Raw genomic sequence first — 230,686 nt, 5'->3', positions numbered from 1 at the left:
CCTTGACTTGAACAGACCAAGTGCACTATGCAGGAGCGCTCTTCCGGTATGCGGACGGATTCTCCGCCAACGGGCGCTTGACACCGTCCGGTTGGTGAGAGGCGTGACTCCGTGCGCCCCCTGTGCACCGGTACCGTGGGTTAGGTCACGCTTACTACCGGTCCCGGTCGGGCATCCACCGTCGTAGGGTCGGAAGGTACCTGTGCAGGTTCCGACCGCCCGCCCATCCGACGTCCCGAGGACGGAAACCGCCATGCCGCGTCCGACCGCCGCACAGCTCGTCTACGGTTCGGCCACCGTCGTCTGTACGACCCTCGCCCTGCTGCTGCTCTCCGGTACCGAATCGGGGATCGGCGTGGCCATCGCGGCCACCACCGGACTCGCGCTCGGCCTGCTGGTGGCCGTACGGCTGCCGCAGCCCGCGCCGCAGCCGCGCCCGGCCCCGCACCACCCGCGGACCGCGTCCGCCGGCGCCCCCACCCGTACGCACCACCTGCCGGACGCCTTCGGGGCCCAGGAGCGCGTCCCGGCCGCCCGCCCCGCCCGGCAGGACGAGCACTCGCTGCGCCACTGAGCCGGCCGCGGTCCCGGCAGCCGGGCGGGGGTGACCACCCGCCCGGCCGCCGCCATGCCCGGATCCGGCGCGGTCCGAACGTCAGGCTCTAACGGGCCACGACCACCACGGTCTTGGCCGCCTTGTCCTGGAGCGCCTGCCGGTAGGGCTTGTCCGTGAACATCAGCACGATGTTGATCAGCCACCACAGACACGGGCAGCACAGCAGCGCCGGGGCCCACAGCACGACCGCCCGCATCAGCGCCGCGCTCGTGTCCGGCACCCGCCCGTCGTTGAGCATCGCCACCCGCAGCTTCAGCAGCCGCTTGCCGATCGTGCGGCCGTCCTTGTGCGTGAAGTACGTGTCGTACGCGACGTAGACCGCGAGCCCGATGAGCGACCAGAGCAACTGGTGCCCGCTGTACGCGGCGTTGAACCCGTTGTCCCCGTCCCCGTCGACGTCGATCGCCCCGCCCCAGGGCAGCGAGATCAGATAGAGCGGGATCGAGATGATGAGGAAGTCGATCAGCCGCGCCAGGATCCGCTTGCCCGGCTCGGCCAGCGGCGGCATCCCGGCCAGCGGATCAGGAGCCCCGAAACCCCCGCCGCTGCCGTACGGGTCGTTCGGCGGGGGCGGGGGCGGCGGAGGGGGCGGCGCACTTCCGTACGGCGGCTGACCGTACGGCGGCTGACCGTCTGACGGCGGCGGGGGCTCCTGCGGCTTCTTGAGGAACGGATCGTCGTCCTCGGGCGGCTGGCCGGGCGTCGGCTGGTCGTTGCTCATGGGGGGAGTGCACCCCGTGCCACCGGGGCTCGCAACGGCTCGGGGGCGTTCGGGGGAAGCGGGGCGGCATACGGGTCCGGCCCGGCGTGTCGCCGCCCGCCCGGGCAGCTCTTCGGATAAGCGGACGGGCGTCCGCGACTCCGCTCAGCCCGCCACGAACGTACGGGCCGCCTTGTCGTGCCAGCACTGGCGCCAGGGGCGGTCGACCAGGCACCAGAGCACATTGGCCACGCCGATGACCAGGAGCCCGAGCACCCCGTAGACGAGCCAGCGGCGCAGGGCCGCCCCCACCGTGGGCGTGTCGTGGGACTCGATGTCCCGTACGTCGAGCCCGAACAGCTTCTTCCCGAGCGTCCGGCCCCACTTGGCGGTGGGCAGCGCCTCCAGCAGGAAGCCGAGGACGAGGAAGGCCGCGAGCAGGGCCCCGAGCAACGCCCCCGTGGTGGAGTCCAGCAGCCAGACGGTGACGGTCTCACCGGTCTGCTTGGCCGCGGTGATCTTCCGGTCGATGTGGTCCAGCCCCTGGGTGGCCAGGGGCACGGCCACCGCGCCGACGGCCGCGCCGAGCACCAGGTTGTCGACCAGCCGGGCCGCGAACCGCTTGCCGAGCCCGGCGGGCCGGGCCGCCGTCTGGGCCCGGACCATCTGCTGGAAGGGATCGTCGGCCGCCGGGGGCTTCCAGGGCACGACGGGCTGGTCGACGCCCGCGGGGGCGGCCTGCGCGAAGGGGGAGGGCTGGTGGTTCTGGCTCTGCTGGTTCTGCTGCGGCAGCGGGTGGGGCTGGGGCCGGCTCTGCTGAGGGGCCTGCTGTTGCTGTTGGGGTGCCTGCTGCTGGGGCGGCTGCGGCTGGGGCGTCTGCTGCTGCGGTTCGGGCTGGGCCAGTTGGTGGACCTGCTGCGCCCAGGACGCCGAACCGCCGCCGGGGCCGGGGGTGAGCGGTGTGCGCAGGGCCGCCGGGCGTACGGGCTCGGGGGCCGGGGCGGCGGGAGCCGGGGCAGGTGCGGGAGCGGGTGCCGGGGACGGGGTGGGTACGGGGGCCGGGGCGGCGGCGGAGACCTGGACCGGGCCCTGGACCGGCCCCTGGACCAGGCCTTGGGGCGCCTCCTGGGGGGCCGGGGCGGGGGCGGGGAGGGCTGCCTCCTGCCGCGGGCCCGTCGCGCGGATGGTGACCGTCCCCTCGGCCGGCGGGCGCGCCCCCGCCTCCTCCTCGGGTGCCCGCATCCCCGGCAGCGCGCCGCCGGTCGGGTCCTGGGCGAGGGGCGCCCTCGGGTCGTGAGCGGGCTCCGGCGCCGGACCGCCCCACGCGACCGGGCGGTCCACCGGACCGCCGAAGCCGCTCTGGCGCGCGGAGTCCGCCTGCCAGACGGACCCGGCACCGGCACCGGCACCGGAGGAAGCCGCGCCTCCGGCCTCCTCCTCGTCGAAGAAGATCGGCCCGGTCTCCTCGGCCTGCGGTGCGGGGGCGGGGGCAGGGGCAGGCGCCGGAGAGGAGACAGGAGCAGGGGCAGGCGAAGAAGGGGCAGCGGGCTGCTGGGGCGCGGGCCGACTCGTACCGGGGACCCAGGCCGCTCCGTTCCAGTACCGGACGTAACCGGGGATGGAGGGGTCGGGGTAGTAGCCCTCGCGGGGGCTGTCGTCACCGGGTGCCGGAGTTGGCGCGCTCATCAGCGGGTCCCGTATCTCTTCGAGGCCTCAGGCCGTTCGGCGCCGGGAGGGCGGACGGCCTCCATACAAGGGTCCACATCTATCAGACCGCCACGTACCCCCGGGCCGGTCCGCCTCTTTGGGACCACTTCCGAAACCGATCGAAGTTTTTTTGAGAAGTCGCGTAATAGGTGGCGGGGAGGGCGCTCTCTCCTTGTGCGGGACGGTCAGCGGGACCGTCCCAGGAGCACCGGAAGGTCGTGCATTCTCATGATGAACATCGTGGAACGTGAGCTGGAGCTGAAGCTCGTCCTGTCCCCCGAGCGGTCCATCCCGGTCCCCGCCCGGCTGACGTACCGCACCGACGACCCGTACGCCGTGCACATCGCCTTCCACATCGGCTCCGAGTCGCCCGTGCACTGGACGTTCGCCCGGGAGCTGCTGGTGGAAGGGGTCTTCCGGCCGTGCGGGCACGGGGACGTGCGGATCTGGCCGACGAAGGTCGACAAGCGGAGCGTGATCTGCGTGGCCCTCACCTCCCCCGACGGCAACGCCCTGCTGGAGGTGCCCTCGGTCGCCGTGTCCGCCTGGGTGGAGCGGACCCTGCGCATCGTGCCGCCGGGCACCGAGGGCGAGCGGCTCGGGATCGACGAGGGGCTGGCGGAGCTGCTGGCCCCGCTGCCGGCGGACGACCTGTGGCTGAGCGACCCGTGGTCGGCGGACGAGCCGTCGTCCCAGGACGGCGAGGCGTGAGGCCCCCTCGGGACGTGAGGGCCCGCGCGAGGAGCGGGGTTCAGAAGAGCTTGCCGGGGTTGAGGAGGCCGAGCGGGTCGAAGGCGGCCTTGATGCCGCGCTGCAGCGCGATACCGGTCTCGCCCAGTTCGCGGGCGAGCCACTCCTTCTTGAGGACGCCCACGCCGTGTTCGCCGGTGATGGTCCCGCCCAGCTCCAGACCGAGCGCCATGATCGCGTCGAAGGACTCGCGGGCCCGGCGGGACTCGTCGGGGTCGGTGTGGTCGAAGCAGACGACGGGATGGGTGTTGCCGTCGCCCGCGTGGGAGCAGACGCCGATGGTGAGGCCGTACTCCTCCGCGATGGCGGCGGTGCCCGCCAGCATTTCGCCGAGCCGCGAACGCGGTACGCAGACGTCGTCGATCATCGTGGCGGACCTCACGGCCTCCAGCGCGGGGAGCGACATCCGGCGGGCCTGGAGGAGGAGTTCGGACTCGGCCGGGTTATCGGCGGGGACCACTTCGGTGGCCCCGGCGGCGGTGCAGAGCGCGCCGACGGCGGCGAGGTCGGCGGCCGGGTCGGGGGTGTCGAAGGCGCAGAGGAGGAGCGCCTCGGTGGTCTCGGGCAGCCCCATGGAGGCGAGCTTGTTGACGGCACGCACGGTCGTACGGTCCATCAGTTCGAGGAGTGACGGGGTGTGACCGCGCTCCATGATCCGGCACACAGCGTCACAGGCGGCGGCCGCGGAGGGGAACTCGGCGGCGAGGACGAGCTGCTGCGGCGGCTGCGGTTTGAGGGCGAGGACGGCCTTGACGATGATCCCGAGGCTGCCCTCGGAGCCGACGAGGAGCCGGGTGAGGTCGTAGCCGGCGACCCCCTTGGCCGTGCGGCGGCCGGTGGTGAGGAGCCGCCCGTCGGCCAGGACGACGTCGAGACCGAGGACGTACTCGGCGGTGACCCCGTACTTCACGCAGCACAGGCCGCCGGAGGCCGTGCCGATGTTGCCGCCGATGGTGCAGGTCTCCCAGCTGGAGGGGTCCGGCGGGTAGTACAGCCCGTGTTCGTTGACGGCGCGTGAGAGCACCGCGTTGATCACCCCCGGTTCGACGACGGCGATCCGGTCGACCGGGCTGATCTCCAGGATCCGGTCCATCTTCACCAGGGAGAGCACGATGCAGCCGTCCGAGGCGTTGGCCGCGCCGGACAGGCCGGTACGGGCGCCCTGCGGGACGACCGGGACGCGGAGCGCGGTGGCGGTGCGCATGACGTGCTGGACCTGCTCGACCGTGCGCGGGAGCACGACGACGGCCGGGGTGCCGGCCGCGCAGAAGCTCGCCATGTCGTGGGCGTAGGACGCGGTGACGTCCGGGTCGGTGATCAGGGCCTCGGGCGGAAGGCCGGTGCGCAGGCGTTCGAGAAGATCGCTCATGATCCAAGCGTGACACCCGGGGCCAATGGTGTGAACCCGTCGGCGGCGGCGATCCCAGAACGCGGTGTGCTCGTATGACTGACGCACAGTGAGGGTCATGGATGTCATGCCCCAGCAGGATCCCGAGTCCCGCCGGACGCCCGGACCGTCCCCGCACGACCGCCGCGCGCGGTCCGAAGCCGCACCCGACGCGACGCCCGGCCACGAGCCCGCCACACCCGGCCGCGAACCCGACGCGACGCCCGGCGAAGACCCCTCCGTGCTGCCCGCCGAAGGCGCCACCGCCGTACCGCCGCCCCCTCCCACCCTGCGGACGACCCTGCGCCGGGCCGCGTTCGGGGCGGTGGCGGCGGGGGTGCTGCTGGCCGGGGCGCTCGTGGCCGTGCCGGACCGGGGGCGGGACGCGGCGAAGGAGCCGGGGCCGGTGGAGCGGGCCGAGGCGGCGGCGACCGCGGGCTCCCCCGCCTCCCTCTCGGACCTGACCGCCCTGATCGGGGACCGGCAGCAGTGGGTGGAGTCCCACCCGCAGGACGCGCACTCGTGGGCGACGCTCGGTTCGGCGTACGTGGAGTGGGGGCGGCGCTCGGCGGACGCGGCGTACTACGGGCGCGCCGAGGAGGCGCTGAAGCGGTCGCTGGCGGCGCAGCCGGGTGAGCGGGGCAACGGTGAGGCGTGGGTGGGGATGGCGGCCCTGGCCAACGCCCGGCAGGACTTCCTGGCGGCGAAGCGGTGGGGCGAGACCGTACGGAAGCAGGAGCCGAAGACCTGGCGGGTCTATCCGGTCCTCATCGACGCGTACACCGGGCTCGGGGACCGGAAGGCGGCGACCGAGGCGACGGAGAAGTTCGGGGAGCTGCGCAAGGGCGTCCCCGCGCTGGCCCGGACCGCCGACCTCTACCGCAGCCAGGGCTGGCGCGAGGACGCCCTGGCCACCGCCCGGGAGGCCGCCGACCGGGCGACGACCCCCGCCGAGAAGGCCGAGGCGCTGCACCGGCTCGGCGAGCTGGCCTGGGAGCGGGGCGAGCCGGAGGAGGCGGTGGCCCAGTTCGACGCGGCCCTGCGGACGGACCCCGGCCACCACGCGTCCCTGGCGGGCAAGGCCCGGGCGCTGGCCGCGCTGAACCGCACGGACGAGGCGCTGGCCGCGTACCAGAGCGCGCTCACCAAGCTGCCGCGCCCGCTGTACGCCCTCGAACTGGGCGAGCTGTACGCGTCCCTCGGGCTCGACGGGGACGCCCGGAGCCAGTACGCCGAGCTGGAGAAGCTGCTGGCGCAGTCGAGGGCGGCCGGGGTGGACGAGTCGGTGCTCCGGGCCCGGTACGAGAGCGAGCACGGGGACCCGGCCGTGGCGGTGGAGCTGCTGCGCGCCCAGTGGAAGAAGCAGCACCGCAGTGCGGCGGTGGCGGACGCGCTGGGGTGGGCGCTGCACCGGACGGGGCAGTCGGAGGAGGGGCTGACGTACGCGCGCCAGGCGGTGGACACGGGGGTGCGGAACGCCTCGTACGCGTACCACCTGGGCGTGATCGAACGGCAGCTGGGCGAGCACGGCGCGGCCCGCCGCCATCTGGAGGAGGCGCTGCGCACCAACCCGGCGTTCTCGCCGCTGGACGCGCCGAAGGCCCGGGAGGCGCTGGAGGCCCTGGGCGATCCGCCGCCGGGCGGACCCGGGGCCACGGCCCGCTGAACACGGCTGTCCGTCGCTGTGCACGACCGCGGTCCGGGGTGCTGCCCCGGACCGCGGTCGTGTGAGGGATACGTACGGCTCAGAGGTTGCCGCGCTTCTCCTGCTCGCGCTCGATGGCCTCGAAGAGGGCCTTGAAGTTGCCCTTGCCGAAGCCCATGGAGCCGTGGCGCTCGATCATCTCGAAGAAGACGGTCGGGCGGTCCTGGACCGGCTTGGTGAAGATCTGCAGCAGGTAGCCGTCCTCGTCGCGGTCGACCAGGATCTTCAGCTCGCGCAGGATCTCGACCGGCACCCGGGTCTCACCGGCCCACTCGCCGAGGGTGTCGTAGTACGAGTCGGGGGTGTCCAGGAACTGCACACCGGCCGCGCGCATCGAGCGGACCGTGGCGACGATGTCGTTGGTGGCGAGCGCGATGTGCTGGACGCCGGCGCCGCCGTAGAACTCCAGGTACTCGTCGATCTGCGACTTCTTCTTCGCGATCGCCGGCTCGTTGATCGGGAACTTCACCTTCAGCGTGCCGTCCGCGACGACCTTCGACATGAGGGCGGAGTACTCGGTGGCGATGTCGTCGCCCACGAACTCCTTCATGTTGGTGAAGCCCATGACCTCGTTGTAGAAGCCGACCCACTCGTTCATCCGGCCCAGCTCGACGTTGCCGACGCAGTGGTCGATGGCCTGGAAGGTGCGCTTGGCCGGCGGCTCGACGATCGGGGCGGCGGCGGCGTAACCGGGGAGGTAGGGGCCGTCGTAGCCGGAGCGCTCGACCAGGGTGTGACGGGTCTTGCCGTACGTGGCGATGGCGGCGAGGACGACGGTGCCGTGCTCGTCCTTGACCTCGTGCGGCTCGGTGATGCCCCGGGCGCCGTGCTCGACGGCGTACGCGTAGGCGGCCCGGGCGTCCGGGACCTCGATGGCGAGGTCGATGACGCCGTCGCCGTGGGCGGCGACGTGGTCGGAGAGGAAGGTGCCCCACTCGGTGGATGCCTTGATCACGGAGGTGAAGACGAAGCGGGCGGCGCCGTTGGTGAGGACGTAGCTCGCGGTCTCGCGGGTGCCGTTCTCCGGTCCGGAGTAGGCGACCAGTTTCATGCCGAAGGCGGTCGAGTAGTAGTGGGCGGCCTGCTTGGCGTTGCCCACGGCGAAGACGACCGCGTCCATTCCCTTCACCGGGAAGCGGTCGGCCTGCGCGGCGGTGTCAGGGCTGGTGTGCAGAGTCTCAGTCATGTTCGAAGGCTCTCCCCGCATCGCAAGGTGCGCAATAGTTTGCGCATTCACTGGTCAATGTGTGCAGTGGATCGCCATGATGGCCGGACTATCTGTACAGGCTGACCACCGGAGGCGGGCCATGGCGATCGATCATCTGGACGGCCGGCTCATCGTGCTGCTGGCACGCGAGCCGCGCATCGGCGTCCTCGAAGCATCCCGGCGGCTCGGCGTGGCGCGCGGGACCGTGCAGGCGCGGCTGGACCGCCTTCAGTCGAATGGCGTCATCCGCGGTTTCGGCCCGGACGTCGATCCGGCGGCGCTCGGCTATCCGGTCACCGCGTTCGCCACGCTGGAGATCAAGCAGGGCCAAGGAGCCGACGTACGGGCCCACTTGGGCGGCGTACCGGAGGTGCTGGAGCTGCACACGACCACCGGTCACGGGGACATGCTCTGCCGGCTCGTCGCCCGCTCGAACGCCGATCTCCAGCGGGTGATCGACCGGGTTGTCGGATTTGATGGCATCGTCCGGGCCTCCACGGCGATCGTGATGGAGAACCCGGTTCCGCTGCGGATCATCCCGCTGGTGGAACAGGCGGCCCAGGACACCGTCTGAGCCGGGGAAATCCGGGCAGGGGACGGTCCGGGGAAGCGCCGACCGAGGCGAACCCGAGCGCCGACCGAGCCGAAGGAGTGCCGTGTGAGCTTCTGGGAGTATCTGATCACCCGCCACCAGCAGCTCCTCACGGACGCGTTCCAGCACGTCAGCGCGGTCTTCCAGTGCATGGTGATCGCCACCGTGCTGGGCGTGGTCATCGGGGTGGTGAGCTACCGCAGCGGCTGGGGCGGCTCGCTGGCCATCACCTCCACGGCGACGATCCTCACCATCCCGTCGCTGGCCGCGATCGGTCTGCTGATCCCGCTGGTGGGGCTCGGGGTGGCGCCGACGGTGATCACCCTGACGCTGTACGGGCTGCTGCCCATCGTCCGGAACTCCATCGTGGGGCTGCGCGGCGTGGACCCGGCGCTGGTGGACGCGGCGACGGGCATCGGGATGTCCCGGACGGCCCGGCTCTGCCGGGTGGAGCTGCCGCTCGCCTGGCCGCCGATCCTGACCGGTATCCGGGTCTCCACCCAGATGCTGATGGGGATCGCCGCCATCGCCGCGTACGCCTCCGGGCCCGGCCTCGGCAACGAGATCTTCCGGGGCATCGCCTCGCTGGGCAGCGCCAACGCCATCAACCAGGTCCTGGCGGGCACGCTCGGCATCGTCGTGCTCGCCCTGCTCTTCGACGCCGCGTACGTCCTGCTGGGACGGCTGACCATCCCGAGGGGGATCCGTGCCTGAGACCGAGACCGTTCCGCCGAGGGAGAGCACCGCCACCTCCGGGGCCACGATCCAGCTGGAGAACCTGACCAAGAAGTACCCGGGCAACCCGAACCCGGCCGTCGACAACGTCTCGATGGAGATCAAGGCCGGTGAGACCGTGATCTTCGTCGGCCCGTCCGGCTGCGGGAAGTCCACCACGCTGAAGATGATCAACCGGCTGATCGAGCCGACCTCGGGCCGGATCAGGATCGGCGACGAGGACGTCACGGACATCGACCCGGTGAAGCTGCGCCGCAAGATCGGGTACGCGATCCAGTCCTCCGGCCTCTTCCCGCACATGACGGTCGCGGACAACATCGCGCTGGTCCCGAAGATGGTCGGCTGGTCCAAGTCCCGGGTGAAGGACCGGGTGGAGGAGATGCTCGACCTGGTGGGGCTGGACCCGCGCGAGTTCCACGGCCGCTATCCGCGCCAGCTCTCCGGCGGGCAGCAGCAACGCGTGGGCGTGGCACGGGCGCTGGCGGCGGACCCGCCCGTCCTCCTCATGGACGAGCCGTTCGGGGCGGTCGACCCGATCACCCGCGACCACCTCCAGGACGAGCTGATCCGGCTCCAGCACGAGCTGCACAAGACGATCGTGTTCGTCACCCACGACTTCGACGAGGCGATCAAGCTGGGCGACCGGATCGCGGTGCTGCGGGAGCGGTCGCACATCGCGCAGTTCGACACCCCCGAGGCGATCCTCACCAACCCGACGGACGACTTCGTCTCCGGTTTCGTCGGCGCGGGCGCGGCCCTCAAGCGCCTCAACCTCACCCGTGTACGGGATGTGGGCATCGCGGACTTCCCGACGGTGACGGTCGAGGACCCGCTCCAGACGATCTTCAACAAGCTGCGGAACGGCCCGCACAACGAGCTGCTGATGCTGGACCGCCGCAACCGCCCGTACAAGTGGCTGCGGCGCGGCGACCTGATGCGGGCGCGCGGTTCGCTGGCGCGGGCCGGGCAGCTGGTGCACGACACGGTGACCCGGGACGCCACGCTGCACGACGCGCTGGAGGCGGTGCTGACGGACAGCGGGGGCCGGGTGGCGGTGACCGGGCGGCGCGGGGAGTTCATCGGGGTCGTCGACATGAAGACGCTGATGGACAACGTGCAGGAGCTGCTGGAGGCCGACCGGCTGACCGCCATCGAGCACCAGCACGAGCTGGAGGAGCAGCGGGTCCACCAGACCCAGCAGGAGCTGGAGGGAGGTGGCGGCGGAGCATGAGCCCCAGCCACCAGTCGGGCTCGGGCAAGGGCCCGGCCACTCCGACCCGGCCGCCGGGCGAGCACGACGTCAAGGGCCACGCGTTCCACGACGAGGAGAGCGACCCCTCCCCCGCCCCGCCCGCTCCGGCCCGCAGGATCACCTGGCGGAAACTGATCGTCCTCCCCCTGGTCCTGGTGGCCATCCTGGTGGTCACGTACGTCTGGATCACCAACATCCACCTGGACTCGATCGCGGAGAACTCCCTCTCCGGCGGCAACGTGCAGCTGCGCTGGTGGCAGCACGTCCGGCTGACGGCGATCTCCACCTTCTGGGTGCTGATCATCGCGATCCCGCTCGGCATCGCGCTGACCCGGCGGCGGCTGCGGAAGGCGGCCCCCGTCTTCACGGCGCTGGCCAATATCGGCCAGGCGACCCCGGCGATCGGTCTGCTGGCGCTGCTGGTGATCTGGCTGGGCATCGGCCCGCGTACGGCGATCATCGGCATCGTGATCTACGCGGTGCTGCCGGTGCTCTCCAACACGGTGGCGGGGCTGCGGGCGATCGAGCCGAACATGATCGAGGCGGCGCGCGGGATGGGGATGTCCGGCCGGGGCGTCCTGTTCAAGGTGGAGCTGCCGCTCGCGGTGCCGCTGATCCTGGCGGGCGTCCGGACGGCCCTCGTCCTGAACGTGGGCACGGCGACGCTGGCCACGTTCGGCGGGGGCGGCGGGCTGGGCGACCTGATCACCTCGGGGATCCAGACGCAGCGGATGCCGGTCCTGATCATCGGCTCGGTGCTGACGGTGGTGCTGGCGCTGCTGGTGGACTGGCTGGCCTCGCTGGCCGAACTGGCGCTGACGCCGCGCGGGTTGGAGGAGCGGTGAGGGGTACGTACGGAAGGCCCTTCCGGGTACGGAGGATGGCGGCCCTCTCCCTGACGCTGGCCCTGCTGGTGGCCGGCTGCGGGCTGAAGAGCGGCTCCCCGATGGTGGACGACGTCTCCCCCGGCTCGGTCGGGCGGGGCGAGCCGCTGAAGGGCGCGACGCTCACGGTGACCTCGAAGAACTTCAGCGAGAACATCATCCTCGGCCAGATGACCGGCCTGGTCTTCAAGGCGGCCGGGGCGGAGGTCATCGACCGCACGAACCTGCCGGGCTCGATCAGCGCCCGCGAGGCCATCATCAACGGCGACGCCGACGCCCAGTGGGACTACACCGGCACCGGCTGGATCACCTTCCTCGGCCACGCCGACCCGATCGTGGACCCGAAGGAGCAGTACGAGGCGGTACGGGACGAGGACCGCGGCAACGGCGTGGTCTGGCTGCCGCCGGCCCCGCTCGACAACACGTACGCGCTGGCCATCAGCAAGAAGAACAACGCCAAGTACAAGCTCAAGACCCTCTCCGACGTGGCGGCCCTGGCGAAGTCGAACCCGTCCGCGGTGACGATCTGCGTGGAGAACGAGTTCGCCTCCCGGGACGACGGGCTGCCCGGCATGGAGAAGCGGTACGGGATGAAGATCCCGGCCGCCAACATCCAGAAGATGGACGCCGGAATCATCTACACCCAGGTCTCGGAGTCCGACTCCTGCCTGCTGGGCGAGGTGTTCACCACGGACGGCCGGATCAAGGCGATGGACCTGGACGTCCTGGAGGACGACAAGCACTTCTTCCCCAACTACAACGCCTCCCCGGTCATCCACCTGGCGACCTTCGAGAAGTACCCGGTCATCGCGGAACTGCTGGCCCCCCTGGCGAAGAAGCTGACGACGGAGGTCGCCCAGACCCTGAACGCGAAGGTGGACGTGGACGGGGAGGACCCGCACGAGGTCGCGAAGGAGTGGCTGGTGGCGGAGGGGTTCATCGAGGAGGGGTGAGGAGGTCTCCGTACCGCCGTCAGCAGCTCGGGACCTTGCCGCCGCTCTCCAGGGCCTTGAGCGCGTCCACCGCGCCGCCCAGGGTCGTCACGGGGATCAGCCGCATGCCGTCGGGGCGCTCGGACTCCGCCTGGCGGCACTCGGCCTCGGGGACGAGGAAGACCGTGGCGCCGTCGCGGTGGGCGGCCTGGACCTTCATGGAGACCCCGCCGACCGCGCCGACCCTGCCGTCCGCGGTGATCGTCCCCGTACCGGCGATGGTGCGGCCGCCGGTGAGGTCGCCGCCCTTTCCGTTGCCGTCGAGCTTGTCGATGATGCCGAGGGAGAGGAAGAGACCGGCGCTGGGCCCGCCGATGTCCCCGAGGTCCACGTTCACCCGCATCGAGCCGGGCTCGCGCTTCAGCTGGTTCAGGGCCGCGTCGACGGCGACGTTCTGGGACTCCTTCATGTCGTTGAGGTTGTGCTGCTCGATCTCCTTCTCGGAGCCGCCGGTCGGGTAGACGGAGTCGCGGGGCATGACCGCCCGGTCCGTACGGAACCAGCCGTCCACCACGCTGCCGATCCGGACGTCCGCCTTGGGCCCGGTGGCGACGATCGTGGTCATCCGCAGCTGCCCCTCGGTGGCCCGGGTCTCGGCGCCGGTGATGGTGATCACCGGCTTGCCCCGGTCCTCGCCCAGCACATCGGCCGTCACTCCGGGCTGCGCCAGGGTGAACGGGAGCGGCGCGAGGGCCGCCGTACCGAACAGGGCGAGGACGGGCAGCGCGCAGAGGGCGAGGGCACGGGGGCGCGAGAGACGAGTGAGCACGCGTCCAATCTAGCCGCCGGGCGGGAACGGGAACGCGCCAGGCGTACGCGGTCGGGTGCGCGGGTCCTGTACCCGTACGGGGAGGGGCGCGCCGGGCCGAATGCGTACGGGACCGGCGCGCGTACGCGGATACGTACGGCGCCGGGCGTACGTGCAGGAACATGTGCGACGCCGGGCGTACGGGAACACGCCCCCGCGCACGCCCGACCGCGCTCTCTACCTGTTCACGCTCCCCGGTCCCGCCCCGCGTACGTACGGAACAGGCGCCGCCTACCGCAGCGCGTCCGCCACTTCCCTCGCCGCGTCGAGCACCCGGGGGCCGACCCGCTCCGGTACGGCGTCGGCGAGCATGACCACGCCGACGCTGCCCTCCACCCCCGAGACCCCGACCAGCGGCGCGGCCGCCCCGCTGGCGCCTGCTTCGAGTTCGCCGTGGGTGAGGGTGTAGCCGGGGTGGCCGGCCGTCGTGTGCTGGCGGGCGGACAGGATGGCGCGGCCCGCGGCACCCCGGTCCAGCGGGTGGCGGAACCCGGCCCGGTAGGCCACGTGGTAGTCGGTCCAGGTGGGCTCGACGACGGCGACCGCGAGGGCGTCGCTGCCGTCGACGAGCGTGAGGTGGGCGGTGGCCCCGATGTCCTCGGCCAGGGAGCGCAGCGCGGGGAGCGCGGCCTCCCGGACGAGCGGGTGCACCTGTCGGCCCAGTCGCAGCACCCCGAGTCCGACCCGGGCGCGGCCGCCCAGATCACGGCGGACGAGGGCGTGCTGCTCCAGGGTGGCGAGCAGCCGGTAGACGACGGTCCGGTTGACCCCGAGTTTGTTGGACAACTCGGTGACGGTCAGGCCGTGGTCGGTATCGGCGAGCAGTTTGAGGACCCGCAGTCCTCGGTCGAGCGTCTGGGAAGTCTCCGCTGTCACGACGCCCTCTCCTCTTCGGGTGAGCGACGGCGGCCCTGTTCCGGGGGTTGCGACACCGGTCCCAGCGGCGACGCACGGAGAGGCCGCCGGTCTGGCCATAGGCACCGGCTGCGCTCCGCGGCGGCTCTGCCACGGGGCGTTCATATGGCCGGGACAGTAGCGAGCCAGTCCGCTCAGCGGAAGCCCTCGTCCAGAATCCGGGCGCTCCCGTGGACCGGGCCTTGACCGTACGGCATAACCGCCGGTCAGCGCGGTGGCGTCCGGAACGCGAACGTCTACGCGCGTCCAGGTCGAGAGACGCGGCGGCGGCCCGTAGCACACCCCGCGTGAACCGGCGTTAACCCACCGTGGAGGGAAGCGTCCACAAATTTTTGTGCGGCCCGCTCCGGAGGAACCGGAACGAGCCGCACGAGGGTGGGAGGGGCGCCTGCCCGTCGAAACATCCGCCCGTCGGAGGCGTCCGCCCGTCACTTCATCCGGGTCGCCCACTCCTGGACCTTGGCGATCCGGGTCTGGATCTGATGGGCCGTGGCCTCGGCGCTCGGGGGGCCGCCGCAGACGCGGCGCAGCTCGTTGTGGATCACGCCGTGGGGCTTGCCGCTCTGGTGGGTGTAGGCCGAGACCATGGTGTTGAGCTGCTTGCGCAGGCTCAGCAGCTGCTTGTGGGTGACCACCGGGCGGGCCTCGGCGGGCTTCTCCAGGAGGTCGGCCTCCTCGGCCGGCTTCTGGCGGCTGTGGGCGATCTGGCGGCTCTGCCGCTTCTGGAGGAGGAGCTGCACCTGGTCGGGCTCCAGGAGGCCGGGGATGCCGAGGTAGTCCTGCTCCTCCTCACTGCCCGGGTGGGCCTGCATGCCGAACTCGGCGCCGTCGTACAGCACCCGGTCGAAGACCGCGTCCGACTCCAGGGCCTCCCAGGGGAGTTGGTCCTCCGTCTCCTCGTCCTCCAGCTTCTCGGCGTCGGCGAGGAGCTGGTCCTCCTCCGCGAACGGGTTCTCCTCGTCGCTGCCCTTCTTCGGCTTGTCGAGTACGTGGTCGCGCTCGACCTCCATCTCGTTGGCGAAGTCGAGGAGCATCGGGATCGTCGGCAGGAAGACGGAGGCGGTCTCGCCGCGCCTGCGGGAGCGCACGAAGCGGCCGACGGCCTGGGCGAAGAAGAGGGGGGTGGAGATGGTGGTCGCGTACACGCCGACGGCGAGCCGGGGCACGTCGACGCCTTCGGACACCATGCGGACGGCGACCATCCAGCGCGACTCGTCCGCGCTGAACTTGTCGATCTTCTTCGAGGCGGCCTTCTCGTCGGAGAGGACCACGGTCGGGGTCTCGCCGGTGACCTTCTTCAGGATCTTGGCGTACGCGCGGGCCGCGTCCTGGTCCGTCGCGATGACGAGCCCGCCCGCGTCGGGGATGCCCTTGCGGACCTCGGTGAGCCGCTTGTCGGCGGCGGCCAGCACATTGGGGATCCAGTCGCCGGTGGGCGAGAGGGCGGTGCGCCAGGCCTGGCCGATGGCGTCCTTGGTCATCGGCTCACCGAGCCGGGCCGCGATCTCGTCACCGGCCTTGGTGCGCCAGCGCATGTTGCCGCTGTAGCTGAGGAAGATCACGGGGCGGACGACGCCGTCGGCCAGGGCGTTGCCGTAGCCGTAGGTGTAGTCGGCGGAGGAGCGGCGGATGCCGTCGTTGCCCTCCTCGTACTGGACGAAGGGGATCGGGTTGGTGTCCGAGCGGAACGGCGTACCGGTCAGCGCGAGCCGCCGGGTCGCCGGGTCGAACGCCTCCTGGCAGGCCTCGCCCCAGGACTTGGAGTCACCGGCGTGGTGGATCTCGTCCAGGATCACGAGCGTCTTGCGCTGCTCGCACCGGTTGCGGTGCAGCATGGGGCGGACGCCGACACCCGCGTAGGTGACGGCGACGCCGTGGTACTCCTTGCTGAGCGGACCGGCGCTGTACTCCGGGTCGAGCTTGATCCCTATCCGGGCGGCCGCCTCCGCCCACTGCTTCTTGAGGTGCTCGGTCGGGGCGACCACGGTGATCTGCTGGACGACATGGTGGTGCAGCAGCCACGACGCGAGGGTCAGCGCGAAGGTGGTCTTCCCGGCGCCGGGCGTGGCGACGGCGAGGAAGTCGCGCGGCTGCTCCTGGACGTACCTCTCCATGGCGCCCTGCTGCCAGGCTCGCAGCTTCCCGGCGGTGCCCCAGGGGGCGCGGCCGGGAAAGGCGGGTGAGAGGTGGTGGGAGGAGGCGGTGGTAGTAGTCACGGTCTCCGGTTCGAGGCTCTCGGGTACGTGGGGCGCTGCCCGTACCGCACCCGGCCCGAGGGACCCGGCCCGCGATACGACAACCGGGCCACCCTACCGGGGGCCCGGTTGAAACCCGGTACGAACAAGCCGCGCCGGAGCCGGACGAGACGGTGCTCACATCGCGTCGACGACCAGGTCCCGCAACCCCTGGGAGATCACCTTGATCTCGTCCGTCTCTCCTGTGGCGACATCGATGACCAGCCGCTCCGCCGCGTCGATGTCCGGTCGCAGGTCGACGCCGTTCATGGCGAGGAACGTGACGCAGGAGAGCCAGGCAGTGCGCTTGTTGCCGTCGAACAGAGGGCGGTTGACCGCCAGGGACTGGAGAAGTGCCGCCGCCTTGTCGATCAGGTCGGGGTAAGCCTCCTCACCGAACATGGCCGCCGAGGGACGGTGGGCCGCCGACTCCAGCAGACCGGCGTCCCGGACGACGATCTGCATGTCGTCGCACGCGTGCTCGGCGATCACGAGGATGTCCTCGGAGCTCAGATAGACACAGCTCATTTCAGCCGATCCATCAGCTCGCTCCACTTGGCCGCCTGCTCCTTCGCCGTCTTGCGGACCATGGCCTGCTGTGCGGTCCTGGCAAGGTAGTCGTCCACGGCCTGCAGCAGTATGGCGTGCATGCTCGTCCCCTCCTGCTCGGCACGCTGCTTGAGGGCTTCGGTCTGATCGTCACGGAGACGCAGGTTCATCGCCATACCAGAACGGTACCACCGGATGGGGCCAGAGTGGTACCGCTACTTCTCCCGCACGACGACCCGCGTGGCCACCCACGCCCCCACCACCGCGACCACGGCCATCGGCAGGAAGACCGCCGCGAAGGCCATCGGGTGGGAGCCCGTGGCGCCGGTCGCCGCCGTGCCGTGGGCCGCCGCGCCCAGGGCCTTGCCGCCGAGGGAGGCGAAGGCGGCGCCGCCGAGGGCCAGGAGGAGGACGTTGGAGAGGCCGTCGGAGATCTGGAGGGCGGCGGAGTTCGAGCCCGCCTCCTCGGGGGCCGAGAGCTTCAGGAGCAGGACGCTGGTGGAGGCGATGACCATGCCCATGCCGAAGCAGCCGAAGGCCCAGGCCACGGCGACGATCCAGACCGGGACGGCCGGGATCAGCACGGTCGGGGCGACGGCGATGGAGGCGGCCACCAGCACCATCCCGCTCACCATCAGCCGCTCCCGGTACGGCTCCAGGCGCGGCCGGGACTGGACGAACGAGCCGAGCGCCCAGGTCGCCCCGCCCACCGCCAGGGAGAGGCCCGCCATGGTCGGGGTCAGGCCGCGCTGGGTGACCAGCATCAGCGGGACGAAGGACTCGGCGGCGATGAACGAACCGGCCGCCACCCCGCGCAGCAGGATCACCGACGGCAGCCCGCGCGCCGCCCGTACGGTCCCGGTGGGCAGCAGGCCCCGTACGGCGGGGACCAGCAGGGCGACGCCCGCGGCGGCGGGGAGCAGGGCGAGCCAGTTCAGCTCCTGGCCCGCGTACTGGAGCAGTGCGGCCCCCGCCGAGATCCCCAGCGCGAGCCGGATGCGCCGGCGGTCGTACGGCTGCGCCGGCGCGTCCGGGTCCGCCGGACCCGAGGCCATCCGGCGGATCTGCGGGAGGGCCAGGGCCAGCGGGATCACGATCAGGACGGGGATCCCGACGAAGACCCACCGCCAGCCGAGCTGCTCGGTCACCGTCCCGGCGGCCAGCGGCCCGACCACGGACGGGATCACCCAGCTCGCGGCGAAGGCGGCCATGATGGCGGGCCGGATGCGTTCGGGGTAGGCCCGCCCGATGACCACGTACAGGGCGACGATCACCAGCCCGCCGCCGAGCCCCTGGACCGCCCGGCCCACGATGAAGACCCACATGGAGCCCGCCGCCCCGGAGAGCAGCAGCCCCACGCCGAAGGCGGTGATCCCGGTGGCGAGCGGCTGGAGCGGCCCGCGCCGGTCGGCCCACTGGCCGGAGAGCACCATGGCGAAGAGGCTGGTGGTGAAGTACGCGGAGAAGGCGAACGCGTAGAGCGGGATGCCGTGCAGCTCCCGGGCGGCGACCGGCATCGCCGTACCGACCGCCGTCGCCTCGAACGCGATGAGGAACACCACGGAGACGATGCCGATGCTCAGCGCCCGGTAGGTCCGCCCGAGCACCCCCTCGGCGGCCGCCTCCGCGACCGCCCCACCCAAATCGCCGGGCAGGGCGTCGGGCATCCCGGGCCGTACGTCGCCGGGTATCCCGGTCTTCAGGTCGGCGGGAAGGTCCGCGGGCAGCCCGGTGCCCGGGTCGTCGGAACCGCCCCGGGAGGCACCGGCCTGGGACGCACCCGCCTGACGGCGGCCGTGCGACCGGTCGCCTCGGCGGTGCTCGTACGGTGACGGTGGCGGTGGGTCGGTCGGCGCGGGGCGCGCGGCATCGGTGCCGTCGCGCTGTTCGGGGGCGGTCATTTCCCCAGAGTAAGGGGCGTGGAACGGTTTGAGCCCTGTCGCTGTGCCCGGTCGGGATCGTCCCTTGGTCGTAGGCCGGAGGGCCGGGCATGAACGGCGTATGGCAGTCGTATTGCGTACCGGCCCGTTCCCTTGCCGCCCGCTCCCCGCGCCCCCTAACGTCGATCACGAAGCAGCAAACGCTTGGCCGTGTGCCCGAGAGGCTCAGGGGCTCGACTGCAACTCGAGTTACACCGGTTCGATTCCGGTCACGGCCTCCAGAGGAAGCGCGAACGCGGTGAGGGCCGCCCCCGTCGGACGGGGGCGGCCCTCACCATTGCCGCGTGAGCGGCCGTCGCCGCGTTCAGCCCGTCTTCAGCTGCTTCATCACATCGCGCATGTCGGTGATCAGGTCGGCGTGGTACGGCTCCGCCGCCGGGGCCTCCGGCTCCACCGGGGGTGGTTCCCTGCCCTGGTCGGAGCCCGCGTAGTCCATGGTGGTGGAGAGGGTGAGCGTGATGACGGCGCCGCCCTCCACCACCCTCAGCTCGGAGGAACTCTCGTCCACGACCAGCAGATAGGCGCGGTCGCCCAGGCCGGGTACCGGTTCGGTGCGATCCGCCCCGTCCCCCCAGAGCGTCTCCTCCTTGCGGGCCTCGAACTCGGGGAGGGGGTCGGTCTCCTTGTGGAGTTCGGCCCTCAGCCCCACGTGGAGGCCGTACCGCCACCCGTAACCGTCCTCGGAGGACTTGGGGGCGGTGAGGGTCAGGGCGCACGCGATGCTGTCGAGCGCCGGGTGTTCGATGCTGCCGGGGACGAGACCCGGGGCGTCGGCGCGCTCCCCCACGGACGCGGTGAGCGCCTTCATCCGCATCACGGAGCAGGAGCGGGCGTCCAAGTGGTAGCCGTGCGTGTCCGGCTTGGGGTCGGGGCCGATGCCGTACGCGAAGACGGCCGTCGCCCAGACCGCGGAGGCCGTCAGTGCTCCGGTCGCGGCCCAGAGCAGGCCGTGGCCGCGTCTGCGCCCCGTCGGCGGCGTCCGGTCGAAGCCGCCGACCGCCTCCGCGGTGTGGTCCGGTCCGAACTCCCCTATCAGCTCCGGCTCGGAGATCATGCCGGTTTCCCCCTATGTCGTACGGTGCTGGGCCCCCGCCCCCTTCAGCCCTTTCTCAGCCCTTCGGGGCCGTCACCACCGCCGCCTGCGGCCTGATCGGCAGGCGGTTCACCGGGCGGCCCGTCGCCGAGCGGACCGCCGAGGCCACTGCCGCCGGGGCCGTGACGACCGGGACGGCGGAGGCCGGTTTGGCGCCGAAGGGGGCCACCACGTCGCGTTCCTCGACCAGTTTGACGATGCGGATGTCGGGGGCGTCCAGCGAGGTGGGGAGGGCGTAGCCGGTCAGGTCGGGGTGGCGGATCAGGCCGCGGGCGGTGCGGAGGTTCTCGGTGAGGGCCGCGCCGATGCCCTGGGTGATGCCCGCCTCGATACGGGTGGCGAGCTGGGCCGGGTTCAGGACGCGGCCCACGTCCTGGGCCACCGCCATCTCGACCACCCGGATCGAGCCCAGTTCGATGTCGACGTCGACGACCGCCCGTACCGCGCAGAACGCCAGGCCCACGAACGCGTCGCCCTGGCCGGACTCGTCCAGCGGTTCGGTGGGGTGGGGGCGGCACTGGGCGGTGGCCCACAGCTCCTTGCCGTCCATCGCCTCCATGACGGTGGTGGAGAGGACCCCGTCGTACGAGGTGATCTTGCCGTCCGCGATCTGGAGCAGCTCCGTGGACATGCCGAACTTGTGGGCCAGCGGCTGGAGGAGCTGCGTGCGGACCATCTTCGCCGCCCGCTCCACCGCCCCGCCCGACACCCAGGTGTGGCGGCCGTGCGTGGCCGGGCCCGCGGGGGGCTGGTCGGTGTCGACCGGAGCCACATGGACCTCGTCCACGCCCAGGATCTCCTGGACGATCTGGCGGGCGAGGGTGGAGAAGCCCTGGCCCGTCTCCACGGCCGCGCAGATCACCGTCGCCACGCCGTCGTGGACCCGGACCGTGGCCGTGGAGACCTCGTCCGTGCCCTCGGCGCCGAGCATGTGGACCATGCCCACGCCGTACCCCACGCCCCGGCGCACCGCCCCGGGTTCACCCGCGCCCTCGGGGCCGCCGGGCAGCAGCCAGTCGTCCTCCGGGGAGTCCTTGGGGAGGGCGGGGAGGGGGTGGTCGCGGACCGCCTGGAGGAGTTCGGCCACGGGGGCCGGGCAGGTCACCGTCTGGCCGGTGGGCAGGATGTCGCCCGTCGAGAGCGCGTTACGGAGGCGGAGTTCGGCCGGGTCGATGCCGAGCTTCGCGGCCAGCTTGTCCATCTGGCCCTCGTACGCCGCGCAGACCTGCATCGCGCCTTCTCCGCGTACGTGGCCGGAGGGCGGGTTGTTCGTGCGGACCGCCCAGCCCTCGATGAAGGCGTGCGGGACGACGTACGGGCCGCAGGCGAACGCCACGGCCGCCGCGAGTGATTCGGAGGAGGCGTCGGCGTACGCGCCCGCGTCCAGCAGGATCTGGGCCTCCACCTTGACCAGCCGGCCGTCCGCGTCCGCGTGGTGGCGGTAGCGCAGCAGGGTCGGGTGGCGGTGGGCGTGGCCGAGGAAGGACTCCTCGCGCGTCGCGGCCAGCTTGACCGGGCAGCCGGTGCGCAGGGCGAGCAGGCCCAGCGGGATCTGGAAGCCCGGGTCCTCGCGGTCGCCGGTCGCGCCGGGGACGCCGGTGACGACGACCTTGACCCGGTCCGGCTCCAGGCCGAAGCAGGCGGCGGCCAGGTCGCGGTCGGTGTGCGGGTCGGTGGAGGCGGTGTAGATCTCGACGCCGCCGTCGGGCCGGGGCACGGCGAGACCGGCCTCCGCGCCGATGGGGGCCGGGTCCTGGCGGCCGATGCGGTACAGGCCCTCGACGACGACCTCGCCGGTCGCCTCGGGGTCCCCGTAGCGGAGGGGGATGTGCCGGATCAGATTGCCGTCGGGGTGCAGGGGCTCCGCCGCGAACGCCTTCTCCGGGTCCGTGACCGGCTCCAGCACCTCGTACTCGACCGCGATGGCGGCGGCGGCCAGCCGTGCGGTGTCCGGGTGGTCGGCGGCGACGGCGGCGATCGGCTCGCCGTGGTGGCGGACCAGCTCGGAGGCGAAGACCGGGCGGTCGACGACCCGGCGGCCGTAGTTGCTGTCCCCGGGGACGTCCTCGTGCGTGACGACCGCGCGCACGCCGGGCATCGCGGCGGCGGCCGAGGTGTCGATGGAGAGGATCCGGGCGTGCGGGTGGGGCGAGCGGAGCACGGAGGCCCAGAGCAGTCCCTCGGCCCAGAGGTCGGCTGCGTACGGGAAGGTGCCCTCGGACTTCGCCCGGGTGTCGGCGGCGGGCAGCGAGGCGCCCAGGCCGGTCAGCGGAGGCTCCCCGTCCGGGCCCGGACCACCGCCGGCCGGACCGCCCGCGGCGGCGTCGATCCTGGGCAGGGTGGTGCTGGTCGCGTTGGCCGCGTCGCCGCTCACGCCGCCGCCTCCTTGTCGCTCTCAGGGGCCATGGGGTGGTGCGCCGGGGCCATGGGTACGCCCGCGTCCATCACTGCGCGCCCCCCTCGTGCGGGTGGGGCTGCTGCTGGACGCCGCCCGCGCCCGGTTCGGCCTGGTGCGGGACGCGGGGCTCGTCCTGGGCGGTGGCCGTCTGCGCGGTGGCGGCGGCCTCCGCGGTCGCCTCGCGGGATGCCACGACGTCCGCGACCGCGTCGAGCACGCCCCGGTAGCCGGAGCAGCGGCAGAGGTTGCCGCAGAGGGCCTGGCGGGTCTCCAGCTCGCTGGGGGCGTGGTTGCCCTCCAGCAGGTCGTGGACGGTCATCGCCATGCCGGGGATGCAGAAGCCGCACTGGACGGCCCCGCAGGCGGCGAGCGCGCGCTGGACGTCGGAGGGTTCGCCGTCGACGGCCAGCCCCTCGACCGTACGGACCTCGCTGCCCGCGGCGGTCGCGGCGGGCACCAGGCAGGAGGCGACCAACCGGCCGTCCACCTGGACGTTGCACGCCCCGCACTCGCCCTGCGAGCAGCCGTCCTTGGCCCCGGCGAGGCCGAGGCGCTCGCGGAGCACGTAGAGCAGGGACTCCCCGATCCAGGCGTCGGAGACCGGGCGGTCCACCCCGTTCACGTGCAGCACGTAGGAGGCGGCGGGGTGCTCGCTCGGTACGTCGAGGGGGGCGGCCACCGGGTCGTGCGCGATGTCGTGGGACGGGTCCGGTTCGGGTTCCGCTTCGGGGGCCGGGTCCTGGGCGGAAGATGCGGCTGCGGGGTCCTCGGGGGCGGGGGCCGCGTCCTCTGTCTGCCCGTCCGCGGCTGCGGGCTCGGGGCGGACTCGGGGGTGGTGCCGGGCTCGGGGGTGACTGAGGAGGCGTCCGGAGGGGTCGGTTCCGTGGCGGGCTCGTCGGCGGCCGGGGCCTCCGCTTCCGGTTCCGCTTCGGGTTCCGCCGCCGCCTCGGGTGCCGGTCCGGGCGCCGGTTCCGCGTCCGCCTCCACGTCCGCTTCGGGGGCGGTGCCGGGGAGCGGGTGGGGCGCCGCCTGCTCCTCGGGGTGGGACTCGGGCTGCGGCTGGGTCGCCCAGGGCGCGGGGGCTCCGCCGGGGAGCGTGGCCGGGCGCGCGTCGTCCGCGTACCACTGCTGCGAAGCCGCCGCCGAGGCCAGGAACTCGCCCGACTCGTCCGGAAGATCCCCGTCCGCGACCGGGATCGTCCACTGGCCGGTGTGCCCCGTGGGAGAGGAGGGGGCCGTGGGCTCGGTGGGTGCGGTGTGCCCGGCGTGCCCCTGGTGGGCGGAGTAGTCGGTGTGGCTGATCTGGCTGATCTGGCCGGTGTGGTCCGGGTGACCGGTGTGACCAACGTCGTCCAGGCGACCGGCGTGACCCGCGTGGTCCGCCTGCCCCGTGTGACCCGCGTAGTTCGCCTGATCCGCGTGACCCGCGTCGTCGGTCTGCCCCGGGTGTCCCGTGTGGCCGGCGGGCCCGGAGTGGTCGGTGTAGCCGTCGGGGCCCACGTGACCACCGGCGCCCGCGTGACCACCGGGGCTCACGTGACCACCCGCGCCCGGGTAGTCGCCAGGGCCCGCGTGCTCCGCATGCCCCTGACCCGCCCGGTCCGCGGCGCCCGCCGCCGCCGGCTGCTCCCCCAGCGCCTCGGTGAAGTTCCACTGGGCCGTGGAGTGCGGGCCGTCCTGGTACGGCTGCGCGTAGCCGCCGCCCTGGCCGTTGGGGTCCGGCCAGTGCACCGCGCCCGGGGCCGCCTCCTGGGCGTGCCCCTCGGCCCCGGTCTCCTGCCGGTCCTGCGTCTGCACGACCCAGCCGCCCGTCGCGGCCGGGTCCGGACCGGCGGCCGGGGTCAGCGGCAGGATCATCGGCGGTACGTAGCCGTGGCCGGGGGCGGCCAGCGGGACGCCGTCCAGGTCCTCCGGGGGCAGCTGGACGAACGCCGTGGCGTCGGCGTCGTACTCACCGCTCTGCGGCGTCGGCTCCCAGCCCCCGTACCGGGGGTCGGGGTGTTCCTCATTGCTCACGACAGTGCCCTCCCCAGCGCGCGTCGGGCGAGCGCGGCGACGGTGCGCCGCAGGTGGAGTACGGCCGGGGACAGCGGCGGGGCCTCTGATCCGTCGGCCGGGGGTGCGTGGTCCGGGATGCAGGCGGCGGCGACGTACTCACCGAAGGCGGCCAGTGCGTCGGGGGCCAGGCCCCGTTCGCCGTCCCAGTCGATCAGCGAGGCGATCCAGCGCTCGGCCTCCAGCGGGCGCAGCGGCATCGGGGCGATGGCGCCGACCGCGCAGCGCACCCCGCGCCGGGCCGGGTCGAGCACGATGGCGACCGAGGCGGTGGCGCGGCCGGGGCCGGTGCGGCCGGTGGCCTTGAGGAAGACCTGGGGGGCGTGCAGCAGGGGGACCCGGACGAAGCCGATCAGCTCGGCCGGGCCGAGCATCTCGCGGCCGGCCAGCAGGTGCGAGACGGGGACCTCGCGGCGGGTGCCGCCGGGTCCGGCGACGACGAGTTCGGCCTCCAGGGCGGCCAGCACCGGCAGCGCGTCGCCGGTGGGCGCGGAGGTGGCGATGTTGCCGCCGAGGGTTCCGGCGTTACGGATCTGGGGCGGGCCCGCCGCGCGGGCGGAGGCGGCGAGGGCGGGGATCAGGGCGGCGAAGTCGGGGCGTCCCATGCGGGCGTGGGTGAGGCCGGCGCCGAGCAGGGCGTGGCCGTCCTGGTAGTGCCAGCCGCGCAGCTCGCTGATCCGGCCGAGGCCGACCAGCCCCGAGGGGCGCAGGAGCCCCTTGTTCACGGCCGCCATCAGGTCCGTCCCCCCCGCCACGGGGACGGCGGCGGGCATGGCTTCCAGCGCCGCCACGGCCTCGTCGAGCGAGGCCGGCAGCGTCACCGACTGCAGCGCCTGCGGTGCGTGCGTGGTCAACCCAGCTGCCCCTTCCCGGTCTCCCGGCTGGTCCGCCTGTTCCGCCGTACGGTACGTGTTCACAGGCCGGACGTGGCAACTCTGGCACATCTTCCGAGCGGACCGCCGCTAGGGTCCACGAAGGGTGGTTCCGCCCCTGACCTGGGGGATGGTCCGGTTTCGCACCTCTTCGGAGTGGAGGGTGAATTGCCACTCTTCAGCGATGCTTGTACGACTTATTCCGTTCGTTCCGGGGGCCGTTCGGTCCGGAGGCCGTCATTCGGGGGCCTTTCGTTCGGGAGGCCGTTCGGTCCGCGCCGCGGCCGGTGCGGCGCGGACCGTTCCCGGGCTCACACCACCGGCGGCGCTCCCTCGATCGGGCGGCCGAGGACGCCGGGCCGCCGCTGCCAGGGCAGCGGGCCGCCCGGCCTGCGGTAGTCGACGCCGAGGGCGTCGAGCCGGGCGTAGTGGTCGGTCATGCGGGCCGCGAAGCCGGTGAAGTCCCGGTCGGCCGGGGCCGGGAGGGCGGACCAGGCGACCTCCGCGAAGGCGGCGAGGCGCGGGAAGACCTGGTAGTCGACGCGGGCCCGGTTCTGCATGACCTCGGTCCAGACGTTGGCCTGGGTGCCCAGGATGTGACGGACCGCCTCCTCGCTCAGCCCCGGGGGAACGGGTTCGAAGCGGTAAACGTCCTCCAGGGTGCGGACGTACCCGATGGGCATCGGCTCGTCCGCGCCGCCGTCCTGACGGTGGTCCAGATACACCTGCTGCTCCGGGCACATCACCACGTCGTGCCCGGCCTCGGCGGCGGCGATGCCTCCGGCGTAACCGCGCCAGGAGGAGACCGCCGCGCCCTCGGCGAGCCCGCCTTCGAGGATCTCGTCCCAGCCGATGAGGCGGCGGCCGCGTGCGGAGAGCCAGGTGTCGAAGTGGCGGATGAACCAGGACTGCAGCTCCTCCTCGTCCTTGAGGCCGAGTTCGGCGATCCGGGCCTGGGCGAGCGGGGACTGCTTCCACTGGTCCTTGGGGCACTCGTCGCCGCCGATGTGGACGAACGGCGAGGTATCGGCCGGGAAGAGCTCCAGGATCTCCTCCAGCACGCCCTCGTAGAAGCGGAGGGTGTGCTCGGTGGGGGCGAGCACGTTCGGGCTGACGCCCCAGGAGTCCCAGACGGTGAGCGCGGCGGTGTCGACGACGTCGGTGTTGCCCAGCTCGGGGTAGGCGGCGATGGCGGCCTGGGCGTGGCCCGGGATGTCGATCTCGGGGACGACCCGGATGTGGCGCTCGGCGGCGTAGGCGACGATCTCGCGGATGTCGTCCTGGGTGTAGTAACCGCCGTACGGGGTCTCGTCCCACAGGTCCGAGTCCCGGTGGCCGTAGCGCGTACGGGAGCGCCAGGCGCCGACCTCGGTCAGGCGCGGGTGGCGCTTGATCTCGACGCGCCAGCCCTGGTCGTCGTTGAGGTGGAAGTGGAAGACGTTCAGCTTGTGGGCGGAGAGGAGGTCGAGGTAGCGGAGGACGTCGTCCTTGGGCAGGAAGTGCCGGCAGACGTCGAGCAGCATGCCGCGCCAGCCGAAGCGGGGCTCGTCCGCGATCTCCACCGCCGGGACCTCCCAGACGCGCCCCGGCGCGAGGGGCGCGCGCCGGAAGGCGTCCGGGCCCAGCAGCTGACGAAAGGTCTGCGCCCCGTGGAGGAGCCCGGCCGGGGTGCCGCCCGTGATGCGTACGGCGTCGGCGTCGACGACGAGTCCGTACGCCTCCGGGGCCAGGGCCGCGTCGAGCGCCAGCACCACGCGGGACGCGCCGGGGCCGCCGGTGGAGCCCGCGCCGTCGGCCAGCGGCGCTCCGGTGGCGGCGCCGACGGTGGCGCGCAGCAGCCGGGCCACGCCCTCGGTGCCCGGGGCCGCGTCGAGCACGGTCGCCGCGTCCAGCCGGAACGGCTCCGCTCCCGGCGCTCCCCGGGTCAGGGTGTGCGGAGCGGGGATCAGGCCGGGGGCCGCCGGTCCGCCCGGAGCCGCCGTCGTATCGCCCGGGCCCGCTGTCGTACCGCCCGGGGCCGTCGTGTCGTCGGATGTCATGGCGTCAGTCCTTAACCGCTCCGCCCAGTCCGGAGACCAGGCGTCGCTGTACGAGTACGAAGAAGACGAGCACGGGGATGGTCATCACGGTCGAGGCTGCCATGATCCCGCCCCAGTCGTTCTCGTCCGGTTTGAAGAAGACCAGGAGGGCCATCGGCAGCGTCGACTGGGAGGTGTCGCTGATGATGAAGGACTTCGCGAAGAGGAAGTCGTTCCAGGTGGTGATGAAGGAGAAGACGCTGGTGGCCACGAGGCCGGGGAAGACCAGCGGGAAGAGGATCTGCCACAGGAAGCGGGTGCGGCTCGCCCCGTCGATGTAGGCGGCCTCCTCCAGGGCCTCGGGGACGGCCTTGACGAAGCCGCGCAGCATCCAGATGGCGAACGGCAGCGAGAAGGCCAGGTGCGGCAGGATCAGCGAGCCGAGGGTGTTCAGCTGGCCGAAGTCCCGCATCAGGAAGAAGAGCGGGATGGTCAACGCCTCCACCGGCACCATCTGCGCCACCAGGAACATGATGAGCAGCGTGGTGCGGAACTTGAAGCGGAAGCGGGTCACGGCGGTGGCGGCCAGGAAGGCGATCAGCGCCGAGAGGATGACGACCGTGCCCGCGACCAGCAGGCTGTTGAGGAAGTAGCGGCCGAAGTCCTGCTGTTCGAAGACCCGGCGGAACGAGTCGAGCGAGGGGGCGAGCGTCCAGGGGCGCGCCTCGGTGGACTGGATCTCCCCGGCCGGTTTGAAGGCGGAGAGCACCATCCAGTAGAGCGGGAAGGCGACCGCCACGGCGATCAGCAGGGCCGCGGCCTCGGCGGCGAGCCTGCCGGGCCGCTTGACCCGCAGCAGCTTGGTCACACTCACAGTTCCTCCCCCTGGCGCCGCACCAGGCGCAGATAGACGAGCGTGACGGCCAGCAGGATCACCAGCATCACGACGCCGATCGCCGAGCCGAGGCTGTACTGCGAGGACGCGAACGCCTTCTGGTACGCGTACACGTTGAGCACCAGGTTCTGGCCGGCGATGCCGCCGCCGTTGGTCATGACGTAGATCTGGGTGAAGACCTTGAAGTCCCAGATGATCGACTGGATGGTGACGACGATCAGGATGGGCTTGAGCATCGGCGCCATGATGGTGCGCCAGATCCGCCACTGGGACGCGCCGTCCAGCGAGGCGGCCTCCAGCACCTCGGTGGGGATGGCCCGGATGCCCGCGTACACGGTGACCATGACGAACGGGAACGAGCACCACAGGACTTCGAGGAGTACGAGCGCGAAGGCGCTGTAGCGCCCGTACGTCCAGGAGAAGTCACCGAGCCCGAGCACCTTGTTCACGGGTCCGAAGTCGGGGTCGAAGAGGAAGACCCAGACCGTCGAACCGGTGATCGCGGGGGTGGCCCAGGCGCCGAGCGCGGCCATCATCAGCGCGAGCCGGGGCAGCGCGCGGATGCGGGTGAGCAGGACGGCCATGGCGCAGCCGACGACGAGCGTGGAGACCACGCAGGCGGCGGCGAAGAGGACGGTGGCGAGGAGGACCTGCCAGAACTGGCTGTCGTTGAAGAGGGTGGCGTAGTTGTCGAAGCCCTTGAAGGTGGTGGGTTCGCCGCCGCTGACCTGGGCCTGGGTGTACTCCAGGAACGAGATCAGGCCGAGCTGGTAGATCGGGTAGACCAGCAGTCCGGCGAGCAGGACGAGGGCGGGCAGCAGATAGAGCCAGGGGGTCCAGCCGGAGTGCCCCTTGGGGGACACGGAGCGGCCGCGCCGGGGCGGGCGGCCGGCGGGGGTGCCGGTGCCCGCCCCGGCCGCACCGGGGGCCGGGGCCTGGAGAGCGGTGGTGGGGGTGGTCATGGTCAGCCCGCGTCGGTGAAGGCCGTGTCCATCTTCTTCGCCGCGTCGTCCGAGGCCTGGGCCACGTCCTTACGGCCGGAGACGATCTCCTGGAACATCGTCGGCAGGACCAGGGAGGCGTCGATCTGGCCCCAGGCGGGCGAGGCGGGGACGAACTTGGCCCCGGCGCCGAGGGTCTGGACGAACGGGGCGACGAACGGCTGCTTCTTGGCCGCGTTGTCCAGGACGTCGGTGTAGGTGGGCAGGAAGCCCATCGCGTCGAACATCTCGGCCTGGGTCTTCTTGCTCGTCAGCGACTTCATCAGCTCGACGGCGAGGGTGCGGTGCGAACTGCTCTTGAGGACGCCGATGTTGTTGCCGCCCGCGAAGGCGGGGGCGATGGAGTCGGGGGCGACGCCGGGCAGCGGGACGACGGCGTACTTGCCCTTGACCGAGCCCGCCTCGACGGCCGCGTGGCTGAAGTCGCCGCCGATCGCCATGGCGGCCTTGCCGGAGGCGAAGGCGGTCACGGTGGCGTTGCCGCCCATGGAGGCGCACTTGGCGGCCGGGCAGTTGTCGTCGCCGAAGAGGGAGGTGTAGGCCTCGATGCCCTTGCGGGCCTTCTCGCTGTTGATGCCGGACTTGTACGTACCGCCGGTCTCGCCCGCGATCTCGCCGCCGTGGGACCAGATGAAGGGCATCGCGCCGTAGGTGTAGGCGCCGCCGACCGCGAGGCCGTAGAGGTCGGGCTTGGCCTTGCGGACCTTCTTGGCGGTGGAGATCAGCTCGGCCTGGGACTTGGGGGGCTCGATGCCGAGCTCCTTGAAGACGTCGGTGCGGTAGTAGAGGGCCCGGACGCCGACGAAGAACGGGGCGCCGTAGACCTTGTCCCCGACGGTGACGGACTGCTTGGCGATCGGGTCGGTGTCCTTGGCCTCCTCCCAGGCGGCGAACTCGGCGGTCACGTCCGCGAGTCCGCCGTCCTTGACGTAGCCGGCGGTGTCGCTGTTGCCGTACTCGATGAGGTCGGGGGCGCTCTTGGGATCGTTGAAGGCGGCCTTGATGCGCTGGGCGCGGGTGTCGACGGGTATGTACTCGATCTCGACGTCGGTGCCCTGGTGGCTCTTCTCGAAGGCGGCGACCGCGTCGTCGACGACCTTTTCCTTGGGCTTGTTGCCGACCTCCTGGAAGAGCCAGACACGGAGGGTCCCGCTCTTCTCGTCACCCTTCGCACTGGTGTCGGAGGTCTGGGGCGCGCAGGCGGTGGCGGTGAGGCCCGCCAGCACAAGCGCCGCCACCGGGGCGGCAATTCGGGCAGAAAGCTTCATCCGGGAACCCCTACCGGTCATGCGTTGCATCATGTGCAACGTGCGTTTCGTTCTGCACAACTGGCAGGAGAGTAAGTCCGGTTCCGGCGCCCGACAAGTGGTCTCCACCACTCTGTGACCCGGCGGTGCAGCCCGTGCAACGCGAGCATTCGGTCACCCTCCGTGAGGGTCACACGGGGGACACCGCCCGGAAACGCGGAAGACCCCCGGCCCGCGCGTCACCGCGCGGGCCGGGGGTCCCGGGCCCGAGGCCCGTTACAGCCGGGAGAGGCTACTTCTTGTCCTTGCCGCCCTTGCCCTTGTCCTTGTCGCCACCGGCACCCATGGACTCGTAGATCTCCTTGCACATGGGACAGACCGGGTACTTCTTGGGGTCGCGCCCCGGCACCCAGACCTTGCCGCACAGCGCGACCACGGGAGTGCCTTCCAGGGCGCTCGCCATGATCTTGTCCTTCTGGACGTAATGGGCGTAGCGCTCGTGGTCGCCGTCGCCCCTCGACACCTGTGGCGTCGGCTCTACGAGGGTCCCCGTACCTGCCCCGCGATCGGGCTCAAGAGTGCTCATAACCGCCAAGGGTACTGAAGAGAACGGCCTTCAGTTGAGCGAAGGGTCGTCCGGATACGTGGCGATCATCGCCAGCTCGCTGCGCTGCCGCCGGAGCACCGCGCGCCAGAGGTTCTCCGGGCGCGGGGAGGAGACGTCACCGGGCTCCGACTCGACCACGTACCAAGCGCCCTCGGTCAGCTCGCCCTCCAGCTGACCGGGCCCCCACCCCGCGTACCCGGCGAAGATCCGCAGCGAGCCGAGCGCCGGTCCCAGCAGCTCCGGCGGGGTCTCCAGGTCGACCAGGCCGATCGCCCCGTGCACCCGGCGCCAGCCGAGCGGCCCCTCGTCGCCGGGGATCACCGCCACGCCGAGCGCGGAGTCGAGCGAGACCGGGCCGCCCTGGAAGACGACGTCCGGCTCACCGGTCAGTCCGGCCCAGGAGCCGAGGATGTCCCCGACGCCGACCGGGGTCGGGCGGTTGAGGACCACGCCGAGGGAGCCCTCCTCGTCGTGGTCGAGGAGGAGCACCACCGCGCGGTCGAAATTCGGGTCCGCGAGGGCCGGTGCGGCCACGAGCAGTCGCCCTGTGAGCGAGGACACCTCCGTCATGGCAGAAATGATCCCGCATCTTCGCCCTCCGCGGACACCGGGCGGCCGAGGTGACCACCTCAGGAGAGCGAGCGCAGCTCAGGGCGCACGGGGGCACGGGGAGCGCACCGCGCGGGCAGGATCCGGGGGCCATCCGGACGGTGACCCTCCGCAAGATCGGGTGAGCGGAGGGTGTTGTGGCGGATTCATGACGTTCGTACACCCCCCTTCGCCTTACGGAAGGGGGGTAGGAGGCCATTACCCTTTTCGTTGGCCCCCTGCCCGACCACTCCGGAACGCGAGATACATGACCGGCACAGACGATGTCCTGCTTGTCCACGGCGGCACCCCGCTGGAGGGCGAGATCCGCGTCCGAGGCGCCAAGAACCTGGTGCCGAAGGCCATGGTCGCCGCGCTGCTCGGCAGCGGGCCCAGCCGCCTCCGCAACGTTCCCGACATCCGTGACGTACGGGTGGTCCGGGGCCTCCTCCAGCTGCACGGCGTCACGGTCCGTCCCGGCGACGAGCCGGGCGAACTGATCCTCGACCCCTCGCACGTCGAGTCGGCCAACGTCGCCGACATCGATGCCCACGCGGGTTCGTCGCGCATCCCGATCCTCTTCTGCGGCCCCCTGCTGCACCGCCTCGGCCACGCCTTCATCCCGGGCCTGGGCGGCTGCGACATCGGCGGCCGGCCGATCGACTTCCACTTCGAGGTGCTCCGCCAGTTCGGCGCGACCATCGAGAAGCGGGCCGACGGCCAGTACCTGGAGGCCCCGCAGCGGCTGCGCGGCACCAAGATCCGGCTGCCGTACCCCTCGGTGGGCTCCACCGAGCAGGTGCTGCTCACCGCCGTCCTCGCCGAGGGCGTCACCGAGCTGTCCAACGCGGCGGTCGAGCCGGAGATCGAGGACCTCATCTGCGTGCTGCAGAAGATGGGCGCGATCATCTCCATGGACACCGACCGGACCATCCGGATCACCGGTGTCGACCGGCTCGACGGCTACACCCACCGGGCGATCCCGGACCGGCTGGAGGCGGCCTCCTGGGCGTCGGCCGCGCTGGCGACCGAGGGCAACATCTATGTGCGCGGGGCCCAGCAGCGCTCGATGATGACCTTCCTCAACACCTACCGCAAGGTCGGCGGTGCCTTCGAGATCGACGACGAGGGCATCCGCTTCTGGCACCCGGGCGGCGCGCTCAACGCCATCGCGCTGGAGACGGACGTCCACCCCGGCTTCCAGACCGACTGGCAGCAGCCCCTGGTGGTGGCGCTGACGCAGGCCGCGGGGCTCTCCATCGTCCACGAGACGGTGTACGAGTCGCGGCTCGGCTTCACCTCCGCGCTCAACCAGATGGGTGCGCACATCCAGCTCTACCGCGAGTGCCTGGGCGGTTCGGACTGCCGCTTCGGCCAGCGCAACTTCCTGCACTCGGCGGTCGTCTCCGGACCGACGAAGCTCCAGGGCGCCGATCTGGTCATCCCCGACCTGCGCGGCGGCTTCTCGTACCTGATCGCGGCGCTGGCGGCCCAGGGGACCTCCCGGGTGCACGGCATCGATCTGATCAACCGCGGTTACGAGAACTTCATGGAGAAGCTGGAGAAGCTCGGCGCGAAGGTGGAGCTGCCGGGCGGTTCCCTGGTCTGACCCCGCACAGCGCTGCCGCACACAGCACTGCGCACCCGGTGCCCCGGTCCCCTCGCTGAGGGGGCCGGGGCACCGGCCTTTCCCAGGCCCGGCCGCCCGGGCCCCGCAGCCACCCGCAGTCGGCCGAGGCGGCCCTCAGCGGCCCCCGGACGCCCCTCCCGTACGGCGGTGGCACCGGGCGGCACCCCCGGCGGCCCGCACGGCCCACGGGGGCACCTGCGGCCCGCATGTGCCCCTGGCATGCGCGAGGGCGGCCACTCCCGGTGGGGAGTGGCCGCCCTCTCTTGCGCCTTGGGGGGTTACTTACCCTTGGCGGCTTCCTTGAGCTTGGAGCCCGCGGAGACCTTCACGCTGTAGCCGGCGGGGATGTTGATCGGGTCGCCGGTCTGCGGGTTGCGCGCGGTGCGAGCGGCACGGTGGGTGCGCTCGAAGGTCAGGAAGCCGGGGATGGTGACCTTCTCGTCGCCCTTGGCGACGATCTCACCGACGGTCTCGGCGAGCGCGGCCAGCACGGCGTCGGCGTCCTTGCGGGTCACCTCGGCACGGTCGGCCAGGGCGGCCACCAGCTCACTGCGGTTCATGTTGTTACTCCCGTGTTCTTCTTGCCTGTGAGGCGTGAGATCGAAGCCGATGCTGCCAGGGCCCTCTGACAGTCCCCGGACCCGGGTCTGATGTCAGACCCTCGCGCCCGATTACGCATCCTGCCCCCACCTGCGGCGGGAAAGCCAATCCGGAACCCTTCAGGGTCAACGAAAAGCGCCACTGTCTGCTCGTGGTGACGTTCCGTCGGCTTCCCTTAGCGGTCCGCAGCGGATGCCGGGCCCTGCGGGGCCCACTGCCCGCCCACCCTAAAGGGGCGTTTGGGGCGCCGCGACCCGCGACGCGCCGTACGGCACGGGCGGGTGCGGCCCGGGGTGTCCCGCGCGTACCCCTGAACGGCCCAGCGAAACCGCGTGGTCTAGACGGCGGAGGCGGGGGCCTCACCGGTGCCCGCGGCGGCCTTGGCGGCCGCGCGGACGGCTCCGGCGACCGCTCCGGCCACCTTGTCGTTGAAGACCGAGGGGATGATGTAGTTCGCGTTGACCTCGTCCTCGCCGACCACGTCGGCGAGGGCTCCGGCGGCGGCGAGCATCATCTCCGTGTTGACGGTGCGGGACTGAGCGTCCAGCAGACCGCGGAAGACACCCGGGAAGACCAGCACGTTGTTGATCTGGTTGGGGAAGTCGGAGCGGCCGGTGGCGACGACGGCGGCGGTCTCGCGGGCGACCGCGGGGTCGACCTCGGGGTCCGGGTTCGCGAGCGCGAACACGATCGCGCCCTCCGCCATCGCCGCGACGTCGTCACCGTTGAGGACGTTGGGGGCGGAGACGCCGATGAAGACGTCGGCGCCGACCACGGCCTGCTTGAGGGTGCCGGTGACGCCCTCGGGGTTGGTGTTGTCCGCGATCCAGCGCAGCGGCGAGTCGGAGTCGGCGGCGACCAGGTCCTCGCGCCCGGCGTGCACGACGCCGTGGATGTCGGCCACCACGGCGTGCTTGACACCGGCGGCGATCAGCAGCTTCAGGATGGCCGTACCGGCGGCGCCGGCACCGGACATGACGACCCGTACGTCACCGATGTTCTTGCCCACCACGCGCAGGGCGTTGGTCAGCGCGGCGAGCACGACGATGGCGGTGCCGTGCTGGTCGTCGTGGAAGACGGGGATGTCCAGGGCCTCGCGGAGCCGGGCCTCGATCTCGAAGCAGCGGGGGGCGGAGATGTCCTCCAGGTTGATGCCCGCGAAGCCGGGGGCGATCGCCTTAACGATCTCGACGATCGCGTCGGTGTCCTGGGTGTCCAGGCAGATCGGCCAGGCGTCGATGCCCGCGAAGCGCTTGAAGAGGGCCGCCTTGCCCTCCATGACGGGCAGCGAGGCCATCGGGCCGATGTTGCCGAGGCCGAGCACCGCGGAGCCGTCCGTCACGACTGCGACGGAGTTGCGCTTGATGGTGAGGCGGCGGGCGTCCTCGGGGTTCTCGGCGATGGCCATGCAGACCCGGGCGACGCCGGGGGTGTAGATCATCGAGAGGTCGTCACGGTTGCGGATGGGGTGCTTGGACGCCATCTCGATCTTGCCGCCGAGGTGCATGAGGAACGTACGGTCGGAGACCTTGCCCAGCACGACGCCCTCGATGTCGCGCAGACCCTCGACGATCTCGTCCGCGTGCGAGGTGGAGGTGGCCGCGATCGTGACGTCGATCCGCAGCTTCTCGTGGCCGGAGGCCGTCACGTCGAGGCCGGTGACCGATCCCCCGACGACTCCACGGCCGTGGTGAGCTGGGAGACCGCGGTGCCGCTCGCGGGCACCTCCAGCCTGACCGTCATCGAGTACGAGACGCTGGGCGCCGTTGCCATGGCCGAGTCCTTCGCTTTCCTCAAGCTTCATTGCTTCGCATCCGGAACCCTCGTTCCGGTCACGCTTCCCGATCGTCGCACCTACCGACTGGTAGCCGTTAATGACTGCCACCTTTCGGAAAGTGTTTTCCACCATACGAGAAGTCACCCGTTCGGCGGAACCCCCAACCGGCTCCGACCGCCCCCGACCGGGTTCTGAAACGACAACAGACCCGCGCCACCGAAAGGTGACGCGGGTCTGTCCTTCACGTTGAGTGGCACCGACCCGCCATGCTCGCCTCGCGGCAAGTGGTCGCTCGAAGCGACGAAGGTTGGGCCCGGGGGCTTGGATCGAGCCGGTGCCAGTACCACGGTAACAAAGACCCCGGAGAAGTGATTCCCCGTGCGCCGTGTTGACGAAAGGCGCTCGACCCTCGGGCCGGGACGCCCGCTCCCCCGGCCCGGCAGGATCCGCCCCCCGGCCCGCCCGGTCAGTCCCGCAGCAGGTCCGGCACCCCGTCCGCGTCCGGCATGTCCCGCTCCCCCGACACCACGGTGAGCTGCTGCGTGGCCCGTGTCAGCGCCACGTACAGCACCCGCAGCCCCGCCGGGGACTCGTCCGCGATCTCCGCGGGCGAGACGACCACCGTGGCGTCGTACTCCAGGCCCTTCGCCTCCAGGCTGCCCAGCGCCACCACCCGCTCGCCCAGCTCCGCCAGCCACCCACGGGCCTCGGCGCGCCGGTCCATCGCCACGACCACACCCACCGTGCCGTCCACCTCCGCCAGCAGCCGGCGCGCCTCCGCGCGGACCGTGGCGGCCAGGTCCCCGTCCCGTACGGGCTCGAAGCGCGGCACCACCCCGGTCGAGCGGACCGCCGACGGGGACTCCATGCCGGGCATGGCGAGCGCCAGCACCTTCGCGGCCAGCTCCGCGATCTCGGCCGGGTTGCGGTAGTTGACGGTGAGGGTGAAGCGGCGGCGCGGCCGGGAGCCGAGCGCCTCGTCCCGGGCGGCGGCCGCCTCGTCCGGGTCGGACCAGGAGGACTGGGCCGGGTCGCCGACGATCGTCCAGGTCGCGTGGCGGCCCCGGCGGCCCACCATCCGCCACTGCATGGGCGTCAGGTCCTGCGCCTCGTCGACGATGACGTGCGCGTACTCCGTGCGCTCCGCCGCCAGCCGCTCGGCCCGCTCCCACTGGGTCTCCTCGCGCTGCGGCATCAGCTCCTCCAGCCCGGAGAGCTGGTCCAGCGGGTCCATCTCGCGCTTGCGCTTCGGCCGGGCCGGGGTGCCCAGCAGCGCCTGGAGCTCGTCCAGCAGCGCCACGTCGTGGACGGAGAGGGGGCCGCTGCCGTCCGCCGTGTCCAGCCGCTTCAGGGAGCGGGCCAGCCGCCGCGCCTCGCCCTGGTTGAGGATGCGCCGGGACCAGCGGGCGAGCCGCTTCTCGTCGGCCATCGCGGCCAGCACCCGGCGCGGGGTCAGCTCGGGCCACCAGGCGTCCAGGAACTCCAGGAACGGGGTCTCGGTGGAGACGTCCTCGTCGAAGGAGGACCGCAACTCCGCCACCAACTGCGGGTCGGTGTAGCGGCCGCGCCCCGAGGACTTGCTCCACAGGGCGTCGAGGAGCAGCTTGCGGGCGCGCGGGCGCAGCAGGTTGACGGGGGCGGTGCCGCCGAGGACGTTGTGCCGGATGCGGCGGAGTTCGTCGGCCTCCAGCTCGATACGGGCTCCGAAGGCGACGACCCGCAGCCGGGTGGGGGTGGCCGGGGCGGCGGCCCGCTCGGGCTCCTCCCCGAAGGCGAGCTGGCCGCCCGCGTCCGCCGGGCGCGGCACCTCCAGCGCGCCCCGGGCCGCCTTGCGCAGCACCGGGAGCATCCGGGAGGAGCCCTTGATGCGGGCGATGGCCGGTTCGTCGTAGGCGGTGGCGCCCTCCGGCCCGGTCGCCTCCTCGGTGAGCGAGCCGATCGCGCGGATCGCGACCTGCCCCTCCTCCCCGAGCGAGGGCAGCACCCCTTCGGTGTACGCGACCAGGAGCGGGGTGGGCGAGACGATCAGGATGCCGCCCGCGTACCGCCGCCGGTCCTGGTAGAGCAGGTACGCGGCCCGGTGCAGGGCGACGGCCGTCTTGCCGGTGCCGGGGCCGCCGGTGACCTCGGTGACCGAGGCGGCGGGGGCCCGGATGACCAGGTCCTGTTCGGCCTGGATGGAGGCGACGATGTCCCGCATGGTGTGGCTGCGGGCCTGGCCGAGGGCGGCCATCAGGGCCCCGTCACCGATCACCGGCAGCTTCTCGCCGCCCAGATACGCCGTCAGCTCCGGGCGCATCAGGTCGTCCTCGACCCCGAGGACCTTGCGCCCCTTGGAGCGGATGACCCGGCGGCGCACGACGCGGCCCGGGTCCTTGGGCGTGGAGCGGTAGAACGGAGCGGCGGCCGGGGCCCGCCAGTCGATCACCAGCGGCGCGTAGTCGGCGTCCAGGACCCCGATCCGGCCGATGTGGAGCGTCTCCGCGATGTCGGCGGTGGCGTCCTCGCGTACGGCGTCGTCGGCCGGCTCGACGGAGGTGTACGCGCCGTCCGGGCCGCGCTCACCGTCCTTGCCGAGGAGCAGGTCGATCCGGCCGAAGAGGAAGTCCTCGAACTCGCTGTTGAGCCGGTTGAGGTGGACGCCCGCCCGGAAGACCTGGGCGTCCCGCTCCGCGAGGGCGCCGGGCGTGCCGACCTGCCCGCGTTTGACCGCGTCGTGCATGAGAAATTCCGCCTCGTCGATCTTCTCTTCGAGGCGGTGGTAAACCCGGTCCAGATGTTCCTGCTCGACACCGATCTCCCGGTCCCGCAGCGAATCGACAGCGGCATCCTGCGCGGCCACCGAGGCCCCCTTCTGACGTGCATTGGGCAGCCGTCAACCCTATGCGAAGGGGGACCCGCGCGCACCTGCCGTCCACGCCGCGAGTGTTGCGATTGCGCGTCGGAAGGAAGACCCGGAGGTCACCTCGGAGGACGCCCCGGCCCGGAACGGCCCCGGCCGGTCCGGAACGGCCCGCTCAGGCGCCGATCTCCACCAGCCGCTCCCCGTCGAAGGTCCGCACCTCGAACCGGGCGATGTCCTCGCGGGACATCGCGGCGCCCCCGTGCACGTACAGCGGGGCCTTCGCCGACTCGTGCGACGAACCCTCGATGCCGTACCCCCACTTCGGGACCGACCAGGAGGTGACGACCTCCTCCTCACCGGTCTTGGAGACGGCGACGAGCGTGCACTTCTGCGGTCCCTTGACGTTCTTCAGCTCCAGGACCGTGTGCGTGCCCCACGCCTTCTTCTCCATGCCGACCGTCGCGCCGACCCGGGTGGTGGGGTCGGTCCCGGAGACCTTCTCCGGCATGTGCTCGAAGAAGGAGTCCTCGGCGGGGCTGGTGGGGTGCGGCTCCCCGGCGGCGACGGATCGGCCGCCGCCCTCGTCGCCCCCGGTGACGGCGACGGCGGCGACCGGGCCGCCGATGATCAGCGCGGCGGCAGCGGCGACGAGATACCGGCTGCGCTTCGTACGGCGGTGGCGCCGGTGCGCGACCTCGTCCATCAGCCCGCCGAGCACCTTGGGCGCGGGCGGCTCGGGAACCTGCGGTACGGGACGGGCCCCGGGCACGGCCGACGGCGCCTCGGCCAGCATCGCGAGCATGGGCTCCATCCCGGCGAACTCGTCGAGATGCGCCGAGCACCGGGCGCACCCGGCGAGATGGGCCTCGAAGGCGCTCGCCTGGGCGTCGTCCAGGATGCCCAGGACATAGGCGGCGGCCGCATCGTGCTCGGACCCCTCGGGCTCCCCGCCGAACGACGGCCCGGGGCCGGAGGGATGGCCGGGCCCGACGGGTCCGGTGATGCCGGAGGGATGCCCGGGGCCAGTGGGACCGGCGGAGTGACCGGGGCCGGAGGGATGCCCGGGACCGGCGGAGTGACCGGGGGTGGAGAGATACGCGGGCCCTGAGGGGTGTGCAGGACCCGCGGGATAAGGGGGATTCGAGGAACCCGAGGGGTGGGAGAAACCCGAGGGACCTGAGTGGCCCGGGGAATCCGGGAAGCCCGAGGGCCCCGTGGAACCCGGGGAACCCGAGCGGTGAGAAGGCCCGGATGAGTGAGAGGGACGGCCGGAGCCCGTGGAGTACGGGGAGTTCGAGGGACCGGTGGGCCTGCGGGGTCCGGGAGGCCGGGGCCCGAACGGCTGCCACTGCTGGTCGCTCATGCCGTGATCCCCCTCTCTTCGAGTGCGAGCTTCATCGAACGGAGTGCGTAGAAGACCCTGGACCGCACGGTGCCGCTGGGAATGCCGAGCACCTCGGCCGCCTCGTTCACCGTACGTCCCCTGAAGTAGGTCTCGACCAATGCTTCCCGGTGCGCGGGCGTCAAATCGTCGAGCGCGTCCGACAGCGTCATCAGCCACAGCGCCTTGTCGATCTCGTCCTCCGCGGGAATGACCTCCAGCGGCGACGGATCGACCTCGCGCGGCCGGGCCTGCCGGCTGCGGTGGCCGTCGATGACGATGCGCCGGGCGACCGTCACCAGCCAGGGGCGGACGGAGCCGGTGGCCCGGTTGAGCCGGCCGGCGTTCTTCCAGGCACGGATGAGCGTCTCCTGCACGACGTCCTCGGCCCGCTGGCGGTCGCCCGCCACCAGCCGGAGGACGTACGCGAGCAGCGGCCCGGCGTGTTCGCGGTAGAGCGCCCGCATCAGCTCCTCGTCGGGTATCCCGGCCGGGGGCGTGGGCGGCTCACCACGATGTCGAGCCCTGTGCGGACGGTCATCGGCCACGGCCGCATCCTTGCGCACCCGAAACCTCCTGGTCGAGACCCTGGATGGAGTCCTTCGGACAGGGATACGGAGGGGGACGCGGGATCATTCAACGCCGGGTCATATTTCTTCCGCGGAGGGGTCAGACGGGGCGACGCCGGCCGTCGGCACGGCCTCCCCGGCGGCCGTACGGCGGCGGTGCCGGGCGACCCGTTCCCGGTTGCCGCAGACCTCCCCGGAGCACCAGCGGCGCCGGCCCCCGCGCGAGGTGTCCAGGTAGAGCCGGTGGCAGGCGTCGCCCGCGCAGCGGCGCAGGGCGGACCGCGCCACCGGGTCGGTGAGCAGGTCCACCGCGTCCCGGGCCACGACCGCGAGGAGCCCCGCGCAGTCGGGTGCGGCGCTCAGGGTCCGTACCAGCGCACCGCCCTCGCCCCGCACCGCGCGAGGCCCCGGCGGGGCGTGTGCGGCAAGGGAGTTGACCCGCTCCAGGGCATACCCGTGGTCAGGGCTGCCGGGTTGGACCGTGTCCGGGTCGACGGCCGCCTCCCGCAACGCCAGTTGGGCCGCCATCAGCCGCTCCACGTCCGCCCGCAGCTCCCGGAAGCGGGTCAGCCAGGTGGCGTCCAGGGCGGTCAGTGCGGTGCCCGGCGGGACGAGCCGGGCGGCGGTCAGCCAGTCGGCCAGCCGGGCCGGTCCTTCGAGCTGTTCCCGGGCGCGGGGCGTCCCGCCCACGGGCCCGGTGGCCACCAGGTCGAGGCAGATCCGGCCGGAGTCGAACCGCCACACGTACGCGCCCCTGCCCGCCGCCATGAGTCTGTCACCGCCTCGGGGTCACCGGTCGGATGCCACCCTCCAGAGTGCCCCCGCCGGGCCCGCGCGTCACCCCCGCTACCGTGGCGGCCATGAGCGAACACGGGGGAACAGTGACCGGGGCGGACCTCGCCCTCACGGCCGACGGGCTGCTGCTGCGGCCCTGGCGCGAGGAGGACGTACCGGCGCTGCTGGAGGCGTACGACGATCCGGTGATGCGGCAGTGGGTGCGGCTGCCCGTCTCCACGCCCGAAGAGGCCGCCCGCTGGCTGGAGTTGCAGCGTGAGGGGTGGGCGTCCGGGACCCGGTTCAGCTTCGCCGTGACAGATGTCTCGCGGGGCGGGGAGCTGGTCGGCAACCTGGCGCTGAAGCGGCCGGGGCCGGGCCCGGAGCGGGCCGAGGTGGGGTACTGGACGGCGGCGTGGGCGCGCGGGCGGGGCGTGGCGCCCCGGGCGCTGGAGGCGCTGACCGCCTGGGCGTTCACGGCCTTCGCCGAAGAGGGGCTGGTCCGGTTGGAGTTGCTGCACCAGGTGGACAACGTGGCGTCCTGCCGGGTGGCGGAGAAGTCCGGTTACGCGTTCGCGGAGCTGCTGGACGCGCTGCCGCCGGAGTTCCCGCTCGACGGCCATCTGCATGTGCGTGAGGCGCCGTCGACGGCGTACGGGAGTGGTGCCGCTCAGGGCGCGCCCGGGGTGTCCGCCGCAGGGTCCAGCGACAGCCGGTAGCCGCGTTTGACGACGGTCTGGATCAGCTTCGGTGCCCCCAAGGCCGAGCGCAGCCGGGCCATCGCCGTCTCCACCGCGTGTTCGTCGGTGCCGCTGCCGGGCAGGGCCCGCAGCAGTTCGGCGCGGGCCACCACCCAGCCGGGGCGGCGGGCCAGGGTGTGCAGGAGGGCCATGCCCGCGGGCGGCACCGCGCGCAGCTCGTCGTCGACCAGGACGGCGTGGCCCCGGATCTCGACGCGGCGGCCGGCGACGGGCAGGACCCGGGCCCGGGTGGGGAGTTGGGCGCAGACGAGCTGGACGAGGGGGCCCAGGCGGAAGCGTTCGGGCTGGACGGTGGGGATGGCGCGGGCCTGGAGCGGGAGGGCGGTGACCGGTCCGACGCAGGCGGCCAGCACCTCGTCGCGCAGCGCCCCCAGGACCTCCGGGAGCAGCCCGCGCTCCTCCGCCCGGCCCAGGAACGAGGCGGCGGCGGGGGCGCTGGTGAAGGTGACGGCGTCCAGGGCGCGGGCGGCGGTGGCGTCGAGCAGCCGGTCGAGCGGGGCGATGTCCTGCGGGGGCATCCAGCGGTAGACGGGGACGCCGACGATCTCGGCGCCCGCCGCCTGGAGGGACTCGATGAAGCCGGGGAGCGGTTCGCCGTGGAGCTGGACGGCGATGCGGCGGCCCGCGACGCCCTCGGCCAGGAGCCGTTCGAGGACCTCGGCCAGGGATTCGGACCCGGGTGACCAGGCCTCGGTGAGCCCGGCGGCCCGGACGGAGCCCTTGACCTTGGGGCCCCGGGCGAGGAGTTCGACGCCGCGCAGCCGCTCCAGGAGCGCGTCCCCGATGCCCCAGCCGTCGGCGGCCTCGACCCAGCCCCGGAAGCCGATCGCGGTGGTGGCGACCACCACGTCCGGGGCGTGATCGATCAACTCCTGCGTCGCGTCGAGGAGTTCGCTGTCGTCGGCGAGCGGGACGATCCGCAGGGCGGGGGCGTGCTGGACGGCGGCGCCGCGCCGCTTGAGGAGGGTGGCCAGCTCCTCGGCGCGGCGGGCGGCGGTCACTCCGACCGTGAAGCCCGCGAGAGGGCCGTGCGTGGTGTCGTCGTCCTGCATGGCGTGTCCCGGCTCTCGTGGTCCTGCTGGCTGGTGCGGCGATCGTGGTCCTGGTGGGGTCGGTGCCCGATCGTGGGTCCTGCTGACTCGTGTGCGGTGCGCGGATGCGCGGGGTGCGTGGTGTGCGGTGCGCGGGTGCGTGGTGGGCGATGTGCGGAGGCCCGAGACTGCCAACCATGCGTGACAGGCTCGGTTCTCCCGTATTTCCCGGCCGTTACGTCACAGGTCGCCGGGGTCGTGCCCCTCCTACACCTCCGCGTAACCGACCTGCGGTTTCGCGGCTACGGGCGCGGGGCGGCGAAGGTATACCACCCAGGTCAGCGCGGAGCAGACGGCGTAGAAGGCGAGGAAGGACCAGAAGGCCGCGGTGCCGGTGCCGGTGGTCTGGAAGGACTGGCGGAAGGCGAGGTTGATGGCCAGTCCGCCGAGCGCGCCGACGGCCCCGATGAACCCCATGGCCGCCCCGGAGAGCCGCCGCCCCTGTGCTGCGGCCGCCTCGCCGTCGAGCCCCTGGGCCAGCGCCTGGGCGTGGAAGATGCCCGGGATCATCTTGTACGTCGACCCGTTGGCCAGCCCGCTCAGCACGAACAGGGCGGTGAAGCCCACGAGGAAGACGGGCAGGGAGGCGGTGGCGGAGGCGTAGATGACGATCACGGTGGCGCCGCCCATCGCGGCGAAGGCGGCGAGGGTGATCCGGGCCCCGCCGTGCCGGTCGGCCAGGCGCCCGCCGAAGGGGCGGATCAGGGAGCCGAGCAGCGGGCCCAGGAAGGTGAGCGAGGCGGCCTGGAGCGGGGTGCGGCCGAACTGGGTCTGGAGGACCAGGCCGAAGGCGAAGCTGTAGCCGATGAACGAGCCGAAGGTGCCGACGTACAGCGTGGAGACGATCCAGGTGTGCGGGGAGCGGGCGGCCTCCCGGGCGGCCCCGGTGTCGTTGCGCACGGGCCGGAGGTTGTCCATGTACAGGGCGGCGCAGACGGCGGCCACGACGATGAGCGGGATGTAGACGCCGAGCACGACCCGGGGGTGGGCGGCGCCGAGCGTGCCGATGACGAGGAGGCCGATGAGCTGGACGACGGGGACGCCGATGTTGCCGCCTCCCGCGTTGAGGCCGAGCGCCCAGCCCTTCTCGCGGAGCGGGAAGAAGGCGTTGATGTTGGTCATGGAGGAGGCGAAGTTGCCGCCGCCGATCCCGGTGAGTGCGGCGACCAGCACGAACGTGCCGTACGAGGTCCCCGGCTCCATCACCCAGAACGCGGCCAGCGTCGGGGCGAGCAGGCCGAGGGCGGTGATCACCGTCCAGTTGCGGCCGCCGAACCGGGCGACGGCGAAGGTGTACGGGATGCGGACCAGCGCCCCGACGAGGGTGGCGGTGGAGATCAGGAAGAACTTCCCGGCCGCGTCGATGCCGTACTCCGGCCCCATGAAGAGGACCATCACCGACCACAGGGTCCAGACGGAGAATCCGATGTGCTCGGAGAGCACGGAGAACCACAGGTTCCGGCGGGCGACGCGCTCCCCCTTCTCCCGCCAGAACGTCTCGTCCTCCGGCTCCCAGGTCTCGATCCAACGGCCTGCCATCACGCGCCTCCACAGGGGGTCGGGGTGGTGTCCCCGTCGCCGCGGGGTGTGGTCCCGACGCTAGGGAGCGCGCGTTTCGGTGGAGTGCCGTGAGGTGACCGGTGGGCAACCTTGCTCTCACCGGGCCGGGGGCGGCCCGGTGAGATGAGGACCTGAGGGCGCCCGTCCGGCCACCACCGGGGCCGCCGCCGCCCGGCGGCCTGCGTCACCCGGACGAGGAAGGTGGCGTACGGAATCGTCCCCGGAGCGCCCCCGCGCAGGGCTCACGGGGAGAGGCCGCGCATCAGGGACAGGTCCCCCTCGGGCAGCCAGGAGCCGGAAGGCCGCTCCAGCCACCCTTCCCCCTTGCCCAACCGGTCGGCAGCGGTGCGGAGAGCATCCAGGCCGGGGTGCCGCAGCCCTTTGCGCCAGACCATCGTCAAGGGCGACAGCGGAACGGGATCGACGAGCGGGCGCAGCACGGTCCCCGGCAGCGGCGGGAACTCCGTCACCGCCAGAACGGGGTGTCCGCCCTTCGCCATGACCCGCTGGAATTCGGCCACCCCCACGGCGAGCGGAACGGGCGGGGCCATCTCGATCCCCCAGGCGGCGAAGAGCAGCGCCGCCAGCTCCGTCCACTCCCGGGTCCGCTCGTTGCCCGCCCCGCGTAGACGGTCGTCCCGGACAGCTCGGACAGGGGGATGGCCGCGTGTCCGGCGAGGGGGTGTGCGGCGGGCAGCATCAGGGCCATCGGCTCGTACCGCACCGGCTGTACGGAGAGTCCGGCCCGCACCCCGGGGGCGAGCCCCGCGGCCCGGCCGAAGGAGACGTCGAGGCGGCCGGCCAGGATCTCGGAGGCGGCCCAGGTGAGCCCGGACTCGAACCGGGCCATCAGCTCGCACTCCGGGGCGATCTCCCGGGCCCGGGCCAGCACCCGGGCGGCGGTCATCCCGTCCGTGTTCAGGTCGACCAGCAGCGGCCGGGCGGACCCGCCGCCGAAGGCCCCGGCGAGTTCGGCGTGCGCGTCGAGGACCCGGCGCGCGTACGGCAGCAGCCGCTCGCCGTCCGGGGTGAGGGAGACCTGCCGGGTGGTGCGGACGAACAGCTCCGCGCCGAGTTCGCGCTCCAGCCGCCGGATGTCCCGGCTCAGCGCCTGCTGGGCGACGAAGAGGCGAGCGGCGGCACGGGTGAAGTGCAGCTCCTCGGCGACGGCGAGGAAGGCGCGGAGGAGCCGGGGGTCGGTGTCGGGGGCGGGCACACGGCGAATCTACAACGCGGCGGGCGATTCACAACAGCGGTGCGTGAATGGGCCTCCAGAAGGTGTTGGACCGGGACGGCCGGGCGCGGCGAGCCTGGTCCCATGCCGAAGTCCCCCGCCCCCGCTCCCCCTGCCCGTACGCCCTCCGCCCCGCTGCTCACCGTCGCCGGGGGCCAACTGGTGGCGGCCCCGCGCCCCTCGCCGGAGAAGGCCGTACGGGTACGGGAGCGCCCGACGCCCCGGAACCCCTACCTCCGGCTGCTCGCCACCCCCGGCGCCCGCGCCTTCACGGCGGGCAACCTGATCGCCCGGCTCCCGATGGGGATGCTCAGCGTCAGCGCGGTGATCATGATCGCCGGGTCCCGGGGCTCGTACGCGCTCGCCGGGGCCGTCACCGCGACCGGCCTCGCCGCCACGGCGGTCGTCGCGCCCTTCACGGCCCGGCTGGTGGACCGCCACGGCCAGGCCAGGATCGCCGTGCCCGCGACCGCGCTCGCCGTACTGGGCTCGCTCGCGCTGGTGCTCTGCGTACGGTACGGGGCCCCGGCCTGGACGCTCTTCGTGGCGTACGCCGCCACCGCGACCACGCCCAACACCGGCGGGATGTCCCGGGCCCGCTGGGCCCACCTCCACCGGGGCGACCCGGCGGCCCTGCACACCGCGAACTCCTTCGAACAGGCGGCGGACGAGCTGTGCTTCATGCTGGGCCCGGTCCTCGCCGCGACGCTCTGCGGGGCACTGTTCCCGGAGGCGGGGACGCTGGTGGGGGCGTTCCTGCTGATGACCGGGGTGCTGATCTTCGCGGCCCAGCGCGCGACGGAACCGCCGCCCAACCCCCGTACACGTAAGACCACTTCACCTCTCCGCACCCCGGGGATGCCCGCACTGCTGGCGGTCTTCCTGGCGACGGGGGCGGTCTTCGGGGCGCTGGAGGTCGTCTCCATCGCCCATGCCGGGGGCGCGATCCTGGCGCTCCAGGCCGCGGGCTCCTGCGCGGCGGGGCTCCTCTACGGCTCCCTGCGCCCGGCCCGGAACGTGCACCGCAGGCTGCTGCTCTGCCTGACCGCCATGACCGCCCTGATGTCCCTGCCCCTGCTGGCCGCCGCCTCCACGGCCTCGCTGCCCGTCCTGGCGCTCTGCCTGCTGCTGGCGGGCGCGGCGACGGCGCCCACCATGGTCACGGGCATGACGCTCGTCCAACGCTCCACGCCCCCCGGCCAGTTGAACGAGGGCATGACGCTCTCGGTCACCGCCCTGCTGGGCGGGGTGGCGGCGGGCGCGGCGACGGGCGGCTGGCTGGTGGAGCACGCCGGTACGGTCTCCGGCTACGCGGCCCCGACGGGCGCGGCGGCCCTCGCCCTGGTCATCGCGGCGGCGGGGGCGTACGGGTGGCGGCGACGGGGCACGGACCGGGGTTGACTCAGAGGGGGGGCGCCTCAGACGCGTTCGCGGATCCAGGCGGCCAGCTCGCGGACGACCTCGGCGGAGGCGCCGCCGAGGTGGACCAGGGCCCCGTCGGTGAGGGTGGGGAAGTCGCCGTAGAGGGAGGGCAGGGAGAAGCCGGCCTGTGCGAGCGCCTCGGCGAGGTCCTTGGCGGCGAGGTTGCCCTCGACGAGCGCGGCATCCTGGGCGGGTCGCTGGTAGTACATGGGGGATCAGCCTTTCGTCGCGGCTAAGCGCAGTGCGGCGCAAGGGAACTGACGGATCATGAGTCGCGCGGGGGCGCCGAGAGCACGAACCCCAGCTCTCCGGCGGCGTCCACGACGAGCGACATGAGCTGTGCGGTGGTCAGGGCCTCGCGCCGCTCCCCGTGCGGGCCGAAGAGCAGGACGTACGCCGCCGGCTCGCCCCGTACCAGCGGCACCCGGAGCCCCGGGGTGGTGCCCGGCGTCGGCTCGGACCTGTCTGTCACGCGGCTCCTCCAGAGCGCGGGGGCCGCCGGCCGACGGAACACCGTCCGGTGGCGGCGGCACGGAGAGGACGAAGTACGTGGCCTTGCCGCGGGGCAGGACGCGTACGCCCCAGTCGTCGGCAAGGCTCTCCACCAGGAGCAGTCCCCGCCCCGAGGTGGCCCCCGGCCCCGCGTCCCGTACCGCCGGGAGACCACTTCCGTGGTCAATGACGGCGACGGTGAAGGCACTTGCGGTCCGCATACACGTCACGCGGCAGGAGGGGCTGCCCGCGGCGTGCAGCACGGCGTTGGTGACGAGTTCGCTGACGAGAAGCTCGGCGGTCTCCGACAGCTCGCCGCCGATCCCCCAGCCCTCCATCACCCCTCGCACGGATTTTCTGGCCGCCCGGACGGACCCCTCGGCGGCGGGAAAGGTAAAGGTCGGCTCTTCGCTGTCCACCAGAGTTCACCTCTCGGCATGTGGCGCGGACCGGCGAAATCACCGACCACACCACGGGCGTTGCCACGCTTCGCCATCATGGAATGACGTTGCGTGACCGACGGGAACACCGTAGCGCTGCATACTCCCACTCTGCAACTACCCTTTCGCATGTATGCATATCTACTTGCTGGCGCTCCCGCCGGAGCAGCGGGCAGACTGTCCACGACACATTCGAGGAGCGTGATGGGCCAGACGATCAGGAGCCGCCGACTCGGTTCGGACCTGCGGCAACTGCGCCGCAAGGCCAACCTGACGGCTGAGGCGGTCGGGACCGAACTCGGCTTCTCCCAGTCGAAGATGAGCCGGATAGAGAGCGGCGACGTCCGCGTCTCCCGCACCGACTTGAAGGCCCTGCTCGCGCTCTACAACGTCACCGACGAGAAGCAGATCACCGCGTTCGTGGAGGCGGCGAAGGACGCCAAGTCCCGTGGCTGGTGGATCGCTTACGAGGACGCGCTGCCGCGCGAGTACCGGGACTTCATCGCGCTGGAGGGCTCGGCGGCCGGGATCCGGACGTTCGAGGGCATGATCGTGCCGGGCCTGATGCAGACGCCGGACTACACGCGCCACGTCATCACGGCGGGCCCGGCGGTGCTGCCGCCCGGCCATGTGGACTCACTGATCACCGTGCGGATGGAACGCCAATCGATCCTGGAGCGCGACAAGCCACCGAAGATCTGGGCCATCGTGACGGAGGGCGCACTGCGTCAGGTGGTCGGCGGCTATGCGGTGATGCTGGACCAGCTCAACCACCTCGTCCGCCTCACGGAGCGGAGCAACATCACGTTGCAGGTCTTGCCGTTCGAGGCGGGCGCGCACGCGGGAGCTCAAAGCTCGTTCGTGCTCTTCGACTTCCCCACGGACCCCAGCATCGTGTGCGTGGAGAACCTGACCGGAACGCTGTTCATGGACCAGACCGGACAGCTCAACGCGTTCTCCGACGCGTTCAATCACCTCCGGGCCAGTGCGCTGAGCCCGGCAGATTCACTGACGCGCATCACCGACATCATGGATGAGATGCGCCGAGAACGAGACAAGAGGAACCCATCATGACCAGCGCCGCCCCCACCATCGTCGGCCCGTTCGTCAAGGCCATCGCCAGCGGTCAGCAGGGCAACTGCGTGGAGGTGGCCCCCTCTCCGACGGCGGCCGGGCAGTCCGCGACAGCAAGGACCAGCACGGCCCCCGCCTCCACTTCGGCCCCGCCCAGTGGACCGCCTTCACCGACGGGGTGAAGGGCGAGGCGTACGGGAGCTGAACTGACCCCGCCCCCTGACCGGGCCGGGCCGCACGGAGCGTAGATCCGTGCGGCCCGGCCCTTGTCGTGGGCGGCCCTTAGGGTGAGCCGATGGCCGCAGCGAAGAGAAGCCCGAGGAACCCGCTCGACGTCGGCCCCGGCGCGATATTCGCGTTCCGCACGTCGCCGCTCCAGCTCACCTGGGAGCAGCTTCTGGCGGAGACCCCGTTCGAGCGGTGGACGCCGTCGCCGCCGTTTCCCCCGGCCGCGTTCCGGCGGGCGGCCGTACGGCGGGTGCACCAGGCCTGCCGGGAGCTGCGGGACCTGGGGCCGAAGCCCCGGAAGCCCGCCGCGCGGAAGGTGCCGGAGAGCATGAAAAAAGCCGCTGCCCCGTGAGCGAACTCACGGGGCAGCGGCCTACATGGGAATTGTGGAGATGGCGGGAATCGAACCCGCGTCCAACGGTGCGGAACCAGGGCTTCTCCGAGTGCAGTTCGCTGCGCTTTTCTCGGCCCCGGAGGTCACGCGAACAAGCCTCCGACAGGCCCAGCCACTGTTTGATTTCCTCCTCGGTCCCGTGGCCGGGCCGAGAAGTTTAGATCCCTAGCTGATGCCAGGATCCGGGTCGGGATCACCCCCGGGCTGACACTCCGCAGAGTCTTCGCTAGCTGCTAATTAGGCAGCGAGGGCGAAGGCGGAGGAATCGCGCTTGGAATTGGCGATTATTGTTTGCGACATATGGTTTACGAGATCATTGCCGCTTCCTCGACTCGCTTCCCCTGCTTCGACATCCGCTGTCGAAACCGATCATCCCCATGTTGATTTTTCAAAACGTGCGCCTTCGGTGAGGTGCACGGCCCATCGTACGTGACCAACGCGGGACGATGCCAGCGTATTCCTCCCGGGCGGGCCCGGGGCGGGTCTGGGCGGACCCGGTGCACGCCTGGGCGGGCCCGGACGGGGCTGCTCAGGCGCTGCGCTGCCGGCGGCGGGCGGCCGCGATGGCGCGGTTGGTCTCGCGGGTGTCCTGCTTCTCGCGGAGGGTCTGGCGCTTGTCGTACTCCTTCTTGCCCTTGGCGAGCGCGATCTCGACCTTGACTCGGCCGTCCTTGAAGTACAGGGCGAGCGGCACGATGGTGTGGCCGGTCTCCGAGGACTTGGACTCCAGCTTGTCGATCTCGGCCCGGTGGAGGAGCAGCTTGCGCTTGCGCTTGGCCGCGTGGTTGGTCCAGGTGCCCTGGACGTACTCGGGGACGTGGATGTTGTGGAGCCACGCCTCGTGGTCGTCGATCTGGACGAACCCGTCGACCAGGGAGGCCCGCCCCATGCGCAGGGACTTCACCTCGGTGCCCATGAGCACGAGGCCGCACTCGTAGGTGTCGAGGATGGTGTAGTCGTGCCGCGCCTTCTTGTTCTGCGCGATCATCTTGCGCCCGGTGTCTTTTTCCTTCGCCATAGTGCGGTCATTTTCGCACTACGACCCACCCCCGAGGCCACTCAATACCGTCTCGGCCCGCTGCTGGGCCCGATCGTGGGCCACCAGATCGGGGGTGATGCCCGTGCCCTCGACGCTGCGGCCGGCCGGCGTGCGGTAGTGGCCCACGGTCAGCTCGGCCACCGCGCCGTCCGCCAGCTCGCTGGGCATCTGCACCGAGCCCTTGCCGAAGGTGCGGGAGCCGACGGTGACCGCCCGGCCCCGGTCCTGGAGAGCGCCGGTGAGCAGCTCGGCGGCGCTCATGGTGCCGCCGTCGACGAGGACCACCACCGGGCGCTCGGTGTCGCCGCCGGGGTCGGCGTAGAGGGCCTGTTCCTCACCGCGTACGTCGTAGGTGGCGACCAGGCCGCCGTCCAGGAAGGCGGAGGCGGCGGTGACGGCCTCGGTGACCAGGCCCCCGGAGTTGGCACGGAGGTCCAGGAGTATCCCGGCGTCCTCGGGGGCCTCGCGGACCGCGTCCCGGACGTCCTGGCCGCTGCCCTTGGTGAACGCGGAGACCTTGAGGAGGTAGGCCGCCGAGGAGCCGGTGCCCAGACGGCTCACGGTGACCGCCTCGGGGGTCAGCCGGGCCCGTTTCAGGATCTGTGTGGAGGGTTTTCCGTCCCGTACGAGACCGAGGACGACGCGGGTCCCTTCCCCGGCACCCGTACCGTCTCCGCGCAGTAACGCGACCACCTCGGGGACGGGCCTGCGGTCCATGCGGCGGCCGTCGATCGTGCGGAGCAGGTCGCCCTCGCGGATCCCGGCCCGGTCGGCGGGCCCGCCGGGCTGGACGCGGGAGACGGCGACGCCCCCGCCCTCGGTGCGCCGGGCGGAGAGGCCGACGCCCAGGTACGAGCCGTCGAGGGCCTGCTCGAACTCCTCGTACTCCCGCTCGTCGTAGACCGCGCCCCACCGGTCCCCGCTCCGGCTGACGACCTCCCCGGCCGCCTCCTTCACGGACTTCCCGTCCGCCTCGGCCCGCGCCGCCGCGTCCTCGATCTCCGCCCGGTCGACCGGGGCATGGCTGGAGGCGACCGTACGGGCCGGGAGTTCGGGCAGGGGGTCGGGGTCCTGGGGCAGCGAACCGGTCGCCGCGCCCGTGGCGAGGACACACCCGAAGACCAATGTCAGGGCCGCCCCGCGGCAGAGGCCGCGGGGCCGGAAGCGGTGCGAACAACCCGACATGGCGCCGAGTCTAGGACAAGCCTCCTGGGGCGCACGGGTGATCGCCCGTGCGCCCCAGGAGGCGTATGTCATACCTTCAGATACTTGCGCAGCGCGAAGAGAGCGGCGACGGCCGGCATCAGCAGACCGATCGCGAGCACCAGCGGAAGCTTGGTGAGGACCGCGTCCCAGCCGATGAAGTTGATCAGGTTCAGCTTCTCCTGGAGGGCGAGACCGCCGTCGATCAGGAAGTACCGGCCGCCCAGCAGCATCGCGCAGGCCAGCAGACCGCCGATGAGACCGGCGACGGCGGCCTCCATGATGAAGGGGGCCTGGATGTAGAAGCCGGAGGCGCCCACCAGGCGCATGATCCCCGTCTCACGTCTCCGGCTGAACGCGGAGACGCGCACGGTGTTGACGATGAGGATCACCGCGATGACGAGCATGAGGATCATCACGTAGATCGCGACGACGTTCATGCCGTTCATCAGCTCGAAGAGGTTGTCCAGGATGGACCGCTGGTCCTGGACGGACTGCACCCCGTCCCGCCCCGCGAAGGCCGTCGCGACGACCTTGTACTTCTGCGGGTCCTTCAGCTTGACGCGGAACGACTCCTGCATCTGGTCGGGCGTGATGTTGCCCGCCATCGGAGAGTCGCCGAACTGCTCCTGGTAGTGCTTGTACGCCTCGTCGACGGTCTCGAAGTGGACCGGCTTCTGCACCGCATCCATCTTCTCGAGGTCGGCCTTGATCTGGGCCTTCTGCTCCGCCGTGACCGCGCCCTTCGCACACTTGGGCATGTCCTTGGCGTCGTTCTTGTTGCAGAGGAAGATCGAGACGTTGACCTTGTCGTACCAGTAGTCCTTCATCGTGCTGACCTGTTCGCGCATCAGCAGCGCGCCCCCGAACAGGGCGAGCGAGAGGGCGACGGAGACCACGACGGCGAAGGTCATCGTGAGGTTGCGACGGAGACCGACGCCGATCTCCGACAGGACGAACTGGGCGCGCATGGCGTCCTTTCAGTACTCGATGCTCGAAGTGCGCGAGGGGCCCGCGGGCCCCTCGGTCAGTGCTGGTAGCCGTAGACGCCGCGCGCCTGGTCGCGTACGAGACGGCCCTGTTCGAGCTCGATGACGCGCTTGCGCATCTGGTCGACGATGTTCTGGTCGTGGGTCGCCATGATCACGGTGGTGCCGGTCCGGTTGATCCGGTCCAGCAGCTTCATGATCCCGACGGAGGTCTGCGGGTCGAGGTTGCCGGTCGGCTCGTCCGCGATCAGCAGCATCGGGCGGTTGACGAAGGCCCGGGCGATCGCCACACGCTGCTGCTCACCACCGGACAGCTCACCGGGCATCCGCTCCTCCTTGCCGCCGAGGCCGACGAGGTCGAGCACCTGCGGCACGGCCTTGCGGATCTCCCCGCGCGGCTTGCCGATGACCTCCTGGGCGAAGGCCACGTTCTGCGCGACGGTCTTGTTGGGGAGGAGGCGGAAGTCCTGGAAGACCGTCCCGAGCTGGCGGCGCATCTGCGGCACCTTCCAGTTGGACAGCCGCGCGAGGTCCTTGCCGAGCACATGGACCATGCCCGTGCTGGCGCGCTCCTCGCGCAGGATGAGCCGCATGAAGGTCGACTTGCCGGAGCCGGAGGAGCCCACCAGGAAGACGAACTCACCCTTCTCGATGTCCAGCGAGACATCGCGCAGAGCCGGTCGGTTCTGCTTCGGGTAGGTCTTGGAGACGTTGTCGAATCGGATCACGGATGCACCACGGTCGGCCGGGAGTAGGTGAGCGTGACCATACGCGAACCGGGCTCACGCGTGCAGGCGGCGTCCGGCAATGGGCGATTTATGGCGGATCGCCGTACGGAACGCATCGGGTCGGACCCTCCCTTGTCCGGCGGGCCGCGCCGAAAACGGCGGGAGCTGGCACAGTGGTGGGGGGAACGGTTGCGTTTCCCGGAGCGTTGTGCGGAGAGAGAGCGGTCGACAAGCTCCGCCGCGCGGGAGGAGGAATGCGCATGACCTATGACCGACTGGTGTGCGCGAACTGCGCGGCCCCCGTCAGCGAGGGGCGCTGCCGCGTCTGCCGTGCCGTGCGGCAGCAGATGCTGGAGGAGCAGGGACAGAGCCCGCTGGCCGGGCTGAATCCGGCCATGCTGATCGGGCTGATGGTCGTGCTGCTCGCGGCCCTCGCGCTGCTGGCCCACCAGACCGCCTGACCTCGGCCCGCCCCCGGGGGCGCACAACGCCCTGAGGGACGCTTCGGATCATCCGCGTACGGCCGCCGGAGCGGTCGGCGCGCGCCGGAACGCGCAGAAGGGCCCGGGAGGCTTTTTACGGCCTCCCGGGCCCTTCGCTGTGCCGTGCGCCCCCAACCGGGTACGGGGCTCAGGTGCGGCGCGTACCCGGTCCTCGGCGGGTCCTAGGCGACCGTACGGCCGCCGCCGACCAGACGCGGCAGGATGCGGAAGCCGATGCCGCCGGCGATCATCGTCGCGGCGCCGATGACCAGGAAGGTGGTCTCGGCCGCACCGGTCTCGGCGAGCTCTTCCTTGCCCTTGCTCTGCTCGACCGGCTGGTTGCCGACGCTGTCGGTGTCCGTGTTGTCGGCGCACTCGACGACACCGGAGTCGACGGTGCAGGCGTCGCCGCCACCGGTGGTCGTGCCACCGTTGGTGCCGGAGCTGCCGGTGGTGCCGCCGTTGTTGCCGGTGGTACCGGTGTTGCCACCGTTGGTGCCGTTGCCGCCCTCGGTCGCGCCGCCCTGGTCGCCACCGCCCTGGTTGCCACCGTTGGCGTCGCCACCGCCCTGGTTACCACCGTTAGCGTCGCCACCGCCCTGGTTACCACCGTTAGCGTCACCGCCACCCTGGTTACCACCGTTAGCGTCACCGCCACCCTGATTACCACCGTTAGCGTCACCGCCACCCTGGTTACCGCCATTGGCATCGCCACCACCGTTGGCGTCACCGCCACCATTGGCGTCACCGCCACCCTGGTTACCACCGTTAGCGTCACCGCCACCGTTGGCGTCGCCACCACCGTTAGCGTCGCCACCACCGTTAGCGTCACCGCCACCGTTAGCGTCGCCACCACCGTTAGCGTCACCGCCACCGTTAGCGTCGCCACCGCCGTTGGCGTCGCCACCGCCGTTGGCGTCGCCGCCACCCTGGTTGCCCTCGGAAGCGCCGCCCTGCTGCTCGCCACCCTCGGACGTACCACCCTGGTCGACGCCGCCGGCCGGGTTGTCCTCCTCGTTCTGGATCGACACCTCGGCACTGAGGCCCGAGTCGCCAAGGCCGGTGTCGACGCCGATCTCCAGTGCCTGCGCCGCACCTGCGGCGGTCAGCGAGGCACCTGCGGCAATAACCGCACCAGCGGCTATCCGCGCGACGCGAACGCGCGTCTTCTTCGTCATCTGTTGCTACCCCCAGTAGCTGATCTCGTCAGTGGAGCAGCCATATGCGGGCCACGGCGGCCCTCGGGGAATCGCTCATCGCTTTCGGCTGAGGCCACGTCATGTCGTGGTCACCCCCGCCGGCCCCCGGTTCACATCCGTCCCAGACATACGCATGCTGCTCTAGCACCCTGGCCAGAGTTAAGGATTCCGTCAAGGCCGTTCCGTGCAGTACGCACCCATATAGGGGTTCTTGACGGCTATTCGGCAGCCCGACTGTGACGCATCGGGCACAGGTTCCCCCCAACTCGCCTTCCCCTCAACTCGCCCCGGCGCTCCCCGAACGCGGAAAGGCCCGGACAGTTCCCTGTCCGGGCCCAACCTTCGTACGGCGGAGGCTACTTCTCGCGCTGCTTGCGCCAGCGGATACCAGCCTCGACGAAGCCGTCGATCTCGCCGTTGAAGACCGCCTCGGGGTTGCCCATCTCGAACTCCGTACGCAGGTCCTTGACCATCTGGTACGGGTGGAGGACGTAGGAACGCATCTGGTTGCCCCAGGAGTTGCCGCCGTCGCCCTTGAGCGCGTTCATCTTGGCCTGCTCCTCCTGGCGGCGGCGCTCGAGGAGCTTGGCCTGGAGGACGTTCATCGCGGACGCCTTGTTCTGGATCTGCGAACGCTCGTTCTGGCAGGAGACGACGATGCCGGTGGGCAGGTGGGTCAGACGGACCGCGGAGTCCGTGGTGTTGACGCCCTGTCCGCCGGGGCCCGAGGAGCGGTACACGTCGACGCGCAGCTCGGACTCGTCGATCTCGATGTGGTCGGTCTGCTCGACGACGGGGAGCACCTCGACGCCCGCGAAGGACGTCTGGCGGCGGCCCTGGTTGTCGAAGGGCGAGATCCGGACCAGGCGGTGGGTGCCCTGCTCGACGGAGAGCGTGCCGTAGGCGTACGGGACCTGGACGGCGAAGGTGGTCGACTTGATGCCGGCCTCTTCGGCGTAGGCCGTCTCGTAGACCTCGGTCTTGTAGTTGTGCTGCTCGGCCCAGCGGAGGTACATGCGCTGGAGCTTCTCCGCGAAGTCGGCGGCGTCGACCCCACCGGCCTCGGCGCGGATGGTGACGAGCGCCTCGCGGGCGTCGTACTCGCCGGACAGGAGGGTGCGCACCTCCATCTCGTCCAGCGCCTTCTTCACCGACTCCAGCTCGGCCTCGGCCTCCGCCAGGGTGTCGGCGTCGCCCTCGTCCTCGGCCAGCTCGAAGAGGACCGCGAGGTCGTCGATGCGACCGCGCAGGGCCTCGGCCTTGCGGACCTCGGCCTGGAGGTGGGAAAGCTTGCTGGTGATCTTCTGGGCCGCCTCCGGGTCGTCCCACAGAGACGGCGCCGCTGCCTGCTCCTCGAGCGCGGCGATGTCCGCCCTCAGCGCATCCAGGTCCAGGACGGCCTCGATCGACCCCATGGTCGAGGAGAGGGACTTCAGCTCTTCGGAAATATCGACGACTGCCACGGGTCCAGCGTAACGGCATGGCGGAAGAAGCTTGCCCTCCCCCGGGAACCCTCGTGCTCCACATGCGGTCCTCACCGGCCCCGCAACGGGCTCCTACGGGGTCGCCGGGGCCGAGTTCTCGCTGTCCTGGGGGCCCGCCGGGTCCCCGTCGCCGCCGCCCGCGGCCAGCCAGCCGCCGACCGCCACCGCTCCGCAGAGCAGGACGGCCGCGGCGCCCAGGGTGATCCGGCGCTTGCGGACGGCCGCCGCCTTGTTGCGGGCGGAGCCGGGGCGCGGCTTTCCGGGGGCGCGCGGGGCGCGGGCAGTGCCGAGGGGGCCGCCGGCCAGTTCGTCGGGGGCGGGGACGCGCATGCTCGTGTGGGTGTCCCGGTTGGAGTCCGGGGCGGAGCCGGGCACCAGGGGGACCGCGCCGCGGCGGCGGGGCTCCTCGGCGGAGGGGGTGTACTGCTGCTCGTCGTACGCGGCCTGCTGCTGCTCCGCCCCGTCGCCGCCGGGCTCGTCCACGTCCAGCGGCGGGATGCCGGCCAGGAGCGGGAGCAGGTCGCGGAGGCGGGTGGCCAGCTCGGAGGCGCGCAGCCGGGAGGCGGGGGCCTTGGCCAGGCACTGGACGAGGAGCTGCCACAGCTCCTCGGGGATGCCGGGGAGCGGGACGACGGTCTCGGTGACATGGCGGCGCAGGACCGCGCCGGGGTGGCCGCCGCCGAAGGGGGTGAACCCGGCGAGCAGCTCGTACAGCACGGTCGCGAGGGCGTAGATGTCCACGGCGGCGCGCGGCGGGAGTCCCTCGACGATCTCGGGGGCCAGATAGTCCGGCGTACCGATGATCTTGGTGGCCTTGGTGCGGCGCGGGGTGTCGATGAGCTTGGCGACGCCGAAGTCGGTGAGCAGGGCGGGGTGGGCGCCGCCGGGGCCGAGGGGGCCCTCCATGTCGAGCAGGATGTTCTCCGGCTTGACGTCCCGGTGGACGATCTGGGCCTTGTGGGCGGCGGCCAGGCCGTCGGCCACGTCCGCGATGATCGCGACGGCGGCCTCGGGGGCGAGACGGCGTTCGCGGTCCAGGCGGGTGCGCAGATCGGTGCCGCGGACGAGGGTCATGACCAGGGCGAGGTCGTTGCCGTCCACCACGAGGTCCCGGACGGCGACCACGTTGGGGTGGTCGAGCCCGAGCAGGGCGGTGCGCTCCTGCACGAAGCGCCCCACCAGCTCCTGGTCGGACGCGAGGTCCTCACGGAGCAGCTTGATGGCGACCGGCCCCTCGGGCCCCTCACCGAGCCACACCGTGCCGGCGCTGCCGCGCCCCAGGATCTGGTGGGCCGTGTACCGGCTGCCGATATTCCGTGCCAAGACTGCTCCCTCAGCGGCTGGCGGTGGACCCCCGGTCGACAAAGTTACGCGGCGCTCGGGGTGATGCGTGCCCGGGATGGCGCCGAACCGCACTTCTCCGGGCGTAATCCACCCGGAGAAGTCGACAAAGGGACAGGGAGGGGCAGGGTCTGCCCCCCGTCAGGCTCCGCCCGTACCGCCGGATTCGCCGGTGGCCTCACCGATCTGGGAGATCCAGTCGGTGACCTTGCCGATGGCGTCACCGATGGCTTCCCAGTACCCCTTGCCCTGGGCGACCCAGTCCTGGAGCGGGGTCAGCTCCCAGATGAGCCAGCCGGCGATGACGAGGAGCACCACGGTGAACAGGCAGCCCTTGAGGCAGCCGAGTCCGGGGATGCGCATCGGGTTGGCGCTGCGCTGCCTCGGCGGACGCGGTTCGCGCGGCGGGCGCGCGGCGGGCTGCTGAGGCTGCTGGGGTTGCTGCGGCTGGGGCGCGTACTGCTGGCGCTGGGGCTGTGGGGGCGCCTGGTAGCGCTGGGGCTGGTGCTGCTGTTGCTGCGGCGCCGGGTACTGCTGCTGGAGCGGCTGCTGCCGGTGCTGCTGGGGCTGCTGGCGCTGGGGAGGCTGCTGGGGCGCCTGACGCTGGGGGCGGCGGCGCAGCGGGTCCTGGCTGGGGTCCAGGTACTGCACCTGCGTCTGCTCGTTGCGGTCGCGGGCGGCCTGGAGCTGGGACTGCCAGGGGTGCGGGCTGTCCGGCTGCCCGTCGGGCTGCTGCGGAGGTACGGGCGGCAGGACGGCGGTCGGGTCCGCGTGGCCCTGGTTGCCACCGGGCCCCCGGTGGCCGCCCGGTCCCCCGGTCTGCGGGAGCACGCTGGTGGCGGCGGCCGGGTCGTACGAGCCCGCGTTGCTCGGCAGCACCTGGGTGGGGTCGGCGGCGCCGGGGGTCTCCGGGACGGCCGTGGGCGCCGGGTCCGGGGCGAGCAGGGCGCCCACCCCTTCGGCGGCGGCGATCTGGGCCGAGTTGGCGTGGACGCCGATGCCCGCGGCGACCGTACGCAGCGCACGGGCCAGGTTCTCCGCGCTGGGCCGCCGGTCCGGGTCCTTGCTCAGGCAGCGCTCTATGACCGTCCAGAGCGGCTCGGGGACGGTGGAGGGGCGGCGGGGCTCCTCGCTGAGGTGCCGGTGCAGGACCTCGAGGGCGGTGCCCCCGGCGAACGGCGGGCGGCCGGTGACCAGCTCGTACAGCAGGATGCCCGCGCCGTAGATGTCCACGGCGGAGGTCTGCGGGCGGCCCTCGGCGGACTCCGGGGCCACATAGGCGGGGGTGCCGACGAACTCGTGCGTCCGGGTCAGCCCCGGGGAGTCCGCGAGCCGCGCGATGCCGAAGTCGGTGAGCATCGGGGTCATGCCGCCGTCGCGCTCGTCGAGCAGGACGTTGGCCGGCTTGAGGTCGCGGTGGACGACGCCGTCGGAGTGGCTGGCGGCGAGCGCGTCCGCGATCTGCGCGGTGAGCAGGGAGGCGGCGACCGCGGTGAGCGGGCCGTTCTCGCGGAGGTAGCGGTGCAGGTCGGGACCGTCGATCAGGTCCATCACCAGGGCGAGGAGATCGCCCTCGACGACCAGGTCGCGGGTGCGCACGATGTTGGGGTGCGTGAGCCTCAGGAGGACCGAGCGCTCCCGCAGGAACCGCATCACGACGTCCGCGTCGTTGGCCAGCTCCTCCTTGAGGACCTTGATCGCCACGGTCTCGCCGGGCTGCCCGGCGACGGCCGCCTCGGCGCCCGCGGTCTCCCGCTGGCGGGCTCGCCAGACGGTGCCCGTGGCGCCGCGTCCGAGCGGCTCCTCCAGGAGGTACTTGCTGCCTACAGGCCGCACGTCTTGCACTCCCTGCTGATCGTGGTGCTCGCGGTCCCCCGGGCCTGCCCGGATGTTCCCGGCCCGATGTTCCGGCCCACTCTAATGCCGCTGGACAAGGGGGCGGGATGGCTCTCGGGGAGGGGTTCCGAGGGTCGCGTTTCGGGGGAAGACGCGCAGACCGGACAGTTGGTTGCCGCGGCGGGCGGAGCCGGTTGTCGGGGGCGGGCGCAGCCGGTTGTCGGGGGCGGTGGGAGCGCGACCGGCGCGGGGTGGAGCGCGGGGGTGCGCTCGCGCTCCGGAGTGGCGGGAAGAGCCGGGGAGAGCCGGGAGGAGGGGCGGGAACCGGACGCAAGCAGGCACTTTTGCGCCCACAGCCGACCATTCAAGATCATTTGAAGGTGACCGGCGGGCGTGTTGTCAGTGGCAGGTGCGAGGATGCCTCCAAGCACGGATCTGACGGGTCGGGAGGCCGGGGTCCGTGACGACCTGTACGGACGACCTGTCCGTGCCGGGTGGGGGGAATCACAGGGCGTTTCCCCTGCCGGGCACCCCGCGCAGAAGGGACCGCCGACGGCGATGCAGATCCGGCTGACCGTCCTCGCGCCGCGCAGCGGCCAGACCCCGGCGCGCGCCTGCGATGTGCTCGTCACCGCCCCCGCCGGGACGGCGCTGGCCGCGGTCGCCTCCGGCCTGGCCCAGGCGGTCTCCGGGCCCGAGGGGTCCCAGGGCGGCGGGGCGGTGGTCCTCTTCGCCGGGCGGGAGCGGCTGGACGCCCAGCGGATCGCCCTCGGTGAGCCGCCGCTGGTGGACGGGGCGGTGCTCTCGCTCCAGGTCCCCGGCGAGGACGGGGCGACGGACGCCGCCGTTCCGGCCCAGCTCCACGTGGTCGCCGGGCCGGACGCGGGCGGGGTCCACCTGCTGCACGGCGGGCAGATCCGGATCGGCCGCTCCGCCGAGGCCGACGTCCCGCTGGACGACCCGGACGTGTCCCGGCTGCACTGCGCGGTGACGGTGGCGGAGGACGGCCGGGTCTCGGTCGCGGACCTCGGCTCGACCAACGGCACCTCCCTGGACGGTACGGAGGTCCGCGACCGGCCCGTCCGCTTCCCGCCCGGCGCCCTGCTGCGGCTCGGTGAGTCCACCCTCCGGCTCACGGCGGGCCCGCGCGCCGGGGCGCTGCCGACGGCCCCGGACGGTGAGGGCCACCTGCGGGTGAGCCGCGCGGACCAGGCCGCGCACGGACCGGTCCACGGGGGGCCGGGGACGTCCACGGCCTTCGGCGACGGGTCCGGCTCCGGGTCCGGGTCCGGAGAGTTCGACGGGTCCGGTGGGCCTGCGGGGCTCGGTGAGGGGGCGGGGCAGGCGTACGGGGGTCAGGCGGGGGCCCGTGCCTCCGGTGCCTTCTCCGGGGCCTCCCGCGCGGAGCCGGTGGCGTACGGGTCCGAGGGCCAGGAGCCCGGTCCCGGCCACGGTCAGGGCGTATCCGGCACGGCCTCGGCCCGGCGCGCGCCCGAAGGCGGGGAGGCGCCCCGGCGTGGGGGCATAGGCGCCTGGGCCCGACGGCTCAAGGGCGGCGGCAGGGACGGCGAGCAGGCACAGGGGGCGGAGCGGCCGGGACGGGACGGATGGCCGGAGACGGGGGCCGCGCCGGACGGCCACGCGTACGGACAGCCGTCCGGACTCGCGTACGGCGATGCCCACGGTCACGGTCACGGCCATCCGGCGGGGGCCCCGGGGCCGGGTGCGTACGCCGCTCCCCCGGCCGGTGCCGCCGGTGCTTCCGGCTCCTTCGACTCCTCCGGTTCTCCGGGCTCCTTCGGTGCCGGTGGCGACTCCGGTCATCTGGCCACGCCCGTCTCGCCGCTCTCCCCCTTCTCCGCCGTGCCGTCCGCGCCCGAGGGCACCTGGCCGGACCCGGCGGCGGTGCTGCTGACCGCGCTGGGCCCGGGGCCCCGCCTGTGGGAGCGCCACGACGGGCACCCGGAGGCGCTGGTGGTGCGGCTCGGGACGACCGACCGGGCCGATGTGCCGTCGGTGCCGGTGACGGTGGGGCTGCGGGAGGCCGGTTCGCTCGGGCTCGCCGGGCCGCGCGCCCGGCTGGCGGGGCTGGCCCGTGCCACGGTGGCCCAGCTCGCCGCCCTGCACTCCCCCTTCGACCTGGAGATCGTGCTCATCTCCACGGACCGCTCCCGCTCCCTGGAGGAGCGGCGGCGCGAGTGGTCCTGGCTGGGGTGGCTGCCGCATCTGCGCCCGATGCACGGGCAGGACTGCCGGCTCCTCCTCGCGTACGACCGTGAGCAGGCGGACGCCCGGACGGCCGAGCTGGTCCGCCGCCTCGACGAGGGTCCGCTCGGCCCCGGCTGGCCGAACCTGGACCGCACCGAGGTGGCCGACGCCGCCCACGCGCACAAGGGCCCGCACACGGTGGTCGTGCTGGACGGCGACCCCGGTACGGCGGCGCTGCGCGAGACGACGGCCCGGCTGGCCGGTGCGGGGGCTGCGGCCGGCATCCATCTGATCTGTCTGGCCGAGACCCCGGCGGCCTCGCCCACCTCCCCGGTGGCCGCGACGTACGACGCCGCCTGCCGGGCCTCGATCGCCTTCCGCGAGTGCGGGGCGGTCGCGATGCTGAGCGGCGATGTGGCGACGGCGTTGCGGCTGCTGCGTACGGCGGGCGGCCAGGCGGCGGGCCACGGCACGGTGGCGGCGGTGGACGCGGTGTCGGCGGCCTGGGCCGAGCGGTTCGGGCGGGCGCTGGCGCCCCTGCGCGACGAGGGTTCGGCCGCACTGGCGGGCCGCCCGACGACGGCCGCGCTGCCGCCCTCGGCCCGGCTGCTGGACGAGCTGGGCCTGGCCCGCGCGACCCCGGCCTCGCTCATGGCCCGCTGGGCCTCCACGGCGGACGACCAGCCGGGCGCCTCGCTCCCCCGCCCCGCCACCGCCCCCTCCCGGGCGGACCTGGAGACCCCCGGCTCCGGCCGCACCCTGAGCGCGGGCCCCCGCGTGGGCCCCCAGCGCACAGCAGCCGAGCACCGCCGCTCCCAGGACACCCCGGCGTCGGGGCGCATCCCGTACCCGGGCGACTCCGGTACGGGCCGGACGCCGTACCCGGGCACGGAAGACCGGGGCTCGGGGCGCACTGCGTACCCGGGCGACCCGGCTTCGGGGCGGACGCCGTATCCGGGGGCGGGGGCGGGCGACCGGGACACCGGCCGTACCCCGTACCCGGGGGCAGACGCCAGGGACTCCGGCCGTACGCCGTACCCCTCGGCCACGCATCAGGACTCCGGCCGTACGCCGTACCCGGGCGCGGAGAGCCGGAGTTCGGGGCGCACGCCGTACCCCGGGACGGACAGCCGCAGCTCGGGCCGTACGCCGTACCCAGGGGCCGGCAGCCGGGACTCCAGCCGCACGCTGTACCCGGACACGGACGACGTGGACTACGGGCACACCCCGTACCCGGGCCCCGAGGCCCGGGGCTCCGGCCGCATGCCTCGCCCCGGCGCCGGCGGCCGCGACTCGGCCCGCACGCCCTACCCGGGCGCGGAGGGCAGGGACTCCAGCCGCACGCCGTACCCCGGCGCCGACGCGAGGGACTCCAGGGGCACGCCCTACCCCGGCGCCCACACCCGGGACTCGGAGCGCACGCCGTACCCGGGCGCGGAGACCCGTGACTCCAGCCGCACCCCCCGGGTCGGCCCGCAGGGTGGGGAGGCTCCGGGGCACGCACCACAGGCGGGTGACTCCGGGCGGCCCGTGCTCGTGCTCGGTGCCGGGCCCCGGGGGCCCCTCAGCGTCGATCTCGCCGACGAGGGGCCGCACCTGCTCATCGAGGGCCCCGCGGGCAGCGGGCGCACCGAGTTGCTGCGGGCCGTCGCGGCCTCGCTCGCCGCCTCCGCCCGGCCCGACCGGCTCGGCATCCTGCTGGTCGACGGTGCGGGCGGGAAACCCGAGGAGCGCGGCGAGGGGCTGCTCCCCTGTACGGAGCTGCCGCACGTCTTCACCCACCTCGTCGCCTCCGACCCGGTCCGGATGCGGGAGTTCGCGCAGGCCCTGGGCGGCGAGCTGAAGCGCCGCGCCGAGTTGCTGGGCCCGCTGGACTTCGCCACCTGGCACGCCCGGCACGCGGAGGCGGTCGAGCAGGCGGAGCCCCGGCGGGTCGTGGGCCAGCGTCCGCCGAGCGGCGCCGAGCGCCGGGGCGACCTGGACTCCGCGGCCAGCGGGACCCTGCGGCTGCGCCGGGTCGCCGCCCGGGCGTCGGACCCGGGGCCCTCTCCGCTGCCGCGCCTGGTGGTGCTGGCCGACGACTTCGACGCACTGGTCGCCCCGGGGCTCGGCAGCCCCGGCCGCCCCGCCGCCGGTTCCGTGGTGCGGGCGCTGGAGGCCGTGGCCCGGGACGGCGGCCGGCTCGGGGTGCACCTGGTGGCCACCTCGGCGCGCCCGGACCGCACGGAGGACACCGAGCTGGCCCGGGGGGCGAGGCTGCGCATCGTGCTGGACGCGCCGGTCCTGCCGCCTTCCCCGGACGAACCGGCCCCGGGCCGGGGCAGGTTGGGCCACCCGGACGGCCGGGTGACGCCGTTCCAGGGGGGCCGCGTCACGGGGCGCATCCCGCGTACGGCAACGCTGCGGCCCACCGTCGTACCGCTGGAGTGGGAACGGATGGGTGATCCGCCGACCCGCCGCCCGGTCCGCGAGCTGGGCAACGGCCCGACCGACCTGGCCCTGCTCGCCAGCGCCCTGGAGCGCGCGGCCCGTTCGGTGAACGCCGAGCGGCTGCCCCCGCTGATCCCGTTCCCGACGTGAGCCCGTCAGCCCCGAAACACACCCGACGCGAGCCGGGCAGCACACGTCCCCAGCCGCACCGCACCCCGACGTGAACCCACGCCCCCGGAGCCCGTAAACACGCGAAACGCACCCGCCCCGAGCCCCGCCACGCACACTCCCGGCCCGGCTCCCGACCTACCACTCCTGCCCCTGCCCGCCCCTTCCTCACCTCATTCCGCCACATCCCCCGGCATTTGCTGACGTGACGTCACGAGGCCATCACGATCACCGTGTTGGGGCCGGTGGCGGTATTGCGGGGCCCGTGCGCCGGGCGTAGGACTGTGCGCACGGACGACGCGGGCCGGGCGACGACAACGTAGTCGGGCGCGTACGGAAGAGACGGGGCAGAGATGCGGACAACCCTTTCCCTACGCAGGGCAGCCCTCGTCCTCACGGCGGTCGGCGCGCTGGCGCTGACGGGCTGCGGGGACGGCGGCGATGCGAAGAAGTCGGGCGGCGGGACGGACAAGGGCACGGACAGCGCCCCCACCGTCACCCTGCCGAAGCTGGACGGCGAGAACATCTCCGTCGCCGCGGTCTGGACAGGGCCCGAGCAGGCCAACTTCACCAAGGTGCTGGGAGAGTTCGAGAAGCGCACGGGGGCGAAGGTCAGCTTCGTCCCGGCCCAGGACCCGATCGTCAACTTCCTCGGTACGAAGATCGCGGGCGGCGAGCCCCCCGACGTCGCGATGATCCCGCAGGTGGGCGCCATCCAGCAGGCGGTGGCCAAGAAGTGGGCCAAGCCGGTCGGTGAGGAGGCCAAGGCCCAGCTGACCAAGAACTACGCCAAGGTCTGGCAGGATCTCGGGGCGGTCGACGGCACCCAGTACGGGGTGTACTTCAAGGCCGCCAACAAGTCCCTGATCTGGTACAACGCGGCGGCCTTCGACAACGCGGGCGCCAGTGAGCCGAAGACCTGGAAGGACTTCATCACCACCGCGGAGACCATATCCGCCTCCGGGGTCACCCCGGTCTCCGTAGCGGGCGCCGACGGCTGGACGCTCACCGACTGGTTCGAGAACGTCTACCTCTCCCAGGCGGGCCCGGAGAAGTACGACCAGCTGGCCAAGCACGAGATCCCGTGGACCGACCCGTCGGTCAAGGACGCGCTGACGACGCTGGCCGAGCTGTTCGGCAAGCCGGAGCTGATCGCGGGCGGTGCGGACGGGGCGCTCCAGACAGAGTTCCCGGCCTCGGTGACCCAGACGTTCACCGGGGGCGACCAGCCCAAGGGCGCCATGGTCTTCGAGGGCGACTTCGTCTCCATCAACATCGCGCAGACCGAGGCGAAGATCGGTACGGACGCGAAGGTCTTCCCGTTCCCCGCGGTCGGCGCGGACTCCCCCGTGGTGACCGGCGGCGACGCGGCCGTGGCGCTGAAGGACAGCAAGGGCGCCCAGGCGCTGCTGACCTGGCTGGCCTCGGCGGACGCGGCGAAGATCTGGGCGGAGGCGGGCGGGTTCATCTCCCCGAACAAGAACCTGGACTCGGCCGCGTACCCCAACGACGTGCAGCGCACGATGGCCGAGGCGCTCGTCGCGGCCGGGGACGACGTCCGCTTCGACATGTCCGACCAGGCCCCGCAGTCGTTCGGCGGGACGCCCGGGAAGGGCCAGTGGAAGATCCTCCAGGACTTCCTGAAGAACCCGAAGGACATCGCGGGGGCCCAGCAGAAGCTGGAGTCCGAGGCCGCCAAGGCGTACAAGAGCTGACGCGGTGGCGACGACGAACGCGGAGGGTGCCGGCGCGGCGCCCTCCGCCTCCACGGACCGGCGCCCGTCCCCCAAGCCCGGAGCCCGGAGTGTGACCGGGACCCGTAAGGTCATCGCGGCCGCGTTCCTGCTCCCCGCGCTGGTGCTGCTCGGCGCGCTGGTGGTCTACCCGATCGGCTATTCGGTCTACCGGTCGTTCTTCGACCAGGCCGGTACGGGCTTCGCCGGGATCGACAACTACAAGGCGCTCTTCACCGACGAGACGATCCTCACCGCGGTGAAGAACAACGCGATCTGGGTGGTCTTCGCCCCGACCGTCGCCACCGCGCTGGGCCTGATCTTCGCGGTGCTGACCGAACGCATCCGCTGGGGCACGGCGTTCAAGCTGATCGTCTTCATGCCGATGGCGATCTCGATGCTGGCGGCGGGCATCATCTTCCGGCTCGTCTACGACCAGGCGCCCGAGCGCGGGGTGGCCAACGCCGTCGCGGTGAGCGTGCACGACATGTTCAGCGAGTCGGCGGGCTTCCCCAAGGCGCGGCCGCTGCCCGTCCATCCGCTGGAGAAGGGTGAGGGCGGGTCGTACGTCTCCAAGGAGCCGGTACGGGCCGGGGTGCCGGTCCAGGTGCCGCTGGTGGGCGTGGCCCCGGCCAAGATGCCCGCCGACGCCCGCCCGGCGAAGGCGGACCCGGTGGCGGACGGGGACGCGATCACCGGGACGGCCTGGCTGGACTTCACCCGGGGCGGCGGCGGGAAGCCGAATGTCGTCGACCCGGAGGAGCTGGGGCTGAAGGGGCTGAAGGTGGAGGCGGTCCGGGACGGCAAGGTCGTCGCCACCGCGACCGCCGGGGCCGACGGGGTGTTCACCCTGCCCGCGTCGGCGGACGGGGCCCGACTGCGACTGCCCGCCGAGAACTTCCGCGAGCCGTACAACGGGGTCGACTGGCTCGGCCCGACGCTCGTCACCCCCGGGATCATCGGGAGTTACGTGTGGATGTGGGCCGGGTTCGCGATGGTGCTGATCGCAGCCGGTCTCGCCGGGCTGCCGCGCGAACTCCTGGAGGCGGCCCGGGTGGACGGCGCCAACGAGTGGCAGGTGTTCCGCCGGATCACCGTGCCGATGCTGGCGCCCGTGCTGGCGGTGGTGCTGGTGACGCTGATGATCAACGTGCTGAAGGTCTTCGACCTGGTCTTCATCATCGCGCCGGGCTCCACCCAGGACGACGCCAACGTCCTGGCCCTCCAGCTGTACCGGTCCTCCTTCGGCACGGACGCCGACCTGGGCATCGGCAGCGCCATCGCGGTGCTTCTGCTGCTCCTGGTGCTGCCGGTGATGCTCTTCAACATCCGGCGGATACGGAAGGAGAGGCAGCGATGAGTACGCCGACGGAACCCAAGGCCACGCGGTCCCTCGCCGCCCGGATCGCCGCCCGCGCCGGTGGCGGGGTGATGCGGGTCTTCCTGGTCCTGGTCGCCCTCTTCTGGATCATGCCGACGATCGGACTGTTCTTCTCGTCGCTCCGCGCGCCCGAGGACATCGCCGCCACCGGCTGGTGGCGGGTGTTCACCGCCCCGTCCGAGCTGACCTTCTCCAACTACCAGCGTCTGCTGGACAATTCGACGATCACGGGATCGCTTCTCAACACCGTCATGATCACCGTGCCGTCCACCGTCCTGGTGGTGGTGATCGGCTCGCTCGCCGGATACGCCTTCGCCTGGCTGGACTTCCCCGGCCGCGACTGGTGGTTCCTGCTGGTCGTGGGCCTGTTGGTGGTCCCCGTACAGGTCGCGCTGATCCCGGTCTCCGAACTCTTCGGCACCATAGGGATCTTCGAGACGACGCTCGGGGTGGTCCTGTTCCACACGGCCTTCGGGCTGCCGTTCGCGATCTTCCTGCTGCGGAACTTCTTCGCGGAGATCCCGCGCGAACTGCTGGAGGCGGCGCGGCTCGACGGGGCGGGCGAGATCCGTCTCTTCACCCGGGTCGTGATGCCGCTGGGCGGTCCGGCGATCGCCTCGCTCGGGATCTTCCAGTTCCTGTGGGTGTGGAACGACATGCTGGTGGCGCTGATCTTCGCGGGCTCCGACTCGCCACCGATCACCGTGGCGCTCCAGCAGCAGGTGCGGCAGTTCGGCAACAACATCGACGTGCTGGCGCCGGGCGCGTTCGTGTCGATGGTGATCCCGCTGGCGGTGTTCTTCGCCTTCCAGCGGCAGTTCGTGTCGGGCGTCATGGCGGGGGCGGTCAAGTGACCTCGTAAGGCCCCCGTTGCCCGGAACCGCGCACGGCGGCACGTACAGCCGCAGTCGGCACGTACAGCCGTACGTCGGTCCGAGGCGGTCCGGTCGTCCGAAGCGGCCCGGTTTCCCGGAACCGGGCCGCTTCGCCGCGTATGTCGCCCGATCCGGCGCCCCCGGTCCGTACGACGACGGGAACGCGGCCGAGCGGGTGGTGCGGCGGATCATCCTCCTGGGCGCTGCTCCTGGGCCCCTCCTCGGCGAGACGAACAGCCTGCCGCTGCCGCTGTCCCCCTCCGGGCGCGGAGCCGACGCGGCGGCACCCAGGCCGCCGCGGGAGCCCTCCTACCGGCACTCCCTGCACCCGCCCCCGGTCTCCCGCCACCTCGGAGCGGCGGTCGGCCCAACGCCCCCTACCGATCTCCCCGGCCGCTCCACCCGGCCGCTCCGCCACCCCTTGCTCCCCGGAAGAACCGCCGGGCCCCCGCTCAGGCCTCTCCCGTGCTTCGCCCGGAAGAGTGGCGGCCGGGAGGGACGGCCCCGGACACGGAACCCATGTCCTGTGTCCCTCCCCTCTTCCGCCACCCCCGCCCCGTCCGACGCCCCTCCCTCGTCGCCCCCGCGCGCGGCCGCCGACGGCGTCGACCAGTACGTCGCGGCGCCCCGGTGGCTGCCCTCGCCCTACGTCCTGCTGGCCGGTCTGCTGTGGGCCGTGCTCTCGGCGGCGGCCTGGCAGGTACCCATGTGCTGCGAGGCCGGGCTGAACGCGGCCGTCGTCGAACGGCTGCGGGCCGACCTGCTGCACCCGACGTTCCCGATGACGGACCTGCCGGCCGTGGCCAGCGCGCACTACTCCCCGTACGCCGTGCTCCAGGGGCTGGGCGCCCGGGCGAGCGGGCTCTCCGGGCAGACCGTGCTGGCGCTGTCGGCGGCGGTGAACCTGGCGCTGCTGCTGACCGGGATCGGCCGGCTGGCCCGGGTACTGACCCCGAACCGCTGGGTGCCGGTCCTCGCCCTGATCCCGCTGGCCCTGATCCACTGGGCGGACCCGGGGAGGTGGAGCGCGCCGAGCACGTTCGCGGTGGCGGTCACCCTGCATCTGTGGGCGTGGACCGGGCGCGCGGTCACCCGGGTCCCCCGCCCGGTCGCCGGACGGCTGCCGGGGCGGTGCCCCCGGTGGGCGGAGGCGGCGGGGATCGGGGCGCTGCTCGGGCTCGTCCTGCTGGTGCATCCGCCGACGGCGTTCGGGGCGGCGCTGGGCGTGGTCGCGCTGATCGCGGTGGTGCAGCGGACCCGGATCAGGCCGACGGTACGGCGGTGGGCGCTGGCCGCGCTCTGTGCGGCGGCCGTGGCGGCGGTGTGGCCGTACTACAGCGGGCTCACCGCCGAGCAGGCCCCGTCGTCGGCCGGTGCCACGAGCCGCCCGGCGACCGGCGGTGCCCCGGTGACCGGGGAGCCGTACACCTGGGCCACCGCGCACATCCCGCCCGGTGAGGTGGTGCTGACGGACAGCCGCCCGGCGATGTACGCCCTGGCCGGGCACGGGGCGTACGTCCTCGCGGAGGGGCTGCCGGACGCGGGCCTCCCGGCGGCGGAGCGGCGCGCCCGGGGCAGGGCGGTGGCGGAGTACCTGAAGGCGGCGACCCCGCAGGAGGAACGGGACCGGATCACCGGGCGGTACGGGGTGCGGTGGGTGCTGCTGACCCGGTTCCAGAAGCTGCCGGGGGACGCGTCGGTGCTGGCGTACAGCCCGCGCACGGGAGAGGTGCTGGCGCGCGTACCGGAGCGGTGAGACCCAGGACGTACGGGAGCGGTGACATCCGGTACGTCCAGGAGCGGTGAGATCTGTTATGTACGGGAGCGGCGACCGCGCGGGCGGGGCTCAGCCCCGGCGGGTGCTCCCCCGGGAGAGGGAGAGGGGGTCGGCTCACCCTCCGCCCACGTCACCGCTCCGCAGCGCGGCCACCGCCGAGGCGGCCAGATCGTCCAGGTACCCCTTCGGCAGCTCGCCCCGGACCACGACGAGCCGCCAGTAGAGCGGCCCGACGATCAGGTCGAGGGCCCGGTCCGGATCGCTCCCCTCCGGCAGCTCGCCCCGGGCCACCGCCTCCCGCACCACCACGGCGGCGACGCCCTGCTGCTGGTCGAGGAGGGCGGCCTTGATCGCCTCGGAGATCTCCGGATTGCGGGCGGCCTCCACCAGCAGGTCCGGGATGACCTGCGAGGCGACCGGGTGGCGCAGGGCGTAGGCGGCGAGTTCGAGGACGGCGCGGACGTCCCCGTACAGCGAACCGGTGGCCGGGGCGGGCATGCCCTGCGCGGCGACGGCCGCGACCAGGTCGAGGACAAGGGCGAGCTTGGACTTCCAGCGGCGGTAGACGGCGGTCTTGCCGACGCCCGCGCGCCGCGCGATGCCCTCGATGGACATCCGGGCGAACCCCACCGCGGCCAGTTCCTCGAAGACGGCCGCACGGATGGCGTCGGTGACGTCCTCGCGCAGGACGGCGGCGCCCGCGGGGGCGCGGCGGCGGGTTCCGCGTTCGGTGGTCATGGCCCGAATGATAGTGCGCCACGACGGGACGGTTGCGTTGCGACGTACAAGCGTCCTACTCTCGGCGTTACGACGATACGGTCCCGTCCCAACGAGGGCGTCCCCACGGGACCGTACCGTCCTACCCTCCCCTTCCTCCTGCCCCTTCACCGAAAGTGACCGTTCGTGGTGAGCCAGACAGCAGCCCCGCCGCCCCCGGTGACCACCCCCGCGCCGGGCGTCCCCACGTACGCCCCCGGTGAGCTGGCGGCCCTCGCCGCCCGGCACGGGCTGAAGGTGAGCGGCGCCCGGCCCTCACTGCCCGCGTACATCGGGCAGCTCTGGGGGCGGCGGCACTTCATCGCGGCGTTCGCGACGGCCAAGCTGACGGCCCAGTACAGCCAGGCGAAGCTGGGCCAGATCTGGCAGATCATGACGCCGCTGCTGAACGCGGCGGTCTACTACTTCATCTTCGGCGTCCTGCTGAACACCAGGCACGGGGTGGAGGACTTCGTTCCGTTCCTGGTGACCGGGGTCTTCATCTGGACCTTCACCAGCAGCTCGATCACCGCGGGCACCCGGGCGATCAGCGGCAACATCGGGCTGGTGCGGGCCCTGCACTTCCCCCGGGCCTCGCTGCCGGTGGCGCTGGCGCTCCAGCAGTTGCAGCAGCTGCTGTTCTCGCTGGGGGCGCTGACGCTGATCCTGCTGGCCTTCGGGCAGTACCCGCGGCCGTCCTGGCTGCTGGCGGTCCCGGCCCTCGCGCTCCAGGCGGTGTTCAACACCGGGGTCTCGATGGCGGTGGCCCGGCTGACGGCGAAGACCCCGGACATCGCGCAGCTGATGCCGTTCGTGCTGCGGACCTGGATGTACGCGTCCGGGGTGATGTGGAGCCTGGAGCAGCTGCTGGCGGGCGACCGGGTGCCGCACGCGGTGATGGTGGCGCTGGAGTACAACCCGGCGGCGCTCTACATCAACCTCATGCGGTTCGCGCTCATCGACAGCTACGGCGCGGGGCAGCTGCCGCCGCACGCGTGGGCGGCCGCGGCGGGGTGGGCTCTGCTGTGCGGGGTGGCGGGATTCGTGTACTTCTGGAAGGCCGAGGAGACGTACGGACGTGGCTGACGCAACGCCTTCCCCCGACGACCTCAGGATCCCGACCGTCGTGGTGGACGACGTCCACATCACGTACACGGTCAACGGCGCCCGTACGGGCCGGGGCAGCGCGACCTCGGCGCTCAGCCGGATCGCCTCGCGCCGCCGTACCCCCGGCGCACGCCAGGTGCACGCCGTGAAGGGGGTCAGCTTCGCCGCGTACAAGGGCGAGGCGATCGGCCTGATCGGCTCCAACGGCTCGGGCAAGTCGACCCTGCTCAAGGCCATCGCCGGGCTGCTGCCGCCGAGCCGGGGCAAGGTCCACACCCAGGGCCAGCCGTCGCTGCTCGGGGTGAACGCGGCCCTGATGGGCGACCTGACCGGCGAGCGGAACGTGGTGCTGGGCGGGCTGGCGATGGGGATGACGCGCGAGCAGATCCGCGAACGCTACGACGACATCGTCGACTTCTCCGGCATCAATGAGAAGGGCGACTTCATCACGCTGCCGATGCGGACGTACTCCTCCGGCATGGGCGCACGCCTCCGCTTCTCCATCGCGGCGGCCAAGAGCCACGACGTGCTCCTGATCGACGAGGCGCTCTCCACGGGCGACGCGAAGTTCCAGCGCCGCAGCAAGGACCGTATCCAGGAGCTGCGCGCCGAGGCGGGCACGGTCTTCCTGGTCAGCCACAGCAACAAGTCCATCACCGAGACCTGCGACCGGGCCCTGTGGCTGGAGGCGGGCACGCTGCGGATGGACGGCCCGGCGAAGGACGTGGTGGCGGAGTACGAGAAGTTCACCAAGGCCAAGTAATCCAGCCCGTCCGGCGTTTGAGGACATCTTTCAGCCCGTCCGGCGTTCGAGGACGGAACCTCACGCCGAGGGGGCCGGCGCCACCAACGGCACCGGCCCCCTCACCCCCGTACGGCAACGCCTACGCGTGCGTACGCAGCAACGTCCGCATCGTCCGCATGGCCACCGACAGGTTCGCCAGGTCGAACGCGTCCGACCCCTGGATCTCCTCCAGCGTCGAGCGCGACCGCGCCAGGATCGCCGCGTTCTTCTCCTCCCACGCCCGGAACCGCTCCTCCGGGGTGGAGGTGCCGTTCCCCACGCTCAGCACGTCACCCGTGAGCGCCGCGTGCGCCGCGTACAGGTCCTCGCGGATCGAGGCGCGGGCCATGGACTGCCAGCGGTCGGCCCGCGGCAGCTCGATGATCCGGTCCATGAGCTGGGTGATCCGCAGCCGGTCCGCCAGGTCGTAGTAGACCTCCGCGACCTCCAGCGGGTCCTTGCCCGTGCGGTCCGCGATGGCGACGATGTCCAGCGCCGGGAAGGCGGAGGAGAACCCGGCCACCCGGACCGCCAGCTCGCTGGGCACCCCGGCGGCGGTCAGCTCGTCCAGGATCGAGTGGTACCAGTCCAGGTCGGCGCCGCGCAGCAGCTTCGGCAGCTCGTTCCAGACCTGCTCGACCCCGTCCCGGAACCCTTCGATGGTCTCCGCGATGGCGACGGGCTGCGGCCGGTTGCCCAGCAGCCAGCGCGAACCGCGCTCGACCAGGCGGCGCGAGTGCAGCCGGATCCGGGTCTGGACGTCGGCGGCGACCTGGTTGTCCAGGGCCTCGACCGCGTCCCACACCTGGGCGAGACCGAAGATCTCCCGGGCTGTGAACTGGGCCCGTACGATCTCCTCGATCGACGCCCCGGTCTCCTCCCGCAGCCGGTGCAGGAAGGTCGAACCGGCGGTGTTCACCGTGTCGTTGACCAGCACCGTCGTGATGATCTCGCGGCGCAGCGCGTGTCCGTCGACCGCCTCGGGGAACCGCTCGCGCAGCTCGCTCGGGAAGTAGGCGTGCACGAGCTTCTGCAGGTGCGGGTCGTCGGGGAGGACGGTGGAGATCAGCTCGTCCGCCGTCGTGATCTTGGTGTAGGCGAGCAGCACGGCCAGCTCGGGCTGGGTGAGCCCGGTGTCGTTGTTCAGCAGCTCCCGGATGTGCCGGTCGGCGGGCAGGAACTCCAGCTCCCGGTCGAGCGCCCCGTCCCGCTCCAGGCGGCGCATGAAGCGCTGCTGGGCGTGGAGGAGGGAGGGGGCCTGGGCCGAGGCGTTGGCGAGGGCGACGTTCTGCGCGTAGTTGTTGCGGAGGACGAGCGCGCCGACCTCGTCGGTCATGTCGGCCAGCAGCTTGTTGCGCTGCTTGACGGTCATGTCGCCGTCCCGGACCAGCCCGTTGAGCAGGATCTTGATGTTCACCTCGTGGTCGGAGGTGTCCACCCCGGCGCTGTTGTCGATCGCGTCGGTGTTGATCCGGCCGCCGCTGCGGGCGAACTCGATCCGGCCGAGCTGGGTGGCGCCCAGGTTGCCGCCCTCGCCGACGACCTTGGCCCGCAGCTCCTCGCCGTTGACGCGGATCGCGTCGTTGGCCTTGTCACCGACGTCGGCGTTCGACTCGGAGACGGCCTTGATGTACGTGCCGATGCCGCCGTTCCACAGCAGGTCGACGGGGGACTTGAGGATGGCCTGCATCAGCTCGGCGGGCGTCATCTTGCTGACCGACGGGTCGATGCCGAGCGCCTCGCGGACGTGGTTGTTCAGCGGGATCGACTTGGCGCTGCGCGGGTGGATACCGCCGCCTGCGGAGAGCAGCTCGGTGTTGTAGTCGGCCCAGGAGCTGCGGGGCAGCTCGAAGAGGCGGCGGCGCTCGGCGTACGAGGTGGCCGCGTCCGGGGTCGGGTCGATGAAGATGTGCCGGTGGTCGAAGGCGGCGACCAGGCGGATGTGCTCGGAGAGCAGCATCCCGTTGCCGAACACGTCGCCGGACATGTCCCCGACGCCGACGACGGTGAAGTCCTGGGTCTGGGTGTCGTGGCCCAGCTCCCGGAAGTGCCGCTTGACGGACTCCCAGGCGCCCCTGGCGGTGATGCCCATGCCCTTGTGGTCGTAGCCGGCCGAACCACCGGAGGCGAACGCGTCCCCGAGCCAGAAGCCGTACGCGACGGCGACCTCGTTGGCGATGTCGGAGAAGCTCGCGGTGCCCTTGTCGGCGGCGACGACGAGGTAGGTGTCGTCCTCGTCGTGGCGAACGACGTCGGCGGGCGGCACGACCTCGCCGGCCACCATGTTGTCGGTGATGTCGAGAAGCGCCGAGATGAAGGTGCGGTAGGCGGCGATGCCCTCCGCGAACCAGGCGTCCCGGTCCGCGGACGGGTCCGGGAGCTGCTTGGCGACGAAGCCGCCCTTGGCGCCGACGGGCACGATGACGGTGTTCTTCACCATCTGGGCCTTGACCAGGCCGAGCACCTCCGTACGGAAGTCCTCCCGCCGGTCCGACCAGCGCAGACCGCCGCGGGCGACCTTGCCGAAGCGCAGGTGGACGCCCTCCACGCGGGGCGAGTAGACCCAGATCTCGTACGCCGGGCGGGGCGCGGGCAGGTCCGGGATGGCCTGCGGGTCGAACTTCATCGAGACGTACGCGTGCGGCGTGCCGTCGTCCGCGTGCTGGAAGAAGTTGGTGCGCAGGGTCGCCTTGATGACGGTGAGGAAGGAGCGCAGGATCCGGTCCTCGTCGAGCGAGGCGACCTGGTCCAGAGCTCCGTCCAGTTCCTCCAGGAGCCCGTCGGTCAGCTCGGTGCCCGCGCGCTGGCGGCCGGGCGACATCCGGGCCTCGAAGAGCGAGACGAGCAGCCGGGTGGTGTGGACGTTGTTGCGGAGCGTGGACTCCATGTAGTCCTGGCTGAAGGTCGAACCGGCCTGCCGCAGGTACTTCGCGTAGGCGCGCAGCACCATGGCCTGGCGCCAGTTCAGCCCGGCGCCCAGCACCAGCGCGTTGAAGCCGTCGTTCTCCGCCTCGCCCTTCCAGACGGCGGCGAACGCCTCCTGGAAGCGGTCGCGGGCGTCGTCGGCGAGGTGGCCGCCGTTGCCGCCGGTCTGCGGCATGCGCAGCCCGAAGTCGTAGATCCAGGCGTGCGTGCGGTCGGCGCAGCGCAGCTCGTACGGGCGCTCGTCGACGACCTCGACGCCGAGCTGCTGGAGGGCCGGGAGGACCGCGGAGAGGGAGACCTGCTCGCCGGTCCGGTAGATCTTGAAGCGGCGCTCGCCGGGGCCCGCGCCGACCGGCTCGTACAGGCTGAGGGCGAAGTCCTTGTGGCCCTCCTTGAGGGTCTCCAGGTGGACCAGGTCGGCCACGGCGGCGCGCGGCGAGTGGTCGGCCTTGTAACCCTCGGGGAAGGAGTGGCCGTACAGGCGCTGGAGTTCGGCGGCGCGTTCCTCGCCCAGCTCGGCGTTGAGGGCCTCTCCGAAGCCGTCGGCCCAGGAGCGGGCGGCCTCGACGAGGCGGGCCTCGATGCGGTCGGCGTCGGCGTCCGTGAGGTGCGGCAGCTCGGTGCCCGGGGGGACCCGGATGACGAAGTGCAGCCGGGAGAGGATCGATTCGGTGTTCCAGGCGGTGAAGTCGACGCTGGTGCCGCCCAGCTCCTCCTTCAGGATGTCGATCAGCCGCAGGCGTACACCGGTGGTGTACCGGTCGCGCGGGAGGTAGACGATCGCGGAGTAGTAGCGCCCGTACTCGTCCTGGCGCAGGTAGAGCCGGAGCCGTCGGCGCTCCTGGAGGTAGAGCACGGAGGTGACGACGGCACGGAGCTGGTCGACGGGGGTCTGGAACAGCTCGTCGCGCGGGTAGGTCTCCAGGATCTGGAGCAGGTCGCGGCCGTCGTGGCTGTTGTACGAGAAGCCGGCGCCCTCCACCACTTCGGCGACCTTGCGGCGGATGACGGGCACCCGGCGCACGGACTCGGTGTAGGCGGCGGAGGAGAAGAGGCCGAGGAAGCGGCGCTCACCGATGACGTTGCCCTTGGCGTCGAACTTCTTCACGCCGACGTAGTCGAGGTAGCTGGGGCGGTGCACGGTGGCCCGGCTGTTGGCCTTCGTCAGGACCAGGAGCTTGTGCTCGCGGGCCTTGGCGCGGGCGTCGGCGGGGAGCCGGTCGAAGGACGGGCTGACCGGGTGGTCCTCGTCCACGCTGTGCTGCGGGTCGGAGCGGAGGATGCCGAGGCCGGTGCCGGGGACGGCGGCCAGCGCGTCGCTGTCCTTCAGCTCGTACTCGCGGTAGCCGAGGAAGGTGAAGTGGTCGGCGGCGAGCCAGCGCAGCAGCTCGCGGGCCTCCTCGACCTCCTCGTCGGCGAGGTCGTCGAGGGGTTCGCCGGGCAGGTCGTCGGCGATCCGGAGGGCGGCGTCGCGCATCTTCCCCCAGTCCTCGACGGCCTCCCGTACGTCGGACAGGACGCGGCGCAGGTCGGTGGTGATCTGCTGGAGGTCGGTGCGGTCGGTCTCGCGGTCGATCTCGACGTGGATCCAGGACTCGACGAGCGCGTCGTGCGGCAGCTCGGCCTTGGTGCTCCGGCCGGCCTTGAAGGCCTTCGGGGTGCCGGGGCCGCCGGAGAGGACCTCGATGAGCTTGCCGGTGACATCGCGGCGGACGGTGACCTGCGGGTGGATCACGACGTGGATGCCGCGGCCCTGGCGGGACAGCTCGTTGGTGACGGAGTCGACCAGGAACGGCATGTCGTCGGTGACGACCTCGACGATCGAGTGGCTGCAGGTCCAGCCGTTCTCCTCGACGGTCGGCGTGTGCACGCGGACGTTGGCGGTGCCCTGCGGACGGTTCTCGGCCAGCCGGTAGTGCGAGGCGGCCGCGCCGTAGACGTCGTCCGGGTCCCGGCCGCTGAGGTCCTCGGGAGCCGTATGCAGGTAGTAGCGCTGAAGGTAGGCGAGCGCCGCGTCCTGACCCGGACGGGCGTCCTCGTCGGCCCCGGCGGCGGCGACCCGCACCCGGGGGGTACCGCCCGGGCCACCGACACCACCGCCCGAGGCGTTGTCAGCTACCTGGGCAGCCCGTGCGAGCAGCTCGGCCTTGGCTTCGTCCAGCTTGGTCTGCATGTCCTCTGGCTCCTGTCGCGCGCCGTTGCGTGACGTAGGTGAGAAAAGCGACGTACCGCCGCGACACGGGGTGTCCGGTCGGGGTCGACGCTATGCCGCTTCGAGAGTCACCCGGGACCGTAGGGGCCGTTCGTGGCGGCCGGTCCGGGGTCGGAAGATCGCGGATCGCCCGGGTGCGGTGGCACTCCGGGCGGCGGCCGGGGGCTTCGCTGCCCCCGAGGCGTATCGCGCTGATCACGGCACCAGGCTATCGCCCCTTCACCCCACCCCGTCATGAGCCGCATGTGTACAAAAGAAGACATCGAACTTTGACACTTCGGACAGTGCGGTGCATCGCCTTGGCGAATGTACGGAACGGGGGCAACCTGATAGCGGGGGACGCGAGCAGGTCCCGAGAACCCCGAGGAGCGCGCCATGCCCGAGAAGATCCTCATCGTCACCGGCGACGCCGCCGAGTCCCTCGAAGTGCTCTATCCCTACCAGCGGCTGCTGGAGGAGGGGTACGAGGTCGACATCGCGGCCCCCGAACGCAAGACGCTCCGCTTCGTGGTCCACGACTTCGAGCCCGGCTACGACACGTACACGGAGAAGCCCGGCTACACCCTCCCCGCCGACCTGGCCTTCTCCGAGGTGGACCCCGGGGCCTACATCGCCCTGGTGATCCCCGGCGGCCGGGCCCCGGAGTACCTCCGCAACAACGCCGAGCTGCGCAAGATCATCGGAGCCTTCTTCTCGGCGGACCGCCCGGTCGCCCAGATCTGCCACGGCCCCCTGATCACCGCCGCCACCGGCAACCTCAGCGGCCGCCGCGTCACGGCGTACCCCGCGCTGGAACCGGACATGCAGAGCGCGGGCGCGGAGTTCCAGGACACGGAGGCGGTGGTGGACGGCCCCCTGATCTCCTCCAGGGCCTGGCCGGACCACCCGGCGTGGATGCGAGAGTTCCTGAAGGTGCTGCGCACAACCAGCCGATCCAGCTGACCCGACCACATCCAGCCACACCCGCTCACGGCAGCTACCCCAGCCCGTCCGGCCCACATCCAGCCCGTCCGCCCACGTCCGACCCGTCCGGCCGAATCCAGCCCGTCCGGCGCTTGAGGACCGGGCCCGGGGGCAGCGCCCCGCACCCGCACCACGCACCGCGCCCCCGCACGCCCCACCGCCCCCGCTACGCGGAAAACGTCTCCGCCAACGCCACCGCCTCCCCCAGGCTGTCCACCACCGGCACCCCCGCCGCCAGCAGGCTGCTCCGGCTGTGCGACCCCCCGGTGTACAGCACCGCCCGCGCCCCCACGTGCGCCGCCGCCACCGCGTCGTCCACCGCGTCCCCGATGACCACCGCGTTCTCCGGGGATATCTCGCCCGCCCGCGCCAGGGCCTCGAAGTGCCGCTCCATGTGGAGCGCCTTGCTCCCGCCCGACGGGCCCGTCCGCCCGTCGACCCGGACGAAGTGGGACTCGATCCCGTACCCCCGCACGACCGGCACGAGGTGCTCGTGCCCGTACATGCTCAGGATCGACTGGCTGTGCCCGGCCAGCTTCCACTGCGCGAGCAGCTCCTCCGCCCCGGCGGTGAGCCCGCAGCCGACCCGGCGCTCCGCGTAGTACCGGTGGAAGATGTCGTCCATCCGCTCCCACTCGGCCGCGGTGGGCTGCCGGCCCAGGAGCCGCTCGTAGAAGCGGGGTATGGGCACGCAGTACGTCTCCCGGTACTGCTCCAGGGTGAGCGGCGCCAGCTCCACCTCGGCGAAGGCGGCGTTCGTCGCGTGGATGACGGCATGGATGTCGTCGAGCAGCGTGCCGTTCCAGTCCCAGACCAGATGGGTGCGTGTCTTCCCGGGTGTCATACAGAAAACGTACCCGCACGGTCTGACAACGCCGAGCCCTCGGCAGCCGGGCTTCAGCCGATGAGCTGCGGAATCTCCTGGACGCCGAACCAGAGCAGCTCGTGGTCCTCCGCCCCGTCCACCGTGAACTGCGCGTCGTCGTCCCCGAGGTCCGCCGCCCCCAGGGCCGCCGCTGCCGCGGCCACGTCCTTCTCGGCCTCGTCGGCGTCCACGTGCACCGCCGCCGCCTTGGCCAGCGGCAGCGCGGCGGCGAGGCGCACCTCACCGAGCGAGGCGGCGCTCAGCGCCTGGTCGGGGTCGGCGGTGGCGGCCGCGTCGGGGACGTCGACGGCGACGACGATCCGGCGCCGGGCCGCGTCCGGGTCCCCGGCGATCAGCCGGAGCGAGGCGGCGGCGGCCCGGCTGAGCGCCGCGTACTCCAGCTCCTCGATGTCGTCGGAGACGTACCACTCGCGCAGCCCGGGCGTGACCGCGTAGGCCGTCAGCGGCCCCGGGCCGACCTCGCCGGCCGCGTGTGCCGCTGCGAGACCGGAGAGCGTCAGGGGGACGTACACGCGCATGGCAGGCCGCTTTCGTAGTCGGAGACGCGTTCAGGATACGTGGGGAGCCCCCTTTCGGGTTTCGGCAACCGGGGGCACCCGTCCACGCCCGGCGCCCCGTCACCCCCGCTCCGGCCCTTGCGGCACATGGGCCATGCCCCGGATAGGTGAATCCCGCCGAGCCCCTGACCGGGCGCGGGAGCCCCTTGCGGTGTTGCCGACCGCCCCCGTAGAAGATCACCAGCACAAGTTACCGCCCGGTATCAACCGGGCCCGGTTCACGTCACGGGGGCGATGAACATGAGCACGAACAACACCAGGCCCGCAGGCAGGCACGACCGGCGCAGGCCCCAGGCCGTACCACCCCAGCGGTCCCGGCGGCTCCAGCCGCACCGCCCGCCCCGGCCCCACCAGTGGTTCGCGGAACGGCTGCTCGCGGTCCTCAGCGGCCAGCGCCCGGTGCACTGGATGCTCGGCCACACCATCGGGGACGCCTACGACCAGCTCGCCGAACTGGCCCCCGGCCTCCCGCTCGGGGCCACCCGGGGCAGCCGCCCGGTCCTGCGCCACTGCCACGGCGCCCAGCCCGCCACCGGGGTGGTCGAGGCGTTCGCCAGCATCGCGGCGGGAGACCGGGTCCAGGCCATGGCCTTCCGCCTGGAACAGGGCGCCGACCACCGCTGGCGCTGCGCCGCCGTGGAACTGGGCGGCGAACCCCTGGTCCCCGCCGGCCCGGGGCCGCGGTGAGCCTCGCACGACGGCAGGGGCCGGACACCCCGAGGTGTCCGGCCCCTGCCGCTGTCGTACCGCTGCTGTTACTTCTTACGACGGCGACCGCCGCCGCCACCGCTGCTCTTCTGCGCCTTACGGCGCTCCGCCCGCGTCATGCCGTCCGTGGACCGCGTGGCACCGGCGCTGTCGGTGGCGAAGTCGCCCTCGACGACACCGCCCTCGCCGTCCACCGTGGGGGCGGAGAAGTGCAGCCGGTCGGGGCGCTGCGGCGCCTCCAGGCCCTTGGCCCGGATCTGGGGGGCGGCGGGCTCCTTCTCCAGCGACGGGCGCTCGGCCGCGTCCTGCACCGGAACCTCCTCGACCTGCTGCTCGACCTGGACCTCCAGGTTGAACAGGTAGCCGACGGACTCCTCCTTGATGCCCTCCATCATGGCGTTGAACATGTCGAAGCCCTCGCGCTGGTACTCCACCAGCGGGTCCTTCTGCGCCATGGCCCGCAGGCCGATGCCCTCCTGGAGGTAGTCCATCTCGTAGAGGTGCTCGCGCCACTTGCGGTCCAGCACGGAGAGGACGACGCGCCGCTCCAGCTCGCGCATGATGTCGGAGCCGAGGGTCTTCTCGCGCTCCGCGTACTGCTCGTGGATGTCGTTCTTGACGGCCTCGGCGATGAACTCGGCGGTGACGCCCGCCAGGTCCCCGGCCTCCTCCTCCAGCTCCTCGACGGTGACCTTCACCGGGTAGAGCTGCTTGAAGGCGCCCCACAGCCGGTCCAGGTCCCACTCCTCGGCAAAGCCCTCGGCGGTCTCCTGCCGGATGTAGTCGTCGATCGTGTCGTCCATGAAGTGCCGGATCTGGTCCTGGAGGTCCTCGCCCTCCAGGACGCGGCGGCGCTCGCCGTAGATGACCTCACGCTGCCGGTTGAGCACCTCGTCGTACTTCAGGACGTTCTTGCGCGTCTCGAAGTTCTGCTGCTCGACCTGCGACTGGGCGGAGGCGATGGCGCGGGTGACCATCTTGTTCTCGATCGGGACGTCGTCGGGGACGTTCGCCATCGACATGACGCGCTCGACCATCTGGGCCTTGAACAGGCGCATCAGGTCGTCGCCCAGCGACAGGTAGAAGCGGGACTCGCCCGGGTCGCCCTGACGGCCGGAACGACCACGCAGCTGGTTGTCGATCCGGCGCGACTCGTGGCGCTCCGTGCCGAGGACGTACAGCCCGCCCAGCTTCTTGACCTCTTCGAACTCCGCCTTCACGGCCTGCTCGGCCGCCTCCAGCGCGGCGGGCAGCGCGGCCGCCCACTCCTCGACGTTCTCCACCGGGTCGAGGCCGCGCTGGCGCAGCTCCGCCTCGGCGAGGTCGTCCGGGTTGCCGCCGAGCTTGATGTCGGTGCCTCGGCCGGCCATGTTCGTGGCGACCGTGACCGCGCCCTTGCGGCCGGCCTGGGCGACGATCGTCGCCTCCCGGTCGTGCTGCTTGGCGTTGAGGACCTCGTGCTGGACACCGCGCTTGGAGAGCTGCTGCGAGAGGTACTCGGACTTCTCGACCGAGGTGGTGCCGACCAGGATCGGCTGGCCCTTCTCGTGCTTCTCCGCGATGTCGTCGACGACGGCGGCGAACTTGGCGACCTCGGTGCGGTAGATCAGGTCCGACTGGTCGGCCCGGACCATCGGCCGGTTGGTCGGGATCGGCACCACGCCGAGCTTGTAGATCTGCTGGAACTCGGCGGCCTCGGTCATCGCCGTACCGGTCATGCCGGAGAGCTTGTCGTAGAGGCGGAAGAAGTTCTGCAGGGTGATCGTGGCGAGGGTCTGGTTCTCGTCCTTGATGTCCACCCCTTCCTTCGCCTCGATCGCCTGGTGCATGCCCTCGTTGTAGCGGCGGCCGGCGAGGATACGGCCGGTGTGCTCGTCGACGATCATGACTTCGCCGTCGATGACGACGTAGTCCTTGTCCTTCTTGAACAGTTCCTTCGCCTTGATGGCGTTGTTCAGATAGCCGACGAGCGGGGTGTTGACCGACTCGTAGAGGTTGTCGATACCGAGCCAGTCCTCGACCTTGGCGACGCCGGACTCATGGATGCCCACGGTCCGCTTCTTCTCGTCGACCTCGTAGTCGCCGGTCTCCTCGATGCCCTTGAGCTGGTTGCCCGCCTCACCCTTGGTGAGGCGCGTGACCAGCTTGGCGAAGTCGCCGTACCACTTGGTGGCCTGGTCGGCCGGGCCGGAGATGATCAGCGGCGTACGGGCCTCGTCGACGAGGATCGAGTCGACCTCGTCGACCACGGCGAAGTTGTGGCCTCGCTGGACGAGCTCGTCCTTGGACCACGCCATGTTGTCGCGGAGGTAGTCGAAACCGAACTCGTTGTTCGTGCCGTACGTGATGTCGCAGGCGTACTGCTCACGGCGCTGGGCCGGGGTCATGTTGGCGACGATGCAGCCGACGGAGAGGCCCAGGAACTTGTGGACCCGGCCCATCAGCTCGGAGTCGCGCTGGGCCAGGTAGTCGTTGACCGTGATCAGGTGCACGCCCTTGCCGGAGAGCGCGTTGAGATACGCGGGCAGGGTGCCGACGAGGGTCTTGCCCTCACCGGTCTTCATCTCGGCCACATAGCCGAGGTGCAGGGCGGCTCCGCCCATGATCTGTACGTCGTAGTGGCGCTGTCCGAGAACGCGCTTGGCGGCCTCGCGAATCGTGGCGAACGCCTCGGGGAGCAGGTCGTCCAGGCTCTCGCCGTCCGCGTACCGTTCCTTGTACTCGTCGGTGAGCGCCCGCAGCTCGGCGTCGGAGAGGTTGACGAAGTCCTCTTCGATGGAGCTGACCTGGTCCGCGATGCGGTGCAGTTTGCGCAGGATCTTGCCTTCGCCTGCACGCATGAGCTTGTTGAAGACGGACACTGAGGCTGGTCTCCTTGCCGGTCGGGCCTGGCACTGGGTCGTGTGATGGACTCTGGCGCGGGCACGGCAGGTGGGCCCCACCGCAACGGCCATCGTAAGCGAGGACACCACCGCGTCGGGAGGGCTGCCGTCGCGTGGACCTCGCCGCACCCTCCCGGACAACGGACGAGAGGCGCGGAAGGTGCCGGGAAGCCCCAAAAGTGCTCGCATCGCGGCCCCCGGCTCATGAGAATCACTGTATGGAGCCGACCACTCTCACCACGCGACGCCTTCTGCTGCGGCCGTTCGGCCCGCAGGACACCTACAAGGTGCACGCGGCCTGTCAGGACCCGGACATCCAGCGCTGGACGGTGATCCCCTCGCCGTACCGGCTCACCGACGCGGAACTGTTCATCGCCCAGCTCGCCCCGGCGGGGTGGCGGGACGACTCCGCCTACAGCTTCGCCCTGGTGCTGCCGGAGAGCGGCACGCTCGTCGGGGCGCTCTCCGTCGACCGCCGCAGCCGCCCGGGGACGTACGAGGTCGGCTACTGGTCCTCCCGGGAGCACCGCAATCGCGGGTACGTCACCGAGGCCGTGCTCGGCTCCGCCCGTTGGGCGTTCACCGCGCTCGGGGCGGACCGGCTGGAGTGGCGCGCCGAGATCGGCAACGTGGCCTCCCGGGCGGTCGCCCTGCGGGCCGGGTTCCGGCTGGAGGGCGAGCAGCGGTCCGGGCTGCTCAACAAGGGGGTGCGGCGGGACGCCTGGACGGCGGCGCTGCTCCCGTCCGACCTGGGGCTGCCGGGCACCCACCCGTACCTCCCCGAGCGGCACGGTGCCGCCCCGGACTCCGCGCGGTGAGGCGGCCGCCGGTGCTCCCTCCCTGACTGTCAGTGGCGCGGTCTAGGGTTCGACGTATGACGCCTGTGCCGCCTCCCGCAGTCGAACTCTCCGCCGACCAGGCCCGCCGCATCGCGCTGCGCGCCCAGGGCTTCCTGGGCGCTCCGGACCGCCGGGCGGGGGTGCCCGGGGTGCTGCGTCACCTCGGGGCCGTCCAGTTGGACACCATCTCGGTGCTGGCCCGCTCGCACGAGCTGATTCCCTACGCCCGGCTCGGCGCGGTGGGCAGGCGCGCGGTGGAGGAGGCGTACTGGTCGGGCGGCCGCTCCTTCGAGTACTGGTCGCACGCCGCGTGCATCCTGCCCGTCGAGGAGTGGCCGCACTTCGCTTTCCGCCGCCGCGCCTACCGGGCCCGTCCGCACTGGCACCACGATCTGCCCGTCGGCGTCTACGACACGGTGATCAAGCAGTTGCGTACGGAGGGCCCGCTGACGGCGACCGAGCTGGGCGGCGCGAAGAACGGCGGGGAGTGGTGGGACTGGTCGGCCTCCAAGGTCGCCGTCGAGCGGGCGCTGATGTACGGCGAGGTGGTCTGCACCGAGCGGCGCGGCTGGAAGCGGGTCTACGACCTGGCCGAGCGGGCGATCCCGGACGCGGTGCTCCACGACGACCTGAGCGACACCGAGTGCCGGCGGCGGCTGGTCGCGCTGGCGGGCCGGTCGCTGGGGGTGGGCACCCGCAGCGACATCGCGGACTACCACCGGCTGAAGGGCGAGGAGTTCGACGCGGTGGTGGCGGACTCGGGGCTGGTGCCGGTGACGGTGGAGGGCTGGTCCAAGCCCGCCTGGGCGGACCCGGAGGCGCTGGCCACCGAGCCGCGCGGACGCCACCGTACGACGCTGCTGTCGCCGTTCGACTCGCTGGTCTGGGAGCGGGCGCGGACCGAGCGGATCTTCGGCTTCACACACCGGCTGGAGGCGTACGTCCCCAAGCAGAAGCGGGTCCACGGCTATTTCGCGATGCCGCTGCTGGCGGGCGGGAAGCTCCAGGGCCGCGTCGACCCGGCGCGCGAGGGCACCACGCTGGTTGCCCGGCAGGCCTCGCTGGCCGGTGCGAAGGCGGTGGCCCCGATGGCCCAGGCGCTGGTGGAGGCGGCGGCCTGGGTGGGCTGTACGGACATCCGGCTGGAGCGGATCGACGCCCCGGAGCTGCGCGATCCGCTCAGGGACGAGATCGGCCGGGCACTGCAGCGGGCCTACCGGTGAGCCCACGTCCCGCGCGGATCACCTGATTTCGAGGATCTTCTCCCGCATGGCATAGACCACGGCTTCCATGCGGGAGTGCAGCTGGAGCTTCTCCAGAATATTGCGGACGTGGTTCTTCACCGTGTTCTCGGAAATGAACAACTCCTTGGCGATATCCCGGTTGTTCATGCCGGTCGCCACGAGTTTCAGCACTTCCAGCTCCCGGTCGGTGAGCCGGGGGGCGGGGACGAGCCGCCGCTCGTCGGTGCGCTGGATCATCGATTTGAACTCGGTGAGCAGCTTGGAGGCCATGGAAGGGCTGATCTGGGACTGTCCGTCGGCCACGGCGCGAATGGCCGTCGCCACCTCGTCGGTGGAGATCTCCTTGAGGAGATATCCGGTGGCGCCCGCCTTGATCGCATCGTAGAGGTCGGCCTCCTCGTCGCTGATCGTCAGCATGATGATCTTCGCGCTGGGGGCCACCTCCTTGATGGCGGTGCAGGCCTCGATGCCGCCGCGCTTGGGCATCCGCACATCCATCAGGATGATGTCGGGCAGCAGGTCGGCGGCCTTGTCGACCGCCTCCGCGCCGTCACCGGCCTCACCGACGACCTGGATGTCCTCCTCCTGCGCGAGGACGATCTCCAGCCCCCTGCGGAAGAGCGCGTGGTCGTCGACCACGAGGACCCTGATCGGCTCCTTGCGCGGGGGGCCGTCCACGTCGTCGACGGCATGGGCACCGTCGTCGTCGGAGCCACTCGCACCGCGCACGGGCCCGAAGGTGTCCACCATCGTTCCTCCCCCTGAAGGCCACGGCCTGATAGTCATCGGTCGTCCGCCAACGGCGTTCCAGCGAACACCGGTTGGCTCGGGACGCCATGATTCCATGCCGCGACGCCCCAGCGGTGATCCTGCACCCGCGCGCAGGTGCCCCTGGTGGCGTGAAAACGCTCCAGGGGCACCGTGGTGGCGGGGCGTCAGCCGCCGAGCGCACCACCCGCGCCGCCTGCTTCGTCAGCGGCGAGCGGGTCGGTCCTCAGGTGGATGACGCCGTAGTCGTAGGCGTGTCGCCGGTAGACGACACTGGGCTCCTTCGTCTCGGAGTCGACGAACAAGTAGAAGTCGTGCCCGACCAGTTCCATCTCGTAGAGCGCCTGGTCGAGCGCCATGGGCGCGGCGGTGTGGGTCTTCTCGCGCATCACGAGCGGCCCTTCGCCCTGCACCTCGATCGATCCGACCTTCGTGGTCGGTACGGGTTCCGACGGCTGCTCGCCGACCAGCTCGCCGTCCTCGTCGAACGACGCGACACCCGGCACCACGTCCCCGACCTCGGCGGCCGAGAGACGGCCGTTGCCCCGGCGGCTGTAGCGCTTGTCGTGCTGCTTGCGCAGCCGGGCCTCCAGCTTTCCGGTGGCCAGGTCGAGCGCTGCGTAGGGGTCACCCGCTGCCGCCTCCGCCCGGATGACCGGGCCGCGCGAGCGGAGCGTGATCTCCACCCGGTCGGAACGGTCGGCCTGACGGGGATTCGGCTCCTTGGACACCTCGACGTCGAGGCTGATCACCTTGCCGTCGAACTTCTGGATCTTGTCCAGCTTCAGCTTCTCGGCCACGTGCTTGCGGAACCGCTCGGGCACCTCGGTCTTGCGGCCCTTGACGACGATGTCCACGCAGAACTCCGTTCCCGGATCGCCCCGCTCATGCGGCGGAGCATCTCCCTTTTGCACCAGCCCCCGGTGATCCCCAGGGGCCTCGGACTCGGTGACTTTCGCCTCCTCCTCCCCCGTCGGAGAGGTCACTACCCCACCGGCTCGACTGCTTCCGGTCCATCGGTGAGTTACCTGCCCGAAACCTCAAGGTGCATTCATCGAGGTTCGGCCTTCACCGTTCCTCACCACCGAACATAGCCTGCGCACCCGGGTATCGGCACCCGCTACCGGCACTTACCTCCGTTCAGGGGGGTTTGCCCTCTCATTACCTGCAACGACGCAAGTTCTCGGTCAGTTCCGGTTTATTTCGAAGGCAGACGGAGAAGCGGAGACGACCGCCGCCGAGCACACCGCGCCGCCCGAGAAGCCCACCGCGCGGCCGGAGGCTCCGCGGGGGCTCCCGAGCGCCTCCGCGACGGCCCGCGCCGCCTCGGCCAGCGTCGCTCCCGTCGTCAACAGGTCGTCCACCAGGACCACCCTTCCGTGGGCGAGCAGCCGCTCTCCCCCGCCGGCCACCTCCAGCGCCCCGGCGAGGTTCGCCCGCCGCCCACGGGCCCCCAGCCCCGACTGGTCGACGACCCTGCGGCGCTGCCGCAGCACCGGGAGCACCCGGGCCGGACACCCCGCGCGCCGCAGCTCGTGCGCCGCCGAGCGGGCGATCCGGCGCACCGGATCATGGCCGCGCGCCGCGGTCGCGGAGTGCGCGGAGGGTACGGGCACCAGCAGCAGGGGCCCCACGGCCCCCATCTGCCCCGTCCCGGCCCGTACGGAGGCCGCCAGGGCCCGGCCGAGGGGTCGCGCGAGCCCGAGTGCCCCGCGCTCCTTGTGGGCCAGCAGCACCGCGCGTACGGCGTTCTCGTACGGCGCCGCCGCATGCACCTCGGGAAGCCCCGCGGGCCGGGGCGAGGGGCGCACTCTCCGGGGGGCCGCCCCGCTCAGCGCGGACCCGCACACCGGGCACAGCTCCGTACGCGGTCTGCCGCAGCCCGCGCAGGCCACCGGCAGGACCAGACCGGAGAACTCCCGCCACCACTCCCGCATGGCTCCACAGTGCCGGGCCTCCGGAGGACGGACCACCCCTGTGGAAAACCGCCGGTACGAACCCGTCCCGTGCCCGGTCCCCCCGTCCGGTTCCGTGCCCGGGGCCGACGTCACCCCGGGTAGACCAGCGAGGTGCCTTCCTCCAGGACCGTCTGCCAATTGTCGCCCGGTGAGAGCTTCACTATGCCGTCGCCCTCGGTCTCCGCCATCAACGGCAGCAGCTCGTCGTCCGCCGCGGCGACCGCCCGGACCTGGTTGACGCCCGGGAGCACCCCGGAGGCACCGGAGGACGGCGTGGAGCCGTCCGCCTGCACGTACCGCACCTGCTGGATGCCGCCCGCCTCCTTGCCGACCACCACGAGCCGGCTGCGGCCCGACCAGGAGATGGCCGAGACGTCCGTGAGCTGGGGCGCGGCCTGGCGCAGATCCTCGACGGAGATCTCGGGCGCCTCGTCGGTCCCGCGCCGCTCGACCCGGCCGATCTTCAGCGTCGTGTGCCCGTCCTCCGTCACGAGCAGGGCGATGCGCACGCCGTCCGCCGAGAGCCGCAGCTCCTCGATCCGCCCACCGTCCAGGCCCGGGACCCGGACCTCCTGCGGCTCGCCCTCGCCCTCGGCCAGCCGCAGCAGCCGCGGGCGCGCCTTGTCGCGGTCGGCGACCCAGAGATCGCCCCGCCCGTCCCAGCTCGGGGACGACAGCCGGTCGGCGGCCTTCTTGCCCGCGCTGGTCACGGCGGGCGGGGCCAGCTCGCCCGACGCGACCAGGGAGGCGACGTAGAGGTGCTGTCCGTCGGCCGAGACCGCGGCGGCCCGCTGCTCGTCCCGGGCCACGCCGACGGCGCCCATCGCGGCCGCACCGGTGCCGAGGGGGCCGTGCACCGCCTCGGGGGTGCCGTTGCCCCCGGTGGCGCCGGGGATCTTCTGGACCATCCCCTTGGCGTCGATGAAGTACTGGCTGTCGGGCCCGTCGGAGCCGCTGTCGGCGGAGAACTTCGCCGCCTCGTCCGCGTCCAGCGCGCAGAGCCAACCCTTGCCGCCCTCCAGCTCCACCTGCTCGACCCGGGCGGAGGTCAGATCCCGCAGGGTGAAGAGCACCTGGGCGGCCATCATCCGGCAGGCCGCCCGGCCCGCCTTGTCGGCCTTGTCGTTGAGCGGCACCTTCAGCACGTTCTGGTCGTCGGGGGCCAGCGCGACGACGCCCTTGCGCAGCGCGGTCCCGGTGGGGAACCGGGAGTCGACCACGGGCCGCAGCCAGTTCGTCGGCCCCTCCAGCAGCGTCCTGACCGTCTGCGTCGCCGTACTCATGCGGGTGAGCGGATCGGTGCCCGTACGTACGTAGACGGGGTCGGCGACGAGCGCCGGGCGGCCGTCCGTCCGCCCGGTGGCGAAGTAGTACTTGTTCACGGAGCGGTAGAGCCGCTTGAAGTCGGACTGCCCGAGGACCAGCCCGTCGGGCACGATGTCGATGCGCCACTCGGTCTTGCCGTCCGCCACCTCCTCCCGCACCAGGTGCAGGATCTGGGAGTAGTCGGTGGGGGCGAGCGGCTGGTACGAACTCTGGGCGTCGACCGCCGCCACCTTCTCGCCGGTCAGCGTGTAGGAGGTCTCGGAGTCGCGGCGCTCCTCGTCGTGGAGGAGGGGGCCGCTGCGGTTGGGGGCCTGGGCGAGCACGGTGGTGCCCTCGCTCGGCTGCCAGGTCTTGGCGGCCGCCCGGCTCAGGTATTTGCGGGTGGTCCGGAAACCGGGGTCGTCGCTGGTCATCGACTCCAGGAAGCCGTCGACGATCTCGCTGGGCGCCGCGCCCTCGCGGGGCTCCACCGCGTACACCTGCACCTGGGAGTCGCCCGGCTGCGAGGCGTCGACCGCCTTGACGTCACCGGTCACCGGCATCGACCCGCAGCCGGCGAGCACGATGACGGAGCAGCCGAGCAGCGCGGTGAGCCGCACGCCGCGTCCGGGGCCGCCACGACGGCGGTCAGTACCCACGAGTGGTGTCCTCCTGGTCGGAAGGGTGCGCCGGGGAGTCGGCGCCGCCGGGGCGCTCCGGTGCCGGGCGGGCCACGACCCGGGCCCCGTTGCCGGGCAGGGCCGCCGGGTGCACCGAGGCGGGGGCGGGGTGCGGCACGGCGGAACCACGGGCCGGGACGGGCAGCGGTGAGCGCTTCGCCGCCCCGGTCTGGCTCGGCACGGAGAGCAGCCGGTTCTCGCCCGTCGGTGCCTCGTCGCGCTCCCGGCTCTCGCGGTTGCGCCGGGAGTCCTCGGGCTCCAGCGGTATCGGTGAACCGCGCAGCGGCTCGTCCGCCGTACGCGGCAGGGTCAGCCGGAACTGGGAGCCGCCGCCGGGCTCGCCCCAGGCCTGGAGCCAGCCGCCGTGCAGCCGGGCGTCCTCGACCGCGATGGAGAGGCCGAGGCCGGTGCCGCCGGTGGTCCGGGCCCGCGCCGGGTCGGCGCGCCAGAATCGGTTGAAGACCCGGGTCGCCTCGCCGGGCTTGAGCCCGACCCCGTAGTCCCGTACGGCCACGGCGACCGCGCCCTGGGCCACGCCCATCCGCACCACGACGTCCCGGCCCTCACCGTGCTCGACGGCGTTGACCACGAGGTTGCGCAGCACCCGCTCGACGCGCCGGGCATCGGCCTCGGCGATCACGGGCTGGTCGTCACCGACGACCAGGATGCGGCTGCCCTTGCGCTCGGCGAGCGGCTCGGCGCCGCCGATCACCCGGTGCACCACGGTCCGCAGGTCTATCGGCTCGGCCTCCAGCGCCGCCGCGCCCGCGTCGAACCGGCTGATCTCCAGCAGGTCGGAGAGAAGCGACTCGAAGCGGTCCAGCTGGTCACCGAGGAGTTCGGCGGAACGCGCGGTGACGGGGTCGAAGTCGACACGCGCCTCATGGATGACGTCGGCCGCCATCCGTACGGTCGTGAGCGGGGTCCGCAGCTCGTGCGAGACGTCGGAGACGAAGCGCCGCTGCATCCGGGAGAGCTCCTCCAACTGCTGGATCTTGAGCTGGAGGTTCTGCGCCATCTTGTTGAAGGCCTCACCGAGCCGGGCGATGTCGTCCTCGCCGGTGACCTTCATCCGCTCCTGGAGCTTCCCGGCGGAGAGCCGCTCCGCGATGCCGGCCGCCATCCGCACCGGGGTGACGACCTGGCGCACCACGAACCAGGCGATGGCCCCGAGCAGCACGACGACGAAGAGCCCGGCGGTCGCCAGGGTCGTCTTGACCAGCGTCAGGGACTTCTCCTCCTGCGTGAGCGGGAAGAGGTAGTACAGCTCGTAGGGGTGCTGGTCGATGTCGTAGAGCCGCTTGCCGACGACGAGGCCGGGCTGCGACTCGGTGCCGTTGGAGTAGCGGATCAGGGAGTACGTCTGGAAGGCGCCCTGTCCCTTGCCCACGTCCTGGCGCAGCCGCTCGGGCACGCTGGCCGCCTCGACGCTGCCCGAACCGCGGGGGGCGCGGCTGCCCGCACCCTCGTTGGCGGAGTCCGCGCTGAGGGCGACCACGTTGAAGGCGTTCTTGCCGCCGCTCGCGAGCTGATCGACGAGTTCGGTGCGCCAGGAGGTGTTGGCGGTCATGCCGTCGGGGCCCTCGGTGCCCTGACCGCCCGGGGCCAGGGAGGCGTTCGCCCGCTCCTGGGCGGCGGCGAAGCCACCGGCGGCCTGGGTCTGGGCGGCCTTGCCCTTCGCGTCGAGCAGACCGTTGCGGACCTGTCCGATCACGACGAAGCCGAGCAGCAGCACCACGCCCATCGACATCAGCAGCGTGCCCGCGACGACGCGGAGCTGCAGATTGCGCCGCCACAACCGCACGGCGGGCAGCAGCGGACGACGCACCCACCGCATGAGCAGACGGGGCACGGGCCCACCGGGCGTCCGGTCCTGGAACAACCGGCCGCCCTGCAGGAATCGGCTCATACGAGAAGCCTTCCGTCCCGGACCGGCAGCCCGCTCCGTACGGACTCCCGGCCCCCCGGGGTTCGGAGCAGCGCTGCCCTCAGCCATGTCAGCTCGGTCCGGCCTTGTAACCGACCCCCCGGACGGTCACGACGATCTCCGGCCGCTCCGGGTCCTTCTCGACCTTGGAGCGCAGCCGCTGGACATGCACGTTCACCAGCCGGGTGTCGGCCGCGTGCCGGTAGCCCCAGACCTGCTCCAGCAGGACCTCACGGGTGAAGACCTGCCAGGGCTTACGGGCGAGAGCGACCAGCAGGTCGAACTCCAGCGGGGTGAGGGCGATGGACTGCCCCTCCCGCTTCACTGAGTGACCGGCCACATCGATGACCAGGTCACCGATGGTCAACTGCTCCGGCGCGGGCTCTTCGGACCGCCGCAGGCGGGCCCTGATCCGGGCGACCAGCTCCTTCGGTTTGAACGGCTTGACGATGTAGTCGTCGGCACCTGATTCCAGGCCGACCACGACATCGACGGTGTCGCTCTTGGCAGTGAGCATGACGATCGGCACACCGGACTCGGCCCTGATCAGCCTGCACACCTCGATGCCGTCCCTTCCGGGCAGCATGAGGTCGAGCAGCACCAGGTCCGGCTTGGCCTCACGAAATGCGGCCAGTGCCTTGTCGCCGTCCGCTACGAACGACGGCTCGAAACCTTCTCCACGCAGCACAATCCCGAGCATCTCGGCCAGTGCGGTGTCGTCGTCGACGACAAGGACGCGTCCCTTCATAATCGACATCATCCCATTAGCTAATCGTTACCTGCGATGACCTGGCACACAGCTCGGCCAGTCCAACCCCCGTGACCGGGGAAATGACACCCTCCTCGGTGACGATCGCCGTGATCAGCTCCGGCGGCGTGACGTCGAAAGCCGGGTTGTACACCGGGGCCCCGAGGGGTGCGACGACCATCCCACCCCCACCACCCGTCGACCCGCTCCGCGGCGATGTGACCTCCGTCACTTCTTGCCCGGAACGCTGCTCGACGACGATCGATGTGCCCTCCGCCGTCTCCATGTCCACGGTCGTCGTCGGGGCCACCACGATGAACGGCACATGGTGGTACTTCGCCAGCACCGCCAGCGGATAGCTCCCCACCTTGTTGGCCACCGAGCCGTCCGCGGTGATGCGGTCCGCCCCGATGAGCACGGCGTCCACCTCCCCCGCGGCGAACAGGGACCCCGCCGCACTGTCCGTGAGCAGGCTGTACGCCATCCCGCCACGGGCCGCCTCGTACGCAGTCAGCCTCGCCCCCTGGAGCAGCGGCCGGGTCTCGTCCACCCACAGCCGGCGCAGCCGCCCCTGCCGGTGCACCCGCAACGCCACCGCGAACGCCGTCCCCTCGCCCCCGGAGACCAGCGCCCCGGTGTTGCAGTGGGTCAGCAGTTGGTAGCCCCGCCCGGGCAGCAGCTCCTCCAGCAGCGCCGTCCCGTGCTCCGCCATCCGCGCGCTGGCCCGGGCGTCCTCCCGGTGCAGCGCCTGCGCCTCGGCCAGGGCCACGGCGGCGGCCTCCGCCGCCTCCGCCCCCTTCCTGGCCGCCGCCCAGTAGGCCGTGGCCACCCGTCGCACCCCGTAACCGAGGTTCACCGCGGTGGGCCGCGCCCCCTCCAGCAGCCCGGCCGCCTCCGCCACGTCGTAGCCCCGCGCCGCCGCGAGCGCCACCCCGTACCCCCCGGCGATCCCGAGCAGCGGAGCCCCTCGCACCGCCAGCGTCCGGATCGCCCGCACCAGCGCGGGCACATCCGTACAGACCAGCTCGACCTCCTCCGCGGGCAGCCGCGTCTGGTCGAGGAGCACCAGTACGGGACCTTCCGGAAGCTCGTCCCAACGGAGCACGGAAAGCGCGGGAGGCTCTTCACCCACCGGTGTTTGCACGTCCTGATCAGCCATCCGCCCAGTCTGCCCGGTGAGCCGCCCACAAATGAAGGCACGAAGGAGAGAAGGCTCCCGGTCCGCCCCGCACCGGCCCGTGGCACGATGGCTGCCAACCTGCCGCGCCGATGAGCGGTCAGGACGGTGAAGGAGCGAGAATGAACGACTCTCCGGGCTGGGCGACGCCCGGATCTGCCCCCTCCGACGGCCAGGAGGCGGCCATTCCCCGCCCCTCCGAGCCCAAGGACGGAAGCGCGCCGACGGGACAGTGGTCCCCCGAGCAGCCGCCTCCCGGGCAGTGGTCCCCGCCGAGCAACCCCGCCGGCGGCCCCGGCGCGCGCCCGCCCGCCCCCGGCTGGGGCGGCGGACCGCAGCACCGGCCCTGGGGCGCACAGCCCCCGGCCGCGAAGCCCGGCGTCATCCCGCTGCGCCCGCTGGGCCTCGGTGAGATCCTCGACGGCTCCGTCTCGGCCCTGCGCGCCCACTGGCGCACCGCACTCGGCTTCAGCCTCGCGGTCTCCGTGGTCGTTCAGATCGCCGTCGTCCTCATGCAGCGCTACCTCCTGCCCAAGCCGACCAACATCGACCCGAACGCCTCCGGCACCGAAGCCCTCCGCCAGGCTTCCGAATCCCTCCGGACGACGCTGTTCTCGCTCGCCCCGACCTCGCTCTTCACGATGATCGCCACGCTCTTCACCGCGTCGATCGTCACCGTGGTCATCAGCCGCTCTGTGCTGGGCCGCCCCGTCACGCTCTCCGACGCCTGGGCCGAAGCCCGCCCGCGGCTCCTCCCCCTGATCGGGCTGACCCTGCTGGTCACCCTGGCCACCGCTCTGATCATGGCCATCGGCATCGGCCCCGGACTGCTGATGGGATCCGGGGGCGGCGCGGCCCTGGCGGCCCTCGGCTTCCTGGCCGCCTGCGCCGTGATCCTCTGGCTGCAGGTCAGCCTCGCCCTCGCGGCCCCGGCCCTGATGCTGGAGCGGCAGGGCATCATCGCCGCGCTGCGCAGGTCCGCGAAGCTGGTCCGCGGTGCCTGGTGGCGCACCTTCGGAATCCTCGCCCTGACCTACCTGATCGTCTTCCTGCTGAGCTTCCTCGTCTCCATCCCCTTCAGCGCCATCGCCGTCATCGCAGACGGCGTCAGCCTCAGCGAGTTCTTCGAGAGCGGCGGCCCCTCCTTCGGCTGGCCCTTCCTGATCGTCACGGGCATCGGCGAAGTGATCGTCTCCACGCTGCTCTACCCCTTCGTCGCAGGAGTGATGGCCCTGCTCTACGTCGACCAGCGCATCCGCCGCGAGGCGCTCGACCTCGACCTGGCCCGGGCCGCAGGGCTCCCGGGCCACGACACCGACACCCCCCGGAGCTGATGGAGTGCCGGGGGCGGGGGGCGCCACAACAGCACGGCAGGTCATCGGCGCGGGCGACATACCCGTGGACACTCCACGGGTTCCGGCCCGGGAGGCGGCCGAGACCGAGCTGTCCAAGCCGATGTACCACGAGAACGATCCGAACTTCTTCGAGCGCGCCCTGAACGACTTCTGGGACTGGGTCGCCGGGGTGTTCGACGCTGCTGCGAGCGCCGCCCCCGGCGGCCCGGCGGGGCTCGTCGTCCTGGCCCTCCTGGTCATCGGCCTCGCCGTCGCGCTCTGGTGGCGGCTCGGCACCCCGCAACGCTCCTCCCGCCCCGCCGCGGACGCCCTCTTCGAGAGCGACGGCCCCCGCAGCGCCGCCCAGCACCGGGCCGCGGCCGAAGCACACGCCGCCGCCCTCCGCTGGACCGAGGCCGTCCAGGAACGCATGCGGGCCATCGTCCGGTCCCTGGAGGAACGCGCCCTGCTCGACCCCCGCCCCGGCCGCACGGCGGACGAAGCCGCAGCGGAAGCTGGCCGCGTCCTGCCCGACCACGCCGCCCGACTCCGCTCCGCCGCCCGGGAGTTCGACGACGTCACATACGGCGGCCGCACCGCGGGCCAACCCGCGTACCTGGCCCTGCGCACCCTGGACACCGAGCTGGACGAGGCCAAGCCCCTCCTTTCCGGAGCCCTCCGAGGAGCCGCCGGATGACCACGGCCACCGCCCCCTCCCCCACCTCGACCGCACCCACCCCGCACCAGGTCTGGAAGCGCGCACGAGGACTGCTGATTGCCCTGCTCATCCTCGTGATCGCGGGCATCACGTTCGCCGCGGTCCGTTCCGGAACCAACTACGGGCACCTCGACCCCCGTTCCCCCGACCCGAAGGGCAGCCGCGCCGCGGCGGAACTCCTCAAGGACCGCGGGGTGTCCGTCACCGTCGCGACGACCCTCGACGAAGCCACCGCCGCGGTGGGACCCGACACCACGCTCCTGGTCACCGGCCCCAACCTCCTCACCCCCTCGCAACAGCACCAGCTCCACGAGGCGACCACCGCTTCCACCGGCCGCACCCTCCTGATCGCCCCCGGCCCCACGGCCGTCTCCAGACTGGCCCCCGGCGTACGCGCCGAACCCCACCACCCGGTGAGCGCGATCCCCCCGTCCTGCGCACTCCCCGCCGCCCGCGGCGCCGGAACGGCGGACATGGGCGGCATCCGCTACACAGCCCCCGGCTCCACCGCCACCGCCTGCTACCCGAGCGACGGGACCCCCAGCCTCCTGGTCCGCAAGGAGCGCGGAGACGGCGACACCGTCCTGCTCGGCTCCCCCGACTTCCTCCACAACGAGCGTCTCGACCAACAGGGCAACGCCTCTCTCGCCCTGCAACTCCTCGGTTCGCGTGCGCATCTCGTCTGGTACCTCCCTTCTCTGACCGATCCATCCGCCACCAGCGATGACGGCTCCCCCGACGGCACCGACGACGGCCGCACCGGCGAGGAGACCTCCGGCGACGAGAGCGACTTCCTCGACCTGATCCCCTCCGGCTGGCTCTGGGGGACGCTCCAACTCGCCCTCGCCGCAGTCCTCGCCGCGATCTGGCGGTCCCGCCGGCTCGGCCCCCTGGTCACGGAACGGCTGCCGGTCTCCATCCGCGCATCGGAATCCGCCGAAGGCCGCGCCGGTCTCTACCGCAAGGCCAACGCCCGTGACCGGGCAGCCGCGTCGCTGCGAGCCGCCGCCCGCACCCGCATCGCCCGCCTCACCGGCGTCACCGCCCGCGAGGCCCACACCTCTCACGTCCTCCTCCCTGCCGTGGCCGCCCGCACCACCACCACGGACGGCGAACTGAGCATCCTGCTCTTCGGCCCGGCCCCCGCCGACGACGCGGCCCTTGTCCTGCTGGCCGACCACCTCGACGCCCTCGAAAGAGAGGTACGCACTTCATGAGCGCCCCGACCCCCGAGCCGACCGACCCCACAGCGGTCCCCGCGACCCCTGCGGCTCCGGAGCCCGCCGACGGCGCCCGCGCCTCCCTGGAGGCACTCCGCTCCGAGATCGCCAAGGCCGTGGTCGGCCAGGACCCGGCCGTCACCGGACTCGTCGTCGCCCTGCTCTGCCGAGGACACGTCCTCCTCGAAGGAGTCCCCGGTGTCGCCAAGACCCTGCTGGTCCGGGCCCTCGCCGCCTCCCTCCGTCTCGACACCAAGCGCGTCCAGTTCACCCCCGACCTGATGCCGAGCGATGTGACGGGCTCACTCGTCTACGACGCCCGCACCGCCGAGTTCTCCTTCCAGCCCGGCCCGGTCTTCACCAACCTGCTGCTGGCCGACGAGATCAACCGCACCCCTCCCAAGACACAGGCATCCCTCCTGGAAGCGATGGAGGAGCGTCAGGTCACCGTCGACGGCACACCCCGACCGCTGCCGGACCCCTTCCTCGTGGCCGCCACCCAGAACCCCGTCGAGTACGAGGGCACCTATCCGCTGCCGGAAGCCCAACTGGACCGCTTCCTGCTCAAGCTGACGGTGCCTCTCCCTTCCCGGCAGGACGAGATCGATGTCCTCACCCGTCACGCCGACGGCTTCAATCCCCGGGACCTCAAGGCAGCGGGCATACGGCCCGTCGCCGGTCCCGCCGATCTGGAGGCGGCCCGCTCAGCCGTCGCCAAGACCGCGGTCTCCCCCGAAATCGCCGGCTACGTCGTGGATATCTGTCGTGCCACGCGCGAATCCCCCTCGCTCGCTCTGGGCGTCTCCCCCCGAGGCGCCACCGCACTGCTCTCGACCGCACGCGCCTGGGCCTGGCTCACCGGCCGGGACTACGTCACCCCGGACGATGTGAAGGCCTTGGCGCTCCCCACGCTCCGTCATCGCATCCACCTGCGGCCCGAGGCAGAGATGGAGGGGGTCACCCCCGACTCCGTCATCACCTCGGTGCTCGCCCACGTCCCCGTACCCCGATGAGGCGGTGACCATGGCCCTCACCGGACGTACCGCACTGCTGGCCGCGCTGGGATCACTCCCCGTAGGCATCCTTGCTCCGAGCTGGACCGGGATGCTCGCGGTCAACGCACCGCTCTCACTAGCGATTCTGTGCGACTATGCCCTGGCAGCGCCAGTGCGACCGCTTCGATTCACCCGATCCGGTGATACATCTGTTCGACTGGGTGACGCGGCGGAAGTGCAACTCACCGTAACCAACACCTCTCGTCGGCGCCTGCGGGCCCAGCTCCGCGACGCCTGGCCGCCGAGCAGCTGGCCCACGGGGAGCGAACAGGCCTCCTCCCGCCACACGTTGACGGTTCCTCCCGGCGAACAACGGCGTCTCACCGCCGTGCTGCGCCCCACCCGCCGCGGCGACCGCCAGGCCGAGCGCATCACCGTCCGCTCCTACGGCCCCCTCGGCCTCGCCGCGCGCCAGGGCCACCACCGCGTCCCGTGGACCGTGCGCGTGCTGCCCCCGTTCACCAGCCGGAAGCATCTGCCTTCCAGGCTCGCCCGGCTCAGGGAACTCGACGGCCGCACCAGCGTTCTGACGCGGGGTGAGGGCACGGAGTTCGACAGTCTGCGGGCCTACGTGCCGGGGGACGACACCCGTTCCATCGACTGGCGGGCGACAGCGCGCCAGTCGGCTGTCGCGGTCCGGACCTGGCGTCCCGAGCGCGACCGGCACATCCTGATCGTCCTGGACACCGGACGCACCTCCGCGGGGCGGGTGGGTGACGTCCCACGCCTCGACGCGGCCATGGACGCCACGCTCCTCCTCACCGCACTCGCGACACGCGCCGGCGACCGCGTGGGCCTCCTCGCCTACGACCGCCGCGTACGGGCCCGGGTACAGGGCCGGACCACGGGAGGCGACGTCCTGGCCAAGGTCGTCAACACCCTCGGTTCGCTGGAGCCCGAACTCGTCGAGACGGACGCCCGGGGCCTCAGCACCACAGCCCTCTCCGATGCTCCCCGAGGTTCGCTGATCGTCCTTCTGACGAGCCTGGAGGCCGCCCCCGTCGAGGAGGGGCTTCTCCCGGTCCTCCCTCAGCTCACCCAGCGGCACAGGGTTCTGCTGGCAGCTGTGTCCGATCCCCGGATCGAGGAGATGGCAAAGAGCCGGGGCACAGTGGACGCGGTGTACGACGCTGCCGCCGGAGCCCAGGCTCAGGCCGAACGACGCAGCACGGCGGAGAAGCTCCAGCGCCACGGCGTCGTCGTCGTGGACGCCACCCCGGACAACCTCGCTCCCGCGCTCTCCGACGCCTATCTGGCTCTGAAGGCCGCCGGCCGCCTCTGAGCAGGGCACCGGCCCCCTGCCACCCCGGCTATCCACGGGCTGGTCAGGGTGGCGGTCTGCCACAGAACGCAGGAAAGCCCCGCACCATACGGTGCGGGGCTTTCCCACAAAAATTGTTCGGCGGCGTCCTACTCTCCCACAGGGTCCCCCCTGCAGTACCATCGGCGCTGAAAGGCTTAGCTTCCGGGTTCGGAATGTAACCGGGCGTTTCCCTAACGCAATGACCACCGAAACACTATGAAACTTGAACACCGGGTGTAATCACGGCTATTCGTTATTTCAGAACTAACACAGTGGACGCGAGCAACTGAGGACAAGCCCTCGGCCTATTAGTACCAGTCAGCTCCACCCCTCACAGGGCTTCCACATCTGGCCTATCAACCCAGTCGTCTACTGGGAGCCTTAACCCCTCAAAGGAGGTGGGAATACTCATCTCGAAGCAGGCTTCCCGCTTAGATGCTTTCAGCGGTTATCCTTTCCGAACGTAGCCAACCAGCCATGCCCTTGGCAGAACAACTGGCACACCAGAGGTTCGTCCGTCCCGGTCCTCTCGTACTAGGGACAGCCCTTCTCAATATTCCTACGCGCACAGCGGATAGGGACCGAACTGTCTCACGACGTTCTAAACCCAGCTCGCGTACCGCTTTAATGGGCGAACAGCCCAACCCTTGGGACCGACTCCAGCCCCAGGATGCGACGAGCCGACATCGAGGTGCCAAACCATCCCGTCGATATGGACTCTTGGGGAAGATCAGCCTGTTATCCCCGGGGTACCTTTTATCCGTTGAGCGACAGCGCTTCCACAAGCCACTGCCGGATCACTAGTCCCGACTTTCGTCCCTGCTCGACCCGTCGGTCTCACAGTCAAGCTCCCTTGTGCACTTACACTCAACACCTGATTACCAACCAGGCTGAGGGAACCTTTGGGCGCCTCCGTTACTCTTTAGGAGGCAACCGCCCCAGTTAAACTACCCATCAGACACTGTCCCTGATCCGGATCACGGACCCAGGTTAGACATCCAGCACGACCAGAGTGGTATTTCAACGACGACTCCACAACCACTGGCGTGGCCGCTTCACAGTCTCCCACCTATCCTACACAAGCCGAACCGAACACCAATATCAAACTATAGTAAAGGTCCCGGGGTCTTTCCGTCCTGCTGCGCGAAACGAGCATCTTTACTCGTAGTGCAATTTCACCGGGCCTATGGTTGAGACAGTCGAGAAGTCGTTACGCCATTCGTGCAGGTCGGAACTTACCCGACAAGGAATTTCGCTACCTTAGGATGGTTATAGTTACCACCGCCGTTTACTGGCGCTTAAGTTCTCAGCTTCGCCACCCCGAAGAGCAGCTAACCGGTCCCCTTAACGTTCCAGCACCGGGCAGGCGTCAGTCCGTATACATCGCCTTACGGCTTCGCACGGACCTGTGTTTTTAGTAAACAGTCGCTTCTCGCTGGTCTCTGCGGCCACCCCCAGCTCACGGAGCAAGTCCGATCACCAGGCGTGGCCCCCCTTCTCCCGAAGTTACGGGGGCATTTTGCCGAGTTCCTTAACCATAGTTCACCCGAACGCCTCGGTATTCTCTACCTGACCACCTGAGTCGGTTTAGGGTACGGGCCGCCATGAAACTCGCTAGAGGCTTTTCTCGACAGCATAGGATCATCCACTTCACCACAATCGGCTCGGCATCAGGTCTCAGACTTATATGCACGACGGATTTACCTACCGTGCGTCCTACACCCTTACCCCGGGACAACCACCGCCCGGGCTGGACTACCTTCCTGCGTCACCCCATCGCTTACCTACTACAAGTCTGGTTCATCGGCTCCACCACTACCCTCAACTCCGAAGAGATCGGGCCGGCTTCACGGACTTAGCATCGCCTGATTCAGTACTGGGCGTTTCAAAGCGGGTACCGGAATATCAACCGGTTGTCCATCGACTACGCCTGTCGGCCTCGCCTTAGGTCCCGACTTACCCTGGGCAGATCAGCTTGACCCAGGAACCCTTAGTCAATCGGCGCACACGTTTCTCACGTGTGTATCGCTACTCATGCCTGCATTCTCACTCGTGAACCGTCCACAACTCGCTTCCGCGGCTGCTTCACCCGGCACACGACGCTCCCCTACCCATCCATACTCCCGTTGAGGATATGTGTATGAATGACACGACTTCGGCGGTACGCTTGAGCCCCGCTACATTGTCGGCGCGGAATCACTTGACCAGTGAGCTATTACGCACTCTTTCAAGGGTGGCTGCTTCTAAGCCAACCTCCTGGTTGTCTCTGCGACTCCACATCCTTTCCCACTTAGCGTACGCTTAGGGGCCTTAGTCGATGCTCTGGGCTGTTTCCCTCTCGACCATGGAGCTTATCCCCCACAGTCTCACTGCCGCGCTCTCACTTACCGGCATTCGGAGTTTGGCTAAGGTCAGTAACCCGGTAGGGCCCATCGCCTATCCAGTGCTCTACCTCCGGCAAGAAACACACGACGCTGCACCTAAATGCATTTCGGGGAGAACCAGCTATCACGGAGTTTGATTGGCCTTTCACCCCTAACCACAGGTCATCCCCCAGGTTTTCAACCCTGGTGGGTTCGGTCCTCCACGAAGTCTTACCTCCGCTTCAACCTGCCCATGGCTAGATCACTCCGCTTCGGGTCTAGAGCGTGCAACTCAAACGCCCTGTTCGGACTCGCTTTCGCTACGGCTTCCCCACACGGGTTAACCTCGCTACACACCGCTAACTCGCAGGCTCATTCTTCAAAAGGCACGCAGTCACGACTGACAGCACAAGTGCTGCCAGCGACGCTCCCACGGCTTGTAGGCACACGGTTTCAGGTACTATTTCACTCCGCTCCCGCGGTACTTTTCACCATTCCCTCACGGTACTATCCGCTATCGGTCACCAGGGAATATTTAGGCTTAGCGGGTGGTCCCGCCAGATTCACACGGGATTTCTCGGGCCCCGTGCTACTTGGGTGATTCTCAAACGAGCCGTCAATGTTTCAGCTACGGGGGTCTTACCCTCTACGCCGGACCTTTCGCATGTCCTTCGCCTACATCAACGGTTTCTGACTCGTCTCACGGCCGGCAGACCGCAAAAGAGAACTCCCACAACCCCGCATACGCAACCCCTGCCGGGTATCACACGCATACGGTTTGGCCTCATCCAGTTTCGCTCGCCACTACTCCCGGAATCACGGTTGTTTTCTCTTCCTGAGGGTACTGAGATGTTTCACTTCCCCTCGTTCCCTCCACACTGCCTATGTGTTCAGCAGCGGGTGACAGCCCATGACGACTGCCGGGTTTCCCCATTCGGAAACCCCCGGATCAAAGCTTGGTTGACAGCTCCCCGGGGACTATCGTGGCCTCCCACGTCCTTCATCGGTTCCTGGTGCCAAGGCATCCACCGTGCGCCCTTAAAAACTTGGCCACAGATGCTCGCGTCCACTGTGCAGTTCTCAAACAACGACCAGCCACCCACCACCCCGTCCCTGAGGACGAGTTCACTGGGGCCGGATCAGAAGGAACAACCTTACGGCCGCACCCTCAGACACCCAACAACGTGCCCGACACAATCCCTCGTCCTCTGTGTTCCACGCCGAAGCAGTACTGACAGAAACCGATTGATCGTGCCGAATAGTCAACGTTCCACCCATGAGCTGACCACCGTCGAACATTTGCCGACGTAGTGGCTCTCGATTCCTTACGGAATCTAGATGCTCCTTAGAAAGGAGGTGATCCAGCCGCACCTTCCGGTACGGCTACCTTGTTACGACTTCGTCCCAATCGCCAGTCCCACCTTCGACAGCTCCCTCCCACAAGGGGTTGGGCCACCGGCTTCGGGTGTTACCGACTTTCGTGACGTGACGGGCGGTGTGTACAAGGCCCGGGAACGTATTCACCGCAGCAATGCTGATCTGCGATTACTAGCAACTCCGACTTCATGGGGTCGAGTTGCAGACCCCAATCCGAACTGAGACCGGCTTTTTGAGATTCGCTCCGCCTCACGGCATCGCAGCTCATTGTACCGGCCATTGTAGCACGTGTGCAGCCCAAGACATAAGGGGCATGATGACTTGACGTCGTCCCCACCTTCCTCCGAGTTGACCCCGGCAGTCTCCTGTGAGTCCCCATCACCCCGAAAGGCATGCTGGCAACACAGAACAAGGGTTGCGCTCGTTGCGGGACTTAACCCAACATCTCACGACACGAGCTGACGACAGCCATGCACCACCTGTATACCGACCACAAGGGGGGCACCATCTCTGATGCTTTCCGGTATATGTCAAGCCTTGGTAAGGTTCTTCGCGTTGCGTCGAATTAAGCCACATGCTCCGCTGCTTGTGCGGGCCCCCGTCAATTCCTTTGAGTTTTAGCCTTGCGGCCGTACTCCCCAGGCGGGGAACTTAATGCGTTAGCTGCGGCACCGACGACGTGGAATGTCGCCAACACCTAGTTCCCAACGTTTACGGCGTGGACTACCAGGGTATCTAATCCTGTTCGCTCCCCACGCTTTCGCTCCTCAGCGTCAGTAATGGCCCAGAGATCCGCCTTCGCCACCGGTGTTCCTCCTGATATCTGCGCATTTCACCGCTACACCAGGAATTCCGATCTCCCCTACCACACTCTAGCTAGCCCGTATCGAATGCAGACCCGGGGTTAAGCCCCGGGCTTTCACATCCGACGTGACAAGCCGCCTACGAGCTCTTTACGCCCAATAATTCCGGACAACGCTTGCGCCCTACGTATTACCGCGGCTGCTGGCACGTAGTTAGCCGGCGCTTCTTCTGCAGGTACCGTCACTTGCGCTTCTTCCCTGCTGAAAGAGGTTTACAACCCGAAGGCCGTCATCCCTCACGCGGCGTCGCTGCATCAGGCTTTCGCCCATTGTGCAATATTCCCCACTGCTGCCTCCCGTAGGAGTCTGGGCCGTGTCTCAGTCCCAGTGTGGCCGGTCGCCCTCTCAGGCCGGCTACCCGTCGTCGCCTTGGTAGGCCATTACCCCACCAACAAGCTGATAGGCCGCGGGCTCATCCTTCACCGCCGGAGCTTTCAACCCCGTTCCATGCGGAACAGAGTATTATCCGGTATTAGACCCCGTTTCCAGGGCTTGTCCCAGAGTGAAGGGCAGATTGCCCACGTGTTACTCACCCGTTCGCCACTAATCCACCACCGAAGCGGCTTCATCGTTCGACTTGCATGTGTTAAGCACGCCGCCAGCGTTCGTCCTGAGCCAGGATCAAACTCTCCGTGAATGTTTACCCGTAATCGGGTGCACACATCACGAGAGCGGAACAACAAGGTCGGAATAAGACCCGTCGTTCACAGCGTCCTCGCTGTGTATTGCCTACCGCCGCACATGGCGGCCGTAGGACTTTTCAAAGGAACCACCAACCTGCCGAAGCAGGCCGGGGTATCAACATATCTGGCGTTGACTTTTGGCACGCTGTTGAGTTCTCAAGGAACGGACGCTTCCTTCGGTCCCGTATCACCGGGCCCCTCCGGGCGCTTCCCTTCGTTTACTTCTTTTGTGTCTTGCTGTCTTGCGTTTCCGACTCTATCAGACGCTTTCCAGTGTCCGATCCCGGTCGAAGCGGGGTGCTTTCGAGGTTCTTCGCTTTCGCGTTTCCCTTTTCGGCGGTTCCAACTTTACCAGACTCTTTTTCGTTCCGTTTCCGGTCCGAATTTGATTTCCGGTGGCCAGTGGAGTGACCTTGCCTTTCGGCGGATCCAACTTTATCAGAAGTCTGTCGGCCGAATGAACGACCTGCAATTCGAGATAAAGAGAATCAGTGGCTCTACCGGATATATGAGCTTTCCGGTGTGAGCGAGCTAGATGCTATGCGCTTCACTCGGGCTTGTCCAGCCTGAGGCAACCGTTTAAATCTACCTCCCCACATCGACCGTGTCAACGGTTTTGTGGGCGAAGAGGAGACTAGCAGCTCGGCGAGGGCGAATGCACACCGGTGGTCACGCGGCGGAGGGAAGCTCGGCGCTGCGTTCGACCGCGGTGAGGTCGCCGGTGTCGCCGACCCGTACCGCGCGGCGGCCCAGGATGTAGACGTACGCGAGAAAGGCCAGCTCAGCGGCGATGCCGATGGCGATCCGGGCCCAGGTCGGAAGGCCCGAGGGGGTCACGAAGCCCTCGATGACGCCGGAGACGAACAGCACCAGGGCCAGGCCGATGGCCATGCCCAGGGCGGCGCGGCCCTGCTGGGCGAGGGCGGTGCGGCGAGAGAGGGGGCCGGGGTCGATCACCGTCCAGCCGAGGCGGAGCCCCGTACCGGCGGCCACGAACACGGCAGTCAGTTCGAGCAGGCCGTGCGGCAGGACCAGGCCGAGGAAGACGTCCAGGCGGCCCGCGGAGGACATCAGACCGATGCCGACGCCGAGATTGAGCATGTTGATGAAGAGGATCCAGATCACCGGCAGACAGAGGAACGCGCCCAGGACCAGGCACATCGCGGCGGCCTGCGCGTTGTTCGTCCACACCTGCGCGGCGAACGAGGCCGCCGGGTGGCTGGAGTAGTAGGTCTCGTACTCCCCGCCGGGGCGGGTCATGGCCCGGAGGTCGTCCGGGGCCGCTATCGCGGCCTGGACCTCGGGGTGCGTACCGATCCACCAGCCCAGGAGGGCGGCCACCAGGGTGGACAGGACGGCGGTGGGGACCCACCAGTGGCGCGAGCGGTAGACCGCTGCCGGGAATCCCGTCGTGAGGAAGCGGGCCGCGTCGCGCCAGGACGCCTTGCGGGTGCCGGTGACCGTGGCGCGGGCGCGGGCCACGAGCTGGGTGAGGCGCGCGGTGAGCAGGGGGTCGGGGGCGGTCGACTGGATCAGGGAGAGGTGGGTGGCCGTGCGCTGGTAAAGGACGACGAGTTCGTCCGCTTCCGCGCCCGTCAGGCGGCGTCCCCGGCGCAGCAGGTGGTCGAGGCGGTCCCACTCCGTGCGGTGGGCGGTGACGAAGACGTCGAGGTCCATGGGCGGCTGTTGCTCCAGGCTCCGGGCGAGGGTGCGTGCGTACGGGTCGTCCTACTGCGGCGCGTTGCGGGTCAGCTTGGCAGACTGGGGCCGGCCGGAGCAGCGAAGGCCGGGGAAGAGTGGGGGCGCGATGAGCGAGTTGGTGACCGGGGACGCGGTGGTCCTGGGGCTGAGGCCGGCACGGCTGCCGAGCCGGGCGCTGGCGGCGGCCATCGATCTGGCGGTGGTCTTCTTCGTCTTCATCCTGATCTCGGTCGTGGTGGGGATCGCCTCCGTCACCTTGGACGAGGCGGCCGTCGCGGCTATCACGGTGGCCCTGTTCCTGCTGGTGCTGATCGGTGGGCCGATCGCCGTGGAGACCCTGAGCCACGGCCGTTCCCTCGGGAAGCTGGCCTGCGGGCTGCGTGTGGTGCGGGACGACGGCGGGCCGATCCGGTTCCGGCACGCGCTCGTGCGCGGGGCGATGGGGGCCGTGGAGATCCTGATGACGTTCGGGGCCGTGGCCTGTATCGCGTCGCTGGTGTCGGCACGCGGGCGTCGGCTCGGTGATGTCTTCGCGGGCACGCTGGTCGTCCGGGAGCGCGTGGCGGCCAGGGGGTCGGCCGCCTTGCCGCCGCCTCCGCCGTGGCTGGTCGGGCGGTTCTCCCAGCTGGACCTCTCCGCCGTACCGGACGAGCTGTGGCTCGCTGTTCGGCAGTACCTGACGCGGATGCATCAGCTGGATCCCGGCGTGGGCGGGTCGATCGCCGGGCGGCTGGCCGACGAGCTGGTGGCCCGTACGGGGATCGTGCCGCCGCAGGGGATTCCGGCGGCCGCGTTCCTGGCCGCCGTGGTGCATGAGCGGCAGGCGCGGGATGCCCGGCGGGCGTTCGCGAGGGTATCGCCGGTTGTCGGGCCTGTGGCTGCTGGAGGCTCTGGGGCCCCTGCGGTATCCGGGGCGCCCCTTGCGACCGCGCCTTCCGGGTCCCCTGGGGCCTCTGCGGCTTCCGGGTCCCCTGCCTTTCCCGTGCCTGGTGATGGTGTTCGGCGCGAGGCCGAGGGGCCCGGGGGCGTCGGCGGCTCCTCGGGCGGGTTCGCTCCGCCCGGTTAGAACTCCTAACGAAATGATCTTCAGGGTGGTTGGATCACTTCGGGGTCGTTGATCTGGGGGTGCGGGGTGGCTCGGCGGAAGCCGTGGGATGTCGAGGACGAGCTGTGGGCGGTGATCGAGCCGCTGCTGCCGAAGGTTGAGCGTCGAGTCCGGCATCCAGGGCGGAAGCGGCATCCGGACCGGCAGGTGTTTCAGGGCATCCTGTTCGTGCTGCATACCGGGATCGCCTGGGAACACCTGCCGCAGGAGCTCGGCTTCGGGTCAGGCATGACGTGCTGGCGGCGCCTGGCCGAATGGACCGAGGCCGGCGTGTGGCCCCGGCTCCACGAAGCACTCCTGTCCAAGCTCCGCAGCGCGGACGCCCTGGACTTCTCCCGGGCGGCGGTCGACGGCTCCCACATCCGGGCGTTAAAGGGGGAACCAAGACGGGACGAAGCCCTGTCGACCGGGGCAGGACGGGCAGCAAGCACCACCTGATCACCGATGCCACCGGCATCCCGCTCGCCGTCACCCTGACCGGCGGCAACCGCAACGACGTCACCCAGCTCATCCCACTGCTCCAGGCCGTGCCGCCCGTGCGGGGCAAGCGCGGCCGCCCCCGGCGCCGTCCCGACGTCGTACTCGGTGACCGCGGCTACGACCACGACAAGTACCGCCGCCTCGTCCGCGCGCTCGGCGTGAAGCCGCTGATCGCGCGACGCGGCACCGAACACGACTCCGGACTCGGAACCCAACGCCGGTTTGTCGAGCGCGCCTTCGCCCACCTGCACTGGTTCCGCCGCCTGCGGATCCGCTGGGAGATCCGCGACGACATCCACGAAGCCTTCCTCACCCTGGGATGCGCGCTTATCTGCTGGCGACGCCTGTCACAGCCGGTCCGAGCCCCCGCCCTCACGCAGTAGCCATTCCCGGACCGAAGGAGCATGGTCAAAGAGCTGGTTGACCTGCATGCCTTCCTCGTGTGAGGTCACCCTCGGCAACGGGGCGAAGTCGTCCGGAAGCACGTCCAACAGACCCCTTACGCGGTCTCCCGCACGCAGAGAGACCAGCAGCTCGCACCGCAGCTGACGTGGAACGTCCGGGCGGTGGGACAGGCTGTGCCACAAGGCCGGCCACAAGTAGTGGGTTCCGTCGGGCTCCGCATTCGCTTGCACCCATGCCGGGTCCAACCGCTGGCTCAGGCCGAGGGCACAGGCCCGCTCCTCCAGCCTGAACAGCGAGGCCGAATCGACGGCTTTCAGCTCGCGAGGCAGCGGCTGATCGAAGTCCATCGCCTCATCCTGCCCGACGACACCCCGCGACGAGGAGTCGGCCCCAAAGCGTCATTCCGTTAGGAGTTCTTAGTCGGTGGGCCGGGGGGACGGTGGGGTCTCCAGGTGCTCCAGCTCGATGCCCGGTGCCGCGAGGACCACGTCCCCGGCGATGTGAACGGTGTGCCGCTCCCCCGTGTCCAGGGCGCTGACCTGGTATTCGTCCACGATCAGAGGGCCGTTGTCAGTGGCGTGCGCTTCACTGTTCACCAGAGCCCAGGACTGGTCGTCGGTACGGGGCGCGAGGACCGGGTCCGTGAAGGTGACCACGCGGACGCGGGTCTCGGGGGAATCGGGGGTGAGGCGCAGGAGTCGGGTCAGAGCGATGAGGAACGCGGGGGAAGTTCCGGAGAAGGCGTGGGCGCGGACGTTGCCCTCGGTGGCGTGAGCGCCGGTGGGGTCCGTGCGGACCCAGGTGACGCCTTCCAGGGCCGCTCCCCGCACCTGCCAGCTCGCGGAGTGGAGTTCGAGACGGATCGGCCGGCCCAGCTCGTCCAGGGCCAGGTCGACGGAGCCGAGGTGGTCGCCCGAGGGGGACGTGGTCTGGGAGACATAGCGCCAGCCGGAGGGGCCGGGGGCGCAGTGGAAGTGTTCTTCGCCGAAAGGGGTGTGGTCGTGGAGATCGTGGAGCGAATACCTGCCGCGGGGCATGGGGTCCTTCGGGTTCCTCGAGCTGTGCGGGGGTGGTAACAGCGGGCGGTGACGAGACAAGCCCCCGACACGGGGGTGCGGGGGCCTGTCTTGTCAGCCGTCAGCCGTCCACCACTGGGCTGCTGCGATCAGTCAGTGGTGCAGTGGTGCAGCTGCTGAGGCTCAACCACCCGGCCGGTGAACCGCCGGATCGGAGAGCGGGGTGGATCAGTAGCGGTAGTGGTCGGGCTTGTACGGGCCCTCGACCTCGACACCGATGTACGCCGCCTGCTCGGGGCGGAGCGTGGTGAGCTTGACGCCGAGCGCGTCGAGGTGGAGGCGGGCGACCTTCTCGTCCAGGTGCTTGGGGAGCACGTAGACGTCGGTCGGGTACTCCTCCGGCTTCGTGAACAGCTCGATCTGCGCGAGGGTCTGGTCGGCGAAGCTGTTGGACATCACGAACGACGGGTGGCCGGTGGCGTTGCCCAGGTTCAGCAGGCGGCCCTCGGAGAGCACGATGAGGACCTTGCCGTCGGGGAACGTCCAGGTGTGGACCTGCGGCTTGACCTCGTCCTTGACGATTCCGTCGATGGCGGCCAGGCCTGCCATGTCGATCTCGTTGTCGAAGTGGCCGATGTTCCCGACGATCGCCTGGTGCTTCATCCGCGCCATGTCCGAGGCCAGGATGATGTCCTTGTTGCCCGTCGTGGTGATGAAGATATCGGCCGTCTCCACCACGTCCTCGAGGGTGGCGACCTGGTAGCCGTCCATCGCGGCCTGCAGCGCGCAGATCGGGTCGATCTCCGTGATGATCACGCGGGCGCCCTGGCCTCGGAGGGACTCCGCGGAGCCCTTGCCCACGTCGCCGTAGCCGCAGACGACGGCGGTCTTGCCGCCGATCAGGACGTCGGTGGCGCGGTTGATGCCGTCGATGAGGGAGTGGCGGCAGCCGTACTTGTTGTCGAACTTCGACTTGGTGACCGCGTCGTTCACATTGATCGCGGGGAACAGGAGGGTGCCGTCGCGGTGCATCTCGTAGAGACGGTGGACGCCGGTGGTGGTCTCCTCCGTCACGCCGCGGATCTCGGACGCCAGCTGGGTCCACTTCTGCGGGGACTCGCCGAGGGTGCGGTTCAGCAGGGTGAGGATGTGGGCGTACTCCTCGCTGTCCGCCGTCGACGGGTCCGGGGCCGCTCCGGCCTTCTCGAACTCGACGCCCTTGTGGACGAGGAGGGTGGCGTCACCGCCGTCGTCCAGGATCATGTTCGGGCCGCCGGTGGGGGTGTTCGGCCAGGTCAGCGCCTGCTCGGTGCACCACCAGTACTCCTCCAGCGTCTCGCCCTTCCAGGCGAAGACCGGGACGCCTGCGGGGGCCTCCGGGGTGCCGTTCGGGCCGACCGCGATGGCCGCGGCGGCGTGGTCCTGGGTGGAGAAGATGTTGCAGGAGGCCCAGCGGACCTCGGCACCGAGGGCCACGAGGGTCTCGATGAGCACGGCCGTCTGCACGGTCATGTGCAGCGAGCCGGTGATCCGGGCGCCGGCCAGCGGCTGGGCAGCGGCGTACTCCTTGCGGATGGACATCAGGCCGGGCATCTCGTGCTCGGCGAGCGTGATCTCCTTGCGGCCGAAGGCGGCGAGGGAGAGGTCGGCGACCTTGAAGTCCTGGCTGTTGGCGGCCGTCGTCATAACGGGCTGCTCCTCGTGATGGGTCGAGGTGGGCTGTCGGGGCTGGCTCTGCGGCGGCGGGCAGGCGGCGGATACACGAATGCCCGGGCGGTTCGCAGTGCAGTCCGTCGGAGGCCTTCTGTCCCTCGCCCGGCTCGCGTCGGCTGACCGGTCGACCGCCATCAGCAGCGACGTCTGTTCCCTTCCGAATCTACACCGAACGACCCAGTGACCCTCCGGCCCGTTCCTGGAACCGGGCGTGGGGAGGGTCACTGGGCCGTTCGATGCGGCGCCGATGGGGCGTGGTCGATGTGTGGGGTCAGGGGGTGGACGGCTTGCCCAGGTCGGTGCCGGCCACCGCCGCTGCCTCCGCGTTGAAGATGTCCGGCTCCAGATAGATGACCCGGGCGATCGGGACCGCCTCGCGGATCCGGCTCTCGGCCGCGTCGATCGCGCGGGCGACCTCGACCGCGGTGTCGTCGTGCTGGACCGCGATCTTCGCGGCGACCAGCAGTTCCTCGGGGCCCAGGTGGAGGGTACGCATGTGGATGATGCCCGTGACGGTGTCGCCGTCCACCACGGCCCCCTTGATCTTCTCGACCTCTTCGAGACCGGCCGACTCACCGAGCAGGAGGGACTTCGTCTCGGCGGCCAGGATGATCGCGATGACGATCAGCAGGATGCCGATGCAGAGCGTGCCGATGCCGTCCCAGACGCCGTTGCCGGTGGCGAGCGCGAGACCGACGCCGCCGAGCGCGAGGACCAGGCCGACGAGGGCGCCGAGGTCCTCCAGGAGGACGACCGGGAGTTCGGGGGCCTTGGAGCGGCGGACGAACTCCGTCCAGGAGCGGTCGCCGCGCGTCTGGTTGGACTCCTTGATCGCCGTACGGAAGGAGAAGATCTCGGCGATGATCGCGAAGACCAGGACCCCGACCGGCCAGTACCAGGCCGTGATCTCGTGCGGGTGCTTGATCTTCTCGTAGCCCTCGTAGACGGCGAACATGCCACCGACCGAGAAGAGGACGATGGAGACGAGGAAGGCGTAGATGTAGCGCTCGCGCCCGTAGCCGAACGGGTGCTGCGGGGTGGCCTCGCGCTTGGCCTTCTTGCCGCCGAGCAGCAGCAGGCCCTGGTTGCCCGAGTCCGCGAGCGAGTGGACGCTCTCCGCGAGCATCGACGAGGACCCACTGAAGAGGAACGCTACGAATTTGGCCACGGCGATCGAGAGGTTGGCGGCGAGCGCCGCCACGATCGCCTTGGTTCCGCCGGACGCGCTCATGAGTGCGTGGTGTCCCTTCCTCGGTGGACGTCAGCTGGTGCTGGTGCCGCGTTGCGGCGGCACATTGTCGCAGCCACGGGAAGGGACGCTGTGTCAGGCCGCCACCGTGGCACGGAAGAGTGTGCCCGATCCCGTGGCTTCCACCGCCTCGGCGGCCGGTACGTAGACGGACTGTCCAGGGGTCAGGTCGAGTGCGCCGACCCGGACGGTACCCGCCGTGCAGAGCAGGATCTGCGGGGTGGGGACGGTCAGTTCGGCGGGGGCGGCCCCGGGCGCGAGGGTGTAGCGGGACAGGGCGAACTCGTCGGCGGGCGTCTCGTACCGCTCCTCGCCGGACGGGGAGGCCTCGGGGCGCAGGACGCCGGGGTCGGTGGCCTCGAAGCGGACGATCCGGAGGAGTTCGGGGACGTCGATGTGCTTGGGGGTGAGGCCGCAGCGCAGCACGTTGTCCGAGTTGGCCATGATCTCGACGCCGAGGCCGTCGAGGTAGGCGTGCGGGACGCCGGCGCCGAGGAAGAGGGCCTCGCCGGGCTGGAGTTGTACGTAGTTCAGCAGCATCGCCGCGAGGACGCCGGGGTCGCCGGGGTAGTGGTGGGCGATGCGGGCGTACGGGGCGTGGGCGCCGCCGAGGCGTTCCGCGGCGGCCGCCGCCTCGGCCACGGTGTCGGCCATCTCCGCCGGGTCGGCGCCGAGGATCGCCGTGAGCACCTCGCGGAGGGCGGCCTCCTCGGGGTGGGCGCGCAGGAGGTCCACGTACGGCTTCAGGGAGTCGACGCCCAGGGCCTCCATCGCGTCCGCCGCCTCGGTGGGCCTGCGGAAGCCGCAGAGGCCGTCGAAGGGGGTGAGGGCGCAGATCAGCTCGGGCTTGTGGTTCGCGTCCTTGTACGTGCGGTGGGGGGCGTCCACGGGGACGCCCCGGGCCTCCTCGTCCGCGTACCCCTCGCGGGCCTGGTCCAGGTCGGGGTGGACCTGGAGGGAGAGGGGGGCGCCGGCGGCGAGCAGTTTGAGGAGGAACGGGAGGCGGGGGCCGTACCGGGCGACGGTGGCCGCGCCGAGTTCGCCTTCGGGGTCGGCGGCGATGACGTCGGTGAGGGGGAGTTCGGTGGGCGCGGTGCCGGTGGTGGGCGTGGTGCCCTCGGTGGAGCGGGTTATGCGGGAGGGGGCTCCTGGGTGGGCGCCCATCCACATCTCGGCCTGCGGTTCGCCGGTGGGGGCGGTGCCGAGCAGGGCGGGGATGGCCGTGGTGGAGCCCCAGGCGTAGGGGCGCACGGTGTTGGACAGGCGGTCCATGGAGTCGTCCTCGCTGGTGGGGTGGTGCGGCGGGTGGTGCTTCTCGCTTACGTGGGCCTTGATGCCAGAGCCACGTAAACAGCAGCGAAATCCGTGATGGCCAGCAGTTCCGCCAGCGTCTCCAGTTCGCCGCCCTGTTCCGGTTCCAGTTCGCTGACCGGCGTGTCGTGGCCGAGCGCCAGTTCCCGGGCGGCCGGGTAGGCGCTGAGGCCTCCCGTCGGGCGGTCCCGCAGCAGGACGACCCTGGCCCGGAGCGTCTCGCCCTCCTCCACCCGGTCGCGGAAGAAGTCGTCCGGGTCCGCGCCGGCCGCGAAGTCCCCCGCGAGCAGGGTGCCGTGCGAGGGCAGCGCCTCCGGGAGTTCCGCCGCGAGGGCGGGGCGGCCCGCCAGCTCGGACAGTACGGCGGCGAACCGGCGGCCGACCGGGCCCGCCGCGTCGCCCTCCGTCCACAGCAGCGGCAGGCTGTCCGCCAGTTCGGCGGCGAGCGTCTTGGCCGGGTTGCTGTACGTGGCGATGGCCGGGCCGCAGCGTTCCGCCGTACGGTCCAGGCGGTCGGCCACCTTCTCCAGCTCCTCGGGGGGCGCGGTCACCAGGCCGACCCGGTCGAGCAGGGCCAGCAGCGGGGTGAGCAGCGCCCAGAGGGTGCCGGGGCCCGCGGCCGAGGTCTCCGCGTCGTACTCGCCGTGCGGGGCGGCCGCCATCGGTACGACCAGGCCGTGCACCCCGTCGACCGCCTCGCGCAGCGGGGAGCGGGTGGGGGCGACGGCGACGACCGTGCAGCCGCGGCGGTACGCCTGCTCGGCGAGGAGGGCGAGACCCGGTTCCGAGCCGTCGGCGGTCGCGATCAGGAGCAGGTCCACGGAGCCCGCCCAGCCGGGCAGGGCCCAGCGCAGGGCGCCGGGGGCGGGGGCCACGCCGGTGGGGTGGATCCGTACGACGGGGGCGGCCGCGCCCGCCAGTGCGCCGATCAGGTCCGCGACGCCGGATGCGGCGGTGCCGGGGCCGGCGACCAGGACGGCTCGGGGGCGGCCCTCCGGGGCCAGGTTGCCGATGCCGGCCTCGGCGGCGTGCCGGGCGGCGGTGCGGACCCGGGCACCTGCCTCGGCGGCACCGCGGAGCAGGTCGCGGCGGTCGGCCCTGGCCAGGGCTTCCGGGGCGTCGAGCAAGGACTCGTCGAGCATGGCGGTGGGCCTCCGAATCACCGGGTGGGGTGCGGGGTGCGGGTGCGGGGGCCTGGGGGGGGTGGACGGGGCCGGGGGCGCGTTCTCGGGGTGCGCCCCGTCCCGGCCGGTTCCGTCTGCCCTGCGGGGCTCGCCCGTACGCGCTTCGCTCGCGGTCAGGCGGGGCGGCGGGCCTCGTCGACGAGGAGAACCGGGATGCCGTCCCGGACCGGGTAGGCCAGGCCGCAGTCCGTGCCGGTGCAGACCAGCTCCGGGCTGTCGGCCGCGGTGCGGTCGTCGAGCGGGGAGTGGCAGGCGGGGCAGGCCAGGATCTCCAGGAGGCCGGCTTCGAGCGGCATGGGGTGGGTCCCTTCGAGCGGTGCGGTTTCCGATTCACGTTCTGATTCACGTGGATCAGGCGTCGTCAGCCTACCGCTGGGGGGACGGGGGCGCGGCCCGGCCGGGGGTGGGGTGGCTGGGGATGGGGCGGTGGGGGTCTGCCAGGGGGGTGGGGCGCCTGCGGCGGGCCTCTCCCCTACCCTCCCCTTCCCGAAACCGGGGCTGCGCCCCGGGCCCCGCTCTGTCCTCAAGCCCCGGACGGGCTGGGTTGGCCAGCCTCGGAAGGGCTGGACAGGACCAGGCTCAGTGCCTGATCAAGGCCAGTACCTCGTCCCGTACCGTCTCCATCGTCCGCTCGTCCCTCGCCTCGACGTTCAGGCGCAGCAAGGGTTCCGTGTTCGAGGCGCGGAGGTTGAACCACCAGTCGGGGGTCGTGACCGTGAGGCCGTCCAGTTCGTCGAAGGCGGCGTCGTCGCGGGTGGCGTAGGCCGCCTTGACCTCGGCCACGCTGGCGGACTGGTCGGTGACCGTGGAGTTGATCTCGCCGGAGCCGGCGTAGCGGTCGTACTGGGCCACCAGTTCCGAGAGGGGGGCGGTCTGGCCGCCCAGGGCGGCCAGGACGTGGAGGGCCGCCAGCATGCCGGTGTCGGCGTTCCAGAAGTCGCGGAAGTAGTAGTGGGCCGAGTGCTCGCCGCCGAAGATCGCGCCGTGCTTCGCCATCTCCGTCTTGATGAAGGAGTGGCCGACCCTCGTGCGGACCGCCGTGCCGCCGTTCTCGCGGACCACCTCGGGGACCGACCAGGAGGTGATCAGGTTGTGGATGACGATGCCCTCGCCGCCGTTGCGGGCGAGTTCGCGGGCGGCCACCAGGGCCGTGATCGCGGACGGGGAGACGCCCTCGCCGCGTTCGTCGACCACGAAGCAGCGGTCCGCGTCGCCGTCGAAGGCGAGGCCGAGGTCGGCGCCCTCCGCGACCACGCGGGCCTGGAGGTCGACGATGTTCTTCGGGTCGAGGGGGTTGGCCTCGTGGTTGGGGAACGTGCCGTCGAGGTCGAAGTAGAGCGGGACGAGGTCGAGCGGCAGGCCCTCAAAAACCGTGGGGACCGTGTGGCCGCCCATGCCGTTGCCCGCGTCGACCACGACCTTCAGAGGGCGGATCGCCTTGAGGTCGACCAGGCCCAGGAGGTGGGCCGCGTAGTCGGTGAGGGTGTCGCGTTCCGTGATCGTGCCGGGGGTGGCGGGGGCCGGAGGCTGCGGGGCGCCTTCCGACCACTGTTCGACCAGCGTGCGAATCTCGCGGAGGCCGGTGTCCTGGCCCACCGGCGCCGCGCCCGCCCGGCACATCTTGATGCCGTTGTACTGCGCCGGGTTGTGCGAGGCCGTGAACATCGCGCCCGGCAGGTCCAGCGCCCCCGACGCGTAGTACAGCTGGTCCGTCGAGCAGAGGCCGATCAGCGTGACGTCCGCGCCCCGCGCCGCCGCGCCCCGGGCGAACGCGCCCGACAGCGCCGGGGAGGTGGGCCGCATGTCGTGGCCGACCACGATCGCGTCGGCCTCCGTGACCTGGACGAACGCCGCTCCGAACAGTTCGGCCAGCGACTCGTCCCACTGGTCGGGCACCACGCCACGTACGTCGTACGCCTTCACGAGCTGCGACAGATCAGCGACCACGGCCGGTCCTCCTGGGGTCTTTACGGACCGCCCAAACTACCCGGCCGTAGAAACCCTCAGAACTCGGTCTCGGAAGTCGGTCCGGGAAGTCGGTCCCGGGAATCGGTCTCAGGAGTCGGTTCCAGCAGTCGGTCTCAGGAGTCGGGGGAACGCAGCACCCTCAGGTGGCCCCTGCGGGCCACCTCCACCGGGTCCGCGGAGCGCGGGCCCCTGCCGCCGCCGTCCGGTCCTCGGTCGTGCGGCCGGGCCGCCTCCCGTACCGCGTTCGCCAGCGCTTCCAGGTCGTCACCGCTCGGGTGCGCGGGGGCGGAGCCGTCGGAGAGGCGCACCACCTCCCAGCCGCGTGGCGCGGTCAGCCGCTCACTGTGCTCGGCACAGAGGTCGTAGCAGTGGGGCTCGGCGTAGGTGGCGAGCGGGCCGAGGACCGCAGTCGAGTCGGCATAGACGTACGTCAGTGTCGCGACGGCAGGGCGGCCGCACGCGGTGCGCGAACAGCGACGTACAGGGCTCACGATGTTGGACGGTACCGCACTCTTGAGCGGGCTGCGACGACTCTCCCCCGGCTCACCCCACCGTGTCGCCCTGTGGTCCTCGACACACCCCCACCCCCGGCGACCCGTCTGACCTGCGTCGCGCCGATTGCGCCGTTCGGCGGCGGTGGCCGCGAGGGGCGTGCGCCGGGGCGGAAGCCGACGTCCCGCACACCGTCGATGATCGGATGAGGGGCCTGAAAACGGCTCAACCTTGGCCTGAATGTTCAACTCCGGACAGGAGGCCCACATCAGGGCCGTCGCGGATTCCGCCGGGCGCGGGGGCCGCCGGAGGGGGCCGGAGGAAACCGTCGCGGGCCGTCCGTCGGCGCCCTCGGCGCGGGCCGCCGAGCGTTACGCTGCGTCGGTGATGGACAGCTCCGTACCCTCCCCCCACCCGTTCGAGCCGAGGCCCCGCCACCGCGACCGGCACGGCCGCGGAATGCGGGGGCCGGTCGCGCCGCCCCAGGTGCCGCTGTCGGCCAGCCGGGGCGAGGTCTTCCGCGATCTGGTCCAGGACTCGGTGGAGCGGCTGGAGCGGCGCTGGCCCCAGCTCACGGAGGTCGACTTCGTCGTCCTGGATGTACCGGGCGATCTGGAGGACACCGTTCCGCTGGGCCGCGCCCTGCCCGCCGGCAAGGGGCGGCCCGCGCAGATCGTCGTCTACCGGCGGCCCGTCGAGATCCGCACCAAGAGCCGCGACGAGCGGGCCCTCCTGGTCCACGAGGTCGTCGTCGAGCAGGTCGCCGAGCTGCTGGGGCTGGCCCCGGAGTCCGTCGATCCGCGGTACGGGCAGGAGTAGCCCCCGTAGGGACGGGACGCGGGCGGTCGTGCCACCGTAGGGGCGGCTTGCCCCGTTCCCGTGCGGCGCGGAGCCCCCGTACGGGCAGAAGTGGCCCCTCGTAGGGGGGCTCCACGCCGTAGCCGCCGCAGGGGCGGGCACGGGCGCTGTACCCGCGCACGTACGCGCAGGGCGTGCGCAGGCGTCGTACCCGCGTACGTACGCACGTGCCCGGACGTACGCGGGCGCACTCCCCCTCAGTCGTCCAGCACCGACAGGTCCTGCTGCGCCGACGGCACCAGCACCGTGCCGCCGTCGTCCGGCAGCGTCTGGACCGTGAACATCTGAACGCCGTCCTCCGGCAGGACCAGCGACCGGGACGCGTGGACCGGGCCGCCCGAGACCCTCTCGACGGTCAGCGCGTACGTGCCCTTCAGGCCGGCCGGGGGCTTCGGGGTGACGGCCATCGTCGTCCCTGCCTTGACCTTGTACGTCTCCACGGCCGCCTCACCGCCCTCGCTCCCCGCCGACGTGGTCACCTTCACCTCGGCGTCGGCGCCGGGGGCGGCCAGGGAGAGCGTGGACCCCTTGGCCCGGTTGTCGGTGACGGTCGACCTCGCGCCCACCGGGCCGGTGGCCGGGATGTAGGCGTACTCCTGCTTCTCGCCGGTCCCCCGCACCACGCGCAGCGCGGCGACGATCGGGGTGGCCCGGCTCTTCTCGACCGGGGTGAGGCGCAGGGAGCCCGGTTCGCCGCGGGTGATGTCCTTCAGGTCGACCGTGGCGGTCATCCCCGACTTGATGTGGAGGGTGTCGTTCCCCGCCGGGGCGAACGTCGTGTTCTTCCCCATCAGCTGGACCTTGACGTCCGCGTCGCTCTCGCCGGGCGCGTACGCCACCAGCTGTACGGAGGTGGCGTCGGCCGGGATGCCGGGCATGACCAGGGTCCCCGCGGGGTCCGCGGCCGCCGTGAGCCAGTCGGTGCCCGAGCCGTCGTCGGCGGTCAGGACGACCGCGCCGATCCGGCCGGAGCGGGTGGTGATGTGGGCCGTCAGGTCGTTGACGGCCTCGTCGGTGAGGGTGGAGAGCAGGAGCGCGACGCTGGAGCGGCCGGGCACGGTGATGCCGTCGCCGACCTCGGACGTCACCGGACCCTTGGGGCCGAACAGCTCGATGTCGGCCACGGCCGCGCTGTCGTCGGGGTTGGTGAGGTGCACGTAGTCCTGGCGGGAGCGGGCGGTGCTCACGCCCGGGAACCAGAAGTCGGTGTCCGGTGCGGTGCAGCTGACCCCGAGGAGGCCCCGGGCGCCGCCCGCGGTGACCGTGGTGGTCTGCTGGGCGGCCCAGCCGGGGGCGAGCGTGCCGGTGGCCGTGCCCACGAGGGCGGGGGCGGCGGAACCGTCCTCCTCGGCGGTGACCGGCTTTCCGGGCTCCTTCACGGCGAGGACCGGCTTGTCGGCCTTCTCCTTCGCCTTCTTCGCGGCCTCCTCCGCCTTCTTGGGGTCGGGGTCGTCCTCGTCCAGGACGGGCAGGGCGGGCTTCAGCTCGGCCGTGCCCTTCTCGCCCTCGGCCCCCTTGCCGGCGTCCTTCCCGGGCGGGGTGAACGAGGTGTACCGGGTCTCCGCGAGATCGGACGTGCTGGGCGCCGGGCAGACCAGGCTGGAGCGCTCGACGGGCAGCGAGGCGGCGGCCTTGGCCTCCGTCGTGGCCGGGCCCTGGGGGGCGGTGAGCGAGGCGAAGCCGGTGATGGCGGCCAGGGTTGCGGCGCCCGCGATGAGGGACAGGTGGGTGGACTTCACTCGGACTCGCCTCTCGATGCGTTACGGGTCTGCCAGGGGGCCTGGCCCGGGGGGTCGGGGTGCTCGCCGCGCTCGCCGGGGGCGGCGGGGGCGGCGGGGGGCTGGGCGGGGTCGGTGTACGGGGGCTGCTCGCCGGTGTATTGGCCGTACGGGTCGTACGCACCGGAGCCCGCGCCGGAGCCGCCGTACTGGCCGCCGCCGTCGCCGTACTGCTGCTGTCCGTACGGGTCCTGGGCGCCGTAGCCGCCCTGGTCCGGGTAGCCGGAGGAGTAGCCGGTGTTCTGCTGCGCGTACGGGTCCTGCTGGTACGTGGCGTAGTCGCCCTGCTGGTACGGGGCCGGGGCCTGCGGGTCGGCGCCCTGGTACTGCTGCCCGTCCCACTCCCCGTACCCCTGCTGCGGGAGCGCCGCGTAGCCGCCGGTGGACTCCTGCGGGTCGTAGCCGCCGTCCTTGGCGTACGGGTCGGCGCTCTGCTGGTCGGGGATGCCGGGGGTGTACGCCCCCGTGTCGGAGTCCGTTTCCGGCGAGGCCGGAGGTGCGGAGGGCGGCGGGGGCGGGGCCTCGCCCGGAGCGTCCGCTTCCGTGTGGCCCTCGCCGCCCGGATGCCCGGCCGCAGCCGCCGCCAGGGCCTCCGCCTCTGCGGCGGCCCTGAGCCTGCGGGCGCGGCGGCCGTCGCCGTCGGCGTCCGCCGCGATGGCGAGCGCCTCCTCGGGCAGGTCGTCGTCGATGTCCCGGCGGCGGCCCGGCAGGGCCATGACCACCAGGACCACGGCGAGCGCGCACTGGGTCCAGATCCAGGCGGTGTGCGTGAAGGGGGCGTCGTACGTGAGGGCCAGACGGCCCCCGCTCGCGGGGAGTTCGAAGCCCTGGGCCCAGCCGTCGACGGTCACGGGGGTCAGCGGCTTGCCGTCGACCGTGGCCTGCCAGCCGGGGGCGGCCTCGTCCGCGATGCGCAGGATGCGGCCCTCGTCGCCCGCCGGGATCTCGGCATCGGCGTCGACGGGCCCGGAGCCGACGGGGACGCGCTCGCCCTCGCCGCCCGCCGGGACGACCATCACCCGGGCGACCTGGCGGTCCACCCGCCACAGGGCGCTGCCGTCGAGCTGGCTGAGGCGGCTGAGGCCGGGGGTGGTGTCGAGGACGCGGCTCATCTGGCGCGGGGCTCCGTCGCGTACGAGGACGTAACGGATGGCGAAGTTGCCGAGCTGGCCGCCCTGGTCGGCGCCGGAGCCCGCGACCAGGTTGGCGACGACCTTGTCGAGGTGGGTGTTGGACCCCGCCGCCTCGGTCAGTTCGCCGTCGCCGAGCCGGGCGCCGGAGCCCCGGACCAGGCTGTACGAGACGGAGCCGGGCGAGGTGCCGCCGAGGACCAGGGTGCGCGCCTGGTCGCGGGTCGAGCTCTCCTCGGCCACGAACGCGGGCACCTGGACGGGGTCGCGGCGCTCCAGCGGGCCGTCCGCGCCTCCGAACATCCAGCCGAAGGCCGCGAGGGCCGGGGCGAGGGCGGCGGCCAGGGCGATCAGGGCCGCGACGGGCTGGCGCCAGCCGAAGCTCTGTTCCGCGACCCGGACCCGGGCCCCGTCCGCGCCGACGAGGGCGGCCGCGATCAGGGCGGCGCCGTAGACGAGGGTGGCGGGTCCGGACCAGGTCGAGCCGTTGGCGAGCGCGGCGAAGAGCAGGCCGGTGAGCGCGGTGGCCCAGGCGGCGCGGACGGCGAACTGCCGGTCCTCGCGCAGCAGGGCCGCGAGCGCCGCGAGGACGATGCCGAGGAGCAGGATGCTGCCCGCCGCCTTGGGACCGCCGGGGCTGATCCCGAGCAGGTCGAACGCCGAGGCCGACCCCGTACCGAGGTCCAGGCCCGCTTCCCGCAGGAACGCGGACGGGTCGGTGAGCAGCGTCAGCGACCAGGGCGCCAGCGCCAGGATCGGGGTGCCGACGGCGGCGAGGAAGCGGAGCCCGTACGCCGTGATGTCCCGGCGGCGCAGCGCCAGCACACCGAGGCCGAGCACCACGGCGAGCGGCCAGACGACCGGGGTGAACGCGGTGGTGACGGTGAGGAGCAGGGCGTACGCCCAGGTCGCCCGCCAGCTGCCGCGCGGCGCGTCCGGGTCGGTGCCGTCACGGAACCCGTGGGCGGCGACGGCGGCGCGGGCGATCAGCGGGAGCAGGACGAGCAGGACGGCGGTGCCGATACGGCCGGTGGCCAGGGCGCCGGTCGCGGCGGGCAGGAAGGCGTACGCGACGCTCGCCCAGGCGCGCAGCAGCCGCGAGGGGAGCAGCGGCCGGGAGGCGAAGTAGGCGGTGAGTCCGGCCAGCGGGACCGAGCAGACCAGCAGCACGGTGACGGTGAAGCCGGTCGAGCCGAGGAAGAGGACGGAGAGGACCGCGAGCAGCGCCAGATAGGGCGGGGCGGACTGGGTGCCTCCGGTGGCGACCGTGCGCCAGGCGTCGGCGTACCGGCCCCACAGCTGACCGGCCGTCTCGGGGACGGGCAGCAGGGCGCCGCCCGCGAGGGAGCCGCCGGTGAGCAGGTTGCGGCAGGCGATGAGGGAGACCAGGAGGAGCAGGGCGAAGAGGACCGGGCCGGGCTTGCGGCCGATCCGCTTGAGCCGGGCGAACTGGTCGACCTCCAGATAGTCCGCGTCGTCGCCGCCGGGCCCGGACTCGACGGCCCCGTGCCGGGAGCCGCTGGACTCGGCCTCGCCCTTGCTGCCGAAGTTGCCCGCGACCTGTTCGACGGTGGCCCGGACGGTGGCGCCCGGCGGCGGGAAGAGCGCGCGCAGCTCGGCCGCGTCGACCGCGCCCTTTCCGCGTTCGCGGCGGGCGGCGAGGATGCGGCCGGGCCGGAGCAGGGTGCTGAGGAGGCCGGTGACCTCGTCGAGCGCCTGGCCGGGGACCTTGCCGACGAGGTAGGCGAGGGTACGGAGGAGGGTGCCGACGACGAGCCGGAGCAGCACCCAGGGCAGGGCGGCCGCGCGGGCGTTGACGAGCATCGTGTAGACCGCGCCCGCCTTGTCGACGCGGTGCGGGCCGACGACCGAGCGGCCGGCGCAGTCGATGGGGCGGCGCTCGCGGGCGGAGGCCTCGGCGTGGCGCAGGACGGCGTCGGGGGCGATGAGGACCCGGTGGCCGGCGAGGTGGGCACGCCAGCAGAGGTCGACGTCGTCGCGCATCAGGGGGAGGCTGCGGTCGAAGCCGCCCAGCTCCTCGTAGACGTCGCGGCGGATGAGCATGCCGGCGGAGGAGACGGAGAGGACGGTACGGACCTGGTCGTGCTGGCCCTGGTCCTGCTCGCGGCGGTCCAGGCCGGTCCAGCGGCGGCCGCTGTTGGCGATGGAGACGCCGACTTCGAGGAGCTGCTTGCGGTCGTACCAGCCGCGCAGCTTGGGGCCGACGATGGTGGCGTACTTGTCGTTGTCCACGACGCGCAGCAGCTCGGCGAGCGCGTCCGGCTCGGGTGCGCAGTCGTCGTGGAGCAGCCAGAGCCACTGGACCGGTTCGCCGTGCGGCAGCTCCGGCAGGTCGTAGTTCTCGTCGACCCAGGTCCGGGTGGCCGGGTCCCAGCCGCCGGGGCGCTTGAGGTAGGGCAGGTCGTCGGGGGTGGGCGCCCCTGCGGTGCGGACCGCCTCGTCGACGGCGGTGCCGAAGCTCGTACGGCGGGCGAGGTGCAGGACCCGGTCGTCGCCGAGCGCCTCGGTGACCAGCCGGGCGGAGTCGTCGGCGCTGCCGGTGTCGGCGGCGACGACGTTCTGTACGGGGCGTTCCTGCCCGAGCAGCCCGGCCAGCACGTCGGGCAGCCAGCGGGCGCCGTCGTGGGAGACGAGCACGGCGGTGACGACGTGCCGGGGGAACTCTGGGGCGGCGGCGGCCGCGTTCGGCGCCGCCGAGTGGCTGTGCACGGACATCGAGGTACGGGCCCTCCGGCCGGGTCCGGGGGCGTATCCCCGGGGGCTGCATCGGTGTACACGCGCGCCCCGGCGGGGCGTTGGCGCATCTCGGACGGGGCCCCACACTAACGGTACGGATACCCGGGGGTGGCCCGAGCGGGTGGAGCGGCCGGATGCGCGCGGGTGCGGTACGCGCCGACGGCCCGTGCTCCGCTCCCCGGGGACGGGGGCGAGGGGCGACGGGCCGTGGGGGGTGTGGTCCTGCGGAAGTCCGGCGGGAGCCGTGTGGGAATCCCGCGGGAGTCCTGCGGGAGTTCCGCGGGGTTCTGCCGGGGCCCCCTGCCGGAATCCCCTGGGGAGCCCTGCTCGGGAAAGGGCTGCCGGGGCCGGGTGGAGCGGTGTGAGCCGTGGGCTCCGTGTGAGCCGTGGGCTGCGGGCGGTGGGGGGATGTGGGCCCTGAGGTGTGCGGGCCTCGCGCCTGGGGTGCGCGGGCCGTGTGGGGCTAGGGCCTGTCGTCAAACTGCCGTCGTCGCCCGGAGGGCGGCCGTGCGGCGTCCGGTGCGTGCGATCGCAAGGCGCCGGGATGGTCTTGTAGCGGAGCTACCAGGGCATCTCGGCAACGCCGCGAGCGTGCGTGCCGGGCGTCGCACGGCAGGCGGCAGTTTGACGACAGGCCCTAGATCGCCGCCTTCTTCAGGCGCCGCCGCTCCCGCTCCGACAGTCCGCCCCAGATACCGAAGCGTTCGTCGTTGGCGAGGGCGTACTCAAGGCATTCGGAGCGGACCTCACAGGCGAGACAGACCTTCTTGGCCTCGCGGGTGGATCCGCCCTTTTCGGGAAAGAAGGACTCGGGATCGGTCTGGGCGCACAGTGCGCGCTCCTGCCAGCCGAGTTCCTCGTCCGCGTCCTCGACCAGCAGTTGCTGGAACAGCTCGGTCATGTGCGCCCCTCGTCTGTCTCTTGCGTCCCGTGATGCGGCCGTTACTGACTGGTCACGGCCGAACGACACGAGTGAAATTACAAGTGTGTATCTCCGGGGCAGTCAAGCGAGGATCTGCTATTGGCCCAGGGATTCACTCTGCGGAACCAAGCGTATGCGGAAAGTGTTCAAATCACCAAAAACCTGACATATGCCACCGGCGCCACTCCATCACACCTTCCCTCGGTCAAGACGATCAGGGGTGCGGTTGCGTTGCGATTCGATCACTGTAGCGATCAAGATCACAGTCAGGTCACGGACCCTCAGCCGTGTTTGGAAGCACGGGTGATGCGCCACGTCTCCGCTGTCGGCGGTGAACAAACCTTTCTCCTGGCGCGACAACCGGAAGGAGTGAAACATTCACCGCAAACCGGCCATCGGGTTGACATGGAGCGATTCAACCGGTCTCCTTGATCTCATGTCAGCGATCGCAGCGATGCACGTCACCCATGTCCGTGGGTTCCGCAGCGCTGTCCAGGCCCGCTGTTGCTGTTCCAGCTGTCACAGCTGTTGATGCCGTAGCGCTCCAGCTCTGATCCAGCCCCTCCCCCCGCATCACGCAGTCCGCATGTCCGGCTCCTGTGGGATTCCGTCTCACCACGGCTGCCGACGCTCCACGCGACTCCCCGCACGTGCACCCCCCATGCCGAGGAACCACCGCACCCCATGAACAGCGACAGCGACCTTCAGATCGCCGGCGACATCCTCGAGGTCCAGCACCTCCTGCAGCCCGCCCGCGAGCACCCCTCCACCGTCTCCGAGTTCGTCGGCCTCGCCCGCTCCATCGCGGCCGACCGCTCGCGCTGGGCCGGACTCGTCCGGTACGAAACCACCACCCGCTGGTACCACCGTCTCCAGACGGGCCCCGGCTACGAGGTGTGGCTGCTCAGCTGGGTGCCCGGACAGGGCAGCGGACGTCACGACCACGGTCGCTCCGCCGGTGTACTCACGGTCCTCGAAGGCGAGTTGACCGAGCACACCGAGCGCGGGAGCCGGTCGCTCGGCGCCGGTGCGCAGCGCGCCTTCGCCTCCGGCTATGTCCACGAAGTGGTCAACGACTCGCTCGAACCGGCCGTCAGTCTGCACATCTACCACCCGGGTCTGACCGAGATGCCGATGCACGCCGCGCAATGCGCCCCGACGGCCGTGGATGTCGTACCCGCCTGACAAACTGCGTGCATGCGCATTGTTGTTCTGGCCGGCGGTATCGGTGGTGCCCGTTTCCTTCGCGGCCTCAAGCAGGCCGCGCCCGACGCGGACATCACGGTCATCGGCAACACGGGTGACGACATCCATCTGTTCGGGCTGAAGGTCTGCCCCGACCTCGACACCGTGATGTACACCCTCGGCGGTGGCATCGATGAGGAGCAGGGCTGGGGGCGGAGCGACGAGACCTTCCAGGTGAAGGAGGAGCTCGCGGCGTACGGGGTGGGGCCCGGCTGGTTCGGTCTCGGTGACCGCGACTTCGCCACGCACATCGTCCGTACGCAGATGCTCGGCGCGGGCTATCCGCTCAGCGCGGTCACCGAGGCGCTCTGCGCCCGCTGGCAGCCCGGCGTGCGGCTGCTGCCGATGTCCGACGACCGGGTCGAGACGCATGTCGCCGTCGAACTGGACGGCGAGAGCAAGGCCATCCACTTCCAGGAGTACTGGGTGAAGCTGCGCGCCTCCGTCGAGGCGCAGGCGATCGTGCCGGTCGGGGCCGAGCAGGCGAAGCCCGCGCCGGGCGTCCTGGAGGCCATCGCCGCCGCCGACGTCATCCTCTTCCCGCCGTCGAACCCGGTGGTCTCCATCGGCACCATCCTCGCCGTGCCCGGTATCCGGGAGGCGATCGCGGAGGCCGGGGTGCCGGTCGTCGGCCTCTCCCCCATCGTCGGGGACGCGCCGGTGCGCGGGATGGCGGACAAGGTGCTCGCGGCCGTGGGCGTCGAGTCCACGGCGGCCGCCGTGGCCGGGCACTACGGATCGGGGCTGCTGGACGGGTGGCTGGTCGACACGGTGGACGCGGGCGCGGTGGACGAGGTCGAGGCGGCGGGGATCCGGTGCCGGGCCGTGCCGCTGATGATGACGGACGTGGACGCGACGGCGGAGATGGCCCGGCAGGCGCTGGCGCTGGCCGAGGAGGTCCGGGCGTGAGCGGGGCGGTGGGGGGCGGTGGGGTGTCGTCCGGTGGTGTGCCCTCAGGTGGGGCGTCCTCCGGTGGGGCGTCCGTTGAAGGCGCGCCCTCTTTTCGGGTGTGGGCTCTGCCCGGCATTCCCGAAGTGCGTGCCGGGGACGATCTCGCCAAGCTGATCGCCGGGGCCGAGCCGGGGCTCGTCGACGGGGACGTCCTCCTCGTCACCTCGAAGATCGTCTCCAAGGCCGAGGGCCGGATCGTGCGGGCCGCCGACCGGGAGGCCGCCATCGACGCCGAGACCGTACGGGTCGTGGCCCGGCGCGGCCCGCTCCGCATCGTGGAGAACCGGCAGGGGCTCGTCATGGCCGCCGCCGGGGTCGACGCCTCCAACACCCCCGCCGGGACCGTCCTCCTGCTGCCCGAGAACCCCGACGCCTCCGCGCGGGCCATCCGGGACGGGGTGCGGGACGCCCTCGGCGTCGAGATCGGCGTCGTCGTCACCGACACCTTCGGGCGGCCCTGGCGCAACGGGCTCACCGATGTCGCCATCGGGGCGGCGGGGGTGCGGGTGCTGGACGATCTGCGCGGCGGTTCGGACGCGTACGGCAATCCCCTCAGCGCCACGGTCGTGGCGACGGCGGACGAGCTGGCCGCCGCCGGGGACCTGGTCAAGGGCAAGGCCGCGGGGCTGCCGGTCGCCGTGGTGCGGGGGCTGCCGCATGTCGTGGCCCCCGCCTCCGCCGACGACTCCGGTGCGCGGGCGCTCGTGCGCGGGGCCGCCGACGACATGTTCCGGCTGGGGACGTCCGAGGCCGTACGGGAAGCGGTGACCCTGCGGCGTACGGTGCGCGAGTTCAGCGACGAGCCGGTGGATCCGGGGGCGGTACGGCGGGCGGTCGCGGCGGCCGTGACCGCTCCGGCGCCCCATCACACGACGCCCTGGCGGTTCGTGCTGCTGGAGTCCGCCGAGTCGCGGACCCGGCTGCTGGACGCGATGCGGGACGCCTGGATCGCGGATCTGCGGCGCGACGGCAAGAGCGAGGAGTCCATCGCGAAGCGGGTGCGGCGCGGGGATGTGCTGCGCAACGCGCCGTATCTGGCGGTGCCGTGCCTGGTGATGGACGGCTCCCACACGTACGGGGACGAGCGGCGGGACACGGCGGAGCGCGAGATGTTCGTGGTGGCCGCCGGGGCCGGGGTGCAGAACTTCCTGGTGGCGCTGGCCGGGGAGCGGCTGGGGTCGGCGTGGGTGTCCTCGACGATGTTCTGCCGGGACGTGGTGCGGGAGGTGCTGGCGCTGCCCTCGTCGTGGGATCCGTTGGGGGCGGTGGCGGTGGGGCATGCGGTGGGGGTGCCTCGGGAGCGGGGGGTTCGGGACGCGGAGGCGTTTCTCACCGTGCGGTGAGGTGGGGGGTGGGGGGCGCCTGGCGGGTGCGGTGGGGGCCGCTGCGCGGGGCTTGTCCCCTACCCGCCCCTTCCCGAAACCGGGGCTGCGCCCCGGGCACCCCTTTTTTTGTCCTCAAGCGCCGGACGGGCTGAGGTTTCGGGGCTCTGCCCCGGGCCCAGCTCCTCAAACGCCGGAGGGGCTGGATGAAGCTACAGCGCCGCGATGTTTCCCGGGGTCATCCTCGGGCCCCTGCGCTCCGGGGTGCGGCCCGACAGCAGGATCAGGCGTGTTGCCCTGTGGCGTTGGCCCTCGTAGGGGGCCAGGAGGGTCAGCATCTCCTCGTCGGTCGCGTGGCGGTTGTCCGCCAGGGCGTGGCCCACGATGGCGGGGAGGTGGTAGTCGCCGACCGTGACGGCGTCGGGGGCGCCGTTGGAGCGCTGGAGGGTTTCGGCGGAGGTCCAGGGGCCGATGCCGGGGATCAGTTCGAGGCGGGCCTTGGCCTCGGGGAAGGGCATCGACGACGCCTCCTCCAGCCTCGGGGCCACCCGTACCGCCCGCAGGATCGTGGACGAGCGCTTGGTGTCCACGCCCGCCTTGTGCCACTCCCAGGACGGGATCATCGCCCAGGTGCGGGCGTCCGGCATGACGTGGAGGCCGAGCGTGGTCGTGGGGCCGGGGGCCGGGGTGCCGTAGCGGCGGACCAGGAGGCGCCAGGCGCGGTACGCCTCGTCCGTGGTGACCTTCTGCTCCAGGACCGAGGGGATCAGCGACTCCATCACCAGGCCCGTCCGCAGCAGCCGCAGGCCGGGGCGGCGGCGCTCGGTCACGGCGAGCAGGTGGTGGTGCGGGGTGAAGGCGTCCGGGTCGTCGTCCGCGCCCAGGAGGGCGGGGAGGCCGGCGAGCAGCCACTCCGCGCCCGGGCCCCACGCCTCGGCCCCGACCCGGTCGCCGCGCGCCGCCACCCGCAGGGTCCCCGGGCCCTCCGGCGTCCGCGTGGCCCGCCAGAACGCGCCGTCCGGGGTCATCCGGAACGTCGGGTCAGCCGGGCCCCGGCGCAGCGGGCCGAGCACCAGGCGCAGGTCCAGCGGGCCCGACGGGGTCCACTCCCGGGTCAGCGGCGGTTCGGTGCGCCCCTCAGCCCCGGCCCGCTGCGGGGAGGTGCGCCCCTCGGCCCCGGCCCCGGGCGGCGGTGCTCCGGCACGCCGACGCGCGGCCGGAGCTGCCTGGCGGGGCAGGGCCGGGCCTGTGGTGCGAGGGGCGAATCGTCCTGCCACGGGTGGGGCCTCGGGGGTTTCTGGTGCTGGAGGTGTCCTCTTGAGCGTACGGGCGTACCAGGTGGAGTTGTCCTACTGGTCCGAGGAGAAGCGGATCGCGGCGTCCGGGAGGGTCGCCCCGCACCAGACCCGTACGCCCTCGCGCAGTTCGTTGTCCGCGCCCACGTGGGCGCCGTCCCCGATGACCGCGCCGCTCAGCACCGTACGGGGGCCGATCCGGGCGCCGGCCCCGATGAGCGAGTCCGTGACGACCGCACCCTCCTCGACCACCGCGTCCGCCAGGACCGTCGAGCCGTCGATCCGCGCGCCCGCGCCGATCACCGCACCGGCCCCGATCACCGTGCCGCCGGTGAGCTTGGCGTCGGCGGCCACCGTGGCCGTCTCCAGGACCAGGCGGTCGCCGCAGCGGCCCGGGACGGCCGGGGAGGGGGCACGGCCCAGGACCAGGTCGGCGGAGCCGCGTACGAAGGCCTGCGGGGTGCCGAGGTCGAGCCAGTAGGTGGAGTCGACCATGCCCTGGAGGTGGGCTCCGGAGGCGAGCAGTCCGGGGAAGGTCTCGCGCTCGACGGAGACCGGGCGGCCCTCGGGGATGGTGTCGATGACCGAGCGCCGGAAGATGTACGCCCCGGCGTTGATCTGGTCGGTGACGATCTCCTCGGGCGTCTGCGGCTTCTCCAGGAAGGCCGTGACCCGGCCCGTCGCGTCGGTGGGGACGAGGCCGAAGGCGCGCGGGTCCTCCACCCGGGTCAGATGGAGCGAGACGTCCGCCCCGGAGTCGTTGTGCGAGGCGACCAGGGCCCGGATGTCGAGCCCGGTGAGGATGTCGCCGTTGAAGATCAGGACCGGTTCGTCGGGGCCGGAGGAGAGCTTGGCCGCGACGTTGCGTATGGCGCCGCCGGTGCCGAGCGGCTCCTGCTCGGTGACGTACTCGATGTGCAGACCGAGCGAGGAGCCGTCGCCGAAGTACGGCTCGAAGACCTCCGCCAGGTAGGACGTGGCGAGCACGATGTGCTCCACCCCGGCCGCCCTGGCCCGCGCCAGCTGGTGGGTCAGGAACGGGACCCCTGCCGCCGGGACCATCGGCTTCGGGGTGTGCACCGTGAGCGGGCGCAGTCGGGTGCCCTTGCCACCGACCAGGAGGATCGCTTCTTTTGCCTCTGTCACAGCACCGTCTCTGCTTCCTGCTGGGGCCTGGCCCGGATATATGGCTGGCCAGTCTAAGCAGACCGGTCCGACATGAACCGGTCAGCGGCCCTGCAATTTGGCGGAGCTGGTCCGAGCAGTGCCGAGCTTCTTGTAAAGACGCGCTCCGGGGCATTCGGTTGCGAATCCGTCCCGATGACCCGAGATCACGTTCATGCTGACCTTCACGCCCGCCTTGTACTTGTTGCTGCCGCCCGAGACGAGCGTCACCTTCCCCTTGGGGTTGGCGCCGAACAGCCCGAGCTTCCAGGCCGTGAGCTTGGAGACGGCCGTGACGGCGGCGGCGGGCGGATTGGTGGACCCGTAGGAGCCGAGGACCGCGATGCCCATGGTGTTGGTGTTGAAGCCCAGGGTGTGCGCTCCGAGGACCGCCTTCGAGACACCGCCGGCCCGGCCCTCGTAGATGTTTCCGCATTTGTCGACGGCGAAGTTGTAGCCGAAGTCCCGCCAGCCGCTGCTCTTCACGTGGTAGCGGTAGATGCTGCGCAGCACCGAAGGGGCCTGCTTGCAGGTGTAGTTGTTGCCGGTCGCGCTGTGGTGCACGAAGGCCGCCTTGACCGTCTTCGTGTACGCGAAATTGCGTTCCCGGAGCTTCTCGTCGGCGCCCCAGCCCTTGCGGGTGATGATCTTCGGGCGCGGACCGATGTACGGCTTCGCCCCGGGCGCCGCGTTCACCGACTCCAGCGTCTCCTTCTGCGTGAGGGCGGGGATGGCGGTCGCGCCCAGCTCCGCGAGTTCCGCGTTGACGGCCGAGGCCGCGGCGACCTCCGCGGTGAGGGCCTCCGGCAGGACGGCCGCGGTCGGCGGGGTGTCCGCGAAGACGGCGGGGGTGACCGCCGCCCGGCCGGTGGGGGCGGACCGGGCGGCCTCCGGCGCGGGGTCCTCGCCGGGGTCGACGAGCTCCAGGCGCAGCCCTTCCGGGAGCGGTACGGGGGCGGCCGCCCGGTCCTGCGGCTGCGCGGACCCGTGGTGGTCCGACGGCTCGGCGTGCTCGTGGTGGTCCGACGCCTCCGGGGACCGGGGACGTACGCGTACCTCCACACCGTCCGAGTCGCCGACCCAGAGCGGGGCCGTCGCGCCGCGCACCGTACGCCCCTCGCGCTCGGCGCTGCCGAGGTCGGCGGCGTGCTCGGCGTCGTGCGTCTCGATGTCCTGCCACTCCGACCAGCGGGTGGTGCCGGTGGTGCGGGTGCGGACCTGGACCGTGCCGTGCAGTTCGGCCTCCGGGTCGTCCCAGACCACGCCCACCAGGGAGAACGGGCGGGCGTCGCGCTGCGGCAGGCCCTGGGCCGCCGGTGCACCCGCGACCCGGTCCGAGGAGGCGGCGAGGGGCGCCAGGGGCAGCGACTGCGTCGAGCCCGCCGGTTCGGCCGCCCCGGCTCGTACGGCGGGCGGTCCGGCACCGGGAGACGCGGGGGATGTGGAGGGAGGGCGGGAGGAGGCGGAGTGGAGGTCGGGGCGGGGGCGGCCGTCGCGGAGGTGGCGAGCGGCAGGGTGAGAGCCATGGCGCAGGTGACGCCGGCTGAGGTGACAAGTAGTGCACGCATACGCATGATCCTGGGCATAACCACTCAAGTGCGGCTACCCGGACGGAGAGCCACAGCTGATGCCGTGTCCGATGCCGCGTCCGCCGAACCGGTGTACGTGACACCCGTTCAGCCCGCCCCGCACAGCGGCCCCGCGTACCCTTGCGCGGATGAACCCAAGCGACCGCACCGCCGCCGACCTGCTGCGATCCGCCCTCGCCGCGGACCCGGCCCGTCCCCTGGTCACCTTCTACGACGACGCCACCGGAGAACGCGTCGAACTGTCGGTGGCCACCTTCGCCAATTGGGTGGCCAAGACCGCCAATCTGCTCCAGGGCGACCTGGCCGCCGAGCCCGGTGACCGGCTCGCCCTCCTCCTCCCCGCGCACTGGCAGTCGGCGGTCTGGCTGCTGGCCTGTGCCTCGGTCGGCGTCGTGGCCGATGTCCAGGGCGATCCGGCCGCCGCCGACCTCGTGGTGAGCGGGCCCGACACCCTGGAGCGGGCCCGGGCCTGCCGCGGTGAGCGGGTGGCGCTGGCGCTGCGCCCGCTGGGCGGCCGGTTCCCGCAGGCGCCCGAGGGGTTCGCGGACTACGCGGTGGAGGTGCCGAGCCAGGGCGACCGCTTCGCGCCGTTCGCGCCGGTGGACCCGGACGCGCCCGCGCTGGCCGTGGGCGGGGACGAGCTGACCGGTGCCGGGCTCGTCGCCCGGGCCCGTGCGGACGCCGAGGCCCTCGGGCTCGTACCGGGGTCCCGGCTGCTGACCGGGCACACGTACGACACCTGGGAGGGGCTGAGCACGGGGCTCTTCGCACCCCTGGCCGCGGGCGGCTCCGTGGTCCTCTGCCGTCACCTCGGACAGCTCGACGCGGAAGGGCTGGCCAAGCGGGTCGAGAGCGAGCGGGTCACCGACACGGCGGTCTGACGGACGGACCGGGACCCCAGGTCCACCCGTCCGGCCCACAGCGGGGCCGAGCCCCCGGTGACGAGCGGCACCGGGGGTAGATGATCTGCGGTACAGACCACTCTCCGGCAGTGCACAACCAAGCGTGAGGTTCAGCCGTCTACTCCTGCGACCGGCGGTCCCTCACGCCGCCGAACGTGAAGGATGGACGCAGACGTGACCGACAGTGCTGGCCCGCCGGCCGACCCGGACCACCCGGCCGGGGAGACGCCGCAGGGCAGGTCGCAGGAGGACCCGGGGGCCACCCCGGACGCCGAGCCGGACGCCACCGGCCCGACGGAGGAAGAGCCCGGGGCCGGGACGAAGGAAGAGCCCGAGCCCAAGGCCGGGTCCGACGCCGAGCCCGAGTCTGAGACCGAGGCCGGGTCCGACGCCGAGCCCCAGCCCGGGGCCGGCCCCAGGCCCGGACCTGAGGCCGAGCCCAAGGCCGACCCCGAACCCGAGCCCGGCCCCGGCCCAGGCCCCGAGGCCAAAGCCGAGCCCAGCACCCCCGCCGCCCCCGCCAGCGGCGGAAGCGTCGGCGTACAGACCTGGGCCGATCAGCCCAAGGACGGTTCCGCGTCACGGCGGAAGCGGCCCTGGCTGCGGTGGGCCGCCCTCGGGGCGTCGTTCCTCGTGCTGGTCTCCGCGGGGGCCGGCTGGTGGCTCTACAACAAGCTCGACGGCAACATCACCACCGACACCAGCGCCGCCGCCGAGCTGAAGGTGTACGAGAAGGAGCGGCCCACCCAGGTCGTCATGGACGCCCAGAACATCCTGCTCATCGGGTCGGACAGCCGGGCGGGCGACAACAGCAAGTACGGCCGGGACGACGGCGGCAGTCAGCGGTCGGACACCACGATCCTGCTGCACCTCGCGGCGGACCGGAAGAGCGCCACCGCCGTCTCGCTGCCGCGCGACCTGATGGTCGAGATCCCCGCCTGCCGCACCGGGGACGACAAGGAGACCAGGGAACGGTTCGGGCAGTTCAACTCGGCATTCGAGCTCGGCGGGACCGCCTGCACGATCCGTACGGTGGAGCGGCTGACCGGCATCCGGATCGACCACCACATGGTCGTCGACTTCAACGGGTTCAAGGACATGGTCGACGCCGTGGACGGGGTCGAGATCTGCCTCAAGGAGCCGATCGACGACAAGGACGCTCACCTGGAGCTGCCCGCCGGTCGGCAGACGCTGAACGGCGAGGAGGCGCTCGGTTACGTACGCGCGCGCAAGACCCTCGGGGACGGCAGCGACACCGAGCGGATGGACCGCCAGCAGAGGTTCCTCGGCGCCCTGGTGAACAAGATGCAGAGCAACGGCGTCCTGCTCAACCCGACGCGGCTCTACCCGGTCCTGGACGCGGCGACCAAGTCGCTGACCACCGACCCGGGCCTCGACTCGCTGCGGGACCTGTACGACCTGGTCCGGAGCATGCGGGACGTGCCGACCGACCAGGTGCAGTTCCTGACCGTGCCCCGGCAGCCGTACCGGAACAACCCCAATCGGGACGAACTCGTCGAACCGGACGCGAGCGAACTCTTCAAGCAACTCCGCGAGGACAAGCCCGTGGCCGTGGTCCCGGCGGACGAACTCAAGGACGCCGAGAAGGAGACGGGGACGGAGACGGGGACCGGCGGCGACGGAAAGCCGGACGGGGTCGCCTCCGAGAGTCCGACCCCGACACCCACCTATTCGGGCTCCAGCGCAGCGGACGATTTGTGTGAGCAGTAAAGCAATTCCCAAGACAGACAAGACAATCGACGTGTAATGGGAAGAATGCCCGGTTGTAAGGGGCGTGGTGTGGGTCACGCCCGTCGCTCCTTCACAGACCGGGCGGATAGTGTGACGCGATCCGGTGCTTCCGGCCACCTGGTCGCGCACTGCCGGAGCGAAGGAACGAGCGCCTTGCCGGGGGAAGGCGCCTCGCGTGGCACCGACGGAGGACTCGAGCAACCGTGGATGCGCAAAGCCGTGGACGGGCGGACGATATCGACCCCGCCGACCAGTGGGTCCTCAACCCGCAGACCGGCAATTACGAACTGCGACTGGACCATTCCGCAGGGGAGTCACCGGTCGCGGCGCGTACGGCCACCGGCGCGGATTCCGGCCACCGCGGCGACGCCAGGATCGGTTCCCAGCGCGACGGCTCCGCCTCCGAGGACGCCGGACTCCGTGAGGGCGCCGGGCTCCACAAGGAATCCGGGCGGCGCGAGGACTCCGGGCGCCGTGAGGTGCCCGGCCAGCGCAGCCGCCGGGCCGGCCAGGGCGGCGGGCGCGGCGCGGACGCCTCGGCGGCCGGGGGCGCGGGCCGCCGCAAGCGCAAGGCCCCCAAGGCGCGCCGCAAGAAGGCGCTCATGTGGACGGGCGGGGTGACGGCGTTCGTCGTGGTCGCCGCCGGGGTGGGCGCGTACATCCTGTACGAGCGGTTCAACGGCAACATCAGCACCATCGACATCGGCGACGCGGGCAACAAGGACGTCCTCAGCGAGGGCCCGATGAACATCCTGATCATCGGGACCGACAAGCGGACCGGCAAGGGCAACGAGGGGTACGGCGACAAGGGCAGCGAGGGCCACGCCGACACCAACATCCTCTTCCACGTCTCCGAGGACCGCACCAACGCGACCGCGCTGAGCATCCCGCGCGACCTGATGACCGACATCCCCGACTGCGAGACCAAGCAGCCGGACGGCTCGACGAAGACGATCCCGGGCACCCCGGGCGTCCGCTTCAACGTCAGCCTCGGCCAGGAGGGCCGTAACCCCGGCTGCACCATGCAGACGGTCGAGGCCATCACCGGGATAAAGCCCGACCACTTCATGATGGTCGACTTCAACGCGGTCAAGGAGCTGACGACCGCGGTCGGCGGCGTCAAGGTCTGCATGGCCAAGCCGGTCGACGACCCCAAGTCCCATCTGAAGCTTCCCGCGGGCGAGTCCGTCGTGGCGGGCGAGGACGCGCTGGCCCTGCTCCGCACCCGGCACAGCTTCGGCAACGAGAGCGACCTCGACCGGATCAAGGTCCAGCAGCAGTTCCTGGGCTCGATGATCCGCGAGATGAAGTCGAGCGACACGCTCACCAACCCGACCAAGCTCTTCAAGCTGGCCGACGCGGCGACCAACGCCCTCACCGTCGACCAGGGCATCGGCAGCGCCAAGAAGCTGATGACCCTGGCGCAGGAGATCGGCAAGGTCGACACCAAGAACATCACCTTCGTGACCCTGCCGGTGATCGACAACCCGGCCGAGACGGTCAAGGCGACCGTCGTCCCGCATCCCACGCAGGCGGAGCAGCTCTTCGCGATGATGCGCTCCGACACCTCGCTGACCGAGGTGAAGCAGAAGGAGAAGGCCTCCAAGAGCGCGCAGGCCGCCCTGCTCAAGGGCCCGAAGGCCGCGCCCGCCGACGTACGCGTCGATGTCCTCAACGGCGGCGAGATCTCCGGCGCCGCGGGCGCGACCGTCACCTGGCTGCAGAACCAGCAGGGCGTGCTGAAGTCCACGAACAAGGCCAACGCCCCGGAGAAGATCGGCAAGACGACGCTGGAGTACGCGCCCAACCAGGCCGACCAGGCCCGTGCGCTGGCCGAGATGATGGGGCTGCCCGCCGCGGCCATGAAGCCGGGCACCGCCGACGCCGGGGAGCTGGAGGCGATGGTGCTGACGCTGGGGGCGGACTTCAAGGGCGCGGGCATCCCCATCACCGGACCGGCAAAGGCGCCGGAGGGCATCGAGAAGGCAAGCGCCGACAAGGCGGTATGCGCCAAGTGACTCCGGGTCACCGCACCGCAGCGGAAATCTGAACAGCATGGGGGGTCCGGTGGGACGGAGCAGTATGCCCGGGGAGGGGACACGGTCGCGCGTACGCCACGCGGACCGGCCCGGTGGGGACGAGAGCCGCTACGAGGACGGCGACGGGAGCGCGAGCGGCGCATCCGCCGCGAAGGCGTCCGCCGACGGCCCGGGGCGGCGCTCCGGCGCGCGGGGCAGGAGCGACCGGGGCCGGAACGGGCGGAGCACCCGCCGCGCCCCCAAGAGCGGCAAACGGCGCGTGCTGCGCTGGGGTTCCGCCGTGCTCGCCCTGCTCATACTCGGCGCCGGTGGGGCCGGCTACCTCTACTACGAGCACCTCAACGGCAACATCAGGAAAGAGGATCTGACCCTCGGCGACAAGCGCATGGCCGACCACAAGGCCAACGCCGCCGGGCAGACCCCGCTCAACATCCTGCTCATCGGCTCCGACGCCCGGGACTCAGAGGCCAACCAGAAGCTGGGGGGCGCCAAGGAGACCTTCGGCGCTCCCCCGCTGGCCGATGTGCAGATGCTGCTCCACCTCTCCGCGGACCGCTCCAACCTCTCCGTGGTCAGCATGCCGCGCGACACCATGCTCAAGATGCCCAAGTGCACGGCGCCGGACGGCGAGGTCTTCCCGGCCAGCACGGGGGACGTGCAGACCAACCAGAGCCTGGGCCGCGGCGGTCCGGGGTGCACGGTGGCCACCTGGTACGAGCTGACCGGCATCCGCATCGACCACTTCATGATGATCGACTTCGCGGGTGTGGTCTCGATGGCCGACGCGATCGGCGGCGTCCCGGTCTGTGTCTCCGACAACATCTACTCCCGCGGGGCCAACGGCCGCGGCGGCTCCGGGCTGAAGCTGGAGAAGGGGACCACGTACGTCAAGGGCGAGCAGGCCCTCCAGTGGCTGCGCACCCGGTACGGCTTCGAGGACGGCAGCGACCTCGCGCGGGCCAAGGCCCAGCACCAGTACATGAACGCGATGGTCCGGGAGCTGCGCAAGGGCACCAAGCTCACCGACCCGGGCAAGCTGATGAACCTGGCCGAGGCGGCGACCAACGCGCTGACGGTCGACAAGGGGCTCGACACGGTCAAGAAGCTCTACGACCTGGCCGAGGAGCTGAAGAAGGTCCCGACGAAGCGCATCACGATGTCGACGATGCCGAACGTGTACGGCACCGGGGTCAACGCGGGCCGGGTGTACCCGAAGGCGGGCGACGCGGAGCAGCTGTTCCGGATGGTCCGTGAGGACATGCCGCTGGACGGCAAGGCCTCGAAGCGGAAGCCGGAGGAGCCGAAGGACCCGTCCGCCCCGGTGGGCGAGATCGCCGTGGCCGTACGGAACGGGACCGCCACCGACAGCCTCGGTCCGGTCTCCGGGCGGGCGGGTGACGTGGCCGGCCAGCTGAAGGAGGCGGGGTTCGCGCGGACCACCGTCGACCCGGACAACGTGACGAAGTCGGCGCGGACCGGGATCCTGTACCCGAGCGCGGACCTGGAGGGCGACGCCCAGGCGGTCGCCAAGGCGCTCGGTATCCCGATCTCGCAGGTGAAGAGGTCGACCGAGGTCTCGGGCATCTCGCTCGCCGTGGGCGCCGACTGGCGCGAGGACGGCGCCTACCCGGTCTCCAAGGGCAAGGAGAAGACCCCGGAGTCGGCGGGCGCGCTCAACGGCGAGGAGAAGGGCTGCATGCAGGTCGACCCGAAGTACACCTGGTGACCGGCTGGCGGACCGTACGGACGGAGACCCGCCGGCGGACCGTACGAACGGAGACCCGCCGGCGGACCGTACGAACGGAGACCCGCCGGCGGACGTCCGGGTGACCCGCCAACGGACCGTACGTACGGGGAGCGGGCCCAGCGGGTAAGGGGCGCAGGCCCGGCGCGTACGGGGAGCGGCCGCGGCTGGTACGGGTAGTCGGCCGGGCGCGTACGGGGGCGGGCAGGCCAGGAGGCGGCGGTTTCCGGCCATCGCGTTACCGCGAACGGGGGACACCGGAGCGCGCCGCCGGGTCGCGGGCCGGGGCGGAGATCGTATGGGCCTAACGTGCGATGGTCCCCTCGCGCCACGGAGGTGTCTCCCCGCCGTGACCACCCGGAGGTGTCTCCGCCCGTGACCGCCCCCCGTCCCCCGCAGCGCCCGCCCCGCCCCCGCACCACTCCCCCGCGCCGCCGCCCCCCGCAGGGTGCGCGGCCGGGCCGCTCCCGCAAGCAGGACGAGCGGCCGCGCTGGGGCATGCGGGTGGCGACCGGACTCTCCGTGCTGGTGCTGGGCGCGGGCGGGATCGGTCACGCCGTGGTGAGCAACCTGGAGGGCGGGATCGGGCGGGTCGACCCGTTCAAGGACATGAAGAACCGCCCGCAGTCCGGGCGCGGCACCAATCTGCTGCTGGTGGGCACCGACGGCCGGGACACCATCACCAAGGAGGAGAAGCAGAAGTACAAGCTCGGCGGTGCGCCCTGCCACTGCACCGACACGATCATGCTGGTGCACCTCTCGGCCGACAAGCAGCGGGCGAGCGTCGTGAGCCTCCCCCGGGACAGCTACGCCGAGATCCCGCCCCACACCGACCGTACGACCGGTGAGAAGCACTCCAGCCACCCGGTGAAGCTGAACGCGGCGTATGCGGAGGGCGGGCCGACGCTGACCGTGCGGACGGTCGAGCACATGACGGGCGTCAAGATCGACCACTATCTGGAGGTCGACTTCACCAGCTTCATGAAGACGGTCGACGCGGTGGGCGGGGTGCAGATCTGTACGGCCCGCCCGATGAAGGACTCGTACACCGGGCTGGACCTGCCCGCGGGCACGCACCGGCTCGACGGGGGCCAGGCGCTGCAGTACGTCCGCTCCCGCCATGTCGACGTCGCCTCCGACCTGGGCCGGATGCAGCGCCAGCAGAAGTTCATGGCGGCCCTGATCAAGCAGGCCACGGGCAACGGGGTGCTGCTGAACCCGGTGAAGTTCCAGCAGGTCTCGGCATCCGTGCTGGGGTCGGTCCGGGCCGACGAGGGGTTCGGTACGGAGGAGATGCTGGCGCTCGGCAAGGCGATGAAGGACTTCAGCCCGGCGTCGTCGGAGTTCACCTCCGTACCGGTCGGGAATCCGAGCTTCCCGGTGAAGGGCATCGGCTCGACGGTCCGGTGGGACGAGGCGAAATCGAAGAAGCTGTTCCAGGCGCTGCGCGAGGACCGGCCGCTGGCCCCGGTGAAGCCGAAGCCGGCGGCGGGCGCCCCGAAGCCGCCCGCCGCGACGCTGGTGGAGGTGGCGCCGGAGGAGATCCGGGTGCAGGTCTACAACGGCACCCCGAAGGACGGTCTCGGCAAGGACGTGGACGCGGGCCTGCGCGCCACCGGCTTCAACACGACGAGCACCCCGCTCAACGGCGAGCTGCGGAACCTGGAGCGGACGCTCGTGACGTACGACCCGCGCTGGGACCGCTCGGCGAAGTCGCTGGCCACGGCGTTGCCGGGGAGCGAGCTGAAGGCGGTGAAGGGGCAGGGCGCGGTGATGGAGGTGACGGCCGGCTCGGACTTCACGAAGGTGCGGCCGGTCCGGGCGGAGACCAAGCAGTCGGGCCAGTTCTCCACGGTGACGGGGGACGAGGCGGTCTGCCCGTAGGGCGTGCGGGGCGGCGCGGGCGTGCGGTGGTCACGGGGCCGGGCCGCAGGCGCCGGGCCGTAAGGGCACCGGGCCGTAAGGCAAGGCGGCAAGGCTCAGGGCCGAGTGGCGCCGGGCCGTGAGGCCTCAAGCCCTCCGCGGCCTGGGCCCCGTCACCCGCCCGTCCCCGGGGGATCAGTCGTCGATGCCGTCGGCCGCGCGCTTCTCGCGCAGCTCCTTGATCGCCCGGCGGCGGGCAAGGCGGTGGGTGCGCCGGATCTGCGCCTCCTGGTAGCGCCGCTTGTCGCGCTCGGTCTCGGGGACCACCGGTGGTACGCGGCGCGGCTTGCCGTCCGCGTCGACGGCGGCGAAGACCAGGTAGGCGCTGCCGACCTGCTGGGCGGGGGTGGACTCGTTCCAGCGCTCGGCCATCACGCGGACGCCGACCTCCATGGAGGAGCGGCCGGTCCAGTTCACCTGGGCGCGTACGTGAACGAGGTCACCGACCCGGACCGGCTCCAGGAAGACCATCTCGTCCATCGACGCGGTCACCGCGGGCCCGCCGGAGTGGCGTCCGGCCACGGCGCCCGCCGCGTCGTCGACCAGTTTCATGATCACGCCACCGTGCACCGTACCGAGGAGGTTGGTGTCGTTGCCGGTCATGATGTGGCTGAGGGTCGTCCGGGACGCCGCGGTGGGCTTGCCCGGAATCTCTTCCTCCGAGCGGGTGGCCTGATCTGTCATACAGTCCACCTTATGCGCGGCCCGTCGACTGCGTGCGGCAGGCGGCCCCCGGCCCGCACGGGGCCGGTCCCCTGACCGCGCGAAATGCATCAGCTTCGCAACAGCCCCGGTGCGATTTCCCTTACACCCTGTAATACCTGTGGGCCGGGACGGCACACTGTTCGGATGAACGATTGGCCCGATCGACGGACCGGCGACCCCAATGAGCGCTACGGCCGGGGCAGCGCGAGCCCCCAGCCCGAGAGCGCCCGGGCGATGCCCCACATCCAGCGCCGCCCGGCCCCGCCGCAGAGGCCGTCCGTACCGCCGCAGAGGCCTCACGTCCCCCCGCAGGGCCAGGGGTACGACGACCGCTACCCGGGCTCCGGCGGCCACAGCCCGGACTCCGGCTACGACAGCGGTTACAACACCGGCCAGGTCTACGGGGCCGGAGGCCGGGGCTCCGGTGGCGGCGGTCGCGGGGGCGGCGGTGACGGGGGTTACCGGCCGAGCCGCCCGGCGCCGAACTGGGGCCGCCGGATCAAGCTCGGCGCGCTGACCCTGGTGGTCGTGTTCCTCGTGGTCTCCGTCTCCACGTACTTCTGGGCCGACTCCAAGCTGAAGCGCGAGGTCGACCTCTCCAAGGTCATCGAGCGCCCGAGCGAGGGCGAGGGCACGAACTATCTGATCGTCGGCTCCGACAGCCGGGAGGGCATGTCGGCCGAGGAGAAGAAGCGGCTGCGCACCGGCTCCGCCGAGGGCAAGCGCACCGACTCGATGATGATCCTGCACCGGGGCTCAGGCGGCCCGACGCTGATCTCCCTGCCGCGCGACTCCCAGGTGGAGATCCCCTCCTTCAAGGGGTCCGAGTCCGGCAAGATGTTCCAGGGCACCGGCCGCCAGGTGAAGCTGAACGCCGCGTACGCCGAGGACGGCCCCGAACTCCTGGTCCGTACGGTCGAGTTCAACACCGGGCTGCGCATCGACCACTACGTCGAGATCGGCTTCGGCGGCTTCGCGCAGATCGTGGACGCGATCGGCGGGGTCGAGATGGACATCCCGAAGGCGTTCAAGGACAAGAAGTCCGGCGCCGACTTCCAGGCCGGGAAGCAGACGCTGAACGGCGAGCAGTCCCTGGCCTTCGTCCGCACCCGGTACGCCTTCGCGGGCAGTGACCTGGACCGTACGAAGAACCAGCAGAAGTTCCTCGCGGCGCTGGCGAGCCAGACGGCGACCCCGTCCACGATCCTCAACCCGTTCAAGCTCTACCCGACGATGGGCGCGGGCCTGGACACGCTGATCGTGGACAAGGACATGTCGCTCTGGTCGCTGAGCCAGATGTTCTTCGCGATGAAGGGCGTCACGGGCGGCGACGGTACGTCGATGAACATGCCGATCTCGGGCAGCAACGGCGGCAATCTGGTCTGGGACAAGGCGAAGGTGAAGCAGCTCGTGGAGCAGCTGAAGAACGACGAGAAGGTGACGGTCAAGGGCAACTGACTCTCCGTCACCTTCCCCTGGGACACGGGACCTTCCCCTACGACGACGCCTCCGCGCTCGACCCGTAGGTGATGGTCCCGTGCTCGTCCATGCGGGGGTGGATCTGGGAGGGGCCGTAGTCGTCCGTGTCGGACGGGCGCGGTGTCTCCGGTCCGTCCGGCCCGATGCGCATGACGCGCTCGACCCGGACGACGTCGAACCGCTTTCCCCGCACGACGAGTTCGTTGGGCCGGCGGCGGGCGGTGAACTTCCTCGCGGCCCGCTCGTTGACGGCGGCCTCCTTCTCGTCCACCTTCATCCACTCGGGCAGCTCGGGCATGCCCGGCAGGTCCGGCAGCTCCGGCATGGGCCGGGTGAGGTGGTCGACGAGGGCGCGCCGGGCGCCCTGCGGGGTCGCGTGCTGCCCGGTCACCATCGACCAGGACTGCTCGTTCCGCTCCACCACCCGGAAGGTCGGCGGGAGGAGCACGACGCCCGGGTGGGTGGTCAACGCCCGCTGGGAATCGGCCCGTACGTCGTCGGGGAAGCGGCTCGCGGTGTACGAGAGGTGGAGCAGCCCGACCCGGTCCATCCCCTCGGTCAGCCCGACGGCCGCCGCGTGGTCGATCACGAAGCCCTTGGTGCGGGAGGCCTCGGGGGCGTCCAGGTCCCAGCCGTCCTCGTCCGGGTCGGTGGCCCGGGGCGGCTCCAGGCGCCCGCCCCCGATCCGGGCGAACTCGTCGGCCCGCACGACGCGGTAGCGCACCCCGGCCGCGGTCACCTCGTTGACCGGCTTGGTCTCCAGCAGGGTCACGGCCTCCAGCAGCGAGCGCCGCTCGGCCCGGTCCTCGGCCTCGTCCTTGGCCTTGTTCCAGAGGTACGAGTTCAGCTCGTCCCGGGCCATCTGCGGGAAGCCGGTGTCGAGTTCACCCAGCAGCCGCCAGCGCGGCCGCTCCCCGCGCCGCTGCTCGGCGAGCCCGAACAGCGGCCCCCGGACCACGATGTTCGGATACTTGCGGACCGAGGCGAACGCGTCCGCCTCGGTGACCTCGGAGACCGGATCGTCGCGTCGCGTGACGCGGATGGTGAGGTGGTCGGGCGACTTCGCCGGGTGATCGTCCATGCACCCAGTGTGCCGAAGGGGGTCGGGCGGTGTCAGGGCTTCCGCCACAAAGACTTCGGGCCGGGAAGCCGCCGTACGCACGGAAGCGCGCCCCGGCCGGGGACCGGATCGCGGCCCACCGCGACCCGGCGGTCCACAGCATCAAGTACGTAAAGAACCAAGGGCAATAACCCAACCCCACCCCACCCGACCCCGGTGGTCAGCCGCGGGAGGGGCAGGTCACCCACATGGGTGAGATTCACCAACTGGGCTGGATTTCGCACGGGTTGGCAGGCATATGCTCACGCTGACCAACACCCAGACATGAGACGGCCCCCGCCGGGACGGCAATCCCGAACGAGGGCCTGACCACCAAGGAAGAGAAGAGCTTCCCGATGACTACCCAGCAGGGTACTGCCCTCACCCACGCCCTGGCAGAAGTTCCCGGGCCCCTCCCGACCTCCGGCGTCATCCACGTCGCCACCCCGCACCCCAGCCGCTTCACGATCGTCGGCAACCACCTGGCCCAGCACGCCGAGTTGTCGCTCACCGCGATCGGCCTGGGCACGCACATCCAGTCGCTGCCCGCCGGTTCCAGAATCGGCATCAAGGCCCTCGCGGCCCGCTTCCCCGAGGGCGAGACGAGGATCGCCGCCGCCCTGCGCGAGCTGGAGGCCCACGGCTATCTGCACCGGACCCGCGTACGGCTGGCGAACGGCCGGATCACCACCCGTACGGTCTTCTGCAACCAGCCGGGGACGATGGGGGCGCCCCGACCCGAGCCCCCGACACCGGCTTCTGCTCCGGCACCGACTTCCGCTCCTGCTCCTGCTCCGACACCCGGCCCTGCTCTCGCCCCTCCGGCCACCAGGGGCTCCATGCCCGTACCGGCCCCTGAGCCCGCCCCCGTACCGCAGACGCCCACACCGGCCTCCGCGCCCACCGGCTCCGCGCGGAAGACACCGGCGCGGCTGCTCCCCCAGCCCCGCGAACTCACCGCGGAACTCCGGCAGACGGCCTCCACGCTCCTGGCCGACCTGCGGCGGCACGCTCCCGAACTCGTGCTCTCCGAGGCCGACATCGAACGCCTCACCCCCGCCACAGCCACCTGGCTCGAACGGGACGCGCGCCCCGAGACCATCCGCCAGGCGCTCACCACCGACCTCCCCCAGCCGGTGAAGTACCCGGCCAAGTTCGTCAGGCACCGCCTCACCGTGCTCCTGCCGCCGCCCCTCCCCGGCACCGAGGAACTGCTCCCGGACCGCCCCACGCTGGTCATCCCCATGCAGAACTGCGAAGGGTGCGAACGCGGATACCGGTCGAGGGTGCCGGGCCACTGCCGCGGCTGCCGGGCCCAGTTGTCGGCGGCGTAGCCGACGGGCCGTCCCGTCCCCCACGGCGGCGGCTGTCACGCCAGGGTGGGGCCCTTCGGTTCGAGGGCGGCGAAGTCCTCGTGGAGGGCGTCGAGATGGCGGCCCGTCGGCTCCCCTGCCGGATCCAGCTCGGCCAGCCGCCAGCCGGGCAACCGCTCCTCCACCTCGGCGGGCAGCGATCCGTCCGCCGGATCGGCCAGGGCGTGCAGCACCCCGAACGCGGTCTCCCGGGCCACCTCACGGGCCAGCTCGCCGAGGTCCTCGGGGGTGAGCCCGGCCGCGAGAGCCCGGTCGACGGCCCCGGCGGCCACGCCGTCCGTACGGTAGGAGGCCACCCAGCGCGGCGCCTCCGTGCCCCAGGCGTCGACGTCCTGCCACACCGTGCGCAGGAACCGGTAGCGGGCGAGCTGCGGGAGCCCCTCCTCGGCCTCGGACTCCGCCCAGTCCGGGGCGTCGCCGTCCGCCCCCAGGGCCCGGAAGAGGGCGGTGAGCCTGTCGAGTTCGGTCATCCCGGTCATGGGGAGGGAGGCTACCGGCCGTGGGCCGGACGGATGGGGCTGCCGGGACCGATGAGTTTCGGCGGAGCGCACGGTCAGTACGTCCGTAAGAGTTGATGCCCGCACGAAGCACGCGTACGAGATATCCAGGAGCCACCGATGCGCACTCTGATCAGCACCGCGTTCGTTTCCCTCGACGGCGTCGTGGAGGCCCCCGGCGGCGAGCCCGGCTACCGGAACTCGGGGTGGACCTTCAAGGACGTGGAGTTCCTGCCGGAGGCGTACGAGATCAAGGGCCGGGAGCAGGAGGAGGCCGCGGCCCTGATGCTGGGCCGGACCAGCTACGAGGCGTTCAGCGCGGTGTGGCCGGGGATGGAGGAGTTCGCGGAGTACAAGGTGATGCCGAAGTACGTCGTCTCCACCACGCTCCAGGAGAACGGCCTGGTCTCCGACTGGGGCGACACCACGATCCTGCGCTCGGCCGACGAGGTGGCCGCGCTGAAGGAGACCGACGGCGGCCCGATCATCATCCACGGCAGCGCCACCCTCAACCGCAGCCTGTCCGACGCGGGCCTGATCGACCGCTACCACCTGCTGGTCTTCCCGCTGCTGCTGGGCGCGGGCAAGCGGCTGTTCAGCACGAGCGACAAGGACACGCAGAAGCTGAAGCTGGTCGAGTACGAGGCGTACGCGAACGGCATCCAGAAGAACGTGTTCGATGTGGTGCGCTGAGCTGACGGCGCCGGTGACACGGCTGGGGCCCCCAGCATCGCGCCGGGGGCCGCAGCCATAGCAGGAAGCGTTACGGCAGGTTGCGCGCCATGACGATGCGCTGGACCTGGTTGGTGCCCTCGTAGATCTGGGTGATCTTGGCGTCGCGCATCATGCGCTCCACCGGGTAGTCCCGCGTGTAGCCGTAGCCGCCGAGGAGCTGGACCGCGTCCGTGGTGACCTCCATGGCCACGTCGGAGGCGAAGCACTTGGCGGCGGCGCCGAAGAAGGTGAGGTCGCCGTCGACGCGCTCGGACTTGGCGGCGGCCGAGTAGGTGAGCTGGCGGGCCGCCTCCAGCTTCATCGCCATGTCGGCGAGCATGAACTGGATGCCCTGGAAGTCCGCGATCGGCTTGCCGAACTGCTTGCGCTCCTGGACGTACCCCTTGGCGTAGTCCAGCGCGCCCTGGGCGATGCCGAGGGCCTGGGCCGCGATGGTGATGCGGGTGTGGTCCAGGGTCTTCATCGCCGTGGCGAAGCCCGTACCCTCCTCACCGATCATGCGGTCGGCGGGGATGCGGACGTTGTCGAGGTAGACCTCGCGGGTCGGGGAGCCCTTGATGCCGAGCTTCTTCTCCGGGGCGCCGAAGGAGACGCCCTCGTCGGACTTCTCCACGACGAACGCCGAGATGCCCTTGGAGCGCTTGGTCGGGTCGGTGACGGCCATGACCGTGTAGTACTCGGAGACGCCCGCGTTGGTGATCCAGCGCTTCACGCCGTTGAGGACCCAGAAGTCGCCGTCGCGCTCGGCCTTCGTCTTCATGCCCGCCGCGTCGGAGCCGGCGTCCGGCTCGGAGAGGGCGTACGAGAACATCGCGTCGCCCTTGGCCAGCGGGCCCAGGTACTTGTGCTTCAGCTCCTCGGAGCCGGAGAGGATCACCGGGAGCGAGCCGAGCTTGTTGACGGCCGGGATCAGGGAGGAGGAGGCGCAGGCGCGGGCCACCTCCTCGATCACGATGACCGTGGCGAGCGCGTCGGCGCCGGCGCCGCCGTACTCCTCCGGGACGTGGACGGCGTGCAGGTCCGAGGCGACCAGGGCGTCCAGCGCCTCCTGCGGGAAACGGGCCTCCTCGTCGACCGCGGCGGCGAAGGGGGCGATCTTCGTCTCGGCCAGGGAACGGATGGTCTCCCGGAGCATGTCGTGCTCCTCGGCCGGACGGTACAGGTCGAAATCGGTCGAACCCGCCAAGACGCTCACTCCCCAGATGCTAACTACCGTTAAGTAACTCAATTTTAGTGCCGAAGCCCCGGGGCGGCATATGTGAGTGCCACGTGAGCTTGATGACAGGGGTCGGGCAGAACAGACATAGGCCCCCTTGTCGGGCGGCGAAATTCCGGGTTCCCCGCCGCGACTATGCTCGGTTCGCACGTCTTTCCGTACCTCCCAGGAGCACCCATGGCCCTCAGGATCACCGTGATCGGCACCGGCTATCTCGGCGCCACCCATGCCGCGGCCATGGCCGAGCTGGGGTTCGAGGTCCTCGGGCTCGACGTCGTACCGGAGAAGATCGAGCTGCTCTCCGCCGGGCGGGTGCCGATGTACGAACCGGGGCTGGAGGAGATGCTCCAGCGCCATGTCGCCGGGATCGACGGCTCCACCGGGCGGCTGCGCTTCACCACCTCCTGGGAAGAGGTCGCGGACTTCGGGGACGTGCACTTCGTCTGTGTGAACACCCCGCAGAAGCACGGCGAGTACGCCTGTGACATGAGCTACGTCGACAGCGCCTTCACCTCCCTCGCCCCGCACCTCACCCGGCCCACCCTGGTCGTCGGCAAGTCGACCGTCCCCGTCGGCTCCGCCGCCCGCCTCGCCGCCCGCCTCGCGGAGCTGGCTCCCGTCGGCGCCGATGCCGAGCTGGCCTGGAACCCGGAGTTCCTCCGCGAGGGCTTCGCCGTCGACGACACCCTGCACCCGGACCGGATCGTCGTCGGCGTGGAGAGCGAGCGGGCCGAGAAGCTGCTGCGCGAGGTGTACGCCGTGCCGGTCGCCGAGGGCTCGCCCTTCGTCGTCACCGACTTCCCCACCGCCGAGCTGGTGAAGACCTCCGCCAACTCCTTCCTCGCCACCAAGATCTCCTTCATCAACGCCATGGCCGAGGTCTGCGAGGCCGCCGACGGGGACGTCGTGAAGCTGGCTGAGGCCATCGGCCACGACGACCGCATCGGGAAGAAGTTCCTGCGGGCCGGGATCGGCTTCGGCGGCGGCTGTCTGCCCAAGGACATCCGGGCCTTCATGGCGCGCGCCGGTGAGCTGGGGGCCGACCAGGCCCTCACCTTCCTCCGCGAGGTCGACTCCATCAACATGCGCCGCCGCGGCCACATGGTCGAGCTGGCCCGGGAGGCCGTGGGCGGCGGCTCGTTCCTCGGCAAGCGGGTGGGCGTCCTCGGCGCCGCCTTCAAGCCGGACTCCGACGACGTACGCGACTCCCCCGCGCTCAACGTCGCCGGGCAGATCCACCTCCAGGGCGGCCAGGTGACCGTCTTCGACCCGAAGGGCATGGACAACGCCCGCCGCCTCTTCCCGACGCTCGGCTACGCCGACTCCGCGGTGGAGGCCGTGCGCGGCGCGGATGTGGTGCTGCACCTGACGGAGTGGCGCGAGTTCCGCGAGCTGGACCCGGCGGCGCTGGGCGAGGCGGTCTCCCGGCGGATCATCCTGGACGGGCGCAACGCCCTGGACAGCGCGGTGTGGCGCGAGGCCGGGTGGACGTACCGGGCGATGGGACGGCCGAAGGCCTGAGCGGCGGAGGACCCCGAAAGGGCCGAAGGGCGGAAGGGCGGAGGACCCGAAGGCCCGGAAGGCCCGAATGCCGAAAGCCCCGGTGCCCGTACTCACCCGCGCCGGTACGGGGTAGGCCTCTCCCCGTACCGCAACAAGGCGGTACCCACCGGGAGGTCTGCCTCATGCCCATCGCCACGCTCGGCGCCGTCGTCCTGGACTGCCCCGACCCCGTCGCGCTCGCCCGCTTCTACGCCGCCCTGATCGGCGGCACCGTCGAGGACGACGGGGGCCGCTGGGTCGACCTCACCGGGGCCCCGGGCACCCCGCTCGCCTTCCAGGCCGCCCCCGGGTTCGTACCCCCGCAGTGGCCCCGGCCCGACGGCTCCCAGCAGTTCCACCTGGACCTGACCGTGGAGGACCTGGACGCGGCGGAGCGCGAGGCACTGGCGCTGGGGGCCCGACCGCTGGACACGGAGGACCGGAAGCGCTCCTTCCGGGTCTACGCGGACCCGGCCGGGCATCCGTTCTGTCTCTGCGCCTGCTGAGGCCTGCCGTCACGGAGGTGCGCCGGACACGTGGTGATCATGGCGTCCGTGGACAGGCTGAGGGCATGGACGACTCGTACGGCCCCGATTCCGCCACCGCGCCCCCTTCCGCCCGCTGGATCACCACGCCCGTCACCGGCGAGCTGCTGCGCGGCGCCCTCGACCTGGAGCGCACCGCGCGCGGCGGTCTCCTCCCCCACCGGCTGCCCGCCCGGGCCCGCGCCCAGTCCGGCGGCGACGAGCAGGTGGCGCAGGCCGAGTCCCAGCCCGCCGGGGTGCGGGTGGTGTTCCGGACCCGGGCCACCGCCGTCGAGCTGGCGGTGCTGCGTACGGTCGTCGGCTACCGGGGCGTCCCGGCCCCGCCGGACGGCGCGTACGACCTCCATGTCGACGGGGAGCCGGCCGGGCGGGCCACCGCGAGCGGGGGCGACCGGGTGACCGTCGATCTGGCGGAGGGGGGCCGGGAGACCGTACGCGGGCCGGTCTGCCGGGTCCGGTTCGACGGGCTGCCCGGGCGGGAGAAGACCGTCGAGATCTGGCTCCCGTACACCGAGACCGCCGAGCTGTTCGCCCTGCGCACCGACGCCCCGGTCGCCGCGGTGGAGCCGGACGGGCGGCGCGTGTGGCTGCACCACGGCAGCTCCATCAGCCACGGGGCCGCCGCCGACAGCTCCGCCACCGCCTGGCCCGCCCTGGCCGCCGCGGCGGGCGGTGTGGAGCTGGTCAATCTGGGGCTCGGCGGCAGCGCCCTGCTCGATCCGTTCACCGCGCGCACCCTGCGGGACACCCCCGCCGAGCTGATCAGCGTCAAGCTCGGCATCAATGTGGTCAACCGCGACCTGATGCGGCTGCGCGCCTTCGGCCCGGCCGTCCACGGCTTCCTCGACACCATCCGCGAGGGGCACCCGACCACGCCCCTGCTGGTGATCTCGCCCATCCTCTGCCCGGCCCAGGAGGAGACCCCCGGCCCGGCCGCGCCGGACATCAGGGACGGGCAGGTGGAGTTCACGGCCCTGGGCGACCCGGCGGAGACGGCGCTCGGGAAGCTGACCCTCCGGGTCGTCCGGGAGGAGCTGGCCCGGATCGTGGCGGAGCGGGCGGCCGAGGACCCGGCCCTGCACTATCTGGACGGCCGCGTGCTCTACGGCGAGGCCGACTTCGCGGAGCTGCCGCTGCCCGACCGGCTCCACCCGGACGCCGCCGCCCACCGCCGCATGGGCGAGCGCTTCGGGGCGTACGCCTTCGGGCCGGGAGGGCCGTTCGCAGCGGCGGGGGGCGGCTCGTAGGGGTGGGCGCCTTGCCTCGGGGGTGGCCTGCCGCAGGCGGGAGGGGCGGCTCGTAGAGGCTGCGCCCGGCGCCTGTACGCGCGTCGGCGCCCGGCCCGCCTGCCCCGCCCGTACGCACCTGGGCCGGCCACCGGTGGAGCGGGTGGCCGGCCCAGGTGCCGCCCGGCGTCGGCCGGGGGCGATGCGCGGTTCAGTTGCCGATGCCGGAGCTGCCCACGCCGGTGTTGCCGATGCCGGAGCTGCCGAGGCCCGAGTTGCCGTGGCCGTGGCTGCCGACGCCCGTGTTGCCGATACCGGCGTTGCCCCAACCCCAGTTGCCGAGACCGGCGTTGCCGACGCCGCCGTTGAAGCCGCCCGCGTTGCCGACGCCCACGTTGTGGATGCCCGCGTTGCCCAGGCCCCAGTTGCCGATGCCCGCGTTGCCTGCGCCGCCGTTGAAGGCGCCCGCGCTTCCGACGCCCGAGTTCCCGATGCCCGAGCTGCCCACGCCACCGGCGCTGGCCACGCCCGCGCCGCCGAGGGTGAGGACGGCCGCGGCACCGAGCGCGGTCGTGACACGGAGAAGATTCGTGCGCATCGTTGCGTACCTCCTGTTAGGGATTCCTTGAGGGGATTCCTGCCAGCTATCCCTAACATGAGGTTGCGTCAGATACGGGGATGACTGCCCGAATTCACCGTGTCGCCGGAAGTGCTGTGGAACGTCCCGCAGGGTCCGGCGCGGACCTACCGCAGCCGTCCGCCGTCCAGCTCCTCGATCGTCGCGTGCGAGGGGCCCCGCGTGCTCTGCTCGTCGCGGGCCACGGCCTCCGCGTCGCGCAGGACCCGTACGGCGTTCTGCCAGGTCAGCTTGGCGAGGTCGCCCTCGGACCAGCCGCGCCGCAGCAGCTCCGCGATCAGGTTCGGATAGCCGGAGACGTCCTCCAGGCCGCGCGGGGTGAACGCCGTGCCGTCGTAGTCGCCGCCGATGCCGATGTGGTCGATGCCCGCGACCGCCCGCATGTGGTCCAGGTGGTCCGCGATGGTGGCGACCGTGGCCTCGGGGCGCGGGTGGGCCGCCTCGAAGTCCTCGTGGATGCGCATCGCCTGCGGGGTGGTGTCCAGGTGGTGCAGCCCGTGCTCGCGCATGTTGCGGTCGGCAGCCAGGGTCCAGGCGACCGCCTCGGGCAGCACGAACTTCGGCACGAAGGTCGCCATCGCGACGCCGCCGTTGGCCGGGAGGGCGGCCAGCACGTCGTCGGGGATGTTGCGCGGGTGGTCGCAGACGGCCCGGGCCGAGGAGTGCGAGAAGATCACCGGCGCGGTGCTGGTGGCGATCGCGTCGCGCATGACGCCGTCCGCCACGTGGCTGAGGTCGACCAGCATCCCGATGCGGTTCATCTCACGGACGACCTCGTGGCCGAAGGCGGAGAGCCCGCCGAGGCGGCGCAGGTCGGTGGCGCTGTCGGCCCAGTCGATGTTGTCGTTGTGGGTGAGCGTCATGTAGCGCACGCCCAGCTCGTACAGGGCGCGCAGGGTGCCCAGCGAGTTGTTGATGGAGTGGCCGCCCTCGGCGCCCATCAGGGAGGCGATCCGGCCCTCGGCGCGGGCCTTCTCCAGGTCGTCGGCGGTGAGCGCGCGCCGCAGGTGCGTCGGGTAGCGGGCGATCAGCTCGGCGACGATGTCGATCTGTTCCAGCGTGGCGCTGACCGCCGCGTCGCCGGTCAGGTCGGTGCGCACGTAGACCGACCAGAACTGGCCGCCGACCCCGCCCGCCCGCAGCCGGGCCAGGTCGGTGTGGAGCAGGCCGCGCTGGTCGGCGGCGATGTCCCGGGCGTCCAGGTCGTAGCCGACCTGCTCGCGCAGGGCCCAGGGGAGGTCGTTGTGGCCGTCGACGACGGGGTGGGCGGCGAGCAGCTCGTGGGCGCGGGCGAGGTGGTCCATGGGGCCGCCCTACTTTCCGAAGCCGAAGGAGTCGGAGCCCTGGACCTTGGACCGCAGCCGCTTGCCCTTCTCCGTGGCCTGGGCGTTCAGCTCCTGCAGGAACTCTCCCATCCGCTCCCGGAGCGCCGGATCGGACGCGGCGAGGATACGGGCGGCCAGCAGGCCCGCGTTGCGCGCGCCGCCGACCGAGACGGTGGCGACGGGCACCCCGGCAGGCATCTGGACGATGGAGAGCAGGCTGTCCATGCCGTCCAGGTACTTCAGCGGGACCGGGACGCCGATGACCGGCAGCGGGGTGACCGAGGCCAGCATCCCGGGCAGATGGGCGGCGCCGCCCGCGCCCGCGATGATCGCCTTCAGCCCGCGGTCCGCCGCCTCCTCGCCGTACGCGATCATCTCGCGCGGCATGCGGTGGGCGGAGACGACGTCGACCTCGTACGGGATCTCGAACTCGTCGAGCGCCTTGGCGGCGGCCTCCATGACGGGCCAGTCGGAGTCGGAGCCCATGACGATGCCGATGAGGGGGGCGGCCGGGGCGGCGGGGGGAGTCATTCGGTGATCGTTCCTCGCAGGTAGTCGGCCGCATGCCGGGCGCGCTCCCGCACGTCCGCCAGGTCGTCGCCGTAGGTGTTGACGTGGCCGACCTTGCGGCCGGGCTTCACGTCCTTGCCGTACATGTGGATCTTGAGCTGCGGGTCGCGGGCCATGCAGTGCAGATACGCCTGGTACATGTCCGGGTAGTCGCCGCCCAGGACGTTGCACATGACCGTCCAGGGGGCGCGGGGGCGCGGGTCGCCGAGGGGGAGGTCGAGGACCGCCCTGACGTGGTTGGCGAACTGCGAGGTGATCGCGCCGTCCTGGGTCCAGTGGCCCGAGTTGTGCGGGCGCATGGCCAGCTCGTTGACCAGGATGCGGCCGTCCCGGGTCTCGAACAGCTCGACGGCGAGGTGGCCGACGACGTCCAGCTCGGCGGCGATGCGGAGCGCCAGCTGCTGGGCCTCGCCCGCCAGCTCCTCGGCCAGGTCGGGGGCGGGGGCGATCACCGTGTCGCAGACCCCGTCGACCTGGATGGACTCGACGACCGGGTAGGCGACGGCCTGGCCGTGCGGCGAGCGGACGATGTTGGCCGCCAGCTCCCGTACGAAGTCGACCTTCTCCTCGGCCAGGACCGGGACCCCGGCGCGGAACGGGTCGGCCGCGTCCGCCTCGGAGCGGACCACCCAGACGCCCTTGCCGTCGTACCCGCCGCGCACGGTCTTGAGGATGACGGGGAAGCCCCCGACCTCCCGCGCGAACGCGGCGGCGTCGGCCGGGTCGCTCACGATGCGGTGACGGGGGCAGGGCGCGCCGATCTCCGTGAGCTTCGCGCGCATCACCCCCTTGTCCTGCGCGTGCACCAGGGCATCGGGGCCGGGGCGCACGGGGATGCCGTCCGCCTCCAGGGCCCGCAGGTGCTCGGTGGGCACGTGCTCGTGGTCGAAGGTGATCACGTCGCAGCCCTGGGCGAAGGCACGGAGCGTGTCCAGGTCGCGATAGTCGCCGATGACGACCTCGCTGACCACCTGGGCCGCCGAGTCCTGGGGCGTGTCACTGAGGAGCTTGAATTTCAGGCCGAGGGGGATACCCGCCTCGTGGGTCATGCGGGCGAGCTGACCGCCGCCGACCATGCCGACTACCGGGAACGTCACACCCCCAGGGTATCGGGCGCGCCGGGGCCGCCCGGACGCCGTCCGGGTGCCGTCCCCGGCGGGCTCGCGGGCATCGCCGGTCCATCACCCGGGAGGGCTGGATAGCATGGCCGGGTTGACGGAACCGTCGACGCCATCGAACGGACGGACTGAGCGATCACCATGAGCGAACGGGGCGCACTGCGGACCCGGCTTGATCTGCTGGCCCGGGAGGTCGCCAAGTTCGGCGCGGTCGGTGCGGTGGGGCTGCTGGTCAACATCGCCGTCTTCAACCTGCTCCGGCACACCACCGATCTCCAGGTCGTCCGGGCGAGCGTGCTGGCGACCTTCGTCGCGATCCTCTGCAACTACGTGGGCTTCCGCTACTGGACCTACCGGGAGCGCGACAAGACCGGCCGGACCCGTGAGCTGTCGCTGTTCCTGCTGTTCAGCGCGGCGGGTGCGGTGATCGAGAACGGCGTGCTGTATCTGGCGACGTACGGCTTCGACTGGAACAGCCCGGTCCAGAGCAACTTCTTCAAGATCCTCGGCATCGGGATCGCCACCCTCTTCCGCTTCTGGTCCTACCGGACCTGGGTCTTCAAGGCGCTCCCGGCGCCGCCCCCGTCCGCCGAGGAGGCCGTGCCCGGCACGGACCGGTTTCTGGAGCAGCGGCGGCCGGCGGAGACGGTAGAGCGCGCTCCCGTACGGAACTGAACCCCGGGCCCGCGCAGGTGCTCAGCGCACCGGGCGTTCGGGGTCCTTGCGGTCCAGCGGGATGCGGCTGAGGAAGAGCGCGAAGACCGCCGGGTGCTGCTGGAGCAGCTCCAGCCGGCCGCCGTCGGCCTCCGCGAGGTCCCGGGCGACGGCCAGGCCGATGCCGGTGGAGTTGCGGCCGCTGATCGTCCGCTCGAAGATCCGGGCGCCCAGCTCGGCCGGGACGCCGGGACCCTCGTCGGTGACCTCGATCACGACCTGGTTGCCCGTGACGCGGGTGCGCAGGGCGACGGTGCCGCCGCCGTGCATGAGCGAGTTCTCGATCAGCGCCGCGAGGACCTGGGCGACCGCGCCCGGGGTGCCGACCGCCCGCAGCCCGTGCTTGCCCGAGCAGACCAGGGCGCGGCCGGTGGAGCGGTAGGCGGGGCGCCACTCCTCGATCTGCTGCTTGATCACCTCGTCCAGGTCGAAGACGACGGCGGAGCCCGTACGCGGGTCGCGGGAGTTGGTCAGCAGCCGCTCGACGACGTCGGTGAGGCGCTCGACCTGGGTGAGGGCGATGTTCGCCTCCTCCTTCACCGTCTCCGGGTCGTCGGTCACCGAGATCTCCTCCAGCCGCATGGAGAGCGCGGTGAGCGGCGTACGGAGCTGGTGCGAGGCGTCCGCCGCGAGCCGCCGCTCGGCGGTGAGCATCCGGGCGATCCGCTCGGCGGAGGAGTCCAGGACGTCCGCGACCCGGTCCAGCTCGGGCACCCCGTACCGCTTGTGGCGGGGGCGGGGGTCGCCGGAGCCGAGGCGTTCGGCGGTCTCGGCGAGGTCGGTGAGCGGGGAGGCGAGCCGGTTGGCCTGGCGTACGGCGAGGAGCACGGCCGAGATGATCGCGAGCAGCGCCACCGCGCCGATGATCAGCAGCGTGCGGCCGACCTCGCGGGTGACGGCCGAGCGGGACTCCTCGACGGTGACCTTCTCGCCCTGCTCACCGGTCTCGATGGCGCGCAGGACGCTGCCGGTGGGGCGCTCCCCCACGGCGATGGGCTCGCGGCCGGGGATCTCGATCAGGGCGAACCGGGTGGGGTCGATCTGCTCGGAGAGCACCCCGGCGTTGATCACCTCGTCGCCCAGTAGCCTGCTGTCGACCACGCTGATCAGCCGCAGCGCCTCGGACTCGACGCTCTCCTGGGCGCTGGCGCTGATGGTGCGCGTCTCCACGATGACGAGGGAGACGCCGAAGACGGCGATGACCACGAGGACCACGGCGAGCGTGGAGTTGATCAGCCGGCGGCGCATCGTCGTCCCGCGTCATCGAGGTGCATGAGGGCTTCGTACGTCAGCTCTTCTCGAACCGGAAGCCGACGCCCCGGACCGTGGCGATGTAGCGCGGGTTGGCCGCGTCGTCGCCGAGCTTCTTGCGGAGCCAGGAGATGTGCATGTCCAGCGTCTTGGTCGAGGACCACCAGGTGGTGTCCCAGACCTCGCGCATCAGCTGGTCGCGGGTGACGACCCGGCCGGCGTCCCGGACGAGGACCCGCAGCAGGTCGAACTCCTTGGCGGTGAGCTGGAGTTCCTCCTCTCCCATCCAGGCCCGGTGCGACTCGACGTCGATCCTGACGCCGTGGGTGGCGGGCTGCGCGACGGGCTCGGCGGCGCCGCGCCGGAGCAGGGCCCGGACCCGGGCGAGCAGCTCGGCGAGGCGGAAGGGCTTGGTCACGTAGTCGTCGGCGCCGGCGTCCAGGCCGACCACCGTGTCGACCTCGTCGGCGCGGGCCGTCAGCACCAGGATCGGCACGGTGTGACCGTCGGCACGGAGGCGGCGGGCGACTTCGAGGCCGTCCATCCCGGGCAGCCCCAGATCGAGGACCACGAGGTCGATGCCGCCCTGGAGTCCGGCGTCGAGCGCCGTCGGGCCGTCCTGGCGGACCTCGACCTCGTAACCCTCCCGACGCAGTGCGCGGGCCAGTGGCTCCGAGATGGATGCGTCGTCCTCGGCGAGCAGTACACGGGTCATGGACTGATGGTAGTCCGGCCGGGACGTCCAGGGTGAGGCCCGGACCGGAGCCTGCGGGTCAGCGCCACAATCCGGACAGGGACCTTGGAATATGGGAGCCTGGTTCCAGCCTTACCTGTGATCCATGTCTCAAGTCCTTCCATATGGTGCTGTGTCGTGTCGTATGGTGTCCCGACGCCTGATGCACTACGCAAGGACCTTTGGGCCGCCATGAGCGCCAAGGGTCTCTTCTGTGTGCTGGACCGGTTCGCGCCGGCCCGTAATCGAGTGAATGACCTGTGAGCCGGGCCCGGAGCGTGAGGACGCGCGACGGGTGTGGATCCCGACGCGGTACTTCCCCGCCCCGCCGCCGAACGCTCCGACCGGAGCCCGGCCCCGGGGCGAGTCCTCCTCAGGCGTGGGGACGGGGTGTGCCCGCGCCGGTGCCGGCTACCCCCACCGGGCGCGCACCGCTCACGAGGCGAGCGCGTCCCGACCAGCAAGGATCGACCATGGCGTCCAGCCTGACGAAGGACTCGGCCAGTTCCGGCGAGAAGACCTTCTTCGGCCACCCTCGCGGCCTGGCCACACTCTTCATGACGGAGATGTGGGAGCGCTTCAGCTATTACGGCATGAGGGCACTGCTCCCGCTCTACCTGATCGCGCCCGGCGGGCTCGACATGAACCCCGCCACGGCGACCGCGATCTACTCGGTCTACCTGTCGCTGGTGTACCTGCTCGCCATGCCCGGCGGCTGGTTCGGCGACCGGGTCTGGGGCCCGCGCAAGACCGTCGCCATCGCCGGCGGGGTCATCATGGCGGGCCACCTGGTCCTGGCCCTGCCCTGGGAGGGCACGTTCTTCGCCGGCCTGGGCCTCGTGGCCATCGGATCGGGTCTGCTGAAGTCCAACATCTCGACGATGGTCGGCCACCTCTACGACGGCCCGGACGACCCGCGCCGCGACGGTGGCTTCACGATCTTCTACATGGGCATCAACATGGGTGCCTTCGCGGCGCCCCTGGTGATCGGCACCGTCGGTGAGAACGTCAACTGGCACCTCGGCTTCGCCCTCGCGGCCCTCGGTATGGGTCTCGGTGTGCTCCAGTTCCTCATCGGCACCCGCCACCTGAACGAGCGCAGCCTGATCGTCCCGAAGCCGCTCTCCAAGGACGAGCGCGCCTCCACCCTGCGCAAGTCGATGATCTGGCTGGGCGTCGCGGCCGTCTTCTACATCGGTACGGTCGTCACCGGCGTCTACACGCTGAACTGGCTGCTGGTCCCGATCACCATCGCCGGTCTCGTCATCCCCGTGGTGGTCCTGGTCCGCATCAAGCGCGACAAGGAGCTGAGCGAGGCCGAGCAGTCGAAGATGTCCGGCTACATCTGGTTCTTCGTGGCCGCCGCCATCTTCTGGATGATCTACGACCAGGGCGGCTCGACGCTCGCGATCTTCGCCGAGTCCTCGGCCGACAACAGCGTCTTCGGCTGGGACTTCCCGGTCTCCTGGTACCAGTCGGTCAACCCGGTCCTGATCATGGCGCTCGCCCCGGTCTTCGCCGCCTTCTGGCTGGCGCTGAACCGGCGCGGCAAGGAGCCGAGCACGATCGTGAAGTTCAGCTCCGGTCTGGTGCTGATCGGTGCCTCGTTCTTCGTCTTCCTGATGCCGCTGACCATCGCGGGTGACGGCCACAAGGCCGCCGCGATGTGGATGGTCGCGATCTACTTCATCCAGACCGTCGCGGAGCTGACGCTCTCGCCGGTCGGCCTGTCGGTCACGACGAAGATGGCTCCGGCGAAGTACGCGAGCCAGATGATGGGTGTCTGGTTCCTCGCCGTCACCGCCGGTGACTGCACCACGGGTCTGCTCTCGCTGGCCGGTGTGGGGCTCAACGGCACCGGGGTGGTCGCCCTGGAGGCGACGCTCGCGGTGGTGGCCGGTATCGCGATCTTCATGTACCGCGGCAAGGTCAAGAAGCTCATGGGCGACGTCCACTGACGTCCCTGACGTCCTCCTCGTAGGACCGTACGGCGAAGGGCCGTCACACCGGAACGTTCCGGTGTGACGGCCCTTCGTACGTGCCGGGCCTCTCCTGTGTGTTCAGCGCGTGCCGCGCAGCCTGCGCCACGGGGTGAACGTGAAGACCGCGCCGCCCAGCAGGATCGCCGTGCCCGCGACCAGGCCGAGCGCGCGCAGGGCGCCGTCGTTCTCGGCACCAGTGGCCGCGAGGCCGCCGCCGGAGTCCGTACCGCCTGTCCCACCGGTCCCGCCGCCGGAAGCTGCCGCTCCGCCGTCGGAGCCCGAGCCGCCGGACGCGCCGCCCGGCTGGGCGGAGGTGTCCAGTTCCAGGGAGACGGCGACATCGGCGGGCGGGGTGCAGGTCGTCGTCGTACCGGCGGCCATCACCGTGAGGACCCCCGGGCTGAGCGTCGACTTCCCGCTCGCGCCGGGCTTGTACGTGCCGGTGAGGTCCGGGATCTCGATCGGGGCGCCGGTCTTGATGACCTCCTTGTTCAGCGGCCCCTCGACCGTGACCGTGCCCTGGTCCGCCCCGCCGAGCCTGACCTCCATGGACGGCTTGACCTGGTCGGCCGGGATGTCGATCGGGCTGTCCATGACGGACTTGCCGAACTTCACCGTGAGGTCGTACGAGCCGCCGTTCTTCCTGGCGCTGATACGGACCGGGGAGGTGGCGTTCTTGTCACCGATGGGGGTCTTGCAGGCGTAGGCGACGGAGACCTCCTTGCCGGGGAAGTCGGTGTCGCCACCGGAGCCGCCGGTGCCGCCGCCCGAGTCCGTACCGCCCGATGTCGTGCCGCCGGTGGTGGTGTCGCCTGATGTGCTGCCGCCGGATGTGTTGCCGCCGGTGGTGCCCCCGGAGTCGCTGCCTCCGGAGGTCGTGGTGCCTCCCGCGTCGGCGCCGCCGTCCGTACCGCCCGTCGTCGTACCACCGGAGTCGGTACCTCCGGATGTACTGCCGCCGGTGTCCGCGCCGCCCGTGCCGGAGCCCCCGTCCGTCACCTTGATCGTGGCGCCCGGCTGAACCGTCTCCGTCGGGGCGCACTTGGTGTCGGTGGAGATCGGCTTGGAGACGTTGATGGCGTACGCGCCCGGGGTCAGCGTGATCTCCCCGGCCGTCTCCAGCGTCAACTTGGCCGTCATGTCGGGCAGCAGCATGGGGCTGTTCTTGGGGATGGGCGGGTTCTGCCGGGGCCCCTCCAGCTTCAGCTCCCCGCTCGCCGCGCCGCCCAGCGTGATGGTCCCGGTGGGCTTCACCGTGTCCTTGCCCAGGTCCAGCACGTCCGGGTTCCTCGACGCGGCCTCGACCGTCCTCCAGACGACCTCGATCTCGTCCCCGACCTTCGCCTCGGCCGGTGCGGTCAGCAGCACCTTGGTGGTGCCCTGGACCGGCGGCAGTCCCGAGATGGGCGGCGGAACGCACTCCGTCGCGTAACTGACCTCGGCGGCCTGCGCCGGGCTCGCGGCCAGGACGATGCCCGCGCCGCCGAGCACCAGCGCGAGTGCCGCCGCGCTCATCCTCCGTTGCGTGTCCACACGTGTCCCTTCGTCGTGGGTGGGGGTCGTTTCTCCGACGGTGCGGAACGCCGGTGCTGTGCCGGTGCGGAGTCCTGGGTGAACCACGGCAGGGCGGCCGTGCCGCTGCCCGTGCCCGTGGGCCGTGCGGGGGTGCGGTGGGCGTGGCGCGGTGCGGTGCCGGTGGGGCGGGGGCGGACCTTGTCCACGACGGCCATGCCGATCCGGAAGACGGCGGCCGGGACGACCAGGCAGAGCAGCACCCAGAAGAGGGTGACGCCCCACGGACGGCTCACCCGCCACGGCTGTTCGGCCAGCAGCTTCGTCCCGTACCGCAGGGAGACCTGGTAGTCGCCGTGGGCGCCGGCGGAGAGTTCGACCGGCAGCCTGACCTGGGCCCGGCCGCCGGGGGCGACCGTGCCGCGCCACTGGCGCTCCTCCCACTGCGGGGCGAAGACGCCGTGCGCGGTGCCGATCTCGAAGACGGGGTCCTCCACAGGTGCGGTCCCCGGGTTGCCGACGGTGACCACCAACTGCCGTACGGGCGGGGCCCCGAACCAGGTGAGCAGCGAGCTCTCGCCCTCCAGGTGGGGAGTGGCCAGCACCGAGAGCCGCCCTTCGTCGGCCGGGGGCGGCAGTTCGGCCGTGGGGTGGCCCGCCACCGTGAACACCGCGTCGACCACTGCCTGTTCACCGGTCACCGTGGCCACGTGCACCACACAGGGGCAGGGTTCGGGCGGCTCGGCCACCGGCAGCTTCTTGCTGAACGCCCCCCTCCTGTCCGTGGTGACGGCCCGGCCGTCGGCGTTGGCGCAGGAGTTGGTGCCGCCGATCACGCCCCGCTCCGGGGAGGACCGGCCGCAGATCAGGAGCATCAGCAGCGCCTCGGGGCGCCAGCCGGTGCCCTTGACCGTGATCTCGCCGCCTTTGCCCGCCTCCTTCTTGGAGAGGGTCACGGCGGGGTCGCTCTCGGCCGCACGCACGGTCGCGCCGGCGCCCGGGGCGGTGACGAGGGGCAGAAGAACGGCCAGGAGGAGCAGGAGAGTTGCCGTTACGGTACGCCGGGCGGGAGCCCGGTCCCGGGGGTGCCGCCGCTTCACGATTCCGCTCCTGTCCTCGCGAGGGGGCCGGGGTGCCGGGGCGATCGGCCGTCTTCAGCGACCACGGCGGGAGCCGGGATGGCGGAGGCCGGGGGCAGAGTGGAGGCTTGGGGCTCGCCTCGGGTGCGGCGCCGTCGGTACGCCCCCGTGCCGAGCACCGCCAGCGCGCCGAGCGCCAGCAGCCCGCCCCCGGCGACCGGCGCCACCGGGACGTACGCCGCCGAGGCCACCGCCTCGCCCCGCGCCCCGCCCTCCGCGGTGACCCGGAGCCGTACGGTGACGGAGTCCAACGCCGGGGCGTCCGGCCAGGGTTCGGTCAGCTCCACCCGGTGGCCGGGGGCCAGCTCCAGCGGCAGCGGCCGCTCCGGACGGTCCAGCAGCACCCCGAACACCCCGTCCGCGCGCACGGCCAGCCGCGGCCGCAGCGGGGTGTTGCCCCGGTTGACCAGGGCGTACCGGACGGTTCCGCCCGACACCTCGACGTCCTCCACGGTGAGCGCCTCCAGAGTGGGGCCGCCGACCCGTACCCGTACCGGAACGCGCCTCTCCGTACCCCCGCCCGCCGCCGCCACGATCTCCCCCGCGAGGTCACCCGGGGTCGCGTTGTCCGGCAGGGCGAGGGCGAACGGCACGTCGGCGCGGGTCCGGGCCGGGACGGTGACCGTCCGCGCCGCGAACCGGAGCCATGGCCCGGCCCGGCCGTCGCCCCGCAGCCGTACGGTCAGCGGGGTGCGGGCGGGGTTGGTGACCGAGATCCGGTCCCGGAGGACCGAGTCGGGGACGCCCTCCAGATACGCGTACGGCCGCACGTCCCGCCCGGCGCTCCCGCCGCCCGCGGGCCGGACCGTCCAGCCGGGGCCCCCCTCGGCCGCCGCGGCGGGGGCGGGGAGCAGCGCCAGCAGGAGGGCGACGAGGGCCGTCGTCAGGACGGCTGCGACCCCGCGCCCGTACGGTCCGTACAGGCCGGACAGCACAGGCACCGGTTCGAACGGTGTGAACGGCGTGGACGGCGTGGACGGCGTGGACGGCATGGACGGCATGGAAGGAACAGGAAGAACAGGCGGTACGGGCGGCATCGGCGGCTCCCTCGCGCTGGCGTGTCCGGCCTTCAGCCCGTGGGGCGCTGTCCTCGCCGGGTCAGCCAGAGCACCCCGGCCGCCCCGGTGAGCAGCACGGTCCCGCCGAGGGTGCCGAGCGCCGCCACCGAGTCGAGCGGCCCGGTCTTCGGCAGTTCGCCCCCGCCGGTGGCGCCTCCCGAACCGGTCGCTCCGCCTCCGCTCGACGCACCTCCCGACCCTCCCGAACCGGTCGATCCGCCGGAACCTCCCGAACCGCCCCCCGCTCCTTCGACGTCGAGCGTCAGGGAGGGCCCGGGGCTGTTCTTCGGCGTACAGGTCGTCACCGTGCCGAGCGCCTTGATGGTGAGCACCCCGGCGGTGAAGGTGACCTTGCCGCTCTTCCTCGGTGTGTACGTCCCCGACAAGTCACTGATCTTGATGGGGGTGTTGGCCGGAATCGCCTCCGCGTTCGCGGGCCCCGAGACCTGGACCTTCCCCGTCTCCGCGCCGCCCACCTCGATCACGGCGCTCGGGTTCATGGCGCCCTTGCCCAGTTCGACCGGGCTGGAGGAGACGCCCTTCTGGAAGGACATGGTGAGCCTGTATCCGCCGCCGCTGGCGACGCTCTTGATATCGATGGGCGAGACGGCCCCTTTGGACCCGATGGGCGTCTCGCACTGGTAGTTGACGTCCACGACCTCGGCGTGGGCGGCGGGCGCGGCCATCAGGACCACCGAGCCCGCCAGCGCGGTCGTCAGTGTGGCCGTCAGCGCGAGAGCTGTCCGCTTCTGGTTCGACACCTCGTGTTCCCCTCATGCCGGACGCCGCCGCGCGCCACGGCCGGTGCGGGCACGCTGTGCTGACGGCACATCAGATCGGTCGCTCAAGGTACGCCCGGGGCCTGATGGAGGGAAGACAAAAAGCGCGCCGGATCGGCGCGCTCTTCGGCGTATGCGGTGGTACGGGGTGGCTTCGCGGTCACGCGGGGGCGGCCAGCTCCGCCCAGACGGTCTTGCCCGGCCGGTCCGGCGTGCGCTGCACGCCCCAGTCCAGGCAGAGGCGCTGCACGATGAACATGCCGTGCCCGCCGGGGCGGCCGGCGCGGTGCGGCGTACGGGGGGCGGGCTGACCGGCCCCCGGTCGACGACCTCGACGCGCAGCGCCTTGGGCGTGCAGCCGATCCGCAGCTCCTCGGGGCCTTCCGCGTGCAGACAGGCGTTGGTCACCAGCTCGGAGACGACCAGCAGGACGTCCTCGGCCGCGGCCCGGCGGTCGGCGCTGGACGCCGGGAGCCACCCCCAGTCGTGCAGGGCCTGCCGGGCGAAATCACGGGCCAACGGAACGATCCCGCTGGCCTGCCCGAGTGAGAGCGTGCGCCACTGCCGCTCGGCCGGGACGGGCGAGGCTGCGCCCGCTCCCTCCGGCTCGCGACCGAGGTCGCCCGGCGGATGCTGCCGGGTGGTGCTCATCAGCGCTTCACCTCACCGATTCGCCATGTCGTTCGCCATGTCGCCATGTCGCATTGAACAGAAATGATCAGTTACCGAGTGTGCCGGATCCCTGGTCCCTACGGGATGCCGACGGGGTGTCTCCTGCCCGGCCGCTCCGCTACAACACCCACTTCAGGCAGTCGATCGCGTAACACCGCCATCATCGGGCACAGCGCGGGGCGTGCCGCACCCGATCTAGGTGTTCAAAGCGTCTTCGAGGGTGGCGTGGACGGTGAAGACCGCCTCGGCGCCGGTGATCTCGAAGACTCTCGCCACGACCGGCAGCATGCCGGTCAGATGAACGCCTCCCCCGGCCGCCTCCGCCTTGAGGCGGGCGCCGAGCAGCACGTTCAGCCCGGTGGAGTCACAGAAGTCCAGCCGTGAGCAGTCGACCACCAGACGTGATCGCCCTTGCTCGACCGCGCTCTCCAGGGGTTCCCGCAGCAGATCGGCGGTGTGGTGATCCAGCTCACCCACCGGAGTCACGACCTCGCTGCGCCCCTCGGTCCGGGCCTCGACCTGAAGCCGACCCCGGTTCGCACTGCCGACCGTCCCGCGGTCCATGCCCAGTACCTCTTCGCCGTCCGTCACTGTGCGCGTCACTGCCTGTGCGGCTGTATGCAGAGCTGCCGCCGACGTGCGTAAAACAGTACGCGTTCCGTACGCCACGCGGTAGTCGGAGACCTCAACAAACCGGACATATGCGGTTAATTAGCGCTTGTAACTGTCAGCAGTAACCGGGTAATGGTAGAGGGACACCTGAAATCACGACCGGCTTCGGAGGCGCCGCTTCACCGCAGGAACACGTATGGGCATCGGCAGCCATATGCCGAGAACGATGGAGGAGAACCATGTCACCCCGGCTCGACGAAGCGCGTACCCGCGACGCGTCGTCGGCATGTCCTCAGGGACCGACCAATTCCGACTCCCCGTCCGCGAGCGCCCTCCCGGGCCCGCGCGCCGGCACCACCAGCACCACCCCCGAATCTCACGGCGAGGGGCTTGAGGGCTTCACGGGGCTCGAAGGACTTCCCGAGATCCCGCCCTACGCCGAAGTGGGGGCCCTGGACGCCAGGGCCCTGTCGAAGACGCTCTTCGAGCGCCTCGAATCCCTCGAAGAGGGCACGCACGAGTACGCGTACGTCCGCAACACCCTCGTCGAGCTGAACCTCGCGCTCGTCAAGTTCGCCGCCTCCCGGTTCCGCTCGCGCAGCGAGCCGATGGAGGACATCGTCCAGGTCGGCACCATCGGCCTGATCAAGGCGATCGACCGGTTCGAGCTGAGCCGCGGTGTCGAGTTCCCGACGTTCGCGATGCCGACCATCGTCGGCGAGATCAAACGATTCTTCCGCGACACCAGCTGGTCCGTGCGCGTCCCGCGCCGGCTCCAGGAACTCCGGCTCGACCTGGCCAAGGCGGGGGACGAACTCTCCCAGCAGCTGGACCGCGCGCCCACCGTGGCGGAGCTGTCCGAGCGCCTGGGCATCACCCCGGACGAGGTCGTCGAGGGCATGTCCGCGAGCAACGCGTACACCGCCAGCTCGCTGGACGCCAAGCCCGAGGAGGACGACGGCGAGGGCGCCCTCGCGGACCGCATCGGCTACGAGGACCACGGGCTCGAAGGCATCGAGTACGTCGAGTCCCTGAAGCCGCTGATCGCCGCGCTGCCCTCGCGGGACCGCATGATCCTCTCGCTCCGCTTCGTCAGCAACATGACGCAGTCGGAGATCGGCGAGGAGCTGGGCATCTCCCAGATGCACGTGTCCCGCCTGCTCTCCCGGACGCTGATCAAGCTCCGCAAGGGGCTGACCGTGGAGGAGTAGCGGCCCGCGCTCTCAGCGGAAGGGCCCGCTCCCGTACGCACGTCACGCGACGGCGTACCGGGGGCGGGCCCTTCCGTGCGTACCGGCTGCTCCGCCTACTCCACCCGCTGCCCGCCCCGCCACACCGCGCTGACCAGCGGGACGCCCGGGCGGTAGGCGAGGTGGACGTGGCTGGGGGCGTCCAGGAGGACCAGGTCGGCGCGGGCGCCGGGGGTGATGCGGCCCATGTCGGTGCGGCGCAGGGCCGCGGCGCCGCCCGCGGTGGCGGACCAGAGGGCCTCGTCGGGGGTCATCCCCATGTCCCGTACGGCCAGGGCGATGCAGAACGGCATGGACGAGGTGAACGACGAGCCGGGGTTGCAGTCCGTGGAGAGCGCGACCGTGGCCCCCGCGTCGAGCAGGCGGCGGGCGTCGGGCCAGGTGGCGCGGGTGGAGAACTCGGCGCCGGGGAGGAGCGTGGCGACCGTGTCGCCCTGGCCGAGCGCGTCGACGTCGGCGTCGGTGAGGTGGGTGCAGTGGTCGGCGGATGCGGCGTCGAGCTCCACGGCGAGCTGGACACCGGGGCCGTACGTCAGCTGGTTGGCGTGGATACGGGGGTGGAGCCCCTTGGCGCGGCCCGCGGTGAGGATGGCGCGGGCCTGGTCGCCGTCGAAGGCGCCTCGCTCGCAGAAGACATCGATCCAGCGGGCGTGCGGGGCGCAGGCGTCCAGCATCGGGCCGGTGACCAGGTCGACGTAGCCCGCCGGGTCGTCGGCGTAGTCCGGGGAGACGACGTGGGCGCCGAGGTAGGTGACCTCGTCGGTGTGGCGGGAGGCGATGCGCAGGGCGCGGGCCTCGTCCTCGACGGTGAGGCCGTAGCCGGACTTGGTCTCCAGGGTGGTGGTGCCCTGGCGCAGGGCCTCCGCGAGGTAGTGGGCGACGTTGGCGGAGAGCTGCTCGTCGGAGGCCTCGCGGGTGGCGGCGACCGTGGTGCGGATGCCGCCCGCGGTGTAGGGCTGCCCGGACATCCGGGCGTTGAACTCCTGGGTGCGGTCGCCCGCGAAGACCAGGTGGGAGTGGGAGTCGACGAAGCCGGGGATCATGGCCCGGCCCGCCGCGTCGAGGACGTTGTCAGTGGCGGGTGCTTTGCTTGATTCACCGGTCCAGACGATGCGGTCGCCGTCGATGACGACGGCCGCGTCCTGGATCAGGCCCAGGGGGGTCCCGTTGCCGAGGGAGGGGTCATTGGTGACCAGGCTGGCGATGTGGGTGACGGCGGTGGTCGTCATCTGGAGAGTGTTCTCCTTGCGTTCCGGGAGGGCTGGGGTGAGGGGCGTGCGACGGCTGCCGGTCAGCCGTGCAGGGCGGCCACGGCTGCCGCGAGCGCTCCGGGCACGTCCTCGACCAGCGTGTGGCGGCCGTCACGGACGATATGACGCCCTGCCACGACCGTGTGCCGCACATCGGCGGCGGAGGCGGCGAATACGGCGGTCTCCGCTGCCAGCCGGGGCACCGGTCCCGCCGTTCTGACGGAGTCCAGGGTGATGGTCGTCAGGTCGGCGGGGGCACCCGGTTCCAGGACGCCCGCGTCGGGGCGGCCGAGCGCGGCGTGCCCGTCGGCGGAGGCGGCCCGGAGCAGGGCGGCGGCCGTCCAGTGGCCCCGGATGTGGGTGCGCAGCCGCTCGTTCAGCTCCATCGCCCGCGCCTCTTCGAAGAGGTCGATGACGGCGTGGCTGTCGCTGCCCAGGGAGAGCGGCGAGCCCGCCTTCTGGAGGGCCACGGCGGGGCCGATGCCGTCCGCCAGGTCGCGTTCGGTGGTGGGGCACATGCAGGTGCCGGTGGAGGAGGAGCCGAGCAGCGCGATGTCCTCCTGGGTGAGGTGCGTGTTGTGGACGCCCGTGGTGCGGGGGCCCAGCACCCCGTGGTCGGCCAGCAGCCGGGTGGGGGTGCGGCCGTGGGCGGCCAGGCAGGCGTCGTTCTCCGCGAGCTGTTCGGAGAGGTGGACGTGGAGGGGGGCCTCCCGCTCCTCGGCCCACCGCGCCACGGTGGCCAGTTGGTCCGCCGGGACCGCGCGGACGGAGTGGATGGCGGCGCCGATCAGGGCGTGGTCACCGCCCTTGAGGAGGGAGGCGCGCTCGGCCCAGGCGTCGGCGGTGGTGTCGGAGAAGCGGAGCTGGTGCCGGTTGGGCGGCTCCCCGAAGCCGGCCGCGAGGTAGGCGGTGTCCAGCAGGGTGATCCGGATGCCCGCCTCGGCCGCCGCCGCGATGAGGGCCTCCCCCATGGCGTTGGGGTCGGCGTATGGCGTGCCGCCGGGCGCGTGGTGCAGATAGTGGAACTCCCCGACGGCGGTGATCCCGGCCAGGGCCATTTCGGCGTACGTGGCACGGGCCAGGTCGAAGTAGCTGTCCGGGGTGAGCCGGGAGGCCACCTGGTACATCAGCTCGCGCCAGGTCCAGAAGGTCCCGGTGCCCACCTGGACGGTGGCGCGCAGGGCCCGGTGGAAGGCGTGGGAGTGGGTGTTGGCGAGGCCGGGGAGGGTCAGGCCGCGCAGCACGGTGGCGCCGGGCGGGGGCGTCTGCACCCCGGTCCTGACCCCGGCGATCCGGCCCCCGGCGACCTCCACGGTGACATCGGGCTCCACATGGGTCCCGAGCCAGGCGTGGTCCATCCAGTACGTCGCGGTGACGGGCCCGCCCGCCGCCCGTGCCGTCTCGGCGGTCCGTGGTGCCTGCGCGGTCCCTGCCCTCTCCGCGGCCCGTGCCGTCTCGGCGGTCCGGTTCGTCAGCTGCACGCGAGACCTTCCAGTACGTCGGCGAGTGCCCGCACCCCGGCCACGCAGTCGTCCTCGGCGGCGTGTTCGGCCGGGGAGTGCGAGATGCCGGTGGGGTTCCGTACGAAGAGCATGGCGGTGGGCACCGAGGCGGACAAAATACCCGCATCGTGGCCCGCGCCGGTGCCGAGGACGGGGACGGGACGCCCCGTGTCGCCGCTCCCCTCCAGGATCTTGGCCAGTTCGTCCCGCAGGGCGTGCTCGAACTCGACCACGGGCGTGAACGACTCCCGTACGACGTCGAGATCGATCCCGGCCCGGTCGGCGTACTCCCGGGCGGCGCGCTCGATGCCGGTGACGACGGCGTCCAGGGTGGCCTGGTCGGCGGCGCGGGAGTCGAGCCAGCCCCGGACGAGGGAGGGGATGGCGTTGACGCCGTTGGGCTCGACGGCGATCTTGCCGAAGGTGGCGAGGGCGCCGGTGAGTTCGGCCTCGCGGCGGGCGGCGAGCACGGTCTCGGCGTACGTGAGCATGGGGTCGCGGCGGTCGACGAGGCGGGTGGTGCCCGCGTGGTTGGCCTCGCCCCGGAAGTCGAACCGCCAGCGGCCGTGCGGCCAGATGGCGGAGGCGATGCCGACGGGGTCGCCGGTCAGGTCAAGAGCGCGGCCCTGCTCGACGTGGAGTTCGACGAACGCGCCGATCCGGGCGAGCCGTTCGGGGTCGGGGCCGATGGTGTCGGGGTCGTATCCGGCGCTCTCCATGGCGGCGGGCAGGGCGATCCCGTCTGCGTCCCTGAGGCGGTGGGCGTCCGCGACGGTGAGCTGTCCGGCGGCGAGCCGGGACCCGACGCAGGCGAGGCCGAAGCGGGCGCCCTCCTCGTCACCGAAGTTGGTGACGGCGAGGGGGCGGGTGAACGCCACGCCCCGGGAACGGAGTTCGTCGAGCGCGGCGAAGGAGGAGACCACGCCCAGCGGCCCGTCGAAGGCGCCGCCGTCGGGGACGGAGTCCAGGTGCGAGCCGGTGACGACGGCGTTCCCGGCCAGGGGGTCACCGAGCCAGGCCCACTGGTTGCCGTTGCGGTCGGTCTCGTAGGTGAGCCCGCGCGCCTCGGCCTGCGCCCGGAACCAGGCCCGGCACTCCAGGTCCGCCGCCGACCAGGCGTAACGGCGGTAGCCGCCGCTGTCGGGGTGGCGGCCGACAGGAGCCAGCTCGCGCCACATGGAGAGGAAGGAGTCGCCGGTACGCCAGTCACTTGTACGCCCCTGGGGCGCGGGCCCCCCGAAGGGCGCGGCGGCCCCCCGGGGTGAGCCCGCCGCCGGGCCGGGCCCGGCGGCACCCGACGGCGTACCGGGGCGCGCGCCCGGGGAGGCGGGAGCGCTCGACGGCGTACCCGGGTGCGCCCCCGGGGAGGCGGGAGCGCCGGGCGCCGTGCCCCGGGGCGCGCCCTTGCGCCTGCCGTCCGGCGGGCCCGCCGTGCCCCGTGGCGTACCGCCGGTCCCGGGCAGGTCCCCCGGTGTGCCCGTCGGCATCAGTGGTCCTCCGTCATCGGGACGCGTACGCCCTTCTCCGCGGCGACCGACTCCGCGATGTCGTAGCCCGCGTCGACATGGCGGATGACGCCCATGCCGGGGTCGTTCGTCAGGACGCGGCGGATCTTCTCGCCCGCGAGCTTCGTGCCGTCCGCGACGGTGACCTGGCCCGCGTGGATGGAGCGGCCCATGCCGACGCCGCCGCCGTGGTGGAGGGAGACCCAGGAGGCGCCGGAGGCGACGTTGACCATGGCGTTGAGCAGCGGCCAGTCCGCGATGGCGTCGGAGCCGTCGAGCATGGCCTCGGTCTCGCGGTACGGGGAGGCGACCGAGCCGCAGTCCAGGTGGTCGCGGCCGATGGCGAGCGGGGCGGCCAGCTCGCCGCTCGCGACCATGTCGTTGAAGCGCTCGCCGGCCTTGTCGCGCTCGCCGTAGCCGAGCCAGCAGATGCGGGCGGGCAGGCCCTGGAAGTGGACGCGTTCGCCGGCCATCGTGATCCAGCGGTGCAGGGACTCGTTCTCCGGGAAGAGGTCCAGGATCGCCTTGTCCGTCTTGTGGATGTCGGACGCCTCGCCGGAGAGGGCGGCCCAGCGGAAGGGGCCCTTGCCCTCGCAGAAGAGGGGGCGGATGTAGGCGGGGACGAAGCCGGGGAAGTCGAAGGCCCGGTCGTACCCGGCGAGTCGGGCCTCGCCGCGGATGGAGTTGCCGTAGTCGAAGACCTCGGCCCCGGCGTCCATGAAGCCGACCATGGCCTCGACGTGACGGGCCATCGACTCGCGGGCGCGCTGGGTGAAGTCGGCGGGCTTCTCGGCGGCGAGGGTGGCCATGTCGTCGAAGTCGACGCCGAGCGGGAGGTAGGCCAGCGGGTCGTGGGCGCTGGTCTGGTCGGTGACGATGTCGATCGGCGCGCCCTCGACGAGCATCCGGGGCAGCAGCTCCGCCGCGTTGCCGAGGAGGCCGATGGAGAGGGGGCGGCGGGCGTCGCGGGCCTCGACGGCGAGCTGGAGGGCGTGCTCCAGGCTGTCGGCCTTCACGTCCAGGTAGCGGTGTTCGATGCGGCGGTCGATGGCGCGCGGATCGCAGTCGATACAGATGGCGACGCCGTCGTTCATGGTGACGGCGAGCGGCTGGGCGCCGCCCATGCCGCCGAGCCCGGCGGTCAGGGTGATCGTCCCGGCCAGCGTGCCGCCGAACTTCTTGGCGGCGACGGCGGCAAAGGTCTCGTAGGTGCCCTGGAGGATGCCCTGGGTGCCGATGTAGATCCAGGACCCGGCGGTCATCTGGCCGTACATGGTCAGGCCCAGCTGCTCCAGGCGACGGAACTCCTCCCAGTTGGCCCAGTCGCCCACCAGATTGGAGTTGGCGATGAGGACGCGCGGGGCCCACTCGTGGGTCTGCATGACACCGACCGGACGCCCGGACTGGACGAGCATCGTCTCGTCCTGCTTGAGCGTCTGCAACGTACGGACCATCGCGTCGAACGAGCGCCAGTCGCGGGCCGCCTTGCCCGTACCGCCGTAGACGACGAGCTTGTCGGGGTGCTCGGCGACCTCGGGGTCCAGGTTGTTCTGGAGCATGCGCAGGGCGGCTTCCTGCTGCCATCCCAGGGCGCTGAGGGCGCTGCCGCGCGGTGCTCGTACGGGGCGGGGTCCTGACATGGCGGTGCCTCCTCGCGACGATGACTAGATATTCACATCCTGAGGCGCTGAATAGTCGTAGTCAACAGGTGCGGTCCGTGCCGCGTCCGGGAAAGCGTCTCCCGACCCGTCGCAGCCCGCCCCGGAGGCACCGATGAGCACCCCCGCCACACCCGGCACCCCCTCCCCCGAGGCACCCGAGGGCTCACCGCCCCTCAAGCGGGCGCTCGGCCCCAAGCTGCTGATCCTCTTCGTCGTCGGGGACATCCTGGGCACCGGCATCTACGCCACCACCGGGGACGTGGCGGGCAAGGTGGGCGGTGCGCTCTGGCTGCCGTTCGCGATCGGGTTCGTCGTGGCGCTGCTGACGGCGGCCTCGTACGTGGAGCTGGTCGGCAAGTATCCGAAGGCGGCCGGGGCCGCGCTCTACACCCAGAAGGCGTTCAAGGCCCCCTTCCTCACCTTCGTCGTCGCCTTCATGGTCATGTGCTCGGGCCTCTCCTCCGCGAGCGCGGCGGCCCGGGCGTTCAGCGGCGACTACCTGGGCGAGTTCACCGACGCGGTGCCGCCGACCCTGATCGCGATCCTGTTCATCCTCGCGCTGGCCGCGATCAATCTGCGCGGGGTCTCCGAGTCGGTGAAGGCCAACGTCGTCCTGACCCTGGTGGAGGTCAGCGGGCTGGCGGTGATCCTGGCGATCGGCGCGTACGCCGTGCTGAGCGGGGACGGGGAGCCCTCCCGGCTGACCCAGATCGAGACCGGCGGCACGGGATACGCCCTGCTCACCGGGGTGCTCGGCGCCACCGCGCTCGGCTTCTTCGCCTTCGTGGGTTTCGAGGACTCGGTCAACATGGCGGAGGAGACCAAGGACCCCGCCCGCAACTTCCCCCGGGCCATCTTCATCGGCGTGGCCGTCACCGGCACCATCTACATCCTGGTCGCCCTGGTCTCCTCCCTCCTGGTCGACTCCCGCACCCTGGCGGAGTCCAGCGGTCCGCTCCTGGAGGTGGTGAAGGCGGGCGGCGTCGATTTTCCGCCGAAACTCTTCGCCCTGATCGCCCTGTTCGCTGTCACCAACTCGGCCTTGATCAACCTGATGATGGCCTCCCGGCTCTGCTACGGCATGGCCAACGAACGCATCCTGCCGCCCACGATGGGCAAGGTCCTGGCGGGCCGGCGCACCCCCTGGGTCGGCATCGTCTTCGTCTCCCTGCTGGCGATCGGCCTGGTCTCCACCGGCGAGATCGAGGGGCTCGGGGACACCACCTCGTTCCTGCTGCTCTGCGTCTTCGGCGTGGTCAACATCGCCGTACTGGTCCTGCGCAAAGACCGCGTGGCGCACCGCCACTTCCGTACGCCGACCGCCCTGCCCGTCCTCGGCGCGCTCACCTCGCTCGTCCTGGCGAGCCCGCTCGCGGACCGGGGCTCGGACGTCTACGTACGCGCCGGGATCCTGCTGCTGATCGGCATCGGGCTCTGGGCGGTGAACAAGGCGGTGATGACGGCCCGCGAGAAGTCCGGCGCGGCGGCGGACCGATGATCCGTCACACCGCTTCCCGGCCAACGCATTTCGGCCGCTCCTTTACACCCTGCGGAGCATGTACCAAAGGAAAATGCCAGAACTTCCACCTGCCGTGAGTACGTTGCGTAGCCTCAGGGTCACAGCCGTACGCCGCTTCGGGAGGGGAACCCGCGTGCCCGGAATCGACGAGTGCCTGCTCGAAGTCATGAGGCTGCCCGGCGCCCGTGGCGCCTCGGTGGTCGACTGGACGAGCGGCCTCGCGCTCGGCACCATCGGCGAATCCCCCAACGGCGACCACGAGGCGACGGCGGCCGAGACGGCAGAGGTCGCCCGGATGACCGCCGAACAGCCCGCCTTCGCCCGCCTGGTGGCAGGGGACTCCGCCGACCGCTCCGGGGAAGCGCCGGGCACCGCCGTCGAGGACGTCATCGTCACCACCCAAGACGGTTACCACATGCTCCGCTTCGTCGAGACGGCTTTCGACAGCAGCGTCTTCCTCCACCTCTGGCTGAGCCGCTCCGAGGGCAATCTCGCGATGGCCCGGTTACGCCTGGGCGAGCTGGCCGAGCGGCTGGTGCTGGCGTGAGCGCGATAGCCGCCGACCCCGGCGCCCCCGAGACGGACCGGCTCCCGGTCCTCTCCCCGATGCTCCAGCGCCTCGCCGCCGAACGGGCCACCGGCGCCCTGATGCGCGACCGCGGCACGCTCTACCTCGCCGACGGCCAGGTGGTCCACGCCGAGAGCCCCGCCACCCCCGGCATCGACGTGCTCCTCACCACCGGCGGCACCCTGCGCCACGAGGGGTGGTGGGACGCGGTGGCGCAGGCCGGGGCCGGACAGCGGGTCGGCCGCTATCTCGTCGACAGCGGCCATGTGCCCGGCGGCGCGCTGGAGCTGTGCCACCTGGGCGCACTGTACGACGCCGCGTTCTTCGCCCTCGCCCCGACCGGCACCCCCGCCCGCTTCCGTTACGGGGTGTCCCACTGGATCGGGCCGGTGCGGCCGGTCCCGGTGGCCGCCGTCCAGCGCGAGACCCTGCGCCGACGGGAGCTGCTGGACCGGATCTGGCCCGACGCCGCCTGCGACAGCGCCCCCGTCCTGGGGAGGGCGGCCCACCCGGGCGCCGGCCCCGTACCGTACCGCCAGCGCGCGGTCCTGGAGCTGGCCGACGGCGTCCGTACGGCCTCCGACATCGCCCAGGCCCTGGGCCGTTCGGCGTTCCACATCCTGGTCGACCTGCGGCGGCTCGCCGCGGCCGGCCTGGTGGAGGCGGTCCGCGAGCAGCCGCTGCCCGCCACCGCCACGACGGCCGGCCGGATCACGCTCCCCGAGGTGACGGCCGACCCCGACATCGCCCTGCTGCGCCGGCTCCGAGACGCATTGGAGGCCCTGTGATACGCGCGCTCAGACAGCGTGCCGGGAGGAGACAGCTGATGGTTCCCGAGGCCGAGACGCGGAGTGTCCTCGACGAGCTGCAGCGGTTACGGGCCCGGGTGCCCCTCCTCTCCGGAGCGCTGGCCGCCTCCACCGACGGCCTGGTCCTGGCCCATGACACCCCGGGCATCGAGGCCGAGGGCGTCGCCGCCCTCACCGCCGCCGCGCTCGGCGTCTCGATCCGGATGACGGAGGCCACCGGCCGCGGCGGCTTCCGGGAACTCCTGGTCCGCGGCGGGAGCGGCTACATCGCCACCTACGCCGCCGGCTCCTCCGCCGTCCTGACCCTGCTGGCCGAGGACCGCATCAACGTCGGCCGGCTCCATCTGGAGGGCCGCCGCGCGGGCGCCCGCATCGGCGAACTCGTCGACTCCGCCCTGGAACGCGTCGAGCGCACGCCCCCCATGCCCCGTACCGCCCCGGCGCGCACCACCCAGAACCGCACGCTCCCGCAGCGCCCCACGTAACCGCTCCTCCCCTCCCTCCACACGCACGCACCCCCACCACCCACCACACCCATGCCACTCACGCGGAAACGGACCCGGTCACCGCGACCGGCCACGGAAAGGAAACGAGCCTCCATGGCGAACACCGAAGCGGCACTGAAGGATGCGATGAGCTCGATCGAGGGCACCACGGGTGTCGCCCTCGTCGACTACACGAGCGGGATGGCCCTGGGCACGCTCGGCGGCGGCAAGGACTTCAACCTGGAGGTCGCCGCCGCGGGCAACACCGATGTGATCCGGGCCAAGCTCCGCACGATGGAGCACCTGGGCATCAAGGACGAGATCGAGGACATCCTCATCACGCTGGGCACCCAGTACCACCTGATCCGGCTGCTCAAGACCCGTGGCGGCAACGGCCTCTTCCTCTACCTGGTGCTGGACGCGAGCCGGGCCAACCTCGCGATGGCCCGCCACCAGCTCAAGAAGATCGAGGCCGAGCTGGAGATCTGAGCCCCTCCGGCTCCGCTCACCGGCGGCGACGCCGCGCCCCGCCCGGCGCGGCGTCCCCCGCCGCCGGACCCGTCGTCCGGTGCCCGTGCACGCCCTTGGCGGCCGGACTGCCGTGCCCGGCCCAGTCGGTGCGCACCCAGTACAGGACGTCGTCCCGCCGCTCCCGCTGCCCGATCCGTACGGCCTTCGCCCAGAGTCCGGCCCCCGCGCCCGCGAGGACCAGCCCGCCGGCGCCCGGCAGCGCGAACGAGGAGGCCACGGCCACCACGAACGCCCCCAGCAGCCACCACCGGCGCCCGCGCCGCCACCCCCGTACGGTCACGGCCCGGTCCTGGAGGAAGTCGCCGCGCCCGGCCCGTGCGGCTCCCCGGGCCAGCTCCGCGTACCGCCCGCCGCGCGCCAGGGCCACGGCCGCCGCCGTGACGATGAAGAGCGCGGCCCCGGCCAGCAGCCCGATCCGGCGCCCGGTCAGCCCCGGGACGAACGCCCCCGCGACGGCGGCCACCAGCCCGGCGCACCACAGCGGCGCCGCACCGGCCCGTACGATCACGGCCACCCGCGCCAGCGACTGCCCTCCACGTCCCACGTCCGCACCCCTCTCTCACCACGGGCCTCTCCGGCCCGGTCTCCGTTCCGGGCGCGGAGATTAGCGGCCGCAGATGAGGGGCCCGTGAGAATCCGGTGGCCCGGGGCCCGGTCCAGGACAGACGCCGGGCCACCGCCACCGGTACGGAAGTCCGGTCGATCCAGGATCAGAACCCGCACCGCCGCCCGTACCGGGGTCCGGTCACTCCACGAACAGCCCGCGCGCCGCCGCCCGTACGTCGAACTCCTCCAGCCGCGCCTGGGCCTCGGGGAGTTCGTCGCACATCGCCTCCAGCAGCACCCGGCCCAGCAGCATCGGGGCGCAGACGGTGTCGAAGGAGAGGCCGGAGCCGATGGCCGCCGGGAGGAGGAGGTCGCTGTGTTTGGCGACCGGGGCGAAGGCGGAGTCGGCAACGGTCACGACGGTGAGCCCCTGCGCTCCGGCGTACGCCAGCGCCTCCACGGACTCCTTGGGGTGGCGGGGCAGCGCGAAGCACATGAGGGCGGTGGCACCGGCCCGGCGGGCGGAGTCGATGCGGTCCAGGAGCATGGAGCCGCCCTCGTCGAGGACCCGGACGTCGGGGTGGACCTTGGCGGCGAAGTACCCGAAGCCGCGTGCCTGCGAGGAGGCCGCGCGCAGCCCCAGCACGGGCAGCGGCCGGGATCCGGCGAGCAGCCGCCCCGCCCGCTCCACGGGGCCGGGGTCGGCCAGCAGGTCGGAGAGGTGCTGGAGGTTCTCGATCTCGGCGCGGACGGCCTGCTGGTACTCGTTGTACGTCTCCCCCGCCTCCTCCTGCTCCGCGTCCGCGGGGGCGACCTCGCGCAGGTGGCGGCGGAGCGCCGGGTAGCCGTCGAAGCCGAGGGCGACGGCGAAGCGAGTGACGGAGGGCTGGCTGACCCCGGCCAGCTCGGCCAGCTCGACGCTGGAGAGGAACGGCGCGTCGGACGCCCGGCGGACCATGCAGTGCGCGATGCGCCGCTGGGTGGGCGTGAGCCGGTGCCCCTCGAAGAGCCGCTGCAACCGCGCGGCGGGGCTGCTCCCACTCATGCTGTCCCCTTGCTGGGCGTTCTCCTGCCGGATCCGCCGCAGGGTCCGTTGCCGAATCCCGTGGCCGGATCCGTCGTGCCCTGATCGGCGCCGACGGATCCATTCAGCCAGGAAGGCTCCTGCATGTCCATATGCAGCGGGTGGAGGGGCGGCTTCCTCCCCGGGAAATACGGGGGTTAGCCCCCGTGTTCGGGGCCGTCGGCGCTCGTAACGTAACGGGTATGGAAGCACGGGACCACGAGCTGAAGAAGGAGCTGGCCGCCACGCTCCAGGCGCGCGGCGAGCTGGGGCCGGAGTATGAGTCGGCGCTCGTCGACTCCTTCCTGGAGAAGGTCGAACAGCGCCTCGACTCGACCATGGACCGCCGGGTCCGGCGCCATCTCGCCGAGCAGCAGGTGACGGCCGCCCGGGGTCCCGGGGCCGCTCGCCCGCCGTCCGCCGCGGGGGTGGGGACGGCGGGCGCGGCGGCGGCCGGTTTCGGGGAGCGATTCGGTTTCGCGGTCGTCTCGCTCGTCCTGGCCGTGCCGCTCTCCGCGATCGGGGTCGTCAACGCGGGCATCGAGGGGCTGGTGGTCGCCTGGCTGGGGATCGTGGGGGTGAACGCGGTGCACGCGGCGCACTCCGGGGGGCTGTTCCGGCAGCGGGAGCGGGAGCGGCGCCGTGCGGTCCCGGAGTGGCAGGAGTGAGCAGGCGTACGGGGTGGAGGGGTAGGAGGGAACGAGCCACAGGGACGGGAGGGTTCACCGGGGGCCGTGGGCGGGCGCGCGGGCGGGCGGGAACGGCCGTGCGGCCGGGCCCACGAGGGGTCCGGCCGCACGGTGAGGTATGTCGCGGGGGCCGCCGCACCCCCGGTGGCCCGGGGGGCGGGACGACGGCGGTCCCCGCGAGGGACGCGGTCCGGGTCAGGGCCGGGTGGCCGCGTCCGGGCGACGGTGGAGGTCCGGGAGCCGCTCCGTAGTCCGGTGTCGCCGTTCTGGGTGCCGGCTGGTCTCCCTGCCGACACCCACTAATCTGCCGGAGCCGTGTTAAGCGGGTGCTGCGCCGACGTGACGTGCTCGTACCGTTTTCGCGAAGCCCGGGCCGCCCTTCGCGGGTGCCCGGTCCGCGCGGGCCGCGCCGGTCGGACCTGCGGGGGCCGGACGGCGACCGAACGGGTCCGGGCACGGACGGCCGGTCGGACCTGCGGGGCCGGAGGCCGACCGGTCAGGTCCGCAGCCGACAGCCGGTCCGGACCACGCACCGACGGCCGAACGGGTCCGAGCGCCGACGGCCGGTCAGGCGCGCGAGCCGGTGGCAGCGCGGGCCGCGTGCCGAGGGCGGCTCAGGCTGCGAGCCGGGGGCCGACCGGGCCCGCACGTCGACGTCGACGGCCGGTCAGGCCTTCGCGACGCCCGCGTCCTTCGCGAGGAACGCGAGCACGTCCTGTCGGCTGACGACGCCCTTCGGCTTCCCCTCGACGAGCACGATCGCCGCGTCGGCACCATCGGCACCGCTGAGGGCGGCCATCAGGTCCTCGACCGGCTCGCCGGAGCCGACCTGCGGCAGCGGGGCCGACATGTGCTTCTCCAGCGGGTCGGTCAGGGAGGCGCGCTGGGTGAACAGGGCGTCCAGCAGCTGCCGTTCCACGACGGAGCCGATGACCTCGGCGGCCATCACGTCGGGGTGTCCGGCGCCCGGCTTCACGATCGGCATCTGGGAGACGCCGTACTCCCGCAGGACGTCGATCGCCTGGCCGACCGTCTCGTCCGGGTGCATGTGGACGAGGGAGGGCAGCGGGCCCTCCTTGAAGTTCAGCACGGCGCTGACCTGCGGGGAGGAGCTGGTGTCCTCCAGGAAGCCGTAGTCGGCCATCCACTCGTCGTTGAAGATCTTGCTCAGGTAGCCGCGGCCGCTGTCGGGCAGCAGCACCACGACCACGTCGTCCGGGCCGAGCCGCCTGGCGACCTCCAGGGCCCCGACGACCGCCATGCCGCAGGAGCCGCCGACGAGCAGGCCCTCCTCCTTGGCGAGGCGGCGGGTCATCTGGAAGGTGTCCTTGTCGGAGACCGCGACGATCTCGTCGGTGACCTCGGCGTCGTAGGCGGAGGGCCAGAAGTCCTCACCGACGCCCTCGACCAGATACGGGCGACCCGAGCCACCGGAGTAGACCGAGCCCTCCGGGTCGGTGCCGATGACCTTGACGGCGCCGTTGCTGACCTCCTTGAGGTAGCGCCCGGTGCCGGTGATCGTGCCGCCAGTGCCGACGCCCGCGACGAAGTGGGTGATCTTCCCCTCCGTCTGCTCCCACAGCTCAGGACCGGTGGTCTCGTAGTGCGAGCGCGGGTTGTTCGGGTTGGAGTACTGGTCGGGCTTCCAGGAGCCCGGCGTCTCGGCGACCAGCCGGTCGGAGACGTTGTAGTACGAGTCCGGGTGCTCCGGGTCGACCGCGCTGGGGCAGACGACGACCTCGGCGCCGTACGCGCGCAGCACGTTGATCTTGTCCGTGGACACCTTGTCCGGGCAGACGAAGATGCACTTGTAGCCCTTCTGCTGGGCGACGATCGCCAGGCCGACGCCCGTGTTGCCACTGGTCGGCTCGATGATCGTGCCGCCGGGCTGCAGCTCGCCGCTCTGCTCGGCCGCCTCGATCATGCGCAGGGCGATGCGGTCCTTCACCGACCCGCCGGGGTTGAAGTACTCGACCTTGGCCAGGACGGTCGCCTGGATGCCTGCCGTGACGTTGCGCAGCCTCACCAGCGGGGTGTTGCCGACAAGAGTGATCAGCGAATCGTGGAATTGCACCGTGTACTCCGGGATCTCCGAGATGGTCCGGCCCAGAGTATGCGTACGGGCCGCACGATGCGCACGGAAGCCCTCCACCCCCGGAAAAGGAGGCCGGAAAGGAAGGCCGGACACGGAGCGTACGGAGACGGGGACGGACAGTGCGATTGGGCGGCGCCCCTCGCGGGGCAGGTAGGTAGTTGTAGGGCGGTACGGCGAGGAGGAGGTGGACCGGACTGTGTCGAGAGCAAGGGTGGCACGGCGGATCGCGGCGGGCGCGGCCTACGGCGGTGGGAGCATCGGACTGATCGGTGCGGCGGCCGTCGGCGTGTTCCTGGCGGAGGTCCAGCTCGCGAAGAGGCAGGTGGGCGGCGGTACGGCCCCGGTTCCGCCGAGCGCGGACGGGCGGTACGGGGTGGCGTTCGCCGGCCCGAACGATCCGCTGCGGCTCGGGATGCTCGGGGACTCGACGGCGGCGGGCCAGGGGGTGCGGCGGGCCGGGCAGACCCCGGGGGCGCTGCTCGCCTCGGGGCTCGCGGCGGTGGCCGAGCGGCCGGTGGACCTGCGGAACGTGGCCCTGCCGGGGGCCAGGTCGGACGATCTGGAGCGGCAGGTCTCGCTGCTGCTGGCGGACCCGGCCCGCACCCCGGACGTCTGCGTGATCATGATCGGTGCGAACGACGTCACCCACCGCATGCCCGCCACCCAGTCGGTGCGCTGTCTGACGACGGCGGTGCGCAGGCTGCGGACGGCGGGGGCGGAGGTGGTCGTGGGGACCTGCCCGGACCTGGGCACGATCGAGCCGGTCTACCAGCCGCTGCGCTGGCTGGCCCGGCGGGTGAGCCGGCAGCTGGCAGCCGCGCAGACGATCGGGACGGTGGAGCAGGGCGGGCGCACGGTGTCGCTGGGCGACCTGCTGGGCCCGGAGTTCGCGGCGAACCCGCGTGAGCTGTTCGGGCCGGACAACTACCACCCCTCCGCCGAGGGGTACGCGACGGCGTCGATGGCGGTGCTGCCGACGCTCTGCGCGGTGCTGGGTTTGTGGCCGGAGTCGGACCGGCTGGACGGCGCGCGCCGCGAGGACATCCTCCCGGTGGCCAAGGCGGCCTCCCAGGCGGCCCGCGAGGCCGGTACGGAGGTCACGGGCGCCCGCGCCCCCTGGGCCCTCCTCAAGCACCGCAGGCGGCGGCGCCTCCCCGCCTCCACCCAGACGGAACCGGCACCGTCCTCGCACCCGGACGCGGCGCACGGCCACACGTAGGGGCCGGGGCCCGGCGGCCCGGACCGTACGGGACGCCCCGAGCCCACGCCGGATGCCCCGGACCCCAGCCCCAGCCCCGGCAGGCCGCCCTGAGCAAGCGCTTAGAAAAGAGTCACTCATCACACGGCCTGCCGGGTGACCCGGGCGATACGCCCGGGTAGCTTCCAGGGGAGTTCTCTCGTCCACCCAGCTTTCCAGCCCTCATGGAGCCGCGTGATGCCCGAAGCCGTGATCGTCTCTGCCGCCCGTTCGCCGATCGGCCGCGCCTTCAAGGGGTCCCTCAAGGACCTGCGCGCGGACGATCTGACCGCCACGATCATCCAGACCGCGCTGGCCAAGGTCCCCGAGCTGGACCCGAAGGACATCGACGACCTGATGCTGGGCTGCGGTCTGCCCGGGGGCGAGCAGGGCAACAACCTGGGCCGCATCATCGCCGTACAGATGGGGATGGACCACCTTCCCGGCTGTACGGTCACCCGCTACTGCTCCTCCTCGCTGCAGACCAGCCGGATGGCGCTGCACGCGATCAAGGCGGGCGAGGGCGACGTCTTCATCTCGGCGGGCGTCGAGATGGTGTCCCGCTTCACCAAGGGCAACTCCGACAGCCTCCCGGACACGCACAACCCGCTCTTCGCCGACGCCGAGGCCCGCACCGCCGCCCGCGCCGAGGAGTCCGGTGCGAGCTGGCACGACCCGCGTGAGGACGGCCTCGTCCCGGACGCGTACATCTCGATGGGGCAGACGGCGGAGAACCTGGCCCGGTTCAAGGGCGTCAGCCGCCAGGAGATGGACGAGTTCGGCGTACGGTCGCAGAACCTCGCCGAGGAGGCCCTGAAGAACGGCTTCTGGGAGCGGGAGATCACCCCCGTCACCACCCCGGACGGCACGGTCGTCGCCAAGGACGACGGCCCGCGCGCGGGCGTCACCCTGGAGGGCGTGCAGGGCCTGAAGCCGGTCTTCCGCCCCGACGGCCTGGTCACCGCGGGCAACTGCTGCCCGCTCAACGACGGCGCCGCCGCCCTGGTGATCATGTCCGACACCAAGGCGCGGGAGCTGGGCCTGACCCCGCTGGCCCGGATCGTCTCCACCGGCGTCTCCGGCCTCTCCCCCGAGATCATGGGGTACGGCCCGGTCGAAGCCAGCAAGCAGGCGCTGAAGCGGGCCGGTCTGACGATCGACGACATCGACCTCGCAGAGATCAACGAGGCGTTCGCCGCCCAGGTCATCCCCTCCTACCGGGACCTCGGCCTGCCGCTGGAGAAGGTCAACGTCAACGGCGGCGCGATCGCGGTCGGCCACCCCTTCGGCATGACCGGCGCCCGCATCACCGGCACGCTGATCAACAGCCTCCAGTTCCACGACAAGCAGTTCGGCCTGGAGACGATGTGCGTGGGCGGCGGCCAGGGCATGGCGATGGTGATCGAGCGGCTGAGCTGAGCCGCAGCGGAGGGTAGGGGGCGTGCGAGGTACGAGTGCGGCACCTGCCCGCAGCGGAGGCGAGGCTCAGCGCGACCACCAGCACGAGCGGCTGAGCTGAGCCGCAGCGGAGGGTAGGGGTCGTGCGAGGTACGAGTGCGGCACCTGCCCGCAGCGGAGGCGAGGCTCAGCGCGACCACCAGCACGAGCGGCTGAGCTGAGCCGCAGCGGAGGGCACTGAGCCAGGCCCCGTACGGGGCTCGTACCGGCCCCAGGCTTCCCTTCTCACCGGGTGTCCGAATCCGGCCGAGCCCCGACCGTGACCGAATCTCCCCCAGGATGTGATCTGCGTCCCGGGGGAGAGTCGTTTCCGCAGGTCACGGCCTTTTGGGGCTAAACCCAGGACCGAAAGACCTGTCCATTTCGTGACGTAATGCACTGACAGCCGGTACGGGTACAGGCCAAGCTGATGTAGGAAGTCGGGGGTATCGATTGAAACCGGGAGTTGTCAGTGAGCGCCATGTCATTTGCCCTGTTGCTGACCACCGCCGCTGCCACGGCCGTCGGCGCCGCCGCGCTGCATGCCGCTCACGGGCTGCGCAAGCAGGTCGCGGGCCTGCGCACGGAGCTGGCCGAGGGGCGCGCTCTCGGTGCGTCGGTGCCCCCGCAGAACCGTCACACCGCCACCCCGGCGGAGGAGATACGCGCGGCCGTGGCCGAGGCGCTGGCCGAGGAGCGCGAGCGCGAGCTGGCCGAGGCGCGCGCCTTCTGGGCCGCCCAGGAGGCCCGTGACGCGGCGGACGCCCCCTCGCTGCTGGGCGGGGTGCCCGTGCTCGGTGAGGAGACCCCCTTCTACCTCCCGCGCCAGTCCGACTTCGCCGGTCTGGAGTCGCTGGACATCGAGGCGGCCGAGGCGATGGAGGAGCTGGCCGAGCTGAGCGAGCGGACCCTCGCGGAGCACGAGACGGCCGACATCGCAGGCGAGTTCGCGGGCGAGTTCGGCGGTGACTTCACGGACCTGCCGGAGATCGCGGACCACCCCGAGGACTCCCCCGAGCTGGCCGCGGCCCGCCGCCGCCACCCCTCGCACCCGGACTTCGTCCCCGTACAGACGCCGGTGGTCACCGACCACGAGCGCACCGTGAGCCGGCTGGAGGAGCTGGCCGACCTGGCCACCGAGCTGACCGATGTGCGGCCGGGCCCGCTGGGGACGCTCGATGTGTACGTCTTCGCCGACGGCACCACGCTCTGTATGACCCCCGGCCACCGTGAGACGGCCGAGCGGCTCGCGGACGCGCTGCGGGCGGGCCGGCAGCCGGTGCTGCTGGGCGGTTCGGGCGTCTCGGGCGCCTACGCCCTGACCTTCTCCTGCGGCGAGGAGAACGTCTACATCCTCGCGGACCGCGTCATCGCCTCGTTCTGACCCCGTCCCGCCCGACCGGCGGGCACCCGTCCAGCCCCGCGGCCCCGCGACCCTGCGGGCCCCCGCCCGCCCGACCCGGCGGCTACGCGAAAGCCCGCGCCGCCGCCCCCTCGACGTATCGCACGGCCTCGTCCAGCTCTCCGGGCGGGGCCGTCACCAGTGCCACCGCCAGATCCCGCCCGGCGACGGCGAGCTGGTCGCCCACGGCGAACATCCCCGCGTCCGGCAGCTCCCGCGGCTCCGTACCGGGGCTCTCGATGCGCTGGGCCCGTACGGCGAGTTCGCGGGCGGCGGCCAGCGCCTCGGCGGCGGCACCGCGCTGGAGGCGGCTCTGCGGGGCCGAACGCAGCCGGTCGGCGAATCGGTCCACGGCCAGGATGAGAGGCGTCGTATCGAGCACGCACCGGACCCTACGCGCCCCTCCCGCCGGGATGCCAGGCGGACCGGCGGGAGGAACGGCCCGGGCGGCGGCGAACAGACCGGACGGAAGCAACGGTCACCGGCGCCCCTCCCGGCACACCGGGCTCCCCAGCAACCCCGAAGGGCCCGCAGGCGCGATGCCTGCGGGCCCTTCCGGTGCTACGGGTACTACGGGTGGTGCGGATCCTGCGCGGCCGGTCAGTCGTCGCCGCTGAGGATGGCGACCAGGCGCAGCATCTCGATGTAGATCCACACCAGGGTCACGGTGAGGCCGAAGGCGGCCAGCCATGCCTCCTCGCGCGGAGCGCCGTACGCGATGCCGTCCTCGACCTGCTTGAAGTTGAGGGCGAGGATGCAGGCGCCGATCACGATGGCGACGATGCCGAAGATGATGCCGAGCGTGCCGCTGCGGAAGCCGAGGCCGTCACCGCCGCCGAAGACGGCGAACAGCAGGTTGACCATCATCAGCAGCATGAAGCCGATGGCGGCGGCCATCACGAAGCCGTAGAAACGGCGCGTGACCCGGATCAGACCGGTGCGGTAGGCGATCAGCACACCGGCGAAGACCGCCATCGTGCCGAGCACCGCCTGCATCGCGGCGCCGGGGGCGACGTAGACGCTGACGATGTTGCTGACGATGCCGAGGAAGACACCCTCGAAGGCGGCGTACAGCAGGATCAGCGGCGGCGAGGGCCGGCGCTTGAACGAGTTCACCAGCGACAGCACGAAGCCGATGATCGCGGCGCCGATGGCAACACCGTAGGCGGTGCCGAGGTTGCCCTCGTCGACCGGCATGGTCCACCAGGCGATGGCGGCGGCCACGACGACCAGACCGAGCGTCATCGCCGTACGCGTCACCACGTCGTCGATGGTCATCGCGTCGGTGCGCGCGGGCGCCGGGGCGCCGGGCTGCGTGCCCTGGGCGTAGGGGTTGGTGGCGTACGGGTTTGCGGCGGTGCCCTGCGCGAACGGGTTGGTCCCCGCCGTGGCGGCCCCGGCCTGCGGCGCCGCGTTGAAGCTCGCGTGGCCGTTGTCGCGGCTGAACCCCCGTCGCGAGAAGACCGGGTTGCTGCTCCTCATCTCACTCCTCCATGGCCACACTGCGTGGCCTTGCGACAAGAGTAATGGGTAGGCAAAAGAAGCACCCTAGTGCCAGGGGAGGATCTTTATCACGGTAGGCCGTCCGGGGGCGGTACGGACGCGTTCCCGGCCCGGGAGACCCCGCTCCGTCCGCGGCCCGTCACACCTGGTCACACCCTGTGAGAATCGTGGTGCCCGGAGCCGGACTCGAACCGGCACGCCCCCGAGGGGCAGCGAGGTTTAAGCTCGCCGTGTCTACGTTCCACCATCCGGGCGTGCCGCGCGGCTCCGCGTTGGCAACTGACCCTATCCGGGGGCGTCCCCCGATCAGCGGAACAGTGGCGCGATGTTGTCCTATTTTATTGACCGCTTGAGGGACCGTCAGCACATACGCGCGGTCTCACCACGCACCCACACCGGTTACCGGTCGGCAACAGGCTGTACGGGATTGACGGAAAGTCGCCGCACCCGTACGGCCCAATGCGCCAGGTGCGCGCCATGGTTCGCCAGGGGGTCCGCCACCCTCGGGTTCCGGCCCGGCCGGGAGACCGCCCGCTCCGCGTCCGCGGGCGTCCGCGCGGCCCGCCGGCGGAGATCACCCTGAGTCATCGGACCGCCCCTCGGATGAAGCCTCGGGGTCGGTGTCATACCCGAGGAGGACCCCTCCACCCCGGTGATGCGACTCAAGAGGGCCACGGGAACGGGCATAGGGAGTGACGACCGGGGGCCGTCGGGACGTGACGATGGAGTAGTCCCCGAGGCACCGCCGTCAGCGCGGGCCGCGTCCCCGTATGCATCCGCATCACCCGAACCAGGAGCGTCCCTGTGACCACCACTCCCACCGTTCACCGCACCACCACGGTGGCCGCCCGCGCCACGGAGCTGTCGAAGGTCTACGGCGAGGGTGAGACCCAGGTCGTCGCCCTGGACCGGGTGACCGTGGACTTCCCGCAGGGCGAGTTCACCGCGATCATGGGCCCCTCGGGCTCCGGCAAGTCGACGCTGATGCACTGCGTGGCCGGTCTCGACAGCTTCAGCAGCGGTTCGGTGCGCATCGGCGAGACCGAGCTGTCCACGCTGAAGGACAAGCAGCTCACGCAGTTGCGCCGGGACAAGATCGGCTTCATCTTCCAGGCCTTCAACCTGCTGCCGACGCTGACCGCGCTGGAGAACATCACCCTGCCGATGGACATCGCGGGCCGGAAGCCCGACGCCGCGTGGCTCCAGAAGGTCATCGACATGGTGGGGCTCTCGGAGCGGCTCAAGCACCGGCCCACCGAGCTCTCCGGCGGTCAGCAGCAGCGCGTCGCCGTGGCCCGTGCCCTGGCCTCGCAGCCCGAGATCATCTTCGGTGACGAGCCGACCGGGAACCTGGACTCCCGCTCCGGCGCCGAGGTCCTGGGCTTCCTGCGCAACTCCGTGCGCGAGCTGGGCCAGACCGTGGTGATGGTGACCCACGACCCGGTGGCCGCCTCCTACGCGGACCGGGTGATCTTCCTCGCGGACGGCGCGGTCGTCGACCAGATGATCCAGCCGACCGCCGACCGGGTCCTCGACCGGATGAAGGCGTTCGACGCGAAGGGCCGCACGAGCTGACCCCCGCGGTCGGCCGGAGCGGCCGCCGTCCGACGGCCCGCCGCACCGAGACCCGCCCGCCGCGCTCCACGTCCCCCTTCCGGCACCCATCCCAGGACACACAGACATGTTCCGTACCGCCCTGCGCAATGTGCTCGCGCACAAGGCCAGGCTGCTGATGACCGTGCTCGCCGTCATGCTCGGCGTAGCGTTCGTCTCCGGCACCCTCGTCTTCACCGACACCCTCGGCAACGCCTTCCGCAACCAGTCCGCCAAGAGCTACGACGACGTCGCCGTCGCCGTGGAGACCCACGCCGGCGGGCGCGACGACAAGACCCCCGGCCTCGACGCCGCGACCCTGGACAAGATCCGCGCCGTGGACGGCGTGGCCTCGGTCACCGGCCGGGTCAGCGGCTTCGCCGGCGTGGCCGACCCCGACGGCAAGCTCATCGGCAACGGCTGGTCCAACACCGGCGGCAACTTCGCCCCCGGCGATGACGGCAAGGACTCCGCGTACGACTTCACCCAGGGCGGCGGCCCGGTGAAGGCCGGTCAGATCGCGCTCGACCAGGACACCGCCGCCAAGGGCAAGTACCGCGTGGGCGACCCGGTGCGGGTCGCCACCAACGGCCCGGTGAAGGAGTACACCCTCTCCGGTGTCTTCACCACCGAGGACGGCGCGGTCAACGCGGGCGGCAGCCTGGTGCTGTTCGACACCGCGACCGCCCAGAACCTCTACCTGAAGCCCGGTGTCTTCCAGAACGCCACCGTGGCCGCCGACGCGGGCGCCTCCGACCAGAAGCTGCTGGACGCGATCACCCCGCTGCTGCCGGAGGAGGCCACCGCCCAGACCGGCAAGGCCCTCGCGGACGAGCAGGCCAAGCAGATCGAGTCCGGGCTCACCAGCCTCAACACCATGCTGCTGGCCTTCGCGGGCATCGCCCTCTTCGTCGGCATCTTCCTCATCGCCAACACCTTCACCATGCTGGTCGCCCAGCGCACCCGTGAGCTGGCCCTGATGCGCGCCATCGGCGCCTCCCGCCGCCAGATCAAGCGCTCCGTGCTGATCGAGGCCGCCGTCGTCGGGCTGCTCGCCTCCGTCATCGGCTTCCTCCTCGGCCTCGGCCTCGCCACCGGGCTGCGCTCCGCGATGGGGCTCCTCGGCGGCAAGATCCCGGCCGGTCCGCTGGTCGTCTCGACCACCGCGGTCGTCTCCGCCTTCGCCGTCGGCATCCTGATCACCGTCCTGGCCGCCTGGCTGCCCGCCCGCCGGGCCGCGAAGATCGCCCCGGTCGCGGCGATGAGCAGCGTGCACGCCACCGCCACCGTCAAGTCGCTCGTCGTACGGAACTCGATCGGCGGCTTCATCGCCCTGGCCGGTGCCGTGGGCATCGTCGCCGGTGCGGGCACCGGCGGGACGAACGGCCGCTACCTGGTCGCGGCCGGCGCCTTCCTCGCCCTGATCGGCATCATCATCCTGATCCCGCTGCTCTCCCGCCCGGTCATCGCCCTGGTGCGGCCGCTGCTGAAGAAGCTGTTCGGCGTCTCCGGGAAGCTGGCCTCGCAGAACGCGGTCCGTAACCCGCGGCGTACCGGAGCCACTGCCTCCGCCCTGGCGATCGGGCTGACCCTGGTCACCGGCATCTCGGTCCTCGGTGTCACCCTCGGCCAGGCCATCGACAAGATGACCACGGACAACATCAAGGCCGACTACATGGTCACGATGGCCAGTGGGGACTCGCTCGACGAGTCGGCGCTCACCGCCCTGTCGAAGGCCGACGGCGTCTCCGCGATCTCGCCGCAGCAGGCGGCCTGGTTCGAGGTCGACGGGGAGTACCAGTCCGCCTCCGGCGTCAACCCGGGCGATGTGGAGAAGGTCTTCTCGCTGGACACCGTCTCCGGTTCGCTCGCCTCGCTGAAGGACGGTCAGGTCGCCGTCGGCGCCAAGACCGCGAAGACGAACGGCTGGAAGACCGGCGACACCCTCCCGGTGAAGTTCGACGACGACAAGAAGGGCGAGATCACGATCGGGGCGGTCTACAAGGAGAACGACTTCCTGTCGACCTTCGTGATCCCCAAGGAGATGGCCGACCGGCACAGCGCCTCCTCCCGCCCCGAGATCCGCGAGATCTGGATCAAGGCCGACGGCGGTGCGAGCAAGGCCAACGAGCAGTCCATCGTGGACGCGCTCGGTGACAACCCGGCGATGAGCGTCATGGACCGGCAGGACATCCGTGACATGTTCGGCGGCTTCATCAACACCGCGCTGAACATCATGTACGGGCTGCTCGCCATGGCCCTGCTGATCGCGGTCCTCGGGGTCGTCAACACCCTCGCGATGTCGGTGTTCGAGCGCCAGCAGGAGATCGGCATGCTGCGGGCGATCGGTCTCGACCGCCGCCGGGTGAAGCGGATGATCCGTCTGGAGGCCGTCGTCATCTCGGTCTTCGGAGCGGTGATCGGCGTCGGGCTCGGGGTCTTCCTCGGCTGGGCGATCGGCCAGACCCTGGCCGACGACATCCCCGGCTACGCCCTGGTCATCCCGTGGGACCGCCTCGCGGTCTTCCTGGCCCTGGCCGGCCTGGTGGGCGTCCTCGCCTCGCTGTGGCCCGCCCGCAGCGCCGCCAAGCTCAACATGCTGACGGCGATCAAGACGGAGTAGCCGGGGCCCGGGGAGGCCGGGACGCAGGGACGACGAGGGGCCGGTGCACCGCTGGAGAGCGGTGCACCGGCCCCTCGCCCGTACCGGAGGCGTACGCAGGTCATCCGTGCGCGCGTCAGGCGTACGGGTCGGCCCCCGGCTTCTCCGTCCAGGCCCGGGAGCGCAGCGGCAGGCGGGCGGAGCCGCCGTCCTGCGGGCGCACCGCGAGGATCTGGTTGACGCCGATCCTGTTGCGCTCGAAGGAGAGCGCGGAGGCGGCCATGTAGAGCCGCCAGACCCTGGCCCGGCCCGGCGAGGTGGCCCGTACGGCCTCCTCCCAGTGGCGCTCCAGGTTGGCCACCCAGTGGCGCAGGGTCAGCGCGTAGTGCTCGCGCAGCGCCTGGACGTCCCGGGCCTCGAACCCGGCCTCCTCCAGGAGGGAGAGGGTGCGGCCGACCGGGGCGAGTTCGCCGTCGGGGAAGACGTAGGAGTCGATGAACTCGTCGATGCGGTAGGCGTCCTCGTCCTTCTCCGGGCGGCGGGCGATCTGGTGGTTGAGCAGCCGTCCGCCGGGCTTGAGGAGGGCGAAGAGGACGTCGGCGTACTCGCGGTAGCGGACCGAGCCGACGTGTTCGGCCATCCCGATCGAGGAGATCGCGTCGTACGGTCCGTCGGCGACGTCCCGGTAGTCCTGGACGCGGATCTCGATCCGGTCGGTGAGCCCCTCCTCCGCGATGCGCTTGCGGGCGTGGGCGGCCTGCTCCCGGGAGAGGGTGATGCCGGTGACCCGCGCCCCGTACTCGCGGGCGGCGTGGATGGCCATCGAGCCCCAGCCGCAGCCGACGTCCAGGAGGCGGTCGCCCTCCTTCAGGGCGAGCTTGCGGCAGACCAGGTCGAGCTTGTCGCGCTGGGCCTCCTCCAGGGTGCCGCCGTCCTCCCAGTAGGCGCAGGAGTAGACCATGGAGGGGCCGAGGACGAGGGCGTAGAAGTCGTTGCCCACGTCGTAGTGGTGGCTGATGGCCTCCTTGTCGCGCCGCCTGGTGTGCAGCGGCCCGGTGCGGCGGCGGACCTCCTCGACGGGCGGGGCGGGCGGCGGCCAGGGTCCGGCCAGCTTGAGGAGGCCGGCGGCGAAGGCGCGTACGGCGGGGTCGCGGACCGGGTGGACGGCGTCCTTGGCATCGGCTCCCCGCTCCCACAGGAGCCCGGCCACCCGGTCGAGGAGTTCGTACAGATCGCCCTCGACGTCGATCTCCCCGGCCACCCAGGCGCGGGCCAGGCCCAGCTCGCCCGGCTTCCACAGGAGTCTGCGCAGGGCACGGCGGTGGCGGATCACGAGAACGGGGGCGCCGGGCGGACCCGATTCGCTGCCGTCCCAGGCCCTGATGCGGACCGGTAGGGGTTCCGAGAGCAACTCTTCGGCGAGAGCGGTCAGCCGCGATGCGGCGCGTGCCATGACGCACACCTCCGTGGTGGTGTTTCCCCGACAAACACAACGAGCTCACTGCGTACGTACGTACTCATGGTTCGCCGTCACGTGCCGCGGTGCCAGTACGCCGTACTTCTCCGTCAACTCTCCCGCCACGCTCCGTCATCCCGCCACCGGGCAACGAAAGGGCAAAACCCGCGACAGACAGGGCGATGGACACGCCGAAGGGGCCGTCCGCACCACGGATGGCGGACGGCCCCTCGGGCGTCGTTCGGGCGCGCTCCTCGCGGAGCGGTCACCCGGGGGTCAGGAGGCCTTGGCCTTCTCGCCCTCGGGCTTGGCAGCGGCGGCGGCCGGAGCCGGGGCCGGCTTGGCGGCCTCGTAGAACTCCTCGCGCGGCGTCTCCATGGCGCCGAGCGAGACGACCTCGCGCTTGAGGAACACCGCCAGCGTCCAGTCGGCGAAGATCCGGATCTTACGGTTCCAGGTCGGCATGGCCAGACCGTGGTAGCCGCGGTGCATGTACCAGGCGAGACGGCCCTTGAGCTTGATCTTGATCTTGCCCATGACGATCATCGCGACGCCCTTGTGCAGGCCGAGACCGGCGACCGCACCCTTGTTGGCGTGGCTGTACTCCTTCTGCGGGAAGCCCCGCATGCCGGAGATCACGTTGTCGCCGAGGACCTTCGCCTGCCGCAGCGCGTGCTGGGCGTTGGGCGGGCACCAGGCGTTCGGGTTGCCCGCGCGGCGGCCGACCATGTCCGGCACCTGGGCGTTGTCGCCCGCGGCCCAGATGTAGTCGGTGCCCTGCACCTGGAGCTTCTCGGTGGTGTCCACGTGGCCGCGGGGGCCGAGCGGCAGACCGAAGCGGGCGAGCGCCGGGTTCGGCTTCACACCGGCGGTCCACACGATGGTGTTGGAGTCGACCTCCAGACCGTTCTTGAGCACCACGTGGCCGTCGACGCAGGAGTCCATGGAGGTGGAGAGGTAGATCTCCACACCGCGGCTCTCCAGGTGCTCCTTGCCGTAGGAGCCCAGCTTCGGGCCGACCTCGGGAAGGATCTTGTCGGCGGCGTCGACCAGGATGAAGCGCATGTCCTCGCGCTTCACGTTGGTGTAGTACTTCGCCGCGTCGCGGGCCATGTCCTCGACCTCGCCGATGGTCTCCGCGCCGGCGAAGCCGCCGCCCACGAAGACGAACGTCAGCGCCTTGCGGCGGACGTCCTCGTCGGTCGTGGAGTCAGCCTTGTCCAGCTGCTCCAGGACGTGGTTGCGCAGGCCGATGGCCTCCTCGATGCCCTTCATGCCGATGCCCTGCTCGGCGAGGCCGGGGATCGGGAAGGTACGGGAGACCGCGCCCATCGCGATGACCAGGTAGTCGAAGGGCAGCTCGTAGGCCTCGCCGACGAGCGGCGCGACCGTGGCGACCTTGCGGTCCTGGTCGATGGTCGTGACACGACCGGTGAGAACCTCAGCCTTGGGCAGCACTCGTCGCAGCGGGACGACGACATGCCGAGGCGAGATGCTGCCTGCGGCAGCTTCGGGGAGGAAGGGCTGGTACGTCATGTACGACCGCGGGTCGACGACCGTGACGGTCGCCTCCCCGTACCGCATCTTCTTCAGAATGCGACGAGCTGCGTACAGGCCTACGTACCCACCGCCTACAACGAGGATCCTGGGACGCTCCGTGGTGCTCATGCCATCGAGTATCCACCCCGCCCCAGGGGGGTGCTCGTGAGCCCCTTCACAAGGATTGAGCCACCCTCTGCTACACTTCGCCGCCCGCGTGACCCAGGTCATGGGCCGGAAAGGGAACCGCAACGGCCCGGGAATCGTTCCTGACCGCCTGTGAGCTGGCCCTTGGCCCTCCGGGAGGGCCGTACACCCACCCCTCTTCACACCCGCGCAACACCCCTGGAACGCGCCCGTACGCCTGCCGCAGGGCCCTTCGTATGGCCCGGACGGCCCTTGCGCGTCAGAAGTGCGCCCAAGAGGGCCGAATTCCTTGTGAAGAAGTTCACGAACTTCGGCGCGGCGTGCTGCCGAAAGCCCCCTCCCGGAGGCCTTTCCCCAGCTCAAAGGTGCGGTCGGGGACGCTTCTGAGCAGCCTGCCGACAGCGGGGCTCAGGCTCCCGGAGCGGACGGCAGCAGCCGGGGCACGGCCCGCACGTAGACCACCATGCCGACGACCTCGACGAGGGTCTGCGTGACCACGACGACGGCGGCGATGGCATAGGCGTCGGGCAGGGAGAGCGCGAGGGGCAGCACCACGAGGGAGTTGCGCGTCGCCCCGCTGAAGACCACCGCCCGCTCCCCGGGCACGTCCAGCCGGAAGGCCCGGGCCACCGCCTTCCCGGCGAAGGCCAACACCACCAGGAAGGCAGCGCAGAAGGGGATGACGGCGGCGACATCGGCGAGGTTCCCGCCCAGCTTCGGCACCTGGGAGGCGACGACCACCAGCAGGGTCGCGGCCATCAGCGGGACCATCGTCGTGGTGGCCGCGTCCGACACCCGCCGCCCGCTCTGCCGGCGCCCCGCCCAGGCCTGGAGCCCCCAGGCCAGTGCGAGCGGGATGACGATGAGGACGGCGAACGCCTCCAGGAACGGCCCCGCCTCCACGATGTCGCCCAGCCCCGACCCGAAGAACGCGTACAGGAACACCGGCAGCAGCACCATCTGCGCGACCAGCAGCAGCGGGGTCGCGGCGAGCAGCCGGCGGGCCGACCCTCCGGCGAGACCGCTGAAGACGATCACGTAGTCGACACACGGGCAGAGCAGCACGAGCAGCACCCCGAGCCGCACCGCCCGGTCGGCGGGCAGGAACGTGAACATCGCGGCGACCACGAGCGGCACCACGAGGAAGTTCACCACCAGCGCGGCGGAGAGGAACCGCCCGTCCCGCAACGACCGCAGCAGCTCGGCCGCCGGGACCTGAAGGAAGGTCACGAACAGCAGCGCCCCGAGGACGGGGTTGATCAGCCGCTCAAGACCCGGCCCGGAAGAAGGTGCCGCGAGGCCGAGCAGGGCGCCGAGGGCCATCGCGGCGAGATAGACGGCCACCTGATGGTGTTCCATCCGCTCCACGACCCCGCGCGGCACACCGTCCCCCATGTCGCACGCCCCTCCCCTGCTCCCGCGCCCGCCCCTGCTTCCGCCTCTGCCGGGCTGTTACGCGGCGCTCCAGGCGATCCCGTCCAGGATGTCGTGCTCGCTGACGACGACCTGTGCGTGTACACGTATGCGCGTACACTGCTTGCATGGCCGAGAGCACTGTGACTGTACGGGAAGCCCGCGCGCACCTGGCGGACCACATCAACTCCGCCGAGAAGGGGACACCCACAGTGATCACCCGCAACGGCGAGCCCGTCGCCGCGCTGGTGCCGATCGCGGACTTCGACGCGCTGGAGGAGGCGGCCGACGTACTGCTCGCCCGGGAAGCGGAAGCGGTCCTGGCCGAGGGTGGCCCGACCGTGACGATGGCGGAGCTGCTGGCGGACCTGTTCGCCGAGCGCACCGAAGGCGCGGCGTGAAATACGCGTTCCGGTTCACCGCGGCTGCGCAGCGGCAGCTCCGGGCCATCGACCGGCCCGCCGCCATGCGTATCCTCGCCGCGCTGACGGCGCTCGGCGACGATCCGTACCGCGAGGACGCCGACATCAAGAAGCTCACCGGTCCGTCAGGGCTCTACCGCCTCCGGGTGGGCAGCTACCGGGTTGCCTACCGGGTGGAGGACGGCGAGCTGATCATCCTCGTCGTCAAGGTCGGCAACCGACGGGACGTCTACCGGTCGCTCTGAGCGGGCGGCTCATGGGCCCAGGGGCCGCCCGCTGTCCCCTTACGCCGCGGCGCTCCAGGCGATCCCGTCCAGGATGTCGTGCTCGCTGACGACGACCTCGTGGGCGCCCGTCCGTTCCATCACGGCGAGCAGGACGAGGGCGCCCGCGGCGATCACGTCGACGCGGCCGGGGTGCATGACGGGGATCGCGGCGCGTTCCTCGTGGGTGGACTGCAGAAGACGCTCGGTGATCGCGCGGACCTGGCCGCGGGTGACGCGGGAGTGGTGGATGGCCTCGGAGTCGTACGCCGTCAGCTCCAGGGCGATCCCGGCGATCGTGGTGACCGTGCCCGCCAGGCCGACGAGCGTGGCCGCCTCGGTCAGGGGCACGGTCGCGGCGGCCATGTCCAGGGCGGCTTCGATGTCCTTGCGGATGGCGGCGACCCGGTCGTGGGTGGGCGGGTCCACGACGGTGCCGTCGACGGTGAGGTGGCGCTCGGTCATCCGTACGCAGCCGATGTCGACGGACCGCGCCGCCGCCACCTCGTCCGAGCCGAGCACGAACTCGGTGGAGCCACCGCCGATGTCGACGACCAGGTACGGCTTCGCCAGGTGGTCGCCGCCGGTCAGCTCCTTGGTGGCGCCGTCGAAGGAGAGCTGTGCCTCCTGGTCGCCGGTGATCACCTCGGGCTCGACGCCCAGGATGTCCCGGACCCCGGCCACGAAGTCGGCGCTGTTCTCGGCGTCGCGGGAGGCGGAGGTGGCGACGAAGCGGACGCGTTCGGCGCCCAGTTCCCCGATCACGGCGGCGTACTCGCGGCAGGCCGCGAACGTGCGCTCCAGCGCCTCGGGGGCGAGCCGGCCGGTCCGGTCGACGCCCTGGCCGAGGCGGACGATCGTCATCCGCCGGTCCAGCTCGGTGAAGGAGCCGGTGGCGGGGTCCGCGTCGGCGACGAGGAGCCGGATCGAGTTCGTACCGCAGTCGACGGCGGCGACCCGGGTCATGCGCCCTGCTCCTCGAAGCTCTCCGCGCACGGCGCGACGCACGGGCCCTTGGCCCACCACTCCGGCAGCATCGCGATGGCCTCGTCGCCCAGCGGGTTCACCCCGGGCCCGGCGGCCAGCGAGTGGCCGACCAGGACGTGCAGGCACTTCACCCGGTCCGGCATGCCGCCCGCGCTCGGGAAGCCCTCCAGCACCTCGATGGCGTCGCGGCGGGTGATGTAGTCCTCGTGCGCGGCCCGGTAGGCGTCGGCCAGCTCCGGGTCGGTCTCCAGACGGGCCGTCATCTCCTTCATGACCCCGTTCGCCTCCAGCGTGCCGATCGCCGAGGCCGCCCGGGGGCAGGTCAGGTAGTACGTCGTCGGGAACGGCGTGCCGTCCTCCAGACGGGGCTGGGTCTCCACCACGTCCGGGTTGCCGCACGGGCAGCGGTGCGCGATGGCGCGCAGGCCGCGCGGCGGGCGGCCGAGCTGCTGCTCGAACGCGGCGATGTCCGCGTCGGTGGGCTTGGTGGACTCGGTCTGCGGAGGGGGCGTTTCCATGCCTGCCTTGGTTCTGCTCGGAAGCTCGTCGGAGGGGTGGGAGTGGAACAGAGGGGAGCGTGCGTCGGTGCGGGTCAGTCGCCGTCCTCACGGTCGGCGTTGTCCACGCCGTCCCAGAGGTTGGAGTGCCAGGGGCGGTGGCCGGCGCCCGGCTCCCCCCGGCGGTCCTCGGCCGCGTCGGGGTCGGCCACCGTGAAGCCGGTCTCCCCGGGGAGGACGTAATGGAGGTGCTGGCGGGCCAGCCGCACGATGTACGCATCGTCCTGGAGCCGCGCCTTCTCGTCCCGCAGTTCCTCGGTGCGCGCCTGCGCCTCCTGCGCGAGCCGCTCCTGCTCAGCGATCTCGTCGCGCTGGGAGACGTACTGGCGCATCGGGTAGGCGAGCGCGACCACCAGGGAGCAGACCACCAGCGCCAGGAAGGCGGCCCGGCCGGTCAGCCGGGAGCGGCGGGCCTGGCGGCGGTTCTGGGAGCGGTAGACGCGGGCGGCGGTCTGCTCGCCGAGCAGCCGCAGCCTGGTCGAGGTGGAGAACCGGTCGCGGTCCTTCCCGGCCATGTCTCCCGCCTCCCCGTTACGCACGTCCGTCCCCGCACACGGTACGGGACCGGGTACGGGGACGGACGGAGGCTACCGTCTTACGGCTACGGGTCAGCCCTGAAAGCCGGTCGGCCCGGGAGCCGGTCAGCCTTTGCTCGCGGCTACGGGGCAGCCCAGGGGACTGGGTCAGCCCTGGGAGCCGGTCAGCCCTTGAAGCGCGGGAAGGCGGAGCGGCCCGCGTACACGGCGGCGTCGTCGAGGATCTCCTCGATGCGCAGCAGCTGGTTGTACTTGGCGACGCGGTCCGAGCGGGCCGGGGCACCGGTCTTGATCTGGCCGCAGTTCACGGCGACGGCGAGGTCCGCGATGGTGACGTCCTCGGTCTCGCCGGAGCGGTGCGACATCATGCACTTGAAGCCGTTGCGCTGGGCCAGCTCGACGGCGTCCAGGGTCTCGGTCAGCGAACCGATCTGGTTGACCTTGACGAGCAGGGCGTTGGCGGAGCCCTCCTCGATGCCGCGGGCCAGCCGCTCCGGGTTGGTGACGAAGAGGTCGTCGCCGACGATCTGCACCTTGGCGCCGATGCGGTCGGTGATGACCTTCCAGCCGGCCCAGTCGTCCTCGTACAGCGGGTCCTCGATGGAGACCAGCGGGTACGCGGAGACCAGCTCCTCGTAGTACTCGGTCATCTCGGCGGCCGAGCGGGACTTGCCCTCGAACTCGTAGACGCCGTCCTTGTAGAACTCGGACGCGGCGACGTCGAGCGCGAGCGCGATGTCGCGGCCCGGGACGTAACCGGCCTCCTTGATGGCCTCGACGATGAGGTCCAGGGCGGCACGGTTGGACTCCAGGTTCGGGGCGAAGCCGCCCTCGTCACCGAGTCCGGTGGACAGACCCTTGGTCTTCAGGACCTTCTTCAGCGTGTGGTAGACCTCCGCGCCCCAGCGCAGGGCCTCGGAGAAGGACTCCGCGCCGATCGGCGCGATCATGAACTCCTGGATGTCCACGTTGGAGTCGGCGTGCGAGCCGCCGTTCAGGATGTTCATCATCGGAACGGGCAGCAGGTGCGCGTTCGGGCCGCCGAGGTAGCGGAAGAGCGGCAGGTCGGACGCCTCTGAGGCGGCGTGGGCGACGGCGAGCGAGACACCGAGGATGGCGTTCGCGCCGAGCGAGGCCTTGTTCTCGGTGGCGTCCAGGTCGAACATCGCCTGGTCGATGAGGCGCTGCTCGGTGGCGTCGTAGCCGACCAACTCCGGGCCGATCTGCTCGATGACGGCGAGGACGGCCTTCTCGACACCCTTGCCCAGGTAGCGGTTGGGGTCACCGTCGCGAAGCTCGATGGCCTCGAACGCACCGGTGGAGGCGCCGGACGGAACAGCAGCACGGCCGGTGCTGCCGTCGTCGAGGCCGACCTCGACCTCGACCGTGGGGTTGCCCCGGGAGTCGAGGATTTCCCTGGCTACGACGACGTCGATGGACGGCACGAGGCATCTCCTTCTGGGATATGACACTGGTTGTGCAGGGTCACTGTGGCCTTGCGACACGAGCCTAACCGGCCCGGCCGCGTCAGTCGGCCGACCGCCCGCCTCCTGGGACGAAAAAGGACCCAAGGACCCGCATGACGGGACAAAACTCCAGAAATCTACTGGCCGGTAACAAGTGCTGCCGACAAGAGATGAACGCATCCCCCAGCCGGAGGGGCCCTTCGGGGCCCTTTAAAACGCTGGGCCCCTTACACAGACATGCCCCGGCCCGGCGCGCACGGGGGAGTAGCGCGCCGGGCCGGGGAGCCGTGCGAGGGAGGGTGCCGCCGGACCCCCTCCCTCCGGGAGGAGACGCGGCGGTTACTTCAGGTGCAGCTGCTGACCCGGGTAGATCAGGTCCGCGTCCTGGACGATGTCGTCGTTGAGCTTGAAGAGCTTGCTCCAGCCGCCCTTGACGCCTTCCTTGTGAGCGATCTTGCTCAGGGTGTCACCGGCCACGACCTTGTACTCGCCGTCGCCCTTCTCGACCTTCTTGCCGGTCGGCGTGGTGACGGTCTTCTTGGAGCTCTCGGCCTTGGCCTTGGGGGCGGCCGGGGCGGTGCGCTGCTCGCTGCGCGTGGTGGGCTGCTCGGCCTTGCGCTCGGGCTGCGCCTTCTGCGTCTTGGCGGCGGACTGGCCGGAGCCGGTGCTCACGCCCGGGTCCACGCCGTCGTTGGTGAGGCCACCGGCACCGGCGCAGGCCCAGGCGCCCGGACCCTGCATGTCGAGCAGACGCTCGGCGGTGGCGATCTGCTGGCCCTTGGTGGCCAGGTCGGCGCGCGGGGCGTACTGCGTACCGCCGGCCGCGGCCCAGCTGGACTGCGAGAACTGCAGCCCGCCGTAGTAGCCGTTGCCGGTGTTGATGGACCAGTTGCCACCGGACTCGCACTGGGCGACGGCGTCCCACGTGGCGACGGAGGCGGCGGAGGCGTTGGTGGCGCCCATCAGCGGGACGGCCACGGCGGCGCCGGTGACGCCGACCAGGGTGGCGAGACGGGTGGCCTTGGACGGGCGGCGGTGCTTGCCCTTGCTGTTCAGCAGCATGGAACGAATCTCCTCACCGACGCCTACGAGGTGAGCTGTCGGGTTCGGGCTGATGAGTTGCCCGGCCGCGCGACCTTGCGCGCGGCTTCACCCCAAGCCGGTCCCGTACGCTCCCGTCTCCGTCCTGGACGTCGACGAGGCCGTGCGGACCCGGCGGCCTACCTGGGTCCCCCGCTCCTGCCTACGGCGCTTTACGCGTCTGTTCCCTCCGACCGACGGCAGGATTCGGCGTGACGGTCGACGGGGCCCGCGGTGCGAGCGGTTCCGACCGTAAACACAGGCAACCCCGACATTCAAAGACGGACATAGTGCCTCAATCGAGGCTTACCGCCTGGCTCTGACGGGCCGTTTCCGCAGGTCGGAGGGGATCTTCGCCGAGCAGGCGGCCGTAACGCGCCAGTTGAAGCAAAGAGACCCATGTCTCACTTACGCATAAGTGGACATAGGCCTCTGAACTGCCCTCGATTTTGAGGTGTTTTGCCGTGTTCGATCAGTTGGCGGCAGGCGCCTCGGCACCCTGCCGGGCAGTCTCGTCGGCGGTCTCGTCGGCCGCCTCCCCGGCACCCTCGGCAGCATCCTTGCCCAGCCCCAGGTCCAGGCTCTGGCCAGGCAGGATCAGGTCCGGGTCGGAGCCCAGAATGTCCTTGTTGGCCTCGTACAGACCGGTCCAGCCCTGGGGAAGTTCCTGTGCGTCAGCGATGGCCCAGAGGTTGTCGCCGGGCTGCACGGTGTACCCGCCCCCGGCGACCGCGCCGCCGTCCCGCCCGTCGCCCTCGCCCCGCGAGGCGTGCCTGCCGGACTCACGGGGGCCGTCCTCGCCCACCGCACCGGTCTCCTCGGGGGCCGGGGCGCCCCGGTGCTTGCCGCCGCCGGAGCGGTCAGGGGTGGAGGGCTGGGAAGCGTCGGGGGTGCCGTTCTCTCCGGCCGCCTCCCCGGTCTTCCCGGCCTTCCCGGTGGCGGGCGGGGCGGAGGGCTCACCGGAGGGGTCGAGCGCGTCGCTGCCGCCGCCCGCCTCGTCACCCTTCTCGCCCGTACCGGTGCTGCCGGGCTTGTCACCCGCACCAGCTGAGCCCTTATTACCAAACTCCTCCCCTTCACCCTTTTCGTCCGCTTCGTCCGCCGGGGCGGTCGTCGGGTCCTGGGTGGGGTCGGCGGAGGGTGCCGTACCGGGGTCGACGCCGGGCAGGCTGCCGTCCACCGCGAGGCCCGAGATCACCGCGCAGCTCGGCCACGCCTGCGGGCCCTTGTCGGCCAGGACCTTCTCCGCGACGGCTATCTGCTGCGAGCGGCTGGCGAGGTCGGCCCGGTCCGCGTAGGCGGTACCGCCGTACGCCGACCAGGTCTCCTGCGAGAACTGGAGCCCGCCGTAGTAGCCGTTGCCCAGGTCGGCACTCCACATGCCGCCGCTCTCGCACTCCGCGACCCGGTCCCAGGTGGTGGCGTCGGCCGCGTGTGCACCGGTCGCGCCGAGGAGCGGAAGAGCGATGGCCGATCCGGTCACCCCTGCGGCGACGACGATGGCGGGTGCCTGACGAGGGCGGCGGTGTCTGCCGTTCGCGGAGCCCATGGAGTTTGCCTTCCGTGCGACTGACAAGCAGGAACTGAGGAGCGTGAAGCTGATGCGCGTGGGCATGAAGCCGTTGCGCGTGCGCGTGACGCAGGTTGCGCAAGTGACGGACGGGCCAACGGTGAACGACCGGCCGACGCGTCGAACCGTGAACCTAGCGGGACTCGAACGCATGTCACAAGTCGATGCAGCGCAGATCACGTGAAAGTCACAGAGGTGACAGCGTGTCACCTTCTGCGAGCCGGCACCCCGGCTCGAACTCCACCGGCAGCGTGCGCAGTCCACGCATGATGAGCCCGCCGCGCCAGCGCAAATCGGCAGGTTCTGCCGCAAGTCGCAGGCCAGGAAGGCGTTTCAGCAGCGTCGCGACCGCCGCCTGCCCCTCCAGCCGGGCCAGCGGCGCTCCCAGGCAGTAGTGGATTCCGTGACCGTAGCCGAGATGCTGATTGTCACTCCGTGACAGGTCGAGCGTGTCCGGATCCGCGAACCGCTCCGGGTCCCGGTCCGCCGCCGCCAGCACCACAAGCACCGGATCCCCGGCCGCGATCTCCTGCCCGCCGAGCGTCAGCGCCTCGGTGGCGTACCGCCAGGTCGCCAGCTCCACCGGCCCGTCGAACCGGAGCAGCTCCTCGATCCCGGTGGCCAGCAGCGCACTCTCACCGGCTGCCAGCGACTCTTCGAGCCGGGCGCGCTGTTCGGGGTGGCGGAGCAGGGCGTACGTACCGTTCCCGATCAGATTGACCGTCGTCTCGAACCCGGCGAAGAGCAGGATGAACGCCATCGCCGCGGCCTCGTTCTCGGTGAGGTGCTCGCCGTGGTCGCTGGCCCGGATCAGCCCGGAGATCAGGTCGTCGCCGGGGTTCTCCCGCTTCCGGTGGATGAGTTCGGCGAGATAGCCGCGCATCTTCTTCACCGACCGCGCCACCCCGCCGCGCGGCCCGCCGCCGTGGCGGATCATCATGCCCGCCCAGTCCCGGAAGTCGTCCTGGTCCTCGCGCGGGACGCCGAGCAGATCGCAGATGGCGTAGATGGGGAGCGGAAAGGCGAAATCGTGGATGAGGTCCGCCTCCCCCTTCTCCACGAAGTCGTCGATCAGCCGGTCGGTCAGCTCCTGCACCCGGGGTGCGAACTCCGCGACCCGGCGCGGGGTGAACGCCTTGGAGACGAGCCGGCGCAGCCGGGTGTGGTCCGGCGGGTCGATGTTGAGGAGATGTGTCATCAACTCCGCCTTGCGCTCCCCCGGGATCCCCGTCTTCCCCTTGGCGGCCGCGGATCCCGCGTGGTTCGCCGGATCCTTGGAGAGCCGCGCGTCGGCGAGCGCCTGCCGCGCGTCCCCGTACCGCGTCACGAGCCAGGCCTCGACCCCGCTGGGCAGCGCGGTGCGGTGCACGGGGCTGTGCTCCCGGAGCCAGGCGTAGGCGGGGTACGGGTCGGTGGCGAACTCCCAGGTGAAGAGTTCGGGGGCGCTTTCGGGGGCTGCGGTGTGGGGGCAGGCGGGGGTGTCGTTCACTCCTCGACGGTATCGGGCGGGGTGGCGATGGCCGCGCGGAGTGGGGGGAGGGCGCGGATGGCCTCCGGGTGCCCAGAGACGGCTGCCAGGGACAACCAGGTGTGCTCACGTGCGGCCAGCACCTTGCCCAGGTGGTACTGCGCTTCTACGTGGCTGGCCACGGCGGCCTTCTCCAGGTACGGAATCGCCTCGGCGTCCACGCCTGTCCCCCGCCCCTCATAACGCCTTTGCCGTCACCGTACTAACCCTCCCCGCCCTCCGCCGCCACGATCGCATCCCGGTAGACCCGGGCCGCCGCGCGGAGGGCGGCTTCCGGGTCGGTGCCGTTCGCCTCGGCGGCCACGGCGAGGGCGAGGAGTTCGTAGCCGATGGTGTCGCCGGTGGGGAGGGGGACGTCGAGGCCGGCCGTGCGGACGCGGCTGCCGAGCTTGGCGGCGAGGGCCAGGCCGGGCTGGCCGAGGGGGATGCCCTCGGTGACCGAGGTGCGCTGCTTCTCGATGGCCTTGGTGCGGAGCCAGTGCGCGTGGACGTCCTCCGGGGTCTCGGCGGTCTCGTCGCCGAAGACGTGCGGGTGGCGGTGGATCAGCTTCTCGACGAGGCCGCCCGCCACGTCGTCCACGTCGAAGGGCTCCTCGGGGTCCTCCTCCGCGATGCGCGCGTGGAAGACGACCTGGAGGAGTACGTCTCCCAGTTCCTCGCGCAACTCGGTCCGGTCGCCGTCCTCGATCGCCTCGACCAGTTCGTACGCCTCCTCGATGGCGTACTTCGCGAGGCCCCGGTGCGTCCGCTGCGAGGTCCACGGGCATACGCGGCGGATCCGGTCCATGACCTGGACCAGGTCCAGGAGGCGGGCGCCGGGGAGGTCGTACGAGCCGGGGAGCAGCTCCAGGTCCGGCATGGCCACCCGGCCCGAGCCGCCGAGCCGGGCCAGGCCGTCGGTGAGGGGCTGGTCCCCCTCGCCGCCGGTCAGGACCACCACCGTACGGTCGCCCGCGCAGGCGTCCACCAGTTCGTCGGCCGACGGGGCCGCGTGCTCGACGTGGACGCCCGCCTCGCGGAGGTAGGGCAGTTGCGGGTGGTCCGGGTCGGCGCACAGGACCCGGTCGGCGGCGTGGAGCGTCTGCCAGGCGGGCCAGGAGAGCAGGCCGGGCGCGACCCGGTGGCTGGCAGTGAGCAGGACGATACGGCCGGGGGTGTCGGCCGCGCTGGGGGTGTCGGGAGTGCCGGGGGCTTCAGCGTTCACCCCGTCGAACCTACCCGCCATGCGTCCTGCTCAGGCGCCCGCCTGCGGGTCCTGCGGGGCGAACTCGGTGACCTGGCTGATCCACGGCGCCTGGTAGTTGCCGAGCTGCATCTTCTGGTCGTCCCAGGCGCCGAAGCGCGGGTTGACGTCGATGTCCAGCGCCTTCGACGCCTTGGTCAGCGCCTCGCCGACGACCTGCTGTCCGGCGGGGGTGCCGAGGTCCGCGCCGAGCGCCTTGGCGAGCTTCGGCAGCAGCACCTCCTGGCGCATGTCGTTGTCGATCTGCTCCGGGGCGACCCACCGCTGCTGGAGCATCATCGCCCGCAGCTGCTCCTCGCCGCCCGCCTGGGCTCGGCTCGCCGTCCGGGCCTCCTGGATCTCCTTGCGGGTGACGGTGACCCCGGCGTCCTCGGCGGCCTTGTCCAGGATGCGGCCGAAGATCATCCCGTGCAGCTTGGCCCGGTTGAGCTGGCCCGACTTGTTGACCAGCTGGGCCGCCTCGGGCGAACTCTCCTGGGCGGCGCGGACGTCGGCCGCCTGGGCCTGGACCGCCGAGACCTCGATCCGCTCGCCCCCCACGACGGCCGCGGCCCCGGGGTGGGCCTCGTTGCCGCAGGCGGCCAGGAGTGGGGCCGCGAGCAGTGCGGCGGCGGAGACGGCGAGCGCGGTGCGACGACGGCGGTGCAAAGGAGCCTCCCGGGGAGAGTTTGTGCATCGGTGCACAAGCCTTGCGGTGATCGATGTTAGGCAGTGGATGTGATCGGTGCCACTGATTCGACCAACGATTCGGGAGGAGTTGGGGATGTGGGCGGGCGACGGGGGCACCCCGCGCTCAGCCGCCCCGGACGTCCCGCTGGTGGCTGAGGCGGCGGCGCAGGTCCACGGGGAGCGGGTGGTGCGGCCCGTACGTGCGCTCCGCGTCGTACAGCAGCGCCTGGAGCTGGGCACGGCCCGCCGTGTGTTCCCCGACCGCGAGCAGGAGCTGTCCGATGCGGTGGCGGATGTCGAGGGCCCGGCCGGGGTCGGCGGTGACCGGCCCGTAGGCGTTCTCGTAGAAGGGGAGGACCGCGCGGTACTCCGCCAGCGCCGCCGCTGCCTCCCCGAGCTGCTCCAGGCACTGGGCGGCGTCGTAACGGAACTGGAGGACCTGCGCGTCGGCCGGTCCGCTCTCCGCCGTACGGTCCTCCGCGAGGTGGCGCAGCTCCGGGAGCGCCCGGCGGTACTGCCCGTCGTCCATCAGCGTCGCCGCGTACTGCTTGCGCAGGATGCGGACGACCGGGGAGTGCTCGCCGTGCTCGGTGGCGGCCGCCGGGAGGATGGCGCCGAGGATGTCCACGGCCTGGGTGATCCGGCCCTCCCCGAGCAGCTTCTTCACCTCGTCCACGGCCCCCGCGACATCCGGCCGGGCGGGCGGTGGCGGCGTGAAGGAGGTGGGCGGCGGCGTGAGCGGCGGGGCCGGGGAGAGCAGGGAGGCGACGGCGGGCCAAGGGGTGGTGGTCCCGGGGCGGGACGACTGCGGAGGTACGGGGAGGGCGGTGGGTACGGGTGGGGTGGCGGGGCTCGCCGGGGTGCCCGCCGAAGCCGTGTTCGCGGGGGTGCCCGGGGTGTTCGCCGGGGTGCCTGGCGTGCTCGGCGTGGCCGAAGGAGTGCCCGTGACCGGTGACGTGGCGGTGGCCTGCGCAGTGGCGGTGGCGCGGTCCGGCCAGGGCGCGTGCGGGCGCAGGAACGGGCGGGTCGGGTCGAGCGGGCCCCCGGGGTGCCGTGCTTGGGCAGCAGCGGGGCCAGCTCCTCGTACACTTCCTGCGCCGAGGCGGGCCGCTCCTGCGGGTCCTTGGCGAGCAGTCGCAGCACGAGGGCTTCGAGCGCGGCCGGGATCTCGGGGCGGTCGCGGCGGACGGGGACCGGCGGCTCGTAGAGGTGGCGGTGCAGGACGCCGAGCGCGGTGGAGCCGGAGAACGGCACGTCCCCGCTGAGCAGTTCGTGCAGGAGCACCCCGAGGGCGTACAGATCGGTGTACGGGCCGACCGCGCCGCCCATCGCCTGCTCGGGGGCCATGTAGGCCGGGGAGCCGATCGGTGAACCGGTGTGTGTGAGACGGGTGGTGTCCGTGTCGAGGACGGAGGCGACCCCGAGGTCGAGCACGGTGACCGTGCCGTCGGGCCGGACCATCACGTTCCGCGGCTTGAGGTCGCGGTGGACGATCGGCACGGTGTGCACCGCGCAGAGGACGGCACAGAGCTGCGCGGCGACCGCGACGGCCCACGGCCAGGGGTACGGGTCCTGCTCGGCCAGATGGTCCGCGAGGTCGGCCCCCTCCACGTACTGCATGACGAGGAAGAGGTCGTCGCCGTCGCTCCCCGCGTCGTGGACGGTGACGAGCCCGGGGTGGTCGACCTGCGCGGTGACCCGGCACTCCCGGACGAACCGGCGGCGCAGCTCGTCGGCTGCGTCGCTGCCGGTGGGCCCGGCGACCCGGTCCGGGCGCAGCAGCTTCACGGCGACGCGGCGGTCGAGCCTCTGGTCGTACGCGGTCCAGACCTGGCCCATGCCGCCCTGGCCGAGGATGGTGGCCAGCTCGTACCGCCCGGCGATGACCCGGCCGCTCACCGGCCTTCGCCCTCCTTGCGGAGGTAGTCGCTCAGCTCGTCCAGCTCGGCCCGGACCTGGTCGAGCCGCTGGGGCGCGGGCTTGGGGGGCGTGGTGTCGACGGCGTACGGATTCGGCGTCGGGGTGGGTGTGGTGTGCGGGGGCGGGGTCGGGTGCTGCTGGACGGGCAGCGGGCCCTGGTGGTGGGCGGGCGGCTGGTTCTGGTGGGTGGCCGGGCCGTACGGGACCGCCGTGGCGCCGGGGTTCGAACGCCGGGGGTCGTACGGGTCCGGCGCCGCGTAGTGCCGCGCCTCCATGATCAAGTAGTACGTGAGGACGCCGACGAGCAGCGCCACCATCCACCCGACACCGAGCAGCGCCTGGGCGTCCGTCATCTCCTCCTCGTCGGGCAGCGCCGCGAAGTACGCGAAGAGGCCGACGGTGAGGACGAACGCGACCGCGCACAGCCACCAGTCACGCGGTCTGCGGGTGACGATCGCCAGCCTCAGCATCGCCGCCCACCCGAGGAACCCGCAGCTCAGCACCGTCAGCACAACGAAAATCGCGCGCAGCGCGCTGAGCGTCGACGCGGACGGGCGGGGCGTCGGCGGCTGCTGCGGCGGATAGCCGTAGCCGTGCATGTGCTGCTCCTGGGAGGGGTGCGTGGATCGGACGGGTGCGGTGAGCGTATGCAGTGAGCGTATACACCGCCGCCGACAGGCGGTCCCCTGTTGTGCCCAACCGTTGCCTATGAGGTCACCGGGGCGTGACCGTACCGTCCGTCAGCCCGTCGTACATCCCACGCACCAGTTGTCCGCCGAGCCGCCCCGCCGTCCGCAGGGCGTCCTCGAACGCGGCGAGCGCGCGGAACCGCTCCCCGTACCGCTGCTGTTCGGCCAACGGCAGCCGGGGCAACTGGAGTCGGCGGGCGTCCAGCCGGGCGGCGGTGGAGGCGTAGCTGCTGGCCTGCCGGTTGTTGGCGGTACCACGAAGGAACCCGGCGAGGAACCAGGGGTCGATGGCGGCCGAATCGGGGCGCAGGAGCTGGAGGTTACGGCCGAGGGCGGCCCCCGCCGTCTCCTCGTCGACGACCCGGGCGGCGGAGCCGCCGCCGAGGACGGGCACGACGACGTCGCCGGGTTCGAGGAGCACGGGGTCGTCGGCCACGGCGGAGGAAGCAGTTCCGGACGAAGCAGTTCCCGAGGGGGTGATTCCGGAGGAGGCGGTGGGGGCGGCTCCGGTGAGGACGTCGTGCTCGGTGAGGACGCGTTCGCCGGTGGTGGACCCCGTGCCCGTCCGCAGTGACAGCGCCCCCGCGCGGGCAAGTTCACCGACGGTGGTGAGCGGCCAGTGGGCCGGGGCGGCGAGTTCGGCGGGCGGCGGGGTGAGGTCGGCGGTCAGGCGCAGGGCCTCCGCGAGACGTTCCCGTACGTCACCGAGTCCGGCCGCTCCACAGCCCGCCGCCGGTCGGGGCAGATGGCGGGCGGGGGCCAGGTCCACGTCGTCGTCGAGAAGTTCGATGACAGGGACGACGCGGCTGACGCCGGGGCGGTCCGCCCGGTCGCGCCAGGCGTCGAGCACGGCGGTGTGCACGGCGGGCCAGTCGAGCCGGTCGCGCCCGCCGCCCGTGGACGCGGGGGCCGTGCCCGGTGCGGCGGGATCGCCGGTGTCAGTGGTGTCGACGAGGAGGAGTTCGGGTACGGGACGGAGTTCGCCGCCCGGCTTGCGCAGGACCCAGAGGTGGAGCGGGATGCCGTACGGGGGTGCGGCACCGGCCGGGAGGGCGATCACCGCGCGCAGGGCGCCCCGGCGCAGGAGGTCGGCCCGGACGCGGCGGCCGGAGCGGCGGGAGGCGGCGGCGGGCGGCATCAGCAGGACGGCCGTGCCCCCGGTGCGCAGCCGGGCCAGGGCGTGCTGGACCCAGGCCAGTTCGGATTCGGTGCGGGCGGGGAAGCCGTACTCCCAGCGCGGGTCGTAGGCCAGTTCGTCGTGGCCCCAGTTGCGTTGGTTGAACGGCGGGTGGCAGAGCACGGTGTCGGCCGCGAGCCCGGGGAAGGCGTCGGCGCGCAAGGCGTCCCCGGCACGTACGGTCCGGGCGGGAGTGGTGCGGGCCGAGCCGTCGCCGTGCAGGGCGAGGCGCAGGGCGGTGAGCGCGGCGAGGGAGGGGTCGGCCTCCTGGGCGAGGAGTTCGGCGGGCCCGGAGACCGCGCGCAGGAGGGTCCCCGTACCGGCGGCGGGGTCCAGGACGCTGCGGACGGGCCGCCTGCCCCCGCCCGGCGGGTCCGTGTCCTTGCCGGTCTCCGCGAGGGCGGCCATCAGCCCGGCCAGGCCGGGGGGCGTCAGCGTGTACTGGCGCGGGTTGGCGTCGAGCTGCCGGCCGAGCAGGAACTCGAAGGTCTGCCCGGCCCCGATCTCGGCGGCCAGCTCGGCAACGGCCCGCAGGAGCGGGACGGAGGGGAGGAGGGCGTCGGCGGAGGGGGTGCGGACGGCACGGGCGGTGTGAGCGATACGAGCGGTGGCGTCGGCATGAGCGGTGGTGTCGCCATGAGCACCAGTGCCGGTGTGAACGGCAGTGCCGACATGAGCACCGGCCTCGGCATGAGCACCGGTGCCGGTGTGAACACCCGTACCGCTGTGAACGCTCCCGCCGCTGCGCGCATCGGCCGGACCGTGAACGCCCGCGTCACTGTGAACATCCCCGGGGGCGTCCGGGCCGAGCCGGGCGGTGAGGACGTGCTCCACCGCGTGCGGCAGGACGGCGGCCATCCGCTCGTCGGAGACGCCGGCGAGCTCCAGCCAGGTGGTGGGCCGGTCGCGGACGAGGAGCAGGCCGCAGCCCGCGTGGACGAGGGCCGTCACCGCACCCTCAGGGTGTCCGTTCACCTGCTGCCAGACGCGTTCGCGCAGCGGGACCTCGCTGAGTTTCCCCTGGTCACGAAGCCACTGCTCCACCTCGGAGAGGGCGAAGGACGGGCTGGTCTCGGTGCCCCCGACCGGCTTGGGGAAGTCGGCGTGGCGGCGCCGCCAGTTGCTGACGGCGGCCCGGCCCACCCCGCGAGCCGCGCGATCCCGGCCGCGGTCACCTCTGTCGTCTGCTCCGGCACCGACTGCCTCCCCGCTCCGCCGCGCGCTCGCCCGGTCCACTCCGATCACGCCGTGCCGCGAGCATAGCGACTCACCCGGACGACACCCAGTATCGACGTTGCCCGACCCGTCGCGCACGAGCCATGTTGACTCGGTTCACAGGCTCTGTTGTTATTACCTCGTTCGCGCATCGGCTCCCCGCCGACGCCATCATCCCTCATCTCTCCCCCGGAGCATCGCCATGCGTCTCGTCACCCGTATCGCCGTCAACACCGCCTGCGCAACGGCACTGCTCGCTCTCGTCTCCTGCGGGGCCGGCGCCGACAGCGGTCCGTACGGGGACCTTTCGGGCCCCGAGGTCGCCAACAAGGCGCTCACCACGACGAAGAAGGCGGAGTCGATGCGGCTCGCGCTGGACCTGGACTCCACGGACGGCCGGATACGGGCCGACTTCTCCAGCAGCACGTCCGGTGACTGCACCGGGACCATGTCCATGAGCCCGAAGGGCACCGTGGAGATCATCAAGACCGGTGACTCCGTCTACATGAAGTACGACGAGGCGCTGCTGCGCCAGGAGAGCGAGGGCGAGCCCGCGGAGGAGGTCGACGCGACAGTGAAGCTGCTCGCGGGCCGCTGGATGGAGTCGAAGGCGTCCGACCCGGACACCAAGGACATGATCGAGTTCTGCGATCTGAAGGGGCTGCTGAAGAGCATCGAGGCGAACGACACCGAGGCGCGGAAGGCGGGTGAGGAGAAGGTCGACGGCAAGCCCGCCCTGCGGCTGACGGAGAAGGACGGCAAGGAGACCCACACGTTCCACGTGGCCGCCGAGGGTGCCCCGTACATCCTGCGGATCGCGTCCACGGGCGGCGAAGAGCCGATGACGCTGAACCTGTCGGAGTTCAACCAGCCGGTCGTGGCGGAGAAGCCGGCGGCGAAGGACATCGTCGACCTGGGGCAGTGAGGTCCGCCCAGGCGGGCTCTGTGGCCGCCGAGGTCGGGCTCTGTCGCCGCTCGAGCCTGTCCGGGCGGCGACGCACGGGGGCGCCTCCCGAAGGGCTCCCGCTCCTCAGGAGGCCCCCCCCGCGTCCCCTTCGCACTGTCACACCCGGTGCCGTACCCACACATTGGGCTCCGTGTAGACCGCGTACCCGTGCGCGGGCGAGCAGTGCACCGGCACCAGCGCGCCCGGCACCTCCACCGGGCCCTCGGTGTCGAACGCCAGCCCGGTCCACGCGCGCCACTGCTCCAGCGTCCCGCTCACCGTCATCGACACCGGGGCCACCGAGTCGACGACCCCGCCCGCCCGGACGTGGACCCGCAGCCACGGGTCCTCGGGGAGCCCGTCCTCGGGGCGGGTGAGCCGGGCGTACTCCTCCATCGGCAGCGCGGGCCGCAGGTGCTTGCCGCTCGGCCGGACCGGGGCGACGACCTCACCGAAGCCGTGCCGCCCCGCGTTCTCCCGCATCGCGGCCAGCATCCGGCCGGAGATGCCCTTGCCCTGGTGACCGGTGGCCACGGTGATCTCGATCGCGCTGACGGTGTCGGGGGTCCGTCCTCGCCGCAGGTCCGAGAAGGCCCACAGCAGCACCCGGTCCCAGCCGCCGACGGGGAGCTTCCCGCGTCCGGGGGCGTTCAGCTCGAAGGGAACGCTGTAGGCGCGGGCGACCACGCTGCCGTCCGGGCCGGTGGCGACCAGGACGAACTCCGGGAACTCGACGGCGATCCGGGGGAAGTTGGCCCAGCCGACGACGTCCTCCAGGACGAACTCCGGCCAGGTGTCGGGCATCCGGTCGAGCGCCTCCGCGAGTTCGGGGCGTTCGGCGAGCGTGGTGATGTGCAGGTCTTCCATGGAGCCGACCGTAAGCGCACCACATCGCCTGTGACCAGGGATTTTCCGCGCACCGGCACGGAGGAGGGCGGACCTCGGGCGGCGGTCCGGCGAGGCTCTCCGCCCCGGGAACCGTGAGGTGTGCATGTCGCGTCCCCACCCGTGACTTCGTCCCCCGTACGTACCTCGTGCGTACCCCGGACCCGTGTCCCACCCCGATGAGGAGCAGCACCATGCCCCAGCCAGGCAGTACTCCGTCCCGCCCGAGGAGAGGTGCCGGATGTCTGCAGAGCCTCGTGGTGCTCGCGGTGATCCTCGGCCTGGCCTACGGCGCGTCCAAGGTCTTCGGTGACAAGGACTCCTCCTCGAAGGCGTCCTCGTCCTCCTCCGCATCCGACGGCAAGGGCGGCTCCTGGGAGGTCGGTGACTGCGGCGGGCCGGACCCGGAGAACAAGCCGGACGGCTACCGCGCGTTCGACTGCGACGACAAGGCGGCCACCTTCAAGGCGCTGGAGATCAAGAGCGCCAGCATCCTGCCGAACGCCATCCAGTGCCCGGCCGGTACGGACCTGATCATCCAGGTCTCCCGGGTCTTCGGCTCCGGCGATGACAAGAAGAGCAGCGGCATCCCCACCAACACCGTCTGCGGCCGGAACCTCTCCGACGACCACCCCGGGGACGCGGGCGCCGGCGGCGGCCAGCTGGTGAAGGGCGACTGCATCACGTCGACCGCCAAGGAGATCGCCTGCACCGAGGCCGGGTCCGACGCCTTCAAGGTGCTCGACCTGGTCGACGACAAGGAGCAGTGCCCGGCGGCCACGACGGAGCCGATGCAGCTGATGATGGCGATGGGCCGCCCGTACAACGTGATCTGCGGCGGCAAGGTCTAGGCGTCATCCGGCGGGACCATGGACCGTGGTCCCGCCGGGCGGCCGGTTCATCCCCCGCACTGGGCGAGCATGGCCCGCTTGTCCGGCGCGGTGACGGGGAGTTCGTACTTCAGCGCGACCTGGGCGAACCGCACCGCGTACGAGCAGCGGACCGGCTTGTACGGCGGCAGCCAGGAGGCCGGGCCGGAGTCGCCCTTGGCGTTGTTGGCCGGGCCGTCCACCGGCAGGAGGTTGAGCGGGTCGTTGGCGATCCGCTGCCGCTTGGCCGCACTCCAATGGGCTGCGCCCAGCTGCCAGTTGTACGACAGCGGCACCACATGGTCGATCTGCACCCGGTCCGCCTGCCGCTTGCGCCAGTCGATGGACTCGCCCGTGTAGGGGTCCTTGAGCTTCATCGCGACGACGACGCAGTGGGAGCCCGAGCGGTGCTCGATGTCCTGGCCGTCACGGGCGAGGAGGTCGTTGCGGGTGTCACAGCCGTTCCGGGCGAACGGGACCCCGTCGACCTCGTCCTTCCACGCCGGGCCGAACCTGCTCCGCTCGTACCCGGTCTTCGGGCCGCGCCCCTTGGTGGCGACCTTCTCGATGACCGCCCGCGCGGCGGCCCGCTCCCCGTCCGACACGATGGGCGCGAGCCCCGGCCCCGTACCGTCGGGATTCCCCAGCGGGCTGACCCCGAACCCGTCGACGGACGCCCCACTACCGATCCCGCCCGCGCGCTGGTCGGGGCCGCACCCGGCCAGGGCGAGCGCGGTGAGGGCGCCCAGGGCGGACAAGGCCACTGCCCGGGACGTACGGGGAGATGTCACGTGAAGCCGTCCTGGCGGGGCGGGAGTGGGACGCCGAGCATCCTAGACGAGTCATTCCGCATGATCAGTGGCCGTGGGCGATCAGCGATCGTGTGCCGGGCCGGCCGGTCCTGTGGTCGTGCCAGCGCCGACCTGCGGGTGGTAGAGCTCTTGAGCGCGGGTCAGGTCGACCGGGCCGCCCTCGTGCAGGTGCAGGAAGAAGCCCAGCTGCCACGCCTGCGCACTGCCGGCCTGGCGGTTGGTGGTGGTCACCCAGGGCGGGTAGACACGGAAGGCCCGTTTCCCAACGGAACCGCCTGCTGATACGACACCGTGTCGACGGAGCGCGTCGGTGGGGAAGACGAACTGGCCGAAGTGGTGACGGTCGCGGGTGCTGATGACAAAGAGGTCGACGGGGTCCGTGGCGTCGAAGGGCTGGATAGGACCGGCCGGGGACCTCTTCCAGACGGTGACGAACTGGCCGACCTTGGTGGGGGTCGTCTTGGCTGCGCGGAACCGGATGAAGAGTCCGTCAAGTGTGAACTCGTGGGCGGCGTAAGCGGCACCCTCGGCTTCGGGCACTGGCTGCGAGCAGGTGAATCCACAGGGGTCGTAGACGAGCGCCTTCGCCGCAATGAGATCTTCGTGGGCAGGGGCGGTGTCCCACCACGGTCTAGGGTGGAGATCGGATGAGTACTCGCGGTTCGTCGCCATTCGCCCACCCTGTCACGGGTGCTTGGTCTCGGTCGGCTCCACTTGGGGGGACGTCGCTCCCGTCGGGCCCATCCGCATGCTGACGGCGTGTCCGAGAACGCGGACAGGGCGTCCGAGATCGTTATGCCATACGGCTGCTGGCCGTCGACACGGACTTCTGGTTCGGCAACCACTGGACCACCGACCCCACCCCGGTGGAATGCGGCCGTTCGCGCCCGACGGTGAAGCGCTCGGACGTAGCTCCTGTCCCGAGGGGTGCGCGCCCATGAGCGGCTCGCGGCCGGACGGCGGCTCCGCGCCCGTGGGTTCAGCCGGATTCCGGGGTGAACTCGTACTGCACCTCGTACAGATGCCCCGCCTTGACCATCACCGTGGCCTCGATGGGCCGGTCGTGGTCGCTGAACACCACGCGCAGGGTGCGCAGGACCGGCAGGTCGCCGGGGAGGCGGAGGAGGCGGTACTGGCCCTGGGTGGCGACCCGCGCCGAGACCCGGTCCACGCTGAGGCGGGGCGGGTGTCCCAGGGAGGCCAGGAGGGTGGGCGTGCCTCCCCGGATCCGGCGACGCTCGGTGATGGCGGTGCCTTCGGCGATGTCCAGCGGGTAGTAGGACGACACGAGTTCGGCGGGTTCGTCGTCGATGGACAACAGTTGGTGGCGGAGCATGGCCGTACCGCCCGGCCGCAGCCCGAGCGCTTCGGCCACATCCGCCGGAGGGGCCGCCTCGGTGACGTCCAGCAGCGTGCTGTGGGCACCTGCGCCTGAGTTCGCCGCCTCGGTCAGCCAGCGGTAGGGCTCACCCCAAGGTGACGGTGCCATGTACGCGGCGGGCCGTATCGTGCGCTGGCGATGTTCGCGTACGGTCACCGACGCGCCCGCTCGTCCAACCACCAACTGCTCGCTCTTGAGGCGCTGCACAGCCTTCTGGACCGTGGCGTTCGCAGCGCCGAACCTCTCCTTCAGCTGGGCGGTGGAGGGAAGACTGTCCCCCGGAGCCAGTGCCCCGGACATGATGTCGTCCCGCAGATCGGCCGCGATCCGCTCGTGCAGGGGGCGGCCGTCCGCCTCTTTTCCTTCCGGTCCGCTCACCGTCATCCGATCCTGATCTGGTACCGCAGTCTCTGACCCCAGGGAGGCATGACCATCACGTCGGCCTGGATCGGCCGGTCGGTCGCGTCCAGGGTGAGCCGGGTCAATTCGAGGACCGGCTCGCCGTCCTTCAGCGACAGGGCCGCCCGCTCACTCTCGGACGGCATGCGGGCCACCACATCCTCCTGTGCCCGGGTGCCGACGTGACCGAGTTCGGCAAGCAGGGCGAGGGCTCCGCCACGGATCTTCGCCGTGCCCGCCAGCCCTGTGCCCCGGGCGATCCCCACGGGGTAGTAGGTGTCGGTCAACTCGCAGGGCTCACCGTCGAGATACATGATCCGGCGCCGCTCGACGACCTGCCCGCCCCGCTCCACGCCGAGCAGGTCGGCCACCCGGTCCGGGACGGCCACTTCACCGGCGCGCACCACCTTCTGCGTACCCCGCCGCCCTGCTGCCGCCGCCTCGGCTCCCCAGGCATCGCCCGGGGTGGACGGCGCCAGGTAGCGAGTGGACGCACCGACCATCTCGCCGTCACCCATGGCTTCTCCTTCACCGTTCGGACCGTGCCGCTGCACACGGTAGGCGACTCCGTCGACCACCCCAAAGAGTACCTTGCTAGCTTTCGCGAATAGCAGTACGACCCTCTCGTTGCCATCCACGAGCAAGGCGGTGAACCACCGTGTCTCTGTCGCAGTTACGGCTCTTTCCCCGACGGCGCACCTCTGTCCGCGCCTCCCGCGATTTCGTCGTCGCCGCCCCGATGAAGTGGCAGCTCACCGCCCTGGCCGACGACATACAGCTCTGCGTCTCCGAGCTCGCCACCAACGCCCTGCTCCACGGTGTCCCGCCGGGACGGGAATTCGCCGTACGTCTCGACCTGACGGACGACTTCGTACGGCTGGAGGTCCGCGACAGCGGCGACGGCCGGCCGGTGATCCAGGATGCCGACGAGGGCAGTTACTCGGGGCGAGGCCTGTTCCTCGTCAGGGAACTCGCCTCGGACTTCGGCGTTGACCACCACCCCGTGGGCAAGACGGTCTGGGCCGCGTTCAAGCGGCCGGCAGCGCCCTAGCCGCCCCGGCGGACCGTACAGAAACGCGCTGTGCCCCGCCGGACCAACCCGGCAGGGGCACAGCGGCCCTGCACCCCGCCGGCCCTACGACCCCAGGATCGTCGCCAGGAACTCGCCCGTCCACGACAGCAGTTCGCGGCCCACCACCGGCTTGCCGCCGATCTTGCCCGTGGTCGGGCGGGGGACCAGGATCTGGTGGGCGGCGGGCTTGATGACCGTCTTGGGGTGGAGGCGCTTGAGGCGGAGTTCCTGGGACTCGCGCAACTCCACGGGGGCGAAGCGGATGTTGGAGCCCTGGAGGACGATCTCGCCCACTCCGCAGGCCCGGGCGAGCATGCGGAGGCCGGCGACCAGGAGGAGGTTCTCGACCGGTTCGGGCAACGGGCCGTAGCGGTCGGTGAGTTCCTCGCGGACCGCCCGGATGTCGTCCTCCGAGTTGGCCTGGGCGATCGCGCGGTACGCCTGGAGGCGGAGGCGCTCGCCGGGGGCGTAGTCGTGCGGGACGTGCGCGTCGACCGGGAGCTCGATCTTGACCTCCAGCGGGGGCTCCTCCTCCACCGCGCCCTCCATCTGGGCCCGGTAGTCGGCGACCGCCTCGCCCACCATGCGGATGTACAGGTCGAAGCCGACGCCCGCGATGTGGCCGGACTGCTCGCCGCCCAGCAGGTTGCCCGCGCCCCGGATCTCCAGGTCCTTCATCGCCACGTACATGCCCGCGCCCATCTCCGTGTGCTGGGCGATCGTCGCCAAGCGCTCGTGGGCGGTCTCCGTCAGGGGCTTCTCGGGGGGGTACAGGAAATAGGCGTAGCCTCGGTCCCGGCCCCGGCCCACCCGACCGCGCAGCTGGTGGAGTTGGGAGAGGCCGAAGTTGTCGCCGCGCTCCACGATCAGGGTGTTGGCGTTGGAGATGTCGATGCCGGACTCGACGATCGTGGTGGAGACCAGGACGTCGAACTTCTTCTCCCAGAAGTCCACCACCACCTGTTCCAGGGCCTGTTCGGACATCTGCCCGTGGGCCGTCGCGATCCGCGCCTCGGGGACGATCTCGCGCAGCCGGGCGGCGGCCCGGTCGATGGACTCGACCCGGTTGTGGATGTAGAACGCCTGGCCCTCGCGCAGGAGTTCACGGCGGATCGCCGCGCCGATCTGCTTCTCCTCGTACGGGCCGACGAACGTGAGCACCGGGTGGCGCTCCTCCGGCGGGGTGGTGATCGTGGACATCTCGCGGATGCCGGTGACCGCCATTTCGAGCGTACGGGGGATGGGCGTCGCGGACATGGTGAGGACGTCCACGTTGGCGCGGAGCTTCTTCAGCTGCTCCTTGTGCTCGACGCCGAACCGCTGCTCCTCGTCCACGATGACCAGGCCGAGGTCCTTGAACTTCGTCTCGGAGGAGAAGAGGCGGTGCGTGCCGATGACCAGGTCGACCGAGCCGTCCTTCAGGCCCTCCAGGGTCGCTTTGGATTCCGTTTCCGACTGGAAGCGGCTCAGCGCGCGGACGTTGACCGGGAATTGGGAGTAGCGCTCGGTGAACGTGCCGTAGTGCTGCTGGACCAGGAGCGTGGTGGGGACGAGCACCGCCACCTGCTTGCCGTCCTGGACCGCCTTGAACGCCGCCCGGACCGCGATCTCCGTCTTGCCGTACCCGACGTCACCGCAGATCAGCCGGTCCATCGGGACCGTCTTCTCCATGTCCTCCTTGACCTCCGCGATGGTGGAGAGCTGGTCGGGCGTCTCCGCGTACGGGAACGCGTCCTCCAGCTCCCGCTGCCACGGGGTGTCGGGGGCGAAGGAGTGGCCGGGGGCCGCCATCCGGGCCGAGTACAGCTTGATCAGGTCGGCGGCGATCTCCTTGACCGCCTTCTTCGCCCGCTGCTTGGTCTTGGTCCAGTCGGCGCCGCCGAGCCGGTGCAGGGTCGGGGCCTCGCCGCCCACGTACTTGGTGACCTGCTCCAGCTGGTCGGTCGGGATGTAGAGCCGGTCCCCGGGCTGGCCGCGCTTGGCGGGGGCGTACTCGACCAGCAGGTATTCGCGGGTCGCGCCCTGGACCGTCCGCTGCACCATCTCCACGTACCGGCCCACACCGTGCTGCTCGTGGACGATGTAGTCGCCCGCCTCCAGCGTCAGCGGGTCGATCGTCTTCCGCCGCCGGGCCGGCATCCGGCCCAGGTCCTTGGTGGCCGTGCGCTGGCCGGTCAGATCGGTCTCGGTGAGCACCGCCAGCTTCAGCGCCGGGTCCACGAACCCCTGGTCGAGCGCGCCGCAGGAGACGTGGACGACGGACGGGGCGATCTCGGCCAGGTCCGGGACGAAGCGGGCCGCGATGCCCTCGCCGCCGAGCACCTCGACCGTACGGGAGGCGAGCCCCTGGCCCTCCGTCACGTACACCGTGCGCCAGCCCTCGGCCAGCCACCCCTTGGTGTCGGCCAGCGCGCGGGCGGTGTCGCCCCGGTACGCCTCCGGGGCGTGCATCGACAGCTTGAGGGTGTCCTCGTCCAGCTCGGCGTCCTCCGCCGCGAAGGGCGAGGTCGACCACCACATCATCCCCAGCTCACGGGCCCGGTCCCGGACGTCCGCGATGCTCCGCAGCGAGGCCGCGCCCACATCGATCGGGGCCTCGCCGCCGCCCGCGCTCGCCGCCCACGACGCCGTCAGGAACTCCTGGCTCGTCGCCACCAGGTCCGCCGCCCGCGTCCGCACCCGCTCCGGGTCGCAGACCAGCGCCATCGAACCCTTCGGCAGCACGTCGAGCAGCAGCTCCATGTCGTCCACCAGCACCGGGGCCAGCGACTCCATGCCCTCGACCGCGATGCCCTCCGCGATCTTGCCCAGCAGCTCGCCCAGCTCCGGGTGCTCCTCGGCGAGGGCGGCGGCCCGCTCCCGTACCTCGTCGGTCAGCAGCAGCTCACGGCAGGGCGGCGCCCACAGTCCGTGCGCGGCGACCTCCAGGGACCGCTGGTCGGCGATCTTGAAGTACCGGATCTCCTCCACGTCGTCGCCCCAGAACTCCACCCGAAGGGGGTGCTCCTCGGTCGGCGGGAAGACGTCCAGGATCCCGCCGCGTACGGCGAACTCGCCCCGCTTCTCCACCAGCTCCACCCGCGCGTACGCGGCGGCCGCCAGCGCGTCCACCACCTCGCCCAGGTCCGCGCTCTGCCCGCTGGTCAGCGAGACCGGCTCCAGCTCCCCCAGCCCCTTGACCTGCGGCTGGAGCACGGAGCGGATCGGCGCCACGACCACCGAGACCGGGCCCGTCTCCGGGTCGTCCTCGCGCGGGTGCGCCAGCCTGCGCAGCACGGCGAGGCGGCGGCCCACGGTGTCCGAGCGCGGCGAGAGGCGCTCGTGCGGCAGGGTCTCCCAGGACGGGAACTCCGCCACCGTGTCCGGCGGCAGCAGCGTCCGCAGCGCGGCGGCCAGGTCCTCGGCCTCCCGGCCGGTCGCGGTGACGGCCAGCACGGTCCGGCCGGTCTGCCGGGCCAGCGCGGCCACGGCGAAGGGCCGGGCACCGGGCGGACCCACCAGGTCGACATGCGAGCGGTGGCCGTCGGTGGCGGCCTTGACCGCCTCGGCGATCGCCGGGTCCGTCACGACGACATCCAGCAGACCGTGCAGGCTCATAGGGGCATCCGTCCGGGTCTTGAGGTGTTCAGGTGTGCACGAGGTGTTCAAGTGGGGCTGCGGCAGCCGGCTGCCGCAGCCCGGGGGGCAACGCGAAGAGCCCGACACGTGGGACGAGCCGGGGGTTCCAGACTACGACCCGGTAGTGACAGCCGCTCCCGCACGCCGGAGGGTGGCCGGTATGCGGGCGTCCCGGCGGGACGGAGTGGTGCGGCGTGCCGGGGCGGGGCGCGGCCGTACGGGAGGCATACCAGGGCGGTCGCGTGGGGAGTCTCTACGGGTGTCGGGTGCGGGGCGTCCATCCACGGCCGGGGCGTCCGCCCACGGGTCGGCCGGAACGCCGTCCTTGGGTACCGGCAGTACCTCTCCCCCTCCGTCCGTCGCTCCACCAGCACCGCTCGTCGCCGGTCGCCCACCGTTCATCTCCGTACGGCACACAGTTCCGTCCGGGGTCCTCACAGGAGTGATCCCAGCGTCTAGTCTGTGGCCGACCATGGCACGAACGGTTTCCGAGGGATCCACCGGCGCACGAACAGTTCCACCGGCCGCCACAGCGGGCGGCGACCGGCTCCGCAGGGCGATCCCCCGCGGTGCACGGACTCAAGCGGACACCAGGTATCGGGTATCGGGGGCGTACGTGGGCGAGAACGAGATGGCGGTTTTCGGAGTCTCCGACGCCGAGGAGGAGATCTACCGCCACTTCCTGCGCAACCCCTCCACCGCCGCCGACGACCTCCACCTCCTCCTGCACACCGAGCCCGGCCAGGCCCGCGCCCGGATCGACCGGCTGCGGGAGCTGGGGCTGCTGCGCGTGGAGGACGACGGCCGCCGGATCGCCCCCGAGGACCCCGAGACCGCCCTCTCCCGGCTGATCGATCTGCGGCTCCACGCACTCCACCAGGAGCTGCAGCGCGTCACCCGGTCGCGGCACGTCATTGATGGTCTACGCGCGGAGCAGGGGGCCCGTACACCGCCCCCGCAGGGCATCGAGCAGCTGGAGGGGCTGGCCCAGATCCGCAACCGGATCGACGACCTCGCCTTCTTCGCCCGGGACGAGATCCTCTCCGTGGAGCCGTACACCCGGCTCTCCCCGGAGAACATCGCCCGCTCCAGACCGCTGGACCTGCGCTGTCTGAGACGGGGGGTCAAGATCCGCAACGTCGTCTCCGCCGTCGCCCTCCAGGACCCGCCCACCGCCGCCTATCTGCGGGAGCTGTCCGAGCACGGGGCGTGCATCCGGGTCACCGCCGACACCACCGAACGGCTTCTCGTCTACGACCGCCGGGCCGCCCTCGTCCCGCTGGACCCCCGCGACACCTCCCGGGGCGCGCTGCTCGCCCACCGCAGCGGTCTCGTCTCCAACATCATCGCGCTCTTCGAGCGGATCTGGGACCAGGCCCACGAGCTGCCCACGGCCGACGGCGGGAGCGGACCGGCCCGCGACGGGCTCTCCGCCATGGAGCGGCGGGTCCTGGTGGCGATGTGCACGGTCGGCAAGGACGAGGCCGGGGCCCGGGAGCTGGGCGTGTCCGTACGGACCTACCGCCGCCATGTCGCCGAGCTGATGCAGACCCTCGGTGCCGCCAGCCGCGCCCAGGCCGCGCTGCTCGCCCGCGAGCGGGGCTGGATCTGACGAGTCCGGTACGGGGGCCGATACCCCGGGGGGCGATACGGGGACGGGCACGTCACGGGGGCGGGTCCTTTACCCGGGTAGGTCCGGCGGCCCTCGGAACGGCGCCGTCAGAACTCCTCCGTCCACCCCCGCAGCGCCGTGTCCGCCAGGACGCAGGAGACCGCCCGCCGCACCGCATGGGCGTCCGTCGCCCCCGCCAGCTCGACCCGCAGCACCACCCGGTCCTGGCCCACCTCCGAGTGGCAGGACCAGTGGCCGGGGAGCAGCCCCAGGAGCCGTACGACTGTGGTCCAGCCGGTCGGGGCGGCCCGGTCGCGGCGGACGAGGACGACAGCGGCGACCCCGCCCCGCGCGGGCGTCATGAGCCCGCCTCCCGGACGTGACCGCGGGCCGTGGGGCTCTGCGGGGCCTCCCCGCCGCCGTCCGGTCCCGGGGCCAGCACCTGCCGGGCCGCCGTCGCCAGCGCCGTGATGCCCGCCGGGAGCGCCGTCCGTACGTCGGGGGCGAAGCCGGGGGCGTGGTTCGGGGCCACGGGGGCGCCCCCGGAGCGGGCCGCGCGCCACTCGCGTACGCCGGTGGTGCCGAGCAGCCAGTACGCCGTCGCCACCCCGCCCGCCGCGAAGTGCGGGAAGTCCTCGGTGGCCGTCGCGGGGGCGGTGTCCAGGACCCGGTCCGCGCCGAACGCTCCCTCGTGGGCGCGGCGGACCGCCGCCGTGAGCGCCGGGTCGGGGTGCAGGGCGGGCGAGCGGGCGGTCACCGTGAGGTCCGGGTCGCGCGGGGCGCCCGACGCGGCGGCCTGGGCCCGTACGACACGTGTCGCCGCGGCCAGCAGGCGGTCGAGGGCCTGATCCGTGAACGCCCTTAGGGTCATGGAGAGTTCGGCGGTATCCGGCGTGACGTTTCCGCGCTCGCCGGCCCGCACCGAGCCCACGGTGAGCACGGCGTGTTCGGCGGGGGCGGTCGTGCGGGCCACCACCGGCTGGAGCCCGAGCACGGTGGCGGCGGCCATCAGGACCGGGTCGACGGTGAGGTGCGGGGTCGCCGCGTGGCCGCCCCGGCCGTACAGGGTGACGTCGGCCGCGATGCTGCCCGCCATCAGGGGCGTCCCGGCCGGGGCGTGGGCGACGGTCCCGGCGGGGAGCGGGGCGGTGTGCTGGGCGAGGGCCGCGTCCGGGGTGCCGAACCGCTCGTACAGCCGCCCGTCCGCCAGCATCGACCGGGCCCCGTTCAGCGTCTCCTCGGCGGGCTGGCCCACCACGAGCAGGGTGCCGCGCCAGCTCTCCCGGTCGGCGGCGAGGAGGGCCACCGCCCCGGTGAGGGACGCGATGTGCAGGTCGTGGCCGCAGGCGTGCATGACCCCGGGGGTGGTGCTCGCGTACGGCAGGCCGGTGGCCTCGGTGACGGGGAGCGCGTCGAGTTCGGTGCGCAGGAGCACGGTGGGGCCGGGGCCGTTGCGCAGGACGCCGACGAGCCCGTGGCCGCCGCCGACGGCCGTGGTGACCGTGAGGCCGTGTTCGGTCAGCCGGGCGGCGAGGAGGCCGGCGGTGCGGTGCTCGTGGCCGGAGAGTTCGGGGTGGGCGTGCAGGTCGAGGTAGAGCGCCAGGGCGGCGCGGAGCAGGGGGCGCGGTGGGGGCAGGGTGCGGGGTGGGGGCATGCCTCCCGGGCCCGCGCACCCGTCACCGTACGCGCTGCCCGCGCCGCCCGCGCCCGCACGCCCATCACCGCTCGCGTCGTCCGTGTCCTTCGCCGTTCTCGCCGCTGTCACCACTTCGCACCTCATCTCTGCTCAACGAGCTTGATCCGTCGGGCTGTCAGGGGCCCTGCCGTCCCGCTGTCACCGGGTGCCAGCGAAGTGACAGCGAAAGGGCGGCCGATCTGACAGCGGCCGCCGCTCCAATGGGTCCAGGACGGGGACACCGGGCCGGAGTGGCCGGCCGGTCCCCACGAGACCAGGGAGAACACCATGGCCCCCAAGACCGAGCTGACCACCCTCGCCGACGAGATCCTGGAGCTGGAGTCGGAGACCTTCGAGATCTCGGACTACTCCGACGCGTCCGAGGTCGTGCTGGCCGGTTCCACGTCCTGCTCCTCGACCTCCACCTGCTCCAGCACCACCAGCACCACCTCCTGCAGCGCCTGACACCCTCTTCCCGGCGCGCGCACGCCAGCCCCCTCCGTCGGTCGGAGGGGGCTGCCGTACGTGGTGCGGCGCGGGCCCGGTCCCGGGTGCGGGTGCGGTCATGGGAACGGGTGCGGGACGGCCTTGACCTCCGCCTCCGGCAGGTCGTCGGCCCGCCGCCCGGCCGCCCGCAGCGCGGTCCGCAGCCGGGGCATGCGCAGCGCCCGCTGTCTGCTCCAGCCGAAGTCGAGCGGGAGCAGGCCCGGGACGGTGGTGGAGACGGTGTGCAGGCCCATCCGGCGCTGCTCGGGGGTGGTCTGGTCGACGGCGATGACGTCGTACCCGGCCGCCGTCAACTGGTCGCGCAGACACCGCAGATCGTCCAGCAGGTCGCCGGTGCGCGGGCGCAGCGGCTCCCAGTCGGCGAACGCCTCCTCCAGCGGGAGTACGGCGACGGGCTCCAGGTACTCCGCCGCGTGCCGGACCATCGACGGCAGCCCGTAGAGCTGGGCGTGGTCCTTCAGGTGCAGCACCTTGGTGAAGTCCCTTTCCATCTCCTCCAGTTCGGTGCGGCGCTCGGCCACCTGGTAGGGCAGGTGCGGGATGTAGGTGAGGACCTCGGACAGGGCCGCCTCCACCGTCTCGGCCGGGTCGAAGCCCGCCGCCGCGCTGAAGGAGAGCGTGCCGTGGCCGCCGTCGCGCCGGACCGCGAGGGCGGTGACGACAGGGACGGCCAGGTCCATCCGCGTATCGAAGGCGTGCACGTCGTAGCCGTGCAGGGCGGCCCGGTCGAGCATCGAGCGGACGGCGGGCGTGGTGGCCGTGGTGAGGTCGATGGCGGCGAGGCGGGCGCGGCCGTACCAGGCGAGGAGGAAGGCGTCCCGCTCGACCAGTTCGAGGAGGCCGAAGAGGATGGCCTCCTCCAGACTCCCGCCGGTGGCACAGCCGTTGGAGCACTCGAAGACGAAGTTGTCGGCGTCGACCCCGGCGCTGTAGTGGGCGAGCCGGGCCGGGACCAGGATCGGGGCGTCGTCGCGCAGCGAGTGGCCCCAGACCCAGGGGATGGCCCGGTCCGGGTCGAAGGGGCTGACCAGGTGGTCGGAGGCGTACGTCTCGGGGGCGTAGAAGCCGCAGTCGGCGGGGTTCAGGACCCGGGTGCCGGACTGCGCGGCGAGGGTGGTGTAGCTGTCGGTGACCGGGGAGGTGCCGCGCCTGCGGTGGGTGCCCGCGTACCGCTCCAGGCCCTCCAGGTGGGCGAGGGTGCGGCTGGTGGCGTACCGGTTGGCCTGGCCGCTCCAGGTGACGTCGTTGAGGCCCGCGTAGCCGCGCACGAAGTGGGTCCCGGCGACCGGTGCGGTGGTGGTCGAGGCGGGGTTGATCCAGGTGTCCGAACCGAGCGCCCCGCACACGGGGTTGGCGAGCGCAGCGGTCGGCAGGGGGTAGGAGTCGAGGGTCCGGACGCGGTAGGTGTCGGGGGCCGGTTTGGGGGTGGCGGCGAGCGCCATCCGGGCGGCCTCCGCCGTGTCGGGGACCTCGGAGACGCAGGCGGGGCAGAGGGGTTCGGGGAGCAGCGGGAAGGTGGCCGTGGCGAGGGTCACCAGGTCGACACGGGTGACCTGCGGGAGGGCCCGGTCGGCGGGGGTGGCGTCGGGGTTGGTGACCCGGGTGACCGGCGTCGCGTCCGGGGTGTTCCGGTGGCCGGTCAGCACCGCGCTGTACGCCGCCCACACCGCGTCCACCGCGTACTCCGTCAGCACCGGCCAGTGCACCGCCCCCCGCGGCTCGTGGCCCAGTTCCAGCGCCTCCCGCTCCGACCGGCTGCGCAGCCGCTGCCACCGCATCGCCAGGCACTGCCCGCACGCGGTGTCCGAGGGCCCGCCGCCCCAGGGGCCGATCAGCACGGCCCGGGAGGTGAGCTGGACGTTGGCGGCCGGGCGGGTGTCGGCGTACGGGTCCGGGTGGCCGAAGCCGAGGGTGTCGGCGGCCCCGAGCGGCACGACGTACGGGGCGGGCAGGCCGCTGCCGGAGGCCGTACGGGAGTGGCGGGCGGCCAGGGCGCCCTGGAGCTGGACGCGCGCCTGGTCCAGCGGAGTTGTGGCGGTCACCGTCGTCATGACTTGTCGCTCCAGCGGAAGGTCTTCAGCGCCACCGCACCGAGGACGAGGGCGAATCCGGCGAGCACCGCGCAGGCGACGCCGATGTCCGACAGGGAGCCGCCGCCGGTCAGCGCGCCGGAGACCCCGTCGTTGAGGTAGCGGAGCGGCAGGACGCGGGAGAGGCTCTGCATCCAGCCGGGCATGGCGTCGAGCGGGAAGAACGAGCCGGAGAGGAACGCCATGGGAATCATCAGGCAGTTGGCGACCGCGGCGACCGCCTCCGGGGTCTTCGCGTAGCTGCCGACGATGACGCCGAGCGCGAGGAACGCGGTGATGCCGAGCACCAGCACCGGCACCGCGAGTGGCCAGCGGCCGTCCAACTGGAGCCCGAAGGAGGGCAGTAGGGCTACGGCGACGAACAGCACGGCCTGGACGGCCCCGATGCCGAGCGCCAGCACGTAGCGCGAGGCGAGGACGGCGGAGACGGGCGTGGGCGTCATCCGGATCAGCCGGAGGATGTCGTCGCGCCGCCACTGCATGAGGACGAACCCGACGCCGAAGACGGCGGCATTGCCGACGCCCCAGGAGAGGACGCCGGGCGCGATGTAGTTGATGTAGGGCTTGCCGCTCTCCTCGACGGTCTGGCCGTGGAAGATCAGCCCGAAGACGACCAGGAAGATCAGCGGGAAGGCGAAGGTGAAGAAGAGGGTGGTGCGGTCGCGGGTGTAGGCCCGGTATCCGGCCTGGCTCAGCGCGGTGTAGGCGCTCATGGGGGTGTCTCCGTATCGGTGGTTCGCGAGGGGCGTCAGCAGGTTCGCCGGGGGCGCCGGCAGGGGCGGGAGGGCTACGCCGGCGGCTGGGCCTGCGGCTGCTGCCCGGGCGCCTGGGCACCGGTCAGCGCCAGGTAGACGTCCTCCAGGCTCGCCGTCCTGGTCTGTACGCCCTGGAGCCCCGCGATCCCGTCGACGGCCGCGAGCACCGGGCCCGAGGTGAGGGTCTCCAGGACGACCGAGCCGCCCTCCTCGGTGACCCGGTCCACGCCCGGGATGGCCCGGGCCCGCGCCACGCTGAGCCGGTCGGCCGGGACGAGCAGCCGGGTGGTGGGGCTGGAGGCGGCGATGAGCCGACCGGGGCTGTCGAGCGCGGCCACCTTGCCCGCCACCATGATCGCAACCCGGTCGCAGAGCGCCTCGGCCTCGTCCAGGTGGTGGGTGGTGTAGACGATGGTGCGGCCCGCGCGCTTGAGGTCCCGGAGCACCTGCCAGAGCGCGCGGCGGGCCTGCGGGTCGAGGGCGGCGGTCGGCTCGTCCAGGAAGATCAGCTCGGGGTCGTGGACCAGGGCGGAGGCGATGGCGAGCCGCTGCCGCTGTCCGCCGGAGAGGTCGTCGACCCGGGTGCCGCCCTGCTCGGTGAGGCCGACGGAGGCGAGGGCCCGTTCGGCGGCGGCCGCGTCGCACCGGTAGAGGGCGGCCATGGTGGCCAGGTGCTCGCGGGCGGTCAGCCGGACGAAGAACGAGGAGCTCTGGGTCTGCACGCCGAGCCGGGGCAGCAGGGCGGTGTTGCGGGGCCAGGGGCTCTCGCCCAGGACCGCCACCGTCCCGGAGTCGGCGCGCCGCTGGCCCTCCATGATCTCGACGAGCGTGGTCTTGCCCGCCCCGTTGGGCCCGAGCAGCCCGAAGAACTCCCCGCGTTCGACGGTCAGCGAGACCCCGTCGACAGCCCGGGTGGTGCCGTACGTCTTGTGGACGCCGGTCAGCGCGACGGCGGCGGACCCGGCGGCCGGTTCCACCGGGGGGTCGTGGGGGGTGCGGGGGGCGGTGGACGTCATGGAACTCTCCTTGGGGTGGAACACGGGGCTTCGGGGCCCGGAGGGGGATCAGGCCGTCAGCAGATGATGGACGCCCGCGACGGCCGCCGCGACCAGAGCGGCGAGAACCAGCACCGTGCCCAACGCATAGGCGGGGTAGGCGATTCGGGCCCGGCGGGGGTAGGCGGCCGCCTCCGGGGCGCGGCGCAGGGCGAGCCGCAGGTAGGGGCCGGTGGAGGCGGCGAGGCCGGTGGCCCCGGCCAGCTGGCTCGCGATCTTGTAGCCGTCGAGCGGCGGCAGCGGGACGAGCATCGCGAACGCCTGGACGCTGCCGAGGAGCAGCAGCGCGGAGATCGCCTCGCGCGTGGCGTCGTCGAGCGGGGCGAGGATCCACAGCGCGCAGAAGGGGAGCAGGAAGAGGAGGTTCATCACCGCACCCGCCACGGCGGTGGCGATGCGAGGCCGACGACCGTCCAGATAGAGGTAGTTGTCGACCGTGCAGTACATGATCACGGCCGGGAGCCGCCACCGCAGCCCGATCTCCGCGACCCGGCCGCCGTAGTGCCGGGCCACCACTCCGTGCGCCAGTTCGTGGAGGGCGGTGCTCACCCAGAGCAGAGTCGCGGTGCCGGTCAGCAGGACGGGATTGGTGAACAATTCCCTTACGGCGATGAGAAATTCGCCGGAATGGGCGACGACGAGCGCCTCCATGGCCACCATCAGCACCAGCAGCGGCCCCATCGCCCAGGGCGTCAGCAGGAAGCCGAAGACCCGGTGGAGGCGGGCGGTGGTGGCGTCGGCGTCGGCGACCAGGGGGAGGGTGCCGCGCAGGAGGGTGCGCGGCTCGGGCGGGGCGGCCGGCGCGGGCTGCGCGGGCGTTCCGGCCAGCAGCCCCTTGGTCCCCAGCATGGTGAGGATCTGCTGCCAGTGGGCGTCGCCCAGCCGCCGCCCGTACTCTCCCGCGTACTCCTCACCGATCTCCGCGAGGCTCCGCTCCCCGTCCATGCGGGCGATCAGGAAGTGTTCCTTGGGCCCGACCTTGAAGGAGTTGCCGCTGCCGGTGTCCTTGATCAGGTGGACGGTCGCGGCCCCGTCGAGCAGCGGGTCGCTGAGCAGGACGCGGGGGCGCAGCTCGGGCCGGTAGGCGGCGAGCCCGGCGGCAGCCCCGGCGGACCCCCCGGGCACGGCCCCGGATGCG

The 230,686-nt window shown here is 71.7% G+C and carries 183 protein-coding genes, 2 tRNA genes, 3 rRNA genes, 1 other RNA gene, 9 pseudogenes and 1 riboswitch (1 of these 199 only partly in view); of the genes and pseudogenes, 72 read left to right on the top strand and 126 right to left on the bottom strand.

Annotated features, from left to right (window positions below; translation table 11 throughout):
- The first annotated feature begins 253 nt into the window (after positions 1-253).
- Positions 254-574, top strand: a complete 321-nt coding sequence (locus DJ476_RS22160; protein ID WP_103418867.1) for a hypothetical protein — start codon at positions 254-256, stop codon at positions 572-574.
- 88 nt (positions 575-662) lie between these two features.
- Here DJ476_RS22160 and DJ476_RS22155 read toward each other — a convergent pair whose 3' ends face one another.
- Positions 663-1,337: an RDD family protein gene (locus DJ476_RS22155; protein ID WP_070201402.1), complete on the bottom strand. Its 675-nt coding sequence runs from the start codon at positions 1,335-1,337 to the stop codon at positions 663-665.
- 144 nt (positions 1,338-1,481) lie between these two features.
- Entirely contained in the window at positions 1,482-3,002 is a 1,521-nt protein-coding gene (locus tag DJ476_RS22150; RefSeq protein ID WP_112491361.1) for an RDD family protein, read from the bottom strand.
- Positions 3,003-3,251: 249 nt separating this feature from the next.
- On the opposite strand from DJ476_RS22150, the gene DJ476_RS22145 reads away from it, so the two are divergent.
- Positions 3,252-3,734 (top strand): SsgA family sporulation/cell division regulator, encoded by a 483-nt coding sequence (locus tag DJ476_RS22145; RefSeq protein WP_103418865.1) that lies wholly within the window; start codon positions 3,252-3,254, stop codon positions 3,732-3,734.
- Positions 3,735-3,774: 40 nt separating this feature from the next.
- On the opposite strand, the gene DJ476_RS22140 is transcribed toward DJ476_RS22145, so the two are convergent.
- Positions 3,775-5,142 (bottom strand): FAD-binding oxidoreductase, encoded by a 1,368-nt coding sequence (locus tag DJ476_RS22140; protein WP_103418864.1) that lies wholly within the window; start codon positions 5,140-5,142, stop codon positions 3,775-3,777.
- A 97-nt stretch (positions 5,143-5,239) separates the two neighbouring features.
- Here DJ476_RS22140 and DJ476_RS22135 point away from each other — a divergent pair, with 97 nt between their 5' ends.
- On the top strand, positions 5,240-6,826 hold the full coding sequence (locus DJ476_RS22135) for a tetratricopeptide repeat protein (protein ID WP_112491360.1): 1,587 nt from the start codon (positions 5,240-5,242) through the stop codon (positions 6,824-6,826).
- Positions 6,827-6,905: 79 nt separating this feature from the next.
- Here the strand turns inward: DJ476_RS22135 and hppD are convergent, their stop codons facing one another.
- Positions 6,906-8,051: a 4-hydroxyphenylpyruvate dioxygenase gene (gene hppD, locus DJ476_RS22130; RefSeq protein WP_103418862.1), complete on the bottom strand. Its 1,146-nt coding sequence runs from the start codon at positions 8,049-8,051 to the stop codon at positions 6,906-6,908.
- A gap of 121 nt (positions 8,052-8,172) precedes the next feature.
- Here hppD and DJ476_RS22125 point away from each other — a divergent pair, with 121 nt between their 5' ends.
- The 5 genes from DJ476_RS22125 (at position 8,173) to DJ476_RS22105 (ending at position 12,488) form a co-directional block, all read left to right on the top strand.
- A complete protein-coding gene (locus DJ476_RS22125) occupies positions 8,173-8,646 on the top strand; it encodes an Lrp/AsnC family transcriptional regulator (RefSeq protein WP_018488595.1) in 474 nt (157 codons plus the stop codon).
- Between the two features lie 84 nt (positions 8,647-8,730).
- Positions 8,731-9,378, top strand: coding sequence for an ABC transporter permease (locus tag DJ476_RS22120; RefSeq protein ID WP_019761439.1), 648 nt, complete (start codon positions 8,731-8,733; stop codon positions 9,376-9,378).
- On the top strand, positions 9,371-10,630 hold the full coding sequence (locus DJ476_RS22115) for a betaine/proline/choline family ABC transporter ATP-binding protein (protein ID WP_053561046.1): 1,260 nt from the start codon (positions 9,371-9,373) through the stop codon (positions 10,628-10,630). The genes DJ476_RS22120 and DJ476_RS22115 overlap by 8 nt, the downstream gene beginning before the upstream one ends.
- Positions 10,627-11,496 carry an ABC transporter permease gene (locus DJ476_RS22110; protein ID WP_103418861.1) on the top strand — a complete coding sequence of 290 codons (870 nt, stop codon included), beginning with the start codon at positions 10,627-10,629 and terminating at the stop codon, positions 11,494-11,496. Before DJ476_RS22115 ends, DJ476_RS22110 begins: the two co-directional genes overlap by 4 nt.
- Before the next feature lie 35 nt (positions 11,497-11,531).
- Positions 11,532-12,488, top strand: coding sequence for a glycine betaine ABC transporter substrate-binding protein (locus DJ476_RS22105; RefSeq protein WP_112491359.1), 957 nt, complete (start codon positions 11,532-11,534; stop codon positions 12,486-12,488).
- 19 nt (positions 12,489-12,507) lie between these two features.
- Here DJ476_RS22105 and DJ476_RS22100 read toward each other — a convergent pair whose 3' ends face one another.
- The 6 genes from DJ476_RS22100 to DJ476_RS22075 all read right to left on the bottom strand — a co-directional run bounded on the left by DJ476_RS22100 (position 12,508) and on the right by DJ476_RS22075 (position 18,934).
- Positions 12,508-13,296, bottom strand: a complete 789-nt coding sequence (locus tag DJ476_RS22100) for a S16 family serine protease (RefSeq protein ID WP_112491358.1) — start codon at positions 13,294-13,296, stop codon at positions 12,508-12,510.
- Positions 13,297-13,566: 270 nt separating this feature from the next.
- Complete coding sequence (locus tag DJ476_RS22095) at positions 13,567-14,211, bottom strand: IclR family transcriptional regulator (protein ID WP_018488589.1); 645 nt, start codon at positions 14,209-14,211, stop codon at positions 13,567-13,569.
- Positions 14,212-14,678: 467 nt separating this feature from the next.
- Positions 14,679-16,466 (bottom strand): DEAD/DEAH box helicase, encoded by a 1,788-nt coding sequence (locus DJ476_RS22090; protein ID WP_079167297.1) that lies wholly within the window; start codon positions 16,464-16,466, stop codon positions 14,679-14,681.
- Positions 16,467-16,622: 156 nt separating this feature from the next.
- Positions 16,623-17,012, bottom strand: a complete 390-nt coding sequence (locus DJ476_RS22085) for a type II toxin-antitoxin system death-on-curing family toxin (protein WP_112491357.1) — start codon at positions 17,010-17,012, stop codon at positions 16,623-16,625.
- Entirely contained in the window at positions 17,009-17,209 is a 201-nt protein-coding gene (locus tag DJ476_RS22080; protein WP_019763120.1) for a ribbon-helix-helix protein, CopG family, read from the bottom strand. Before DJ476_RS22080 ends, DJ476_RS22085 begins: the two co-directional genes overlap by 4 nt.
- Before the next feature lie 39 nt (positions 17,210-17,248).
- The gene (locus tag DJ476_RS22075; protein ID WP_112491356.1) at positions 17,249-18,934 is read right to left on the bottom strand and encodes an MFS transporter; all 1,686 of its coding nucleotides are present in this window, start codon (positions 18,932-18,934) and stop codon (positions 17,249-17,251) included.
- A gap of 185 nt (positions 18,935-19,119) precedes the next feature.
- On the opposite strand from DJ476_RS22075, the gene DJ476_RS22070 reads away from it, so the two are divergent.
- A tRNA-Cys gene (locus tag DJ476_RS22070) sits at positions 19,120-19,194 on the top strand.
- Positions 19,195-19,277: 83 nt separating this feature from the next.
- Here DJ476_RS22070 and DJ476_RS22065 read toward each other — a convergent pair.
- From DJ476_RS22065 to DJ476_RS22020, 10 genes and pseudogenes are all read right to left on the bottom strand, one after another.
- A complete protein-coding gene (locus DJ476_RS22065) occupies positions 19,278-20,027 on the bottom strand; it encodes a hypothetical protein (protein ID WP_112491355.1) in 750 nt (249 codons plus the stop codon).
- A 55-nt stretch (positions 20,028-20,082) separates the two neighbouring features.
- Positions 20,083-22,440 (bottom strand): xanthine dehydrogenase family protein molybdopterin-binding subunit, encoded by a 2,358-nt coding sequence (locus tag DJ476_RS22060; protein WP_112491354.1) that lies wholly within the window; start codon positions 22,438-22,440, stop codon positions 20,083-20,085.
- A 70-nt stretch (positions 22,441-22,510) separates the two neighbouring features.
- Positions 22,511-24,480: pseudogene (locus DJ476_RS22055) on the bottom strand (2Fe-2S iron-sulfur cluster-binding protein).
- Positions 24,477-25,373, bottom strand: coding sequence for an FAD binding domain-containing protein (locus DJ476_RS22050; protein WP_028418350.1), 897 nt, complete (start codon positions 25,371-25,373; stop codon positions 24,477-24,479). Before DJ476_RS22050 ends, DJ476_RS22055 begins: the two are co-directional and overlap by 4 nt.
- A gap of 329 nt (positions 25,374-25,702) precedes the next feature.
- Positions 25,703-27,430, bottom strand: a complete 1,728-nt coding sequence (locus DJ476_RS22045) for a beta-N-acetylhexosaminidase (RefSeq protein WP_318294764.1) — start codon at positions 27,428-27,430, stop codon at positions 25,703-25,705.
- Between the two features lie 4 nt (positions 27,431-27,434).
- Entirely contained in the window at positions 27,435-28,283 is an 849-nt protein-coding gene (locus DJ476_RS22040; protein ID WP_026237619.1) for a carbohydrate ABC transporter permease, read from the bottom strand.
- On the bottom strand, positions 28,280-29,266 hold the full coding sequence (locus DJ476_RS22035; RefSeq protein ID WP_070201419.1) for a carbohydrate ABC transporter permease: 987 nt from the start codon (positions 29,264-29,266) through the stop codon (positions 28,280-28,282). The genes DJ476_RS22040 and DJ476_RS22035 overlap by 4 nt, the downstream gene beginning before the upstream one ends.
- 2 nt (positions 29,267-29,268) lie before the next feature.
- Complete coding sequence (locus DJ476_RS22030; protein ID WP_103418855.1) at positions 29,269-30,573, bottom strand: extracellular solute-binding protein; 1,305 nt, start codon at positions 30,571-30,573, stop codon at positions 29,269-29,271.
- 271 nt (positions 30,574-30,844) lie between these two features.
- The gene (locus DJ476_RS22025) at positions 30,845-31,138 is read right to left on the bottom strand and encodes a DUF3039 domain-containing protein (protein WP_003968816.1); all 294 of its coding nucleotides are present in this window, start codon (positions 31,136-31,138) and stop codon (positions 30,845-30,847) included.
- Positions 31,139-31,168: 30 nt separating this feature from the next.
- Positions 31,169-31,729: a YqgE/AlgH family protein gene (locus DJ476_RS22020; RefSeq protein ID WP_018488575.1), complete on the bottom strand. Its 561-nt coding sequence runs from the start codon at positions 31,727-31,729 to the stop codon at positions 31,169-31,171.
- Between the two features lie 286 nt (positions 31,730-32,015).
- Here DJ476_RS22020 and murA point away from each other — a divergent pair, with 286 nt between their 5' ends.
- Positions 32,016-33,356 carry a UDP-N-acetylglucosamine 1-carboxyvinyltransferase gene (murA, locus tag DJ476_RS22015; protein ID WP_018488574.1) on the top strand — a complete coding sequence of 447 codons (1,341 nt, stop codon included), beginning with the start codon at positions 32,016-32,018 and terminating at the stop codon, positions 33,354-33,356.
- A 299-nt stretch (positions 33,357-33,655) separates the two neighbouring features.
- Here the strand turns inward: murA and DJ476_RS22010 are convergent, their stop codons facing one another.
- The 6 genes and pseudogenes from DJ476_RS22010 to DJ476_RS21985 all read right to left on the bottom strand — a co-directional run bounded on the left by DJ476_RS22010 (position 33,656) and on the right by DJ476_RS21985 (position 41,317).
- Complete coding sequence (locus DJ476_RS22010; RefSeq protein ID WP_003968811.1) at positions 33,656-33,937, bottom strand: HU family DNA-binding protein; 282 nt, start codon at positions 33,935-33,937, stop codon at positions 33,656-33,658.
- A gap of 377 nt (positions 33,938-34,314) precedes the next feature.
- Positions 34,315-35,750, bottom strand: a pseudogene (locus tag DJ476_RS22005) (malic enzyme-like NAD(P)-binding protein).
- A gap of 470 nt (positions 35,751-36,220) precedes the next feature.
- Positions 36,221-38,596 carry a HelD family protein gene (locus tag DJ476_RS22000; RefSeq protein ID WP_181006550.1) on the bottom strand — a complete coding sequence of 792 codons (2,376 nt, stop codon included), beginning with the start codon at positions 38,594-38,596 and terminating at the stop codon, positions 36,221-36,223.
- Between the two features lie 175 nt (positions 38,597-38,771).
- Positions 38,772-39,602 carry an anti-sigma factor family protein gene (locus DJ476_RS21995; RefSeq protein ID WP_318294894.1) on the bottom strand — a complete coding sequence of 277 codons (831 nt, stop codon included), beginning with the start codon at positions 39,600-39,602 and terminating at the stop codon, positions 38,772-38,774.
- A 356-nt stretch (positions 39,603-39,958) separates the two neighbouring features.
- Entirely contained in the window at positions 39,959-40,546 is a 588-nt protein-coding gene (locus tag DJ476_RS21990) for a sigma-70 family RNA polymerase sigma factor (protein WP_026237617.1), read from the bottom strand.
- An 81-nt stretch (positions 40,547-40,627) separates the two neighbouring features.
- Positions 40,628-41,317 carry a CGNR zinc finger domain-containing protein gene (locus DJ476_RS21985; RefSeq protein ID WP_112491353.1) on the bottom strand — a complete coding sequence of 230 codons (690 nt, stop codon included), beginning with the start codon at positions 41,315-41,317 and terminating at the stop codon, positions 40,628-40,630.
- Between the two features lie 92 nt (positions 41,318-41,409).
- Between DJ476_RS21985 and DJ476_RS21980 the strand changes: the two genes are divergently transcribed.
- Positions 41,410-42,042, top strand: a complete 633-nt coding sequence (locus DJ476_RS21980) for a GNAT family N-acetyltransferase (RefSeq protein ID WP_103418850.1) — start codon at positions 41,410-41,412, stop codon at positions 42,040-42,042.
- Here the strand turns inward: DJ476_RS21980 and DJ476_RS21975 are convergent.
- From DJ476_RS21975 to DJ476_RS21965, 3 genes and pseudogenes are all read right to left on the bottom strand, one after another.
- On the bottom strand, positions 41,994-43,136 hold the full coding sequence (locus DJ476_RS21975) for a uroporphyrinogen-III synthase (protein ID WP_112491352.1): 1,143 nt from the start codon (positions 43,134-43,136) through the stop codon (positions 41,994-41,996). The two genes, DJ476_RS21980 and DJ476_RS21975, sit on opposite strands and share 49 nt — an antisense overlap.
- Positions 43,137-43,382: 246 nt before the next feature.
- On the bottom strand, positions 43,383-44,714 hold the full coding sequence (locus DJ476_RS21970) for a nitrate/nitrite transporter (RefSeq protein WP_103418848.1): 1,332 nt from the start codon (positions 44,712-44,714) through the stop codon (positions 43,383-43,385).
- Between the two features lie 263 nt (positions 44,715-44,977).
- Positions 44,978-45,951: pseudogene (locus DJ476_RS21965) on the bottom strand (LysR family transcriptional regulator).
- A gap of 102 nt (positions 45,952-46,053) precedes the next feature.
- Here DJ476_RS21965 and DJ476_RS21960 point away from each other — a divergent pair.
- Positions 46,054-47,370 (top strand): MFS transporter, encoded by a 1,317-nt coding sequence (locus DJ476_RS21960; RefSeq protein ID WP_112491351.1) that lies wholly within the window; start codon positions 46,054-46,056, stop codon positions 47,368-47,370.
- A 17-nt stretch (positions 47,371-47,387) separates the two neighbouring features.
- Here the strand turns inward: DJ476_RS21960 and DJ476_RS21955 are convergent, their stop codons facing one another.
- From DJ476_RS21955 to DJ476_RS36090, 3 genes and pseudogenes are all read right to left on the bottom strand, one after another.
- Complete coding sequence (locus tag DJ476_RS21955; protein WP_103418845.1) at positions 47,388-47,600, bottom strand: hypothetical protein; 213 nt, start codon at positions 47,598-47,600, stop codon at positions 47,388-47,390.
- Positions 47,601-47,656: 56 nt separating this feature from the next.
- Entirely contained in the window at positions 47,657-47,863 is a 207-nt protein-coding gene (locus tag DJ476_RS21950) for a hypothetical protein (RefSeq protein ID WP_029395432.1), read from the bottom strand.
- 64 nt (positions 47,864-47,927) lie between these two features.
- A pseudogene (locus tag DJ476_RS36090) lies at positions 47,928-48,302 on the bottom strand (ATP-binding protein); the annotation flags it as partial.
- A gap of 225 nt (positions 48,303-48,527) precedes the next feature.
- Here DJ476_RS36090 and DJ476_RS21940 point away from each other — a divergent pair.
- The 3 genes from DJ476_RS21940 (at position 48,528) to DJ476_RS35710 (ending at position 49,977) form a co-directional block, all read left to right on the top strand.
- Entirely contained in the window at positions 48,528-49,397 is an 870-nt protein-coding gene (locus DJ476_RS21940) for a helix-turn-helix domain-containing protein (RefSeq protein WP_103418844.1), read from the top strand.
- On the top strand, positions 49,357-49,602 hold the full coding sequence (locus DJ476_RS21935; protein WP_404827531.1) for a DUF397 domain-containing protein: 246 nt from the start codon (positions 49,357-49,359) through the stop codon (positions 49,600-49,602). Before DJ476_RS21940 ends, DJ476_RS21935 begins: the two co-directional genes overlap by 41 nt.
- A gap of 90 nt (positions 49,603-49,692) precedes the next feature.
- On the top strand, positions 49,693-49,977 hold the full coding sequence (locus DJ476_RS35710) for a hypothetical protein (RefSeq protein WP_318294762.1): 285 nt from the start codon (positions 49,693-49,695) through the stop codon (positions 49,975-49,977).
- A 32-nt stretch (positions 49,978-50,009) separates the two neighbouring features.
- Here DJ476_RS35710 and ssrA read toward each other — a convergent pair.
- From ssrA to ftsE, 5 genes are all read right to left on the bottom strand, one after another.
- Positions 50,010-50,396, bottom strand: a transfer-messenger RNA (tmRNA) gene (gene ssrA, locus DJ476_RS21925).
- A gap of 152 nt (positions 50,397-50,548) precedes the next feature.
- Complete coding sequence (gene smpB / locus DJ476_RS21920; protein WP_026237616.1) at positions 50,549-51,037, bottom strand: SsrA-binding protein SmpB; 489 nt, start codon at positions 51,035-51,037, stop codon at positions 50,549-50,551.
- 18 nt (positions 51,038-51,055) lie between these two features.
- Positions 51,056-52,243 carry a S41 family peptidase gene (locus tag DJ476_RS21915; RefSeq protein ID WP_103418842.1) on the bottom strand — a complete coding sequence of 396 codons (1,188 nt, stop codon included), beginning with the start codon at positions 52,241-52,243 and terminating at the stop codon, positions 51,056-51,058.
- A gap of 68 nt (positions 52,244-52,311) precedes the next feature.
- Positions 52,312-53,232: a permease-like cell division protein FtsX gene (gene ftsX, locus DJ476_RS21910; RefSeq protein WP_070201431.1), complete on the bottom strand. Its 921-nt coding sequence runs from the start codon at positions 53,230-53,232 to the stop codon at positions 52,312-52,314.
- A 56-nt stretch (positions 53,233-53,288) separates the two neighbouring features.
- Entirely contained in the window at positions 53,289-53,978 is a 690-nt protein-coding gene (gene ftsE / locus DJ476_RS21905) for a cell division ATP-binding protein FtsE (protein WP_018488554.1), read from the bottom strand.
- A 260-nt stretch (positions 53,979-54,238) separates the two neighbouring features.
- On the opposite strand from ftsE, the gene DJ476_RS21900 reads away from it, so the two are divergent.
- Positions 54,239-54,439 (top strand): hypothetical protein, encoded by a 201-nt coding sequence (locus DJ476_RS21900; protein WP_103418841.1) that lies wholly within the window; start codon positions 54,239-54,241, stop codon positions 54,437-54,439.
- Positions 54,440-54,642: 203 nt separating this feature from the next.
- Here DJ476_RS21900 and DJ476_RS21895 read toward each other — a convergent pair whose 3' ends face one another.
- The 4 genes from DJ476_RS21895 to DJ476_RS21880 form a co-directional block, all read right to left on the bottom strand.
- Complete coding sequence (locus tag DJ476_RS21895; RefSeq protein WP_112491350.1) at positions 54,643-55,638, bottom strand: LPXTG cell wall anchor domain-containing protein; 996 nt, start codon at positions 55,636-55,638, stop codon at positions 54,643-54,645.
- A gap of 377 nt (positions 55,639-56,015) precedes the next feature.
- Positions 56,016-57,122 (bottom strand): peptide chain release factor 2, encoded by a 1,107-nt coding sequence (gene prfB, locus DJ476_RS21890; RefSeq protein WP_029395694.1) that lies wholly within the window; start codon positions 57,120-57,122, stop codon positions 56,016-56,018.
- 93 nt (positions 57,123-57,215) lie between these two features.
- Complete coding sequence (locus DJ476_RS21885) at positions 57,216-58,466, bottom strand: serine/threonine-protein kinase (protein WP_103418839.1); 1,251 nt, start codon at positions 58,464-58,466, stop codon at positions 57,216-57,218.
- Between the two features lie 159 nt (positions 58,467-58,625).
- Entirely contained in the window at positions 58,626-60,320 is a 1,695-nt protein-coding gene (locus tag DJ476_RS21880) for a serine/threonine-protein kinase (RefSeq protein WP_103418838.1), read from the bottom strand.
- Between the two features lie 558 nt (positions 60,321-60,878).
- Between DJ476_RS21880 and DJ476_RS21875 the strand changes: the two genes are divergently transcribed.
- From DJ476_RS21875 to DJ476_RS21855, 5 genes are all read left to right on the top strand, one after another.
- Complete coding sequence (locus tag DJ476_RS21875) at positions 60,879-65,108, top strand: FHA domain-containing protein (protein WP_112491349.1); 4,230 nt, start codon at positions 60,879-60,881, stop codon at positions 65,106-65,108.
- Between the two features lie 371 nt (positions 65,109-65,479).
- The gene (locus tag DJ476_RS21870) at positions 65,480-66,841 is read left to right on the top strand and encodes an ABC transporter substrate-binding protein (protein ID WP_070200526.1); all 1,362 of its coding nucleotides are present in this window, start codon (positions 65,480-65,482) and stop codon (positions 66,839-66,841) included.
- A gap of 91 nt (positions 66,842-66,932) precedes the next feature.
- Entirely contained in the window at positions 66,933-68,219 is a 1,287-nt protein-coding gene (locus tag DJ476_RS21865) for a carbohydrate ABC transporter permease (RefSeq protein WP_112492583.1), read from the top strand.
- Positions 68,216-69,094: a carbohydrate ABC transporter permease gene (locus tag DJ476_RS21860; protein WP_112491348.1), complete on the top strand. Its 879-nt coding sequence runs from the start codon at positions 68,216-68,218 to the stop codon at positions 69,092-69,094. The genes DJ476_RS21865 and DJ476_RS21860 overlap by 4 nt, the downstream gene beginning before the upstream one ends.
- A 547-nt stretch (positions 69,095-69,641) precedes the next feature.
- Positions 69,642-70,871 carry a hypothetical protein gene (locus tag DJ476_RS21855; protein WP_112491347.1) on the top strand — a complete coding sequence of 410 codons (1,230 nt, stop codon included), beginning with the start codon at positions 69,642-69,644 and terminating at the stop codon, positions 70,869-70,871.
- Positions 70,872-71,006: 135 nt separating this feature from the next.
- On the opposite strand, the gene DJ476_RS21850 is transcribed toward DJ476_RS21855, so the two are convergent.
- The gene (locus tag DJ476_RS21850) at positions 71,007-71,630 is read right to left on the bottom strand and encodes a TetR/AcrR family transcriptional regulator (RefSeq protein WP_175451788.1); all 624 of its coding nucleotides are present in this window, start codon (positions 71,628-71,630) and stop codon (positions 71,007-71,009) included.
- A 198-nt stretch (positions 71,631-71,828) separates the two neighbouring features.
- On the opposite strand from DJ476_RS21850, the gene DJ476_RS21845 reads away from it, so the two are divergent.
- Together DJ476_RS21845 and DJ476_RS21840 are read left to right on the top strand one after the other, a co-directional pair.
- Positions 71,829-72,734: an ABC transporter permease gene (locus DJ476_RS21845; protein ID WP_103418833.1), complete on the top strand. Its 906-nt coding sequence runs from the start codon at positions 71,829-71,831 to the stop codon at positions 72,732-72,734.
- Positions 72,727-73,518, top strand: a complete 792-nt coding sequence (locus tag DJ476_RS21840; RefSeq protein ID WP_103418832.1) for an ABC transporter ATP-binding protein — start codon at positions 72,727-72,729, stop codon at positions 73,516-73,518. Before DJ476_RS21845 ends, DJ476_RS21840 begins: the two co-directional genes overlap by 8 nt.
- A 121-nt stretch (positions 73,519-73,639) precedes the next feature.
- Here DJ476_RS21840 and DJ476_RS21835 read toward each other — a convergent pair whose 3' ends face one another.
- The gene (locus tag DJ476_RS21835; protein ID WP_112491346.1) at positions 73,640-78,637 is read right to left on the bottom strand and encodes an NAD-glutamate dehydrogenase; all 4,998 of its coding nucleotides are present in this window, start codon (positions 78,635-78,637) and stop codon (positions 73,640-73,642) included.
- A 414-nt stretch (positions 78,638-79,051) separates the two neighbouring features.
- On the opposite strand from DJ476_RS21835, the gene DJ476_RS21830 reads away from it, so the two are divergent.
- Entirely contained in the window at positions 79,052-79,618 is a 567-nt protein-coding gene (locus DJ476_RS21830; RefSeq protein ID WP_103418830.1) for a DJ-1/PfpI family protein, read from the top strand.
- A gap of 187 nt (positions 79,619-79,805) precedes the next feature.
- Here DJ476_RS21830 and DJ476_RS21825 read toward each other — a convergent pair whose 3' ends face one another.
- Together DJ476_RS21825 and DJ476_RS21820 are read right to left on the bottom strand one after the other, a co-directional pair.
- Entirely contained in the window at positions 79,806-80,483 is a 678-nt protein-coding gene (locus DJ476_RS21825) for an HAD family hydrolase (protein WP_103418829.1), read from the bottom strand.
- Positions 80,484-80,536: 53 nt separating this feature from the next.
- Positions 80,537-81,043 carry a DUF6912 family protein gene (locus tag DJ476_RS21820; RefSeq protein WP_103418828.1) on the bottom strand — a complete coding sequence of 169 codons (507 nt, stop codon included), beginning with the start codon at positions 81,041-81,043 and terminating at the stop codon, positions 80,537-80,539.
- Positions 81,044-81,322: 279 nt separating this feature from the next.
- Between DJ476_RS21820 and DJ476_RS21815 the strand changes: the two genes are divergently transcribed.
- Positions 81,323-81,769, top strand: a complete 447-nt coding sequence (locus DJ476_RS21815) for an Rv3235 family protein (RefSeq protein ID WP_103418898.1) — start codon at positions 81,323-81,325, stop codon at positions 81,767-81,769.
- Between the two features lie 68 nt (positions 81,770-81,837).
- On the opposite strand, the gene secA is transcribed toward DJ476_RS21815, so the two are convergent.
- Positions 81,838-84,651, bottom strand: a complete 2,814-nt coding sequence (secA, locus tag DJ476_RS21810; protein WP_103418827.1) for a preprotein translocase subunit SecA — start codon at positions 84,649-84,651, stop codon at positions 81,838-81,840.
- 239 nt (positions 84,652-84,890) lie between these two features.
- Here secA and DJ476_RS21805 point away from each other — a divergent pair, with 239 nt between their 5' ends.
- Both DJ476_RS21805 and DJ476_RS21800 read left to right on the top strand, forming a co-directional pair.
- Positions 84,891-85,490, top strand: coding sequence for a GNAT family N-acetyltransferase (locus DJ476_RS21805; protein WP_103418826.1), 600 nt, complete (start codon positions 84,891-84,893; stop codon positions 85,488-85,490).
- 56 nt (positions 85,491-85,546) lie between these two features.
- Complete coding sequence (locus DJ476_RS21800) at positions 85,547-86,734, top strand: winged helix-turn-helix domain-containing protein (RefSeq protein WP_112491345.1); 1,188 nt, start codon at positions 85,547-85,549, stop codon at positions 86,732-86,734.
- Positions 86,735-86,752: 18 nt separating this feature from the next.
- Here DJ476_RS21800 and DJ476_RS21795 read toward each other — a convergent pair whose 3' ends face one another.
- The 7 genes from DJ476_RS21795 to mtnA form a co-directional block, all read right to left on the bottom strand.
- Positions 86,753-87,505, bottom strand: a complete 753-nt coding sequence (locus DJ476_RS21795) for a response regulator (RefSeq protein ID WP_053561012.1) — start codon at positions 87,503-87,505, stop codon at positions 86,753-86,755.
- Positions 87,506-87,690: 185 nt separating this feature from the next.
- Positions 87,691-88,380: a ribosome hibernation-promoting factor, HPF/YfiA family gene (gene hpf, locus DJ476_RS21790; protein WP_018512285.1), complete on the bottom strand. Its 690-nt coding sequence runs from the start codon at positions 88,378-88,380 to the stop codon at positions 87,691-87,693.
- Positions 88,381-88,710: 330 nt separating this feature from the next.
- On the bottom strand, positions 88,711-89,460 hold the full coding sequence (locus tag DJ476_RS21785; RefSeq protein WP_112491344.1) for a ComF family protein: 750 nt from the start codon (positions 89,458-89,460) through the stop codon (positions 88,711-88,713).
- A 110-nt stretch (positions 89,461-89,570) separates the two neighbouring features.
- Complete coding sequence (locus DJ476_RS21780; RefSeq protein WP_112491343.1) at positions 89,571-91,406, bottom strand: LpqB family beta-propeller domain-containing protein; 1,836 nt, start codon at positions 91,404-91,406, stop codon at positions 89,571-89,573.
- 28 nt (positions 91,407-91,434) lie between these two features.
- Positions 91,435-93,462: an MtrAB system histidine kinase MtrB gene (gene mtrB, locus DJ476_RS21775; protein WP_112491342.1), complete on the bottom strand. Its 2,028-nt coding sequence runs from the start codon at positions 93,460-93,462 to the stop codon at positions 91,435-91,437.
- A gap of 1 nt (position 93,463) precedes the next feature.
- Positions 93,464-94,153, bottom strand: coding sequence for a two-component system response regulator MtrA (gene mtrA / locus DJ476_RS21770; RefSeq protein WP_007448372.1), 690 nt, complete (start codon positions 94,151-94,153; stop codon positions 93,464-93,466).
- A gap of 4 nt (positions 94,154-94,157) precedes the next feature.
- Positions 94,158-95,300 (bottom strand): S-methyl-5-thioribose-1-phosphate isomerase, encoded by a 1,143-nt coding sequence (gene mtnA / locus DJ476_RS21765; protein WP_078949790.1) that lies wholly within the window; start codon positions 95,298-95,300, stop codon positions 94,158-94,160.
- 140 nt (positions 95,301-95,440) lie between these two features.
- Between mtnA and DJ476_RS21760 the strand changes: the two genes are divergently transcribed.
- Genes DJ476_RS21760 through DJ476_RS21740 form a run of 5 tightly spaced genes read left to right on the top strand, consistent with a single transcriptional unit; the run spans position 95,441 to position 100,927 of the window.
- Entirely contained in the window at positions 95,441-96,652 is a 1,212-nt protein-coding gene (locus tag DJ476_RS21760) for a hypothetical protein (protein WP_112491341.1), read from the top strand.
- A 4-nt stretch (positions 96,653-96,656) separates the two neighbouring features.
- Positions 96,657-97,349, top strand: coding sequence for a DUF4129 domain-containing protein (locus tag DJ476_RS21755; RefSeq protein ID WP_103418819.1), 693 nt, complete (start codon positions 96,657-96,659; stop codon positions 97,347-97,349).
- Complete coding sequence (locus DJ476_RS21750; protein ID WP_103418818.1) at positions 97,346-98,587, top strand: DUF4350 domain-containing protein; 1,242 nt, start codon at positions 97,346-97,348, stop codon at positions 98,585-98,587. Before DJ476_RS21755 ends, DJ476_RS21750 begins: the two co-directional genes overlap by 4 nt.
- A complete protein-coding gene (locus tag DJ476_RS21745; RefSeq protein WP_181006548.1) occupies positions 98,584-99,603 on the top strand; it encodes an AAA family ATPase in 1,020 nt (339 codons plus the stop codon). The genes DJ476_RS21750 and DJ476_RS21745 overlap by 4 nt, the downstream gene beginning before the upstream one ends.
- A 10-nt stretch (positions 99,604-99,613) precedes the next feature.
- Positions 99,614-100,927 (top strand): DUF58 domain-containing protein, encoded by a 1,314-nt coding sequence (locus DJ476_RS21740; protein WP_112491340.1) that lies wholly within the window; start codon positions 99,614-99,616, stop codon positions 100,925-100,927.
- A gap of 115 nt (positions 100,928-101,042) precedes the next feature.
- Here the strand turns inward: DJ476_RS21740 and rrf are convergent.
- From rrf to DJ476_RS21715, 4 genes are all read right to left on the bottom strand, one after another.
- Positions 101,043-101,159, bottom strand: a 5S ribosomal RNA gene (gene rrf / locus DJ476_RS21735).
- A 77-nt stretch (positions 101,160-101,236) separates the two neighbouring features.
- Positions 101,237-104,363 (bottom strand): 23S ribosomal RNA (locus tag DJ476_RS21730).
- Positions 104,364-104,660: 297 nt separating this feature from the next.
- Positions 104,661-106,188: ribosomal RNA gene (locus tag DJ476_RS21725) — 16S ribosomal RNA — on the bottom strand.
- The 16S, 23S and 5S rRNA genes sit together here, the layout of an rRNA operon.
- 715 nt (positions 106,189-106,903) lie before the next feature.
- On the bottom strand, positions 106,904-107,911 hold the full coding sequence (locus DJ476_RS21715) for a stage II sporulation protein M (protein WP_112491339.1): 1,008 nt from the start codon (positions 107,909-107,911) through the stop codon (positions 106,904-106,906).
- A gap of 130 nt (positions 107,912-108,041) precedes the next feature.
- Here DJ476_RS21715 and DJ476_RS21710 point away from each other — a divergent pair, with 130 nt between their 5' ends.
- Both DJ476_RS21710 and DJ476_RS21705 read left to right on the top strand, forming a co-directional pair.
- The gene (locus tag DJ476_RS21710; protein WP_103418591.1) at positions 108,042-109,001 is read left to right on the top strand and encodes an RDD family protein; all 960 of its coding nucleotides are present in this window, start codon (positions 108,042-108,044) and stop codon (positions 108,999-109,001) included.
- A 66-nt stretch (positions 109,002-109,067) separates the two neighbouring features.
- Positions 109,068-109,903, top strand: a protein-coding gene (locus DJ476_RS21705) for an IS5 family transposase (protein ID WP_162638766.1) whose coding sequence is annotated in 2 segments (ribosomal slippage) — positions 109,068-109,410 and positions 109,410-109,903 — 837 coding nt in all. Because the reading frame shifts where the segments join, the coding sequence is not laid out codon by codon here.
- Here the strand turns inward: DJ476_RS21705 and DJ476_RS21700 are convergent.
- From DJ476_RS21700 to DJ476_RS21660, 9 genes are all read right to left on the bottom strand, one after another.
- Positions 109,868-110,272, bottom strand: coding sequence for a hypothetical protein (locus DJ476_RS21700; RefSeq protein WP_103418590.1), 405 nt, complete (start codon positions 110,270-110,272; stop codon positions 109,868-109,870). The genes DJ476_RS21705 and DJ476_RS21700 overlap by 36 nt on opposite strands.
- 69 nt (positions 110,273-110,341) lie before the next feature.
- Positions 110,342-110,962: a hypothetical protein gene (locus DJ476_RS21695; RefSeq protein ID WP_112491337.1), complete on the bottom strand. Its 621-nt coding sequence runs from the start codon at positions 110,960-110,962 to the stop codon at positions 110,342-110,344.
- A gap of 207 nt (positions 110,963-111,169) precedes the next feature.
- A complete protein-coding gene (gene ahcY, locus DJ476_RS21690; RefSeq protein WP_070199229.1) occupies positions 111,170-112,627 on the bottom strand; it encodes an adenosylhomocysteinase in 1,458 nt (485 codons plus the stop codon).
- A gap of 298 nt (positions 112,628-112,925) precedes the next feature.
- Entirely contained in the window at positions 112,926-113,885 is a 960-nt protein-coding gene (locus DJ476_RS21685; protein WP_112491336.1) for a cation diffusion facilitator family transporter, read from the bottom strand.
- Between the two features lie 93 nt (positions 113,886-113,978).
- On the bottom strand, positions 113,979-115,175 hold the full coding sequence (gene manA / locus DJ476_RS21680; RefSeq protein ID WP_103418587.1) for a mannose-6-phosphate isomerase, class I: 1,197 nt from the start codon (positions 115,173-115,175) through the stop codon (positions 113,979-113,981).
- A gap of 47 nt (positions 115,176-115,222) precedes the next feature.
- The gene (locus DJ476_RS21675; RefSeq protein ID WP_053560998.1) at positions 115,223-116,356 is read right to left on the bottom strand and encodes an SIS domain-containing protein; all 1,134 of its coding nucleotides are present in this window, start codon (positions 116,354-116,356) and stop codon (positions 115,223-115,225) included.
- 155 nt (positions 116,357-116,511) lie between these two features.
- A complete protein-coding gene (locus DJ476_RS21670) occupies positions 116,512-116,694 on the bottom strand; it encodes a Trm112 family protein (RefSeq protein ID WP_018492918.1) in 183 nt (60 codons plus the stop codon).
- 283 nt (positions 116,695-116,977) lie between these two features.
- Positions 116,978-118,345: a phosphomannomutase/phosphoglucomutase gene (locus tag DJ476_RS21665; protein WP_103418585.1), complete on the bottom strand. Its 1,368-nt coding sequence runs from the start codon at positions 118,343-118,345 to the stop codon at positions 116,978-116,980.
- Between the two features lie 134 nt (positions 118,346-118,479).
- The gene (locus DJ476_RS21660; protein ID WP_015608934.1) at positions 118,480-118,857 is read right to left on the bottom strand and encodes a DUF3499 domain-containing protein; all 378 of its coding nucleotides are present in this window, start codon (positions 118,855-118,857) and stop codon (positions 118,480-118,482) included.
- A 388-nt stretch (positions 118,858-119,245) separates the two neighbouring features.
- On the opposite strand from DJ476_RS21660, the gene DJ476_RS21655 reads away from it, so the two are divergent.
- Positions 119,246-119,677 (top strand): metallopeptidase family protein, encoded by a 432-nt coding sequence (locus DJ476_RS21655; RefSeq protein WP_070199265.1) that lies wholly within the window; start codon positions 119,246-119,248, stop codon positions 119,675-119,677.
- Positions 119,678-119,913: 236 nt separating this feature from the next.
- On the opposite strand, the gene DJ476_RS21650 is transcribed toward DJ476_RS21655, so the two are convergent.
- The 3 genes from DJ476_RS21650 to DJ476_RS21635 all read right to left on the bottom strand — a co-directional run bounded on the left by DJ476_RS21650 (position 119,914) and on the right by DJ476_RS21635 (position 126,282).
- Positions 119,914-121,455 carry a DUF5719 family protein gene (locus tag DJ476_RS21650; RefSeq protein WP_112491335.1) on the bottom strand — a complete coding sequence of 514 codons (1,542 nt, stop codon included), beginning with the start codon at positions 121,453-121,455 and terminating at the stop codon, positions 119,914-119,916.
- A complete protein-coding gene (locus DJ476_RS21645) occupies positions 121,452-125,360 on the bottom strand; it encodes a glycosyltransferase family 2 protein (protein ID WP_112491334.1) in 3,909 nt (1,302 codons plus the stop codon). The genes DJ476_RS21650 and DJ476_RS21645 overlap by 4 nt, the downstream gene beginning before the upstream one ends.
- A gap of 658 nt (positions 125,361-126,018) precedes the next feature.
- Entirely contained in the window at positions 126,019-126,282 is a 264-nt protein-coding gene (locus DJ476_RS21635) for a WhiB family transcriptional regulator (RefSeq protein WP_014046372.1), read from the bottom strand.
- A gap of 705 nt (positions 126,283-126,987) precedes the next feature.
- Between DJ476_RS21635 and DJ476_RS21625 the strand changes: the two genes are divergently transcribed.
- The 3 genes from DJ476_RS21625 to DJ476_RS21615 are packed head-to-tail and all read left to right on the top strand — an operon-like array spanning position 126,988 to position 129,842.
- A complete protein-coding gene (locus DJ476_RS21625) occupies positions 126,988-127,488 on the top strand; it encodes a cysteine dioxygenase (RefSeq protein ID WP_112491333.1) in 501 nt (166 codons plus the stop codon).
- Positions 127,489-127,500: 12 nt separating this feature from the next.
- Positions 127,501-128,457: a 2-phospho-L-lactate transferase gene (gene cofD / locus DJ476_RS21620; protein ID WP_070199240.1), complete on the top strand. Its 957-nt coding sequence runs from the start codon at positions 127,501-127,503 to the stop codon at positions 128,455-128,457.
- Positions 128,458-128,495: 38 nt separating this feature from the next.
- A complete protein-coding gene (locus tag DJ476_RS21615) occupies positions 128,496-129,842 on the top strand; it encodes a coenzyme F420-0:L-glutamate ligase (protein ID WP_167480442.1) in 1,347 nt (448 codons plus the stop codon).
- A 191-nt stretch (positions 129,843-130,033) separates the two neighbouring features.
- On the opposite strand, the gene DJ476_RS21610 is transcribed toward DJ476_RS21615, so the two are convergent.
- The 3 genes and pseudogenes from DJ476_RS21610 to DJ476_RS21600 form a co-directional block, all read right to left on the bottom strand.
- Entirely contained in the window at positions 130,034-131,098 is a 1,065-nt protein-coding gene (locus DJ476_RS21610; RefSeq protein WP_103418579.1) for a DNA-3-methyladenine glycosylase family protein, read from the bottom strand.
- A 72-nt stretch (positions 131,099-131,170) separates the two neighbouring features.
- On the bottom strand, positions 131,171-132,262 hold the full coding sequence (gene manB, locus DJ476_RS21605) for a mannose-1-phosphate guanylyltransferase (RefSeq protein WP_103418578.1): 1,092 nt from the start codon (positions 132,260-132,262) through the stop codon (positions 131,171-131,173).
- Between the two features lie 81 nt (positions 132,263-132,343).
- Positions 132,344-133,848 (bottom strand): annotated as a pseudogene (locus tag DJ476_RS21600) (N-acetylmuramoyl-L-alanine amidase).
- Between the two features lie 149 nt (positions 133,849-133,997).
- Between DJ476_RS21600 and DJ476_RS21595 the strand changes: the two are divergent.
- The 5 genes from DJ476_RS21595 to DJ476_RS21575 all read left to right on the top strand — a co-directional run bounded on the left by DJ476_RS21595 (position 133,998) and on the right by DJ476_RS21575 (position 142,190).
- Entirely contained in the window at positions 133,998-134,750 is a 753-nt protein-coding gene (locus DJ476_RS21595) for a TIGR03089 family protein (RefSeq protein ID WP_103418576.1), read from the top strand.
- 183 nt (positions 134,751-134,933) lie between these two features.
- Positions 134,934-136,502 (top strand): LCP family protein, encoded by a 1,569-nt coding sequence (locus DJ476_RS21590; RefSeq protein ID WP_112491331.1) that lies wholly within the window; start codon positions 134,934-134,936, stop codon positions 136,500-136,502.
- 224 nt (positions 136,503-136,726) lie between these two features.
- Positions 136,727-138,541, top strand: coding sequence for an LCP family protein (locus tag DJ476_RS21585; protein WP_208853519.1), 1,815 nt, complete (start codon positions 136,727-136,729; stop codon positions 138,539-138,541).
- A 37-nt stretch (positions 138,542-138,578) separates the two neighbouring features.
- The gene (locus DJ476_RS21580) at positions 138,579-140,288 is read left to right on the top strand and encodes an LCP family protein (protein ID WP_181006534.1); all 1,710 of its coding nucleotides are present in this window, start codon (positions 138,579-138,581) and stop codon (positions 140,286-140,288) included.
- A 393-nt stretch (positions 140,289-140,681) separates the two neighbouring features.
- Positions 140,682-142,190: an LCP family protein gene (locus DJ476_RS21575; RefSeq protein WP_455907224.1), complete on the top strand. Its 1,509-nt coding sequence runs from the start codon at positions 140,682-140,684 to the stop codon at positions 142,188-142,190.
- A 174-nt stretch (positions 142,191-142,364) separates the two neighbouring features.
- Here DJ476_RS21575 and DJ476_RS21570 read toward each other — a convergent pair whose 3' ends face one another.
- A complete protein-coding gene (locus DJ476_RS21570; protein ID WP_103418573.1) occupies positions 142,365-142,913 on the bottom strand; it encodes an acyl-CoA thioesterase in 549 nt (182 codons plus the stop codon).
- Between the two features lie 165 nt (positions 142,914-143,078).
- Between DJ476_RS21570 and DJ476_RS21565 the strand changes: the two genes are divergently transcribed.
- Positions 143,079-144,392, top strand: a complete 1,314-nt coding sequence (locus DJ476_RS21565) for an LCP family protein (RefSeq protein ID WP_103418572.1) — start codon at positions 143,079-143,081, stop codon at positions 144,390-144,392.
- Positions 144,393-144,429: 37 nt separating this feature from the next.
- Here DJ476_RS21565 and DJ476_RS21560 read toward each other — a convergent pair whose 3' ends face one another.
- The gene (locus DJ476_RS21560) at positions 144,430-145,494 is read right to left on the bottom strand and encodes a DUF5954 family protein (RefSeq protein WP_112491329.1); all 1,065 of its coding nucleotides are present in this window, start codon (positions 145,492-145,494) and stop codon (positions 144,430-144,432) included.
- Between the two features lie 374 nt (positions 145,495-145,868).
- Here DJ476_RS21560 and DJ476_RS21555 point away from each other — a divergent pair, with 374 nt between their 5' ends.
- Complete coding sequence (locus DJ476_RS21555; protein ID WP_112491328.1) at positions 145,869-146,846, top strand: hypothetical protein; 978 nt, start codon at positions 145,869-145,871, stop codon at positions 146,844-146,846.
- 35 nt (positions 146,847-146,881) lie between these two features.
- Here DJ476_RS21555 and DJ476_RS21550 read toward each other — a convergent pair whose 3' ends face one another.
- Positions 146,882-147,355 carry a hypothetical protein gene (locus DJ476_RS21550; protein ID WP_112492581.1) on the bottom strand — a complete coding sequence of 158 codons (474 nt, stop codon included), beginning with the start codon at positions 147,353-147,355 and terminating at the stop codon, positions 146,882-146,884.
- 147 nt (positions 147,356-147,502) lie between these two features.
- Here DJ476_RS21550 and DJ476_RS21545 point away from each other — a divergent pair, with 147 nt between their 5' ends.
- Positions 147,503-148,075 carry a dihydrofolate reductase family protein gene (locus DJ476_RS21545; protein ID WP_112491327.1) on the top strand — a complete coding sequence of 191 codons (573 nt, stop codon included), beginning with the start codon at positions 147,503-147,505 and terminating at the stop codon, positions 148,073-148,075.
- 70 nt (positions 148,076-148,145) lie between these two features.
- Here the strand turns inward: DJ476_RS21545 and DJ476_RS21540 are convergent, their stop codons facing one another.
- A complete protein-coding gene (locus DJ476_RS21540) occupies positions 148,146-149,303 on the bottom strand; it encodes an acyl-CoA dehydrogenase (protein WP_103418568.1) in 1,158 nt (385 codons plus the stop codon).
- A gap of 207 nt (positions 149,304-149,510) precedes the next feature.
- Here DJ476_RS21540 and DJ476_RS21535 point away from each other — a divergent pair, with 207 nt between their 5' ends.
- The 3 genes from DJ476_RS21535 (at position 149,511) to DJ476_RS21525 (ending at position 152,667) form a co-directional block, all read left to right on the top strand.
- Positions 149,511-150,854 (top strand): UDP-glucose dehydrogenase family protein, encoded by a 1,344-nt coding sequence (locus DJ476_RS21535; protein ID WP_103418567.1) that lies wholly within the window; start codon positions 149,511-149,513, stop codon positions 150,852-150,854.
- Positions 150,855-151,018: 164 nt separating this feature from the next.
- Complete coding sequence (locus tag DJ476_RS21530; RefSeq protein WP_103418566.1) at positions 151,019-151,381, top strand: VOC family protein; 363 nt, start codon at positions 151,019-151,021, stop codon at positions 151,379-151,381.
- 65 nt (positions 151,382-151,446) lie between these two features.
- Positions 151,447-152,667, top strand: a complete 1,221-nt coding sequence (locus tag DJ476_RS21525; RefSeq protein ID WP_103418565.1) for a GDSL-type esterase/lipase family protein — start codon at positions 151,447-151,449, stop codon at positions 152,665-152,667.
- A 190-nt stretch (positions 152,668-152,857) separates the two neighbouring features.
- Here DJ476_RS21525 and DJ476_RS21520 read toward each other — a convergent pair whose 3' ends face one another.
- The 4 genes from DJ476_RS21520 to DJ476_RS21505 all read right to left on the bottom strand — a co-directional run bounded on the left by DJ476_RS21520 (position 152,858) and on the right by DJ476_RS21505 (position 156,275).
- The gene (locus DJ476_RS21520) at positions 152,858-153,244 is read right to left on the bottom strand and encodes a pentapeptide repeat-containing protein (RefSeq protein WP_018492879.1); all 387 of its coding nucleotides are present in this window, start codon (positions 153,242-153,244) and stop codon (positions 152,858-152,860) included.
- A gap of 146 nt (positions 153,245-153,390) precedes the next feature.
- Positions 153,391-154,587: a dipeptidase gene (locus DJ476_RS21515; RefSeq protein WP_103418564.1), complete on the bottom strand. Its 1,197-nt coding sequence runs from the start codon at positions 154,585-154,587 to the stop codon at positions 153,391-153,393.
- A 9-nt stretch (positions 154,588-154,596) separates the two neighbouring features.
- Positions 154,597-155,139 carry a 5-(carboxyamino)imidazole ribonucleotide mutase gene (gene purE / locus DJ476_RS21510; RefSeq protein WP_103418563.1) on the bottom strand — a complete coding sequence of 181 codons (543 nt, stop codon included), beginning with the start codon at positions 155,137-155,139 and terminating at the stop codon, positions 154,597-154,599.
- The gene (locus DJ476_RS21505) at positions 155,136-156,275 is read right to left on the bottom strand and encodes a 5-(carboxyamino)imidazole ribonucleotide synthase (protein ID WP_078949787.1); all 1,140 of its coding nucleotides are present in this window, start codon (positions 156,273-156,275) and stop codon (positions 155,136-155,138) included. Before DJ476_RS21505 ends, purE begins: the two co-directional genes overlap by 4 nt.
- 162 nt (positions 156,276-156,437) lie before the next feature.
- On the opposite strand from DJ476_RS21505, the gene DJ476_RS21500 reads away from it, so the two are divergent.
- Positions 156,438-156,971, top strand: coding sequence for a GtrA family protein (locus DJ476_RS21500; RefSeq protein WP_103418562.1), 534 nt, complete (start codon positions 156,438-156,440; stop codon positions 156,969-156,971).
- Between the two features lie 21 nt (positions 156,972-156,992).
- Here DJ476_RS21500 and DJ476_RS21495 read toward each other — a convergent pair whose 3' ends face one another.
- Positions 156,993-158,258: an ATP-binding protein gene (locus DJ476_RS21495; RefSeq protein WP_070201573.1), complete on the bottom strand. Its 1,266-nt coding sequence runs from the start codon at positions 158,256-158,258 to the stop codon at positions 156,993-156,995.
- A gap of 40 nt (positions 158,259-158,298) precedes the next feature.
- Positions 158,299-158,976, bottom strand: a complete 678-nt coding sequence (locus tag DJ476_RS21490) for a response regulator transcription factor (RefSeq protein WP_018492873.1) — start codon at positions 158,974-158,976, stop codon at positions 158,299-158,301.
- 491 nt (positions 158,977-159,467) lie between these two features.
- On the opposite strand from DJ476_RS21490, the gene DJ476_RS21485 reads away from it, so the two are divergent.
- Positions 159,468-160,952 carry an oligopeptide:H+ symporter gene (locus DJ476_RS21485; RefSeq protein ID WP_112491326.1) on the top strand — a complete coding sequence of 495 codons (1,485 nt, stop codon included), beginning with the start codon at positions 159,468-159,470 and terminating at the stop codon, positions 160,950-160,952.
- Positions 160,953-161,054: 102 nt separating this feature from the next.
- On the opposite strand, the gene DJ476_RS21480 is transcribed toward DJ476_RS21485, so the two are convergent.
- The 6 genes and pseudogenes from DJ476_RS21480 to DJ476_RS21455 all read right to left on the bottom strand — a co-directional run bounded on the left by DJ476_RS21480 (position 161,055) and on the right by DJ476_RS21455 (position 166,700).
- Complete coding sequence (locus tag DJ476_RS21480) at positions 161,055-162,491, bottom strand: hypothetical protein (RefSeq protein WP_112491325.1); 1,437 nt, start codon at positions 162,489-162,491, stop codon at positions 161,055-161,057.
- On the bottom strand, positions 162,488-163,588 hold the full coding sequence (locus tag DJ476_RS21475; RefSeq protein WP_112491324.1) for a hypothetical protein: 1,101 nt from the start codon (positions 163,586-163,588) through the stop codon (positions 162,488-162,490). The genes DJ476_RS21480 and DJ476_RS21475 overlap by 4 nt, the downstream gene beginning before the upstream one ends.
- A complete protein-coding gene (locus DJ476_RS21470; RefSeq protein WP_381247262.1) occupies positions 163,585-164,568 on the bottom strand; it encodes a hypothetical protein in 984 nt (327 codons plus the stop codon). The genes DJ476_RS21475 and DJ476_RS21470 overlap by 4 nt, the downstream gene beginning before the upstream one ends.
- A gap of 128 nt (positions 164,569-164,696) precedes the next feature.
- Positions 164,697-165,446, bottom strand: coding sequence for a peptidase (locus tag DJ476_RS21465; protein ID WP_112491323.1), 750 nt, complete (start codon positions 165,444-165,446; stop codon positions 164,697-164,699).
- A 178-nt stretch (positions 165,447-165,624) separates the two neighbouring features.
- A pseudogene (locus tag DJ476_RS21460) lies at positions 165,625-166,115 on the bottom strand (ATP-binding protein).
- A 216-nt stretch (positions 166,116-166,331) separates the two neighbouring features.
- Positions 166,332-166,700: an STAS domain-containing protein gene (locus DJ476_RS21455; RefSeq protein WP_029395800.1), complete on the bottom strand. Its 369-nt coding sequence runs from the start codon at positions 166,698-166,700 to the stop codon at positions 166,332-166,334.
- A gap of 287 nt (positions 166,701-166,987) precedes the next feature.
- Between DJ476_RS21455 and DJ476_RS21450 the strand changes: the two genes are divergently transcribed.
- Positions 166,988-167,959, top strand: a complete 972-nt coding sequence (locus DJ476_RS21450; RefSeq protein WP_103418558.1) for an RNA polymerase sigma factor SigF — start codon at positions 166,988-166,990, stop codon at positions 167,957-167,959.
- 95 nt (positions 167,960-168,054) lie between these two features.
- On the opposite strand, the gene hutI is transcribed toward DJ476_RS21450, so the two are convergent.
- From hutI to hutU, 4 genes are all read right to left on the bottom strand, one after another.
- Positions 168,055-169,227, bottom strand: coding sequence for an imidazolonepropionase (hutI, locus tag DJ476_RS21445; RefSeq protein ID WP_112491322.1), 1,173 nt, complete (start codon positions 169,225-169,227; stop codon positions 168,055-168,057).
- A 62-nt stretch (positions 169,228-169,289) separates the two neighbouring features.
- The gene (locus tag DJ476_RS21440; protein ID WP_277627677.1) at positions 169,290-170,729 is read right to left on the bottom strand and encodes a formimidoylglutamate deiminase; all 1,440 of its coding nucleotides are present in this window, start codon (positions 170,727-170,729) and stop codon (positions 169,290-169,292) included.
- Complete coding sequence (locus tag DJ476_RS21435) at positions 170,720-172,237, bottom strand: allantoate amidohydrolase (protein ID WP_404827529.1); 1,518 nt, start codon at positions 172,235-172,237, stop codon at positions 170,720-170,722. Before DJ476_RS21435 ends, DJ476_RS21440 begins: the two co-directional genes overlap by 10 nt.
- Entirely contained in the window at positions 172,237-173,895 is a 1,659-nt protein-coding gene (hutU, locus tag DJ476_RS21430) for a urocanate hydratase (protein ID WP_112491321.1), read from the bottom strand. The genes DJ476_RS21435 and hutU overlap by 1 nt, the downstream gene beginning before the upstream one ends.
- A gap of 133 nt (positions 173,896-174,028) precedes the next feature.
- On the opposite strand from hutU, the gene DJ476_RS21425 reads away from it, so the two are divergent.
- The 5 genes from DJ476_RS21425 (at position 174,029) to DJ476_RS21405 (ending at position 177,786) form a co-directional block, all read left to right on the top strand.
- Positions 174,029-175,414 (top strand): APC family permease, encoded by a 1,386-nt coding sequence (locus DJ476_RS21425; protein WP_112491320.1) that lies wholly within the window; start codon positions 174,029-174,031, stop codon positions 175,412-175,414.
- Between the two features lie 154 nt (positions 175,415-175,568).
- Positions 175,569-175,982 (top strand): hypothetical protein, encoded by a 414-nt coding sequence (locus tag DJ476_RS21420; protein WP_019761232.1) that lies wholly within the window; start codon positions 175,569-175,571, stop codon positions 175,980-175,982.
- Complete coding sequence (locus DJ476_RS21415) at positions 175,979-176,791, top strand: helix-turn-helix domain-containing protein (RefSeq protein ID WP_070204967.1); 813 nt, start codon at positions 175,979-175,981, stop codon at positions 176,789-176,791. The genes DJ476_RS21420 and DJ476_RS21415 overlap by 4 nt, the downstream gene beginning before the upstream one ends.
- Before the next feature lie 38 nt (positions 176,792-176,829).
- Positions 176,830-177,297: a roadblock/LC7 domain-containing protein gene (locus tag DJ476_RS21410; RefSeq protein ID WP_053560962.1), complete on the top strand. Its 468-nt coding sequence runs from the start codon at positions 176,830-176,832 to the stop codon at positions 177,295-177,297.
- A 114-nt stretch (positions 177,298-177,411) separates the two neighbouring features.
- On the top strand, positions 177,412-177,786 hold the full coding sequence (locus DJ476_RS21405; protein ID WP_070204966.1) for a roadblock/LC7 domain-containing protein: 375 nt from the start codon (positions 177,412-177,414) through the stop codon (positions 177,784-177,786).
- A gap of 16 nt (positions 177,787-177,802) precedes the next feature.
- On the opposite strand, the gene DJ476_RS21400 is transcribed toward DJ476_RS21405, so the two are convergent.
- Positions 177,803-178,342: a hypothetical protein gene (locus DJ476_RS21400; RefSeq protein WP_103418554.1), complete on the bottom strand. Its 540-nt coding sequence runs from the start codon at positions 178,340-178,342 to the stop codon at positions 177,803-177,805.
- 231 nt (positions 178,343-178,573) lie between these two features.
- On the bottom strand, positions 178,574-179,419 hold the full coding sequence (locus DJ476_RS21395; RefSeq protein WP_167480396.1) for a MurR/RpiR family transcriptional regulator: 846 nt from the start codon (positions 179,417-179,419) through the stop codon (positions 178,574-178,576).
- Between the two features lie 221 nt (positions 179,420-179,640).
- Here DJ476_RS21395 and DJ476_RS21390 point away from each other — a divergent pair, with 221 nt between their 5' ends.
- The gene (locus DJ476_RS21390; RefSeq protein WP_112491319.1) at positions 179,641-180,105 is read left to right on the top strand and encodes a hypothetical protein; all 465 of its coding nucleotides are present in this window, start codon (positions 179,641-179,643) and stop codon (positions 180,103-180,105) included.
- Positions 180,106-180,793: 688 nt separating this feature from the next.
- Here the strand turns inward: DJ476_RS21390 and DJ476_RS21385 are convergent.
- Entirely contained in the window at positions 180,794-182,200 is a 1,407-nt protein-coding gene (locus tag DJ476_RS21385) for a cystathionine beta-synthase (RefSeq protein ID WP_103418596.1), read from the bottom strand.
- 232 nt (positions 182,201-182,432) lie between these two features.
- Here DJ476_RS21385 and DJ476_RS21380 point away from each other — a divergent pair, with 232 nt between their 5' ends.
- The 3 genes from DJ476_RS21380 to DJ476_RS21370 all read left to right on the top strand — a co-directional run bounded on the left by DJ476_RS21380 (position 182,433) and on the right by DJ476_RS21370 (position 186,279).
- Entirely contained in the window at positions 182,433-183,440 is a 1,008-nt protein-coding gene (locus tag DJ476_RS21380; RefSeq protein WP_103418551.1) for an SGNH/GDSL hydrolase family protein, read from the top strand.
- Positions 183,441-183,656: 216 nt separating this feature from the next.
- A complete protein-coding gene (locus tag DJ476_RS21375) occupies positions 183,657-184,877 on the top strand; it encodes an acetyl-CoA C-acetyltransferase (protein WP_028417635.1) in 1,221 nt (406 codons plus the stop codon).
- Between the two features lie 499 nt (positions 184,878-185,376).
- On the top strand, positions 185,377-186,279 hold the full coding sequence (locus tag DJ476_RS21370; protein ID WP_241565583.1) for a hypothetical protein: 903 nt from the start codon (positions 185,377-185,379) through the stop codon (positions 186,277-186,279).
- 82 nt (positions 186,280-186,361) lie between these two features.
- Here DJ476_RS21370 and DJ476_RS21365 read toward each other — a convergent pair whose 3' ends face one another.
- The 3 genes from DJ476_RS21365 to DJ476_RS21355 all read right to left on the bottom strand — a co-directional run bounded on the left by DJ476_RS21365 (position 186,362) and on the right by DJ476_RS21355 (position 188,054).
- Positions 186,362-186,679: a hypothetical protein gene (locus DJ476_RS21365; protein ID WP_019764805.1), complete on the bottom strand. Its 318-nt coding sequence runs from the start codon at positions 186,677-186,679 to the stop codon at positions 186,362-186,364.
- Between the two features lie 218 nt (positions 186,680-186,897).
- Positions 186,898-187,779 carry a Bax inhibitor-1/YccA family protein gene (locus tag DJ476_RS21360; RefSeq protein WP_103418550.1) on the bottom strand — a complete coding sequence of 294 codons (882 nt, stop codon included), beginning with the start codon at positions 187,777-187,779 and terminating at the stop codon, positions 186,898-186,900.
- Positions 187,780-187,968: 189 nt separating this feature from the next.
- Positions 187,969-188,054, bottom strand: a tRNA-Leu gene (locus DJ476_RS21355).
- 550 nt (positions 188,055-188,604) lie between these two features.
- On the opposite strand from DJ476_RS21355, the gene DJ476_RS21350 reads away from it, so the two are divergent.
- Both DJ476_RS21350 and DJ476_RS21345 read left to right on the top strand, forming a co-directional pair.
- Positions 188,605-189,375, top strand: a complete 771-nt coding sequence (locus DJ476_RS21350; protein ID WP_019764807.1) for an ABC transporter ATP-binding protein — start codon at positions 188,605-188,607, stop codon at positions 189,373-189,375.
- Between the two features lie 106 nt (positions 189,376-189,481).
- A complete protein-coding gene (locus DJ476_RS21345) occupies positions 189,482-192,016 on the top strand; it encodes an ABC transporter permease (RefSeq protein WP_103418549.1) in 2,535 nt (844 codons plus the stop codon).
- 115 nt (positions 192,017-192,131) lie between these two features.
- Here DJ476_RS21345 and DJ476_RS21340 read toward each other — a convergent pair whose 3' ends face one another.
- The 3 genes from DJ476_RS21340 to DJ476_RS21330 all read right to left on the bottom strand — a co-directional run bounded on the left by DJ476_RS21340 (position 192,132) and on the right by DJ476_RS21330 (position 196,532).
- A complete protein-coding gene (locus DJ476_RS21340; protein ID WP_103418548.1) occupies positions 192,132-193,448 on the bottom strand; it encodes an SAM-dependent methyltransferase in 1,317 nt (438 codons plus the stop codon).
- 279 nt (positions 193,449-193,727) lie between these two features.
- Positions 193,728-195,119 carry an NAD(P)/FAD-dependent oxidoreductase gene (locus DJ476_RS21335; protein ID WP_103418547.1) on the bottom strand — a complete coding sequence of 464 codons (1,392 nt, stop codon included), beginning with the start codon at positions 195,117-195,119 and terminating at the stop codon, positions 193,728-193,730.
- A 426-nt stretch (positions 195,120-195,545) separates the two neighbouring features.
- Positions 195,546-196,532 carry an arsenic resistance protein gene (locus tag DJ476_RS21330; protein WP_112491318.1) on the bottom strand — a complete coding sequence of 329 codons (987 nt, stop codon included), beginning with the start codon at positions 196,530-196,532 and terminating at the stop codon, positions 195,546-195,548.
- 146 nt (positions 196,533-196,678) lie between these two features.
- Between DJ476_RS21330 and DJ476_RS21325 the strand changes: the two genes are divergently transcribed.
- Entirely contained in the window at positions 196,679-196,951 is a 273-nt protein-coding gene (locus DJ476_RS21325; RefSeq protein ID WP_070204956.1) for a type II toxin-antitoxin system Phd/YefM family antitoxin, read from the top strand.
- Positions 196,948-197,217, top strand: coding sequence for a type II toxin-antitoxin system RelE family toxin (locus tag DJ476_RS21320; RefSeq protein WP_070204955.1), 270 nt, complete (start codon positions 196,948-196,950; stop codon positions 197,215-197,217). The genes DJ476_RS21325 and DJ476_RS21320 overlap by 4 nt, the downstream gene beginning before the upstream one ends.
- A gap of 39 nt (positions 197,218-197,256) precedes the next feature.
- Here DJ476_RS21320 and DJ476_RS21315 read toward each other — a convergent pair whose 3' ends face one another.
- From DJ476_RS21315 to DJ476_RS21290, 6 genes are all read right to left on the bottom strand, one after another.
- Positions 197,257-198,201 carry a Ppx/GppA phosphatase family protein gene (locus DJ476_RS21315; RefSeq protein ID WP_103418544.1) on the bottom strand — a complete coding sequence of 315 codons (945 nt, stop codon included), beginning with the start codon at positions 198,199-198,201 and terminating at the stop codon, positions 197,257-197,259.
- On the bottom strand, positions 198,198-198,740 hold the full coding sequence (locus DJ476_RS21310) for a DUF501 domain-containing protein (protein ID WP_103418543.1): 543 nt from the start codon (positions 198,738-198,740) through the stop codon (positions 198,198-198,200). Before DJ476_RS21310 ends, DJ476_RS21315 begins: the two co-directional genes overlap by 4 nt.
- Before the next feature lie 74 nt (positions 198,741-198,814).
- Positions 198,815-199,294: an FtsB family cell division protein gene (locus DJ476_RS21305; protein ID WP_103418542.1), complete on the bottom strand. Its 480-nt coding sequence runs from the start codon at positions 199,292-199,294 to the stop codon at positions 198,815-198,817.
- Between the two features lie 185 nt (positions 199,295-199,479).
- Entirely contained in the window at positions 199,480-200,760 is a 1,281-nt protein-coding gene (gene eno / locus DJ476_RS21300) for a phosphopyruvate hydratase (protein WP_018492839.1), read from the bottom strand.
- 360 nt (positions 200,761-201,120) lie between these two features.
- Complete coding sequence (locus DJ476_RS21295; protein ID WP_112491317.1) at positions 201,121-201,843, bottom strand: transglycosylase family protein; 723 nt, start codon at positions 201,841-201,843, stop codon at positions 201,121-201,123.
- A 5-nt stretch (positions 201,844-201,848) separates the two neighbouring features.
- A riboswitch (cyclic di-AMP (ydaO/yuaA leader) is annotated at positions 201,849-202,042 on the bottom strand.
- Between the two features lie 291 nt (positions 202,043-202,333).
- Positions 202,334-203,410 carry a transglycosylase family protein gene (locus tag DJ476_RS21290; protein ID WP_112491316.1) on the bottom strand — a complete coding sequence of 359 codons (1,077 nt, stop codon included), beginning with the start codon at positions 203,408-203,410 and terminating at the stop codon, positions 202,334-202,336.
- Here DJ476_RS21290 and DJ476_RS21285 point away from each other — a divergent pair.
- Entirely contained in the window at positions 203,409-203,615 is a 207-nt protein-coding gene (locus DJ476_RS21285; protein ID WP_112491315.1) for a hypothetical protein, read from the top strand. The genes DJ476_RS21290 and DJ476_RS21285 overlap by 2 nt on opposite strands.
- 3 nt (positions 203,616-203,618) lie before the next feature.
- On the opposite strand, the gene DJ476_RS21280 is transcribed toward DJ476_RS21285, so the two are convergent.
- From DJ476_RS21280 to DJ476_RS21250, 7 genes and pseudogenes are all read right to left on the bottom strand, one after another.
- Positions 203,619-204,920 (bottom strand): cytochrome P450 family protein, encoded by a 1,302-nt coding sequence (locus DJ476_RS21280; protein WP_112491314.1) that lies wholly within the window; start codon positions 204,918-204,920, stop codon positions 203,619-203,621.
- Positions 204,917-205,081, bottom strand: a complete 165-nt coding sequence (locus DJ476_RS21275; RefSeq protein ID WP_162638764.1) for a hypothetical protein — start codon at positions 205,079-205,081, stop codon at positions 204,917-204,919. Before DJ476_RS21275 ends, DJ476_RS21280 begins: the two co-directional genes overlap by 4 nt.
- 80 nt (positions 205,082-205,161) lie before the next feature.
- The gene (locus DJ476_RS21270; protein WP_112492579.1) at positions 205,162-206,163 is read right to left on the bottom strand and encodes a nucleoside triphosphate pyrophosphohydrolase; all 1,002 of its coding nucleotides are present in this window, start codon (positions 206,161-206,163) and stop codon (positions 205,162-205,164) included.
- Positions 206,164-206,193: 30 nt separating this feature from the next.
- Positions 206,194-206,850, bottom strand: coding sequence for a SurA N-terminal domain-containing protein (locus tag DJ476_RS21265; RefSeq protein ID WP_112491312.1), 657 nt, complete (start codon positions 206,848-206,850; stop codon positions 206,194-206,196).
- 145 nt (positions 206,851-206,995) lie between these two features.
- Positions 206,996-208,710, bottom strand: a pseudogene (locus DJ476_RS21260) (protein kinase domain-containing protein).
- Between the two features lie 56 nt (positions 208,711-208,766).
- Positions 208,767-209,390, bottom strand: coding sequence for a hypothetical protein (locus DJ476_RS21255; RefSeq protein WP_103418534.1), 624 nt, complete (start codon positions 209,388-209,390; stop codon positions 208,767-208,769).
- A gap of 115 nt (positions 209,391-209,505) precedes the next feature.
- Positions 209,506-211,853 (bottom strand): annotated as a pseudogene (locus DJ476_RS21250) (N-6 DNA methylase).
- 221 nt (positions 211,854-212,074) lie between these two features.
- On the opposite strand from DJ476_RS21250, the gene DJ476_RS21245 reads away from it, so the two are divergent.
- Positions 212,075-212,797 (top strand): hypothetical protein, encoded by a 723-nt coding sequence (locus DJ476_RS21245; protein ID WP_103418532.1) that lies wholly within the window; start codon positions 212,075-212,077, stop codon positions 212,795-212,797.
- A 138-nt stretch (positions 212,798-212,935) separates the two neighbouring features.
- Here the strand turns inward: DJ476_RS21245 and DJ476_RS21240 are convergent, their stop codons facing one another.
- Positions 212,936-213,685, bottom strand: coding sequence for an N-acetyltransferase (locus DJ476_RS21240; RefSeq protein ID WP_112491311.1), 750 nt, complete (start codon positions 213,683-213,685; stop codon positions 212,936-212,938).
- Positions 213,686-213,897: 212 nt separating this feature from the next.
- Between DJ476_RS21240 and DJ476_RS21235 the strand changes: the two genes are divergently transcribed.
- Entirely contained in the window at positions 213,898-214,554 is a 657-nt protein-coding gene (locus DJ476_RS21235) for a hypothetical protein (RefSeq protein ID WP_112491310.1), read from the top strand.
- Positions 214,555-214,601: 47 nt separating this feature from the next.
- Here the strand turns inward: DJ476_RS21235 and DJ476_RS21230 are convergent, their stop codons facing one another.
- Together DJ476_RS21230 and DJ476_RS21225 are read right to left on the bottom strand one after the other, a co-directional pair.
- Positions 214,602-215,363 (bottom strand): HNH endonuclease family protein, encoded by a 762-nt coding sequence (locus DJ476_RS21230; RefSeq protein ID WP_103418529.1) that lies wholly within the window; start codon positions 215,361-215,363, stop codon positions 214,602-214,604.
- An 81-nt stretch (positions 215,364-215,444) separates the two neighbouring features.
- The gene (locus DJ476_RS21225) at positions 215,445-216,056 is read right to left on the bottom strand and encodes a MepB family protein (protein ID WP_112491309.1); all 612 of its coding nucleotides are present in this window, start codon (positions 216,054-216,056) and stop codon (positions 215,445-215,447) included.
- Between the two features lie 125 nt (positions 216,057-216,181).
- On the opposite strand from DJ476_RS21225, the pseudogene DJ476_RS36255 reads away from it, so the two are divergent.
- A pseudogene (locus DJ476_RS36255) lies at positions 216,182-216,298 on the top strand (IS982 family transposase); the annotation flags it as partial.
- A 65-nt stretch (positions 216,299-216,363) separates the two neighbouring features.
- Here DJ476_RS36255 and DJ476_RS21215 read toward each other — a convergent pair.
- Both DJ476_RS21215 and DJ476_RS21210 read right to left on the bottom strand, forming a co-directional pair.
- Positions 216,364-217,149: a GntR family transcriptional regulator gene (locus tag DJ476_RS21215; RefSeq protein ID WP_112491308.1), complete on the bottom strand. Its 786-nt coding sequence runs from the start codon at positions 217,147-217,149 to the stop codon at positions 216,364-216,366.
- Positions 217,146-217,682 (bottom strand): GntR family transcriptional regulator, encoded by a 537-nt coding sequence (locus tag DJ476_RS21210; protein WP_112491307.1) that lies wholly within the window; start codon positions 217,680-217,682, stop codon positions 217,146-217,148. Before DJ476_RS21210 ends, DJ476_RS21215 begins: the two co-directional genes overlap by 4 nt.
- A 140-nt stretch (positions 217,683-217,822) precedes the next feature.
- On the opposite strand from DJ476_RS21210, the gene DJ476_RS21205 reads away from it, so the two are divergent.
- On the top strand, positions 217,823-218,215 hold the full coding sequence (locus DJ476_RS21205; protein ID WP_103418525.1) for an ATP-binding protein: 393 nt from the start codon (positions 217,823-217,825) through the stop codon (positions 218,213-218,215).
- An 84-nt stretch (positions 218,216-218,299) separates the two neighbouring features.
- Here DJ476_RS21205 and mfd read toward each other — a convergent pair whose 3' ends face one another.
- The gene (gene mfd, locus DJ476_RS21200; RefSeq protein WP_093755537.1) at positions 218,300-221,833 is read right to left on the bottom strand and encodes a transcription-repair coupling factor; all 3,534 of its coding nucleotides are present in this window, start codon (positions 221,831-221,833) and stop codon (positions 218,300-218,302) included.
- 637 nt (positions 221,834-222,470) lie between these two features.
- Here mfd and DJ476_RS21195 point away from each other — a divergent pair.
- Positions 222,471-223,466: a helix-turn-helix transcriptional regulator gene (locus tag DJ476_RS21195; protein WP_078949781.1), complete on the top strand. Its 996-nt coding sequence runs from the start codon at positions 222,471-222,473 to the stop codon at positions 223,464-223,466.
- Between the two features lie 107 nt (positions 223,467-223,573).
- Here DJ476_RS21195 and DJ476_RS21190 read toward each other — a convergent pair whose 3' ends face one another.
- Positions 223,574-223,828, bottom strand: a complete 255-nt coding sequence (locus tag DJ476_RS21190; RefSeq protein ID WP_103418524.1) for a hypothetical protein — start codon at positions 223,826-223,828, stop codon at positions 223,574-223,576.
- Entirely contained in the window at positions 223,825-225,120 is a 1,296-nt protein-coding gene (locus tag DJ476_RS21185; RefSeq protein WP_112491306.1) for an amidohydrolase, read from the bottom strand. The genes DJ476_RS21190 and DJ476_RS21185 overlap by 4 nt, the downstream gene beginning before the upstream one ends.
- 309 nt (positions 225,121-225,429) lie before the next feature.
- Here DJ476_RS21185 and DJ476_RS21180 point away from each other — a divergent pair, with 309 nt between their 5' ends.
- On the top strand, positions 225,430-225,606 hold the full coding sequence (locus DJ476_RS21180; RefSeq protein WP_018492818.1) for a thiazolylpeptide-type bacteriocin: 177 nt from the start codon (positions 225,430-225,432) through the stop codon (positions 225,604-225,606).
- A gap of 98 nt (positions 225,607-225,704) precedes the next feature.
- Here DJ476_RS21180 and DJ476_RS21175 read toward each other — a convergent pair whose 3' ends face one another.
- From DJ476_RS21175 to DJ476_RS21160, 4 genes are all read right to left on the bottom strand, one after another.
- Positions 225,705-227,699, bottom strand: coding sequence for a TOMM precursor leader peptide-binding protein (locus DJ476_RS21175; RefSeq protein ID WP_112491305.1), 1,995 nt, complete (start codon positions 227,697-227,699; stop codon positions 225,705-225,707).
- Positions 227,696-228,451 (bottom strand): ABC transporter permease, encoded by a 756-nt coding sequence (locus DJ476_RS21170; RefSeq protein ID WP_093755540.1) that lies wholly within the window; start codon positions 228,449-228,451, stop codon positions 227,696-227,698. Before DJ476_RS21170 ends, DJ476_RS21175 begins: the two co-directional genes overlap by 4 nt.
- 74 nt (positions 228,452-228,525) lie before the next feature.
- Positions 228,526-229,509 carry an ABC transporter ATP-binding protein gene (locus DJ476_RS21165; protein ID WP_318294760.1) on the bottom strand — a complete coding sequence of 328 codons (984 nt, stop codon included), beginning with the start codon at positions 229,507-229,509 and terminating at the stop codon, positions 228,526-228,528.
- A gap of 48 nt (positions 229,510-229,557) precedes the next feature.
- Positions 229,558-230,686, bottom strand: partial view of a M50 family metallopeptidase gene (locus tag DJ476_RS21160; RefSeq protein WP_112491304.1) — the 3' portion only. It continues 5 nt past the right edge of the window; 1,129 of the gene's 1,134 nt are visible here — the last part of the coding sequence; its start codon lies beyond the right edge, outside the window; the stop codon is at positions 229,558-229,560.

Source organism: Streptomyces bacillaris, assembly GCF_003268675.1.
In the GTDB taxonomy this organism is placed as follows: domain Bacteria; phylum Actinomycetota; class Actinomycetes; order Streptomycetales; family Streptomycetaceae; genus Streptomyces; species Streptomyces bacillaris.
Note: the sequence above shows the minus strand (reverse complement) of the source record. Positions and strands in the feature narration are given on the sequence as shown.

Excerpts from the sequence above, each read along its gene's own strand:
- DJ476_RS22160 (WP_103418867.1), top strand. The coding sequence starts at position 254 with ATGCCGCGTCCGACCGCCGCACAGCTCGTCTACGGTTCGGCCACCGTC.
- DJ476_RS22155 (WP_070201402.1), bottom strand. The coding sequence starts at position 1,337 with ATGAGCAACGACCAGCCGACGCCCGGCCAGCCGCCCGAGGACGACGAT.
- DJ476_RS22150 (WP_112491361.1), bottom strand. The coding sequence starts at position 3,002 with ATGAGCGCGCCAACTCCGGCACCCGGTGACGACAGCCCCCGCGAGGGC.
- DJ476_RS22145 (WP_103418865.1), top strand. The coding sequence starts at position 3,252 with ATGATGAACATCGTGGAACGTGAGCTGGAGCTGAAGCTCGTCCTGTCC.
- DJ476_RS22140 (WP_103418864.1), bottom strand. The coding sequence starts at position 5,142 with ATGAGCGATCTTCTCGAACGCCTGCGCACCGGCCTTCCGCCCGAGGCC.
- DJ476_RS22135 (WP_112491360.1), top strand. The coding sequence starts at position 5,240 with ATGGATGTCATGCCCCAGCAGGATCCCGAGTCCCGCCGGACGCCCGGA.
- hppD (WP_103418862.1), bottom strand. The coding sequence starts at position 8,051 with ATGACTGAGACTCTGCACACCAGCCCTGACACCGCCGCGCAGGCCGAC.
- DJ476_RS22125 (WP_018488595.1), top strand. The coding sequence starts at position 8,173 with ATGGCGATCGATCATCTGGACGGCCGGCTCATCGTGCTGCTGGCACGC.
- DJ476_RS22110 (WP_103418861.1), top strand. The coding sequence starts at position 10,627 with ATGAGCCCCAGCCACCAGTCGGGCTCGGGCAAGGGCCCGGCCACTCCG.
- DJ476_RS22105 (WP_112491359.1), top strand. The coding sequence starts at position 11,532 with ATGGCGGCCCTCTCCCTGACGCTGGCCCTGCTGGTGGCCGGCTGCGGG.
- DJ476_RS22085 (WP_112491357.1), bottom strand. The coding sequence starts at position 17,012 with ATGAGCTGTGTCTATCTGAGCTCCGAGGACATCCTCGTGATCGCCGAG.
- DJ476_RS22080 (WP_019763120.1), bottom strand. The coding sequence starts at position 17,209 with ATGGCGATGAACCTGCGTCTCCGTGACGATCAGACCGAAGCCCTCAAG.
- DJ476_RS22075 (WP_112491356.1), bottom strand. The coding sequence starts at position 18,934 with ATGACCGCCCCCGAACAGCGCGACGGCACCGATGCCGCGCGCCCCGCG.
- DJ476_RS22065 (WP_112491355.1), bottom strand. The coding sequence starts at position 20,027 with ATGATCTCCGAGCCGGAGCTGATAGGGGAGTTCGGACCGGACCACACC.
- DJ476_RS22045 (WP_318294764.1), bottom strand. The coding sequence starts at position 27,430 with ATGACATCCGACGACACGACGGCCCCGGGCGGTACGACAGCGGGCCCG.
- DJ476_RS22035 (WP_070201419.1), bottom strand. The coding sequence starts at position 29,266 with ATGACCACCCCCACCACCGCTCTCCAGGCCCCGGCCCCCGGTGCGGCC.
- DJ476_RS22030 (WP_103418855.1), bottom strand. The coding sequence starts at position 30,573 with ATGAAGCTTTCTGCCCGAATTGCCGCCCCGGTGGCGGCGCTTGTGCTG.
- DJ476_RS22025 (WP_003968816.1), bottom strand. The coding sequence starts at position 31,138 with ATGAGCACTCTTGAGCCCGATCGCGGGGCAGGTACGGGGACCCTCGTA.
- DJ476_RS22020 (WP_018488575.1), bottom strand. The coding sequence starts at position 31,729 with ATGACGGAGGTGTCCTCGCTCACAGGGCGACTGCTCGTGGCCGCACCG.
- murA (WP_018488574.1), top strand. The coding sequence starts at position 32,016 with ATGACCGGCACAGACGATGTCCTGCTTGTCCACGGCGGCACCCCGCTG.
- DJ476_RS22010 (WP_003968811.1), bottom strand. The coding sequence starts at position 33,937 with ATGAACCGCAGTGAGCTGGTGGCCGCCCTGGCCGACCGTGCCGAGGTG.
- DJ476_RS21985 (WP_112491353.1), bottom strand. The coding sequence starts at position 41,317 with ATGGCGGCGGGCAGGGGCGCGTACGTGTGGCGGTTCGACTCCGGCCGG.
- DJ476_RS21980 (WP_103418850.1), top strand. The coding sequence starts at position 41,410 with ATGAGCGAACACGGGGGAACAGTGACCGGGGCGGACCTCGCCCTCACG.
- DJ476_RS21975 (WP_112491352.1), bottom strand. The coding sequence starts at position 43,136 with ATGCAGGACGACGACACCACGCACGGCCCTCTCGCGGGCTTCACGGTC.
- DJ476_RS21970 (WP_103418848.1), bottom strand. The coding sequence starts at position 44,714 with ATGGCAGGCCGTTGGATCGAGACCTGGGAGCCGGAGGACGAGACGTTC.
- DJ476_RS21960 (WP_112491351.1), top strand. The coding sequence starts at position 46,054 with ATGCCGAAGTCCCCCGCCCCCGCTCCCCCTGCCCGTACGCCCTCCGCC.
- DJ476_RS21955 (WP_103418845.1), bottom strand. The coding sequence starts at position 47,600 with ATGTACTACCAGCGACCCGCCCAGGATGCCGCGCTCGTCGAGGGCAAC.
- DJ476_RS21940 (WP_103418844.1), top strand. The coding sequence starts at position 48,528 with ATGGGCCAGACGATCAGGAGCCGCCGACTCGGTTCGGACCTGCGGCAA.
- DJ476_RS21935 (WP_404827531.1), top strand. The coding sequence starts at position 49,357 with ATGAGATGCGCCGAGAACGAGACAAGAGGAACCCATCATGACCAGCGC.
- DJ476_RS35710 (WP_318294762.1), top strand. The coding sequence starts at position 49,693 with ATGGCCGCAGCGAAGAGAAGCCCGAGGAACCCGCTCGACGTCGGCCCC.
- smpB (WP_026237616.1), bottom strand. The coding sequence starts at position 51,037 with ATGGCGAAGGAAAAAGACACCGGGCGCAAGATGATCGCGCAGAACAAG.
- DJ476_RS21915 (WP_103418842.1), bottom strand. The coding sequence starts at position 52,243 with ATGTCGGGTTGTTCGCACCGCTTCCGGCCCCGCGGCCTCTGCCGCGGG.
- ftsX (WP_070201431.1), bottom strand. The coding sequence starts at position 53,232 with ATGCGCGCCCAGTTCGTCCTGTCGGAGATCGGCGTCGGTCTCCGTCGC.
- DJ476_RS21900 (WP_103418841.1), top strand. The coding sequence starts at position 54,239 with ATGACCTATGACCGACTGGTGTGCGCGAACTGCGCGGCCCCCGTCAGC.
- DJ476_RS21895 (WP_112491350.1), bottom strand. The coding sequence starts at position 55,638 with ATGACGAAGAAGACGCGCGTTCGCGTCGCGCGGATAGCCGCTGGTGCG.
- DJ476_RS21875 (WP_112491349.1), top strand. The coding sequence starts at position 60,879 with ATGCAGATCCGGCTGACCGTCCTCGCGCCGCGCAGCGGCCAGACCCCG.
- DJ476_RS21870 (WP_070200526.1), top strand. The coding sequence starts at position 65,480 with ATGCGGACAACCCTTTCCCTACGCAGGGCAGCCCTCGTCCTCACGGCG.
- DJ476_RS21860 (WP_112491348.1), top strand. The coding sequence starts at position 68,216 with ATGAGTACGCCGACGGAACCCAAGGCCACGCGGTCCCTCGCCGCCCGG.
- DJ476_RS21850 (WP_175451788.1), bottom strand. The coding sequence starts at position 71,630 with ATGACCACCGAACGCGGAACCCGCCGCCGCGCCCCCGCGGGCGCCGCC.
- DJ476_RS21835 (WP_112491346.1), bottom strand. The coding sequence starts at position 78,637 with ATGCAGACCAAGCTGGACGAAGCCAAGGCCGAGCTGCTCGCACGGGCT.
- DJ476_RS21830 (WP_103418830.1), top strand. The coding sequence starts at position 79,052 with ATGCCCGAGAAGATCCTCATCGTCACCGGCGACGCCGCCGAGTCCCTC.
- DJ476_RS21825 (WP_103418829.1), bottom strand. The coding sequence starts at position 80,483 with ATGACACCCGGGAAGACACGCACCCATCTGGTCTGGGACTGGAACGGC.
- DJ476_RS21820 (WP_103418828.1), bottom strand. The coding sequence starts at position 81,043 with ATGCGCGTGTACGTCCCCCTGACGCTCTCCGGTCTCGCAGCGGCACAC.
- DJ476_RS21815 (WP_103418898.1), top strand. The coding sequence starts at position 81,323 with ATGAGCACGAACAACACCAGGCCCGCAGGCAGGCACGACCGGCGCAGG.
- DJ476_RS21805 (WP_103418826.1), top strand. The coding sequence starts at position 84,891 with ATGGAGCCGACCACTCTCACCACGCGACGCCTTCTGCTGCGGCCGTTC.
- DJ476_RS21800 (WP_112491345.1), top strand. The coding sequence starts at position 85,547 with ATGACGCCTGTGCCGCCTCCCGCAGTCGAACTCTCCGCCGACCAGGCC.
- DJ476_RS21795 (WP_053561012.1), bottom strand. The coding sequence starts at position 87,505 with ATGGTGGACACCTTCGGGCCCGTGCGCGGTGCGAGTGGCTCCGACGAC.
- DJ476_RS21785 (WP_112491344.1), bottom strand. The coding sequence starts at position 89,460 with ATGCGGGAGTGGTGGCGGGAGTTCTCCGGTCTGGTCCTGCCGGTGGCC.
- mtrB (WP_112491342.1), bottom strand. The coding sequence starts at position 93,462 with ATGGCTGAGGGCAGCGCTGCTCCGAACCCCGGGGGGCCGGGAGTCCGT.
- mtrA (WP_007448372.1), bottom strand. The coding sequence starts at position 94,153 with ATGATGTCGATTATGAAGGGACGCGTCCTTGTCGTCGACGACGACACC.
- mtnA (WP_078949790.1), bottom strand. The coding sequence starts at position 95,300 with ATGGCTGATCAGGACGTGCAAACACCGGTGGGTGAAGAGCCTCCCGCG.
- DJ476_RS21760 (WP_112491341.1), top strand. The coding sequence starts at position 95,441 with ATGAACGACTCTCCGGGCTGGGCGACGCCCGGATCTGCCCCCTCCGAC.
- DJ476_RS21750 (WP_103418818.1), top strand. The coding sequence starts at position 97,346 with ATGACCACGGCCACCGCCCCCTCCCCCACCTCGACCGCACCCACCCCG.
- DJ476_RS21745 (WP_181006548.1), top strand. The coding sequence starts at position 98,584 with ATGAGCGCCCCGACCCCCGAGCCGACCGACCCCACAGCGGTCCCCGCG.
- DJ476_RS21740 (WP_112491340.1), top strand. The coding sequence starts at position 99,614 with ATGGCCCTCACCGGACGTACCGCACTGCTGGCCGCGCTGGGATCACTC.
- DJ476_RS21715 (WP_112491339.1), bottom strand. The coding sequence starts at position 107,911 with ATGGACCTCGACGTCTTCGTCACCGCCCACCGCACGGAGTGGGACCGC.
- DJ476_RS21710 (WP_103418591.1), top strand. The coding sequence starts at position 108,042 with ATGAGCGAGTTGGTGACCGGGGACGCGGTGGTCCTGGGGCTGAGGCCG.
- DJ476_RS21700 (WP_103418590.1), bottom strand. The coding sequence starts at position 110,272 with ATGGACTTCGATCAGCCGCTGCCTCGCGAGCTGAAAGCCGTCGATTCG.
- DJ476_RS21695 (WP_112491337.1), bottom strand. The coding sequence starts at position 110,962 with ATGCCCCGCGGCAGGTATTCGCTCCACGATCTCCACGACCACACCCCT.
- ahcY (WP_070199229.1), bottom strand. The coding sequence starts at position 112,627 with ATGACGACGGCCGCCAACAGCCAGGACTTCAAGGTCGCCGACCTCTCC.
- DJ476_RS21685 (WP_112491336.1), bottom strand. The coding sequence starts at position 113,885 with ATGAGCGCGTCCGGCGGAACCAAGGCGATCGTGGCGGCGCTCGCCGCC.
- manA (WP_103418587.1), bottom strand. The coding sequence starts at position 115,175 with ATGGACCGCCTGTCCAACACCGTGCGCCCCTACGCCTGGGGCTCCACC.
- DJ476_RS21675 (WP_053560998.1), bottom strand. The coding sequence starts at position 116,356 with ATGCTCGACGAGTCCTTGCTCGACGCCCCGGAAGCCCTGGCCAGGGCC.
- DJ476_RS21670 (WP_018492918.1), bottom strand. The coding sequence starts at position 116,694 with ATGCCGCTCGAAGCCGGCCTCCTGGAGATCCTGGCCTGCCCCGCCTGC.
- DJ476_RS21655 (WP_070199265.1), top strand. The coding sequence starts at position 119,246 with ATGGACAGCTCCGTACCCTCCCCCCACCCGTTCGAGCCGAGGCCCCGC.
- DJ476_RS21645 (WP_112491334.1), bottom strand. The coding sequence starts at position 125,360 with ATGTCCGTGCACAGCCACTCGGCGGCGCCGAACGCGGCCGCCGCCGCC.
- DJ476_RS21635 (WP_014046372.1), bottom strand. The coding sequence starts at position 126,282 with ATGACCGAGCTGTTCCAGCAACTGCTGGTCGAGGACGCGGACGAGGAA.
- DJ476_RS21625 (WP_112491333.1), top strand. The coding sequence starts at position 126,988 with ATGAACAGCGACAGCGACCTTCAGATCGCCGGCGACATCCTCGAGGTC.
- cofD (WP_070199240.1), top strand. The coding sequence starts at position 127,501 with ATGCGCATTGTTGTTCTGGCCGGCGGTATCGGTGGTGCCCGTTTCCTT.
- DJ476_RS21595 (WP_103418576.1), top strand. The coding sequence starts at position 133,998 with ATGAACCCAAGCGACCGCACCGCCGCCGACCTGCTGCGATCCGCCCTC.
- DJ476_RS21590 (WP_112491331.1), top strand. The coding sequence starts at position 134,934 with ATGGACGCAGACGTGACCGACAGTGCTGGCCCGCCGGCCGACCCGGAC.
- DJ476_RS21580 (WP_181006534.1), top strand. The coding sequence starts at position 138,579 with ATGGGGGGTCCGGTGGGACGGAGCAGTATGCCCGGGGAGGGGACACGG.
- DJ476_RS21570 (WP_103418573.1), bottom strand. The coding sequence starts at position 142,913 with ATGACAGATCAGGCCACCCGCTCGGAGGAAGAGATTCCGGGCAAGCCC.
- DJ476_RS21565 (WP_103418572.1), top strand. The coding sequence starts at position 143,079 with ATGAACGATTGGCCCGATCGACGGACCGGCGACCCCAATGAGCGCTAC.
- DJ476_RS21560 (WP_112491329.1), bottom strand. The coding sequence starts at position 145,494 with ATGGACGATCACCCGGCGAAGTCGCCCGACCACCTCACCATCCGCGTC.
- DJ476_RS21555 (WP_112491328.1), top strand. The coding sequence starts at position 145,869 with ATGACTACCCAGCAGGGTACTGCCCTCACCCACGCCCTGGCAGAAGTT.
- DJ476_RS21550 (WP_112492581.1), bottom strand. The coding sequence starts at position 147,355 with ATGACCGAACTCGACAGGCTCACCGCCCTCTTCCGGGCCCTGGGGGCG.
- DJ476_RS21545 (WP_112491327.1), top strand. The coding sequence starts at position 147,503 with ATGCGCACTCTGATCAGCACCGCGTTCGTTTCCCTCGACGGCGTCGTG.
- DJ476_RS21535 (WP_103418567.1), top strand. The coding sequence starts at position 149,511 with ATGGCCCTCAGGATCACCGTGATCGGCACCGGCTATCTCGGCGCCACC.
- DJ476_RS21530 (WP_103418566.1), top strand. The coding sequence starts at position 151,019 with ATGCCCATCGCCACGCTCGGCGCCGTCGTCCTGGACTGCCCCGACCCC.
- DJ476_RS21525 (WP_103418565.1), top strand. The coding sequence starts at position 151,447 with ATGGACGACTCGTACGGCCCCGATTCCGCCACCGCGCCCCCTTCCGCC.
- DJ476_RS21520 (WP_018492879.1), bottom strand. The coding sequence starts at position 153,244 with ATGCGCACGAATCTTCTCCGTGTCACGACCGCGCTCGGTGCCGCGGCC.
- DJ476_RS21515 (WP_103418564.1), bottom strand. The coding sequence starts at position 154,587 with ATGGACCACCTCGCCCGCGCCCACGAGCTGCTCGCCGCCCACCCCGTC.
- purE (WP_103418563.1), bottom strand. The coding sequence starts at position 155,139 with ATGACTCCCCCCGCCGCCCCGGCCGCCCCCCTCATCGGCATCGTCATG.
- DJ476_RS21500 (WP_103418562.1), top strand. The coding sequence starts at position 156,438 with ATGAGCGAACGGGGCGCACTGCGGACCCGGCTTGATCTGCTGGCCCGG.
- DJ476_RS21495 (WP_070201573.1), bottom strand. The coding sequence starts at position 158,258 with ATGCGCCGCCGGCTGATCAACTCCACGCTCGCCGTGGTCCTCGTGGTC.
- DJ476_RS21490 (WP_018492873.1), bottom strand. The coding sequence starts at position 158,976 with ATGACCCGTGTACTGCTCGCCGAGGACGACGCATCCATCTCGGAGCCA.
- DJ476_RS21485 (WP_112491326.1), top strand. The coding sequence starts at position 159,468 with ATGGCGTCCAGCCTGACGAAGGACTCGGCCAGTTCCGGCGAGAAGACC.
- DJ476_RS21480 (WP_112491325.1), bottom strand. The coding sequence starts at position 162,491 with ATGAGCGCGGCGGCACTCGCGCTGGTGCTCGGCGGCGCGGGCATCGTC.
- DJ476_RS21455 (WP_029395800.1), bottom strand. The coding sequence starts at position 166,700 with ATGGACCGCGGGACGGTCGGCAGTGCGAACCGGGGTCGGCTTCAGGTC.
- DJ476_RS21450 (WP_103418558.1), top strand. The coding sequence starts at position 166,988 with ATGTCACCCCGGCTCGACGAAGCGCGTACCCGCGACGCGTCGTCGGCA.
- hutI (WP_112491322.1), bottom strand. The coding sequence starts at position 169,227 with ATGACGACCACCGCCGTCACCCACATCGCCAGCCTGGTCACCAATGAC.
- DJ476_RS21435 (WP_404827529.1), bottom strand. The coding sequence starts at position 172,237 with ATGCCGACGGGCACACCGGGGGACCTGCCCGGGACCGGCGGTACGCCA.
- hutU (WP_112491321.1), bottom strand. The coding sequence starts at position 173,895 with ATGTCAGGACCCCGCCCCGTACGAGCACCGCGCGGCAGCGCCCTCAGC.
- DJ476_RS21425 (WP_112491320.1), top strand. The coding sequence starts at position 174,029 with ATGAGCACCCCCGCCACACCCGGCACCCCCTCCCCCGAGGCACCCGAG.
- DJ476_RS21410 (WP_053560962.1), top strand. The coding sequence starts at position 176,830 with ATGGTTCCCGAGGCCGAGACGCGGAGTGTCCTCGACGAGCTGCAGCGG.
- DJ476_RS21405 (WP_070204966.1), top strand. The coding sequence starts at position 177,412 with ATGGCGAACACCGAAGCGGCACTGAAGGATGCGATGAGCTCGATCGAG.
- DJ476_RS21395 (WP_167480396.1), bottom strand. The coding sequence starts at position 179,419 with ATGAGTGGGAGCAGCCCCGCCGCGCGGTTGCAGCGGCTCTTCGAGGGG.
- DJ476_RS21390 (WP_112491319.1), top strand. The coding sequence starts at position 179,641 with ATGGAAGCACGGGACCACGAGCTGAAGAAGGAGCTGGCCGCCACGCTC.
- DJ476_RS21375 (WP_028417635.1), top strand. The coding sequence starts at position 183,657 with ATGCCCGAAGCCGTGATCGTCTCTGCCGCCCGTTCGCCGATCGGCCGC.
- DJ476_RS21370 (WP_241565583.1), top strand. The coding sequence starts at position 185,377 with ATGTCATTTGCCCTGTTGCTGACCACCGCCGCTGCCACGGCCGTCGGC.
- DJ476_RS21360 (WP_103418550.1), bottom strand. The coding sequence starts at position 187,779 with ATGAGGAGCAGCAACCCGGTCTTCTCGCGACGGGGGTTCAGCCGCGAC.
- DJ476_RS21345 (WP_103418549.1), top strand. The coding sequence starts at position 189,482 with ATGTTCCGTACCGCCCTGCGCAATGTGCTCGCGCACAAGGCCAGGCTG.
- DJ476_RS21340 (WP_103418548.1), bottom strand. The coding sequence starts at position 193,448 with ATGGCACGCGCCGCATCGCGGCTGACCGCTCTCGCCGAAGAGTTGCTC.
- DJ476_RS21335 (WP_103418547.1), bottom strand. The coding sequence starts at position 195,119 with ATGAGCACCACGGAGCGTCCCAGGATCCTCGTTGTAGGCGGTGGGTAC.
- DJ476_RS21330 (WP_112491318.1), bottom strand. The coding sequence starts at position 196,532 with ATGGGGGACGGTGTGCCGCGCGGGGTCGTGGAGCGGATGGAACACCAT.
- DJ476_RS21325 (WP_070204956.1), top strand. The coding sequence starts at position 196,679 with ATGGCCGAGAGCACTGTGACTGTACGGGAAGCCCGCGCGCACCTGGCG.
- DJ476_RS21315 (WP_103418544.1), bottom strand. The coding sequence starts at position 198,201 with ATGACCCGGGTCGCCGCCGTCGACTGCGGTACGAACTCGATCCGGCTC.
- DJ476_RS21310 (WP_103418543.1), bottom strand. The coding sequence starts at position 198,740 with ATGGAAACGCCCCCTCCGCAGACCGAGTCCACCAAGCCCACCGACGCG.
- DJ476_RS21305 (WP_103418542.1), bottom strand. The coding sequence starts at position 199,294 with ATGGCCGGGAAGGACCGCGACCGGTTCTCCACCTCGACCAGGCTGCGG.
- DJ476_RS21295 (WP_112491317.1), bottom strand. The coding sequence starts at position 201,843 with ATGCTGCTGAACAGCAAGGGCAAGCACCGCCGCCCGTCCAAGGCCACC.
- DJ476_RS21285 (WP_112491315.1), top strand. The coding sequence starts at position 203,409 with ATGGAGTTTGCCTTCCGTGCGACTGACAAGCAGGAACTGAGGAGCGTG.
- DJ476_RS21290 (WP_112491316.1), bottom strand. The coding sequence starts at position 203,410 with ATGGGCTCCGCGAACGGCAGACACCGCCGCCCTCGTCAGGCACCCGCC.
- DJ476_RS21255 (WP_103418534.1), bottom strand. The coding sequence starts at position 209,390 with ATGCACGGCTACGGCTATCCGCCGCAGCAGCCGCCGACGCCCCGCCCG.
- DJ476_RS21245 (WP_103418532.1), top strand. The coding sequence starts at position 212,075 with ATGCGTCTCGTCACCCGTATCGCCGTCAACACCGCCTGCGCAACGGCA.
- DJ476_RS21240 (WP_112491311.1), bottom strand. The coding sequence starts at position 213,685 with ATGGAAGACCTGCACATCACCACGCTCGCCGAACGCCCCGAACTCGCG.
- DJ476_RS21235 (WP_112491310.1), top strand. The coding sequence starts at position 213,898 with ATGCCCCAGCCAGGCAGTACTCCGTCCCGCCCGAGGAGAGGTGCCGGA.
- DJ476_RS21225 (WP_112491309.1), bottom strand. The coding sequence starts at position 216,056 with ATGGCGACGAACCGCGAGTACTCATCCGATCTCCACCCTAGACCGTGG.
- DJ476_RS21215 (WP_112491308.1), bottom strand. The coding sequence starts at position 217,149 with ATGACGGTGAGCGGACCGGAAGGAAAAGAGGCGGACGGCCGCCCCCTG.
- DJ476_RS21210 (WP_112491307.1), bottom strand. The coding sequence starts at position 217,682 with ATGGGTGACGGCGAGATGGTCGGTGCGTCCACTCGCTACCTGGCGCCG.
- mfd (WP_093755537.1), bottom strand. The coding sequence starts at position 221,833 with ATGAGCCTGCACGGTCTGCTGGATGTCGTCGTGACGGACCCGGCGATC.
- DJ476_RS21190 (WP_103418524.1), bottom strand. The coding sequence starts at position 223,828 with ATGACGCCCGCGCGGGGCGGGGTCGCCGCTGTCGTCCTCGTCCGCCGC.
- DJ476_RS21185 (WP_112491306.1), bottom strand. The coding sequence starts at position 225,120 with ATGCCCCCACCCCGCACCCTGCCCCCACCGCGCCCCCTGCTCCGCGCC.
- DJ476_RS21180 (WP_018492818.1), top strand. The coding sequence starts at position 225,430 with ATGGCCCCCAAGACCGAGCTGACCACCCTCGCCGACGAGATCCTGGAG.
- DJ476_RS21175 (WP_112491305.1), bottom strand. The coding sequence starts at position 227,699 with ATGACGACGGTGACCGCCACAACTCCGCTGGACCAGGCGCGCGTCCAG.
- DJ476_RS21170 (WP_093755540.1), bottom strand. The coding sequence starts at position 228,451 with ATGAGCGCCTACACCGCGCTGAGCCAGGCCGGATACCGGGCCTACACC.
- DJ476_RS21165 (WP_318294760.1), bottom strand. The coding sequence starts at position 229,509 with ATGACGTCCACCGCCCCCCGCACCCCCCACGACCCCCCGGTGGAACCG.